The sequence below is a fragment of the Pseudomonas sp. GW821-FHT11G12 genome (assembly GCF_058808055.1).
The window spans coordinates 1-178,985 of the sequence record NZ_JBXARH010000003.1; the positions used below are offsets into that span (position 1 = coordinate 1).

Sequence of the window (178,985 nt, forward strand, 5' to 3'; positions counted from 1 at the left end):
TCCGATCTCTCGTTAGCGGGAGGCGAATTCTACAGCGTTACACGCTGCTGTCAACACCTCTTTTTCTCCGCTTTCGATCGAGAAGATCGAAACGTCAAAAGAGCCAAACATCACCACTCTTTCAACTCCTTCCAGGCTTCGATGATCTGAAGCAAGCCGCTGCCGAAAACTGCGTAACTCATTGAGTTTCAAGGAGTTTTCCGTTTCGACTGTGCCGGAAGTGGGGCGAATTATAGGCCTCCAAAATCTGCCGTCAACCTCTATTTTCATAAATCTGTCATATCGGTCAAAAAAGCCCTGAAACGCAAAGGCCGACCTTAAAAGGTCGGCCTTCTTTGCATTGCCCTTCTACTTACAAGCTAGGGAAAGCGAATTGCGAAGCCTCATGGCTCGCACGCTGCGGCCAGCGCTGGGTGATCGCCTTGCGACGGGTGTAGAAGCGCACGCCATCCGGACCATAGGCATGCAGGTCGCCGAACAGCGAGCGCTTCCAGCCGCCGAAGCTGTGGTAAGCCACCGGCACTGGCAGCGGTACATTGACACCGACCATGCCGACTTCAATCTCGTCACAGAACAGACGTGCCGCCTCACCGTCACGGGTGAAGATGCAGGTGCCGTTGCCGTATTCGTGATCGTTGATCAGTTGCATTGCCTCTTCCAGGCTGTTCACCCGAACGACGCACAGCACCGGCCCGAAGATCTCTTCTTTATAGATGCGCATCTCAGGGGTGACGTTGTCGAACAGGCAGCCACCCAGGAAGAAGCCTTCCTCATGACCTGGCACGCTCAGACCACGACCATCGACCACCAGGGTCGCGCCCGCCGCCACGCCGTCTTCGACATAACCGCTGACCTTGTCGCGCGCCTGACCGGTGACCAGCGGCCCCATGTCCAGACCACACGAAGTACCGGCACCGATTTTCAGCGCCTTGATCTGTGGAACCAGTTTGGCCACCAGTGCGTCGGCTACCTGGTCGCCCACACACACGGCCACCGAAATCGCCATGCAGCGCTCGCCGCAGGAACCGTAAGCCGCGCCCATCAATGCGCTGACCGCGTTGTCCAGATCCGCATCCGGCATCAGTACTGCGTGGTTCTTCGCGCCGCCCAGAGCCTGCACGCGTTTGCCACGCTTGGTGCCTTCGGAATAGATGTATTCGGCAATCGGCGTCGAACCCACGAAGCTCAGCGCTTTGACTTCCGGCGCTTCGATCAGCGCGTCCACCGCAGTCTTGTCACCGTGCACGACACTCAGCACGCCTTTCGGCAGACCGGCTTCCAGCAGCAGTTGAGCGATCAGCAGGGTCGAGCTTGGATCACGCTCGGACGGTTTGAGGATGAAGCAGTTACCGCAAACGATCGCCAGCGGATACATCCACAGCGGCACCATCGCCGGGAAGTTGAACGGCGTGATGCCGGCCACCACGCCCAGCGGCTGGAAGTCAGACCAGGCATCGATGTTCGGGCCGACGTTGCGGCTGTACTCGCCCTTGAGAATTTCCGGCGCTGCGCAGGCGAACTCGACGTTCTCGATACCACGCTTCAGTTCACCGGCAGCATCTTCCAGCGTCTTGCCATGTTCTTCACTGATCAATTGCGAGATGCGCGCTTCGTTCTGCTCCAGCAGCTGCTTGAAGCGGAACATCACCTGGGCGCGTTTGGCCGGTGGCGTGTTGCGCCAGGCCGGGAACGCAGCCTTGGCGGCATCGATGGCGTGCTGGATGGTTTCGCGGCTGGCCAGCGGCAGCTTGTGGATAGCCTGACCGGTGGAAGGGTTGAACACATCTACTGCGCGACCGTTCTCGGTCACCAGTTCGCCATTGATCAAATGCGGGATAACGCTCATCGAAAACTCCTGAATTCTTGTCCACGGGCACCCGCCATGGAGTGCCCGTTTTTGTAGGTATATATAGAAGGAAAAATCAGTCGAGCTTGTTCAGCACCTCGCCGACCGCGTCGAACAGACGATCGAGGTCTTGCGGTTTGCTGTTGAAGGTAGGGCCGAACTGCAGGGTGTCGCCGCCGAAGCGCACGTAGAACCCGGCTTTCCACAACGCCATACCGGCTTCGAACGGACGCACGATAGCGTCGCCGTCACGGCCCGCGATCTGGATCGCACCGGCCAGGCCGTAGTTGCGGATGTCGATGACGTTCTTCGCACCTTTCAGACCATGCAGGGCATTTTCGAAATGCGGTGCAACTTCAGCCACGCTCTGCACCAGGTTTTCCTTTTGCAGCAGGTCGAGTGCCGCCAGGCCAGCGGCGCAAGCCACCGGGTGCGCCGAGTAGGTGTAGCCGTGCGGGAATTCCACCGCGTATTCCGGGGTCGGCTGGTTCATGAAGGTCTGGTAGATCTCGGAGCTGGCAATCACCGCGCCCATCGGGATCGCGCCGTTGGTGACTTGCTTGGCGATGCACATCAGGTCCGGGGTCACGCCAAAGGTGTCGGCACCAAACATGTTGCCGGTACGGCCGAAACCGGTGATCACTTCGTCGAACACCAGCAGGATGCTGTGCTGATCGCAGATTTCACGCAGGCGCTTGAGGTAGCCCTGTGGTGGAACCAGCACGCCAGCGGAACCGGCCAGAGGCTCAACGAACACCGCAGCAATGTTCGAAGCATCGTGCAGTTCGATCAGCTTCAGCAGCTCATCGGCCAGGGCGATACCACCCTGCTCCGGCATGCCACGGGAGAAGGCATTGCTCGCCAGCAACGTGTGCGGCAAGTGATCGACATCCATCATCGCCTGACCGAACAGCTTGCGGTTACCGTTGACGCCGCCGAGGCTGGTGCCGGCGATGTTCACACCGTGGTAGCCACGGGCGCGGCCGATCATTTTGGTCTTGGTCGACTGGCCTTTCAGGCGCCAGTAGGCGCGGACCATTTTCACCGCGGTATCGGCGCACTCGGAACCGGAGTCAGTGAAGAACACGTGATTCAGGTTGCCCGGAGTCAGCTCGGTGATTTTCTCGGCCAGCTGGAACGACAGCGGGTGACCGTACTGGAAGCCCGGCGAGTAATCGAGGGTGCCCAACTGTTTGGCCACCGCTTCCTGGATTTCCTTGCGGGTATGCCCGGCGCCGCAGGTCCACAGACCGGACAGCGAGTCGTACACCTTGCGGCCCTTGTCGTCGATCAGCCAGCTGCCTTCGGCACCGACGATCAGACGCGGGTCGCGCTGGAAGTTGCGGTTGGCGGTGTACGGCATCCAGTGCGCGTCCAGCTTCAGTTGGCTGGCCAGTGGCGACGACGCGTTTTCAGGCATGTTCATCGGGCAAAACCTCGCAGGGCAATAAGCTTCAGGGAGATAGAAAGCGTTGTTGCAGCTAAATTGCCACGGGGATAAAGTCGGTGAAATCCAACTTTTCTAACCTTCAGTTAGAACCCTGCTAAACAATGAGAACAACAGCATGAGCAGCCGCCGCCCCGATCCACTGGCCCAGGTCAGTGACTTTGACATTCGCCTGCTACGGATTTTTCGCAGTGTGGTCGAGTGCGGCGGCTTCTCCGCAGCGGAAACCGTGCTCGGCATCGGTCGCTCGGCGATCAGCCAGCAAATGAGCGATCTCGAACAACGCCTGGGCCTGCGTCTGTGCCAGCGCGGGCGCGCCGGTTTCTCCCTGACCGAAGAAGGTCGCGAGGTCTATCAATCGGCGCTGCAGCTTTTAAGTGCGCTGGAAAGTTTCCGCACCGAGGTCAACGGCCTGCACCAGCACTTGCGCGGCGAGCTGATCATCGGTCTGACCGACAACCTCGTCACCCTGCCCCACATGCGCATCACCCACGCGCTCGCACAGTTGAAAGAGCGCGGGCCGGACGTGCAGATCCAGATCCGCATGATCGCCCCCAATGAAGTCGAACAAGGTGTGCTCGACGGTCGCCTGCATGTCGGCGTGGTGCCGCAGGCCAGTGCGCTGTCGGGACTGGAATATCAGCCGCTGTACAGCGAACGCTCGCTGCTTTATTGCGCGGTCGGCCATCCGTTGTTTTATGTCGATGACAAACAGCTGGACGACGAACGCCTGAACAGCCAGGACGCCATCGCCCCGACCTTCCGTTTGCCGGCGGAGATCCAGGCGCACTATCAGGCCCTCAATTGCACCGCCAGCGCTTCCGACCGGGAGGGCATGGCATTCCTGATTCTGACCGGGCGTTACATCGGCTATCTGCCGGATCATTACGCCAGCCTCTGGGTGCAACAGGGGCGGCTGCGCGCGCTCAAGGCCAACACGCGTTTCTATGATTTGAGCCTCGCCTCGGTCACCCGCAAAGGCCGGCGTCCGCATCTGGTGCTGGAAAGCTTTCTCGAAAGCCTCGCCGCCACGCGCTGACGACCGGGGTTTTATTCGCCCGGGGCTTGTCGCAGGCCGATGGTTGCGCTATCAACGCAACTGGTTGCACCCCACAGACAAACCCGGAAGTGCCTATGACCTTTGAAGTCCCCGCTCACGGCGGCAAACCTGCCAGCCGCATTCGTCAGAAGAACGAAGAGACCATCATCAAAGCCGCCGAAGACGAGTTCGCCCGTCACGGATTCAAAGGCACCAGCATGAACACCATCGCCACCAAGGCCGGGTTACCCAAGGCGAATCTGCATTACTACTTCACCAACAAGCTCGGGTTGTACGTGGCGGTGCTGAGCAACATCCTCGAGCTGTGGGACAGCACCTTCAACACCCTGACCGCCGAGGACGATCCGGCCGAAGCCCTGACCCGCTACATCCGCGCGAAAATGGAGTTTTCCCGCCGTCAGCCGCAAGCGTCGCGGATCTTTGCGATGGAAGTGATCAGCGGCGGTGAATGCCTGACCGAGTATTTCAACCAGGACTACCGCGCCTGGTTCCAGGGCCGGGCCGCGGTGTTCCAGGCGTGGATCGATGCCGGCAAGATGGACCCGGTGGATCCGGTGCACCTGATCTTCCTCTTGTGGGGCAGTACGCAGCATTACGCCGACTTCGCCACACAGATCTGCCGAGTGACCGGTCGCAGCAAATTGACCAAACAGGACATGGACGACGCCGGCACCAACCTGATCCGCATCATCCTCAAAGGCTGCGGCCTCACTTCTTCTATATAAGTCGTTTTATGCCATTCACCCTCAGCGGCTTCTGCGAATTTCGCGAAGAGATTCGCAAAAGCCGTTTCATCACCTTCGCCGCACCGATCGGCAGCCCTGCCGAGGCGCAAACCTTCATCGAGCAGCACAGCGACTTGAACGCGTCGCACAATTGCTGGGCCTGGAAACTCGGTGATCAGTACCGTAGCAACGACGACGGCGAACCGGGCGGTACGGCCGGACGGCCGATTCTCGCGGCCATCGAAGCGCAGGATTGCGATCAGGTCGCAGTACTGGTGATCCGCTGGTACGGCGGCATTCAACTGGGCACCGGCGGATTGGCCCGGGCCTATGGCGGCGGGGCCAACAAGTGCCTGCAAGCTGCGGCGAAAGTCGAACTGATCAGCCGTGTGCCCCTGCGTTGTGCCTGCGGGTTTTCCGAGCTGGCGCTGGTGAAATTGCGAGTGGCGGATCTCGGCGGTCTGGTGGTGGAGGAAAACTTCACCGCCAACGGTGTCGAATTACAGTTGGCAGTGGGGGAAGCGCAGATCCCGTTGCTGCAAAACCAACTGGCGGATCTCAGCCGTGGACGCATCCTGCTCCAGCGCTGAACACCTGCAATATTTCGGGGCACGACACGATTCGCTTATTCCACCGAGTTGCCCACATCAGCTGTGCACCCGACTGTGGATAACCTGAGCACACACCGCTGTAACCCTTCTGTCACGTGGCTTTGCGCGTTTTGTTCACTTTTCGCCCAAACCACGTGAAAAAAGTTTAATTCCAAGAAAAAACAATCAGTTAGATCTGTTTATCGCCATTGGGAGATAGCACCGATGCGCTTATGCCAAGGTTTTCCGATTGCGCACAAATACTGTGGAGCAACCTGTGGATAACCCGTTCATGACTCCCTTAGCCGCAGGTGCTGCTTGACTCCGGCGGGATTGCTCGTTTTTTAACCAGATTTTCACGAACAAAACTGGAGCCTGATCAACGGCTTTGCGCTCAATTGGTGCTGCCCATCCGGGCAATTTTGCATTCGATGCTCTACGCAAAGGGTCGCCGGGCAAGGGGCTGACGGGTTCCTGACTCAATGGCCAGGAAATTGCTTTATCCACAGGCACAACTCCAAGCAAGCCGAGCCTGTCATGCCCAACGCCACGCCCACCCCGCGCCTGCAACTGCGCCGCATCAGCAAACGTTATCCCGGTTGTCTGGCCAACGATGCCATCGATCTGAGCATCGCCCCCGGTGAAATCCACGCCCTGCTGGGTGAAAACGGCGCGGGTAAAAGCACGCTGATGAAGATCATCTACGGCGTCACCCAGGCCGACTCGGGTGAAATGCTCTGGCAAGGGCAACCGGTGAACATGCGCAACCCGGCCCAGGCCCGGCAGTTGGGCATCGGCATGGTGTTCCAGCATTTCTCGCTGTTCGAAACCCTGACCGTGGCGCAGAACATTGCGCTGGCGATGGGCCCGGCGGCCGGGACGCCGAAACAGCTTGAACCGAAAATCCGTGAGGTGTCCCGCCGTTACGGCATGGCGCTGGAACCGGAGCGACTTGTCCACAGCCTGTCGATCGGCGAACGCCAGCGAGTGGAGATCGTCCGTTGCCTGATGCAGGACATTCGCCTGCTGATTCTCGACGAACCGACTTCAGTGCTCACGCCGCAGGAGGCCGAGGAACTGTTCATCACCCTGCGCCGGCTCGCGGCCGAGGGCTGCAGCATTCTGTTCATCAGCCACAAACTCGGCGAGGTGCGTGCCTTGTGCCACAGCGCCACGGTTCTGCGCAGCGGCCGGGTGGCCGGGCAATGCGTACCGGCCGAATGTTCCGACCGAGAGTTGGCGCAACTGATGGTCGGCGAGTCGGCGGCATTGATCAGCGAGTATCCGAAAGCCAGTGGCGGCGCGACATTTTTGCAGGTCAGCGGATTGAACTGGCACAACCCCGATCCGTTCGGCTGTTCGTTGATCGACATCGACTTGCAAGTACGCAGCGGTGAAATCGTCGGCATCGCCGGTGTGGCGGGCAACGGTCAGGATGAATTGCTGGCACTGCTGAGCGGCGAGCAAATCCTGCCCCGCGATGCAGCGCAAACCATCTGTTTCCGAGAACGCGCCGTCGCCGATCTACGTCCGGAGGCGCGACGCAAACTCGGCCTGGCTTTCGTCCCCGCCGAACGCCTCGGGCACGGCGCGGTCCCGGAGTTGAGCCTGGCAGACAACGCCCTGCTCACAGCCTTTCAACAAGGGCTGGTCAGCCACGGGTTGATCGAGCGCAACAAAGTCGAATCCCTCGCCGAGTTGATCATCCAGCGCTTCGGCGTGAAAACCCCGGACACCCAAACCAGCGCCCGCAGCCTGTCCGGCGGCAACCTGCAGAAATTCATCCTCGGTCGGGAAATTCTTCAGCAACCGAAACTGCTGATCGCGGCGCACCCGACCTGGGGCGTGGACGTCGGCGCGGCGGCCGTGATCCATCGCGCCCTGATCGCCCTGCGCGACGCCGGCGCGGCGATCCTGGTGATTTCCGAAGACCTCGACGAACTGTTCCAGATCAGCGACCGCCTCGGCGCGCTCTGCGGCGGGCGGATGTCGGCGCTGCAAGACACGGTGCAAACCCGAATCAGCGATGTCGGTGGCTGGATGGCCGGCCAGTTCCACAGCCCTCAACCACAACCCGCCACGGTTTAACGGAGTTTCCCATGCTGCTTTCCCTTGAACCCCGTGGCCGGCAATCGCGCCTGATGCTGTGGTGCTCGCCGCTGTTGGCGGCGGTGCTGACCCTCGGTTGTGGCTCGCTGCTGTTCATCGCCCTCGGTCATGATCCGCTGCAAACCTTGCACACCTTGCTGATCGCGCCGGTCAGCGACTTGTATGGCGTCTCCGAATTATTGGTCAAGGCGTTGCCGATCCTGCTCTGTGCCCTCGGTCTGGCGGTGGCCTATCAGGCGCGAATCTGGAACATCGGCGCCGAAGGTCAATTGTTGCTCGGTGCGTTGGCCGGCAGTGCGCTGGCGGTGAACATCATCGATATGCAGAGCCGTTGGGCCTTGGTGCTGATCCTGCTCACCGGCACGTTCGCCGGCGCCGCGTGGGCCGGGCTAACCGCCTGGTTGCGCACGCGCTTCAATGCCAACGAAATCCTCACCAGCATCATGCTCAATTACATCGCGCTGAACCTGCTGCTGTTCTGCGTCCACGGGCCGTTGAAGGACCCGGCCGGGTACAACTTTCCCGAGTCGGCGATGTTTGGCGACGCCAGCCGCTTGCCGCTGTTGATGGAGGATGGTCGGGTTCACGCCGGGGTGTATTTCGCCCTGCTCGCGCTGGTGGCGGTGTGGGTGTTGTTGCAGAAAAGCTTTGTCGGCTTCCAGATCAAAGTGCTCGGGCTGGATAAACGCGCGGCAGGATTTGCCGGGTTTCGCGAGAAGCGTCTGATCTGGCTCGCACTGCTGATCAGCGGAGGATTGGCGGGACTTGCCGGGGTCTGCGAAGTCACCGGACCGATCGGGCAACTGGTGCCGCAGGTCTCGCCGGGCTACGGCTATGCGGCGATCACCGTGGCGTTTCTCGGCAGGCTCAATCCCCTCGGCATTCTGTTTTCCAGCCTGTTGATGGCGCTGCTGTACATCGGCGGCGAGAGCGCGCAGATGACGCTGAACCTGCCGCAGGCGATCACCCAGTTGTTTCAGGGAATGATGCTGTTTTTCCTGCTGGCCTGTGACGTGCTGATCCTCTACCGACCCCGTCTGAACCTGCGCTGGGTGCGGCGCACCTCAACCACCGCCGTAACCGCTGGAGCGCTGTGATGGATATCGATCTGCTGAGCAATGTTTTCTACGCCATGGTGCGTTGCGGCACACCGCTGCTGCTGGTGGCGCTGGGTGAACTGATCTGCGAAAAGAGCGGCGTGCTCAACCTCGGGCAGGAAGGGATGATGCTGTTTGGTGCGGTGATCGGTTTCATCGTCGCGTTCAACAGCGGCAACCTGTGGCTGGGCGTGGTGTTGGCGATGCTTGCCGGGATGCTGTTGTCGTCGCTGTTTGCCCTGGTGGCGCTGGTGTTCAACGCCAATCAGGTGGCGACCGGGCTGGCGCTGACGATTTTTGGTGTGGGCCTGTCGACCTTTGTCGGCGCGGCGTGGGTCGGCAAACCGCTGGCCGGTTTCGAGCCGCTGGCGATTCCATTCTTGAGTGACATCCCGCTGATCGGCCGCATGCTGTTTGCCCAGGATCTGCTGGTGTACCTGTCGTTCGCGCTGTTTGCACTGGTGGCCTGGGTGATCGTGAAAAGCCGTGTCGGGCTGATCATCCAGGCGGTCGGCGAAAACCCGGACGCCGCGAGTGCCATGGGCTTGCCGGTGCTGACCGTGCGCACACTGGCGGTGTTGTTCGGCGGAGCGATGGCCGGACTGGCCGGGGCTTATCTGTCGCTGGCGTACACACCGATGTGGGCCGAGAACATGACCGCCGGGCGTGGCTGGATTGCGCTCGCGCTGGTGGTGTTCGCCAGTTGGCGGGTGTGGCGGCTTTTGCTCGGCGCGTATCTGTTCGGACTCGCCAGCATCCTGCACCTGGTGGCGCAGGGGTTGGGGCTGGCGATTCCTTCAAGCCTGCTGGCGATGCTGCCGTACGTCGCGACCATTCTGGTGCTGGTGTTGTTGTCGCGGGATGCGGTGCGTACACGGTTGTACGCGCCGGTATCACTGGGACAGCCGTGGCAGGCCGGACATTAAGCCGTGACGGCCCGCGACAGCGACCGAACAGGCAACGCCTGAGCAATGCCCCACGCCACTTCGAGAACCAGGAAACCCACCACCAACGAACTGGCGCCGTGGGCCAGGGCATACGTCATCCACGCCGCGAACAGAAATCGCGTCACCGCGTCATAGCGCCCATAAACCGGCTGCGGATCACGAATCCGCAGCACCGACCACATGCACACCACAGAACCGAACAGATTCGCCATCAACAGATGCGCAGGTTCGAACGCCGGCAACTCACCGGGCAATTCCAGCGCCTGACTCAACGCCGTCAACAACCCATGCAACACAGCAAAACTCCATGGCGTGACAAACGCCACTGTCACGATCAAGTCATACCAGGCACTGCCGCGCACCAACTGTCGATACTGCGTTGAAGTCCACATCATCCTTGCTCCGAAAATTCAGGGAGCAATCACGGTAAAGCCTGGAGTATGCTCCAGGGTCAAACACTTTCGAGACCTGCAAGATGCGCATCGGTGAGTTAGCCCAGACCTGCGATGTCAGCCGTGACACGCTGCGTTTCTACGAGGAGCGCGGATTGATTGCGGCGCAACGCAGCGCCAACGGTTATCGCGACTATCCGCCGGAAATGGTGCAACTGGTGCTCTACATCAAAACGGCGCAGCGTCTGGGCTTTACCCTTGGCGAGATCGGCAGCAGCGTTGGCGCGTTGTGGCAATCGCCAAACCCCGACACCACCGTCACGCAACTGCTGCAAGACAAACTCAAGCTGGTCGAAACCCGCATGGCTGAACTCGGTGAGCTGCGCCAGGAATTGCAGCATCGGCTCGGTCAACGTTGTCCATTGAACCCGTGATCTTTCAACTTTCAAGGAAAGCCAATCATGTCCGCACTGAATCCTGCCAAGCACGCACTGATCATCGGCGCCTCCCGGGGCCTGGGCCTGGGTCTGGTGAAAACCCTGCTGACCGACGGCTGGCAAGTTACCGCCACGGTTCGCAATCCTGCGAACGCCGAGGCGCTGAAAGCACTGGGCAACGTGCAAGTCGAAAAACTCGACATGGACGACCAGCAAGCCGTGATAGCCCTGAGCCAGCAACTCAAGGGCGAGACCTTCGACCTGCTGTTCGTCAATGCCGGGGTCAAAGGCCCTGAAGTGCAGACCCCGGGCGGCGCGACGCTGGCAGAAGTCGGTCAGTTGTTCTTCACCAACGCCGTGGCGCCGATCAACTTGGCCCAGCGTTTTGTCGGGCAGATTCGCGACGGCAGCGGCGTGCTGGCGTTCATGAGTTCGGTGCTCGGCAGCGTGACCATGCCCGACGCGCCGGAACTGGCGCTGTACAAGGCCAGCAAAGCGGCGCTGAACTCGATGACCAACAGCTTCGTCACTCAGTTGGGCGATCAGAAACTGACTGTGCTGTCGCTGCATCCGGGCTGGGTGAAAACCGACATGGGCGGCGAAGGCGCCGACATTGACGTCGACACCAGCACCCGCGGCCTGGTGGATCAGGTGGACGCGTTTGCCGGCAAGGGCGGCCATCACTTTGTGAACTACAAGGGTGAAACCATTCCCTGGTAAACACTGGACCCTGTGGGGGCTCACTCCCACAGGGTTATCCCGGTGTCTGGTCGGGTTGGGCTTGCCCGTCGCAACATTTTGTTCGAAACTCCGCACCTCGTCCTTCGCGGCGACCCTGGATCAGCAGACAGGGCAACACTGAGCTGGCAACCCTGAACCCAACTTTCAGAGGAGCCGGCCACAATGCCTGCGACCCGTATCTGGTTAAAAAATCCCCTCGCCATTTTCACGGCCAACGGTCTCGACGCCCGTGGCGGTCTGGTGCTGCAAGACGGTGTGATTACCGAAGTGCTCGGCGCCGGCCAGCGACCTTCCGCCCCGTGCAATGAAGTGTTCGACGCCCGTGAGCACGTGATCCTGCCGGGCCTGATCAACACCCATCACCACTTCTATCAGACCCTGACCCGCGCCTGGGCGCCGGTGGTCAATCAGCCGTTGTTCCCGTGGCTGAAAACCCTGTACCCGGTCTGGGCACGCCTGACCCCGGAAAAGCTCGCCCTTGCCACCAAAGTCGCGCTGGCCGAACTGTTGTTGTCGGGTTGCACCACCGCCGCCGATCACCACTACCTGTTCCCGGATGGCCTGGAAAACGCCATCGACGTGCAAGTCGAAACCGTGCGTGAACTGGGTATGCGCGCCATGCTCACCCGTGGTTCGATGAGCCTCGGCGAGAAGGACGGCGGCCTGCCTCCGCAGCAGACCGTGCAGGAAGGCCAGGTGATTCTCGACGACAGCCAGCGCCTGATTCACGAGTACCACGAACGTGGCGACGGTGCGCAAATCCAGATCGCTCTGGCGCCGTGCTCGCCGTTCTCGGTGACCCCGGAAATCATGTCCGCCAGCGCCGAGCTGGCAAACAAACTCGATGTGCGCCTGCACACTCACCTCGCCGAAACCCTCGACGAAGAGGATTTCTGCCTGCAACGCTTCGGCCTGCGCACCGTGGATTATCTGGACAGCGTCGGCTGGCTCGGCCCGCGCACGTGGCTGGCCCACGGCATCCACTTCAACCCCGACGAAATCGCCCGCCTCGGCGCGGCCGGCACCGGTATCTGCCATTGCCCGAGCTCGAACATGCGTCTGGCGTCCGGCATCTGCCCGAGCATCGACCTGACCGATGCCGGCGCATTGTTCGGTCTCGGTGTGGATGGTTCGGCGTCCAACGATGCGTCGAACATGATCCTCGAAGCCCGCCAGGCCCTGTACATCCAGCGCCTGCGTTATGGCGCCGAGAAGATCACCCCGGAACGCGTGCTGGGTTGGGCGACCAAGGGCTCGGCGAGTCTGTTGGGTCGTACCGACATCGGCGAACTGGCGGTCGGCAAGCAGGCGGACCTGGCGTTGTTCAAGCTGGATGAACTGCGCTTCTCCGGCAGTCATGACCCGATTTCGGCATTGCTGTTGTGCGGCGCGGACCGCGCGGATCGCGTGATGGTCGGCGGCAAGTGGCGCGTGGTTGACGGGCAGGTTGAGGGGCTGGACCTCAAAGGCCTGATTGCCGATCACAGCCAGGCGGCTCGGCAGTTGATCGCCGGCACCTGATCTCCCCCCTCTGATCGTTCCCACGCTCCGCGTGGGAATGCATACCGGGACGCTCTGCGTCCCAGCGTAGGACGCGGAGCGTCCTTTGCGGCATTCCCACGCAGAGCGTGGGAACGATCAATCACAACCCCAGCAGCGACAACATGATGAACGTCGCAAACAACACAAAATGGGTCATGCCCTCAATGGCATTGGTCTCCCCGTCATTGAGGTTGATCGCGCTGACGATCAGCGTGATGAAGATCATCACGGTCTGCACCGGGGTCATCGCCATCTGAAACGGCTGACCGGTGTAGAGCGCCATCGCTTCCATCACCGGCACCGTCAGGATCACTGTCGACAACGACGCGCCCATCGCAATGTTGACCACCGACTGCATGCGATTGGCCAGCGCCGCGCGCAACGCGGTCAGGATCTCCGGCGCCGCCGAAATCGCCGCCACCAGAATCGCCGTGATCACCGGCGGTGCGCCCGTCCCTTCCAGGCCCAGATCGAGGGTCTTGGACATCACCTCGGCCAGTGCGCCGATCACCACCACACCGAACACCAGAATGCCGATCGACAGCGCCAGGCTGACCGGTTTCGGCTCCTGCTCCACCGGCTCTTTCTTGCGGCGTTTATCCGGGTAGCTGTAGCTGAAAAAGTAGCTGTGCGGGCCGACCTGCATGCGCAGGAACAACGTATAAAGCACCACCATCGCGCCGATGGTGAACGCCGAATAGATTTTCCAGTCGGCCTCGGGAATGAACTCCGGTACCACCATCGACACACCCATGGCGGTGAGAATCATCACGCTGTAACTGCGGGCCGAATCATCGTTGTAGGACTGCTCGCCATGCTTGATCCCGCCCATCAATGCGGCGAGACCGAGGATGCCGTTGATGTCGAGCATGACCGCCGAATAGATCGTGTCGCGCACCAGCGTCGGCGAGGCTTCGTTGCTCATCATGATCGCCAGGATCACCACTTCAACCAGCACGGCGGCGAGGGTCAGGATCATCGTGCCGTAAGGGTCGCCGACTTTTTCCGCGAGCAATTCGGCCTGATGGGCGACGCGCATCGAGGCGGCGACGATAAACGCGATCAATACCAGCCCGCCGGTCAAGGCGACGACCTGGCCACTGTGCAGCAACCAGTGTTCCAGCGGATAGGCCACGAGAGCGGCGATCAGGGCCAGCAGCAGAAAGCTTTCTTGCTTGAGGATCGTGAGCATGGCGGGCCTGCGGGCGCTGGGGACGAATGAGTGACTGACTGCGGGGCGGCGCTAATAGTTCGTTACACCTTAGCGCACCAGTGGATGGCAGCTTTATCTACGCCTGCACTTTTATTGGCCTTTGCGGCCTCTTCGCGAGCAAGCCCGCTCCCACAGGGATCGCGGCGTTTTTGTGGGAGCGTGCTTGCTCGCGAAGGCCTCGTCGCGATTTCGACTCGATTTGTTGTCCGCTTGGTCAGCCTTTTGCATTGCCCTCCCCACACCAACAAAAGGGAGTTCGCGTTCATGCAAAAACGTCCGCTGCAAACACTGCTGTGCATCGCCATGGGCCTTGGCCTCAGCCTGGGCGCCAGTGCCGCCGATCCACTGAAAGTCGGCTTCGTCTACATCGGCCCCATCGGCGACCACGGCTGGACGTATCAGCATGAACAGGGGCGCAAGGCGCTGGCGGAAAAACTCGGCACGCAGATCACCACCAACTACGTGGAGAACGTCGCCGAAGGTGCCGATGCCGAGCGGGTGATCCGCAACATGGCCAAGGACAACTACGACCTGATCTTCACCACGTCTTTCGGCTACATGAACCCGACGGTGAAAGTCGCCAAACAGTTTCCCAAGGTGACCTTCGAACACGCCACCGGCTACAAGCAGGACAAGAACCTCGGCACCTATCTGGCGCGCACCTACGAGGGCCGTTACGTCGGTGGTTTCCTCGCGGCGAAGATGACCAAGACCAAGAAGATTGGCTATGTCGCCTCGTTCCCGATCCCGGAAGTGATCCGCGACATCAACGCCATCCAGCTGGCCCTGAACAAGTACAACCCCGGCACCGAAATCAAAGTGGTGTGGGTCAATTCGTGGTTCGATCCGGGTAAAGAGGCCGACGCCGCCAACGCGCTGATCGACCAGGGCGTGGACGTGGTGTTCCAGCACACCGACAGCCCGGCGCCGATCCAGGCCGCCGAACGGCGTGGCGTCTATGCCGTGGGCTACGCTTCCGACATGGCGCACTTCGGCCCGAAAGCGGTGCTGACCTCGATCGTCAACGACTGGGCACCGCACTACATTCAGGCGACCCAGAGCGTGATCGATCACAACTGGAAATCCCAGGACTACTGGGGCGGGTTGAAGGAAGGCACGGTCGAACTGCCGATCAGCGATCTGGTGCCGGCGCCGGTGAAGGCCGAAGCCGAGCAGATCATCGCGGACATCAAGAGCGGCACCTTGCAACCGTTCACCGGGCCGATCAAGGATCAGGCCGGGGTCGAGAAAATCCCGGCGGGGGTCAGCGCGACCAATGTGGAACTGGCGTCGATGAACTACTACGTCGAAGGCATGAAGGCCGAGATGCCGAAGTAATCCACCTGACGCCGACCTGACCCTGATCGTTCCCACGCTCTGCGTGGGAATGCAGCCCGGGACGCTCCGCGTCCCTGCCAAAGCGGACGCGGAGCGTCCATTGAGGCACTCCCACGCGGACGGTTCGACGCCTCGACGTGGGAACGATCCCCCTTTTACCTTTCAAGGATTTTGTATGGATCAGCTTCCAATCATCGACATCAGCCCGCTCTACTCCGACGACCAGAACGCTTGGTCCGCCGTCGCCGAACAGATCGACCACGCCTGCCGCGAATGGGGCTTCTTCTACATCAAGGGTCACCCGATTTCTGCGCAGCGAATCGAATCCCTGCTCGATCACGCACAGCGCTTCTTTGCGCAACCGGCAGAAGAAAAACTCAAGATCGACATCACCCAGACTGTCCATCACCGCGGCTACGGCGCCATCGCCACCGAGCAGCTCGACCCGGACAAACCCAGCGACCTCAAGGAAACCTTCGACATGGGCCTGCACCTGCCGGCCGATCATCCCGAGGTGCTGGCAGCAAAACCCTTGCGTGGCCCCAACCGTCATCCGGCCATTCCCGGCTGGGAAACGCTGATGGAGCAGCACTACCTCGACATGCAGGCCCTCGCGCAAACCCTGCTGCGAGCCATGACCCTGGCACTGGGCATCGAGCGCGACTTCTTCGACACGCGCTTCAACGAGCCGGTCAGCGTGCTGCGGATGATCCATTACCCGCCGCGCCACACCGCCAGTTCCGCCGAACAGCAGGGGGCCGGTGCGCATACCGATTACGGCTGTATCACTCTGCTGTATCAGGACACCGCTGGCGGCTTGCAGGTCAAGAATGTGAAAGGCCAGTGGATCGACGCACCGCCCATCGACGGCACGTTCGTGGTCAACCTCGGCGACATGATGGCGCGCTGGAGCAACGACCGTTATCGCTCGACCCCGCACCGGGTCATCAGCCCGCTCGGCGTGGATCGCTATTCGATGCCGTTCTTCGCCGAGCCGCATCCGGACACGCGTATCGAATGCCTGCCCGGTTGCCAGGACGACCAGCATCCAGCGAAATATCCGACCACCACCTGCGCCGAATTCCTGCTGTCACGTTTTGCCGATACCTACGCCTACCGACGAGAGCAGGAAGCGGTGTGATGGATCGGTTGGTCAGGTTTTGCCAATTGTTTCGGCGCGCATCTGTAGAATGCCGTCATTGCACCTGATGAGAAAAGAATATGTACGACTGGCTCAACGCCCTGCCCAAGGCCGAACTGCACCTGCACCTCGAAGGCTCGCTGGAGCCCGAGCTGCTGTTCGCCCTGGCCGAACGCAACAAGATCGCCCTGCCGTGGAGCGACGTCGAGACACTGCGCAAGGCTTACGCCTTCAACAACCTGCAGGAATTCCTCGACCTGTATTACCAGGGCGCCGACGTGCTGCGCACTTCCCAGGATTTCTACGACCTGACCTGGGCCTACCTGCTGCGCTGCAAAGAACAGAACGTGATCCACACCGAACCGTTCTTCGATCCGCAGACCCACACCGACCGTGGCATCCCGTTCGAAGTGGTGCTCAACGGCATCGCCGCCGCGCTGAAGGATGGCGAGCAGCAACTGGGCATCACCAGCGGTTTGATCCTGAGCTTCCTGCGCCACCTGAGCGAAGACGAAGCGCAGAAAACCCTCGACCAGGCACTGCCGTTCCGCGATGCATTCGTCGCCGTGGGCCTGGACAGTTCCGAGATGGGTCACCCGCCGAGCAAGTTCCAGCGCGTGTTCGACCGTGCCCGTCACGAAGGCTTCCTGACCGTCGCCCATGCTGGCGAAGAAGGCCCGCCGGAGTACATCTGGGAAGCCATCGACCTGCTGAAAATCCAGCGCATCGACCATGGCGTTCGCGCCATCGAAGACGAGCGCCTGATGCAGCGGATCATCGACGAGCAGATCCCGCTGACCGTGTGCCCGCTGTCGAACACCAAACTCTGCGTGTTCGATCACATGTCCCAGCACAACATCCTCGACATGCTCGAGCGCGGCGTGAAGGTCACGGTGAACTCCGATGACCCGGCGTACTTCGGGGGTTATGTCACCGAAAACTTCCATGCCTTGCACGAACATCTGGGCATGACCCAGGATCAGGCCAAACGCCTGGCACAAAACAGCCTGGATGCGCGGTTGGTAAAACCGTAACAGCACAAAGCCGTTCGAACACGCCCGTGTTCGAACGGCTTTTCAGGTCTCAGCGCACAACCGCTTCAGTCAACTCTTCCAGCGTCTTGCCCCGGGTCTCCATCCCGAACAGCCACACCACCCCCGCCGCCACCGCAAAGCACAACGCCCCCAACGCAAATACCCCGCCCTGCCCGGTGATCGGGAACACCAGACCGGTGATCAGCGGCCCGAGCAGCGAACCCACGCGCCCGATGGCCGAGGCGAAACCCGAGCCCGTCGCACGTGCCGATGTCGGGTACAACTCCGGCGTGTAGGTGTAGAGCACCGCCCACATGCCGAACAGGAAAAACTGCATCAACAGGCCCGAGCCGATCAGCAGCCCGACATTGCCGCCGAACACCGCACTCTGGCCGTACAGAAACGCCATCACCCCGCCGCCCAGCAACGTGACGATGCACACCGGTTTACGCCCCCAGCGCTCCACCAGCCACGCCGCCATCAGAAACCCGGGTATCCCGCCGAGGGAAATCAGCACCGTGTAATACACCGACTGAGTGACCGCGAACCCCGACTGTTGCAGCAACGCGCTGAGCCAGGACGTCAGTCCGTAGAACCCGAGCAATGCAAAGAACCACAGACTCCAGAGCATCATCGTGCGCTGGCGGTACAGCGGCGACCAGATCTGGCGGAGGGCCGAAAGGAAGTTGCCCGGTGGCGTGATCACCCGAGGCAGGCGAACCGGCTCCGGCAACGCAGCCCCGCCGAGCGACGCCCGCACCCGGTCCTCAATGGCGCACAGCACCTTGTCCGCCGCGTCATGCTTGCCCGCCTGTTCCAGCCAGCGTGGCGACTCGGGAATAAAAAAGCGGATCGCCAATACAAATACCGCCGGCACCGCCAACACCAGAAAGATGTCGCGCCAGCCAATCAGCGGCAGCAGGAAATACGACAGCACCCCGGCAGCAACAAAACCCAGCGGCCAGAAGCCGTCCATCAAGGCGATGTAGCGCCCGCGACGCCTGGCCGGTATCAGCTCCGAAAGCATCGACTGGGCAATCGGAAACTCCATGCCCATGCCGATCCCCAGCAGGATGCGGAACAGGGTCAGACTCTCGACCGTTTGCGCCGTAGAGCACAGGTAACTGGCCACACCCCACAACACGATGCTCCACTGAAACACCGGTTTACGGCCGAAACGATCAGCCAGCAGTCCGGACAGCGATGCGCCCAGCACCATGCCGAAAAAACTCGAACTGGCGAGCAGCCCGGCTTCGGCGCTGCTCAGGCCGAATTCGGTTTTGATCGAGCCGAGCAGGAAGGTCATCATCGCCAGATCCATGGAGTCGAAGAAAAACGCCAGGGCGATGATGATGAATATGATCCGGTGATAACCGCTGACCGGCAGGCGTTCCAGTCGATCTGCCGCGCTGAAGTTTCCCGTGTCCATGCCACCTCCTCCATCCGAAATGTCTGCGGATCGAGTGTGCGCGATAGCCGTTCAGCCTTTGTGCCAGATGCGACCTGTTCGCAGTCGTAGGCGACGCCAGTCATCCGGACAATGGTGCGAAGCGCTCTACAATGCCATTTCCAGCTCGGTTTCCCGGGCGAATCGATGAATTTCCCGCTGCCCCGCCGCCGTCAGTTGCAGGGCGCGGGAATCGTTGGGCAGCATCAACCAGCCGGACTGCATGAACAGCTGCAACAACGCCGCCCCCAGCGAACCGCCCATGTGCGGGCGTCGCTCGCTCCAGTCCGGGCACGCGCAAGCCACCTGAACATTGCGATGAGCCAGCGCCTGGATGAAGACCCCGCGACTGGCCAACTGTGTCGAGCCCTTGTGGGTGACTACCACCCGATGTTCAAGCTGTTCGATCCAGCCGGCATCGAGCAGGCGCTGGTACAGGTCGGCCGCCAGCGTACCGCCCAGATGATCGTCGCAAAAACGCGCACGCAGCAGGGAAGACGGCGCGGCCTGTGGTCTGGCAATGGGTGTGGCGCGCTTGAACACGTCGGGAACCTCCCGCGGCGCGCTGGCAAGCGTGGCGCTGGCCAGGGCCTCGATGGCCGCGCCGACTTCCGGAGCCGCCAGGCGAAAGAAGCGCTTGCGCCCGCGAGCCTCGACCTTCAACAGACCGCCCGTGGACAAGCGCCCCAGATGCGCGCTGGCCGACGAGGGCGACAGCCCCGCCAACAGAGCCAGTTCCTCGGTCTGCCGGGCCGAGCCATCCATCAACGCCCACATCATTGCGCTGCGTTTGGGATCGGCCAGCAACGTGGCGATCTGGCTGATGCAAGGTGCATGTTCCATGTATTCACTCCCTGTTGAATCGTATCGTCTACTGCTCAGAGACATCTTGACCAGTAATCAGTCGTCGGCCAAGCCGCGCAAAACGCCTTGATCCGAGGCAAGGCAACACACTGCCACCCGGCATTCGCAGTAATTGATGCAACCCTCACCGCTGCCCGGTCAGTGCCGGTCCGAGCGAGCCTGTTCCCGCGTGCCGGTGCAGGCTTCAGGCGGTCGCTAGTATAAGCGGGTTGCTCGCGGCGTCCTGCGCCGGAGCGGGTACGGCTGGTGATTGTTCCTGACAGAAATTTCGCTATTTACCTGCGACTAATGATCAACCTGCGGAAAAACGGGAAATCGGCTACTCAGTTCGGCGCAACGGCTGGCGAGCATCTCCCTCAGAAGGTTCACCGGCTTACTCAATTGTGCGCGATGGGCGCACAGCAGATTCAGCGGAGCCCGCTCGCAGAGCAGGCCGGGCAACAGCACTTTCAATCGCCCGGCGAGCACATCGTCGGCCACATCCAGCCAGGATTTGTAGGCGATGCCCGCCCCCGCGACGGCCCATAACCGCACCACGTCGGCGTCATCGCTGAAGCGGTCGCCACTGACGGTCAGGCTGACTTCGCGTTTGCCGTCATGAAAACTCCAGTGGTCATGCACCCGACTGCCCAGCATGTACAGCAGGCAATTGTGCTGCGCGAGCTGTTCCAGTTGAGTCGGCTCGCCGTGTTTCGCCAGATAGCCGGGAGAGGCACACAGCACCCGCCGGTTCTGCGCAGCGATGGGCAATGCGACCAGACTGGAATCCTCCGGTTCGCCATAACGCAGGGCGATGTCCACCGGTTGGCGAAACAGATCGGCGATGCGGTCGCCCAACAGCAGACGCACCGTCAATTTCGGGTGTTCACGCTGAAACGCATCAAGCCACGGCAACAGCAGGTTGCGGCCGAAATCCGACGGTGCCGACAGTTGCAGAATCCCGCTGACCTGGTCCTGACCGCTGGCCAGCAGACGACGGCCTTCATCCAGGTTGCTCAGCGCCGCCCGGGCGTATTCGAGGAAGCCTTCGCCCTCGGAGGTCAGGCGCAAACTGCGGGTGGAACGCGCCAGCAACCGTGCCCCGAGTTGTTGTTCGATACGCTTGAGCGCCGCGCTGGCCACGGCGGCGGACATGTCCATCACCCGGGCCGCCGCCGACAGGCTGCCCAGATCCGCCGCCCGGACAAACAACTGCAAGTCATCGAAACGCAGCATTTCAGCCTCGATTATCAAAAAAATATTGAAAGAGACTGCTCTTTTAGCCGGTTTTATCTCGCGTAGAAATAGCCAATCATGCCTCCCATCGAATTCATCCCGTTCCGGAGTCGAACATGTCCCAGCCCTTCACCGCCATCGCCACCCTGATCGCCAAACCTGGCCAGCAGGACGCCCTCGAACAACATCTGCGCGCATTGATCGAACCGACCCGCGCGGAAGCCGGTTGCGGCCAATACGACCTGCACCAGGACCTGGCCAACCCGCTGGCCTTCTACATGATCGAGCAGTGGGCCAGTGACGAAGCCCTGCAGGCCCACGACGACAGTGCGCATATCCAGCATTTCCGGGCGCAGGCCGCAGGCTTCCTCGAACACTTCGAGCTCAAGCGCCTGCGCGCCATCGCCTGAATCCTTCCTTCAAGCATCTTTCGGAGTCATCCATGAAAGCCATCGCCTATTACGCATCGCTGCCGATCAGCGACGAAAAATCCCTGCAAGACATCGAACTGCCGGAGCCGGTGGCCGGCCCGCGCGACCTGCTGGTGGAAGTCAAAGCGATTTCGGTCAACCCGGTCGACACCAAGGTTCGCCAGAACGTCGCGCCAGAAGGCGGCGCCGCCAAAGTGCTGGGCTGGGATGTGGCCGGCGTGGTCAAGTCGGTCGGCAGTGAAGTGACACTGTTCAAGGCTGGCGACAAGGTGTTCTACGCCGGCTCCATCGCCCGGGCCGGTGGCAACAGCGAACTGCACGTGGTGGATGAGCGGATCGTCGGCCATATGCCGAAAACCCTCGGTTTCGCAGAGGCCGCCGCCCTGCCGCTGACCGCCATTACGGCGTGGGAACTGTTGTTCGAACGCCTGCAGATCCGCGAAGGCAACACTGACGAAGGCCAGAGCCTGTTGATCGTCGGCGCGGCCGGTGGCGTGGGCTCGATCCTCACCCAACTGGCCAGCCAGCTGACCGGGCTCAAAGTGATCGGCACCGCCTCCCGTCCGCAAACCCGCGACTGGGTAAACGAGCTGGGCGCTGACCTGGTGATCGATCACAGCCAGCCGTTGAGCGAAGAACTGAAACGCGCCGGCCACCCCCATGTGACCCACGTCGCCAGCCTGACCCAGACCGACCAGCATCTGGACCAACTGGTCGAGGCCCTGGCGCCGCAAGGCAAACTGGCGCTGATCGATGATCCGAAGGCGCTGGACGTGACCAAGCTCAAGCGCAAGAGCCTGTCGCTGCACTGGGAGTTCATGTACACCCGCTCGCTGTTCGAAACGCCGGACATGATCGAGCAGCACAAACTGCTCAACCGAGTGGCCGAGCTGATCGATGCCGGGACGTTGAAGACCACGGTGGGCGAGCACTTCGGCACGATCAACGCGAGCAATCTGCGCCGAGCCCATGAATTGCTGGAAAGCGGCAAGGCCAAGGGAAAAATTGTTTTAGAAAGTTTCTAAAACTTCGGAGGCCGCAGCCTTCGTCAGCGCCAGACGTGGCTGACTCGGGGGCTGCGGTCGCTTTTTGCCGTCAGTCAGATGCTTGACCCTTGTCACAATTGCGATCGTATTCGGGTCTACAATCGAAACCTCTGCGATGCAATCTTTTACGTCCGGGAGGTCAGCAATGAAGATCCTGATAAAAGAAGTGGCAAAGTCCCAGTGGCAAGTTCGTCTCGACCAGCACGCCGTGACATTCCGCAGTGAGGCCGAAGCTCGGGCCTTCACCCGCACCCTCGAAGCGCGTCTGTACGCGCCCCATCAGATTCCCGACCTCGGCCAGCAACGCGCTGTCGGCTGAGTTCTTCCGTTCAGACTTCGGCCTGCGCCTTTGCCAGCGCCCGGGCATTCTGTATGCGCCGGGTAAGCATTGCCGCGCTGACCACCAACAGACCGCACAGGCTGATGACCATGGCCATCGGCACGGCTGTGCCATCGTGCAAAACCCCCACCAGCGCCGAAGCCCCGGCGGCGACGCTGAACTGCATGCTGCCGAGCAATGCTGACGCACTGCCGGCGCGAGCGCCCTGCCCGTTCATCGCACTCGCCGCCGCATTGGGGCTGATGCAACCAAGACTCGCCACGCAAATGAACAATGGAATCAGCAGCGGCCACAGTGCCTCGGTGTGCAGGGCACTGACCGCGAGCAGCGTCAGCCCGGCAGCGAAGTAAACCCAGACCGCCCGTGACAGCAGAAACGCCGGGCCACGCTTGGCCAACAGTCGCGCATTGACCTGCGCCACCAGAATGAAGCCCGCCGCGTTGGTGCCGAACAGCCAGCCGAAATGCTCGGCCGGGACGCCATACAGTTTGATGAAAATGAAAGGCGAGCCGGCAATGTAGGCAAACATCCCGGCAATCGCGATGCCGCCGGTCAGGGCATGGCCCATGTAGACCGGGTCGGTCAGCAGTCGACCGTACTGACGCAGAGCACCGGACAGTGGCTGGCGCGGAACATGGGCCGGCAGACTTTCCGGCAGGCCGAGGGCCACCGCCAGGCCGGCCATGGCACTGAACCCGGTCAGCACCAGGAAGATCGACTGCCAACCCGTCGTATTGACCAGCAGACCGCCGAGCATCGGCGCCAGGATTGGCGCCAGCCCCATCACCAGCATCAATTGCGAAAAGACTTTCGCCGAACCCACAGCGTCGCATTTGTCAGCGACCACCGCCCGGGAAATCACCATCCCGGCGCATCCGCCCAGTGCCTGAACGAACCGCGCACCAATCAGCCATTCCAGATTCGGTGCATAAGCGCAGGCCAATGACGCCAGGGTGAACAGCACCAGGCCGGTGAGCAATGGAATCCGCCGCCCGAAACGATCCGCCACCGGACCGTAGGCCAGTTGACCGATGGACAGGCCAAAGAAGTAAGCCGACAGCGTCAGCTGGACGTGTTTCTCATCGGTGCCGAACGCCAGCGCCATGGTGGGAAACGCGGGGAGATAGAAGTCGATCGCCAACGGACCGAAAGCGGTCAAGGCACCGAGAATCAGAATGGTACGGAAGTTCATCAGGCGTCCAGGTTCGACAGGCAATTGGGCGGGCACTTCAGGAGAGAGTGCAGCCCGACAGTCTAGCCGCGCGAGGACGCCTTGAACATTCCGGTAGCTCGCTAACTATTAAAAAGATCAGGCGAGTTTGATGACATAGCCTTCTTCGCTGATCGCCTCGATCACCTGCTCGGCGCTCAACGCACTTTCGACGCCGACTTCCTTCGCTGCCAGATCGACCCGCACGCTGGCCGCCGGATCCTTGCTCTGGACCGCTTGGGTGACGGCCTTGACGCAGTGACCGCAGGACATGCCTTCAACAGTGAACACTTGCATGGAATGACTCCTTTGAGTGAGGTTGCCGGCAGTTTCGAGCTTGCCACGATGGCAAGGTCAAGTTCTGCAAAAAACTGCCGGGCTGGCAATCGGCGCCGCGCTCGGCCAAGCTGCGTGCATCAATGACATAAATTCAGGAGATTCAGCCATGCGCTGGTCAGCTTTCAGCCTGTTTGGCTTACTCAGCCTCTTTGCCGCGATCCCTTCGGTGCATGCCGCCGGGGAAGATTTCGGGGTGCTGATCATTTCCCGCGAGCGCCTGGAAGTCGCGACCTCCTGCGAGATCGGCGTGTACATCCAGGATCAACTGTCGGCGCGACTGTTCCAGGAACAGAGCACCTCGTTCAACCTGCCGCCGGGCAATGTCTCGCTGCGCCTGAAACTGCTGCCGGGGCAAATGCCGGGCTGCAACCCGGGCATGCTCGCGCCGGGCTCGCAGGAGATCAAACTGCATGCAGGTGACATCCTGAAGTTCCGGATTGCGATGAATGCGGAAGGCATGTACCTCAAGCCAACCGGCCTCGGTTATTGACTCATCCGGATCGGGCGGCGGAATCTGGCGCTTGACCTTGCCAGCATGGCAAGGTTGATCCTGTAGGCATCCACTACAGGGAGTACGACCGATGTCCGATTCCATCACGTTCGATCTGCCCATCAGCGGCATGACCTGCGCCAGTTGCGCCGGCCGCGTCGAACGCGCCTTGAGCAAAGTCAGCGGCGCCAGTGCCGTCAGCGTCAACCTCGCCACCGAACAGGCCCGCGTGCAGGCACCCGGCGACAGCCTGCCAGCGCTGATGGAGGCGGTTGAACGTGCCGGTTACAGCGTGCCGCAGCAAACCGTGGAATTGAACATCGACGGCATGACTTGCGCCTCCTGCGTCGGCCGTGTCGAACGCGCCCTGAACAAGGTTCCGGGGGTGAAAAGCGTCAGCGTCAACCTCGCCAATGAACGCGCCCACCTCGAACTGCTTGGCGCTGTCGATCCGCAGCTCCTGATCACCGCCGTGAGCAAGGCCGGTTATTCGGCCAGCCTCTTCGAACTTGAACACCAGACCGACAATCGCCAGCAACGCCTGAACCATGAGCGCTGGGCGCTGATCTGCGCGATCGCCCTCGCCTTGCCGCTGGTATTGCCGATGCTGCTGCAACCGTTCGGCATTCACTGGATGCTCCCGGCCTGGGCGCAATTCGCTCTCGCTACCCCAGTGCAATTCATCTTCGGTGCACGTTTTTATGTGGCCGCATGGAAAGCCGTGCGCGCCGGTGCCGGCAACATGGACTTGCTGGTGGCCCTGGGCACCAGCGCCGGTTACGGCCTGAGTCTCTATGAATGGGCGACCGCTGACGGGCGCATGCCGCATCTGTATTTCGAGGCCTCGGCGGTGGTCATCGCTCTGGTGCTGCTTGGCAAATACCTCGAAAGCCGCGCCAAACGCCAGACCGCCAGTGCCATCCGCGCACTGGAAGCCTTGCGCCCGGAGCGAGCGATTCAAGTCATTGATGGTCGCGAACAAGACGTCGCCATCAGCGCCCTGCGCCTCGGTGACCTTGTACTGGTCAAACCCGGCGAACGTTTCCCGGTGGACGGCGAAGTGCTGGAAGGCCAGAGCCATGCCGATGAAGCGCTGATCAGCGGCGAAAGCCTGCCAGTGCCCAAGCAACCGGGCGACAAGGTCACCGGCGGTGCAATCAACGGTGAAGGCCGCTTGCTGGTGAGCACCACGGCACTCGGTGCGGAAAGCGTACTGGCGCGAATCATCCGTCTGGTGGAGGACGCTCAGGCGGCTAAGGCACCGATCCAGAAACTGGTGGATAAAGTCAGTCAGGTGTTCGTGCCGACGGTTCTGCTGCTGGCTCTCGCCACGCTGATCGGCTGGTGGTTGTATGGCGCGCCGCTGGAAACCGCGCTGATCAACGCCGTCGCGGTGCTGGTGATCGCCTGCCCCTGCGCCCTCGGTCTGGCGACACCGACCGCGATCATGGCCGGCGCCGGCGTGGCAGCACGCCACGGGATTCTGATCAAGGACGCCGAAGCGCTGGAGCGCGCCCATGAAGTCAGCAGCGTGGTGTTCGACAAGACCGGCACCTTGACCTCCGGCACCCCGCGCATCGCGCATTTCAGTGCGATCGACGGTGATGAGAACGCCCTGCTGACAGCGGCCGGCGCGCTGCAACGCGGCAGTGAACACCCCTTGGCCAAAGCAGTGCTGGATGCCTGTGCCGAACGCCATCTGACGGTGCCCGACGTCAGCGACAGTCAGTCCCTGACTGGTCGCGGCATTGCCGGCCATCTCGACGGTCGGCGCCTCGCCCTGGGCAATCGCCGACTGCTGGAAGAAACCGGCCTGGACGCCGGCACGTTGGCGGAATCCGCCAAGGCGTGGGAAACCGAAGGCCGGACGCTGTCCTGGCTGATCGAACAAAGCCCCGTTCCCCGTGTCCTCGGCCTGTTCGCCTTCGGCGACACCCTCAAGCCCGGCGCGCTGCACGCGGTGCAACAACTGGCTGCGCGACATATCCACAGCCACCTGCTGACCGGCGACAACCGAGGCAGTGCCCGTGTGGTGGCCGAAGCGCTGGGCATCGAAAACGTCCACGCCGAAGTGCTGCCGGCGGACAAAGCCGCCACCGTCGCCGAGCTGAAAAAGACCGGCGTCGTGGCCATGGTCGGCGACGGCATCAACGACGCCCCGGCACTGGCCGCCGCCGATATCGGCATCGCAATGGGCGGCGGCACCGACGTGGCCATGCACGCCGCCGGCATCACCCTGATGCGCGGCGACCCTCGGCTGGTGCCGGCAGCGCTGGAGATCAGCCGCAAGACCTACGCGAAGATCCGGCAGAACCTGTTCTGGGCCTTCGTCTACAACCTGATCGGCATTCCGCTGGCGGCGTTCGGCTTCCTCAATCCGGTGCTGGCCGGCGCGGCGATGGCATTGTCGAGCGTCAGCGTGGTGAGCAATGCGCTACTGTTGAAAACCTGGAAACCCGAGGATCTGGAGGACAACCGATGAACATCGGCCAAGCGGCCCGCCACAGTGGCCTGAGCGCGAAGATGATCCGTTATTACGAGTCGATCGGCCTGCTCAAGGCCGCCCATCGCACTGACAGCGGCTATCGCGTCTATGGCGACGATGACCTGCACACGCTGGCGTTCATCAAGCGCTCGCGGGACCTGGGCTTTTCGCTGGAGGAAGTCGGCAAACTGCTGACCCTCTGGCAGGACCGCCAGCGCGCCAGCGCCGATGTGAAGGCCCTGGCCCGCCAGCACATCGACGAGCTGAATCAGAAGATTCGCGAACTCGGCGAACTGCGCGACACCCTGCAGGATCTGGTCGAACACTGCCAGGGCGACCATCGCCCGGACTGCCCGATCCTCAAGGAACTGGCGTCGGGCTGCTGCGCGCAACTCGCTCGCGCCTGAGCAGCAGGACTTTCATCGACAGCACCGTGGCGAGGGGAATGCCGTGGAACAGCAGCACCACGGCACCCGGCGCCCACCACGAATAGAACGGTGCGGCGATCAGCATGCCGACGCCGAACCCGGTCATCTGCAACAGCGTCAGGAAACTGAAGATCGGCAGGCGCAGGGGCTCCGGTTCCCGTTGCAGACGTGACATCAGGCCGACTTCCGAGAACCCGTCACCCAATCCGGCCGGCAGCGAAAACAGCAACAGCCCGACGACGCTGTGCTGCTGGAACATCAGGATGAAACCGCAGGACATCAGCAACACCCCGCCAAAGTACCTGCGCTCCAGATGGATGTTTTCCGAGCCCTTCAAGCGACTGGCGATTCGCGCGCCCAGCAATTTCCCACTGGCCCATACCGCGAGCATCAGGCCCAGCGTGGTGCTCGCCGAGTCCGGTGTCAGCAGTTTGGAAATGATCGGAAATCCGACGTTGTGCGCAGCGCTACCCAAAGTGTCGGCCATCGTGACAGCCAGCATCGCCGCCACCACCGGGGCGCTGCGCAGGCCTTGCAACAACGCCGACCATTCACCCTGTTTAGCGCTGGATTCGGCAACGGGTTCCGGTGCGCTGAACCGCAATGGCGCAATCAACACCGCCGCCAGCAGATAGGTCAGCGCATTCAACGCGAACACCGTTTCAAAACCAAACCCTGCGACCAGCAGCCCGGACACCAGACTGCCGCCGACCATCGCCATGGAAGAGGCGGACGTGATCCAGGCATTGGTCTTGAGTAACTGCGCAGGCTCGATCAGGCGCGGCAACTGGCTGTTGAGGCCGATGGCGAACATCGAATTGCCAAAGCCCAGGCCGAACGCAATCAGCGGCAGCAACAACGCCTGTTGGCTGACCGGCACGATCAGCAACAACCCGAGCACAGCGGCGCGCAGCAGATCGAAGGCAATCAACGGCAAGCGACCGCTGCATCGACGATAAAACGCGGTGCCGATCAGGCTGGCGAAAATCCCGCCGCCCACGCGACTGGCCAGGAAAATCCCGACGCTCATGGCGCTGTTGCTCAGCAGGTAGACATAAGTGGCCAGCGCAACCATGTTGAGGAAAGCGCCGAAATCGGAAATCAGCCGCGCCGTGATGATCAGCCGGGCATTGCGGGAGGTGGTGGTCACAATCAATCCTTGAATGTGTAAAACCCGGCCGAAGCCGGGTTTTCTTTTTCAGATGCTTACTGCATCCACGGTGGCGGAGGCGGTTCGTCGGACTTGCCCTTGGGCTCGTCGTCCGCCGCACGGATGGCTTGCTTGCGCTCCTCATCCAGACGCGCCGCTTCGATCTCGCGCAGGACCCCGCCGACATCGGCCAGATCCTCGGGATCGTCGAACTCGCCGGTCAGCACGCTGGCCGGGTGCAACGTACCCGCTTCGTACAACGCCCACATTTCCTTGGCGTACTTGGTCTTCTTCAACTCCGGGGCGAACCGGCCGAAGTACGACGCCATGTTGCCGACGTCACGCTCCAGCATGCTGAACGCGTGGTTGTTGCCCGCCGCGTCCACCGCTTGCGGCAGGTCGATGATGACCGGGCCGGTCGGCGTCAGCAGCACGTTGAACTCCGAGAGGTCACCGTGCACCAGGCCGGTACACAACATCAGCACGATCTGCGAAATCAGGAACGCGTGGTATTCGCGGGCCTGATCCGGTTCCAGCACCACGTCGTTCAAACGCGGCGCGGCGTCGCCGTATTCATCGGCCACCAGTTCCATCAGCAGCACGCCTTCGAGGAAATCGTACGGCTTGGGCACCCGCACCCCGGCGTTGGCCAGGCGGAACAACGCCGCGACTTCGGCGTTCTGCCAGGCGTCTTCGGCTTCCTTGCGCCCGAACTTGGAACCCTTGGCCATCGCCCGGGCCTGTCGGCTGTTACGAACCTTGCGGCCTTCCTGATACTCGGCCGCCTGGCGGAAACTGCGTTTGTTCGCCTCCTTGTAGACCTTTGCGCAACGTAACTGATTGCCGCAGCGCACCACATAAACAGCTGCTTCTTTGCCACTCATGAGTGGACGCAGCACTTCGTCGACCAGACCGTCCTCGATCAGGGGTTCAATGCGTTTTGGAGTCTTCATCAGCTTTTATTGTGGGTCCTTTATTACCAAACACGCGAATGTCATTCGTTATACGGCAATCCTCGCATCACGGGGAGGGGTTGCCGACCTGTGAACCTGTGGATGCACACACTGTGCCGGATCAAACGGGCCAATCCGCCGCTCTTGTATCGACCGCTGCGAATCATAGCCGAGCCTGCCGAACTTGTTGGCGCAAGGACTTGAGGGCATTTGCGACAGAATCTGACATCCAGCATCACTCCACCCGTAAGAATTTTCTCTTACAGCCTCAATTTCCCTCTCCGGCAGCCGAAGCCCTCAGAGACAGAGGAATTTGTCCGACAATCGTTCCAAAAAAGCTTCGATGTCGCACTCAGGGAATGGAGTGGAAAACACCGTTTTCGGCTGCCAATAAACCGCGAGTCATCTGCACTGCGTGGGCCTACAAGAAAATCTGGAGCGCGGATGAACATCAAACAGAAGTTGACGTGGGCGTTTGCAATCATCGCCTGCTTGCCCGTGGTGCTGGTCGCCACGCTGGTGGTACTCAACCTGCGCAGCGATGCCCGGGAAGGTTTTGTCGACGGCAGCGGACGCGAGATCCGTCAGGTCAGCAACGCCATGCAGCTTTTTTTTGACGGTATCAGCCAGAACGTCGATTACCTGGCGACGCAACCGCTGATCAAGAACACCGATGACAGCCTCAAGACCTACATGAGCGCCAACGCCGAAAGCGTCCCGCAGGGCGAGATGGACAAAAAGGTCTTCTCCTTCCTGCAGGATCTGGGTAACAGCCACCCGGCCTACGCCTACGCGATCGTCGGCACCGCTGCCGGTGGTTACGTGTCCTGGCCCGACGACCCCAAGCTGAGCAACTACGATCCGCGTCAGCGCCCCTGGTACAAGGCCGCTCAGGCCAAACCCGGCAAACCGTTGCGCACCGCCGCCTATTACTGGGCGCAGGACGATGCGACCTACGTCAGCACCGTGCGCACCATCGACAACAAACTCGGTAGCAACGGCGGCGTGGTCAGTATCGACGTCACGCTCAAGCAGCTCACCGAGATCGTCAAACAGATCAAACTTGGCGAAACCGGTTACCTGATGCTGCTGGAAAACAGCGGCATGGTGCTGGTCGATCCGAAGCAGCCCGAGCACAACTTCAAGCCCCTCGACAGCCTCGGCGACGGTTACGCGCAACTGGCCAAGGCCGGCAAAGGGCTGGTGGAAGTCGAACTCAACGGCGAGCGCTACATGGCCAACGTCTGGCCGTCGGAGCAACTGGGCTGGACCTTCATCGGCCTGATCAAACAGAACGACGTGATGAGCTCGGCCACTCAGTTGACCTGGCTGATCGCGATTATCGCGGCTGTGTTGGCGGTGCTGTTCGCCGTGGTCGGCGCCAGTTTCGCCAGCCTGATCGTACGCCCGATCCGTAGCGTGGCCAGCGGTCTGGAAGGCATCGCCCAGGGCGAAGGCGATCTGACCAAGAACCTCGATATCCGTGGCAACGACGAAACCGCGCAACTGGCCAACTGGTTCAACCAGTTCCTGACCGCGATCCGCAGCCTGATCCAGCACATCGGTGGCGCGGCCGGGAAAATCCTTGCCACCTCGCAGAGTTCGACCCGGGTTTCCGGCGACATGGCCGAAGCCGCCGGACGCCAGCGTGAAGCCGTGGACATGGTCTCGACCGCATTCCACGAAATGGTCGCCACCGCCAACGAAGTCGCCCGCTCGTGCAGCCAGGCAGCAGAGTCGGCCGACAGCGGCCAGCGCCAGGCTCGCGAAGGTCAGCAGCAGATCGACGCAGCAGTGCACAGCGTCGATCAACTGAGCCAGGAACTGGAGCAATCGGCGCAGTCGATGCAGCAACTGGAACGCGACAGTAACGACATTCAGTCGATCCTCGGCACCATCCGCTCCATCGCCGAACAGACCAACCTGCTGGCGCTCAACGCCGCCATCGAGGCTGCGCGGGCCGGTGAGCAAGGCCGTGGTTTTGCGGTGGTGGCCGATGAGGTTCGCGCACTGGCCAAACGTACGGCGGATTCGACGGCGGAAATCGACGGTCTGCTGGGCAACCTTGCCAAGCGCACCAGCGCCGTGACCCAACAAATGCGCGCCAGCCTCGATGTGTCGCAGCAATCGGTGACGCGAATCGGCGAGGCGCGGGCGAGTTTTGGTCAGATCCGTGAATCGGTGGATGTGATTCGGGACATGAATACCCAGATCGCCACGGCCGCCGAAGAGCAGCATCAGGTGGCCGAGGATATCAATCGGCACATCAGCCAGATTCACGGTGATGCGCAGTTGGTGGCGGAGCTGGCCAATTCGGCGCGGCTGGATTCGCAGAGTCTGGCGGGGTTGTCGAATGAGCTGGATGGGTTGGTGCGAAGGTTCCGGACTTGAGATTGGGGGCAACCTAAAAAGCCCCCTCACCCTAACCCTCTCCCGGAGGGAGAGGGGACTGATTGGGGGATGCTTTAAAGATGCATCGACTTGATCCTGCTTTACCGAATCCATAATCGACACGGTTTTTCAGGTCGATGTATAACGCCAGACAACACGGTCGGCTCCCTCTCCCTCCGGGAGAGGGCTGGGGTGAGGGCTGCTTTTAGCGCTCGATAATGGCGGTGACACCCTGCCCCCCCGCCGCACAAATCGAAATCAACCCACGCCCCCGCCCCGCCGCATCCAGCAGCTTCGCCAGATTGGCCACGATCCGCCCGCCCGTCGCCGCAAACGGATGCCCCGCCGCCAATGAGCTGCCCTTGACGTTCAAGCGGCTGCGATCAATCGACCCCAACGGCGCATCAAGCCCCAGCCGGGATTTGCAGTACTCCGGATCCTCCCAGGCCTTCAGTGTGCATAACACTTGCGCGGCAAATGCCTCGTGAATTTCGTAGTAGTCGAAGTCCTGCAAGGTCAAACCATTGCGCGCCAGCAAGCGCGGCACCGCATACACCGGGGCCATCAGTAGTCCTTCAGCGCCGTTGACGAAGTCCACCGCCGCCGCTTCGCCATCGCGCAGATACGCGAGGATCGGCAAGCCACGTTCCTTGGCCCATTCTTCGCTGCCCAGCAACACCACCGACGCGCCATCGGTCAGTGGCGTGGAGTTGCCGGCGGTCAGCGTGCCTTTGGCGCTTTTCTCGAAGGCCGGTTTCAGGGTCGCGAGCTTTTCCAGGGTCAGGTCCGGGCGCAGGTTGTTGTCGCGGGTCAGGCCGAGGAATGGCGTCATCAGGTCGTTGTGCCAGCCTTCGCTGTAGGACGCAGCAAGTTTGTGGTGGCTTTCGAGTGCCAGTTGATCCTGCTCTTCACGAGGAATCTTCCAGGTCTGTGCCATCAGTTCACAGTGCTGGCCCATCGACAGGCCGGTGCGCGGTTCGCCGTTGCGCGGGAATTCGGGGATCAGGTGTTTCGGACGCAATTGCAGGAAGGTCTTGAGCTTGTCGCCAGTGGTCTTGGCGCGATTGACTTGCAGGAGAATCTTGCGCAGGCCTTCACTGACGCTGATCGGCGCGTCCGAGGTGGTGTCGACGCCGCCGGCAATGCCGCAATCGATCTGGCCGAGGGCAATCTTGTTCGCCACCAGCAACGCCGCTTCCAGGCCGGTGCCGCAGGCCTGCTGGATGTCATAGGCAGGCGTTGTCGGCGACAGGCGCGAGCCGAGCACGCATTCGCGGGTCAGGTTCATATCCCGTGACAATTTCAGCACCGCTCCCGCGACCACTTCGCCCATGCGCTGGCCGTGCAGGTTGTAGCGTTCGATCAGGCCTTCAAGGGCGGCGGTGAGCATCACCTGATTGCTCGCGGTGGCATACGGCCCGTTGGAACGGGCGAATGGAATGCGGTTGCCACCGATGATCGCGACGCGGCGCAGCTGACTCATGAAAAACTCCTTGTGAAATATCCAGTCTGAAAATCGGGCACTGAAAATCCCGCCGGGCCCCAAAAACACCGGGGGCAAACTACTCTGCTGTTCTAGCGTAGGCCTTATTGCGTGGATCGAACGATTGATTGCCCTTCGCAGTCCACACTTTGAACCCCATCTTCTGGAGAGCGTTCCATGTCTGACCGCTATATCGACTTCGCCAACTCGTCCATCGGCCACCGTCTGGTCGGGGCCCTGGGCCTGCCGTCGCCGGTGCGGCTGGAACGCTGGCAGGCCGGGCGCCTGCGGCCGGTGGAGGGTGCGCTGCTGATCGGCGGCGGGCCGCTGGCCGAACGGGTCAGCGCCTTTGCCAACCGGCTGACCGATGCCATTTATCGCTACGGCGATCAGCCAGCGGCCGCCACCCAATGGATTCCCGGCCATGGCCCGAAACTCAAGGCGGTGGTGTTCGACGCCAGTGAATTGCAGCACACCGACCAGCTCAAGCAACTGCGCGAGTTCTTCCAGCCATTGATGAAGAACCTCGACAGCAGCGCGCATCTGGTGATCCTCGGCCGCGCCCCGGAAACCCTGCGCGAACCGTTCGCCGCCAGTGCTCAGCGGGCACTTGAAGGTTTCTCCCGCTCGCTGGCCAAGGAGCTGCGCAGCGGCGGCACCCTGCAATTGATCTACGTGGGCGAAGGCGCCGAGGATCAGCTCGAAGGGCCGCTGCGGTTTTTCCTCTCGCCGAAAAGTGCATTTGTCTCCGGGCAGGTGATTCGTCTGAATCCTTGTGCCACACCGGTGACTGACTGGACGCGCCCGCTGGCCGGGCGCAAGGCGCTGGTCACCGGCGCGGCGCGGGGTATCGGCGCCTCCATCGCCGAGACGTTGGCCCGTGATGGCGCCGAGGTGATCCTGCTCGACGTGCCGCCAGCAAAAACCGATCTCGAAGCTCTGGCCGCTCGCCTCGGCGGGCGCGCCATCACCCTCGACATCTGCGCCGAAGACGCCGCCGCGCAGCTGATCGAACAGTTGCCGGACGGCCTCGACATTCTGGTGCACAACGCCGGCATCACCCGCGACAAGACCCTGGCCAACATGACGCCCGAGTTCTGGGACGCGGTGCTGGCGGTCAATCTCAATGCCCCGCAAGTGCTGACCAAGGCGCTGCTCGACAGCGGCACCCTGCGCGATAACGCGCGGGTGATTCTGCTCGCCTCGATCAGCGGCATCGCCGGCAACCGCGGGCAAACCAATTACGCGGCGAGCAAGGCCGGGCTGATCGGACTGGCCCAGGCCTGGGCACCGACGCTGCTGGAGCGTGGCATCAGCATCAACGCCGTGGCGCCGGGTTTCATCGAAACCCAGATGACCGCGCACATTCCCTTTGGCCTGCGCGAAGCCGGACGACGCATGAGTTCGCTGGGTCAGGGCGGACTGCCACAAGACGTCGCCGAAGCCGTGGCCTGGCTGGCACAACCGGGCACCGGTGCCTTCACCGGACAGGCATTGCGGGTCTGTGGACAAAGTGTTCTGGGGGCTTAGGCATGAGCATCGAATGGCACACGCTGCACCGCGAACCGAGTCTGCCGGGTTTGTATGTCCGGGCCGCGACCCGGCGCAAAATCACCGGCACCCGTTTGCCCGACAGCGGTCTGCGCTGCGGGGTCGACATCGACGGCAAACGTCTGGCGGCTTATCGCAAGGTCTGCGGTTTTGCCGATGACGGTCTGCTGCCACCAACTTATCCACATGTCCTGGCGTTTGCGTTGCAGATGCAGTTGCTCACGGCCAAAGACTTTCCCTTCCCGCTGTTGGGGCTGATTCACCTGAGCAATCGCATCCGCATCCTGCGACCGATGGGTGGAGTCAGCCACGTGCAGGTCAGCGTTCGGGTGCATAACCTGCAACCGCATCCCAAAGGCGCAACGTTCGATCTGCTGACCAACCTCGACGATCAGCTCGGCCCATTATGGGAAGCCGAAAGCCAGATGCTCTGTCGAGGCGTGAAGCTTGAGGGCGAGGCGCTCGAGCAGGCGTGGGAGCCCACGCTGCCACTGATGCAGGTGGCGCAATGGAAAGCCCCGGCGGACATCGGCCGGCAGTACGCCAAGGTCTCCGGCGACTACAACCCGATCCACCTGAGCGCCGCCAGTGCCAGGCTGTTCGGTTTCCCCACCGCCATTGCCCATGGTCTGTGGAACAAGGCCCGCTCCCTGGCCGCGCTGGCGGATCACCTGCCCAGGGCCAACCTGGAAATCGCCGTGCATTTTCGTAAACCGGTGCGCCTGCCGAGCGAGGTATCGCTGTTCGCCAGCGCGGCGGGTTCCAGCGGGGAGTTGCGTCTGATCGGTGCCGGGGACCTGGAGCACATGGTCGGCCACTGGCAACCGATTGCCTGAATCAATAGGCCGCGCCAATCGTTACCGCGCCCCTCGCGGAGTTCGATCACAACAGCGAAACATGATCAATTGTGTGTATATAACTTAAGTTTCTGCCGCCGTTATCCACCCCCCGGCCAAACATCAAGCCTTGATTCTCAAGGCTTTTTTTTGCGCGTTTATATCCTCGGCATTAGTCGTTAAGCAGCAAATCACACGCTTATATAAAGGCGTTAATACCAACTTGAGAATGGTGTGGATCCAACCTTGCGACTGATATGAGCACAACGGACGAAGGCATTGCCGGCAACAGAACCGGCTAGCCGTCGAAGACAACGAACGTTGAGACAGGTGCAAGGAATACCCATCATGAAAACTCAAGTTTGGTGCAAATCAGCAACAGCGCTGGCATTGATCCTCTCCCTCGGTCTGGCCGGTTGCAGCAGTGGCGGTGGCGGTCACCACAGCAGTTCCGGCAGTTCTTCGCCGGACAGTTCCACCGCAGGCACTGGCGGGACATCCGGCAGCGGCGGAACAACAGGAACCGACGGCACCACAGTAACCGGCGGGACAGGTGGTTCGGATCCGAGCAATCCGACAAACCCGACCAATCCAACCGACCCTACCAACCCCACTAACCCAAGCACGCCTCAGCCTCTGATCACCTCAACCCTGGTGCAGGATGTCGGCGGCACCGTTGCCGGTGTCGGCAATGGCGTCGGTCAGGTCGGCGACTCGCTCAGTGGCGTGCCGGTGGTGGGTGGTGTGGTGCAAAGCGCGGCCAGAACCGCCGGCAATGTGGTATCCACACTGGGCGACGGCATCGGCAACGGGATTGGCAAACTGGCAACCACCGATAACGGCCTGGGCGTCACCGCGTCGGCCGTCGGCGGTGTAGTGCAGGATGTCGGCAACGGCGTGTCCGACCTGAGCGGCAAACTGGCGACCGCCACCGGCAGCGTGCCTGTGGTCGGCGGCGTGGTCACCAAAGTGGCGCCGCTGCTCAACGGGGTTGGCGAAAAAGTCACCATGCTCGGTGACACCCTCAGCACCGCCACCACCACCGGCCCGCTCGGCTCGGTGACCAAAGAGGTCGGCAGCAAACTGGTGCCGGTGATCGCCATGGTCGAAAGCACCACGGACAAACTCGGCGGCACCACCGGCCTGGGTGATCCACTGAACGGTGTGCTGCAGAAAGTCGGCAGCGCTGTCGACGGCGTGGGCGACAACGTCACGGGCGCCGGCAATGGCAATGCCCTGACCAACACCGTCGGCGGCGCCCTGAGCAATGTCGGTTCGGCGGTCGGCAAGACCGGCGGGCTGGCGGATAACGGCACCGGTTCCGGAACAGGTGTCGGCGGTGGCCTTGGCAACAATGGTCTGCTGCAAACCGTTGGTGGCGCGGTCGTGAATGTCGGCGCCGGGCTCGGTGCCGGCAACGGCTCACTCGGCTCACCGGGCAATGTCCTGGCCTCGGCCGGCAATACCGTGGCCTCGCTCAATACAGCACTCGGTGGCTCGGGTTCACCGATCACCACGCCCACCACACCCCTGGCAACACTGGGCAACAACATAGGCACCGGCCTTGCACCGGTCACCGCCGCCGTCACCAACCTGACTCAGAACGTCGGCAGCGCTACCGGTCTCGGCGCCCCGATTGCCGGCCTCACCGGTCAGGCAGGTGGTGCAGTCAGTAACCTTGGCGGCGCCATCGCCGGCACCAACAGCAACCCGGTCGTGACCGCTGTCGGCAATACCGTCGCCACCATGGGCAACACCGTCACCGCCGTCGGCGGGCTGGTCAACGGCGGCACCGCCGCTGGCACCGGTGGCGGTCTGGGCGGAGTTCTCGGTGGCCTGACTGGCACCTTGGGCGGCAACAAACGCTGAATTGCACCTGGCCGATTCGACGGCCTAACCTACAGCGCCTACGCTTGGTTGAGGGCGGAAGATTCCCACGAGTCTTCCGCTTTTTTCTTAGGAAAAAACCCGCCAAGTGCTGCGGTTTGAACATGGAGTGTCCTATGCGCGTTATGGCATCCCTGCTGTTCCTCAGTCTCAGTTCCGCTGCCCTCGCCGACACCCTTCCCAGCTTTCTCAACAGCAACGAAACCATCCGCAACCTGCCGGTGCCGAATCTGCCCGCCGACGCCTACCGTCCGAGCGCCGCGCCGCTGCAAGTTCCGGAACCCGGTGCCGCGGCTGCCGAGCCGTTGATGATGGGCACGAAGATCAACCTGAAAACCGTGCAGATCGAAGGCGGCACGATTTACCCGCTCAACGAACTGGCAGAAATCTACAAACCCCTGATCGGCCACGAAACCAGCCTCGCCGATCTGATTGAAGCGACACGCAACATCACCCGTCGCTACCAGAATGACGGCTACCTGCTGTCCTACGCCTTCCTGCCGCAGCAGACCTTCGACGACGGCGCCGCGCGAGTGGTGCTGGTGGAAGGTTATGTGCGGGATGTTCAGGTCCAGGGCGATATCGGCCGGGTCAAGGGACTGATCGACAGACTGACGGCGAAGATCCAGGCGGAACGCCCGCTGACCCGCAAGACCTTCGAGCGCTACACCACGCTGATGACCCGCATCCCCGGCGTCACGATCCAGGCCCAGGTGCCACCGCCCGGCACCACCGACGGCGCAACGACCCTGATCGCCCAGGCCAGCCGAAAACCGTTCACCAGCACCCTGAGTACCACCGAAGACAACCGCAACGGCACCCAGGCCTTGCTCGGCGTCAGCAGCAACTCACAGACCTCGATGGGCGAACAGCTGAGCCTCAGCGGCCTGTTTCCACCGGGCGATGACCACGAGCATTACTATCGTCTGGACTACAGCCAGTTCCTCGATGACGAAGGCACGCAACTGAGTCTGTCCGCCTCGCGTTACCGCGCCGACCCCGGCACCAACGTGCTGCTGAACAACGGTCTGGAACTCAAGCCGCACCGCGAAAACGACCGTTACTCCATCGGTTTCAGCATGCCGCTGATTGCCGCCTCCAATGAATTGCTGACGGCCGGCTCGCGCCTGTACGCGGTCAACGACAAGACCCGCTACAACGTCATCGGCTATCCACTCAGCGCCGAAGAACGCACCGACATCCGCGCCCTCGCCTTCGAAAGCGACTGGCGCAAGGCCGACGCCCGGCAACTGCGGATTCTCAGCGGCGGGGTTTATCAAGGCTTCGACAGCATGGGCGCACACACCAACAACAGCGCCATCGACCTGCATTTCTTCCGTCTGCGACTGTCGGGGGTGCAGAGCGACAAGTTCTTCGACAACTGGCAAGGCGTGATTTCCGCCGCGTTGTACTGGAGCGACGACACCCTGCCCGACAGCGAGCGCGCGGTGTTCGGCGGGCAGAATTTCGGTCGTGGCTACCCCGACGACCAGGCGTCCGGCGACAAGGGCTGGGGGGTGGCTTACGAGATCAACTACAGCTTCAACCGCGACGGCAACTGGGTGCGGATCCTGCAACCCTACGTGGTGCTCGATCGCTCGCGCAGCTGGTTCAACCAGTTGCCGATACAGGCCAACAGCCTGTCCTCGGCCGCGGTGGGCCTGAGGTTCGGCGATGCCAAGTACTACAACATCGCGCTGGAAGCAGCCAAACCGATGTCGGATGAAGCACTGGATACGTTCAACCGCCGGCCGCGTTACAGCATCAGTTTCAGCTATCAGTTGTAAGTCGCTGTCGCAGGCCACTCCGGTGGCCTGCGAAGCACGACTACTGCTTCTCGATCTTCCCGCCCGCATCCGGGTCATAGAAGTCGGGGATTTCATATTTGTACTTCTTCAGCCAGCGCTGCATCGCCAGTTCGCGCTCGGTGGCCGTGGCCGCTTGCGGGTCAGGGGACGCGGCCTTGTTGCGGCTTTGCAGCAACAGCCAGCCTTCGGTTTCCTGCTGCTGGGCCGATGCCGGGCCGGCGTCGATGGCGAAGGCAGCGAGCGGCAGGCTCAGCAGGCTCAGGCAGCACAAGGTCTTGAAGGTATTCATGGCGCCTCCTGGAGGTTCACTTGATCGTCGCCGGTTGCGGGTCAGCCACCACCGCAACCTGATTGCTCGCGGCGGGTTTGGCCGGCACCGGAGCCTTGAGTTTTTCCGCGCGCTCCTGGGCATCGGTGAACTGTTCCGGGGTCAGGTGCGCGCGGCTGACGACTTCGGCGGCTTGTTGCCAGTTGTTCTGGTAGATCAACAGGGTGACCAGATTCAGCGTCGCCAGTTGATTGTTCTGCTTCAACTCGATGGCCGTCAGAAACTCGAACCGGGCGTCCTGGAGTCGCAGCTGATTGAGGTACACCACGCCCAGATCGTTGCGGATATTTTCGTTGGTGGGCGCCAGTCGCACCGCCCGTTGCAAGTGGGCCTGCGCCTGACCGTTGTCGCCACGGGCGGCATACAGCTGGCCCAGGCCATGTTCGGCGTCGGCGCTCAGGCAAGTACCGAGCAGGCCGCGATACAACGGCTCGGCTTCACTGCGTCCCAGCAGGCGGTAGACCCTGGCCTTGCGCAGCCGCACCTCGACGAGGTTGTCGGGCAGGCTTTGCAGGTTGGCCAGGCTGGCGTGCAACTTGCCGTCGTTGGCCAGGTCATCGACCAGGTTCAGCGACAGCTCCTGCTCGGAACTCAGCTTGCTGCAACTGGCCGGCGCCAGCATCGTCGTCCACGGCGCCTGACCGTCCGTTGCGCAACCGCCGAGCAACAGCAAACTTGCCACGACCATCAGTGCTTTCATCAAATGCTCTCCATCGCCAGTGTCAGGACGCAAACGCCCGGGTGATTGCGGTAAATCCGGGGCCCGCCAGTACGATCAGCAAGGCCGGAAACAGGAACAACATCATGACCACCGACATCTTCGCCGACATCTTCGAGATGTATTCCTGCAAGCGCGTCAGGCGGCGGTCATCCAGCAGTTGCTTGAGCGCCAGCAGCGATTTCATTGCCCCGCCGCCCTGCTGAATCAGCTGTTGCAGGATCACGCTGGTGTCGGTGAACTCATCCACTGCCAGCATCGCCGCAGCCTTGTTCAGTTCCTGGCCGAGTTCCAGACCCGAGTCGACACGCGCCAGAATCAGGCGCAGTTCGCTGGTCAGTTCCGGCAGCAGCTTTTGCCCCTCGATGCTGAGCACGCGCAAGGCCTGCTCGACGGCCATGCCGGACTCGAACAGGATCCGCAGCAGAGGAATGAACGTCGACACTTCCACCGAAATGATTTTCTGCCGACGGCCAGCGGCATACGCCAGCAGGCGTTTGGGCAGCAGATAGCCGGCGCCGGTAGCGATCATCGGCACCAGCCAGCCGTTGGGGGCCTGGGGGAAAAACACTTCCTGCAAGAACAGCCCCAGGCCCAGCGTCAGTAACGGCGTGCCGATCTGGCAGGCGGCAAACAGCGAGCGTTCACTGGCCCGACGCCAGCCGAGGCGGCTGAGCAGGGTCTGGGTTTCACTGTCGATGCTGACCGAGCGCTGGCCGAAGCGGCTGTTGCCCAGCGCCCGCAACCAGTTGCCGAAACGGTTCCCGCGCACCAGATGCCCCTGCAGACGCTGGTTGACCTGACGCACCCGGCGGCGCTCGGTCAACAGGTGGTTGCCGACCAGCAACAGGGCGCCGAGCAACAGCATGAGACTGGCCAGCATCACCATGTCAGACACTCCTCAACATGCGCCACAGCGCCAGGCAACCGAGCACCTGCAGCACCACCGCGATAATCAGCATCGTCTGGCCCCCGGAGTCGTTCCACATGCCGAGCATGTAGCCGGGATTGGTCAGCATGAAATAGCTCACCAGGATCAAGGGCAGCGATCCGAGCACCCACGCAGTCATGCGGGTTTCGCCTGTCATGGCACGCAACTGACGTGCCCCCTGGTCGCGCTCGCGAATCAGTTTGATCAGGTTCTCCAGCAATTCGCTGGCGTTGCCGCCGTAGCGATGATTGACCTTCAGGCCCAGGGCAAACATGCGCAGTTCATCCTGCTCGTAGAGCTCGGCGAAATCGCTCACCGCGTCCGGCAGGTTGACCCCCAGCTGCACGTTGCGCTGCACCCGGCCCATCGCCGACTTCAACGGATCGTCACTGGTTTCGATGCCGCCCATCACCGCGTCGCTCAGGGTCCGGCCGGACTTGAGGCTGCGCACGGTATGGTCCAGCAACTGCGGCAGTTGTTCGATCATGCGGTTGAGCCGGCGTCGGTACAGCCAGGCGATGTACAACCGCAGAATCAGGGGCGGCGCCAGCATCAGGATCAACAGGCCGATCCATTCGGCCATCAGGTAACCCAGCATCATGGCCAGGACCCACAACGCCAGCCATAACCCGAAGTGCTCGCTCGGCCGGCCGAGACCCGCCCGCAGAAACATCCGCTCCAGTCCGCTCCACGAGGTTTTTTCTGCCGCTGTTTGCGGTTGCCCGGCGGCCAGACGTGTCAGCACCCGTTCGTTGGCAGTCTTGCGCACGCCATGCAGGAACAGGCGAATCGACAGCCCCAGCATCAGCAGGCAAATGACGATCAGGATCACCGGTCCGATCATGACGAAGGCTCCATGCGCTCAGCCCAGACTCGACTCGTGCCGCAACTTGTCGCCGGCCGGGTTGACCGCTTCACGCAGGAAGCCGAAACCGGTGCGTCGATCAAGACGGAACAGCGTGTTGGTGACGTAGACGTCTTCACGCACACCGACCACCTCCACCACTTCGCTGACGCAGCGGCGGCCATCGGGCATGCGGGTCAACTGGATGATCACGTCGAGCGCTGCGCAGATCATCTGGCGCAGGGTGCGTTCGGCCACGGTACGCCCGGTCAGGCCGACCAGGGTTTCCAGACGCAGCAACGCATCCTGGGCATTGTTGGCGTGCACCGTGCTCATCGAGCCGTCGTGGCCGGTGTTCATTGCGGTGAGCACGTCGAGCACTTCGACACCACGGATCTCGCCGAGAATGATCCGGTCCGGGCGCATCCGCAGGGCGTTGCGGATCAGGTCGCTGGCCTTGACCTCGCCATGACCCTCGGCGTTCGGCGGCCGGGTTTCCAGACGCACCACGTGCGGGTGGCCGAGCTGCAATTCGGCGACGTCTTCGATGGTCACCAGCCGTTCGTGGGGGTTGATCAATTGGCTGAGGATGTTCAGCAATGTGGTCTTGCCGGTGCCGGTGCCGCCGCTGATCAGGATGTTGCAGCGCTTGCCCACGGCGTCCTGGAAACAATCGAAAATCGCCAGATCGATGGTCTGCATGGCGATCAGGTCGCTGCTCTTGAGCATGTCCTTGCGGAATTTGCGAATCGACAGACACGGGCCATCGAGGGCAATGGGAGGAATGATCGCGTTGACCCGGCTGCCGTCGGGCAGGCGCGCATCGACCATCGGCGAAGACTCGTCCAGCCGTCGCCCGAGCGGCGCCAGAATGCGCTGCATGACCCGTTCGACGTGATGCGCATCGATAAAGCGCAGATCACTTTGATGCAGTACCCCGTCGCGCTCGACGAATACCCGGTGCGGGCCGTTGACCAGGATTTCGGTCACGGCGGGATCACGCAGCAACACTTCCAGCGGACCGAATCCGGTCAGCTCATCGACGATTTCTTCCGCCAGCCGCTCCATCTCGTAACGTGAAATCGCCAGGTGCAAACGGGCAATGTATTCGGCGACCTTGTCGGTGACGAATTGCGCCAGCAACTGCCGCGAACCTTCCAGCAGGTTTTTCCCGGACTCCTCGATGGCATCGATGATGTAGCGATGCAGGACCAGTTTCAGGCCTTCGTGATCACCGTTGCCCGACTGGCCTCGAGCGGGGGCGCCGAAGAGTTTTTCCGGACTCATGAGGTGCCTCGCAACCGGTCGAACCAGGTGGACTTGGGTTTGGTCAGGCCTTCTGAACGATTGACCATGTTTTCGGAGCGTTTGGCCAGGCGTTCGCCAAGCGCCCGCAGGCTCTGGGTGAGTTTTTCCCGGGGGGCCAGTTCAAACAGGCTGACGCCCTGGTTCTTGGCGTTCATGCGCAGCTCCGGACTCAAGGCCAGCACCGCGATCACTTCCAGATTGAAGGTCTTGCCCAGGGTGTCCGCATCCGGCGCGACGTTACTCAAATAACGGTCGACCAACAGCCGTCCGTGATCGAGCTTCATGCCTTTTTCCCGCCACAGATTGAACACCGCCAGGTTGCGCCGGCAATCAAGCACATTCTGGTCGGTGTACCACAGCAACTTGTCGCAGTGGCTGACAAAGGTACGCAAGGCTTCGCTGTCGGGCTGGCCGGTGAGGTTCACGACGATGTGCTGGAAGTGCTGGCGCAAGGCGCTGAGCAACATGTACAGCTCGGCGGCGCTGGTGCTTTCCAGTGGCTCGTCATTGTCGGCGTACGCCAGGATCCGCAGCCCCGCTTCAGCGCTGGTGAAGGCACTGTCGATCAGCGTGGCGTCGAGCCTTCGCAGGTGGCGCAAGGCATCACCGAAGTGGAACGAGCTCTCCAGTCCCAGCAGTGCAAGGCTGTCGCCACGGGGCAGGCCGAGATCCAGCAACAGCGTCTGCTGTCCGCTTTTTTGCACCACCAGCGCCATATGGTTGGCCAGTAACGCGCCGTCGGAACTGCTCTGCACGCCGTACAAAACGGTCAGACCACCCAACTGGGCATTGTTGGCCACCGGTGGCAGGCGCTTGCTCAAGCGTCGTACCAACCCGGCCACTTCGCTGGAGCGCGAACCATAGGCGACAAAGTCTCGCGCTCCGGCGCGCATGGCGTTGAGCACCAGCTGGTTGTCCATGCCGTCGCCGAGGGCAACGATTGCCAGCATCGGTTTGGCCTCCAGCGCGCCTTCGATCAGCGCGCTTTGGGCCACCACGTGTTCGCGATCGAGACCGACAAACACCAGGCTGGCGAAGGTGACATCCACCAATGCGAGCAATTCATCGAGGCTGCCGGCACCGGCGCTGACCACTTGGCCCAAGGGCGCTAGGGCGCTTTGCAGCCACTCCAGATCGGTGCTGTTGCGGGTGATGGCGAGAAAGGTCTGACTCAGGTTCTGGCTCATTGGGACAACCCGCTGCGCTTGTCGAAGTTGCCGTTTTCCAGGAAGAACATGCGGTAGAAATTCGGGTCGTAGTTGCGCAGTTTTTCGCCCGGCAACGACGGCAGTTGCGCGTCTGCCGACAACGGTCGCACCAGATGTGGGGTGACGATCATCAGCAGTTCACGCTCTTCGCGCTTGATCTGCGAGCTTTTGAAAAATGCTCCGAGCACCGGGATATCGCCCAGCCCCGGAAACTTGTCGACCTGGGAACTGTTGGTGGTGCTGATCAGGCCGCTGATGACAAAACTCTCGCCATCGGCCAGGGAAATACTGGTGTCGGTGCGGCGGATGGTCAGGGCCGGCACCGTGGTGCCGGCGATCTGCACGGAATTGCTGAAGTCCAACTCACTGACTTCCGGCGCGACTTTCAGGGCGATGCGGTCGTGGCTGATGATCGTGGGCGTCAGCGTCAGGCGGATGCCGAATTCCTTGTATTCGATGGACACGCTGTCGCTGCCGGAACTGGGCACCGGAATCGGAATCTGCCCACCCGCGAGAAAGCTCGCGCTCTGCCCGTTCAGTGCTACCAGGCTTGGCCGCGCCAGGGTGTAGGCGAAACCGCTGCCCTCAAGGGCGTTGATGATCGCCATGGTATTGCCGCCGATCCACGAGAAGTTGAACAGCGAGTTGTCCACCGGCAGTCGCGGCTGCGGCACGCCATCGATGGGCGGCAATGTCCCGGGGGAGCCGAACAGGAAATTGCCGCGGGTACCGATCAACTTGGCCGAGGCCTGTTTGAGTTTGGTGCGGCTGACTTCGACAAAACGAATGTCGGTCTGCACTTGCGAGGGCAACAGCGCATCATCCGAAGGCAATGCACCGGTGCTGGTCAGGGCCGAGGTGGCGGCGCCCTTGACGAACACCATGCTCTGACGCGGCTCGCCGGAGCAGCCCGTCCAGACCATCAGGCTGGTGGCGCCCGGCGCCATGCCGGTAAGCAGGAACGAGGAACTGCCGTTGGCATGCACGTCGGCGATTTTCGGGTCGCCGATGGCCAGGCGCGTGATCGCCACCGGTGATTGCATGTCCTGTTGCCAACCTTCGTTGATTTCGATCACGGGCGGCAGGCGCCCGAGGGCCGAGCAGTTACTGCTGGCCGCATGAGCCGCGTTAATCGACAGTCCCATCAGCAGCAAGGCCCGGAGCACGGGATTGAAGGTCGGCCAGGAACAACTCTGCATGCACTTGGATCCTTGCTCAGTCATGGATTTTGTTGGTTGATCTGATTGCCGCGAATCACTTCCACCGCAGGCCGTATCGCACCCGCGTGGTCGCCGCTCGGCGGCGCTTTCGGCGCAGTCCCCAGCGCCAGCTGAGTGAACTGGAAGAGTTGGCTGTTGGCGGCAACCAGTTTGTCCGGTGCCTGGCTTTCGCCGGCCCAATACTTGGCCAGGCGCTGTTCTTCGCTGCTGCGCACGGCCAGGCGCAATGTCCCGACCTGGGTGGCGAGCATCATTCGACTCAGCAATTGTTCGGGCACCGCCAGCACCACGGTGCGCGCGGCGATCCGGCGCAGATCCTGTTTGATCTTGTCGTCGGTACTCAGCGCCGGGGAGGACGGTTGACCGTCATTGGTCAGGCCATACTGCTCGCCGACACCGAGCACGCGCATGGCCGGCACCACAATCTGCGCCGACTGCTGCGGGTTGCTGGCGTCCTGGCGCAGGAACAGCAGCACATCGACGTAATCCCCGGGAACCAGTTGCCCGGCCGCGCCGATGACTTCATCGACCGACACCGCCAGCGCGCGCTCATCGCGGTGGATCATGCGCGCCAGCGTTCCGCCGGCCTCGAAGCTTTCATCGTTGAGCCAGGTCCCGGCACTCAGGTGGCGCCACGGCGTACGGCCCACGACCTGTTCGATGGTGCCGAGGCTGCCGGCAGGCGCACTGCGCAGTTTTTCAACAGCCAGGTCGGCGGCGGTGAGGGGGGTGAACGGCGGGACGTCATGCACCAGGACCACCACTGGCTGGCGGGTCTGGTCTTCGGCGGCAGCGACGGTTTTTTCGACGGTGACCACCGCCGGCACGGGTGCCTCGGCAACCGGAGCAGGTTGCCGGCTGAGCACCAGGCCCCAATACCCGACAACAATGGCCCCCAGTAAAAGCACGGCGGCAAGGCCCATGGTGACACGACTGTTCATGACGGCTCTCCCTATCCTGCTGCACTACCAGCCCGCACTTCCTACCAAGGGAACATCGCAATCAGGCAGCTATGAACATCCAACTATTTCGCTATTTCCAAGCTAGCTGAAACAAGCCAAAACGCCATTACTGGCGGGCAAATAACCTACGAAAGTATGGGTGTTGGCCAAATAGCAGTCGAAATACCGGAAATGACGAAGCGACTAATCCTTTGTGATTAGTTCGTTCTTACAGTTGTTGGGAGGGAGTTTGTTGACAATGCTCAAATGGCACGGTGGAACCTTGCCGCTGTCGCGTGACATCAGCGCCAAAGGCGCGAAGGAGTAGACGTATGTTTCGTATGAGTCTCGACTATCTGGCGGCCAGGGTGCGGCTGTTCCTCAAGAGCGATGAAGGAGCATCGGCTATCGAGTACGCGATTGTGGTAGCCATGGTGGCGGTGGTGGTCGTGGTGTTCGTCTCCCCGATGGGCACCAAGGTCTACAACATCTTCAGCACGATAATGACCTCGCTGAATGGTACGGTTCCGACCAAACCCACCATCCCCTGACCGAGTCCTTCTCTCCATCCATGCCTGCCGGCTGCCGAGAAAAAAGCGCGCAGGCATTGCCCGCCCATTGTCTTTCCGGTGCCCGGCAGCCCCTGGCATGTAAGGAGAACTCTCATGCTCTTTGAATACTTGATGATGCGTGCCCGGTTGCTTCTGACGAGTACCGAAGCCGCGTCGGCTATCGAATACGCGATTGTGGTGGCAATGGTCGCGGTGGTGGTCGTGGTGTTCGTGACGCCGGTTGGTGGCAAGGTGTTCGCGATCTTCAACAACATCCTCGTGGCCCTGGGCGGTTCGTCACAGACTGCGCCGACGCAGTTGCCCTGACTCGATGGTTGGTAAATCTCACACTACACTCGGACCCACCTTCAGTTTCTCAGGGATTGCCCAATGACTGCTTCCTCACTGCCCCGCCAACAGTTGCTTCTGGTTGACGACGAAGAGGACGCGTTGCTGGAGCTGGCGGAGTTGCTGGAGGGTGAGGGCTTCGTCTGTCATACCGCGACCTCGGTGAAACTCGCCCTGCATCACCTGACCCGCCATCCCGATATCGCCCTGGTAATCACCGATCTGCGCATGCCGGAGGAAAGCGGCATGTCGTTGATCAAGCGCTTGCGCGAACACACCTCGCGCCAGCATCTGCCGGTGATCGTGACATCGGGACATGCAGACATGGAGGATGTGAGCGACATGCTGCGGTTGCAGGTGCTGGACCTGTTCCGCAAGCCGATCTATCACGTGCGTTTGCTGGAAACCCTCGACAACCTGTTTCCAAAACCGAAGGTGAATGCCGGGTAGAGCGATTACCCGGCAGTCTGTCTCAGTGTGCGGTCACTCGCTGACGCAAACCGGAGTTACCCGGCGACAACGCCAACGCCAACTGCGTGCGGTTATGCATGTGGGTCAGGCGCAACACCTGCGAAACGTAAAGCTTCACGGTGTTCTCGGTAATGCCCAACTCGCACGCGATCTGATAATTGGTCTGGCCCTTGCCCACCAGGCGCGCCACATCCAGTTGCCGTGGCGACAGCTGATTGAAGATCGCCGGGATCTCCAGTGCATCGGCCTCGCTCGGCACCTCGTTACTGACGGGCGCAGGGCCGCGACGAACCTTGTCCAGATCCTGGTACAGATCATCGATGGACGACGACAGGTCCTGAAGCTTCTGATTCAAGTGCCCCAGTTGCAGGGTTTTCTGCCGTTCCTGCAGCACCACCTCCTGACGCTGCAGCCCCTCCAGCAACTCGTCCAGATTGACCGGTTTCTGGTAGTAGTCGGCAATCCCGGCGCGCAACGCCTTGATCACGTCCTGCTTGTCGGCGCGGCCGGTGAGCATGATCGCTTCGAACGCCCGGTGTTTGCCGGCCAGCCGTTGCAGTTCCTGCACCAGCTGAATGCCGTCCATGTCCGGCATGTGCAGGTCGCACAGCACCAGGCCGATCGCGGTGTCGTCAGTAAAACGCTCGATCGCCTCTTTGCTGGACTCGCACGGAACACAGCGGTAGCCGCTGCTCTCGAGAAATTCACAGAGTTCTTCGACGATCAGAGGCTGATCATCGACAACGAGGACTTTTACCGCAGATGTAAGCTTGTTCACGTGCCACTCCATGCCCGGGCCAAAACTGACCATTCCTGTACTGTCAGCCGTTGGCCGTATAACCAGTACCTTTGAAAGTAGACGCACTTTCCGACTATGTACATAAGACTAGTGGCGTTTAGCGACTAATGGATCCAGGGTAGTGCAAGTAAAAACCCGATCAGCACGAACGGCGCAAATGGCAGCTTTTTTGACATCGATGGCGCCATATATCGAAGACGATGCCTAAGCCCTTGACTCATATGCAGCCAGACTCTTGGCGCCAGCAGAATCCAGATCAGGCTCGCCGCGCCGGCACCGATAAAAATCCCGAGCAGCGACGTGCCGTCCGTCGCAAGGCCAAGAGCTGTCATTAATTTCACATCGCCGGCGCCCATTCGCCCCATGAAATACCCGGGCAACGTGAACGCCAGCGCCACCAGGCAAGCCCAACCGCCCTGCCCCGCTTCGGCGCCCATCCAGGTGGTGCCGAAATACACCAGATAAACCAGCGCCAGGGTACCGCCCCCCAGGGTCAGGGCATTGGCAATCCGTCGTTGCCGGGCATCCTGTGCCGCGCAGACCGCCAGCCAGATCAGTAGGACAAGACTTTGCATCCGGTAAAAACCGTCCGTTTTTGCTGAATGATTCTATGCTGATACTACGCAGTGACTGTCAGGGTAGACGCACGGATGAAAACCGGCTCTCGGAAGGCGCAAAAAGGTGCGGTGGCGATCGAGTTCGCCCTGGTATTCGTGATCTTTTTTGCGGTGTTTTACGGCCTCGTCAGCTACAGCCTGCCGTTTGTGTTGATGCAGACGTTCAATCAGGTCACGGCCGAAGCGATACGCCGCGCCGTAGCGGTCGATCCTACGATCCCCAACTATTCGACCGTGCTGGTCAGTACCGCCAATGCTGCGTTGACCCAGCAATTGTCGGTGCTGCCGTCGTCACTGAATGTGGTGGTCGGCACTGATACGTCAGCGGTCTATGACCCGACACTTGGCACCCTCACCGTCAGCGTCAATTACCCGGTCAGCAAACTGAATCAGGTCATCCCGTTTCTGGTGTTGCCGGGCGTCGGCACTGTGCCCAGCCTGCCCACCAACCTGACCGCCATCTCGAGCCTGAAATTTTGACCCCGGGTGACAACCTGCTCGGCCGCCTGATGAAGCGGGGCATGCTCGCCAACGATTTGCCGGACGTGCTCGGTTCGCCTTTGACGGGCCTGCATATCCACCTCGACAGCGAAGGCGGCGTGTTGCAAATGGCCGGCCCGCTGCGCCTGCTGCTGGCGCAACAGACGCCTCGTGACAAACCGTTGCCACTGCACGACTACCTGCTGCCTCACAGCACGCTGGCCATCGAGGGCCGGCCGCTGGACTGGCAAGGGCAACTGCTGGATCTGGATTTCCCAGGCCTGAGCGACCAGACCTTGCACCTTCGGGGCTGGGTCCAGCCGCTGGGCAGTGGCTGGCTGCTGCAACTGATGGACATTGCCGACCTGTTGCTCGAGCGCCAGCAATCACGTCAGCGCGAAGCGTGCCATCTGATCGCCGAGCAGATCAGCAAACAGTTGCGCAGCTGCAGCCTGGGACGATTGCCGATGCTTGTCAGCGAACAATTGCAAGTGATCGCCCAGCGCTGGCAGATCCCGTGCCTGGCACTCGCGCTGCTCGATGAACAGGAACAGGGCTGGCTGATCCACCAGCAATTCCACGCCCATGACGCACCGGCGCTGTGGCATGACGGCCAGCGTCTGGGCACGCCGCTCGATAGCCTCAATGGCACCGGCCCGCAGCGCCTGGGTGCGCATTACGGCCAGTATGAACACTCACGGGTCCAGGGCCTGTTCGGCAATGCCGAAGGTTTCGCCGTGCCTTACAGCGATGACCGAGGCGTGATGGCGTGGTTGCTCTGCGGCTTTTATGCGGTGGACAAGACCGCGCCGTATCTGACCGATCGCGACTGGCTGATGCTGGCCGGTGCACTGGCAGGGCCGCTGCTCGGGCGCCTGCGTGAACAGCAGCATCAGCTGCAACTGGAGCGATTGGAATCCTTGCAGACATTGCTCGGCACCGGCTGGTGGGAAATCGGCAATGGCGACCAGATTCATCTGGCTCCGACGCTGGCCGCCCTCCTGCAACAGGACAGGCTGACACTGACGCTGGAAAACTGGCTGATGCTGATCCATCCCGCTGACCGCGAAGAAGTCCGCAGCCGCCTGCAAGCCCTGCAACTGCACGGGGAAATCCTCGACCTGTGCGTGCGTTTGCATCATCCCGACGCCGGTCAGATGCCGGCGTGGTATCGCCTTCAGGGGCAAGTCACCGGCACCGGCGATCACCGCCGGCTGGTGGGTTTCATGCTCGACATCAGCGACATCAAGAACCAGCAGCAACTGGCCGCTGCAGCCCATGCGCGGCTGGACAACCTGATCGCCAGTTCGCCGGCGGTCATTTACGTCCAGCACTACGTCGAAGGGGCCTTGCTGCCAGCGTTCTTCAGCGCCAGTCTGCAACCGTTAATGGGCTGGAGCCTGGAAGACTGCGACGCCAGCGCGCTGGCAGAGCGGATTCATCCGGATGACCGGGCCCTGTATTTCGAACGGACCCGACAACTGCTGCGCGAAGGCTCGGTACGCGCCCGTTATCGGTTGCGCGACAGTCGCGGCGATTATCACTGGCTGCTCGACGAAGCCCGGCTGTTGCGCAATGACCTCGGCCTGCCGGTGGAGGCCGTCGGTTTGTGGCTGGACGTCACCGAAGCGACGCTGGCCGCCGAACAGGTCAGACAGAGTGAAGAACGCTACCGGATTCTGGTGGAAGACTCGCCGGCGATGATCTGCCGCTATCGCCCGGACCTGATCCTGACGTTCGGCAACCGGCCGCTGGCGACGTACTTGGAATGCGCCCCGGAAGCTCTGGCGGGCGTCGATCTGGGCAGCTGGATGTCCGACGTTCAGCGCGCCGCCTTCGTTGAGCGCCTGGCGTTGCTGACCCCGCAATCACCCGTCAGCACCGCGGAAATCAACCTGCAATTGCCGGGGCGCGAACATGCGTGGTGGGTGTGGTCGGATCGCGGGGTGTTCGATGAGCACGGAAAACTGATCGAAGTGCAGGCGGTGGGCCGCGACAACACCGAAGTACGCCGCTCCCAGCAACAACTCACGCAAAGCGCGAAAATGGCCACCCTCGGCGAAATGGCCACAGGTCTCGCCCACGAAATCAATCAGCCGCTGAACGTCATGCGCATGGCCATCGTCAACGTGCAGAAGCGCCTGAGCAACGGCGATGTGCAGATCGATTACCTGACCGACAAACTCAATCGCATCGACGCGCAGGTCCAGCGCGCCGCGAAGGTTGTGGACCACATGCGGGTGTTCGGCCGCCGTTCCGAGATCGAGCAACAATTGTTCAACCCGGCCAGCGCCATCGAAGGCACGCTGTCGCTGCTGGCCGAAGGCATGCGTGGCAAAGGCGTGGATTTGCGCATCAGTGAAACCGCGTTTGAGGTTCAGGTACGCGGTTATGTCGATCAGCTTGAGCAGGTATTGATCAACCTGATGGTCAACGCTCGGGATGCGCTGTTGGGCAAGCGTGAGTCCGACTCAGGGTTCAAACCCTGGATCTCGATCTATGCCGAACGTGACGAGTCGAAGATACGACTGTGGGTCGAGGACAACGGCGGCGGTATCGACCCGCGACTGCTGGAGCGGATTTTCGAACCGTTCTTCACCACCAAACCGGTGGGTGTCGGCACCGGTCTGGGGTTGTCGGTGAGTTACGGGATCATCGACAACATGGGCGGCCACCTCAGTGTGCGCAACTCGGTGGACGGCGCACGGTTCTGCATCGAACTGCCGATCGCCCCCGACGACTAGATCACCAGATACGCCTTGCCGGTCTGGCCGCAGGTCATGTTGGCGCCGACGTCGACATCCATCAGATTGATCCCCAGCCCGCTGAGCAAATTGTTGAGCAGCGGGTCGAGCAGCGGACTCACGAGGTTGGTAATGAGCGGCTGCAGGATCGCCGTGACGCTGCTGATGAGACCCGCCACGCCAGCGACAACGGCGCCAAGGGGATTGCTGCCGAACGGTTGGTAGACGATCAGATTGATCCCGGCGAGGGTGCTCGCCAGGCTGTTGACGATGTTGCTGGAGGGCGCAGCGGAAATCACGCTCGGCGGCAGTTTCAGGTTTGGCGGCGTGGGGAACGGCGTGCCGCTGGAAAACACCAGATCCTGAGTATTCTGCACCACGCTGGTGTTGACCATGATCGCAATGCCGCCGGCGGCGTATTGAACGTGGGTGCTTGGATCGCAGCCACCAATGCCCAAAATCGTATGGCAGGTCACAATACCCAGGTCCACCAGGGGCAATGGGGTGACCGTGGGTTCGGCAGAGGATGAAAACGCGTTGGTCGGGTCGATCTTGCCCAGTTTGAGGTCGGCAACCGACGTGATGGTGTGGGCCGTCAGGCTTTTGGTGCCGCTATTGTCGGTCGGGCAACTGTAGTCGGTGACGTAGCTGATGGCGCCGCCGGCATCCAGGCTGATGTCGATTTCCGGTGATGGCAACAACAACGGGTCCATTCGCTCGCAACTGAGACAGACGAGTGAGTTCACCAACGAGACCAGATTCAGGGTCAACAACTGATTGATGGTCGTGGACAGCGTGCCGACCAGCCCCAATACCGCGTTGCTCAGCCCGGCCACTCCGGATAACACCGGCAGATTCACTGAAAGCAACGTGCGGATCTGCGCCGTGCGCACATAAATGCGGTTCGGCCCGGTGGGATTGGCCTTGGCCAGCGCCGGATCACCAATCGCAGAGAACTGCGGCGGCTCGATGACCTTGACCCGCACCGTGACATTCGCCAGCCCCAGCACGCTGATCGGCAAGGTCGCGGCCACCGCACTTTTGCTGTTGGCCAACTGGATCACACCCTGGACCAGTTGCAGCAGTTGCAGATTGGCGTCGAGTCCGGCCGCCGTGGTGCCGGTCTGCAGTTGCAGGATGTCACCGAGCTTTACCGGCGCGGCATTGGTCGCCGCCACTTGCAGCTGGCCCAACGCAGTGATCACGTCGGCTGTCGCGCCATTGAGTTGCACCACCGAGACAGCGGCCTGAATCAGTTGCGTCACCGTGGCCTGGGTATTGAGCAACTGGGTGTAGTTGCCAGCGGCCACGTTGAGGTTGATCGCCAGTTGATTCAGGTAGCTGAGCAGGTTGATGTCGGTGTTGAGCAAGCCGTTCCAGCCCAAGGCCGTCAGGTTGACGTTGCCACCGAGCAACCCGGAAAACAGCGGGTTGAGGATGTTCGACTGGGCGGTGTTGATGCTGGCCAGGTTACTGCGGATATTCAGTTGGGCGACGGTCGGCTTTGGCAGGGCGGCCACCGCCGAGGCGTAGAGCACAGTGTTGAGACTGACCGGCGTGCTACTGAACAGCGCCTGCACGCCCCCGGCAAAACTGGTGGTCACGGTGTGGTTGACCGCGACCTTGACCGCCGCCGATTGCGTGGCATCCACTGTAAACGTACGCAGGCCGCTGGCGGCGGTCACCAGGGTGCCGCAATCGACCACGATGACGTTGTTGGCATCGGCGGTAAAACCGTTGCGGGTCGCACTTTGCCCGGCGTAGCTGGCGGCGGTGAGTCCCGGCAGGCAATTGCCGCCACGGCTGACGGCTTCCAGGGCGGCGGTATCCACCAGTCGCTGCAGTTTGCGCTGCTCCATGTACAACCGGCCGGTATCCACCACCAGCAGCATCAGTATCAGCGCCAGGCTGAGGGTAGCAGCCGCCATCAAGCCGATGGCCCCCCGCTGCCGGGCCGGGCCGCCACACTGTGAATGACGCGACATGGCGCACTCCTTTGCCGGCGCACAGCCGGGCGCAACCTCCATGGGTGGGTGTCAGTGTAGACGTGGCACAACGAGACTGCTGGCAACGCGCCATGCAAAAAAAACGGGAGCCCATGGCTCCCGTTTTTTGCACTGGCTTAGCGCGGTGGATAGTTCGACAGGATTCGCGTCACCGTCTCGCGAATGGCGTTGCTGCGATCCGCCGGGTTCGGCGTGCGACTGAGCATCTGTTCATCGCTGCCGCGCCACACCAGTTTGCCGTCCTTGCCGTCGAGCAGATCAACCTGAATGGTCGCCACCTTGTAGGTGATGTTGCGGGTTTCGTTGTACATCGGTGCGCCCCAGTAACCGTTCCACGGGCCACCCCAACCGCCGCCGTAGTTGGTGGTCACCTGCTGCTGGCGATCCTCGACGATCAGGTAGGTCTGCACATTCAAGTCACCTTTGCTGCCCGCAGCGGCCGGACGCAGGCCGCGCTGGTCGAGTTGATCGGCGACAGACTGGCGGATGCGCTGTTCGGTCAGGTCGCTCTTGATCCGTGGGTCGTCGGGACGGTATTGCAGGGCGGGTTCTTTCCAGCTCCAGCTGCGGTAGGCGGCAAAGTCGCGGCTGGCGTCGAAGTCATGATTGACCTGGTTCGCGGCGCACGCACTGAGCAGCGCGGCCACGGCCAGTAAAGCGAGACGGCGGAACATGGTTTTTCTCCGGTGGAAGACATGAACCTGGGGAGCTTCTCATTGGCAGGAAGCTAACTGGGAGGATACGCCGACATTGCCTTTTCGACAGCCTCCCGGATCGCATCGGCCCGGTCACTCTGGTTGCCCTGGGTGCCGGTTTCGGCGCTGGCACTCCACACCGGCTGACCGCTGCCGGCATCGAACAGATCGACTCGAACCACCACGACCTGCTCCTGATAGGTGCGTACGATCGGCACTGTGTTGTACATCCCGTAGCCTCGGCCGTAACGGTCATAACCACCGTATCCGCCGTACCCGTAATCGTCCTGGACCTGGCGCAAGCGGGTTTCCAGACTCAGGTTGGCACTGACAAACAGGTCGGCCGGGCGATTGTCATGCAACGGGCGCAAGCCACGTTGGTCCAGCGCATTGCTCACCGCCTCGGCCACTTGCGCCGAGTCCGCCCAAGCGCTGCCTGGAGGCAAGCGCCCATTGAGCCACGCCCAACTGCGATAGCGCCCGTAATCCCTTGGCGGTGCCGGGTAGGCGCTGCGATCGAAGGTGGTCGCGGCTTGCGGTGGTGCCGGCGGCAATGGCCGCGACTGCGCCACATAGGGATTGCTGCCCTGACACGCGGCCAACCCCAGACAGATCAGCAGTAACCCTGAATGACCTTTCATTTCACGCTCCGATCAGATCGGCCGGCAGATCCAGTGCAAGTAACGCCCAAGCCCGGCGAAGCTTGGGTGACGACGGTGGGCGAGCTCCATCTCGAGCAAATCGATCAACTCGGCACGGGCCTGGAATTCCACCGGCATGTAATCGTGGAAAACCCGCACCCCGCTCTGAGTTTCGACCTGCCACAACCCCTCGAGTTGCGCGGCCAGCTCCCGTGGATCGAGCGGCTGCTGCGGGGTCAGGCTCTGCTTCTCGCCGGCCATGTCGTTCTTGCGCATTTTCTTGAAATGGCCTTTGAGCAGGTTGCGATAAACCAGCGCATCACGGTTGTAGAACGCCAGCGACAGCCAGCCGCCGGGCTTGGTCAGTTGATGCAGCACCGGCAGGATCGCGTGGGGTTCGGCCAGCCATTCGAGCACGGCGTGGCAGATCACCACGTCATAGGGTTCGGTGAGTTGACCGAGCAGCTCCTGCCACGGCGCCTGGATGAACGTTGCGGTCTGCCCGGCCTCGGCGAAACGCTGACGCGCGCCTTCGAGCATCGGCTCGGCCGGCTCGGTGAAGGTCACGTCGTGCCCACGCTCGGCCAGCCACAGCGACATGTGGCCAAGACCACCGCCGATGTCCAGCACCCGCAACGGGCGATCCGGCAGGGCTTCGGCAAGATCCGCCTGCAACACCGCGAGGCGGATCGCGCCTTTGGCACCGCCGTAGATTTTCTCGGCGAAACGGGTCGCCAACTGATCGAAATGACGGTCACTCATCAGCTGAACCGCCGTTCGCTGTCGGCGAGCTTGCTGCGCACCACTTCATTCATGTCCAGCCCCAGTTCGCTGCACAGCAGCAACAGATAGAGGACGATATCACCGACTTCCTGGCCGGCATGGGCCAGTTTGTCCGCGGGCAATTCGCGCGACTGGTCTTCGGTCAGCCACTGGAAGATTTCCACCAGCTCGGACATCTCCACGCTGGCAGCCATGGCCAGGTTTTTCGGGCTGTGAAATTGCCGCCAGTCATTGCGGTCGCGAATGGCGTGCAGGCGTTCGGTCAGTTCAACAAGGTTCATCGATTTCTCCTGAAGGCGTATAGCTTCGGGGGGATGCTGCGCGAAGGCAAGGGGCAGCCACCACCCGGCAAACCCTCTATGCTTGCAGGGAACTCGGCCGCCCCCGGCGCGGCCCAAGGCTCAGCTCTTTCATCAGGATGCAAACATGCAGGTAGAAAGCTTTTTCGAATGGCTGGGCCAGGCGCTCGGCTCGATCATCCGCTTCATCGTCGACGGCCTGAGCGGCCTGTTCAACATCTTGGGCAATGCCGGCGGCAACTTCGTCGACGGGCTGGCGAAGGCCCTGGGCATGGACACTTCGATCATCAGCATCATCGCGCTGATCGTCGGCCTGATGCTGCTGTGGTCAGCGATCCGCGCATTCATGAATGCGTCGATCATTGCGGGAATCATCTGGTTGCTGCTGGGGTTGTGGCTGCTGAGCTGGATCATTCACTGACCCCACCCGCTACAATGCCGCTCCCCAAGGAGCCCGCATGTCCAACCTGATCGCCGACTGGCGCGACCGCCCGACCCATCGCCGGGTCTGGGCCCTCGCCGCCCCCATGATCCTTTCCAACATTTCCGTGCCGCTGGTGGCGCTGGTCGACAGCACCGTCATCGGTCACCTGCCTCACGCCCATCAGTTGGGCGCGGTGGCAGTCGGGGCCAGCCTGTACACCTTTCTGGCCTGGGCCATGGGTTTCCTGCGCATGGGCACCACCGGGTTCGCCGCGCAGGCCGCCGGGCGCAGCGATGGTGCGGCGCTGCGGCAGATCCTGCTGCAAGGTCTGTTGCTGGCGATGGGGCTGGCGTTGCTGCTGGGTGCCGTGGGCGTGCCGCTGAGCGGCGTCGCCCTGCACTTCATGCAACCGTCGCCGGAGCTCAATCAGTTGACCCGCGACTTCTTCCACACCCGCCTGTTCGGGCTGCCGGCGGCACTGGCCAGTTATGCGCTGGTCGGCTGGTTCCTCGGCACCCAGAACGCCCGGGCGCCGCTGGCGATTCTGCTGACGACCAACCTGATCAACATCGTACTGAACCTGTGGTTCGTCATCGGTCTGGACTGGGGCGTGGTCGGTTCGGCCCGGGCTTCGGTGATCGCCGAATGGAGCGGTGCCCTGCTCGGTCTGGCGCTGACCCGCAAGGCTCTGCGCGCCTATCCGGGGCACATCGTCTGGGCCGCATTGAGGTTGTGGCAGAGCTGGCGACCGCTGCTGGGGGTCAACCGCGACATCTTCATCCGCAGCCTGGCGCTGCAGTCGGTGTTTTTCCTGATCACCGTGCAAGGCGCACGGCTGGGTGACGCTACGGTCGCGGCCAACGCGCTGCTGCTCAACGGCCTGCTGTTGACCGCCCATGCCCTGGACGGTCTGGCCCACGCGGTCGAAGCCTTGTGCGGGCATGCCATCGGCGCCCGCGATCGCCTCGCCCTGCGCCGTTCGCTGGTGGTGGCCGGCGGCTGGTCACTGCTCGCGAGCCTGGGCTTTGCCGCGCTGTTCCTGTTTGCCGGGCACCTGTTCATCGAGATGCAGACCGATATCCAGAGCGTGCGCGACACCGCGTTCATCTATCTGCCTTACCTTGCCGTCCTGCCGTTGATTGCGGTCTGGAGCTACTTGCTCGACGGTCTGTTCATCGGCGCCACCCGCGCCCGGGAAATGCGCAACGGCATGCTGCTGACGGTCGCTCTGCTGGTGCCGTTCGCCTGGGCGTTGAACGGGCTGGGCAATCACGGGCTGTGGATTTCATTCCTGCTGTTCATGGTGCTGCGCAGCCTGACCCTCGGCACATTGGCGTGGCGACTGCGGCGCAACGACGGCTGGTTTGTCGGCACCGTTCACTGAGGCGATGAAGGGGAGCACCTCACTCCGGATCGCTCTGCCAGCGTCGACGCAGATGGTCGAGCCGCTCTTGCTGGGTCAATCCTTGTGGCGGTTGCACCAGTTCTGCCCGGGGATGCTGCAAGCGTAGCCACAACCAGTCGTCCAGCACGGCCCGCTCGCTGAAACCCAAAGTCAGGCCCTGTTCAACGTGGGAGGACAACGTGCGGTAATCGGTTCCCGTCGATTGGCTCCAGCGCCAGATATGTTGCTCCAGCAGGCAGCTATGCAGGCGCTCACGTTGATGATGGGTAAGCCCCTGTTCAATCTTCAGTGGCTCGATGGCCAGTCCCGGATTTCGCAGCTGTTGCCAGCCCAGGCTGCCGCTCGCCCGGTCGGCCCAGGTGCCGCCGAACCAGCGCAGCCAACTGATCGGCCCGAGCCAGCGGCTCAACTGGCGGGCATCGCAGGCGTCGAAAAAGTAACTGGCGGTCTGCCGGTCGTAGTAACTGAGCAGCGCACGATGATTCAGCCCGACAGAAACCGTCAGCATCCGTTGCAAATGTTCACGCAGTGATTCGCTCGAGGCATCACTGCCCAGCAGCAGCCCGCACCAGGTCTGCGGGTCTGTGTGACACAACGCCGACAACACCGGGCAATCGCGCAGATCGACCAACAACGGCCCCTGCTCGCACACGGGCTGAAACTCCGTGCCGTCAAACAGCTTCAGGCTCGGTACGCCGGAGAACGCCTGACGCAATACGCTCAACGCCTGCGGTGCATGCCCGACATCCAGCAACAGCCATTGCGCACGCTGCCCCGGCGCCTTGCCACTCATCGTCCATCGCCAGGGCTGAACCCGGCGACCAGTCGGCAGCTGCACACCGACTCCCGGCAGTGGTGATAACTGCCGCCTCCCGGCATCAGACACAGCAGCAGCAAGGGCTCGCCCGTCTTCAGCCATGGCGCCAGGCCTTCACTCACCAGGGTGTCGGGCAGTGGCGGCGGTTTGTCATCCTCATGGCACTCAGTGGTTGCCGCTGGCTGCAGAACGCCACTGATCACCGGTTGCTCGGGATCGCCTTCGAGAAAGCTCACCACCACCTCGACGCCTTCACGCAATGACGTCAGCGTCGTATCCGCCAACGCGGGTGCCAAGGGCAGCCAGCAGTGGCTGGGTTTTGCCCCTTCGCCCTGATAGAGCCAGTCGAACTGCACCGCGACCGGCCGCGAGCGATCAGGTTGTGGCTCGTCGACCGCCACCACCCAGGCCCGTTGCAGGCTGCCCATGCGCAATGCCGAACGTTCGACGACCGGTTCACACGCCTGCAAGTGCTCGGCGGCACAGAGGCGGTTGCTGTAGGAGGGTTCGAGCGTCTGGTCGGCGCGGTGCTCGATACGGGTCAACAGCCAGTGGGTGTCGCACTCTGCAAACGGCCGCGGGGACAAACTCAGCCACCGACCGCAACGCAGGGTTGGTACATCGGAATGTCCCTGCGCCGTTCGGGCCCGCAAGGCGTAATCACCGGGCTCTCGGACCCGCTCCCGCATCAGCCAGCGGCGCACCGCCGGCGCACGCCCCTGCGCCGCGAAACTCACCCTCCCCGTTTGCGGCAGCAACGCCGGATCGTCACCGAACACCAGGCAATGGTTCTCGCGCCCATGTTCGAAGTGATAGTGGATCCGCGACTGCGCGCACAGGCGCTGCACCAGTTGCAGGTCCGATTCGCCGTATTGAGTGCAAAACCTGCGTGACGGGTGGTCCGCCTGCAATTCGAACCGGCGCTGGTGGCCGCTGATGCCGTGCTCCCTGAGCACCTGATCGAGGATCTGCGGCACCGACCGGCCACTGAAGATTCGCTGGCTATGGCGCAGGCCCAGACAACTCAGCTTCGGGTTCAGTCGCGCCCGGCACAATCTGGCGCCATGGCCATGCTCGTGCTGGACAAGACCCTGCAACTGTCCGTGCACGCCGTTGCCCGAAGGCCCGAAACACAGGCGCGCCGAGCGGTACAGCAGGCCAGCAAGGTCGAGATGAGGATCGTCGATCAACAGATCGATTTCGAACGAAAAAGGCTCGCTGATCGCCTCGCAACCGGTAAAGGCCAGGACTTCGAGCGGGGCGGACAGACCCGCGACATCGAGACGAAACGACGACTCGTCGGCTGGATCGAACATGGGCGATTCTCTACAGGAGGGGCGGCCGGGGATTCTCGCCGAGAGCCATGGCCGAGTAGAGAGCCGAAGTACAAATTAGGAAATGGCCTACGCGAAAAGCAGACAACATCACTTTTCTTGTGAGGATGAAGGCCAATTCGCTAGCAGAAAAAGAGAAGTCTCATCAGGTCATCCGAAACTTCCGCTGCGTGCGGAACAATTTCAGACAACCTGATGGATTCGGAACCTGACGTCAGGAAGACAGGTAGGAGGAGCGGGTCAGACCCAGGCGCAGCGCATCGAGGAACTGGGTACGTTCGGTAGCGCTGATACGGGCACTGGCGCACTTGTCGCGGTAGTGGGTCATCAGCTCTTCCGGCGACAGGTGCACATAGCGCAGCATGTCTTCGATGGTGTCATGAGTTTCGATCCCGGCGTGGTACACGCTGCCGTCGGCGTTCTGGTAGATGTTCACCGAGTCGGTGTCACCGAACAGGTTGTGCATGTCGCCGAGAATTTCCTGATAGGCGCCCACCAGGAAGATACCCAGCAGGTAATCCTCACCGTCATTCAGCCCGTGCACCGGCAGACTGGTCTCGATGCTCTGCTCGTCGACGTATTGCTTGATCTTGCCGTCGGAGTCGCAGGTCAGGTCTTGCAGGACTGCACGACGCAGCGGCTCTTCGTCGAGACGGTGCAGCGGCAGAATCGGCAACACCTGGCCGATGGCCCAGGTGTCCGGCAGGCTCTGGAACACCGAGAAGTTGCAGATGTACTTGTCGGCCAGCTTGTCGTTGAGTTCGTCCAGCACCTGACGGTGCGAACGCTGACGCGCTTTCAACGAGTTGTGCAGGCGACGGCACACGGCGAAATAGCACTGTTCGGCCAGGGCTTTCTCGGCCAGGGTCAGTTTGCCGTCGGCGTACTGGGCAGCCACGTCGCTCATGTAGTGAGTGGCGCGCCAGTAGGTTTCGGTGACCATTTCGATGTCGGTCGGGCCGAGCAGATCAACCAGCCATTGCACGGTTTCCGGCAGCGACTCCTTGTTCTCGATCTGCGGCACGTCGTCGTTGTGCTTCTCGACGTCGGTGACTTGCACCACCAGCATGGCGTGGTGCGCAGTCAGCGAACGGCCACTTTCGGAGAAAATGTTCGGATGCGGCAGGCTCTGCGCATCGCAGAATTCCTTGAGCATGCCGACCACGACACCGGCGTAGTCGTCCATGTCGTAGTTGATCGAACTGGCGTTGCGCGAGTGGGTACCGTCGTAGTCGACGCCCAGACCGCCACCGACGTCGATGTGATCGACCGGCAGACCGAGGTTGCGCAATTCGCCGTAATAACGGATCGCTTCCTTGAAGCCGTGCTGGTAGTCGGCCAGGTTGGCGATCTGCGAACCCATGTGGAAGTGCAGCAGGCGGATGCCCTGATCCAGGCCGGCGGCGCGGAAGCGCTCGACCACGGACAGCAGTTGCGCGGCCGACAGACCGAACTTGGATTTCTCGCCACCGGTGTCCGCCCACTTCGACGAAGCCAGCGACGACAGGCGAACACGCAGGCCGACCTGTGGCTTGACCTTCAGCGAAGCCGCTTCTTCGATCACCAGACCGACTTCGGATTCTTTCTCGATCACGATGAACACGTTGTGGCCGAGCTTCTGGCCCATCAGCGCCAGACGGATAAACTCGCGGTCCTTGTAACCGTTGCAGACGATGGTGCCGCCCTTCGGCGCCAGCGCCAGCACGGCCAGCAGCTCAGGCTTGGAGCCGGCTTCCAGACCGATGGAGACGTTCTGGGTCGCGATGATGTTTTCGATCACCGCTTCCTGCTGGTTGACCTTGATCGGGTACAGCGCGGTGTACTTGCTCTGGTACTCCAGACGCTCGATGTTGGCATCGAACGCACCGGTCAGCTGACGGACGCGGTCTTGCAGGATGTCGGGGAAACGCACCAGCAGCGGCAAGGACAGACCGCTCTTGCGCAGCTGGTCGACTTGTTCGAACAGGTCGATCGGTGAACTGCTCGGGCCGTTCGGACGAACTTCGACGCGACCGGCGTCATTGATCGCGAAATACCCGGCCCCCCAATGGCGAATCCCGTAAACACTGCGGCTGTCCGCAACTGTCCATTGGCTGCCATCGTCTTTGCGTGTGCGTCGTACGGACATCGAAGTCCCCTATAAAGAAGTCATAGTGCGTCGCCTGATTGCAGGCCGGCGCAGTCTAAAGAATGAAAATGACGGTTCGTCAGCGGGGCGGTAGACCGCGCTGACAGCGTTGAGTTTAGAAACCGGTCATGAACAGGCTCTGTGAAAACCATGGAGACGACGCCGGGACTGATGACAATCAGAGCCGGATCAAGCCGCTGGTGGTTTTCACAGAGGCTGCTAGCCGCCGGACTTCTTCGCCTTGAAACCGTGCTTGATCAACTCGGCCAAGAGTAGCTCGACATGATCGCCCTGGATTTCGATGATCCCGTCTTTCAACGCACCGCCGGTGCCGCAACGTTTCTTCAACGTTGTCGCCAGCTCCTTGAGTGCGTCTTCGGCCAGGGGCACGCCGGTGATGGTGGTCACCGTCTTGCCGCCACGGCCCTTGCTCTCGCGGCGCACGCGGGCAATGCCGTCGCCGGCCGGGATCACGGTTTGTCTGCAGATACAGGCGTCCACCGGCTTACTGCATTCCGGGCAATGACGACCTGCGTCGGTGGAAAATACCAGGCCGCCCAGGGCGGCGAAGGATGCGGCTTTTTTGGCCACCGGCAATCCTCTTGGGAGGACAAAGACTGATCGCAGCCTTGGGCAAGGCTATCGACCGCGAAGCCCCACTCAGGCAGGGGCAGCGCTACTGTGCCGGTTGCTCCTGTAAAGCAGGCCGGCACAGCTTGAAAAGGTCGCGCAGTGTAACGGCAAAAACGCCGATTGCTAAGTGCCAATCGGCGCCATTTTATGAGTTCTTTGCGACGTTGCTTTGTTGAGCCTTCAGATAGCGCTTCAAGGCTGCCAGAGAGTCCGGGCAATAAGGCTTTTGCTCGATTTCCAGCATGACCTGGGCGACCGGAATGAAGCGCGCTTCGAGCACTTCTTCCGGTTGCAGGATCAGCGGCCCGTCCCACACTGCCGAGAACGCCGAGCACCACAGGCGATTGCCGGTGTCCTCGAAGTAGAAATGGTCGTGGGCCGTCAGCTCGACACCGCTCACCCCCAACTCTTCTTCCAGCTCTCGGGCCGCCGACTCGGCGTAGGACTCGTTCGCCTGCACCATGCCGCCTGCCGCCACATCCCAGTAGCCGGGATAAATGGCTTTGCTCAGGGTCCGCCGATGGACACAGAGTTCACCGGCGGAGTTGAACAGCATGATGTAGGTGCCACGCCCGATCAGCCCGCGCTCGCGCAAGTCGGAGCGCACCAGGGCGCCGAGCAGGTTGTCCTGCTCGTCGACCCAGGCGATCTGTTCGGCATCCGAGGCCGCGCGGTGGGCCGCCTCTCTGGCGTTGTCGCTCATGACTCAGCCCTGATTGAGCAGTTGACGAAGATCGATCACGGCGGCGTTGGCCCGGGAAATGTAGTTGGCCATCACCAGCGAGTGGTTGGCCAGCACCCCGAAGCCGCTGCCGTTGAGGATCATCGGGCTCCACACCGGCTCCTGCGAAGCCTCCAGTTCACGAATGATCTGGCGCACGCTGACCGTGGCGTTCTTCTTCGCCAGCACGTCGGCGAAATCGACTTCGATGGCACGCAGCATGTGCGACAGCGCCCAGGCCTGACCGCGGGCTTCATAGAACACGTTGTCGATCTGCATCCACGGGGTCTCGACGATTTCCTCGTCGACCTGTGGCACTTCACCCACCGCCGGCACTTCGGTTTTCAGCGCGGTGTTGAGCTTGACCCGGCCGACACTGGCCGACAGGCGTTGCGACAGCGAACCGAGACGAGTCCCGACATCACCCAGCCAGTTGTTCAGGTTGTCGGCGCGAGCGTAGAACAGCGCGTTCTTTTGCGTCGGGTCAGACAGGCGCGCCTGATAACGGCTCAGGGAGTTGATGCCTTCCTGGTATTCCGACTCGCTGGACGGCAGGATCCAGCTCTTGTTGTCGAAGTTGAAGCGCGGTTCGGCCTTGGCCAGATCGGCGTCTTCAGCCGATTGCGACTGCGAGCGGGCGAAGTCCTTGCGCAAGGCACGGGTCAGGTCACGCACCTGCACCAGTACGCCATATTCCCAGCTCGGCATGTTGTCCATCCACAGGCCCGGCGGGAAACGGTCATTGGAAATGTAGCCGCCCGGCTTGTTCAGCAGCGTGCCGGCGACGGTCTTCAGGGTTTCGACGGTGGTATAGCCAACCACCATCTGCTTGCCTTCTTTCTCGGCGGCAAGCTGTGCGTTCTGCGCCACCGGAAACAGGGCCGGCTCTTCACTCCAGTACCAGCCCAGACCGATGGTCACCAACAGGTAAATACCGACCAGCGTGGCCAGCGCGCGGCTGAACAACAGGCCGCCAACATAGCTGCGCGCGGCCGACTTCGGCTCGGCGGCACGTTCGGGCGCGCTGCCCGCGCGATTCTTCCAGTCCAGCATGGCGATATCCTTTCAATCTTGGGTTCAACGGTTCGACAGCAACCATACAACAACGTGCCTCTGGCCCGCACCCGTCAATAATGACAGGGGGTGACTCTTTGGGCTTGCCGTCGTGCGCTAAGGGATTCCCTGATATCCGTCGCCCTGAGAAAACCTTGTCGATACCGATGGAAAAATTCGTGAACCCTCAGGTTTTCGTTTCGCGCTTTCGGCAGAACCTGTTTCTCGATACGCCACGAAGTGCCCTGTTCACGGGGACTTTCCCGATGATCCGGTTCGGATTGAAACCCGCCGGTCGGAAACTGAATGGTGACGCACCGCAGATTATTGACGTACGACACTCATGTAACCGGAAAGAGGTGCTAGCATAGAGCCACCAGTCGATCTCAGCATGCACCCTAACTAGTAGTCAGGATATGACCGAGCCAGAAGACCCCAGCCGTGAGCGCCTCAAGCACCACTTTGCCCAGCGGGTAATTCATCAGGCACGTCAGATTCTTGAGATATGGCAGCGCCTGCAACGCAGTGAGTGGTCCACTGCCGACCTCGCCGAACTGAGCGAGGCCAACCTGCGCCTGCTGCGTTTTGCCGAGCGCTTCGAACAGCCCGAGCACACTCAACTCGCCCACCACATCAGCCAGTCGCTGGAAGCGGTGGACGCCAATCGCGGGCGCCTGAGCAGCGGCCTGATCACCGACCTCAACCGTTTGATGCAGCGCTTGTCGCGCACCGGCCTGCGTCATGGTGATCAGCTCGACCAGACCTTTCTGCCGCCCTTGCGCAAACCGATCTACGTGATGCTTCAGGATCACGACCGCGCCGAGCGGCTGGCCAAGCAACTTGAATTTTTTGGTCTGAGCGCCCAGGCGCTGGACAGCGTGTCGGCGTTTCGCTCCTCGATGGTCGAGCGCCTGCCGGCCGCCATCGTCATGGACGTGGACTTCAGCGGCGCCGGCGTCGGCCTGAAACTCGCCGCCGAAGCCCAGCAAGGTCTGGAAGAACCGTTGCCGCTGCTGTTCTTCAGCTTGCATGAAACCGACACCCCGACCCGCCTCGCCGCCGTGCGCGCCGGTGGTCAAGAGTTTCTCACCGGCACCCTCGAAGCCTCGAGCCTGCTGGAAAAAATCGAAGTCCTGACCTGCGTCGCCCAGTACGAACCTTATAAAGTGCTGATAATCGACGACTCCCGCGCCCAGGCGATGCACACCGAGCGGCTGCTCAACAGCGCCGGGATCGTCACCCGCACGCTGATCGAGCCGATTCAGGCCATGGCTGAGCTGGCGGACTTCCAGCCGGACCTGATCATCCTCGACATGTACATGCCAGCCTGCACCGGCACCGAACTGGCCAAGGTCATCCGCCACAACGATCGCTACGTCAGCGTGCCGATCATTTACCTGTCGGCCGAAGACGACCTGGACAAGCAGCTCGACGCCATGAGCGAGGGTGGCGACGACTTCCTGACCAAACCGATCAAGCCGCGTCACCTGATCACCACGGTGCGCAACCGCGCGGCACGGGCACGCAATCTCAAGGCGCGAATGGTCCGCGACAGCCTCACCGGCCTGTACAACCACACGCACATTCTTCAGTTACTGGAAGACTGCTCGTTCCGCGCCCGCCGCGAAAACAAGCCGCTGAGTTTTGCGATGCTCGACATCGACCACTTCAAACGGGTCAACGACAGCCACGGCCACCCCATGGGCGACCGGGTGATCAAGAGCCTGGCGCTGTTCCTCAAGCAACGTCTGCGCAAGACCGATTTCATCGGCCGTTACGGCGGCGAAGAATTCGCCATTGTCATGCCCGACACCGATATAGACGCCGCGCACAAAGTGCTCGACGAAATTCGCCAGCGCTTCGCCGAAATCCATTACCCGGCCCAACCCCACGATCTGTGGTGCACGTTCAGCGCCGGGGTGGTGGAGATGCACGACGATTCCGACAGCCTGATGATGGCGAGCCAGGCCGACGAGGCGCTGTACCGCGCCAAGGGTGAAGGCCGCAATCGGGTGCAGACCGCGCGGGACTCAAAGCAAAGTGCCACTTTTTCACCGGATTCCACCGATTCGGTCATAACCCTGTAACAGAACCGCAATAAATTCAGGCGCTTACCATTTCTGCCGTTGGTAGCCGTCATGCGCCTGAAGTTGCTCACCAATCTCAACACACTGTTGCTGGTCGCCGTCTGCGTGGCCCTCGGCGCCACGCTGTGGTGGTCGCAGAAAGCCCTCGAACGCCCTTATCTGCTGATGGAGCGCTACCTCGGGCTGTCCCAGCAATTTCAGAATGAAGTCGCGCGCAACGTCGAGGACTACCTCGGTAGCGGCGACGCCTTGCGCCTGAGCAGTGCCAGCCAGGCCATCGACAGCCTGCAGAAAGAGCTCGGCGAACTGCCGCCAGCATTGGCCGACACCCTACGCCCGAGCCTGTCTAGCCTCGACGAATTCAGCAAGACCGACCTGCTTGCCGCCGGCAAACTGGCCGGCGATCCGCAAGCCTTGCTGTTGCAGGCCGAGCGCGAACTGAGCGCCAGCCTCGATCAACTCAGCACCTATGCCGGCGGCAACTCGACTTACCTGACGCCGCTGCTCGCGGCCTCTCAACACCTGGGCAAGTTGTCGCTGGCCCGGGACAAACTGGTCAGCAGCGGGCGCAGTGAACTGGCCGCCGACGTCGAACGCGAAGTCACCAACATCCGCACCCAGGCCCAGGCGATCGATGCCCTGCCCTTGCTTGGCGTGGTCACCCGCAGTGAATCCGGCAGCGACGATTTCGCCTCGATGATGGGCATTGAAAGCACTGAAAAAGCGGTCGCCGAAGATGCCGGCGTCGGCCTCAAACGCGAACTCAACAGTTTGCTCGGCCGTTACCCTGCAGAACTGGCCCGCACTCGCGACCAGATCCAGAAACGCACCGAGCTCAGCACCGCCACCCACCAGAAAATCGCTGCCGTTCAACAAGCCATCGCCGGTCTGGAGCCAGTGGTGCGCGCCCAGCACGGTCAGATCCAGAGCGAAGTCCGCCTGATGCAAGGCGTGATGATCGGCCTGATCCTGTTGATCGCCCTGCTGATCGACACCCTGCAGCGACGCCTGGCCCGTACCCTGACCAACCTCGCCCCTGCTCTGTCGACCTGGGCCGAGGGTGATTTCAGCCAAGACATTCATCTGGGCAAGACCAACCGCGAACTGCACGACATCGAAGCCTCGCTCAACCGCCTGCGTGCCTATCTGGTGGATCTGGTCGGGACGATTCGCGGCAATGCCGAACAAGTGGCGGGCAGCAGTCGCACCCTCGCCGATCTGAGCAATGATCTGCACAGCGGCGCGGAGCATCAGGCCGGCGATACAGCACTGATCCGCGACTCCCTGAGCGAACTGGAAGCGACCATCCAGCAAGTGGCCGGCGATGCGCGTCAGGCCGCAGACGCCAGCCGCCATGCGGGACAGGCTGTCGAGCATGGGCAAAAAGTCATCGGCCTGAGCCTCACCGGATTGCATGCGCTGGTAGAGGAAGTGCAAGGCAATGCGCAGATGATCGAGCATCTGGCCGAAGAGTCGGCCACCATCGGCGGCGTGCTGACGGTGATTCGCTCGATTGCCGACCAGACCAACCTGCTGGCCCTCAACGCAGCGATCGAAGCCGCCCGCGCCGGGGAAATGGGCCGTGGTTTTGCCGTGGTGGCCGAGGAAGTCCGCTCACTGGCGCAACGCACCGCCGGCGCCACCGCAGAAATTCAAACCCTGATCGCCGGCCTGCAAACTGCGGCCCGACAATCGGTCGAAGGCATGCGCGCTCAGGTTGAACACGCCGAAGCCACAGCCAATCAGGCGCAATCGGCGGACGGCGCGCTGGACAAGATCGTCGGCGCGATCCAGACCATTTCCGACACGGCTGTGCGCATCGCCGATGTCACCGCGCAGCAAAGTGGCGCGGTCAGCGAAATCCGCGATCACAGCGAACGGATTCACCAATTGGGTGGGGATAACTTGTTGCGCATCGGCGAAGGACGCGAACAGGGCGAGAATCTGCTGGTATTGGGTGGGCAACTGCATACAGCGGTTCAGGCTTTCCGCGTCTGATCGCAACTCTGCGGGGTTTGGCGGTGCGAATGACCGGATCTGATCACTCAGTCACATATTTCGCGCAAACATCGGAGATCGTGCTGGCTATTGCAGAGAACTGGACAGTCACAAAGTCTTTGCGGCATAGTCGCCGGGTTCTGACGAAGGCTCACCCATAACAAGGAACACGCAGATGGCAACGCTACTGGTGCTGCACGGCCCCAACCTGAACCTGCTCGGCACCCGCGAACCCGGGACCTACGGGTCGACGACCCTGGCGCAGATCAATCAGGACCTGGAACGCCGCGCCCGTGAAGCCGGCCATCACCTGCTGTACCTGCAAAGCAACGCCGAGTACGAATTGATCGACCGCATCCACGCCGCACGCGGCGAAGGTGTGGACTTCATTCTGATCAACCCAGCAGCTTTTACACACACAAGTGTCGCATTACGTGACGCGCTGCTGGCGGTGAGCATCCCATTCATCGAAGTGCATTTGTCCAACGTGCACAAACGCGAACCTTTCCGCCATCACTCTTACTTCTCCGACGTAGCGGTGGGAGTGATCTGCGGCCTTGGCGCCAGCGGTTATCGACTGGCCCTGGAGGCTGCACTAGAGCAGCTTGAACAACAAGCTATACGCCCCTGACCGACCCTTGGGAGTTGATGATTCATGGATATCCGTAAAGTTAAGAAACTGATCGAATTGCTGGAAGAGTCCGGTATCGACGAGCTCGAGATCAAGGAAGGCGAAGAGTCCGTACGCATCAGCCGCCACAGCAAGACCCCGGCGCAGCAGTACTACGCACCGGCTCCGATGCAGGCTCCGGCCGCTGCACCTGTTGCCGCTGCCGCTCCAGTCGCTGCCGCCGCTCCGGCTGCCGCTGCTGCTCCAGCGCTGAACGGCACCGTTGCCCGTTCGCCGATGGTCGGCACCTTCTATCGCAAATCTTCGCCAACCTCGCCGTCCTTCGTTGAAGTCGGCCAGACCGTGAAGAAAGGCGACACCCTTTGCATCGTTGAAGCCATGAAGATGATGAACCACATCGAAGCTGAAACCAGCGGTGTGATCGAGTCCATCCTCGTCGAAGACGGCCAGCCGGTTGAGTACGACCAACCGCTGTTCACCATCGTTTGAACTGCGGAGAGCCTTTGATGACTGCGAAGTTGGAAAAAGTTCTGATCGCTAACCGCGGTGAGATCGCCCTGCGGATTCTGCGTGCCTGCAAAGAGATGGGCATCAAGACCGTCGCCGTTTACTCCAAGGCCGACAAAGAGCTGATGCACCTGGGTCTGGCAGACGAATCCGTCTGCATCGGCCCGGCTTCTGCCGCGCACTCTTACCTGCACATCCCGGCAATCATCGCGGCCGCTGAAGTGACTGGCGCTACCGCCATTCACCCAGGCTACGGTTTCCTCGCGGAAAACGCCGACTTTGCCGAGCAGGTCGAGAACTCCGGTTTCGCTTTCATCGGCCCGAAAGCCGACACCATTCGCCTGATGGGCGACAAGGTATCGGCCAAGCACGCGATGATCGAAGCGGGCGTTCCAACCGTTCCAGGCTCCGACGGCCCACTGCCGGAAGACGAAGAAACGGCGCTGCGCATCGGTCGTGAAGTCGGCTATCCAGTGATCATCAAAGCCGCTGGCGGCGGCGGTGGTCGCGGCATGCGCGTGGTGCACAAGGAAGAAGACCTGATCGCCTTCGCCAAGCTGACCCGCACCGAAGCTGGCGCGGCGTTCGGCAACCCGATGGTCTATCTGGAAAAATTCCTGACCAACCCGCGTCACGTCGAAGTACAGGTTCTGTCCGACGGCCAGGGTAACGCCATCCACCTGGGCGACCGTGACTGCTCGCTGCAGCGCCGTCACCAGAAGGTCCTCGAAGAAGCGCCGGCACCGGGCATCGACGAGCAGGCCCGCAAGGAAGTCCTCGCTCGCTGCGTCAAGGCGTGCGTCGACATCGGCTACCGTGGCGCCGGCACCTTCGAGTTCCTGTACGAGAACGGTCGTTTCTACTTCATCGAAATGAACACCCGTGTTCAGGTGGAGCACCCGGTTTCGGAAATGGTCACCGGTATCGACATCGTCAAGGAGATGCTCAGCATCGCCGCTGGCAACAAGCTGTCGTTCACTCAGGATGACGTGGTCATCCGCGGTCACTCGCTGGAATGCCGGATCAACGCTGAAGACCCGAAAACCTTCATGCCGAGCCCGGGCACGGTCAAGCATTTCCACGCACCAGGCGGCAACGGCGTTCGCGTCGATTCGCACCTGTACAGCGGTTATGCAGTTCCGCCGAACTACGACTCGCTGATCGGCAAGCTGATCACTTACGGCGCCACCCGCGACGAAGCCATGGCACGCATGCGCAATGCCCTGGACGAAATCGTGGTTGACGGGATCAAGACCAACATCCCGCTGCACCGTGACCTGACCCGCGACGAAGGCTTCTGCAAAGGGGGCGTGAACATTCACTACCTCGAGCACAAGCTGGCTGGCGAGAAGCACTAAGCTTCAGCCCGCACATGACAAAGCCGCCTTCGGGCGGCTTTGTTGTTTCCGAAGGTTTCATCTGCTCACACATTACCCGCTCCCACAAAACCGTCGCGCTCGCGTAAACTTGCGCGCTTCTCGCAGGCCGCTAGGCTGCAATCAATCTTTTTCACAGGTGCCCGCCATGCCTTGGCTGCAAGTCCGTCTCGCCATCAGCCCAGAACAAGCCGAAACCTACGAAGACGCTTTCCTTGAAGTGGGCGCCGTTTCGGTGACCTTCATGGACGCCGAAGATCAGCCGATCTTCGAACCGGAACTCAATACCACCCCGCTGTGGGCGCACACCCACTTGCTGGCCCTGTTCGAGGGCGGCACCGAAGCGGCGCCGGTACTGGCCCATCTGGAACTGCTGACCGGCAGCCCGCTGCCCGAGCATCACAGCGAAGTGATCGAAGACCAGGACTGGGAACGCAGCTGGATGGACGGTTTCCAGCCGATGCAATTCGGCCAGCGCCTGTGGATCGTGCCGAGCTGGCACGCCGCGCCGCAACCTGACGCAGTCAACCTGTTGCTGGATCCGGGCCTCGCGTTCGGCACCGGCACCCACCCGACCACGGCCCTGTGCCTGGAATGGCTGGACGGTCAGGACCTGAAAGACTGCAACGTGCTGGACTTCGGTTGCGGTTCGGGGATTCTGGCCATTGCCGCCCTGCTGCTCGGTGCCAAGGAAGCCGTCGGTACCGACATCGACGTGCAGGCGCTGGAAGCTTCCCGCGACAACGCCGGTCGCAACGGTATTGCCGACGAGCTGTTCCCGCTGTACCTGCCGGAGGATCTGCCGCAGGTCAAAGCTGATGTGCTGGTGGCCAATATTCTGGCCGGCCCGCTGGTTTCCCTGGCGCCGCAACTGTCCGGCCTGGTCAAGTCCGGCGGGCGTCTCGCACTGTCCGGGATCCTCGCCGAACAAGGTGAAGAAGTCGCCGCCGCCTACGCGCAGGACTTCGATCTCGACCCGATCGCCAATCGCGATGGCTGGGTGCGCATCACCGGCCGTCGGCGCTAGAATGACCGCCTGCTCAATCCGGATCGCCGCATGACCGACAGCTTCGTCACCCAGTGCCCGCATTGCCAAACCAGTTTCCGCGTCAGCCACACTCAATTGAGCGTGGCCCGCGGGGTGGTTCGTTGCGGCTCCTGCCTGCAAGTGTTCAACGCAGCCAAGCAGTTGCTCGAACAACGCGCAGGCAAGGAAGCAGTCACGCCGGTAGCGCCAGCCATCGTCGAACCGGCACCGGTCACCGAAGCACCGGTCGTCGCCAGACCACCCGAGCCAATCGAACCGCCTGAGCCGCGCACCATCAGCCAGAAGCAGTGGAGCGCCGCCGAGCTGGATCTGGACAGCCTGGACCTGGATCAGGAACTGGCCCGCCTCGAGCAGCGGGAAATCCAGCCGACCACCGAATTCGGCCGCCCGCGCGAAGAGTCTCTCAGCGCTCGACGCGACAGCCATGAGCCGGAAGACGAGCCGTGGTCGGACAGCCTGTTCAGCGAACCGGCGGACGAGCGGATCAGCGAACCCGAGCATGAAACCGAAGCCATCGACCTCGAACCGGTGAAGCAGGAACGCACCGAACCTTCATTGTCACTGGAGCCGGTGGATCTCGATGACGAGCCCCCCATCCCGCAACTGCGCCTGCACGACCCGATTGATCATTCCGCGCGCCACGAACGCCTGTCGACCAGTGACGAGACGGACGACGATCTGACACCGGTCGAGCCGCCGCGTAAAAAGCGCGAACGCAGCGAGCCCGGCGTACGTGCCGAAGTGCTGCAGGACCTGACCGACGATCCGCTGCAACTGGACTGGCAGAAACGCCGTTCGCCCTGGGGCCGACGCCTGCTCTGGCTGTTGTTGATCCTGCTGGCCGCCAGCGCCCTCGCCGGTCAGTACATCGCCTATCATTTCGATGAGCTGGCCCGCCAGGATCAATACCGCCCGTGGTTCCAGCAACTGTGCCCGCAAATCGGCTGCACGGTGCCGTCCAAGGTCGATATCGCCAAGATCAAGAGCAGCAACCTGGTGGTGCGTAGCCACCCGGAATTCAGCGGAGCGCTGGTGGTGGACGCGATCATTTATAACCGCGCACCCTTCTCGCAACCGTTCCCGCTGCTGGAGTTGCGCTTCGCCGACCTCAACGGCCACCTGATCGCCAGTCGTCGCTTCAAACCCGGCGAATACCTCAACGGCGACCTTGAAGGCATGGCGGAGATGCCGCCGCAGACGCCGATCCACATCGCCCTCGACATCCTCGACCCGGGGCCGAAAGCGGTGAACTACAGCCTGAGTTTCCACTCGCCCGAGTGAAACGCTTCACCGCTCCGGGTTTGACGGCAGTTTTCTGACTGGGCATCGACCGACCAAACCGGCGGTAATAACAGAATAACTGTTCAGATTTTGTTCAATTCAGCCTTTATCCAGTCATCGAGAGCGGGTATCATGCCAACCCTTTTTCGAACTCTCATGATCCGGCCCCACTTCAGGGAAGTCCTATGTCGGCGGTACGCATCGGCCCATATACATTGCAGAACGGCTTGATCCTCGCCCCCATGGCGGGTGTCACCGACCAGCCCTTTCGTCAGTTGTGCAAGCGATTGGGCGCAGGGCTTGTAGTCTCGGAAATGGTCACCAGTGACATGAGCCTGTGGAATACCCGCAAGTCGCGCATGCGCATGATCCACGAAGGCGATCCCGAGCCACGCTCGGTACAGATTGCCGGTGGCGACGCGCAGATGCTGGCGGATGCGGCCCGGGCCAACGTCGAACTGGGTGCACAGATTATCGACATCAACATGGGTTGCCCGGCAAAAAAAGTCTGCAACAAGGCTGCCGGCTCCGCGTTGTTGAAGGATGAAGCACTGGTTACCGAGATCCTGCACGCCGTGGTGGCTGCGGTTGATGTGCCGGTGACCCTGAAGATCCGCACCGGATGGGATCGCGACAACAAGAACGGCCTGACCGTGGCGAAGATCGCCGAGCAGGCCGGGATCACGGCGCTGGCGGTGCATGGCCGCACCCGCGCCGACCTGTACACCGGCGAAGCCGAGTACGACACCATTGCCGCGATCAAGCAGGCGGTGTCGATTCCGGTCTTTGCCAACGGCGACATCGTATCGCCGGAAAAGGCCCGCTACGTGCTCGACGCGACCGGTGCCGATGGCCTGTTGATCGGCCGGGCCGCCCAGGGGCGGCCATGGATTTTTCGTGAGATCGAACACTTCCTGCGTACCGGCGAAAAACTGCCGGCGCCGGAGCTGATCGAGGTGGAACGCATTCTGCTTGAGCATCTGGCTGCCCTCCACGCCTTTTATGGGGACGTGATGGGTGTACGCATTGCCCGAAAGCATGTGGGCTGGTATCTCGCAACCTTGCCGGGCGCCAAGGAGTTTCGCGCCCGTTTCAATCGTTTGGATGGTACGGAAACACAATGCGCCAACGTTCGGGAGTTCTTCGCCGAACGTTACAAGAGCCTGACAGGGGACGGAGAAGGGGTGGCCGCATGACGATGATGACCGAGACTTTAGTGAGTGGAACAACACCCGTGAGCGACAACGTGAATTTGAAACAGCACCTCAATACACCGAGCGAAGAAGGCCAGACCCTTCGCGGGAGTGTCGAGAAGGCGCTGCACAATTATTTCGCCCACCTTGAGGGCGCAGCCGTCACGGACGTGTACAACCTGGTGCTCTCCGAAGTCGAGGCTCCCCTGCTCGAAAGCGTGATGAACTACGTCAAGGGCAACCAGACCAAAGCCAGCGAGCTGCTCGGACTCAACCGCGGCACGCTGCGCAAGAAACTCAAGCAGTACGATCTGCTGTAAGCATTCAATCAAACCAGAAAGGCGCCCGCGTAAAACCGGTCGCCTTTTTTGCTGACTTCCCTTGCTTTTGATGGAAATTGAGATGACCGACCAGACTACCCGCCTGCCGATCCGCCGCGCCTTGATCAGTGTTTCCGACAAGACCGGGATCCTCGAATTCGCCAGGGAGCTGGAAGCCCTGGGCGTGGAAATCCTTTCCACCGGCGGGACCTTCAAACTGCTGCAGGACAACGGCGTGGCCGCAGTGGAAGTCGCGGATTACACCGGTTTCGCAGAGATGATGGACGGGCGGGTGAAAACCCTGCACCCGAAAATCCACGGCGGGATCCTCGGTCGTCGCGGTATCGATGACGCGATCATGAACGAACACGGCATCAAGCCGATCGATCTGGTAGCCGTCAACCTGTACCCGTTCGAAGCCACCATCAGCAAACCAGGCTGCGACCTGCCGACCGCCATCGAAAACATCGACATCGGCGGCCCGACCATGGTCCGTTCGGCCGCGAAAAACCACAAAGACGTGGCCATCGTGGTGAATGCCAGCGATTACGCCAACGTCCTGGAAAACCTCAAGGCCGGCGGCCTGACCTACGCTCAGCGTTTCGACCTGATGCTCAAGGCGTTCGAACACACCGCCGCCTACGACGGCATGATCGCCAACTACATGGGCACCGTGAACCAGGCTGCCGAGACCCTGAGCACCGAAGGTCGCAGCGAATTCCCGCGCACCTTCAACAGCCAGTTCATCAAGGCCCAGGAAATGCGCTACGGCGAGAACCCGCACCAGAGCGCGGCGTTCTACGTGGAAGCCAAACCGGCCGAAGTCGGCATCGCTACCGCCACCCAGCTGCAAGGCAAAGAGCTGTCGTACAACAACGTGGCCGACACCGACGCCGCGCTGGAATGCGTGAAGAGCTTCGTCAAACCAGCCTGCGTGATCGTCAAGCACGCCAACCCGTGCGGTGTGGCCGTGAGCCCGGACGCCGAAGGCGGCATCCGTCAGGCCTACGAACTGGCCTACGCCACCGACACCGAGTCGGCGTTCGGCGGCATCATCGCCTTCAACCGTGAACTGGATGCCGAGACCGCCAAGGCGATCGTCGAGCGTCAGTTCGTTGAAGTGATCATCGCCCCGAGCGTCAGCGAAGAAGCCCGCGCCATCGTTGCTGCCAAGGCCAATGTGCGCCTGCTGGCCTGCGGCGACTGGTCGGCTGACCGCGCTGCTGCCTGGGACTACAAGCGCGTCAACGGCGGCCTGCTGGTTCAGAGCCGTGACATCGGCATGATCGGCGCCGACGACCTGAAAGTGGTGACCAAGCGCGCACCGACCGAACAGGAAATCCACGACCTGATCTTCGCCTGGAAAGTGGCCAAGTACGTTAAATCCAACGCCATCGTCTACGCCAAGAACCGTCAGACCATCGGTGTCGGCGCCGGCCAGATGAGCCGCGTGAACTCGGCACGTATTGCCGCGATCAAGGCTGAACACGCCGGTCTGCAAGTCGCCGGTTCGGTGATGGCATCGGATGCGTTCTTCCCGTTCCGCGACGGCCTGGACAATGCGGCCAAGGTGGGTATCACTGCAGTGATCCAGCCAGGCGGTTCGATGCGCGATGCTGAAGTGATTGCTGCTGCTGACGAAGCCGGTATCGCCATGGTCTTCACAGGCATGCGCCACTTCCGTCACTGATAAACCGATTCCCTGTGGGAGTGGGCTTGCCCGCGATGCAGCCACCTCGGTTCTTAAGACAGACCGCAGTGATGCTATCGCTGGCGAGCCAGCTCCCACAGAAAAGCGCCCCTGCGGCGCTCAACAGAATTAGCGTCATCCGAGGTTTTTGAAATGAATGTTTTGATCATTGGCAGCGGTGGCCGCGAACACGCCCTAGCCTGGAAAGTGGCTCAGGATCCGCGTGTGCAGAAGGTTTTCGTGGCACCGGGCAACGCCGGCACCGCGATTGAAGCCAAGTGCGAAAACGTCGCCATCGACGTGCTGGCCCTCGAGCAACTGGCAGATTTTGCCGAGAAGAACGTTTCCCTGACCATCGTCGGTCCGGAAGTGCCGCTGGTTGCCGGCGTCGTCGATCTGTTCCGCTCCCGTGGCCTGGACTGCTTCGGTCCGACCGCCGGTGCTGCGCAGCTGGAAGGCTCGAAAGCCTTCACCAAGGATTTCCTGGCACGCCACAAGATCCCGACCGCCGACTACCAGAACTTCACCGAGATCGAGCCTGCCCTGGCTTACCTGCGTGAAAAAGGCGCGCCGATCGTGATCAAGGCCGACGGCCTGGCCGCCGGTAAAGGCGTGATCGTCGCCATGACCCTGGCCGAAGCCGAAGACGCCGTGCGCGACATGCTCGCCGGCAACGCCTTCGGCGACGCCGGTTCGCGCGTCGTGATCGAAGAGTTCCTCGACGGCGAAGAAGCCAGCTTCATCGTCATGGTCGACGGCAAGAACGTCCTGCCGATGGCCACCAGCCAGGACCACAAACGCGTCGGCGACGGCGACAGCGGCCCGAACACCGGCGGCATGGGTGCCTACTCCCCTGCCCCGGTGGTCACCGCCGACGTGCACCAGCGCGTGATGGATCTGGTGATCTGGCCGACCGTGCGCGGCATGGCCGAAGAAGGCAACGTCTACACCGGTTTCCTGTACGCCGGTCTGATGATCGACAAGGCCGGCAATCCGAAGGTCATCGAGTTCAACTGCCGTTTCGGCGATCCGGAAACCCAACCGGTGATGCTGCGTCTGCAGTCGAGCCTGGTGTTGCTGGTCGAAGCGGCACTGGCCCAGGCCCTGGATAAAGTCGAAGCGCAGTGGGATCCACGTCCGAGCGTCGGCATTGTGCTGGCCGCTGGCGGTTACCCGGGCGACTACGCCAAGGGCGCGACGATCAACGGTCTGGACGCAGCAGCGAACCTGGAAGGCAAGGTCTTCCACGCCGGCACCGTGCTCAAGGACGGTAACGTCGTGACGGCCGGTGGTCGGGTGCTGTGCGCCACTGCCATGGGCGCCAGCGTGGGTGCTGCCCAGGAGCAGGCCTACAAACTGGCCAAGGCCATCGACTGGGAAGGCTGCTTCTACCGCACCGACATTGGCTACCGCGCCATTGCCCGTGAACGCGGCGAAACCCGGTAATAAGCTACGCTGTGTTTCCGGCAAGGGCCCTTGGTCCTTGCCGGACTGTTCCGACGCTGCGCATCGTTATATTCTGGCATCAACCTACGAAGGGATTTCGCCGTGCGCTGGCTCAGGATTGCCATAGGCTTCACCGTCACACTGTTGACCTTGCTCTGCATGCTCCCGGCCCAGGCCGCGCAAGGCAGTGGCTGGTCGGTATTGCTCGACGATCAGGGCAACCTCCAGCTGAGCGACATCCGCTCCGCCCGCTACACCAATCAATTCAGCCCTATCGAGCTTGACCGCCTCACCGCGGCCGAACCCGATGGCGCGTTATGGCTGCGCTTCAGACTAGCGCCCGGCAAGCACGAACAAGTGCTGCGCATCTTCGCTCCCGACCTGTCGCACCTCAATCTGTACGTGCTCGATGGCGACAGACTGATCGAGCAACGGGAAACCGGCACCGTCCAGGCCCAGGCCGAGCGCCCGCTGCCGAGCAGCGACTTCCTGCTGCCGCTGCCGCAAAGCGACAAGTCCCTCGACATCTACCTGCGAATGGTCTCCGACCACCAGTTACGCCCGTACATCACCCTGCAATCGGCGGTGATGGGCGCGGCCAACCATAATCAGACGCTGATCTACGGCTTGCTGTTCGGCTGCCTGGCGATGCTGATCCTGCACAACCTGATCCGCTACGCCTACACCCGCTCGCGCAGCAGCCTGTGGCTGGCAGTCTGTGAAGCGCTGCTGAGCCTGAGCCTGTTGCTGTTGCTCAACCTGGCTGGCCCATGGCTGCCGAACTGGCACGCGATCCAGACTCCCGGCGCCTATCTGGCCCTGCTGCTGACCGCGCCGGCCGGCCTGATGTTCGCCTACCGCTTCTTCGCCCCGCTCGGCCCGCACCCGCTGAACAAGCTGCTGCTGGGCGACATCCTGTTCATCGTGATCTGCAGCCTGCTGCTGTTGTTCGTCAACACCCTGCCGCTGAACATCATCACTTACGCACTGGTGGCCCTGGCCGGTCTGAGCATGTTGCTGGTGGCGTTCTATCACTGGCAGAAAGGCTACCGCCCTGCCCGCTTGTTCGTCGCCGCGATGGTGGTGTTCAACATCGGCACGCTGATCATCCTCCCGGCCTTGCTGGGGCTGACCCTGGTGGCGCCGCAAGGTCTGATCATGACCCTGATGGGTTTCATCTGCATCAGTGGCCTGTTGATGAGCATCGCCCTCGGTGAGCGCCAGCGCAGCATCACCGAAAGCCGCTTCAGCATCAGCCGCGACCTCGCCGCGAGCAACGCCGAGATCAATGCCAAGGCCGAATTCCTCGCCAAGATCAGCCACGAGATCCGCACGCCGATGAACGGTGTGCTGGGCATGACCGAACTGCTGCTTGGCACGCCGCTGTCGGTCAAGCAACGCGACTACGTGCAGACCATCCACAGCGCCGGCAACGAACTGCTGACCCTGATCAACGAGATCCTCGACATCTCCCGCCTCGAATCCGGGCAGATCGAGCTGGACGACGTGCAGTTCGACCTCAACGCCCTGATCGACGATTGCCTGAGCATCTACCGCGCCAAGGCCGAACAGCAGAACGTCGAACTGATCAGCTTCATCCAGCCGCAGGTGCCACGGGTCATCAGCGGCGACCCGACGCGTCTGCGCCAGACGCTGCTGAGTCTGCTGGAAAACGCCCTGAAGAAAACCGAAGAAGGCGAAGTGCTGGTGGTGGTTGCCCTCGATGAGCGCAGCACCAAACCGCGCCTGCGCATTGCCGTGCAGGACAGCGGCCAACCGATGGATCAGGAAGAACGCGACGCCCTGATGCACGCCGAATTGCACAGCAAGCACTTCCTGTCGGCCAATCGACTGGGCGGCAATCTCGGGTTGGTGATTGCCCGGCAATTGATCCGTTTGATGCAGGGCGAGTTCGGCATCAAGAGCGGCGCCAGCCAGGGCAGTACGCTGTGGCTGACCCTGCCGCTGGACCCCGATCGTCTGGAGCATCCGACCTCCGATCTCGACAGTCCGCTGCAAGGCGCGCGGGTACTGGTGGTCGACGACAACGACACCTGCCGCAAAGTGCTGGTGCAACAGTGCAGCGCCTGGGGCCTGAACGTCAGCGCGGTACCGTCGGGCAAAGAAGCGCTGGCCCTGTTGCGCACCAAGGCGCATTTGCGTGATTACTTCGACGTGGTCTTGCTGGACCAGAACATGCCCGGCATGACCGGCATGCAACTGGCGGCCAAGATCAAGGAAGACCCGAGCCTGAACCACGACATCCTGCTGATCATGCTCACCGGCATCAGCAATGCGCCGAGCAAGATCATCGCGCGCAATTCGGGGATCAAGCGCATCCTGGCCAAACCGGTGGCCGGCTACACGCTCAAGACCACGCTGGCCGACGAACTGAACCAGCGCAATCGTGGCCAGGCCGTGTTCCAGCCACAACCGACTGGCCCGGCCACGGCCGTCAAGGTCCCGAGCGATTTCCGCATCCTCGTCGCCGAAGACAACACGATTTCCACCAAAGTGATCCGCGGCATGCTCGGCAAACTCAATCTGCAACCGGACACCGCCAGTAATGGCGAAGAAGCCTTGCAGGCCATGAAAGCCCAGCGCTACGACCTGGTGCTGATGGACTGCGAAATGCCGATCCTCGATGGTTTCTCCGCCACCCAGCAACTGCGAGCCTGGGAAGTCGGCAATCAGCGCATCCGTACGCCGATCGTCGCGCTGACCGCGCACATCCTCGCCGAACACAAGGAGCGAGCGCGTCAGGCCGGCATGGACGGGCACATGGCCAAACCGGTGGAGCTTTCGCAATTGCGTGAACTGATCGAGCACTGGGTGGCCCAGCGTGATCAGCAAAACCGCACGACGGCCCGTACGCCCTGATCTCGGCGAGTCCTCACTCCTCGAACGGAACATGGCGTGATGACGCCAGATCCGCCTGATAGACTCCGTTCAACTTTCGTCGGCGCGAGTTTCAATCATGCTCCATGTGTTGTTCAGCGTTTACCTGAAGATGCTGGTGCTCTATAGCCCGTTCTTCGTGTTGTCCTGCTTCATCAGCCTGACCCGGGGTTATTCGCGCAAGGAACAACGGCGCCTGGCCTGGAAAGTTGCGATCGCCACCCTGGTTTCGAGCGTGTTGCTGTACCTGTTCGGGCGGGTGATCTTCGACGTGTTCGGCATCACCGTGGATGCCTTCCGCATCGGTGCCGGCAGCGTGCTGTTCATCTCGGCGCTGGGCATGGCACAGGGCAAGTCCGCCGTGCAGACCGACAACGTGCAGCAGGATGTGACGATTGTCCCGCTGACCATTCCCCTGACTGTCGGCCCCGGCACCATCGGCGCATTGCTGGTGATGGGCGTCAGCCAGCCGCACTGGGATGACAAGCTGATCGCGATCATGAGTATTGCACTCGCCAGCTTCACGGTTGGAGTAGTGCTTTATTTGTCGAACCGCATCGAGCGGATTCTCGGTGACCAGGGCCTGCAGATCGTCAGCCGCCTGATGGGGTTGTTCGTATGCGCGCTGGCGGCGCAGATCATCTTTACCGGGGTCAAAGGCTACCTTGTGCCTTGAACCCTGAAACGAAAAGACCGCCGACGGTAACGTCGGCGGTCTTTTTTCGTCAGTGCCCGTAAGCCCTCAATCGGCAGACTCGACGGTTTTCTTCGCGCCAACCTGATCGATCAAGGCTTTCAACGTCACGCTTTCGGTTTCATCCTTGCGCGCCTTCAGCCAACGCACCAGGGTCGACACCTGACATGGATGCAGCCCCTTGACCTCAAGCATGGCATCACCACGCAGCGCCGGATCAGGCGCATCCGCATTGCGCACCAGCACACAGTGCTCACTGTCAGGATCAATCACCACCAGATGCTCCTCGACCATCCCCACTTCGAGCTTGTGCGGATCGGTCATGGTCAGGATCAAGCGGCCCATGAACTGCGGAAAACCCACCAGCGGATAACGGCAATCCACCACCAGCGAATCGAGCTTGCGCATGAGCGCCTCGGACAGGTGCCATTTCATCGAACCGCGCCCCACCCGCAAAACCAGTGTGCGCACATCGTCCGGCACCAGCGGCAGCAGATCGTAGGCATCCACCCGCCCTTCAAGCACCAGTACCTCACCCGTGCGCTGGACATAATCCAGCGGTTTGATCTGACGCAAACTCGGGTAGCCCTGAACGACCCGTTCCTGCGGCTTATGCAGCAGGACATCGGTATTTCGCCGGGTTCCGAGCAGCTCGAAATCCTTGGGCAAATCGGCAGCGGGGATCTGGATCAGCCGTGCGCTGTCGGCGATGTACCACTGAACACTGGCGTCCTGCGCAGCGATCGAAATGAACGGACGATGCGCCTCGTTCGCCAGCAAGGCCTGCAAGTTGCCGATCAGATTGTCGCCATGGGCCGCCAGCCAATCATGCTGCACGCCGGTGATCAGCGGGGGTGCCTGATGTTCCAGTTGCAGCACCACCCCCTCCCGCGTCGTGCCCACAAGACCAGCACCGTCGATCCGCACATCGGCAAAACGCCAGGCAGTCCACTGTCGTTCGGGTTTGGGCAGCAATGCGGCCTGTAACAATTGCGTGCCTTTTCCGAAGGCCTGGTCGAGTTGCTCTTTATCGATAAAGGTCTGGCGCCAGACCTCGCCGCTTTCGGGTTCGAACAGCCATGCCGATTGATTGTCCGGCGTCATGCCGAGCAGTTGGAGCTGCGTCTGTTGCGCCTCACACAGCAGCAGGCGGCCTCCCACGTACCAGGCGTGCAAGCGTGCATCGCCAGCGGCATTGGCAATGCCGACAATCAGGAACTGTTCAACGGTGTATTGCCGGGCCACCGCTTCGAGCGCCAGCCACCATTGCCCTCGTCCCTTGAGCCATGGTTCGGCCAGACCCGCAAAACGCACTTCGCCGTCGGTACCGATCTCGAACGACAACCCGTCCTCGGTCCGCGCCTGATAACCCTTGTGCTCAGCAGTCACCTGTTTCAGGCCCCCAGGTTGCACCCAGCGGTGCGACCATTGGCCCTGCCCTTCCTCCACTGTGCGCTGCACCCGGCACAGGTTCTGAAGCTGGCGGTCGTAGATGACAAACACGTCGACGTCATCAGCCAGCGTCAGCAGCATCAACTCGTTCAGGTTCTGGACCGAGTCGGGCCAGCCGCGTGCATGACGACGACGCGGTACCGGCCGCACGATCAGATTGTCACGGGTACGAATCCAGGCCATGTCCCGGGCGTTCTCTTCGATCGTCCAGCAGATCGAAACGTAAGGCGCGAACTGCCAGTCGACCGTGGCATACCCCTTGTCATCGTAGACCGGTTTGGGCACCACCCACTCGCCCAGTATCGGAGCCCAGCCGGCCAGGGGAGTGCTGTCATCGAGCAGCGACTCGAAGGTCGGTTCAAGTCCGCGGGTAACCGAACTCAGCCACAGCAAGCCTTCGTGAATCAGGTAATTGAGGCGCTCAAGCGTGCCGTCTTCATGGGCATAGTCCTGCACCACATGCACGACGCCCTGACCATCGGCTTCGACGCTGCGGATCGTGCTGACGCCAGTGCGACGGAACATCAAACGATAGCGATGACTGAGCAGTCCCGTGCCAGCATCAACCTGGCAGATCTCGTAACCGAGCGGATCGTGGAAAAACGCCGAACCGCCGACCACCATCGATAACAGGCCCTCATCGTCGAACACCTCGTCGTTGCGGATGTAGAGAATCCGGTCCTGCGCGGCGTCGTACCAGCCATTGGTGTAACGCGGTGCCTTGATGTTTTCGAACGGAATCAGATAGTCGTGGATCGGCGTGTAGCGCAGCGCCAATCGATGGGCTCGCGCCAGGTCTTGCAGATGATCCTGCAGGATCTGGCCGTCCAGCCCTTTGGGCGCCTGTTCTTCCAGAAGATCCAGCTCAAGCCGTTTGTCGCCGGCAATCCGGAAGAGCCGGCCATTTTCGATCAGCAGGGAAATTTCCGGCGCTATGTCAGCCGTCACCTTGAATTCGCAGCCTTTGATACTGAATTGCCCGTTGCTGCCGAACACGATGTCCGTCTCGACGGCCCACGGCGCGACAATGATCCAGCGGTCCTTTTGTTTGCCTACTGACGTCAGTCCGACGTTGACGCCGGGGTTGAGCACGAGTGTGCATGTGCCTCCACCGCCCTGAATCCGATAGCTGATCTGCTCGTGCCATGGCTTGGGGATGACCGGCACCACCAGTTTGCGTGCCTGCGCATCGAGCGTGACGTTGATCTCGGTCGGCCGATAATCGGGGTACATCCGATAGAGGATGTAGTGGCTGGGAAACGAGTAGAACGAAAACAGGAACAGCCACTGACCGTCTGCTTTTTTCTTCTCCAGACGCCGGGCGATGTCGAAGCCCTTGTCGTGGCGCTGCGATGCAAACGGCAGGATCTGGTACTCGTAGCGGTAGCAGGTGATCGGCGTACACGGCAGGACAATGGCTTGCTCGGCCGGTGGCGAGAACTTCATCTCGGCGGGGTAGCCCAGCTCCTTGCTCAGGTTGATGGCGCGTGAATAGTCGACCTCGAATTCCGGTACACCGAAATGATCGCGCAGCGGATACAGACGAGTGCTGTCGAGCAACAGTTTACCGGCGCCCAGATCCAGACCGTTGATGATCAGCGCCGGTCGCGGTAACCAGGCACCCTGCTCGCCGCTGTAGCGATACCCGGCACCGTGATGCGCCTGCTCCAGTTCCGCGAAAAACAGCCCGACCGCTTTCGCTTCTTCTGCGATGGTTGCGAAGTTTTGCGCCAGTGCAGCCACGCCGACTGCCAGGCCACCCAGAATCACCCCGGCGCCACCCAGCACTGCAGCCGCCGTACCCGCGCCGGCGAGCGCCGCACCAAGTCCCGCCCCCGTCAGGGCCAGACTGCTGGCGTCGAATGTCAGTTGAGTGGCATAGGTCGCGATTTCGACATCGTTACGGGCATTCGCCAACTGATAGATATCGAAGCCGACATTGGCCAGCCCCAGCACGGCACCGACGCCCTCGTTGGCCACATGCCCGGCTACAGCACCGATGGCTCTGCCGGTCAATGGCTCAAGTGCTTCGCCGACCACCTTCGCACTGGTACGGGCAATCAGTTTTTCATCGCGCAACGCGGCTTGCACCAGACCGATCAGCCCTGCCACATCGACCACATTGCCATGCACCAGTTGTGCGTAGTTGACGTAGGCATGCCACTGCACCGCAGTGGTCAATGTGCGCTCGTCGCCTTCACGCCCGCGCAACGCATTCATCAGTGCCTGCACCGCAAACCCGGCATTGAGCGTGTGCACCGCTGCCGCCTCGGTCGGATCCACCACCGCGCCGGTCGCACGTTTGCGCCCCAGGGTCGAGAACAGGTCAGTCAGGTAACTCCTGATTCGCAACAGGCGATCATCCCGGCTGGTGACCATGGCCACCGACTCGCCACTCTGCGGATCGATCATGTTCACCCGATAGCCGCCCTCGGGTATCACCTCCAGCGAATCGAACAACGGCACCAATGGAGTGACCGAATCATGGCCCTCCTGCAAGCGCGAAGTTGCCTCAGCGATCTGCTCCGCCCACCAGTGATTGTCTGAAGTCAGCAGCGCACTGCCCAGTCGCGAATTCGCCATCAGCGACTGGCCGTGAGCACTGTTCACCCTCTGGCGAATGGGCCTGAACGGTTTGTCCGGCAGTGGTTCATCCTTGAGCAACTGAGCCACCTTGAAGCCGCTCGACAGCTCCAGACCGGCAACCTGCCCCCCCTGAACATCGATCAGATCGAACTGCGGCCTGCCAGCCTTGCCATACACGGCGTAGTGTTGAGCCATGTCCGTGTCCTTGAAAAATTGCTTCAGGGCCATTTTGAAGGTCGCGGGACTGTCGAATTCGAACAGGCCGAAGTTCGGATCATAGAAGTGATAAGCGTCTGCCGCCCCGTTTACAGTTCGGGCCACCAGCATCGAGTGGTTGTCCGAGTTGAGCATCAGGGTTCGGGTGCTAACAGACTCCTCGAGGGTCGCGACCACCGTGTCCAGATCGACCCGCCCCAGCGCCGTGCCGACCTCTGCGGCGTTCATGCCACGCATTTCCTCCAGTGCCCCCAGAAACGCCGTCGAGTCCGATTGCCCCGGTTCAAGTACCGTCAGGAAAAACCGCTCGCGCAATTGTCGGGTCGCTACCTCGCCCTGCGTGAGGGCGGCACTCATCGCCAACACCAGCGGAAAGCAACGTCCGCCAGCCGTGTCACCTGTTCCATGCATCAAAAGATCTTGAGGCACCAGTTTGGCGGTTCCGGCCTCGAACTGGTTCAGCACTTGCTCCACCCGTTCCTGAACCTTTTCACGGTGTTCCCGCGTCGCGACACGCTGGACCTGCGCCACCTGACGCCCCCAGTCAAACAGCGTCACGGCGTTGGCCAGCGCGTTTTTCTTCAGGCTCAGTGCGCTGACCGAGTTCGCCGGCAAGCCATCCTCGACACTTGCCATCCCTGCCAGAAACGCGGGCGCCCGACGCTGATAGAGATGCTGCTCGATCACTGCGTAACGCCCGGACGTCCCCCGCTCGCTGACGCTGTTGATCAGATTGTCCAGCGCACCGCTCAGGGCGGAAAAGCTCTGACTGTCCAGTGACTCGATGCCCACCAACGCCCCAAGCGTCAAACGCTGCAACGGGTTGAGCTGCGCAAGTTGCCAGGAGCCGGCGCCCAGACCGATCAATAGTTCATCCAGCGCGAGATTCTGGGCGATCGGACTTTTCGGGAATGCCGGTGGCCGCAGGCGAGTGTCCTGATTGCGGATGGCCTGACGATCATCGAAGCTCAGCGGCAACCTTTCAGCGAACACAACCTTGCCATCGTGGCCGCTCATCATCGCCTGGGTAAACGGTTCGCCGAGGCGCTCGGCCATGCGCTGCAACAACTCGGTATTCAGGACATGACGTCCTTCGATGAGCGGCCAGCCGAGTTCGAATTCGACGGCCGAGTGTTTTAGCAGTTCGTCGATGTTGCCGGCGTAGCGGGTTTTGTATTGGCCGTCGTGCCAACGTTGTTTTTCATCTTTTACCCATTGAACTAAATTCTCTGCGTTTTCCTTCCATGAGTGGTCCTGCTCCTCCTCGCTAGAGCGATTAACTGTCCCCAGAGGAGCGATACTCAGCTCTGGACTCAGGGTGCCGTCGTCCCGAGGTGTGAAATGAGCCCGTTCATAGTCCTGCATGCCCCGGCGCATAGCCCCTGGACCGGTCAGAAAAATCGTTACCTCCTTTTCTGGACGAATACCGTCTCTGTGGTAACCGGCGATAGCATCCGCCAGCGTATACATTTCGATTTCCCGAACAAAAGACAGCGCATTCAAAGGCCCGAGTCGGCGCTCGATTTCGACAACCGCCAGCTTTTGCATGGCACCGTGGTCATCTGGCGCGACACCTTTGGCCCTACCCACCCTGGCGACTGAGTCCATCACTGCAAAGTTGAAGCGCAGGCTCTCCTGCACCGACTGCACCATAGGTGCGCCCGGATGAGCCATCAGGTAAGCGTTGGTCACTGAACCCATTTCAGCCAAGGCACGCAGCATGTAGGAGCGTGCCAGCAGGTCGCTCGGCGCCTGGAAGACTTGACTCAACACCGGCGCGCTTTTGGCAAAAGACTCCAGCGCGGCACGATGTTCCTGGGGGATGTAGTGGTCATAACTCTTGTAACGACTGCGCAATGCCTGACGTCCGGGCATCCAGTGTGGATTGTGATCCAACAGCAGTTGAGTGATGCCAAGCTCGGCATACGGACCGAACTTGCTGATATCCAAACCGCCCAACTCCTTCAATAAGGGAGGAAGATTATCGACATCTGAGTACATTCCGCCTTCTGGCACTAATACTTCTAGCCGCACAACATCGGAACCCGCTGCAAGATTGCCGCGCAAGCGCATTTCCTGATCGTAAATGGCTTGCAACTGCATGGGTTGCGAAGTGCCGGCCAAATCGCGCAACTGCAAGTCGCCACCGGCCACCGCCTGCAGGCTCTGCAAATTGCGCTCTTTAAGCAGTTTCAGATCTGTGTCCTGCTGACCATACGCTTTGGCCAACAACTGCATTCTGGCATCGTCAGCTGATACACCGCTTGCTACAGCCTCATTGATATGAGCAAACATTTGCTGCTTCAGAACAATCGCTCGCCTTACATAGGCCTCTCCGAGTTCATATTCCGTAGCGCTATCAACTCCACCCTGCTGCATCGCGTGCGCTTTGGCGGCCTCGACAATAAGGCGAGTCGTCTGATGGACAAGCATTGCATCACTGTCATACCAGAGATTGATTTTGTATCCCTGCCCGGCCAGTATTTGTTTCCAGAGATTGATGTAATCACGCTGAATCTCGCTAATGCCCCCACCCAGCCACACGAAGTGCAAAATTTTCGGTACTTGCGTCGCAGGCGATTTAATTTGTTCGATGCTGTTAAGCAGGCGCGACTCGAAGTTTTCAACTCGGTCAGTTATTTGTGAAAGGGTGGGAGCCGATTCTGTATCAGGGCTGTGCGCCGGCTCCTGCTCCACTTCCCGGCGTACACGGCCCTGGCCAAATTCGCCCAGCGCCTGCTTGAACAGCGCCAGAGGATGCAGCAGCCGCGGCGAATCAAGCAGGCCGATGCAGGCAAAGTAATAACGGATAACGGCATCATATTGTCGGGTGTTCTTGTACGGCGACAGTGCCTGTTCAAGGTCCGCCAACTTGAACAAATTGACGAATTTTACATATTCACCATCAACGGCTTTAACTTTTGCATCTTGCATGAACCGACTTCCTTGAAACATCCAATGACATACGCACCAAAAACAAGCGCGCACCAAACACTTAGCCAAGAGAGAAATCCTCTGATGACAAACCAAAACGGTGGAACCTTAAAAACCCATCGAACGCAAAACTAGTGCAAAAGAACTTCACAGACAAACATGAAGCCATTCAAACAATGTCAGAAGAAACACCCAACAACATCAGCTCAAGATTTTTTACAACAATTAAATATGATTCCGAAAACAGGCCACGCAAAAACAGACAAGGCCGCGAACTTTCATTCGCGGCCTTGTTATTGACATCCATGTAGAGAAACAAAACGGATTACAAAAGCGCTGTCATCCGGCCGGTTTTTCCCCATACCAACGCGGCGTATACACCCACTCACCGCCCTCGCTGCGAGGGAAAGTACAGGTGGTGGACGAACCGATCAGCACCATCGTGCGCATGTCGACCTGATCCGGTGTCAGTGCGCCCAACGTTGTCACTCGCAGTGTCTGCCCCGGCCGGCCAATATCGCGGCCCAGCACTACTGGCGTTTGCGGTGTGCGATGTTGCGCAACGATTTCCAGCGCTCGCCCCAGTTGCCACGGACGGGCGCGGGAGATCGGGTTGTAGAACGCCAACGCCAGATCCGCCTCGGCGGCCAGGTCCAGGCGTTTTTCGATGATCGACCACGGCTTGAGGTTGTCCGACAGCGACATCACGCAGAAGTCGTGACCCAGCGGCGCACCGGCCTGAGCGGCGGTGGCGAGCGACGCGGAAACACCCGGCAGGATTTCCAGATCGACGCTGTGCCACGCCGGATCCGTCGACTCGTGCAACGCCTCAAGCACCGCCGCCGCCATGGCGAACACCCCCGGATCGCCGGACGAAACCACAATCACCGAACGGCCCTGAGCGGCCAGTCTGAAGGCATGGCGAGCGCGCTGCATTTCTTCGCGGTTATCGGTGCAGTGCTGCACCTGATCGTCGCGGAACGGGCCAGCCATACGCACGTAAGTTTCGTAACCCATCACGTCGGTAGCCCGGGCCAGTTCGGCCTTCACTGCCGGCACCATCAACTCGGCGGCACCCGGCCCGAGACCGATGACGGCTAGACGTCCGCGCGGACGACCGACCTGCGAAACATCCAGCGGCTGTTCGGCCACGGCGATGGCAATATCGTGGGATGTTGTGATGATTCGAGCGTCTGGGACGGCATGGATTGCCAGCTCCGCGATGTCACTCGCTGGCGCAACAAAGCGTAGCGGCACCGCCAATTCAAACGCTGCTTCACGCAATGCCGGGCTGGCCATCTGAACGTCAGCCGCCACCAGACAGGCCAGCGATTGAATCGCCACACCGGCCTGCAGCAACGCATTGCGAATCGCATCCGGCAGGTCGGCCACATCGGCACCGACCGCCACCGCCACGCTGCGCGGATAAATCAGCAACTCACTGGCGCTCGCCACGCGGGCGTCGCTGCCGACGTGAATCGAGCGCTGCGCCTGTGAATCTTCCGGCAGTTGCGCCTGCTCAAGCCAAGGCGCGGCGCCATCGATGCGCACGCTGTGGCCGGCAAGCAGATCGGACACAAAACGCTTGCCCTGCTCCAGATCGCCGAGGGCATAACCGCCGGGCGGGTTGAGCAGGCAGGTGCCAAAGCGCAATTCGCCGCTGGTGGTGATCGCCGCCGGCACTTCAAGTGCAGTCGCCATCTCACGGGCCATGACATTCACCCCGCCCAGGCCGCCGAGCAGCGGCACCACGGCGCTGCCGTCTTCAGCCACGGCGAGCACCGGTGGCTCGACGCCTTTTTCCAGCAGCAGCGGCGCCAGTGTGCGAATGACAATGCCTGCCGCGCACAGCGCAATGATCGGCGTGTCCTGTTGATACAGCTCGCGCAGCGTTGCGCCGAACTCGCTGTAAGTCAGATCAGCCCCTTCGACACGTCCTTTGAGCCCGTGGATCTGCGCAGCCGGATAGACCTGCTGAAGGCGACGGGCCGTGGCCAGCGCGCCCTGGCCGAGAATGACGATGGCCGGTGTGGAATGGGTCATCAGCCTTGCCACCGTTCGCCGGGAACAATGATCAGCGAGAAGTACGGCGACGACATCGGCTCGACCTCATCCAGCGGGACGATCTTCTGATTGGCCATGGTTGCGCGCTCGACGTACAGCGCACGCTCGGCCAGGCCCAGCTCTGCCAACACGTCGCGCACTTTCGGGAAGTTGCGCCCCAGCTTCATGATCACCGCCGCATCGGCATCGGCCAGACGACGCTTGAGCTCTTCATGAGGCAGCACGCCGGACAGCACCGACAGGCTCTGATTGCGATACACCAGCGGCGCGCCCAGCACGGAAGCACCGCCAAGCATCGAGCAAACGCCCGGCACCACTTCGGCTTCGTAACGGCTGGCGAGGCGATCGTGCAGGTACATGTAGGAGCCGTAGAAGAACGGGTCGCCTTCGCAGATCACCGCCACGTCGCGACCGGCATCCAGATGCGCGGCCACTTCCTCGGCAGCGTCATCGTAGAAATCGCTGATCACCTGTTCGTAGGACAGCGGCGCCGGCAACACTTCGGTGGTCACCGGGTACACCAGCGGCAGCAGGTTCTGCGCATCCTGCAGGTGCGCTTCAATGATGCCGAACGCGTTGCCCTTCTTGCCCTTGGCCACGAAATACGCCACCACCGGCGATTCGCGCAGCAGGCGCAGGGCCTTGACGGTAATCAGTTCCGGATCACCGGGTCCGACGCCCAGGCCAATCAAACGTCCTTTAGCCTGCATCATTCGATCTCCGTGGCGAGGGCATTGACGGCAGCGGCGGCCATGGCACTGCCGCCGAGGCGGCCCTGCATGATCACGAACGGCACGCCACGGCTGTTGGCCGCCAGCTCGGCCTTGGATTCGGCAGCACCGACGAAACCCACCGGGAAGCCGAGGATCAGCGCCGGTTTCGGAGCGCCGGCGTCGAGCATTTCCAGCAGATAGAACAGCGCGGTCGGCGCGTTGCCGATCACCACCACGCTGCCTTCCAGATGCGGACGCCACAGTTCCAGCGCCGCTGCCGAGCGAGTGTTGCCCAGCTCACGCGCAAGCTCCGGCACGCTGTCGTCGCGCAAGGTGCAGATCACTTCGTTGTTGGCCGGCAGGCGTGCACGGGTCACGCCTTCGGAGACCATCCGCGCATCGCACAGGATCGGCGCGCCCGCAGCCAGCGCATCGCGCCCGGCCTTGCCCGCGCCTTCGGAGAATTGCAGCCCGTCGATGGCCTCGACCATGCCGCAGGCATGGATCACCCGCACCGCGAGTTTTTCCAGGTCGGCCGGGATGCGCGAGAGGTTGGCCTCGCGGCGAATGATCGCGAAGGAGTTGCGATAGATCTCCTGACCGTCGCGGATGTAATCAAGCATCAAGGGGGCTCCGTGAGCGGGCGGCGAGCAGAGTCGCGGCCGCTTCGATAGTAAGGTTGTGAGCGTGCAGCGCGCCGAAACCCGGCAGAGCTGCATCGCGGAAATAGAGATCGTAGTGACCGGGGCCGACCGCCAGCAGAGTCACGGCAGCCCGATGTGCGGCGGCGCAGGAACGCGAACAGCCGGACAGGTGCACATCCACGGTGTGTGGCAACAGCGTAGCCAGCAGGCGGGCATCGTGTTTGGTGTCGGCCAAGCCTTTGCCGCAACCGTTGGAGCCGGTGCAGGCGATCAGGTGTGACAGCGGATCTTCGGTCTGGGTCAGCAGGTTCAGCTTGCTCAGAGCATCAAGCACTTGGACTGAGTCCGCTTCCCGCACATTGGGCAGCAACAGACTTTGCCAGGGTGTGAAACGGAGGCTGCCGTCGCCAAAGGTTCTGGCCAATTGCGCGGCACCTCGCAGCATGTCCGGATCGAGACGACCGAGCGCCGGTACAGCACCGACATAGACCTGACCTGCCACTTGCTGAGGATGAATGCCGATGTGCAAGCCTTCCTGCACGGCTCCACGTTGCCAATCACCTACAGCTAGCAGGCTGATCCGCTGACCGAGTTTTTCGAGGAACATCGGCGCCGGGCATTCATCCAGCAGATGGCGCATTCGTGTCTGCTCCGGTCGGGCCAGTTCGAGGAACAACTCCAGCACCGCGACCACCAGCGCATGTCCATCCGCAAGCGTCACGGCGGCCAGCGGTCGATCCGTCGGGCAACCCGCCAGACCAAATGCCAACAGCGTATCGCCGCGATCTTCGTATGCCGACAACCACAGATCGTGGGGATGTTCGAGCATCGCCAGCGCTTCACCGCCATCCAGTTGCACGGCGAACTTGGCGCTCAACTCATGGAAACGCGGATGACGTTGCAGGGTCTCGAGGATCTGCCCGGCCAATGGACGGGTATCGAAGCGCATCTGCCGGTCGATGCCGGCGGCCGGGCTGAGCATCAGGTTGCGCACATCGTCGCCCGCCGCGGTTCGCGGCCCGAGCCCGGCGGCCAGCAGGCTGTCGATCAACGCGGCGGACTGATCGCCGATGCCGCGAATCTGCAGATTGCCCCGGTTGGTCGCCTCGATCGCCCCGCCGGCAAACCGCTCGGCGGCATTGGCCACCGCATCGGCCTGATCGGCCGAGATCGAACCGCCATCGAGCTTGATCCGGCAGATACCGCCATCCAGCGCCTGGACGATACGCAGCAACCCCGGACAGGCCGAGGGGCGTATGGCGTTGGACATCGGGCGTTCGTTCAAGGGCTGGCAGCTCTGTGGGAAAGGCGCTTCGCGGGCGAAGGCGCGGTATTATGCCTGCTTTGTCCGACGGCATGAAAAGTCTGCCCGTCGGAACGGCGCGTTTGCGGACACTTTTTTGAGGGGCTACAGATGTCACCCTGGCTGACAGTAGTAGGAATCGGTGAAGACGGCTTCAAGGGCCTGGGCAAAAATGCCCGACGCGCCCTGATGGGCGCTTCGCGGATCATCGGCGGTCAGCGTCAGCTCGATCTGTTACCGGTGTGCATCCGTGGCGAGCGCCAGTTGTGGCCGAGCCCGTTTTCTCTGGCCCCGGTTCTCGAGCGCCGTGGCGAAGCGGTGTGCGTGCTGGCCAGTGGTGATCCGATGTTCTACGGCGTTGGCGCGAGTCTGGCGCGGCAGGTGCCGGACACCGAAATGCTGGTGCTGCCGGCGCCGTCCTCGTGTTCGCTGGCGGCCGCCCGGCTGGGATGGCCATTGCAGGAGGTCAGCATCCTTTCGCTGGTGGCCCGCCCGCTGGCGGCCCTCAATGGTCGGTTGTCCAGCGGCGTGCGCCTGTTGCTGTTGAGCAATGACGGACAGAGCCCGGCCGCCGTTGCGGCATTGTTGCGCGAGCGTGGATTCGGCCCCAGTCGCCTGAGTGTTCTGGAACATCTGGGCGGCAGCGCCGAACGCCGGATCGACGGCACCGCCAACGACTGGAACGATCCGGTCATTGCCGACCTCAACGTGATCGCCCTCGAGTGCCTTGCCGATCCGCAGACACCGCGCCTGTCACGCCTCGCCGGCTTGCCGGATTCTGCCTTCAAACATGACGGACAACTGACCAAACGCGACGTGCGCGCCATCACCCTCGCCCGCCTCGCCCCGACACCGGGCGAACTGCTGTGGGACGTCGGCGCTGGCAGCGGTTCGATCGGCATCGAATGGATGCGCGCTCACCCGAGTTGCCGCGCCCTCGCCATTGAGGCCGATGACGGTCGCCAGCAACTGATCGAACACAACCGCGATGCGCTGGGAGTTCCCGGCCTGCAACTGATTCGCGGCAGCGCACCACATGCCCTCGCCGGGCTGGAACGCCCGGACGCGATTTTCATCGGTGGGGGCGTTACCCGCGAAGGCGTGCTGGAAACCTGCTGGGAGCAACTGAAACCCGGTGGCCGACTGGTCGCCAACGCCGTGACCCTGCAAAGCGAAATGACCTTGATGAGCTGGCGCGAACGCCACGGCGGCGAGTTGACCCGCATCCACATCGCCCAGGCGCAGCCGCTGGGCGAGTTCGACACCTGGCGCCAGGCCTTGCCGATCACCCTGCTCGATCTGGTCAAACCCCTCGATGCGTGACGAAACCGCCGAACAACCCGCGCCCCTGCGCAGCGGCCTGACCACCGGCAGTTGCGCCACGGCCACCAGCCTCGCCGCCGCGCGCCTGTTGCTCGGCGGAGTGGTAGCGGACGCCGTGCAGATCGTGTTGCCCAAGGGCAAGCAGGTGCAGATGCGCCTGGAGTTCTGCCGGCTGACCGATGACGGCGCCGAAGCGGGAACGATCAAAGATGCCGGCGACGACCCGGACGTGACTCACGGCGCCCTGCTCTATTCACGGGTGCGGCTGAATGGCGTTCCGGGAATTCGCTTCATCGCCGGTAAAGGCGTCGGCACTGTGACCCGTCCGGGTTTGGTGCTGGGGGTTGGTGAACCGGCGATCAATCCGGTGCCGCGCAAGATGATCAGCGATCACCTGACATTGCTCGCCGAAGAAACCGGCTATCGCGGCGGCTTCGAGATAACGGTGAATGTCGAAGGCGGCGAAGCCCTGGCGCTGAAAACCATGAACCCGCGCCTGGGCATTCTCGGCGGGCTGTCGATCCTCGGTACCAGCGGCATCGTCCGGCCGTTTTCCTGCGCGGCGTATATCGCTTCGATCCATCAAGGCATCGACGTGGCGAAAACCAACGGCTACCTGCACATCGCCGCGTGCACCGGCAACGCCAGCGAAGACACCATGCGCCGGGTCTACGACCTGCCGGAAATCGCCCTGATCGAAATGGGCGACTTCGTCGGCGCCGTACTCAAGCACCTGCGCAAAGTGCCTGTGGATAAACTCAGCCTGTGCGGCGGCTTCGGCAAGATCAGCAAACTGGCGGCCGGGCACATGGATCTGCACTCGCGCCATTCGAGCATCGACCTGCCGCAACTGGCCGAATGGGCGGCGGCGATTGGCGCCGATGACGCCTTGCAGCAAGCCATTCGCGGGGCGAACACCAGTCAGCAGGCGTTGGCGATGGCCAGTGCGGCGGGCGTTGCGCTGGGCGACGAGGTCTGCCGTCATGCTCTGGAATTCGCACGCAGCGTGGTGCCGGCGCAGGTGCAGGTCGAGGTGTTTGCGATTGATCGTCAGGGCGGCATCGTTGGCCATGCGGGGGCTTTTGTATGAAACGGATTCTGTTGCTGGGCGGCGTGACTGAAGCGCTGGCCATCGCACGCACCTTGGGGCCGGAACACATCTACAGCCTGGCCGGGGTTGGCCGTGTGCCTACCGACCTGACGTGTCAGGTGCGCGTCGGCGGCTATGGTGGTGCCGAGGGTCTGGCGCAGTTCATTCGCGATGAAGGCATCGATCTGCTGCTCGACGCGACCCATCCGTACGCCGCCCAAATCAGCCAGAACGCCGCCACCGCCGCGCAACTCACCGGCATTCCCTGCTGGGCCCTGCGCCGCCCGGCGTGGCAACCACAGCCGGGCGATGACTGGCGCGAAGTCGCCGGCTGGGCCGAACTGATCACCGCCCTCGAACCCTTCCGCCGCCCCCTGTTCACCCTTGGCCGCGAACCGCTTCAGCACCTCGATGAAATCCCTGCGCACCAGTTCTGGACCCTGCGCGCCCTCGACGTTTATCCCGGCAACGAACGCTGCGAAGTCATCGGCGCCCGTGGACCGTTTCTGCTGGAGGATGAGCGGGCGCTGTTCGAACGCCGGCAGATCGACGTGCTGATCAGCAAGAACAGCGGCAGCACCGCAACCGAGCCGAAACTGGAAGTGGCGCGGGAGCTTGGGGTGCCGGTGATGGTGTTGAAGCGGCCGAGGTTGGCGGGGGTTGATCGGGAGTTCATGAGTACGTCTGAAGTCCTGGAAGCCCTCTCTACGTCAGATAATTCCTGATTTCGAGCTAATCCTTGATTTGACCGGCAAATTTTCAGGAAGCAGCTGACTGTTCGCTTTTGCCACCTCACGCCAAGATTTCGATTCCTTTAATCCCCACAGATTTGCAGCGAACAAATTCTTGAAGCGCACTGCAGCGCTCAAGAAAAATGCGGCTTGTCAGTCTGTATCCCAAGGAATACGATTTCGACATGATCGAATTTGAACGATCCCCTGCATTTGCCGATTGGCTCGACTCGATGAAAGACACCAATGGCAAAGCTCGAATCATCGCCAGAATTCGAGGTGCAGAGCATGGAAACATGGGTGATTGCGAGTTCGTTGGCAGTGCCGTTTATGAAATGCGTGTTCATTACGGTCCCGGCTACAGGATGTACTTCACACGTAAAGGTGACGTGATTTATCTGCTACTGCTGGGGGGCGACAAGTCGACACAAAAACGAGATATCAAACGCGCCATCCGGATGGCGCAAAGCATCGGTAATGAGGAGTAAGTCATGACCGAAAAATTCACCCGCTTCGACGCTGCAGAATTTCTGAAAACGCCCGAGGAAATGGCGGCTTACCTGGACGCTTGTTTTGACGAAGATGCTGGCGATGGCGTTCTCATCCGTGCAGCGCTTAATGACATTGCCCGCGCCCAAGGCATGACTCAGGTTGCGCGAGATGCAGGTCTGGGTCGTGAAAGCCTTTATAAAGCGCTGAGCAGCACTGGAAATCCGGAATTCGCGACTATCATGAAAGTCATGAAGGCGCTGGGTTTGCGGCTGCATGCCGTAGCAGGCTGAATCCTCTGCGACACCAAACCGCACGACGCTTTTTTACTTATCGGCCCTGATCAGGCTAAATAGCCGCGCCTGATCGCCCACCCTACGGACCTGTCCCATGAACCGACACCGGCTCGCATTTGCCTGGATCGCCTGCTTCGCAGTGCTGTTCAACATGCTCGCCATGCCGTTGACGGGTGCCATGGCGCAGGCGGCGCAAACGCCGGCCGAACAGTTGCTGTGGAGCAGTTTCTGCACCGGCAGCGGGACGAAGATGGTGGCGATCGACATCGGCAGCCTCGATCAGAAAGCACCGCAAAGCGGTGACAATCATTCGACCATGCAGCATTGCTGGTGCTGTTCCGGATCGGCGCCGGTGGTGGCGTTGCCGGGGCATTCGCCGCAGCTGTACTTCGCCCGATACGAAAGCAATCGCAGTGTGGCGCCCGCCTTGCTGCAATCCCCGACACCGCGCCAGCAATGGCCGAGCCTCAATCCCCGCGCCTCTCCTCTGGTTTGATTTGTTCCCGCATTTGACCTGCGTTTCAAATCGTTCTGGAGAACTGCCATGTTGAACAAATTCATCGTCATCGCTGCGCTGTTGCTGCCTGCGTGCTTCGCCCATGCCCACGAATACAAGGCCGGCGAGCTGGAAATCGCCCACCCGTGGTCACAGGAACTGCCACCGAATGCGCCGACGGTTGCCGCGTATTTCATCATTCACAATGGCGGCAAGACCGCTGACCGCCTGCTCAGCGTGGATTCGCCCATCGCCCCGACTGCCGAGCTGCACGAACACGTGATGCAGGGCGACCTGATGAAGATGCAACAGGTGCCGAACGTGGCGATCCCGGCCGGTGGAAACGTGACCTTCGCGCCGATGGCCTATCACGTGATGCTGATGAATCCGACCGACCGCAGCCTGCTGACCGATGGCAAGCGCTTCCCGCTGACGATGCACTTTGAAAAGGCCGGCGACGTAACCGTCGAAGTGGCCGTGCAGAAGAAGCCACCGCAAGACATGCCGGAACACGCGCACGCCCAGTAACCCCTTCGGCAGACTCCGCCCATGCGCCCGCGCAGCGCCAGGTCGTCCGTGCAACGCCGTCAGACTGAACACCTGACACGCGGCAGCTGGATCGCCCTGTTCGCCATGTTGATGATCTTCATCGGCCCGCTGATTTCTCAGTCGATGCCGATGGATCAGCACGCCTCGACTTCGATGCCGATGAGCATGGACATGTCGATGGACATGGCGGGCATGGATCATTCCGCGCATGAAGCGAAACCCTCGGCCGAACACTGCCCGCCGCAATCGTCGCACCATGTGTTGTGGGAAAAATGCGGCTATTGCAGCCTGCTGTTTAACTGCCCGGCACTGACCGGTGGCGGCAGTTTTGCCACGTTCAGCATCGCCCACGTCAACACCTTCACCACGCCCTCACCACGTCTGGGCCATGCCCGGCAGACTTTCTTCCCCGGCGCCCGCACCCGCGCCCCGCCCGTCGCAGCGTAAACACCCACCTCTGATTGCACACGGTTGAGAAGACAGCTTCAGGCTGCCGGCCGTGTCGTTTACGACTGTTTGATGGAAATTGTCATGTCCAGGTTTTCTGCTGTCCCACGCTCGGGTTCTGCCCCGGCGTCCTTCGCCCTGAACGAATCGCGCATTCGTTTCAGGCACGCTACCGCCGTCCTTTGCGGCGTTCTGCTGTCCCCGCTGGTCCACGCCGATGAACACGCCGGCCACACAGAAGAACTGAGCCCGACGGTGATCACCGCCATCGCCCCGAGTTCGCCGCTGACCATCGTCACCAACCCGAAAGACCCGCGCCAACCGGTGCCGGCCAGCGATGGCGGCGACTATCTGAAGACCATTCCCGGCTTCGCGCTGGTGCGCAACGGCGGCACCAACGGTGATCCGGTGCTGCGTGGCATGTTCGGTTCACGTCTGAACATCCTCACCAACGGCAGCATGATGCTCGGCGCCTGCCCCGGCCGGATGGACGCGCCGACCTCGTACATCTCGCCCGAGACCTACGACAAACTCACCGTGATCAAAGGCCCGCAAACCGTGCTCTACGGACCGGGCGCATCGGCCGGCACAGTCCTGTTCGACCGCGAGCCAGAGAGCTTCGGCGAACTCGGCACCCGCGTGAATGCCAGCGTGCTGGCCGGCTCCAACGGACGCTTCGACAAAGTCGTCGATGCGGCGGCCGGCGGCTCGCTGGGCTATGTGCGCGTGATCGGCAACACCGCGCATTCCGATGACTACCGCGATGGCAACAACGACAACGTCGCCTCGCGCTACGACAAGTGGAACGGCGATGTGGCGGTGGGCTGGACGCCTGACGCCGACACCCTGATCGAGCTGACCGCCGGCAAGGGCGACGGCGAAGCGCGCTACGCCGGGCGCGGCATGGACGGCTCGCAGTTCCTGCGTGAAAGCCTCGGCCTGCGCTTCGAGCAATCCAACATCACCGATGTGCTGGAGAAGCTCGAAGCGCAGGTCTACTACAACTACGCCGACCACGTGATGGACAACTACACCCTGCGCACGCCATCCGGCACCGGGATGATGGCAGGTCCCATGGCGTCCAACGTCGACCGCCGCACCCTCGGCGCGCGGATCAAGGCGACCTGGCGCTGGGCCGATATCCAGCTGATCACCGGCCTCGATGCGCAGACCAACGAACACCGTCAGCGCGCGGCCATGGGCATCGACGCCTACAAGGATCTGCCGCGCAACAAGGACGCTGACTTCCATAACTACGGGGTATTCAGCGAAATGACCTGGTACGCCGCCGACCGTGACCGCCTGATCACCGGCGCCCGGGTCGACCGCGCCTCGGCCAAGGATTATCGGCAGACCACCGGATCGGGAATGATGTCCCGCCCGAACCCGACCGCAGGCGATACCCGCGCCGACACCCTGCCGAGCGGTTTCATCCGTTACGAGCATGACCTGGCCGACAGCCCGACCACGCTCTACGCCGGTCTCGGCCACGCCCAGCGGTTCCCGGATTACTGGGAGCTGTTTTCGCCCAAGTCCGGCCCGGCCGGCTCGGTCAATGCGTTCGATTCGATCAAACCGGAAAAAACCACTCAGCTCGACTTCGGCGTGAACTACAAGGACGCTGACCTCGAAGCCTGGGCCTCGGGCTACATCGGCGTGGTACGCGACTACATCCTGTTCGACTACACCCCGACGATGATGGGCATGAGCACCTCCCGCGCCGAGAACATCGACGCGCGGATCATGGGCGGTGAACTCGGTGCCGCTTACAAACTCACCGACCACTGGAAAGCCGATGCGACCCTGGCCTACGCCTGGGGCAAGAACAGCAGCGACGGCAAGGCACTGCCGCAAATGCCACCGCTGGATGCACGTTTCGGCCTGACCTACAGCGAAGACAACTGGAGCGCCGGCGCACTGTGGAGGGTGGTTGCCGCGCAAAACCGTATCGACCAGAACAAGGGCAACGTGGTCGGCAAGGATTACGACAAGAGTTCGGGCTTCGGCGTGTTCTCGCTCAACGGTGCCTATCGGATCAACAAAAACTGGAAGGTCAGTACCGGCGTCGACAACCTGTTCGGCAAGGCTTACGCCGAACACCTCAACCTGGCGGGCAACGCCGGATTCGGCTACCCGGCCAACGACCCGCAAGCCATCAATGAACCGGGGCGCACGCTCTGGACCAAGGTGGACATGAGTTTCTAACCCTCAAGGGCACTCGCTCTCCTTGAGGGAGCGAGTGACAACAGACAACTAGAAGATCCAAGCCAAGCGGAGCACTCGTGATGAAACAGCCCAAACCGAATTTCTACAACCTGGCCTGGCGTTGGCATTTCTATGCCGGATTGTTCGTCGCGCCATTCATGGTGATGCTGGCCCTGACCGGCATCATTTACCTGTTCAAGCCGCAACTCGATTCGCTGATGTACAGCAGCCTGCTGAACGTCCCGGCCGGGCATCACACCGTGCCGGCCGATAACTTGCTGCAAAAGGTCAAAAGCGCTTATCCACAAGGCCAGGTCACCCAGTACCTGCCGCCAGCGAACGCCGAGCGCAGCGCGCAATTCGTGGTGAAGAACGCCGGCCATGAGCTGAACGTGTTTGTCGATCCGTACCACGGCGACATCCTCGGCGAGCAGGACGCCAAGCAGAACCTGCAAGCGCTCGCCCGGGCGATCCACGGCGAATTGATGATCGGCACCGTCGGTGACCGGCTGATCGAACTCGCCGCCGGCTGGGGCGTGGTGCTGGTAGTGTCCGGGGTTTTCCTGTGGTGGCCGCGCGGCCAGGCGGCCGGAATACTGTGGCCACGCCTGAACAGTCGCGGTCGCGTTCTGTGGCGTGATCTGCACGCCGTTACCGGTTTCTGGGGCGCCGCGTTGCTGCTGGTGATGCTGCTCAGCGGCATGACCTGGACCGGGTTCTGGGGCAAGCAGTACGCCCAGGTGTGGAACGTGTTCCCGGCGGCGATGTGGGACAACGTGCCGACCTCCGACGTCGAAGCCGGCAGCCTCAACAACGCCGCGCGCCAGACCGTACCCTGGGCCATGGAAAACACCCCGATGCCGATGTCCGGCGACCACGCCGAACACATGGCCCACGGCGGCATGCAACACGGCCCCGCCGCGCCGATCATCAGCCTGCAGGACGTGCAGAACATCGCCATCGAGCGCAAGGTCGAGCCGGGCTACAGCATCACCCTGCCGACCACCGCCACCGGCGTGTTCACCATTGCGGTGTTCGCCGACGACCCACGCAACGATGCGACCCTGCACATCGATCAGTACACCGGCAAGGTTCTGGCTGACGTGCGTTTCGAGCAATACGGCGCCGTCGCCCGGGCCACGGAAATCGGCGTGATGCTCCACGAAGGCAAGATGTTCGGCACCTTCAACCAGATCATCGTGCTGCTGATCTGCTTGATGATTCTGCTCAGCGCCGTCAGCGGCGTGGTGATCTGGTGGAAGCGTCGCCCGCAAGGAAAATTCGGCGTACCACCGCTGCGCCACGATCTGCCGAAATGGAAAACCGGCGTGGCGATCATGCTGGTTCTGGCGGTGGTGTTTCCACTGGTGGGCGCTTCGCTGGTGGTGGTGTGGTTGCTGGATCGGCTGCTGTTGTCGCGTCTGGGCCGGCAAGCTGAATCTGCCTCAACTTCATCATGAAACAGGCGAGATGCGCGACCTAGACAGATCTTTAAACTGCCGGGGCTTAAACTCCGGCAATTTTTAGTGTTACTGTATAACACTAACTTGCTGCTCTGCCCGCAGCCATGCATTGCCATGAGCCTGCGGGCTTTTATTTTGAAGAAGTGATTCACCGCCCCGATGAACAAGTACCTCTTGTCCAGCCTCTGCCTGTTCGCCCTGAACAACAGCGCCCACGCCGACAGCGCGCCGCTGACGCTGCCCACCGGCACCATCACGGCTCTGGCCAATGACGACCAGACCGTCAGCCTGACCACGCCGACCAGCGCCGGCTCGCGCCTGAACCTCAGCGCGATGGAAACCCCGGCCAGCGTCGAAAGCCTGAGCGGCGAGCAAGTCCGCGCTCGTGGCGACCGCAGCGTGCAGGACGCGGTGTCGCGCAGCACCGGCATCAGCCGAACCGGCACGCCGGGCGATGGCGGCACTTCGTTGCAGGCCCGGGGCTTTACCGGGCAGAGTTCGGTGATGCAGTTGTATGACGGCAACCGGATGTACACCGGCATGGGCACCGTGACGTTCCCGGTCGACACCTGGTCGGTGGAGCGCGTCGACGTCCTGCGCGGCCCGGCCTCGGTGCTGTACGGCGAAGGCGCGACCGGTGCGGTGGTCAACGTGATCCCGAAGAAACCGTTCGAAGGCGAAATCGAAAACCACGTGCGCGTCGGTTACGGCTCGTTCGATAGCCAGCAACAGGCGTTCGACAGCGGCGGTTCGCTGACCGACACCCTGAGCTATCGCCTCAACCTCAACCGCCTGCGCAGCAACGGCTGGATCGATCGCGGCGACTCGTCCAGCGACTTCATCAGCGCCGCCCTGCGCTGGCAGGCCACCGATGATCTGACCTTCACCCTCGCCCACGATTACGGCGACCAACGCCCGCAGAACTACTTCGGCACACCGCTGATCAACGGCCAGTTGAAGGACAGCCTGCGCAACAAGAACTACAACGTGCGCAACGACAAGCAGCACTACAACGATCAATGGACACGCCTGACCACCGATTGGCAGATCAACGACGCGGTCAACGCCAGCAACGAGCTGTATTACCTCAAGGCTCAGCGCCGCTGGCAGAACGCCGAGAACTACAACTTCGACGCTGGCAGCCAACAACTCAGCCGCAGCGGTTACTTCGGCATCGGCCACAAACAGGAACAGGTCGGCGACCGCCAGACTTTCACCTTCAAGCATTCGCTGTTCGGCCTCGACAGCCAGACCGTGACCGGCGTCGATTACAACCGCATCCGCTTCCAGCTCAACAGCAACTCGCCGTTCAACGACGTGTTGCCGAACGGCCAACCGCTGGATCTGTACCACCCGCAAACCGGTTACTTCGAGAGCGCCGACCCGTATCGCGATCAATTCGACAGCACCACCAGACAGATGTCGGTGTTCGCCGAAAACCGCACGCAACTGAGCGAGCGCTGGTCGCTGGTAACCGGCGTGCGCCGCGACTACGTGCACGTGGATCGCAACAACCTGGTCGACGGCAGCCAGAGCGACAAGACCCTGACCGGCAACAACTGGAAGGCCGGGCTGGTGTTCGCGCTGACACAGGACACCTCGTTCTACGGTCAGGTCGCTACCAGCACCGATGGCATCGGCGGTTTGATTTCTCTGAGCCCGAGCCAGCAGCAATACGACTTGTCCACCGCGCGGCAAACCGAGATCGGCATGAAGCAGCTGTTCTGGGATCAACGTGGCGAATTCACGCTGGCGGCGTATCGCATCGTGAAGAAGAAGCTGCTGACCGACGATCCGGGCAACCCGACGCTCAAGCAGCAGGTCGGCCAGCAATCGTCGAACGGCCTGGAAGCCAGCTTCGATCTGCAACTGCCAAACGCCTGGCAACTGCAAGCCAACGCCGCCATCGTTAAAGCCAAGTACGACGATTTCGAAGAGGTGGTCGGCGGCGTGCCGGTGTCGCGCAACGGCAATCGCCCGGTGGACGTGCCACGTCGCACGGCGAACCTGTGGCTGAGCAAGGCGCTGACCGATGACCTGAAAGCCGGCGCCGGCGTGCGTTATGTCGATGCGCGCTACGCCGACATGGCCAACCGCAACGAACTGCCGAGCTACACCGTGGTCGATGCGACGCTGTCGTGGAAAGCCCTACGCAACACGACACTGGGGTTACAGGTGAACAATCTGTTTGACCGGACCTATGCGCAAAGCCAATACAATGAGGGGCAGCAGTGGATTCTGGGTGAGCCTCGTTCGTTCTTTGTCACAGCTGACTACACCTTCTAGAACAGGAACGAAATGACCTCCCTGACCCTCACCGACCTGAGATGGTCCCCCTTGGGCCACGACCACTGCCATCACCAGTTCCAGCTGCGTGACGCCTCGTTGCAAGTGGCCGCCGGTGAGTTCGTCGGGCTGATCGGGCCCAACGGCAGCGGCAAGACCAGCCTGTTGCGCTGCGCCTACCGCTTCAGCCAGCCGGAGCACGGTGAGGTCAGACTCGATCATCACAACGTGTGGAAGCAATCCTCGCGCTGGTGCGCGCAACGTATCGCCGTAGTCTTGCAGGAATTCCCCGACGCCTTCGGCCTGACCGTCGAAGAAGTGGTCGCCATGGGCCGCACGCCGCACAAAGGCCTGTTCGACGGCGACACGCTGGAAGACCGCCACCTCGCCACCCAGGCCCTCAAATCCGTGGGCCTCGATGGTTTCGAAGACCACGCATTCGCCACGCTGTCCGGCGGTGAAAAACAACGCGTGATCCTCGCCCGCGCCCTGACCCAGCAACCGCAACTGCTGATCCTCGACGAGCCGACCAACCACCTCGACCCGCGCTATCAGCTGGAGCTGCTGCAACTGGTCAAGCGCTTGCAGATCGGCACCCTGGCAAGCATTCACGACCTGAACCTCGCCGCCGCGTTCTGCGACCGTTTGTATGTGATCAACCACGGTCGCATCGTCGCCAGCGGCACCCCGCAAGAAGTCCTCACGGTTGAATTGCTGCGCGACGTGTTCGGCGTTGAAGCACTGATCGATTCCCACCCCCTCCACGGCTACCCGCGAATCACCTGGATAACCCGACCATGACTGTGCGCTCCCTGCTTTGCCTCGCCCTGTTGCTGGGCACCCCCCAAGCCTTCGCCGAAGCCACCAAGTACCCACTGACGATCCACAGCTGCAACCGCGAAGTGACCTTCAAGGAAGCGCCGAAACACGCGGTCAGCCACGACATCAACATGACCCAGATGATGCTCGCCCTCGGCCTCAAGTCGAAGATGGCCGGCTACAGCGGCGTCAGTGGCTGGAAGTCGGTAACACCCGAAATGCAGTCGCTGCTCGATGGCCTGCCGGAACTGGCGGCCAAATACCCGTCGGTGGAAACCCTGCTCAACGCCAACGTCGACTTCTTCTTCGCCGGCTGGGATTACGGCATGCGCGTCGGTGGCGATCTCACCCCGCAGACGCTGCAACCGCTGGGCATCAACGTCTATGAGCTGACCGAATCCTGCGCCTTCGTGATGAAGCGCCCGGCCGCCACGCTGGAAGACACCTACAACGACCTGCGCAACCTCGGCAAAATCTTCGACGTGCAGGACCGCGCCAACGCACTGATCGCCGACATGCAAAATCAGGTCGCCGACATCCGCAAAGACCTGCCCGCCGAGAAGCCACGGGTGTTCCTGTACGACAGCGGCGAAGACCGCGCCATGACCTCCGGCCGCCTCGGCATGCCGCAAGCGCTGATCGACGCTTCTGGTGGGCGCAACATTCTCGATGACGTCGATGCGAGCTGGACCCGGGTCAACTGGGAGACCGTGGTCGAGCGCAATCCGCAGGTGATCGTGATCGTCGACTACAGCGAAATCACCGCCGAACAGAAGATTGAATTTCTGCTGAAGAACAAGGCGCTGCAATCGGTGGACGCGATCAAGAACCAGCGTTTCATCGTCATCCCTTACGTGCAGGCCACGCCGGGGATCGACAACGTGCTGGCGGTTGAAACTCTGGCCAAAGGGTTCCACGGCGAATGATCAATCGTCGTTACGGCTGGCTGCTGATTGCCCTCGGCGCGGTGCTGCTGGTGTCGTGCGTGGTGTCGCTGGGCTTCGGCCCGGCGCGGGTGCCGGTGGACGTGGTGTGGCGGATTCTGCTGCACAAGTTGTTCGGTTTCGGCGTGCCGGACTGGAGCGCCGGCCAGGAGCACATCGTCTGGCTGATCCGCGTGCCGCGCATGTTGCTCGGTGCGTTGGTTGGCGCCGGGCTGGCGTTGATCGGTGCGGTGCTGCAAGCGGTGACGCGTAACCCTCTGGCCGACCCGCACCTGCTCGGCGTTACCTCCGGCGCGACCCTCGGCGCAGTGATCGTGGTGCTGCACGTCGGCGAAATCGTCGGTCTGCTGACCTTGCCGATTGCCGCGTTTATCGGCGCGTTGTTGAGCATGTTTCTGGTACTGGGCATCGCCAACCGTCACGGACGACTGGACAGTGATCGCCTGCTGCTGTGTGGCGTGGCGGTGTCGTTCGTGATGATGGCGATCGCCAACCTGCTGCTGTTCATGGGCGATCACCGCGCCAGTTCGGCGGTGATGTTCTGGATGCTCGGCGGCCTCGGTCTGGCGCGCTGGGAGTTGTTGGCCGTGCCGGCGCTCAGCGTGTTGCTCGGGCTGATTCTGCTGCTGGGCATGGCTCGGCCATTGAACGCTTTGATGGCTGGCGAACAGACGGCTGTCACCCTTGGCCTGAACGCGCGGGCGGTCCGTCTGCGGGTGTTCGTGATTGCTTCACTGATGACCGGGGTACTGGTGTCGATCAGCGGCTCAATCGGGTTTGTCGGGCTGATGGTGCCGCACATTGCGCGGCGCTTGATCGGTGCCGAGCACCGGCGTCTGCTGCCGGTGTGCGTGTTGCTCGGCAGTGTGTTTCTGGTGTGGGTCGATGTCGCGGCGCGGACGCTGATCGCACCGGAAGACTTGCCGATCGGCGTTGCCACCGCAGCGCTCGGCGGGCTGTTTTTCATCGGCCTGATGCGCCGCCGCTGAGCCTGCCTTAGACTGCGCACCCGATTTTTCTCAGGATGAGTGTCATGTTGAAAGCAGCTGTTGTCGCGTTGCTGTTTGTGGGATCCAGCGCGGTGCTGGCCGATACGACCGTCGATGTCTCGAAGATCTACGGCAAGATCCAGTTCGTCAACTCGTACCCGGATTACAAAGTAAAGATCGATAACTCCTGGCCAGATCTGAAAGTGAAGCAAGTCACTCAGTGGCCAGACTCGGTGGGCAAATGGCAGATCGTTGATCAGTATCCCGATTACAAGATTCAGATCGTCGACTCTTACCCTGATTTCACCATCAAGTACGTGGACTCCTGGCCTGGCGTGAACTGATCCGTCACGCATCCCCGCTGCCGCCTCGCGGCAGCACCACAATGAAGCACTTCCCCGCACCACACCCTGCCGTCTGTCCCCTCCTGGTGCGCCGCCCCTGCGCACAACCGCTCTAAACCGACCTTTTGCTGCCCGATCCCGACCGGGCACAGCCCTTGCAAAACACCCTTCAGTCGTTCGCATCTGCCAACCATAAAAAACTTTAACGTTCGTGGAGATCGCACAATGAAGCGTCGCAGTTTGATCAAGGCTTTCACACTCACGGCATCCATTGCCGCGATGGGCATGACCTGGACGGTACAGGCCGCCGAGACCATCAAGGTCGGGATTCTGCATTCGTTGTCCGGCACCATGGCGATCTCCGAAACATCGCTCAAAGACATGGCGTTGATGACCATCGACGAGATCAACGCCAAGGGCGGGGTGAACGGCAAGATGCTGGAACCGGTGGTGGTCGACCCGGCGTCGAACTGGCCGCTGTTCGCGGAGAAGGGCCGGCAGTTGCTGACTCAGGACAAGGTCGCGGTGGTGTTCGGTTGCTGGACCTCGGTGTCGCGCAAATCGGTGCTGCCGGTGTTCGAAGAACTCAACGGCCTGCTGTTCTACCCGGTGCAATACGAAGGCGAAGAGATGTCGCCGAACGTGTTCTACACCGGCGCCGCGCCGAACCAGCAAGCGATCCCGGCGGTTGAATACCTGATGAGCGAAGAAGGTGGCGGCGCCAAGCGCTACTTCCTGCTCGGCACCGATTACGTCTACCCGCGCACCACCAACAAGATCCTGCGTTCGTTCCTGCATTCCAAAGGCGTAGCGGATAAAGACATCGAAGAGGTCTACACCCCGTTCGGTCATAGCGACTATCAAACCATCGTCGCCAACATCAAAAAATTCTCGGCCGGCGGCAAGACCGCTGTGATCTCGACCGTGAATGGCGACTCCAACGTGCCGTTCTACAAGGAACTGGCCAACCAGGGCCTGAAGGCCACCGACGTACCGGTGGTGGCGTTTTCGGTGGGCGAAGAAGAACTGCGCGGCATCGACACCAAGCCGCTGGTGGGCAACCTCGCGGCGTGGAACTACTTCGAGTCGGTGGAGAACCCGGTGAACAAGAAGTTCGTCGATGACTGGAAGGCCTACGCGAAGAAACACAACCTGCCAGGCGCCGACAAAGCCGTGACCAACGACCCGATGGAAGCCACTTACGTCGGCATCCACATGTGGGCGCAGGCGGCGGAGAAAGCCAAGTCCACCGACGTCGACAAGGTCCGCGAAGCCCTCGGCGGCCAGACCTTCGCCGCGCCGTCCGGCTACACCCTGACCATGGACAAGACCAACCACCACCTGCACAAACCGGTGATGATCGGCGAGATCCAGGCCGATGGTCAGTTCAACGTGGTGTGGCAGACCGAGGGGCCGATTCGTGCGCAGCCCTGGAGTCCGTTCATTCCGGGCAACGACAAGAAGCCGGAGTATGCGGTGAAGAGCAACTGAGTTAACCCGCTCAACCTGATCGTTCCCACGCTCTGCGTGGGAACGATCAATACAGGAAGGCCCGTTATGCCCACTGCCCTATACCGTTTGCTCCTGGCCCTCGCACTTTTGCTGCCGATAGCCGCCCACGCCAGCGACGCCGAAGACTTCGTCGCCGCCAACCCCGTGCAACAAGCCAAACTGCTGGAAGCCTGGGCCGCGCAGCCCGATCCGGCCCGTGTCGAACTGATCAACGCCCTGCAACAAGGCGAACTGACCGTCGACGGCCAACCCAAAACCCTGCGCCTGAACAACCGCCTGCGAGGTCTGATCGACACCGCACTGGCCAGCCACCAATTGCTCGCCGTCGACGCCAAAACCCGTCTGACTGCCGCGCAGCAATTGCAGAAAAGCGCCAAACCGGCGCAGCTGAAATTCCTCGACCACCAACTGGCTGGCGAAAAAGACGAAAGCGTCCACGCCGCCCTGAGCCTGGCGCTGGCCAACCTGCAACTGGTCGACACTGCCCCGGCCGTGCGCCTCGCGGCCGTGCGTCTGCTCGGTGAAACCGGTGACCCGTTGGCCCGCACTCGCCTCGAAGGTTTGCTCGAACCCGGCGTCGAGGCTGACGCCAATGTGCGCACCGCCGCCGAAACCAGCCTCGCCCAGGTCAAGCGCAAACTGCTGATCGGCGAACTGCTCGGCCAGGCCTTCAGCGGCATGTCCCTCGGCTCGATTCTATTACTTGCCGCACTAGGTCTGGCGATCACCTTCGGCCTGCTGGGTGTGATCAATATGGCCCACGGCGAGATGCTGATGCTCGGTGCCTACTCGACCTACGTCGTGCAGTTGATGTTTCAGCGCTACGCACCGCAGGCCATCGAGTTCTATCCATTGATCGCGCTGCCGGTGGCGTTCTTCGTTACTGCCGCCATCGGCATGGCCCTGGAGCGCACGGTGATTCGCCATCTCTACGGCCGCCCACTGGAAACCCTGCTCGCCACCTGGGGCATCAGCCTGATGCTGATTCAGCTGGTGCGCCTGGTGTTCGGTGCGCAGAACGTTGAAGTGGCGAACCCGGCATGGCTGTCCGGCGGGATTCAGGTGTTGCCGAATCTGGTGCTGCCGTACAACCGCATCGTGATCATCGCCTTCGCATTGTTCGTAGTGGTGCTGACCTGGCTGCTGCTGAACAAGACTCGCCTCGGTCTGAACGTGCGAGCGGTCACCCAGAACCGCAACATGGCCGCCTGCTGCGGCGTGCCGACCGGGCGTGTCGACATGCTCGCCTTCGGTCTCGGCTCGGGCATCGCCGGGCTCGGCGGCGTGGCGCTGAGCCAGATCGGCAACGTCGGCCCGGACCTCGGCCAGAGCTACATCATCGATTCATTCCTGGTGGTGGTGCTCGGTGGCGTCGGCCAATTGGCCGGCAGCGTGTTCGCCGCGTTCGGCCTGGGCATCGCCAACAAGATTCTCGAACCGCAGATCGGTGCGGTGCTCGGCAAGATCCTGATCCTCGCGCTGATCATTCTGTTCATCCAGAAACGTCCGCAAGGCCTCTTCGCACTGAAAGGACGGGTGATCGACTGATGAACCAGCCCCTGCTCGTTACGGCCACACAAAAGGCCGGCCCCAAAGTTTCCCTCGCTGTCGGTGCCGTTGTTCTCGCGTTGCTGATCGCCCTGCCGCTGCTGTCGCTGTTGTCGGCGGACAGTGCGCTGCACGTTTCGGCTTACACCCTGACGCTGGTCGGCAAGATTCTCTGCTACGCCATCGTCGCCCTGGCGCTGGATCTGGTCTGGGGCTACGCCGGTCTCTTGTCCCTCGGTCACGGCCTGTTCTTCGCCCTCGGCGGTTATGCGATGGGCATGTACCTGATGCGTCAGGCCGCCGGCGATGGCTTACCGGCGTTCATGACCTTTCTGTCGTGGAGCGAATTGCCGTGGTACTGGAGCGGCACCGGCAACTTCCTCTGGGCGATGTGTCTGGTGGTGCTGGCGCCGGGTTTGCTGGCGCTGGTGTTCGGCTTCTTCGCCTTCCGCTCGCGGATCAAGGGCGTGTATTTCTCGATCATGACCCAGGCCCTGACTTTCGCCGGGATGCTGCTGTTTTTCCGCAACGAGACCGGCTTCGGCGGCAACAACGGCTTTACCAATTTCCGCACGATCCTCGGTTTCGGCATCACCGAACCCGGCACCCGCGCGGTGCTGTTTCTGGCGACGGTGTTGCTGCTGGTGGCGAGCCTGTTCATCGGCTGGCGGCTGGCGCGCAGCAAGTTCGGCCGGGTGCTGACCGCCCTGCGTGATGCAGAGAATCGCCTGATGTTCTGCGGCTACGACCCGCGTGGTTTCAAGCTGTTCGTCTGGGTCTTGAGCGCGGTGTTGTGCGGATTGGCCGGCGCGCTGTACGTGCCGCAGGTGGGGATCATCAACCCGAGCGAAATGTCGCCGACCAACTCGATCGAGGCCGCGGTGTGGGTGGCGCTTGGCGGGCGCGGCACCCTGATCGGCCCGCTGCTCGGCGCCGGCGTGGTCAACGGCATGAAGAGCTGGTTCACCGTGGCGTTCCCCGAATACTGGCTGTTCTTCCTCGGCGCGCTGTTCATCGTCGTGACGTTGTACCTGCCCAAAGGCGTGATCGGTCTGCTGAAGAAACGAGGTGAATCATGAGAGTCACGGCGAGCGCTGAATTCATGCTGGAACCGGCCTTTTTCCCGGTGGAGCCCAACAAGGACGAAGGCACCAGCCGCGACTCGATCGGCCTCGGACAACGCGTCGGTCCGGGCCTCGACACCCGTCACGGCACGATCCTGACCCTGGAAGACATCAGCGTCAGCTTCGACGGTTTCCGGGCGCTGAACGCTCTGAACCTGTACATCGGCGTCGGCGAACTGCGCTGCATCATCGGCCCCAACGGCGCGGGCAAGACCACGCTGATGGACGTGATCACCGGCAAGACCCGCCCGAGTCATGGCAAGGCATGGTTCGGCGAAACCCTCGACCTGACGCAAATGAACGAAGTGCAGATCGCCCAGGCCGGCATCGGTCGCAAGTTCCAGAAACCCACGGTGTTCGAAGCCCTGAGCGTGTTCGAGAACCTTGAGCTGGCGCAGAAAACCGACAAGTCGGTGTGGGCCAGTTTGCGGGCGAAGTTGAGCGGCGAGCAGAAAGACCGGATCAGCGAAGTGCTCGACACCATTCGCCTGACCACCTCGGTCAATCGCCCGGCGGGGCTGCTGTCCCACGGGCAGAAACAGTTTCTGGAAATCGGCATGTTGCTGATGCAGGACCCGCAACTGCTGCTGCTCGACGAACCGGTGGCGGGCATGACCGACGCCGAAACCGAATTCACCGCCGAGCTGTTCAAGTCGCTCGCGGGCAAGCATTCGCTGATGGTGGTGGAACACGACATGGGCTTCGTCGGCTCGATTGCCGACCACGTCACCGTGTTGCACCAGGGCAGCGTGCTGGCTGAAGGTTCGCTGGAACAGGTGCAAGACAACGAGCGCGTGATCGAAGTCTATCTCGGGCGCTGAAGAGGAATTCCAACATGCTGCAAGTCGACAAATTGCATCAGTACTACGGCGGTAGCCACATCCTGCGTGGCCTGAGCTTTGACGTGAAGATCGGCGAAGTCACCTGCCTGCTCGGCCGTAACGGCGTGGGCAAGACCACGTTGCTCAAATGCCTGATGGGCCTGTTGCCGGCCAAGGAAGGCGCGGTGAACTGGGAAGGCAAACCGATCACCACGTTCAAGCCACATCAACGGGTACACGCCGGGATCGCCTACGTGCCGCAGGGCCGGGAGATTTTCGGCCGACTGACCGTGGAAGAAAACCTGCTGATGGGCCTGTCGCGTTTTCCCGGCAGCGAAGCCAAAGAGGTTCCCGCGTTCATCTACGAACTGTTCCCGGTGCTGCTGCAAATGAAACAGCGGCGCGGCGGCGACCTGTCCGGCGGTCAGCAACAACAACTCGCCATCGGCCGCGCACTGGCCAGCCGTCCACGGCTGCTGATTCTCGACGAACCCACCGAAGGCATTCAGCCGTCGGTGATCAAGGAAATCGGCGCGGTGATCAAAAAGCTCGCCGCCCGAGGCGACATGGCAATCCTGTTGGTGGAGCAGTTCTACGATTTCGCCGCCGAACTGGCCGATCAGTACCTGGTGATGTCCCGGGGCGAGATCGTGCAGCAGGGCCGTGGCGAAAATATGGAAGCCGAAGGTGTGCGCGGGCTGGTGACTATTTGACGTTACGGTCTAATCTGTAGCGTCCTAACGATAATCAGAAAACATGAACTTACCTTTAGCGACTGCCCTGTTTACCCCGAGCTGGCACGCCGAGCTTGAGCTGGCCTACGCCCGCTTCGGCGATTGCACGCGGCCGACCCGACGCCGACACCTCGGTCCGTTGCGGGTGCAAAAGCATCTGTATGCCGAAGGGCCCGAGGTCTGCCAGCACATCATCGTCCACCCGCCGGGCGGGATTGCCGGCGGTGACCGGCTCGACATCAGCGCCCGCGTCGAACAGGGCGCCTGGGCACAGATCACCAGCCCCGGCGCGGCCAAGTGGTATCGCGCGGCGGGCCCCGCTTATCAGTCGCTGGACCTGCACGTCGCCGCCGGCGCGACACTGGAGTGGCTGCCCCAGGAAACCATCGTCTACAGCGCCGCCCAGGCTGAACTCACGACCTCGATCGACCTTGAAGGCGATGCACGACTGTTCTACTGGGACGTGGTGGCGTTGGGTCGCCCGGCCAGTGGCGAGCGTTTCGACCTCGGGCATTTCCAGGCGCATCTGGATATTCGCCGCGATGGCCGGCTGCTCTGGCATGAGCGCCAGCGCATCGTCGGCGATGACGGCTTGCTTGATTCGCCGATCGGGCTGGACGGCAATCCGGTGTTTGCGACGTTGTTGGTCACCGGTGAGATTGATGCTGAACTGCTGGAGCGCTGCCGTTCGCTGGGCCACGAGGTGCGCGGGGATCTGACGCAGTTGCCCGGTCTGTTGGTCGCCCGTTGCCTGGCCAGTGAAGCGTTGCTGGCGCGTGGATGGCTGATTGATCTGTGGCGATTGCTCAGGCCTGCGTTGCTCGGCCGTGAAGCTCAGCCGCCGAGAATCTGGAGTACTTGAGGGCCAGCCCCTCACCCCCCGCCCTCTCCCCGGAGGGGAGAGGGAGCCTGACCGAGCTGTCTGGAAAGAATTTTGCAGTCTCAAAAAATTACTGACTGACCCGGCCATAACAAACAACCGAGATCAGTCCCCCCTCCGGGAGAGTGAGGGAACCTGACCGAGGTGACCGCTGGAAATGTTTCAGACACAAGAATTCAACTGACTGAACTGGCCATTGAAAACAACCGAGATCAGTCCCCTCTCCCTCCGGGAGAGGGCTAGGGTGAGGGGCGGTTCCAACTGCCCCCCTCAAACCGAAAGAACCACACAAATCTGCCCAAATGGATTTCAAACGATGGACCTGACCCCACGCGAAAAAGACAAGCTGCTGATCTTCACCGCCGGCCTCGTTGCCGAGCGGCGACTGGCCCGTGGCGTGAAGCTCAACTACCCGGAAGCGATGGCTTTCATCTCGGCGGCGCTGCTCGAGGGCGCCCGGGACGGCCAGACCGTGGCTGAACTGATGCATTACGGCACCACCCTGCTGACCCGCGATCAAGTGATGGAAGGCATCCCGGAAATGATCCCGGAGATTCAGGTCGAAGCGACGTTCCCCGACGGCACCAAACTGGTCACCGTTCACCAACCGATCGTCTGAGGCCGCGCCATGACTTACACCATTCGCGATGCACTGCATGCCGATCTGCCGGCGATCCGCGACATCTACAACGACGCCGTGCTCAACACCACGGCGATCTGGAACGAATCCCCGGTCGACCTCGGCAACCGTCAGGCGTGGTTCAGCGCGCGCCAGGCCCAAGGCTATCCGATCCTGGTGATCGTCGACGCCGACAACACCACCCTCGGCTACGCTTCGTTCGGTGACTGGCGGCCGTTCGACGGTTTCCGTCACACGGTCGAGCACTCGGTCTACGTGCGCAGCGACCAGCGCGGCAACGGCCTCGGCCCGCAATTGATGACCGAGCTGATCGAACGTGCGAGAACCTGCGGCAAACACATCATGGTCGCCGCCATCGAAAGCGGCAACGCGGCGTCGATCCGACTGCACGAGCGCGCCGGATTCATCATCACCGGGCAGATGCCGCAGGTCGGCACCAAGTTCGGCCGCTGGCTCGACCTGACGTTCATGCAACTGACCCTCAACCCTGGCGCGGAGCCGCCGCTCGCCAACAAGGAGTGACACCGATGAACCCCGCCCAACTGCGACGCGTCAATGCTGAAAGTTTTGCGCACTATCGTCAGGGCCTGATCGACCTGCTGCTCGACGCCGTGGGGTATGGCGCCAGCGTCGGCTTCATGGCCGATCTGGATGCCACTCAGGCCCGCGCCTATTTCGATGAAGTGCAGGACAACCTGAACAAGGGCAACGTCTTGCTGTGGGTGGTGGTCAAGGACGAACAGGTGCAGGCCAGCGTGCAACTGGGCCTGTGCCAGAAGGCCAACGGTCTGAACCGCGCCGAAGTGCAGAAACTGCTGGTGCGCGAACACGCCCGGCGGCGCGGCCTCGGCCAGCAGTTGATGGAAGCGCTGGAACTGACGGCCCGCCAGTACAAGCGCGGCATGCTCTACCTCGATACCGAAGCCGGCTCCCCCGCCGAAGACTTCTACAAGGCCCAGGGTTACACCCGCGCCGGGGAAATTCCCGATTACGCCTGCGACCCGAGCGGCACGTATCGCCCGACAGCCCTCTACTACAAGATTCTGCAAGGAGCCCACTGATGATTCCCGGCGAATACCGGATCCAGCCCGGCGACATCGAACTCAACGTCGGTCGTCGCACGATCAGCCTGAAAGTGGCAAACAGTGGCGACCGGCCGATCCAGGTCGGTTCGCACTACCACTTTTTCGAGACCAACGACGCCCTGACCTTCGACCGCGCCGCCAGCCGTGGCATGCGCCTGAACATCCCGGCGGGTACGGCCGTGCGTTTCGAGCCGGGCCAGAGCCGCGAAGTGGAACTGGTGGATTACGCCGGGCACCGGCGGGTGTTCGGGTTTGCCGGACGGGTCATGGGTGACCTCTGAGTCCGTGTGTGCCGTTATTTCTCTGAAGGACGCTAGATGAAGATTTCCAGACAAGCCTACGCCGACATGTTCGGCCCCACCGTCGGCGACAAGGTGCGCCTGGCCGACACCGAGCTGTGGATCGAAGTTGAGCAAGACTTCACCACCTACGGCGAAGAAGTGAAGTTCGGTGGCGGCAAAGTGATCCGCGACGGCCAGGGCCAGAGCCAGTTGCTGGCGGCCGAAGTGGTCGACACTGTCATCACCAACGCGCTGATCATCGACCACTGGGGCATCGTCAAGGCTGACGTCGGCCTCAAGGACGGGCGCATCGCCGCCATCGGCAAGGCCGGCAACCCGGACGTCCAGCCGAACGTGAACATCGCCATCGGCGCCAGTACCGAAGTGATTGCCGGCGAAGGCATGATCCTCACCGCCGGCGGCATCGACACGCACATCCACTTCATCTGCCCGCAGCAGATCGAAGAAGCACTGATGAGCGGCGTCACCACCATGATCGGCGGCGGCACGGGGCCGGCCACCGGCACCAATGCAACGACCTGCACTTCGGGACCGTGGCACCTGGCGCGGATGCTCCAGGCGGCCGATGCGTTCCCGATGAACATCGGCCTCACCGGCAAGGGCAACGCCAGCCTGCCGGAGCCGCTGATCGAACAGGTCAAGGCCGGCGCCATCGGCCTCAAGCTGCACGAAGACTGGGGCACCACCCCGGCGAGCATCGACAATTGCCTGAGCGTCGCCGACCAGTACGACGTGCAGGTGGCGATCCACACCGACACCCTCAACGAGTCGGGTTTCGTTGAAACCACCCTCGGCGCGTTCAAGGGCCGCACCATTCACACCTACCACACCGAGGGTGCCGGCGGCGGCCATGCGCCGGACATCATCAAGGCCTGCGGTTTCGCCAACGTGCTGCCGAGTTCGACCAACCCGACCCGGCCGTTCACCCGCAACACTATCGACGAACACCTCGACATGCTGATGGTCTGCCACCACCTCGACCCGAGCATTGCCGAAGACGTGGCGTTCGCCGAAAGCCGTATCCGCCGCGAAACCATTGCCGCCGAAGACATCCTCCACGACCTCGGCGCGTTCTCGATGATCAGTTCCGACAGCCAGGCCATGGGCCGCGTCGGCGAAGTCATCACGCGCACCTGGCAGACCGCCGACAAGATGAAAAAGCAGCGCGGCCCGTTGCCTAAGGACGGCGAAGGCAACGACAACTTCCGTGCCAAACGCTACATCGCCAAGTACACCATCAACCCGGCGATCACCCATGGCATCAGCCACGAGGTAGGTTCGGTGGAAGTCGGCAAGTGGGCGGATCTGGTGCTGTGGCGCCCGGCCTTCTTCGGTGTAAAACCGACGCTGATCCTCAAGGGCGGCGCCATCGCCGCGAGCCTGATGGGCGACGCCAACGCGTCGATCCCGACCCCGCAACCGGTGCACTATCGCCCGATGTTCGCCAGTTACGGTGGCTCGTTGCATGCCACCAGTCTGACGTTCATCAGCCAGGCAGCGCAGGAATCCGGGCTGCCCGAAGTGTTGGGCCTGAAGAAGAAAATCGCCGTGGTCAAAGGCTGCCGCGACGTGCAGAAAACCGACCTGATCCACAACGATTACCTGCCCAACATCGACGTCGATCCGCAGACCTATCAGGTCAAGGCCGACGGCGTGTTGCTCTGGTGTGAGCCGGCCGAAACCCTGCCGATGGCGCAGCGTTACTTTCTGTTCTGATGTCTGGCCACGGTCGTCGAGCCTTTCGACGACCGAGGCTGCCAGCGCTTCAGCGGTCTGAAGTGTCCATCAGATACCGCGAAGTACCGGGCCGCTCACCCTAAAGCCCGACCCTCACCGGCTCGCCGGTTTCCTGACGTGACAAGGCAATCAGTTGCTGGTTGCGCTCAATACTGCGTTCAACCTCGAGCATCTGCACCGCCTCCTGGTACGCCGCGCTGGTGACGTCTTCGTATTCATCCTCAAGTCGCTGCAGTTTTTCATCCGAACTGCGCTTGAGCGCGCCGAGTTCATCCGGGTACTTCTCGGTCAGGTATTGCACCCAGTAATCACGGCTGATCAGTTCCTCATAAAACCCCTCGCCTTTTTCAGCCTTCACCACCGCCGCGCGAGCGGCTGCCAGATCCTCGCCCCTGATCGGCCGGGCAAACCGCATGTGGCTGGGTTGCCCAGGCAATAGCAGGCCATCCTCCCAGCCGGAGGTCAGGCCGATTCGATACTGCAGGCGCACTTCCGCAGGATCGGCGTGACGGTCCATGCTGCGCGCCGCGAGTTTTTCCACCTCACCCAGGCGAAACAGTTGTCGCGACAAGTCGAGCAAGGCGCGCCCCTTCGCCGCAAGACCTGGCTGCAGGTGTCGCAAGGCGTTGTACTCATACACTTTGACCTCGATTTCGCTGAGCGCCAGTGTGCGCCCGTCGACGCAGGTCGTGTGCGTGGTTGCCATGGAAAACAGCGTATCACGCAGCTCCTGGCTGCCATCGGCCGCCTCGACGACTTCCCAGACCCGTCGGGTCAGGTCGGCGCGAAACACCCGGAATTCCTCGGTGTCCGGCATCCGCGACAGCAGATGGAAGAAGGCCTCGTTGTCGGGCTCGACTGCCAACCGCTGCCACATCGCCCGATAACGCAAGGCGTCTTCCTGGGGGATGTTTTCAATCCATGGTGTCACTTGCTGCTCAAGGACCGCTTCGGCGAGCGCCGGAAGGACCTCATCGGGTTCACTGTCGATCCTCAGGTCTTCGTCATCGCTTTCGGTGGTGCTGTCCAGATCGTCGATCATCCGGTCGATATCGGCATACGTCATGCCCAGCGCATCACGACGCCCATTCGCATCAGCGTACTCGCGCAGCCGAACGAGACTTTGCTGCGACATTTCGTAGTTTTCCGAAAGATTGCTGCCGGCAATCAGCGCAGCATGGCTGCCGTCATACAGCTGCGTTGGAATTGACGATATTTCGTTGTTGCTCAAGTCGATCGCCTGCAAGTGCGGGGCTTGCAATACTCCCTCCGGCCAGCCCGTGAGCAGGTTGTCGCGCAGATCCAGCCGCTCCAGCCGCCCGAGTCGAGCGACACTGAACGTGCGCAGGCTGTTATGGCTCAGATCCAGCCATTGCAATTGGGTCAACCCCTCAAGCGTTTGAGACAGCGCTGCAGAATCCGCAAGGCCGGTGAACGACAGTTCCAGTCGCGCCAGCCGACGCATTTGCCCGACAGGTTCGGGGATAACCGGCAAGTGGTTGCCACTGAGGTTGAGTCGGCGCACCTGTGTGAATGCCCTGAGGAACGCATTGGAGCCATCGGTGGAAAGCTTGACACCCGCCAGGTTCAGGGTACTCACCGCAGGAAACACGTCCGTCAGCTCGGGCAGATTGCCTACTTGCAGACCGTCGAGGTTCAGCTCGCGATCAGTGACGCCATTCCAGTCGACCGTACCGTCCCGCCAGCATTCGATGATGCGCTGCGCAGCAATCTGGCGGGTGCGCGACGATACGGTCCAATCCATACCACGGGTTTCATGAGTGAACAGCCAATCGTTGAGGCGCCGCGTCAGCGACTCGAATGTCTGTTCCCATGCGTCGATTCGCGCACTGATCTGCACCTCGGTCAGCCCCGCGCCCTGCATCCGTTCGATGGCCTGTTGAGCCCGAGTGTTGTCGTACTGCGGGCACAGGCGGCGCAAGCGCGCACCCCATCCGGCCGGCCCTTCAACAGCAGGCAACCGTGGCGGCAACGGCAACAGGCGCCGAGCGATGACCGAACCGCTTTCGGTGGGCGGTGTACGGTGACGCGGTTCCTCCAGCGCAAAACGCTGCAACGATCCGGGGGCCAGGCCTCGGGCGCCTTCGATCCTCTGCCGCGCAGTGGCGAGAGCGGCTTTGGCTTGCGGGTTCAACGCGGTGCCGGTCAGGCTGGTATCCAGCAACAATGCATCACGCGCCAGCAGCGTATCCGGCAGCGAGGTCAATTGGCTGTCGCTGAGATCCAGCCAGGTCAGTTCCGGAAGATCCTCGGCACCGGCCGGCCATTCGCGCAGGGCCGTCGAACTCAGGTCCAGCGCCATCAGGCGATTCATGCCGCGCACGTCGATACGTTCCAGAGGATTATCGTGCAGGTTCAGGGTTTCGAGCGCCGGCAGATCGCTCGGTTCCAGCGGCAGTTCGGTCAAGCCACAATGGCTCAGGTCGAGGGTATCGACCCCGCGGAAGGTGCGGATGAAACCGCGCAACTGTTCGACCGGGGCCTGCAACCCGGCCAGATGCAGGCTTCTGACGTGGCTGAAACCTTCAGCAGACAAGACCGGCAGACTGTCCACGGGAGAACCCAGAATATCCAGCACCGACGGATCGGTGGGCAAACTGACGTACAGGTTGAAAAACACGCTTTCGGTGCGCGCGCCGTAGCGCTGGAACAAGCCACTGCGCCAATTGCTCCGCAAGGTTTCGGCGACTGCCGAGCGTGCGGCGCCGCCGTTGGCGATGGTCGGTTCGGAACCGACCCACTCTGTCAGCCGGTTGAGTTCGCTGAACTGTTCACTCAGGGCTTCGATGGCGACGAGCCGGCTCCCGGCATCTGTCCATTGCGTCTTGAAACCATTGCTCAGGACATCGAACAGGCTGGACTCCATGCCGACAAAACGCTTGAGCTCACCGCGACAGTAGTCGGCAACCATTTCGTCCAGATCGATCAGATGCCGAGGTTGACTGCGGACGAATTCGTAGATCGGTTTGAACACCCGGCGCGGGAACTTCGACCAGTCCAGCGACAGACCGGACAACAGTCGCTGATGACCTTCATAGATTTCCATCGGCAGCGCATTGATCGAGGTTGATCGCAGGTTCAGACGCTCCAGTCGTGGCAAATCCAGAACACCGCGCGGCCATTGATGCATTTGCGGGCTGCCGATTTCGAGCCTGCGCAGCTGGCGCATGCCGCTGAAATCAAGCTGCACCGGCACCACTGGGTTGGCGCCGCTGCCGGTACAGTGCAGCTCCAGCTCCTCGAGCCGGGTCAGTTCCCTGATCCTCGACGCCACCGCGCCCGTGAGGGGTGTGGCCAATTTCAGCAGGGTCATGTGCCGCAGTGTCTTCAACGTTGTGAGGACCTTGTCGAATTCCGCGACGCCGGCGCTCATCACCAGTTTTTCAACGTTGGGGAACGCTGCAAGCGTGTCACCCACTACCGGGGCGCGCAGTGTCAGTTCGCGCACGTGAGAGAAATCCGCCGTCAATGGCGGCAGCGGAGCATCACTGATGATCGTGAGGCGCGCCGCCTGAGCATTGTGTTCGGCCAACGGTGCGTTGCGCCAACAGTCCTTGATGTTTTGCGCCACGCTGACGAATTCGTCACGGGCATTGCGCAGGCGCAGGTTCTGCGACATCAGCCATTCATCAAGCGTTGTTTCCAGCTCTCGCCATTCGCTCATTCGATTGTTGAGCAGATGAAGGATCTGTTGGTCAGTCTTGCCCAGCCGCCATTGCTCAAGAATGAAGCCGCGGGCCTGGACGTCGGTCAATCCCGGATAGACATTCTGCACGTGCCCGATCAACACAGGGTCTGGCCCCGGCCCATCGCCGCTGGCGGGATAACCGAGCAGTTTGGGGGCAATGCGTTGCGGCGGCTTGAACCAGGGTTTCTCGGCGACGCCTGCGCGAAGAATCTGTGCCGACTGACTGCGCTCGGCAAGCGCCCGATCCATGATCGCGCCTTGCAACTCGACACTCTGCCCGACATTCGGCAGACCCAGCGCATGACGTGCCGGATCGGGCAAGGCATGCATCAACGAGGCGAAAAAGTTGTCGCCCCTGACCGGAATACTGTTAAGCGGCTCGCCTCGCTCATTGGCGGCTTGATAGGCGTCCCCGTACTTGACCAGATACTTGTGTTCGGAGGCCGTTTCGCTGCCGATGGCATCCAGCATCGGGCCGCTGATACTGCCCTCGCGGACTTCCAGACGCACGTCATTGGACCACCCCGGCAATCGTCCCAACGTCTGCAACGCGAGATGGCGGCTGTCGGCCGAGGCCATGGTTTCACTGCGCAATCCGGCCAGGGCCCGGCTCAAGCGCCCTGCTTGGCCATACCAGCGACCGAGTTCCTGTAAATGCAAGGGGACCTTCGATGCGCTGTCCAGCCGTGCCAGTTCCCCGGCATTGGCTTGCCCCAACACGGCTGCGGCCGCACGGTCGGTCAGACCGGGGATCACTCGTTGCAGCTTTGCTGTCCGAGGCTCTACAGGCTCGGTTCCCTTGAGCAGGCTGTTGAATAACGCAGGCTGACGAGCGCTGGCGAAGTCGGCAATCTGTCGGGAGAACTCCTGCGCCCGTGCCGACCGAACGCGTGCAGGCTCACCACCCAACAGGCGAATCGTCTCTGCTTCATCCAGCGCCGCGAGTATCCGGGTCGGCAGCTGACCGTTCAACACCTCGGCCCGGCTGATCCGGATCGGCGCCTTGCCGCCGCGCTTCGTCCCGTAACTGCGCGCCCTCCCCGAGAGTTCAGGGCTGTCGTAGATCTTCAGCACTCGTCCGAACGGCCAGCGTGGCATATCGGGAAGCAGCGCCAGCAGATGCAGAAAGCGACTGTCGATCGCCTGTGCACCGGCGGCCTGTCCGACGATCAGTCCGGCGTCACGCTCAGCGTTGAACAGGCGCATGGCGTCCGTCAGTTCCGGCGGCGGCAAGGCATTGTCCAGGTGCATCTTGCGCAAGGCGTTGTCGCTGACACCGGCGACATCGGCCATCGTCAGCAATTGTTCGTCAGCAAAGGGCTCGGTGCTGTGGCCGATGCGCCGCAACAGCGTCAATCGATCCCAATCCTGTGGGCGTTCCAGGGTATGCCGCCATGCGCCGGCGCCGTTGTGCGCCAGGGGCGGCTGATAGGCCTGCGGATCGCTCGGATGCTGGATGCGCCAGGCCTTGAGCGATTCGTCATAAGCCTGCTGGTAGGTCTTGCCGTCGAGCCGGATGCAGTTTTTTTCTCCGACCTCGAATTGCCCCAGCGCATTCGGCATCGCGTGCGGATCCAGCGTAACCGGACTCTCGTAGCCACTCAGGTCAGGCTTCCACAAACGGGTCGTGCCGTCGGGCAATTCCACCTGATGCAGGTTCTCGATGACCGGCACCGATCTGGCTGCCGTCAACCGAGCAAACCCCTTTCCCGCCCCCGCCATCAAGGCAATCAACGCGAGATTCTGCGCGACATCGATCAGATGGGCCTTGGCAGCCTTGCGATCACCTTCGCTCCACTCGATGGCGCCTTCAAAGGTTTCTTCGAACAGTTGCCCGGCCATCACTACCATCATCACTTCGCCCAGCACCGGCACGAACATCGAGACACCCATCAGCACCAGCATGCCGATGTTCAACAACGCGGCGAACTTCTCCGAGCGCACCCTGGCGTCGACATCCGCCGTGGGCACGGCATGGCTGCGGGCATCGGCGATCAACCGCTCACGATGCTGCTCGAACTGGTAATTCCACAGGTCGACATTGTCCGACCAGATCCCGCCCCCCTTGCGAGACAGGTCAACCGGGTTCAGATACGGCTCAGCATTCGGCACCTGTTCGATCGGCGGCGCAGGTGGCAATTCGCGGATCCCTGTCAGCGCGGCGTTGATCGGGTTGAGTGCCTTGAAAAACTCGTTGAGCAGCGGCTCGTAGGGCGCCAGCCTTTGCGTGAACGTGCGGTTCGGCGTGTCGTCGGTGAACTGGCCGAAGTAGCGCGGCCGGTCGGCATAGGCGACGAACTGACTGAAAAAGCGCTGGTAGGCATTCGGTTCGGCGGGATGAGTTTGAGTCGCGTCGCGTGCGGTAAACCGCTGCTTGAACATCGCTGCGATTTCCAGCCCCTTGTAGCGTTTGAGCGGGTGGTAAGGATCACCCGGGATATACAGGATCGAGTCGTCGCTGTAGCGATACTTCTCGCAGATTGTGAACATCACGCAGCCAGTCATGCGCCGGCCCATCAGGCCCAGATCACGGAACCAGATCTGCCGACGGCCCTGACGCGGTACCAGTTCACCGTTGAGGATCGAGCGAATCGAGGCGTAGTCTTCGTGTCCGATATCACCTTTGACCAGTGCCAGTTCGGCCGCCGCACGCAGAGCGGTTTTATGCGCGGCGACGAATTTGTCGCGCAGCACGTGTTCGGTCACTGCGTCCTTGGGGCGCAGGAAATCCCTGAGGTACGCCTGATATTTCGCCCCGATGTCCAGTGAACGGCACAGACCGGTGAATTGCTCGACCGTCAGGGGCGTGCTCAACGGCGCAAGCGTGCCGGGTGTCGAGGTTTCCCTGCGAAATCCCGAGGTTTCATGAAAGGCGCCACGTTTACATTCACGATCTTCGAAGTTGTGCAGGGCCGCTTGCAGCAATGGCAGTTTCAGGACTTCGAAGAAATCGATGTCGATGGCAAAAATCCCCAATTCCACCGGTTTGTTCAGCAGCAGCCAGGTCTTGTTGAGGTCCAGCGTCACGTTGAAGCGGTCCTTGAGGGCCTTGGTCAGCAATGGCGCGGCGAAGCTGTCGATGTCCTGGAAGCCCGACATGGCTTTGTCCAGGCGAGCCTGGGCAGCGAGGCTGGCAGTCACGGCGTCGCCCACCGCCTTGCGTTGATCGCGCGAGGCGCGCCTGTACCAGTCGGGCGTGGCGTTATCGGCACTTTTCAGCCCTTCCCGCTGCTGAACCGGTGCGTTGATCAACCAGTCGGGGCTGGCCTGCTGGAGGAAACCGGCGTGCAGACTTTGCGTTACAACCGGCCCGGGAGGCGGTGCAGCCTTATCCGGCGAAGGTGGGGTGAGAGGGATTTCGGGCATGATTCGCTCCTTGAAATGGAGCGAAAGCAGACCATGGCGAACCTCCGTGGCTGCGGTACATATGTCTCGCAGTACGGCGTCTTGTCAGCGGAAATGTCAGGCTCGAGCGGCGCTATCTTTCCCGCGCAAAGGGACTAATATTCGAACGCCCCGCCTTGAATTTCCAGGAACCCGGACATGCGTTTATCCGAATTCATCAGGCAACACGCGGATCACATCGTCGAGGAATGGGAGCAGTTCGCCCGTACGATCACGCCGGCGGCCGACAATATGGATCAGACGGCGCTGCGCGACCATGCCAAGGCCATCCTGCTGGCCGCCGCGCGGGACATGGACACCGCACAAACCGCCAGCGAGCAAATCGCCAAGGCCAAGGGCGAAGGCCCCGAGAAAACCCCGAGCCTGGACGAGGCCGGCGCCAGCCACGGTGAGTTGCGGCATACGGTGGGGTTCGACCTGGTGCAGATGACCTCGGAATTCCGTCACCTGCGCGCCTGTGTGATTCGCTTGTGGGTCAATTCGCTGCAGTCGCCGGACATGGCATATTTTCAGGACATGATCCGCTTCAACGAAGCCATCGACGAAGCGCTGGCGGAATCCACGGCAGCCTACGCCGAGCAGGTCAACCGCTCGCGCGACATTTTCCTCGCCATCCTCGGTCACGACCTGCGCGCGCCGCTGCAAGCGGTCAGCATGTCGACCGAAGTGCTGATGCGCAAAACCACCCTGGAAGGCGATGCGCTGACCTGCGCGCTGAACATCAAACACGGTGCGCGGCACATGGCGGCCATGGTCAGCGACCTGCTCGAACTGGTGCGCAGTCGCCTCGGCAAAAGCCTGCCGATCAACCCTGTCCCCATGGACCTGGCAGAAGCCGCGCGCCGGGCGATCGCCGAAGCCTGCGCCGGGAATCCGGAATGCGATCCGACACTGACCATCAGCGGCGATACCCGGGGTGCCTGGGATGCCGGACGGATTGATCAGCTGTTGCAGAACCTGATCGGCAACGCCTTGCAGCACGGCTCCGATCCCCGCGAGGTGAGCGTTGATCTGCGCGGCGACACCGACAACGTGTGCCTGAGCGTGCATAACGACGGCACGCCGATCCCCGAAGAGGCCATCGGCACGATTTTCGATCCGTTGGTACGCAGCGCCGACGAAGAACTCGGGCAACCGTCGACCAGCCTCGGCCTGGGGCTGTTCATCGTCAAGGAAGTGGTGACCGCCCACGGCGGGACGATCGAAGTCAGTTCAAGCGAAGCCGACGGAACGCTGTTCAGCGTGACGTTGCCCAGACAGGTTTGAAGCGCTACTCGACCACCAGCCGCGCCAGACGCTGGCGCAGCATCCGGTTCTCGGCCCGCAATTCCTTCACTTCTTCCAGCAGGTCCAGCGCCAGGGCGACGCCTTCCCATTCCAGCTCCAGATCGCGCCGCAGCTTGACGGCGCGTTTGGCCAAGGCCAGTTCGTAGTCAGTGAAGCGCCATTCCCGGGGCTGCGCGCCCTGAGGTTCGAGGATGCCGTGTTCGACGATTTCGATCACGTAGACGTCCGACAGGTCGGCCGCCTCACAGAATTCTGCCATGTCCAGTTGAACGATCAGGGGGCTGCTCATGATGGGCTACTCCGTCGCCGGGTTCAGAAGTTCTCTCGCGGGTTGAAGGCGGCTTTCTTCGCCAGTTCCTGCCACAGCGCCTTGACGTCATCGCCCGCAGCCTTCGGCATCACGGCCTTGAGCTGGACGAACAGATAACCGCGCTCGCCGGCCTTGTTCTGCAGGCCATGGCCCTTGGCGCGCATGCGCTGGCCGTTCTGGCTGCCGGCCGGCACCTTGAGGTTGATCTTGCCGGTCAGGGTCGGCACGGCCACTTCGGCACCCAGCGCCAGTTCCCACGGTGCCAGCGGCAAGGTGATGATCAGGTTTTCGCCTTCGACATCGAATTTCGGGTGCGGCGCGAAACGGATGGTCAGGTACAGATCGCCATTGGCACCGCCACCGATGCCCGGTGCGCCCTGGCCCTTGAGGCGGATGCGCTCGCCGTCGGTCACGCCCGCCGGGATCTTCACGTTCAGGCTCTTGCTGGTGTTGCTGACGTGCTGGCCGGAACCGTTGTATTGCGGCACCTGGAAGCTGATTTTTTTCGATTCGTTCGAAAGCGTCTCTTCGAGAAAGATCGGCAGTTCCAGTTCCACGTCTTGCCCTCGCCGTCCGGCGCTGCGGGATTGCCGGCCTTCGCCGCCACCGAAACCGGGGCCGCGATTGCCGAAGATCGAACTGAAGAAGTCCGAGAAGTCACCGGTGTCGCCACCGCCGCCACCAAAGCCGCCACGGCTCTGCCAGCCCGGTGGGCCCTGGAACGGCTGACCGTGCTGGCCGTAGCGGCGCAGGTCATCGTATTCGGCGCGCTTGTCGGCGCTTTTCAGCGCTTCATAGGCTTCCGAGGCATCCTTGAACTTGGCCTCGGCGTCTTTTTCCTTGCTGACATCGGGGTGGTATTTGCGCGCAAGCTTGCGATAGGCCGCCTTGATTGCCTTGTCGTCAGCCGTCGGCTCCACGCCGAGTATCTTGTAATAGTCTTTGAAGTCCATTGAAGGAGTCACCATCCGTTATCGATTTCGCGCCGCCGTCAGCATGCGCCGATTCGCGCGTGCCAGGTTGACCGATCTCAAACTTGTGACCGGGTGGCGCAGCAGAAGTTTATCGGCAGTGGACGGCGGTTCTTGCGACCGCCGGTATGTCTGCCGGCCCATGCCAGCAAGTTTGGGGCAAAGCGGCGACTTTCAAGCAAGCTTAGTCGTGAAATAGCAGATGACTGGCCTTCGAATCTGTCGCGCACTGGCATACACTGCGCGGCCGTTTTTTTGACCGGAACCGAAAGACCATGAAAGACGCCTCTCCAGCCCGTGCCTGCGGCATCGACTTCGGCACGTCCAACTCCACCGTCGGCTGGCTGCGCCCCGGCATGGAAACGATGATCGCGCTGGAAGACGACAAGATCACCCTGCCGTCGGTGGTCTTCTTCAACATCGAGGAGCGCCGCCCGGTCTACGGTCGCCTGGCGCTGCACGAATACCTGGAAGGCTACGAAGGCCGGCTGATGCGCTCGCTCAAGAGCCTGCTCGGTTCCAAGCTGATCAAGCACGACACCAGCGTCCTCGGCACCGCGATGCCGTTCAAGGACTTGCTCGGTCTGTTCATCGGCCAGCTCAAGAACCGCGCCGAAGCGGCCGCCGGTCGTGAGTTCGAGCAGGTGGTGCTGGGACGTCCGGTGTTCTTCGTCGACGACGATCCGCTGGCCGACCAGGAAGCCGAAGACACCCTGGTGGAAGTGGCGCGCAAGCTCGGCTTCAAGGATGTGTCGTTCCAGTACGAGCCGATCGCTGCGGCCTTCGACTACGAGTCGACCATCGAAAAGGAAGAGCTGGTACTGATCGTCGACATCGGCGGTGGTACGTCGGACTTCTCGCTGGTGCGCCTGTCGCCCGAGCGTCGGGGCATGGATAACCGTCACGACGACATCCTCGCCACCGGTGGTGTGCACATCGGCGGGACCGATTTCGACAAGCAACTGAGCCTGCAAGGCCTGATGCCGCTGTTCGGCTACGGCAGCCGCATGAAGAGCGGCGCGTTCATGCCGACCAGTCACCACATGAACCTGGCGACCTGGCACACCATCAACTCGGTGTACTCGCAGAAATCGACCCTGGCCCTGGGCAGCATGCGTTACGACATCGAGGACACCGGCGGCATCGACCGTCTGTTCAAGCTGATCGAACAGCGCGCCGGGCACTGGCTGGCGATGGAAGTGGAAGAAACCAAGATCCAGCTGACCCACAACGACAGCCGCCACGTGCCGCTGGACCGGATCGAATCCGGGTTGAGCGTCGAGCTGACCCGGGCCTTGTTCGAATCGGCGATCGATACGCAGCTGGAGCGCGTGCGCGGCAGCGTCACGCAATTGCTGGCGGACGCCAATGTGGCGGTGGGTCAGGTCGATACGGTGTTCTTCACCGGTGGTTCCAGCGGTATCCCGGCGCTGCGCAACAGCGTCTCGGCGATGCTGCCAAACGCGCGGCATGTGGAAGGCAACATCTTTGGCAGCATCGGCAGCGGCCTGGCGATTGAAGCCATGAAACGCTATGGCGTTTAAAGCCGCCCAGACGATGATCGTTCCCACGCTCCGCGTGGGAATGCCGCCATGGACGCTCTGCGTCCGCTGTTGAGGCTGTGACGCGGAGCGTCACGGGATGCATTCCCACGCAGAGCGTGGGAACGATCATTGCGGCTTCTAAACCATCCCGCCCAGCTTCAACTCACTCTTCAGATACGCGTAATAAATCGGCCCCGCCACCACCCCCGGCAGGCCGAACGCGGCCTCGAACACCAGCATCGCCAACAGCAACTCCCAGGACTTGGCACTGATTTGCCCGCCGACGATGCGCGCGTTGAGGAAGTATTCGAGCTTGTGGATAAAGATCAGGTAGCCCAGCGCGGCAATCGCCACCCAGATCGACAGCGACAGGCCGACGATAGTGATCAGCGTGTTCGACATCAGGTTGCCGATCACCGGCAGCAAACCGAGCAGGAACGTCAGCACGATCAGGGTCTTGGTCAGCGGCAGCTTGATCCCGAACAGCGGCAGGATCACCGCCAGGAAGATCCCGGTGAAGAAGGTGTTGAGCAGGGAAATCTTGATCTGCGCAAAAACGATATTGCGAAACGCCTGAACCAGCAGGTGCAGACGATCGAACAATGCGGCCGCCAGCGGCTTGCGCTTGGTGACGTCCGGTACGCGCTGCAGCGCGATGATCGCGCCGAGCACCATGCCGATCAGCAGGGTCACGAACATGTGCGCCGCGTCCTTGCCCACCAGTTGCAGGTCGGACAAGTGCTTGCTCAGCCATTCACCGATGGCCACGCGAAACTCCGCGGCACTGGCCGGCAGATAAGCATCGACAAACGGCGGCAGTTGCCCGCGCGCACGATCGACCACGCCCATGAATTTGTCGAGGGAGGCCCCGGGATTTTCCGCCTCGTGCAGCAGGAAACTGATGGCCCCGGCAAAGATCAGCGCCAGCACACTCACCACCAGCGTGCCCAGCAACGCCACCGCCAGCCAGCGCGCGCGGCGGCCTTCGATCAGCCGTTGCAGTTGTGGGGTGAGCATGTTGACCAGCTCGAACACCAGCAGCCCGGCCAGCAGACTGGGCAACAAGCGCAGCGGCAGCACCAGCAGCAAACCGCCGAAAATGATGATGCAACTGACCCAGAACACAACATGACGCTCAGAAAACGTTGGCATACAGCCTCAAAACGAACGGCGTAAAAGGATTGGCAGTCTGCCAGCGATCCAGCGCCGAAGCGAGCGGATGCCCTGCCGCTCGCTGCGATCTGTCGATCTTATTTTTTCTTCAGGCAATCACTCATGAAGGTTTTGCGCGCATCGCCGGTCAGGGCCTTGGTCTTGGCGTCGGCATTACAGGTTTTCATCTTTTCCTGCTGCGGGGTCAGGGTCTTGGCGTCGTTGGCCGCCGGCGCTGCCTTCAGGCAAGTGCTCATGAAGGTCTTGCGCTCATCGCCTTTCAGGCTCTTGGCCGTGGCGTCGGCGTTGCAAGTGGTCATCTTGTTCTGTTGCGCCGTGGCGGCAAAACCCTGGGAGCACAGCAGCAGACCGATCATCAACAAAGGGACACGCAACATCTTCATGGAGTTTTCTCCTTGTTGCCGCATCGATGGAGGCGGCCTCCGGCTGAGTGTAGTCAAAGCTTGTTACACCTTCCTAGTCTCCAGATGGCTACGCCGGTATTGTTCCGGCGTACATCCGGCCTGCCGCGCAAACATGGCGATGAACGCAGACCCGCTGCTGTAGCCGAGATCGAAGGCGATTTCCTGCACGCTGCGCGAACTCTCCAGCGCCTCGATGGCCGCGAGATAGCGCAGCCGCTGACGCCATTCGCCGAAACTCATCCCCAACTCCCGCACGAATTGCCGGGCCAGGGTGCGCTCGCTGACATGCACCTGCGCCGCCCAGTGCGCCAGCGGTTCATTGTTGCCGGGCTCGGCCTGCAGGGTTTCGAGGATGGTCAGCAACCCGGGACTGCTGGCGTATGGCAGATAACACTGATGAACCGGCGCCTGCCGCAACTGATCCACCAGCACCTGGGCCAGGCGCTGGTCGGCATCGAACGCGGGGATCTTCACATCCCGGGCGGCGAAGTCCTTGAGGATTGCCTTGAGAATGTCGCTGATCGCCAGGGTACAGGCCTGGGCCGGCAAATCCGCGCACACCTCGGGCGCCAGGCACACCGCCCGATAATTGACCGGCTGATGACTGTAGAAACTGTGCTCGACCTGCGGTGGCACCCACACCGCGTACTGCGGTGGCGACATGAAGCGGCTGCCGTCGACATCCATGTGCAGCACGCCGTGGGCCGCGTATTCCAGCGTGCCCCACGGATGGCGGTGCGGCGCGGCGTATTCGTGGGCGTTGAAGTCGGCATAGCGGAAATACACCGCCGACGGCAGTTCGCTGAAATCCAGCAGATCGATGTGTTTACTGTTCATGCTGTCCGGAATCAGAGGCAGGTTGTCCGGTTCGCAGTATAGGCCTGCATCCAGACAGGGGATAATCACCGTTCATCAACGTACTGGTTTCTCTTCCCATGCAATACGCGTTTCCCCTGCTGGCGATTTTCATCTGGGCCGGCAACACCGTGATCAACAAGCTTGCCGTCGGTGCGATCTTCCCCGCCGAAATCGGCTTCTACCGCTGGCTGCTGGCCGGTTTGCTGTTTACCCCGTTCATGCTCAGGAAGGTAATCGCGCACTGGCCGCAGATCCGCCCGAACCTGGGCAAGATTTTCATCCTTGGCGTGCTCGGCATGGCGGTCTATCAGAGCCTGGCCTACTTCGCCGCGACCATGACCACCGCCACCAACATGGGCATCATCCTGTCGCTGATGCCGTTGATGTCGCTGGCCATGGCAATCATCAGCCTCGGCCAGCGCCTCACCGCCGGCGCGCTGGTCGGTGCGGTGCTGTCTTTCGCCGGTGTGCTGGTGGTGGTGTCGTCCGGCAGCCTCGGCGCGCTGCTGCAACACGGGGTGAACCTGGGTGACGCGATGATGCTGATCGCTACCCTCGCCTACGCGATCTACAGCACCCTGCTGAAAAAATGGCAGCTGCGCCTGCCGCCACTGGTGTTGCTGTACTTGCAGGTGCTGGTGGCGGTGGTGGTGCTGTTTCCGCTGTACGCCGTGTCGCCGAAAACCGGCCTGACCCTGCAGAACATTCCGCTGGTGCTGTACGCGTGCCTGCTGGCCTCGATGCTCGCGCCGCTGGCGTGGATGCAGGCTGTGCAGCGTCTGGGGCCGAGTCGGACCACGCTGTTCTTCAACCTGCTGCCGTTGATCACCGCGCTGATTGCCGCGGTGGTGTTGAAGGAACAACTGGCGATGTATCACCTGGTAGGCGGTTTGCTGACATTGGGCGGGGTGATTCTTTCCGAGCGCTGGACGACCGTCCTCGGCCGCTCCCGCACCCCGAGCGCCGCCTAGACCCCGGCGGCTTTCAACCGCGCCGCGTGCTCGACAAACAGCCGCACCGGGTCCGCGCCTTTGCCGACCAGTCCCAGTGACTGGTTGACGATGTCGAAGTGATCCATCGGGTAGTCATCACCGATGACCGTGCCCAGGTGCGAGCTGTAGCGTCCGACCATGCCGTCGCACTGCCCCGGCTCGCGCACGAAGGTCTTGGCAAACAACCGGCAACTGCGATTGGTACCGTCGAACAGGTTGCCGCCACGGTCGGTCTTGCCCGGCTGCAAGGTGCCGGACCACGAGTAATAACGCACGCCGTTGACCTCTTCCGGCCCCTGCCCGCCCCAGGTTTCCGGCAAGCCCTGTGGATAACGCTGGTTGAACAGCGCCACGCCTTCGGTGGTCAGGGAATGGTGTGAGGCGTGGATATCCACCGGCAGTTTCGGCCCGTGGTAACCGGTTTCCATGAGTGCCATCAACCAGCCGACAAAACGCAGCAGCGCCTCAAGAATGCGGCCCCGGGCACTGTCTGCCGGATAGTGTTTCGCCAGATAGTCGGCCAGTTCCGAACCGTGATTGGGTCCGGCCACCGACGTCACCGACGCCACCAGATCCGGGCGCTTCGCCGCCGCGTAACGCGCCGTCAGCGAGCCCTGGCTATGGCCAAACAGATTGACCTTCGCGGCGCCGGTCTCGCGCAGGATTTCATCGATGCGCGCCAGCAACTGCTCGCCACGCACTTCGGTGGAATTGAGCGGCGACACCTGCACCGCAATCACCGTCGCACCACCCCGGCGCAACGCGGCGATGATCCCGTACCAGTACGGGTACAGCACCAACCGGATAAACCCGAGCATTCCCGGCACCAGCACCAGTGGATAACGTGTGGCCGAATCCTGCGACATGGGCAGACATCCCTGTGGTCGGTGGGTGGATGCATGACGTGCAAAACGCCCGCCAAGCATCCTCCTCGATGATGACAACTCCACGACCAGCCTACTTCAGCCCCACCACCCCCGCCACAATCAGCCCCACCGACAGCAACTTCACCAGCGTCAGGCTCTCGCCCAGCAACGCAAAACCGAGAAACACCGTGCCGAGCGAGCCGATGGCGGTCCAGATCGGGTAGGCGATGCTCACCGGCAACTCGCGCATCGCCAGGGTCAGGAAGTAAATCCCGCCTACCGCAGCGACCACGGTGATCAGCGACGGCCACAGCCGGGTGAAGCCCTCGGCGTACTTCATGCCCATGGCGAAGGTGACTTCGAACCCGGCGGCAATCAGCAGAAACAGCCAGGCCACTCAGAACGCCCGGGCCAGGTCGAGCAAGCGCTGCTCGGCCTCAGCCACCGACACCGCGAAGGTGCGTTCGGCGGATTCCTCGCCCTCGGCCGCGACCACCGTGACGTCGTTGATGCCGATGAAACCCAGCGCCGTACGCAACCATGGATCGGCGTGGTTCAGCGCCTCCAGCTCGCCACCCGGGCCGAAACCGAAACCGCCGCGACTGGTGACGATCAGCGCTTTCTTGCCGCGCAACAGCGGCGTGTACTGGGCGATGCCATTGTCCAGGGTGTGATCGAACGTCAGGCCCAGGCGCACGATCTGGTCGACCCAGGCCTTGAGGCCGCTGGGCACGTTGAAGTTGTACATCGGCGTGGAAATCAGCAGCAGATCGTGCTCGAACAACTCGCCCACCAGTTGATCGCTGAGGGCCAGATCGGCCTGCATCGACAGCGGCCGTGCTTCAGGCTCCGGGTAAAACGCCGCCGCGACAAACGCTTCATTCACCGCCGGGATCAGCGCCCGCCCGACTTCACGGCGGGTAACCTGAGCCTGTGGATGACGGACTTGCCAGGCGCTGAGAAAACTTTCCGCCAGGCGCCGCGAATGGGAGCGCTCACCGCGTGGGCTGGCATGGATCGCAAGAATCTTGCTCATCTGAATCTCCTTGGGACTAGACTTGAGTGGCTGCGTGGCGCCAGATTGCTGCCATTCAGTCATCGCCTCAAATGAGCAAAAATCAGTCTGGCTGAATTGATTTCATCCATGGAGTTTTCATGTTCGCTTCATTGCCGCTGACCGCCCTGCGCGCGTTCGAATCCGCCTCACGGCTATTGAGCTTCAAGGCTGCCGCCGAAGAACTGGCGGTGACGCCGACGGCGATTTCCCATCAGATCCGCTCGCTGGAGGACTGGCTCGGCGTGGCGCTGTTCGAACGCCTGCCGCGTCAGGTGCGACTGACCGAGGGTGGCGAGCGGCTGTTCCGCAGCCTGCATGGGGCGTTTCTGGAGGTGGCGCAAAGCGTTGACACGCTGCGCCCGCAGCGCAGCGGCAGCAGCCTGACGCTGTCGACCACTGCCGCCTTCGCCGCGCTGTGGCTGGTACCACGACTGGGGCGGTTTTACGCGAAACACCCGAACATCAACGTGCGTCTGGACACGCACTGCGAAGTGATCGACCTGCATCAGGACGCCAGCGTCGATCTGGTGTTGCGCTACAGCCTCGACGATTACCCGAACCTCTACGGGTTGTGCCTGTTCGATGAGTCGTTCGGCGTGTACGGCTCGCCGGAACAGGTGGCGCTGGCCGCCCGTCGCACCCCGGCGCTGATCAGCGTGCGCTGGCACAACTCGAAGTTGTATGCCCATGGCTGGGAAGCGTGGTGCGCGCAGTCAGGCGAGAACTGGTTGAATCAGCACCCGGCCGTCCGCGAATACGACGAAGAACATTACGCGCTGCAAGCCGCCATTGCCGGGCAAGGGCTGGTGCTGGCGAGCAATATTCTGGTGTCGGAGAGCGTCGCCAGCGGTCTGCTGGAGCCGTACAAGGGCGAGGTGCAGGTCGATGGTGCCGGCTACAGCGCCCTGTGCGTTCCAGGGCGCGAGCGACATCCGCCGGTGAAAGCGTTTTTTGCCTGGCTGCGCGAAGAGGCGCTGCTGTCGGGACTGTCGCCGCGATCGTAGCCTCGGCCCGAGGCTACGATCATTGGCGGTTTATCGGGTGGGTTTGACGGTCACCGGCGCCTTGCCTGCCTTCATCTGCTCCAGCAACGGCGCGCACTGATTCGGCTCGCCGCCGCTCGGCGCCACCAGCGCCAGCAGCCCCGCCGCCGGTGCGGCGATCACGCCCAGCGCCACCATGCCGGCCCCACGCAGGATCAGCGGCACCGCTTTCACCCCGGCATCAGGTTTGATGAACTTGCCGCGCACGTACAACGGCGAACGCAGGGAGATCAGGCGCCAGCCCTTGGATTCCGGGGTCACGGTAAGGTCCAGTTGCTCGGTGGCCATGTTCGCGGTGCCGTCGATGTAGATGATCGCGTTCTCGGTATCGAAGACGAACAGCCGCGTGGTCGCCAGGCCAGTCTTGATGTCGAAGTCCGCCGCCGCGCAGTTGATCTTCACTTCCTTGTCGCCAAAGACTTTACCGACCACGTAGTTGCCGACGTTGAGGCCCGCCAGTTCCATCAGCTCACGACTGATCGCGCCGTCATTGATCAGCATCTTCAGATTGCCGTTGGCACCGCCCAGCAGCTTGGCCACCGAGTTGCCGCGACCGCTGATGTCGGCATCGCCGTTGAGCTCGCCGAAACTGGTCTTCATCGGTTCGAAGGTCGGGAACAGTTGCTTGAGCTTGAACTTGCGCGCGGTCAGTTTCGCCCGGCCTTCCAATGGTTCAGTGCGGCCGTTGAGGCGGATCTGCGCATCAAGGTTGCCGCCGGCCACGCCGAAGCGCAGCGGCTCCAGGCTCAGTTCGCCGTCGTTGAGTTTGAGATGGGTATAGAGGTCGGTGAACGGCAGTTTCTCGCTGTGGACGATGCGTTTGCCGGTGAATTCGACGTCGGCGTCCATATCGCGCCAGCGCTCGGTCTTGAACTCTTCCACCGGCAGCACTTTGTCCGCCGGTTGTTTGCTTTCACCGCCGCGGGCCTTTTGCTTGTCATTGGAGTCGGCACCGATCAACGGTGCGAGGTCGGCGAACAGCAGTTGATTGGACAGCAGCGCGCCACTCAGCTTGGGCCGTGGCTGACTGGCGACGTAGGCGAGGTCGCCGTGAATGTCGCTGCCGCCGATCTTGCCGTTGAACTGTTCATAGCGGAACTGCGCGCCGTCCGGCTCATGCAGTTTGGCGATCAAATGACCGTCGGTGGCGTATGGCGGTGTATCCGGGAGGGTGACGCCGGTCAGCGGATAGAGATTGCCGAGGCTGGCGCCCGCCAGTTTCAGGCGCAGGTCGAGGGCGCCCAGGTTCAGTGGATCGGTCAGGGTGCCGGCGAGTTCGATGCTGGTGTCGCCGATCTTCGCCTGGGCCTGCAGCGGGAACGGTTTGGCCGCGTCCTGCAAGGCCAGCAGGCCGCCGATCTTGCCCTGGCCGGCGAGTTTCTGACCGTGGTACTGGCCGGTGACTTTCAGTGCGAAAGCGTAATCCTGCGGTGCACCGCCTTTTTCCAGCGCGGTTTTCGCCGCTTTGTCGCCGACGATTTCGCTGAAGGGAATCGGTTTGCCCAGCGGATCGATCAACAGGTCGAGGTTGGTCTTGAGGGTCTGGTCGTCCAGAGTGACATGGCCCTTGTCGAAACCGATGGCGCCGATGTCCACCACCCAGCTCGAGGGCTCGGCATTCGGGTCCTTGGGATCGAATTTGAACGTCCAGTTGGCGCGGCCATCGGCCAGGCGCTGCAATTGGGCGTTGGGTTCAGTCAGGTCGATACGCGGGATCGTCACCCGTTGTGCCAGCAGCGCCAGCGGCGAAATGCGCAGTTCAACCCGTTTGAGGGTGACCATCTGCGGCTGCTTCGACCAATCCGGGTTGCCCAGGGTCAGGTCTTCGGCCACCACATGCGGCCACGGCACCCAGGCGCGCCAGCCGCCCTCGTCCGGCTCACGCTGCCAGACCACGGCGAGGTTGCCGTTGATGGCGAACGGTCGGTGCAATTCTTCCGAGACTTTGGCGTTGAGGGGCGGTTTGATCCGGTTCCAATCGAAGAACACGATGATCAGGACCAGCACCGCCAGCAACAGCACGAGGGTGGCGAAGGTCCAGGCGAAGATTTTACGCGTGCGCGTCATTGCACAAAGCTCCTGAAAACGACGGCGGATCGACGCCGCTGAAACGACGGGCCTGATAGGGCCCTCATGAAGTCTACGACTGACAAACAGCCCGCAGGTTTAATCGAAAGCCCCATCAGGGCCAAAAAACGGTCGCCATTCTGACCGATCGGTCGAGTCGGCGTTACCGGCCCCGCACTTTTGCGAGGCGCAAGTGGGTGGAAAATACCCACTGCGGTGCAAAACCGCTCGCCTGAAACGCCCGAGCTAGAGCCTCCCGAGCGAACAATCAATTCTGTTGATTATTACCATTGTGTTTATGAACTTTTATATCGACTTATCGAGAGTAGCATTAGCTTCGTACCCACTTTATCGCCCTCCCAAGGAGCAACCCATCATGAAACGCCAACTTCTGTTCAGTCTTACCCTCTCGATGCTGGCCAGCACCGCTTTCGCTCTGCCAGCCGCCGACCAGGCTACCCCGCAAGTGAAATCCAGCCACTCGGTGTTCAGCCAGACTGTTGCCGCTGACGGTTCTGACCGCACTCCACAAGGCCAGACTCTGGCTGAAAACGGTCGTAACCGCCTGGAAGAAAAAGGTCTGGTTCAAGATGGCTATGACAAGACCCCACAAGGTCAAACCGTAGCTGAAGGTGGCCGTGATCGTCTGGAAGAAAAAGGTCTGGTTCAAGACGGCTCGGATCGCACTCCACAAGGTCAAACCCTTGCAGCCGATGGTTCCGATCGCACTCCACAAGGCCAGACCCTCGCTGCTGACGGCTACGACAAGACCCCACAAGGCCAAACCCTGGCTGCAGATGGCTACGACAAAACCCCACAAGGTCAAACCCTGGCCGAAGGTGGTGGTGACCGCGTGATCGAACGCAACAGCGCTTTGAGCTAAGCCCGTGGCGGCCTGGAAAAAAAGCCCAATCCCCGGATTGGGCTTTTGACTTTTCAGCAGCCTGTATAAAGAAGTCGCGATTTCCCGCTTCCATCTCCCCCGCTGCCGTTCGACGCCGACAAAGCCGATTTGCTAGAGTGCGGCGCTTGTCTTGCCTAAGAACACACCCTTGCGATGCTGCCCCGCGCCGAACAGAAACAACAGACCCGCAACGCCCTGATGGACGCTGCCCGCCACTTGATGGAAAGCGGCCGAGGATTCGGCAGCCTGAGCCTGCGTGAAGTGACGAAAACCGCTGGCATCGTGCCCACCGGTTTCTACCGGCATTTCGCCGACATGGACGAACTCGGCCTGGTACTGGTCAGCGAAGTCGGCCAGACCTTCCGCGAAACCATCCGCCTGGTGCGCCATAACGAATTCGTCATGGGCGGGATCATCGATGCGTCGGTGCGGATCTTCCTCGACGTGGTCAGCGCCAACCGTTCGCAGTTCCTGTTTCTGGCCCGCGAGCAGTACGGCGGATCGCTGCCGGTGCGTCAGGCGATTGGTCGCCTGCGCGAGAACATCAGTTCCGACCTGGCGGCGGATCTGGCCTTGATGCCCAAGCTGCAGCATCTCAATCGTGAGGGCCTGAGCGTGATGGCAGACCTGATCGTCAAATCGGTGTTCGCCACCCTGCCGGACATCATCGACCCGCCGGCCGAAGCCCTGCCCGAGCATCTGACGCCCCAGGCGAAGATCACCCAGCAGCTGCGCTTCATCTTTATCGGGTTGAAGCACTGGCAAGGGCTCGGCAGTACCGAGTAAGAAAGCAAAAATCGCAGCCTGGAGCTGCGATTTTTTTTGCGCCGTAAATTGGTGCATGTAAAAACCTTCATGCACCAAAACACCTCACAATCCTGCAACATCTTGAAACATCCGCTAGGCTCCGACAGGGTTTTCCTACGTCTCGTCCGATTGGCAAGCCCCTTGCTCTAGCCTGAGCATTGTCCATAGCAGGAAGCTTTCCGATGCTGGTGATTCATCGCAGAATCGACCCTCAACCCGTCTGGGCCGCCGAGTTGCACCTGACTTTCGAAGCCCGGAGCAAAAGCCGCCTGCGCTGTTTCAGTGCCGAAGGCGAAGACGTCGGATTGTTTCTGGAGCGCGGCCAGCCGCCGCTGCATGACGGCGAATGCCTGCAAGCCGAAGATGGCCGGATCGTCCGGGTCTGCGCCCGCCCCGAACAACTGCTGCACGTCACCTGCGCCAACGCCTTTGAACTGACCCGCGCGGCCTATCACCTGGGCAATCGCCACGTCGCGCTGCAAGTCGGTGACGGCTGGTTGCGTCTGCTCGACGATTACGTACTCAAGGCGATGCTTGAACAACTGGGCGCGCAAGTCGAATCCATCGAAGCCCCGTTCCAGCCGGAACACGGCGCCTACGGTGGCGGCCATCACCATTCGCGACACGGTGACGAGGACTTCAACTACGCGCCGAAACTCCACCAGTTCGGCGTCCGTTTGTGAACCCGGCCTGGGCGCTGCTGCGCCTGGCCAGTCCGCAACTGCCGATTGGCGGCTACAGCTATTCCCAAGGCCTGGAGATGGCGGTGGATAACGGCCGCGTCGACAGTCCGGACAGCGCCCGGCGCTGGATCAGCGATCAATTGCTGCTCAATCTCGCGCGGTTCGAAGCGCCCATGCTGCTTGCCCACTGCCAGAGCGCAGCGGACGAAAACTGGGATGAATTGCGCAAACTCTGCGAAAGCCACCGCGCCAGCCGCGAAACCCGCGAACTGCATCTGGAGAGCCGGCAGATGGGCTATTCGTTGCAGCAATTGCTCAATGGTTTGCCCGAGCTAGATCAGGTAGCGCGGGACTTTCTCGAACACTGCGCCGAACCGCACCTTGCCCTGGGCTGGGCACTGGCGGCCCGCGCCTGGCAGATCAGCCCGCAGGACGCCCTCGCCGCGTGGCTGTGGAGCTGGCTGGAAAACCAGCTCGCGGTGCTGATGAAAACCCTGCCGCTGGGCCAGCAAGCCGCCCAGCGCCTGACCAGCGAACTGCTGCCGCTGCTGCAACAGGCGCAGCAGGACGCCACCCGAATCAATCCCGAACACCTCGGCAGCGCCGCGTTCGGTCTGTCCCTGGCGTGCATGGCCCATGAGCGCCAGTACAGCCGCCTGTTCCGTTCCTAGGGCCTTTTATCTGGAGAATCACATGAACACACAACCCCTACGCGTCGGCATTGGCGGCCCGGTCGGTTCCGGCAAAACCGCGTTGACCCTGGCCCTGTGCCTGGCGCTGCGCGAACGCTACAACCTGGCGGTGGTCACCAACGACATCTACACCCGCGAAGACGCCGACTTTCTGGTTCGCAATGAAGCGCTGGCGCCGGAACGCATCATCGGCGTGGAAACCGGTGGCTGCCCGCACACGGCGATTCGCGAAGACGCCTCGATCAACCTTGAAGCGGTGGATCAACTGAACCGGCGCTTTCCGGGGCTGGACCTGATTCTGGTGGAGTCCGGTGGCGACAATCTTTCCGCGACCTTCAGCCCGGAACTGTCCGACCTGACCATCTACGTGATCGACGTGTCGGCCGGCGACAAGCTGCCGCGCAAGGGCGGGCCCGGCATTTGCAAATCCGACCTGCTGGTGATCAACAAGATCGACCTCGCGCCGCTGGTCGGCGCCTCGCTGGAGATGATGAACAGCGACACCCAACGCATGCGCAACGGCAAGCCGTTCGTGTTCAGCAACCAGAAAACCGGTCAGGGCCTGGAAGAAATCATCGCCTTCATCGAACGCCAGGGCCTGCTGACCGCAGCCTGATTCACTGATCAACAAGGAAGCTTCTCCATGACACTCAAACGCATTCTCGGCGCCGTCGCGCTACTGCTGACCCCGGCACTGGCCTTCGCCCACCCCGGCCACGGCGACTCTGGCCTGGTGGCCGGCATCAGTCACCCGATCGGCGGCCTCGACCATTTGCTGGCGATGGTGGCCGTCGGTCTGTGGGCGGCGCAGCAGCAAGGCGCGGCACGCTGGGCGCTGCCGTGCACTTTCGTTGGCACCATGCTGATCGGTGGGATGCTCGGATTTGAAGGGCTGGAGTTGCCGGCGCTGGAAAGCGGGATTGCTGCCTCGGTACTGGCGCTGGGCCTGGCGGTGGCGCTGGCGGTGCGTCCGCCGCTGGTGATGGCGGTGGCGGCGACGGCGCTGTTTGCGCTGTTCCATGGCGTGGCCCACGGTCTGGAGTTGCCGGATATGTCGAGCCCATGGGCGTATGCCGCCGGTTTCGTGGTCGCGACAGCTGCCCTGCATGCGACGGGTTATGCGGTCGTACGTTTTCTGCCTCAGGCGGCCGCGCCGCTGGTTCGACTGGCCGGAGCCGCTTCGGCCGTGACGGGCGCGTGGTTGCTGGCCGGCTGAATGGCACCTCTGATCGCTCCCGCGCATGGCGCGGGAACGATCGATCGCCACTCTCTGCTACCATGTCGCGCAATCGCCCCTGCCGTGACGACGTCCGCCCATGCCCCACGCTTCCCGCTCCACCTCCCTGCCTGAATTGACCACCCTGTTCGGTGAAGTGCAACAGCACTTTCTGGACGTGATCGTGCCCCTTTGGCAAGGACCGGGCTGGAACGCCGACATGGCGTTGCCTTACGAGGCGCTGGACGCCGCGCATCAGCCGCTGCCACCGCAGCGCTATCGGGCCATGGCCTGCGCACGGCAGCTGTATCTGTTTTCCAGCCTGATCGGGGTTGTGGATAACGCTGAAGTGCGGGCGGCCGCGCTGTTCCGCTCCCTGCAACGGCACTTCCACGATGCCGAGCACGGCGGCTGGTTCTACAGCATCGATCCGCAGGGCAAACCGCTGGATCAGCGCAAGGACCTCTACACCCACGCCTTCATCCTGTTCGCTTGCGCGCATTACTGGGAAAAGTCCCGCGAGCCCTTGGTCGAATCGACCCTGAACGCTGCGCTGGAAGTCATCGGCCGGCGTTTCGCCACCGGTGACGGCCTCTATGAAGCCTGCCTCGACCGTGACTGGATCACCCTGGAAACCGGCCCGCTGCAAAACCCATTGATGCACCTGGCCGAAGCCTTCCTGGCCACGCTGGCCGTGCGCGAAGATGCACAGGTCAAGCAAGCGCTGAGCGAGTTATGCACAGCCATGCACAAGCGTTTCGTCGATCCGCAACATGGCGTGCTAATGGAAAAACCGCTGGGGGCTGTGGATAACTGGTATGAGCCGGGCCATCAGTTCGAGTGGTATTTCCTGCTGGAGTCCTCGCCCCTGCTGCGCGGTTCGAAACTGCATGCCGCCCTGGACCGGGCCTTTGCGTTCACCGAGCAGTTCGGTGTGGTGCAGCCGTCCGGTGCCGTGCGGGCCATGCTCGATCTGAATAGGGACGGACGCCCGAAAGATTCGACCCTGCGCATCTGGGCCCAGGCCGAATATCTGCGCGCGCTGACACTGCGTCCGGACAGCGAAACCGCCGTGCTGCGCCAGTTGCAGGCGTTGCAGCAGCGTTTTCTGCATGCGGGTGGCTGGAACGAGTGCCGCGACGAACAGGGCGAGGTCAGCCGCAAGGACATGCCGTCGACCACGCCGTATCACCTGGCGACCTGCTATCGCGGCCTGGCCGACTATCTGAGCTGACAGCCGTGGCGAGGGAGCCGGCTCCCTCGCCATGCAACTTCAGGCAATCCACTTCCTGTCGCCGGTAAAGCTGATGGTCAGCCAGCGCGCCGCATCCGGTTTACCCAGCTTCGCGGAAATCGCCTCACGCAGCAGATCCAGCTGGCCGACGCTCTGCAGTCGGTAATCCGCCGGCAACACCACATGAATCTCGATGAACCGCGCCCGCCCGTGCTTCTGCACGTAAGACACGTAGTCATCAAAACCATGTTCGACCTTGGCCGCGTCCATTACCTGACGGACTTGGTCGTCCAGCGTGTCCGGCGCAATGCCGAGCACGTCACGCAGCGCCGGGCCAAGGATCTTGAAGGCCGGCGGCAGCATGGTCAGGGCCAGCACGATGAGAATCAGCGGGTCGACAAATTTCGCCCATTCGCCATAGCCCTGGGACTTGAGCAGCAGCGCCGCGAGGAAACTGATCAACAGGCCCACGGACAGCATCGCGTCCACCAGCCAACTGATGTTGTCGAACTGGATCAGGCTCGACTTGAGCTTGCGATTACGGTGGCGCACGTAGAAGAAGTAGGCGAACTCGACAACGGTAAACACCGCCGCGTAGATGATCACCAGGCCCAGCTCGATTTCACGACCGCCGTTGATGATGCCGAACACGCCGTTGAGAAACGCATAGATCGCGATCAGCAGCAGGAAACTGCCCTCGATCAGCAGCACCATTGGCTCCAGATGCCAAAAGCCGAACTGGAAGCGCTGGTTGCTTTGCTTGGCGATGAGCTTCGCCGTGATCAGCATCAGGACTTTGATGAACGTTGCAATCAACGAAAAAAAGCCATCGAACAGGATGGACTGGGAACCCGAAACAAAACCGGTGACGATCCCGGCGATCGCCACGGCGAACATCAGGATGGTCGATTGTTTGAGCAGCGACTGCTCACCTCGGTTACTCACTTGAACTCCTCGAAAAACCTTGAAAACCGCAGGGTGCGGCGGGGTTGTTGAGGGATGAGTCTACCTTACTGCCAGATTCTGGCCGATTTGCCCTCTTCGCCAGCCCGCTGGCGAAGAGGGCAAAACCGTATCAAGCCTTGTTACGCTCGATGGCAAAACCCGCCCAGGTCTGGCTCACCGGCATCAGTTCCAGGCTGTTGATGTTGATGTGCGCCGGTGCGTTCAGCACCCAGAAGATGGTCTCGGCAATGTCCTGTGGCTGGATCGGCTCGGCACCGGCGTAGGTAGCGTCGTAACGCGCCTGATCGCCCGCGAAGCGCACCAGCGAGAACTCGCTCTCGCACAGCCCCGGCTCGATGTTGCTGACGCGTACGCCGGTGCCCTGCAAGTCGCAGCGCTGGTTCAGCGAGAACTGCTTAACGAACGCTTTGGTCGCGCCGTAAACGTGGCTGCCCGGGTACGGGTAGTTACCGGCGATGGAACCGAGATTGACGATACCGGCGCCGCGACCGTGGGCGATCAGGCGTGGCAGCAACAGGCGAGTGCTGTACATCAGGCCTTTGACGTTGGTGTCGACCATGGTGTCCCAATCATCGAGGTCGCACTTCGGTGCAGGGTCCACGCCCAGCGCGAGACCTGCGTTGTTGATCAGGCCGCGCAGCTTGGCGAAGGACGGCGGCAGGTTGGCAATCGCCTCCTCCATCGCCTTGCGATCACGCACGTCCAGCACCAGGCCATGCACTTCGGTCTGCTTCGACAGCTCGGCACACAGCGCGTTGAGGCGTTCTTCACGACGACCGGTCAGCACCAGTTTCCAGCCGGCCTCGGCAAAACGACGGGCACAGGCTTCACCAAAACCGGACGTCGCGCCGGTGATAAACAGGGTGTTGGACATCGTGTTCTCCTTGCTTCGGCCACCCGGGGCAGCCATTGGAATAGAAAATCAGCAGGCAGCATGCCCGGCCCCGCATTCACGAGCAACCACCGACTGGCGTGCATTTCTGCTCATAATTTGATCAACCCTCGCAACGCCTTGAGTGGCGTGGCCTGTAGCCACATGCACGCACGTTATCCACAAGCCCTTCCACAGTTTCCGGGGGCAAGTGGAAATGCGCAAAGCCACGCCACACAAGGCTTTGCGCCGCAAAAGCAAAGTTTTTTGCTTGACCCTGATCCGCCGATTGTGCCGGGCAAAGCATTTTGCACGACCGACCGGTCACCGCCGTGATTGCGCAGGGCCAGTAATCACGGCCCTTAGCGCAGTCTTTCCAGAGTTTAATCACAGACTTATCCACAGGCTTGCGCACATGCATTCGCCTGTTTTGCCATGGCCATAAAAAGGTTGACAAACGAACCCCCAGCAACTGGGAAAAGGCCTGATCAAAAAACAATCACAGGCCTGCAAGCCACGGTTTTAAAGGCTCTCAGCCAGCTACTCCCACGTTATTCACAGCCGGCTCCACAGCAAACGGGGACAAGTCAAAACTGTGGAAAAACAGCGATTTGCAGCGTCTATATGTCGCGCTTTGGCAGGTTGGGGATTTTGTTTTCCACAATTTCGGGAATGGCGTGGATCGTGATGGATTCTGGATACAAAAAAGCCCCGGGACTGGCGTCTCGGGGCTCTGTATCGCTGTGGAAAACCTGAAAACTCAGTGCCCGCCGAGATAGGCGTTACGCACCTCTTCATTCACCAGCAGTTCCTTGCCGGTGCCCGTCAGGCGGATCTCGCCGTTGACCATCACGTACGCCCGGTCGGACAGTTTCAACGCATGGTTGGCGTTCTGCTCGACAAGGAAAATGGTCATGCCGGTTTTCGCCAGTTCCCGCAAGGTGGCGAAGATCTGTTTCACCACGATCGGCGCCAGCCCCAGGCTCGGCTCATCCAGCAGCAACAGCTTGGGACGGCTCATCAGCGCCCGGGCAATGGCGAGCATCTGCTGTTCGCCGCCGGACATGGTCATTGCGCGCTGAGTGCGACGCTCTTCAAGCCGCGGGAACAGCTCGAACATGCGCTGCATGTCTTCCTTGGCGTACTTGTCGCCAATCGGAATGGTGCCCATCAGCAGGTTTTCCTCGACGGTCATGTCGGGGAACACCCGTCGCCCTTCCGGCGACTGCGCGATGCCGTTGGAGGCGATGTAGTGCGATGACTTGTGGGTGATGTCCACGCCTTGATAAACGATCTGTCCGCCTGCCGCCCGTGGCTGGCCGAAGATCGACATCAGCAGCGTCGACTTGCCCGCGCCGTTGGAGCCGATCAGGCTGACGGTTTCACCTTCGTTGATCTGCAGCGAGACGCCCTTGAGGGCCTGGATCGGGCCGTAGAACACGTCCAGATCCTTGAGTTCGAGGATGGGTTGCGTCATACGACTTCCTCTTCGTCAGCGCCCAGGTAAGCCGCAATCACCTTCGGATCGTGACGGATAGCCTCCGGACCGCCCTCGGCGATGACGATGCCGTGGTCCAGCACCACGATGTGATCGGAAATGCTCATTACCATGCCCATGTCGTGTTCGATCAGCACCACGGTCAGATCGTGCTCGTCGCGCAGCAGCCGGATCATCGCGCTCAGCGCTTCGGTTTCCTGAGGGTTGAGGCCGGCGGCCGGTTCGTCGAGGCAGATGATCTGCGGCCGAGTGCACATGGCCCGGGCAATCTCCAGACGGCGTTGCTGGCCGTAGGACAGTTCACCGGCCAGACGGTTGGCGCAGTCCACCAGATCCACCACTTCCAGCCAGTAGAACGCGCAGTCCAGCGCATCGCTTTCGGCCTTGCGATAGCCCTTGGTGTTGAGGATGCCGGCCAGCATGTTGCGGTTGACCCACATGTGCTGGGCCACCAGCAGGTTTTCCAGCACCGACATTTCCTTGAACAGGCGAATGTTCTGGAACGTCCGGGCCAGGCCCGCGCGGTTCACCAGGTGGGTGCCGCCGAACATCTTGTAGTACAGACGGCTGGCGAAGTTTTTCGGCGAGACGAAGTCGGTCGGCTTGAACGACTCGCCCAGCAATTTGATGACGTTGGTCTGTTGGCCACGCACGTTGAGTTCGATCTTGCCGCCGGAGGCCTTGTAGAACCCGGTCAGGCAGTTGAACACCGTGGTCTTGCCGGCGCCGTTGGGGCCGATCAGGGCGAAGATCGAATTGCGTTTGACCTTCAGGCTGACGTCGCTCAAGGCCTTGATGCCACCGAAGTGCATCATCAGTTTTTCAACAGAGAGTACGACTTCACTCATGGCGCAGTCCTCTCATAGTGAATGGCACCTTTGCGTGGAGTGACCCCGGTACGGCTGATGCGGATCAGCCCGCGAGGTCGCCAGATCATCATCAACACCATCAGGATCCCGAACAGCAGCACACGGTATTCGGCGAAGCCGCGCAGCAGTTCCGGAGCAACGGTCAGCACGAACGCTGCGATCACCACACCGATGGTCGAACCCATGCCGCCGAGCACGACGATGGCGAGGATCAGCGCCGATTCGAAGAAGGTGAACGAGGTCGGGTTGACGAAGCCTTGATAGGTGGCGAAGAACACACCTGCCAGACCGGCGGTGGATGCACCGATAGTGAACGCCGAGAGCTTGACCAGCACGTGGTTGAGGCCCATCGAGCGGCAGGCGATCTCGTCTTCACGCAGGGCTTCCCAGGCGCGACCGACCGGCATCTTCACCAGACGATGCTTGATGTACAGCACGGCCAGCACCACCAGGAACAACACCGCATAGATGAAGTAATACTTCACGTCCGGGTTGTAGGCGATGCCGAAGAACTCGTGGAACGGCACCCCGCCATCCTTCGCCCGCTTGCCGAATTCCAGGCCGAAGAAGGTCGGCAGTGGCGCCGGCATGCCGTTCGGACCGCCGGTCAGGGACAGCCAGTTGTTGAGGATCAGACGGATGATTTCACCGAAACCGAGGGTCACGATCGCCAGGTAGTCGCCGTGCAGTCGCAACACCGGGAAACCGAGGATGCATCCGGCCAGCCCGGCGGTGATCGCCGCCAGCGGCAGCACGGTCCAGAAGCCCAGGCCGAGGTACTGATAACCGAGCGCCAGACCGTAGGCACCGATGGCGTAGAACGCCACGTAACCGAGGTCGAGCAGGCCGGCCAGACCGACCACGATGTTCAGTCCCAACCCCAGCAACACGTAGATCAACCCGAGGATGACCACGCCCAGCAGGTAGGAGTTGGAAACGAACGGCACGGCCACGGCCAGCACGATCAGCAGCGGGATGATCCAGCGCAGCCTGGATTTGTGATCGGCGGGCAGCACATGCACGCCGGAACCGGTGCTCTCGAATCCTTCGAGGATTTTCAGGCCCTTGGGGGTTTGCAGGAACAGGCTGAGGGCAAACCGGCCGGCCATGACGATGGCAATGATCCACGCCACGCGGGTCGGTTCGAGGTTGAAGCTGTAGCCATCGAGAACGACGCCGACAATCGGCCCGAACACGATCAGGGCAATCAGACCGGCGAGAATCGCCTCAACCAGGCTTTTTTTGACATCAATGGATTTTGTAGTGGTTGAAGACATCGCTTACACCTTCGACACAAGAGGACGGCCCAGCAGGCCCTGAGGCCGGAAGACCAGAACAAGTACGAGCAGCGAGAAGCTGAACACGTCTTTGTAGTCGGAGTTGACCAGGCCCGAGAACAGCGACTCGGAGATCCCGAGGATGATCCCGCCGAGCATGGCGCCAGGCAGCGAGCCGATCCCGCCGAGCACCGCAGCGGTGAACGCCTTGATGCCGATGACGAAGCCTGCGTAGAAGTCGAACGTGCCGTAGTTCATGGTGATCAGCACGCCGGCCAGGGCCGCCATCGCTGCACCGATGATGAACACGTAGGAAATCACCCGGTCGGTGTTGATCCCCAGAATCGAAGCCATCTTGCGGTCTTGCTGGGTCGCGCGGCACATGCGGCCGAGCTTGGTGTACTTGATCACGTAGGTCAGCAGGCCCATCCCGACGAACGCCGCGACGAGAATGAAGATCTTGGTGTAGGTCAGCTGGACGAAGCCCGAGCCGACGTCGATGCGCCAGGCACCGGTGAGCAGCGTCGGAACACCCTGTTGACGGGCGCCCTGACTGATCTGGGCATAGTTTTGCAGAATCAGGGAGATACCGATGGCGCTGATCAGCGGTGCCAGTCGGGTGGAGTTGCGCAGTGGTTTGTAGGCGATGCGTTCGATGACCCAGCCATACACCCCCGTGACGACGATGGTGAAGACCAGTGTGCCGAGCATCAGCAGCGGGAAGGATTCGATACCGAAGTAAGCCAGCAGAGCCAGACTGATTGCCGCGAGGTAAGCGGAAATCATGTAAACCTCGCCGTGGGCGAAGTTGATCATGCCGATGATGCCGTAGACCATTGTGTAGCCGATGGCGATCAGGCCATAGACCGACCCGAGGGTCAGGCCGTTGACCAGTTGCTGCAGGAAAATACCATCCATAACGCAATCTCACGCAGTGAGAACCTGCACACCCTGGGGCGCGCGGTTCTTCTAGGAAAAATACAGATGTACGTCGGAGCAATGTCAGCCACGACCGGGCTGGCCCCCACAGAATTTCTGCAGAGGTCAGCCGATCGCGTCAGCCCTTACTTCTGTTTTTCCAGCTGGTGATATTTGCCGGTCGCGTCCCACTGGTAAACCACGTAGTCAGAGACTTTCAGGTCGCCCTTGGCGTCCCAGGTCTTCTCGCCCATCACGGTTTTCACAGGGTTGGCTTTCAGCCATTTGGCAGCGTCTTCGCCCTTGTTGGACTTGGCGCCGTTGAAGCCCGCAGCCAGTGCCTGAACCGAAGCGTAGGCGTACAGGGTGTAGCCTTCAGGCTCGGTGCCGGCCTTGCGGAAGGCATCCACTACAGTCTTGCTTTCCGGTAGCAGGCGCGGGTCGGCGCCGAAGGTCATCAGCACGCCGTCGACGTATTGCGGGCCGCCGGCGGTGGTCACCAGTTCGTCGGTCACGATGCCGTCGTCAGACATGAACTTCACGTCTTTCAGGCCTTCGGTACGCAGTTGCTTGACCAGTGGACCGGCTTCCGGGTGCAGGCCGCCGAAGTAGACCACGTCGGCACCGGCCGCGCGGATCTTGGTGACCACGGCGCTGAAGTCTTTCTCGCCACGGGTCAGGCCTTCGTACAGCACCGGCGTCACGCCGCGCTTGGTCAACTGTGCCTTGGTCGCATCGGCCAGGCCCTGACCGTAGGTGTCCTTGTCGTGCAGCACGGCCACTTTCTTGCCCTTGAGCACGTCGACGATGTAGTCGCCGGCGACGATGCCTTGCTGGTCGTCACGCCCGCACATACGGAACATGGCGCTCAGACCGCGCTCGGTCACTTGCGGGTTGGTGGAACCCGGCGTGATCGCAATGATGCCGGCTTCGTCGTAGATCTCCGACGCAGGAATGGTGGAGGACGAGCAGAAGTGGCCAACCACACCGGCGACTTTCTGGTTGGTGAGGTCCTTGGCGACCGTCACCGCCTGTTTCGGTTCGCAGGCGTCATCGCCTTTGACCAGGACGATTTTCTCCCCGTTGACGCCGCCCGCCGCGTTGACCGCATCGGCCGCCGCTTGTGCCCCCTTCATGTACTGCTCGCCAAATGCCGCGTTGGCGCCAGTCATAGGGCCCGCCACACCGATTTTCACATCAGCTTGTGCAAACGCAGAAACACCCAGCGCAGTAGCCACTGCGAGGGCCAGAAAGCCTTTCTTGTAAAACGTCTGGGACATGAGGTGGTGCTCCAAGGTTTTTTTTAGTTGGCACTGCGACTTCACTGGATTGCTCAGAGCAAGGGCCGTGCCATCGGTTTTTTATTCTTCAAAAAGTCGCTGCTTTCTTGTTATTTCGACTGTTTCGTTCCCATTTTCATTGGGCGTGCAACCGTCTAAACCGCGGAAGGTGAAACCATTTATTTTTTCAGGCGCAACCCGCACGCGCCATCATTGCAACCGCGGTGCCAAACGACGTGCAACCAGCCTGTAACAGCCCGCGTCACCGAACTGCACACTGCTGGTGCGGGACTGCTACAACCCGCACCATTACAGGCTAGTCGCTACGCCGAAAAGCGCCGCTTCACGCAACATATTTCAACACTCAAATGACAATGCGCAGGCACTGGCCCGCGTGATACAGCGAGAACCCGGCCTCGTACAGACAACTGCGCAAACCCACGCCCGCCAGGGGCTGCATCGGTGCAAAGGGAATCGGCAACGCTTGAGGATTTCCGTTACACAGGTAGTCGGCGAAGGCTTTGCCGACCACGGTGCCGGTGGTCACGCCACGGCCGTTGTAACCGGTGACGGCCACCAGTCCCGGCGCGGGCTCGAACAGGCGCATCAAATGATCGGGAGTAAAAGCGATGCGCCCGGTCCAGGTGCATTCCCACTCCACAGGTTTGAGGTTGGGGAAGTAATGCTGCTGCACCCGGTCGGCCCAGGCCTTGAGGAACCAGGTCGGTTTCTGATTGCCGTTGCCAAGGCTGCCCAGCAACAGACGCCCGTCCTTGTCGCGGCGGATGCTGCTCAGCACCTGGCGGGTATCCCACGAGCCCTGCCCGCCCGGGAGGATTTCCTGGGCAGCGTCTTCGGTGAGCGGCACCGAAGCGACCTGATAGTAGTAACCGGGAAAGAAATTGCGTTTGAGTTCGGTCCAGTCGCCTTCGGTGTAGGCGTTGGAAGCGATCACCACTTGTTCGGCGAGCACCGAACCCTGCTCGGTCTGCACCGACCATTGCTGGCCCTGACGCTCAAGGCGCGTGACCGGGGAGTGATCGAACATCTTTCCGCCAAGGCTGATGACAGCGTTGGCCAGTCCGGTGACATAAGCCATCGGATTGAGCGTGCCGGCACGCCGGTCGAGCAACGCGGCGGCAATCTTCTGCGTCCCGGTCGCCTGTTCACAGGCCTTGCCGGTCAGCAGTTCGACCGGCGCACCGCGGCGTTTCCACTGTTCTTCGCGACTGCGCAGATCCGCCTCACCCTTGGCGTTGTGCGCCATGTGCAGGGTGCCTTCGCGGCGCAACTGGCAATCGATGTTGTATTTATCCACGAGGCTGAACACCAGCGCCGGCGCCGCACCGAGCATGCGGTTGAGCTGACTGCCGACGGCCTCGCCGAACCCGGCCTCGATCTCGTCCGGCGGAATCCACATCCCGGCGTTGACCAGGCCGACGTTGCGCCCGGATCCGCCATGCCCGGCGCGATGGGCTTCCAGCACGCAGACGCTTTTGCCCTTTTCCAACAGATGCAGCGCCGCCGACAGCCCGGTAAACCCGGCGCCGATCACGCAGACATCGACTTTGACTTCGCCCCTGAGCGCCGTGTTATCCGGTCGTTGCGGCGTGAGTTTTTCCCACAGACATTCTTCGCGTAACGGCATTGCCAGACTCCAACAGAAACCTGCCAAACACACCAAAATGACCGTTCCCACGCAGAGCGTGGGAACGGTCGATAGCTTTGAGAAAACTGTCAGTCGAACGTAATGCCCTGCGCCAGCGGCAACTCCAGCGAGTAGTTCACGGTGTTGGTCTGGCGGCGCATGTAAGCACGCCACGCATCCGAGCCCGACTCGCGACCACCACCCGTCTCTTTCTCGCCACCGAACGCGCCGCCGATTTCCGCGCCGCTCGGGCCGATGTTGACGTTGGCGATGCCGCAGTCACTGCCGACTGCCGACATGAATTTCTCGGCCTCGCGCACATCGGTGGTGAAGATGCACGACGACAGACCTTGCGGTACCGCGTTGTTCAGGCGCAGCGCCTCTTCGAAGTCGCTGTAGCCAACCACGTAAAGGATCGGCGCGAAAGTCTCGCTGCACACCACGTCGCTCTGCTCCGGCATTTCAACGATGGCCGGCGACACGTAGTAGGCATTCGGGAATTGATCTTCCAGTTGGCGCTTGCCGCCGAACACCCGGCCGCCCTCGCTCAGCGCTTGTTCCAGCGCGTCCTGCATGTTTTCGAAGCTGTGTTTGTCGATCAGCGGGCCGATCAGGTTGCCTTCCAGCGGGTGACCGATACGGACCTTGGAGTACGCGGCTTTGAGACGGGTGACGATTTCTTCTTTCACCGATTCATGGGCGATCAGGCGACGCAACGTGGTGCAACGCTGGCCGGCGGTGCCGACGGCGCTGAACAGGATGGCGCGCACGGCCATGTCCAGATCGGCGCTCGGGCCGAGGATCATTGCGTTGTTGCCGCCCAGTTCGAGAATGCTGCGGGCAAAGCGCGCGGCGACTTTCGGCGCCACTTCGCGGCCCATGCGAGTGCTGCCGGTGGCGCTGATCAGCGCCACACGCGGGTCATCCACCAGTGCTTCGCCGGCATCGCGACCACCGATGATGACCTGACACAGATTGGCCGGCGCATCGCTGAAGTTCTTCACCACGCGATCAAACAGCGCCTGACAGGCCAGTGCGGTCAGTGGGGTTTTCTCCGAAGGCTTCCACACCACCGGGTTACCGCAGACCAGCGCCAGCGTGGTGTTCCACGCCCAAACCGCGACCGGGAAGTTGAACGCACTGATCACGCCGACCACGCCCAGCGGGTGCCAGGTTTCACGCATGTGGTGGCCCGGGCGCTCGGAAGCGATGGTCAAGCCGTACAACTGGCGGGACAGGCCGACGGCGAAGTCGCAGATGTCGATCATCTCCTGCACTTCACCGAGGCCTTCCTGAGTAATCTTGCCGGCCTCCCAGGAAACCAGTTCGCCGAGATCATTCTTGTACTCGCGCAGGACTTCGCCGAACTGACGCACCAGCTCGCCGCGACGGGGGGCCGGCACCTTGCGCCATTGTTCGAACGCATGATCTGCGCGACTGATGTGCTGCTCGACTTCGGCCGGGCCTTCCCAGTTCACGGCGGCGATGCGGCTGCCGTCGATGGGCGAATGCACCGGCACTTTGCCGTTCTGGTACAGGGCCGGGTTCACACCAAGACGATCAAGCAATGCGGCAACCATGGGTCACTCCTCAAGCAAAAAACTGAATGTGTGCGGGCGCGTTTTCACGACCGGGCAGACCTTTAGTTGTAGCGTCAGGAAGGCTGTGCAACAAACGACCTTTACGCGAGATATCATTCCGTTTATTCATGCTGCGCAGAAAGACAAGAAAAGGATCGCCCATGCTGAACAAACGCCACTTGCCGTCGATCACCGCGTTGCAGTGCTTCGAGGCCGTGACCCGGCACCTGAGTTTCACCCGGGCCGCCGAGGAACTGAACCTGACCCAGAGCGCCGTCAGCAAGCAGGTGGCGCAACTCGAAGAATTGTTACAGCACTTGTTGTTCCGTCGGGTACGCCGCCGTTTGCAGATGACCCCGGCCGGCGATTTGTACCTGGTGGAAGTACGAAAAATCCTGACCCAGGTCGAGATGTCGACCCATTACCTGCGTTCCTACGGCGGCGAGACCGAAGTCCTGCGCGTCTCCACACCCTCGACCTTCGGCGCACGCTGGCTGGTGCCGCGCCTCAAGGGCTGGCGCCTGCGCCATCCGTCGATTCATCTGGACCTGTGCAACGAGCAGGAGGCCGATGACTTGCTGCAAGGGCGCAGCGACCTGGCGTTCTATTTCGGCCAGGGTTCACGCCCCGGCACCGAATGCCTGAAGTTGTTTGGCGAGGAACTGGTGCCGGTCTGCGCACCGAGCAGTCTGCCGGACACTCCGTTGACTGATCCAACGCAACTCACCGATCTGGTCCTGCTGCAGAATGCTTCGCGCCCACAGGCGTGGCACGACTGGTTCGACAGCCAGGGCTACCAGACCGAACACAGCTACCACGGCCCGCGCTTCGAAACCTTTTATATGTGCATCCGCGCCGCGCAGGTCGGCTGCGGCGTCGCGCTGTTGCCGAGGTTTCTGGTGGAAGAGGAATTGGCCGACGGCAAACTGGTCATTCCCTGGCAGCATGCAATGCCCAGCACCGATGCGTATTACCTGGCCTACCCGGAACACGCGGCGGAAGTGCCCAAGGTGCGGGATTTCGTGAAGTGGATGCTGGAGCAGATCGACAGTCCTGATGCGGTCTGAGGCTCAGCGCCGGGATAAAAATCGCTGGCAATCCACACCCCGGATATGAGCCACTAGCGCCATTGATTGATACCGCGCCAACGCGCGGTCCGCCTGGAGACCCCGTTATGAGCGAGAGTGTGTTTGCCGATCGCATCGTGCAGAACCTGCTCGACACCGACTTCTACAAACTGACGATGATGCAGGCGGTGCTGCACAACTACCCCAACGTCGAAGTCGAATGGGAGTTTCGTTGCCGTAACAGTGAAGATCTGCGCCCGTATCTGGCGGAGATCCGCTTCCAGGTCGAGCGTCTGGCCGAGTTGAGCCTGAGCGCCGATCAGTTGAGTTTCCTGGAGCGCATCAGCTTCCTCAAACCTGACTTTCTGCGATTCCTCGGCCTGTTCCGCTTCAACCTGCGCTACCTGCACACCGGCATCGAGAACGGCGAACTGTTCATCCGTCTGCGCGGGCCATGGCTGCATGTGATTCTGTTCGAAGTGCCGCTGCTGGCGATCGTCAGCGAAGTGCGCAACCGCTATCGCTACCGCGAAACCGTCCTGGAACAGGCCCGCGAACAGCTCTACCGCAAGTTCGACTGGCTGACGGCCAACGCCTCGGCCGAAGAGTTGTCGCAGTTGCAGGTCGCCGATTTCGGCACACGCCGACGGTTTTCCTACCGCGTGCAGGAAGAAGTGGTGAACGTGCTCAAGCATGATTTCCCCGGGCGTTTCGTCGGCACCAGCAACGTGCACCTGTCCCGCGAACTGGACATGAAACCGCTGGGCACCATGGCCCACGAATGGATCATGGCCCACCAGCAACTCGGCCCGCGACTGATCGACAGCCAGATTGCCGCACTCGATTGCTGGGTTCGCGAGTACCGCGGCCTGCTGGGGATCGCCCTGACCGACTGCATCACCACCGATGCCTTCCTCGGTGATTTCGATCTGTTCTTCGCCAAGCTGTTTGACGGCTTGCGTCATGATTCCGGGGATCCGGTGCAGTGGGGCGAAAAATGCATCGCTCACTATCACAAGCTCGGCATCGACCCGATGAGCAAGACCCTGGTGTTCTCCGACAGCCTGACGCTGCCCAAGTCGCTGGAGATCTTCCGCGCGCTGCGCGGTCGGATCAATGTCAGCTTCGGCATCGGCACCAACCTGACCTGTGACATTCCGGGTGTCGAACCGATGAGCATCGTGCTTAAAATGACCGCCTGCAACGGCCAACCGGTGGCGAAGATCTCCGACGAGCCGGGCAAGACCCACTGCAAAGACCCGAATTTCGTCGCCTATTTGCGACACGTTTTCCAGGTTCCTGCCGTTTCCAGCCTTTCTAGCAAGGAGTGAATTCATGCAAGCCGTACAGCGTGAGATTGCTGAACAGCTCAACGTTCAGCCGCCGTTCGCCGATTACCAGGCCCTCGAAGCGGAAGTCGCCCGACGCATCACCTTCATCCAGGATTGTCTGACCAATTCCGGGCTCAAGACCCTGGTGCTGGGCATCAGCGGCGGTGTCGACTCGCTGACCGCAGGCCTCCTGGCCCAGCGCGCCATGCGTGAACTGCGCGAGCGCACCGGCGACAACGGCTACAAGTTCATCGCTGTGCGCCTGCCGTACGACGTGCAGTTCGATGAACACGACGCCCAGGCCTCGGTGGACTTCATCGCCCCGGACGAACGCCACACCGTCAACATCGGCCCGGCGGTGAAGTCCCTGGCCAGCGAAGTCGCTGCCTTCGAAGGCAAGCATGCGGTTTCGGTGGATTTCGTGCTCGGTAACACCAAAGCGCGGATGCGCATGGTCGCTCAGTACACCATCGCCGGCGCGGCCCATGGCCTGGTGATCGGCACCGATCACGCGGCGGAAGCGGTGATGGGTTTCTTCACCAAGTTCGGTGACGGCGCCTGCGACCTGGCCCCGCTCAGCGGTCTGGTGAAAAATCAGGTCCGGGCCATCGCCCGCAGCTTCGGCGCGCCGGAATCGCTGGTGGAAAAAGTACCGACGGCGGATCTGGAAGACCTGTCGCCGGGCAAACCGGACGAAGCCTCCCACGGCGTGACCTACGCCGAGATCGACGCCTTTCTGCACGGCGAGCCGGTGCGTCAGGAAGCGTTCGACATCATCGTCAACACGTACAAAAAGACCCATCACAAACGCGTCATGCCGTTTGCGCCTTGATGTCATGTGTAAAAGTGAGGCGCTTGTTCAAAGCGCCTCACTCAGCACAGGTCAGAAAGCTCGCTTCGATTACAAAAGCCACCGCTGAACTCTGTCACACGATATATACAATCCAGCTCTGCGAACGCTTTCCGTCAACCTCCGCCTGAAAGTAACGCTCACCCTCCGGCAGTTCTTCCAGCGTTACCTTCCATTTCCCTGCTGGATCCGTGGTCACTTTCCCACGGGGGAGAAAATCATCTTCGATGGTTACTTCCGCTAGACGATAGGCTTCGCCATAGACAATCAGTGTCCGATCAGAGGTTTCACCCTCCTGCTCGATCAAATTGTCCTTCAAATCCGTGACTTTGGTAATTTTCAGCTGAACGTTATCGGTCATGACCATCTCCTTCTTTCTCATGTCGCACGACAAGCACGACGTCCGGAGATTTGAGCCTCGAAGCAAACCTGCGTCTACTGTCAGAACTAACAGGTTCAGAGCAGAACCCGACAAACGGTTCAGACATAAAAAAAGCCACTGTAGCGAACTACAGCGGCTTTTTGCTAACAGGTGGCTCTGAAACTTACTTCAGGGTCACGGTGCCTTTCATCATCGAGATGTGGCCCGGGAACGAGCAGAAGAAACCGTAATCGGTGCCGGCTGCCAGTTTCGATACGTCGATGGTCAGCGAATCTTTCTCGCCGGCGCCAATGATCTTGGTGTGGGCGATGACGCGCTCGTCACCGTCCTTCAGGTAGTTCTTGTCGATGCCCGCGGCCAGGCCGTCAGTGGCGATCGGCTGCATGTCAGCGGTCTTGCTGACCACCAGGTTGTGGCCCATGACGTTCTTCGGCAGGCTGCCGGAATGGGTCAGTTCGACGGTGAAAGTCTTGCAGCTCTTGTCGATCACGATCTCCTTGGTGGTGAAGGACATCTGGTCGGTGGAGTCAACGGTGGTTTTGCACTCGGCAGCCATCAATTGGCTGCTGGCCAGCGCCAGCAGGGATACCGCAACAACTTTGGAAAACATGGTGAATCTCCAAGGCAGGGTTAACAAAAACACGAATGGGGGAAAGACTGCCTGAAATCTTCGCAAGTTCCTATGACTTGAGTCAAAAATTGTATACAACTTTCAGGCTATGACACTCATCGAAACAATCTAACAGCCAGACGTTTGGCCGGGCCGTATCTTCAGGGCTCAACTCTCATCTGGAGCATCAGTCATGTCCTTCAACAGTCTGTTGTGCAGCCTGCTCGCCGCCTACGCCTGTGGCGCCAGCGGCACCTATGAAACCCCGAAACGCGAAGTCTAGCCCTTGGATCAAGGCGTGCCAGCCATTACCCTGTGACGGATTGACCCAGGAGGAAGGCATGTCTCTCACATCCGTTTGTGTATTTTGCGGTGCCAACGCCGGCACCACCCCGGCGTACACCGAAGCCGCCATCGCCCTCGGCAAAGCCATTGCCGAGCGCAAACTGACGCTGGTCTACGGCGGTGGCGCTGTCGGCCTGATGGGGATTGTCGCGGATGCCGCACTGGCGGCCGGCGGTGAAGTGATCGGCATCATTCCGCAGAGCCTGATGGACAAGGAAATCGGTCACAAGAGCCTGTCGCGCCTGGAAGTGGTCGACGGCATGCACGCCCGCAAGGCGCGCATGGCCGAACTCAGCGATGCGTTCATCGCCCTGCCAGGTGGCCTCGGCACGCTTGAAGAGCTGTTCGAAGTCTGGACCTGGGGCCAACTCGGCTACCACGGCAAGCCGCTGGGCCTGCTGGAAGTGAACGGTTTCTACAGCAAACTCACCGAATTTCTCGATCACATCGTCGGCGAAGGCTTCGTTCGCGCACCGCACCGTGACATGCTGCAAGTGAGCGAATCGCCGCAATCGCTGCTCGATGCTCTCGACCAGTGGCAGCCGACCGTCACGCCAAAGTGGGTCGACCAGAAACCCGGTTAACCCCCGGGCACCGATACAGGGCAGAATACGCGCCGCTCAACCTCACCTTCGACCCAAGAGGATCGCCCATGGCCAAACCCAATTACTCCTTCGCCAAGCGTCAACGTGACCTGGCCAAGGAACAGAAGAAAGAGGAAAAGCTTCAGCGCAAGAAGCAGATGGCTGAAGAAGCGGCACTGAACCCTGACGGTGAAGTGGCGACCGATGATGATGTTGATGCACCGAAAGACCCGGCGCCCGACGCCTGAGCAACACCGCAGGACCACTGAACGCAAAACCTGCAGGAACGGGCTTGCCCGCTCCTGCAGTGTGTTTCATGACTCATTCAGTGGCATCACCGTGACCCTGACCTCGGGATCATGACTCCCCCCTCCCAGAATCACCCCGCGCAACGGCGACACATCGGAGAAATCCCGGCCCCAGGCCAGGGTGATGTGCTCCAGTGCCGGTTGCACATTGTTGGTCGGATCGAAATCCACCCAGCCCAGCACCGGGCAAAACACCGACACCCAGGCATGGGACGCATCGGCGCCGATCAATCGCGGCTGCCCCGGTGGCGGTCGTGTCAGCAGATAGCCGCTGATGTAGCGCGCCGCCAATCCTCGGGAACGCACGCAGGCCAGCATCAGGTGGGCAAAGTCCTGACAGACTCCGCGCCGCCGCTCCAGCACCTCGACCAGCGGAGTCGCGACTTGCGTCGCCTCGGCATCGAAGGTGAACTCGTCGAAGATCTTTTCCATCAACGCCTGCACGCCCAGCAGCAACGGTCGCCCAGGCGGAAAACAGCTTTCGGAGAACTCGACGAAACTGCGTTTCAAGTGAACGTAGGGTGACTGAAACCGGTAGCGACAAGCCTCCAGCAGCTCAGCGGACAACGGTTGACTGCTGTAGGTCAGCGCATTGCGCGTCAATTCCCAGGCCGGTGACAGATTGAAATCCAGCGCCGGCCGCGCCAGCACCTCGACCGTCAGCCGTGCGTTGACCTGCAATTCATCATGAGGCCGTTCGAACGCCAGACGTGTCAGCGGATTGCCGAACACATCCTGTTCGTCACGACGTGCGGTCGGCTCCGGACTGATCAGTAATTGCTGCTCGGTGCAGCGCTGCCAGGCACATTCCCGGGGCCACAGGTGCGCGAGTTGCTGCGCCAGCGAGACCGGGCTGTCGTAGTGATAGCAGGTGTCGTGGAGGATCTGGTAGTGGGCATTCATCAGACGGACACCGTGCGCTGGCTGACATCATCGACATGGGCGAAATGGCGCAGGGCCAGACGATCGGACACCTGGCCGCTGGCGTCGGCGATGTCTTGCAGCAGATCCGCCAGCCCGTCGAGGGCCGCGCGTACGCTGGATTCGCCGAACAGGGGATTTTCCAGACACCCCAGGTCGAAGCGCGCCAGACGCTCGACCAGTTCTGGCAACCCGGCCTCCCTCGGCACACCGAAATCATCGTTCAGACGCTTGAGGGTGCGCGTCACCAGTTTCAACTGGAACAACACCGCATGGGGGTTCTGCTCGTCCAGCAGCAACAGGTCGAGCACCGGAATCAACTGCGCCACCGCCAGATAGCGCGAACGATAGGTGATGCTGCTGTTGCCTAGTTCCAGCAGCCACTCAAGCCCCGCTTGATCGAACGCCCCGGCGCCGCGCAGGAAACCCGCGAGACTGCTGCTGAGAAATTGCAGGCGCTCGATGCGCCGGCCGATCATCAGGAAGCGCCAGCCTTCGTCGCGGGTCATGTCGTCGAGGGCAAATCCGGACAGCGCCGCCAGCGACATCACCAGCCGGTTGAGAAAATCCAGCAGCTCGCCGAAGTCCGGCTCGTCGGTGTCCAGTTCCGTCGCCTCGCGCTGCAACTCCACCAGCGCCTGCCAGTTCTCCCGCGAGAGCTTGCCGCGCACCTGCGACGCCGCCCACTGCAAGCGTTGCAGGTTGGAACGCAAGCTGAACGACCAGTCCTCGCCGAGCAAAGCCGCGAGCAGGCGCTCCGGCAGCTCGCCTTCGTCTGGCAGCAGCATCAGCCGCTCACCGAGCTCCACGGCAGCCTGCAAGGCTTGTGGATCGTCACCGTCGACGTACCGCGCCAGCATGATCCGCAACAACCGCGCGCTGTCGTCGCAACGCTCGCAGTAACGGCCGAACCAGAACAGGTTTTCCACCACCCGCGACGGCAGATAGGGATCGCGCCGCACCAGATCAGGCACACCGATGTTGCGCTGGGCCTTCCATTGTTCACCGCTTGGCGGCCGGTCACCCAGCACCCAGGTGTCCTTGCTCGCACCGCCGCGCTGCATCGACACCACTTCGGCATCAACCTCGGCCGCCACCCGGGTCAGGCCACCGGGCAGCACTCGATAGCCGTCGCGACTGGCCACCGCGTACATGCGCATGCCGATCGCTCGTGGTTGCAACTGGCCGTCCTCGGGCTGCCAGATCGGCGCGTGGGACAGTTGCGCGAGTTCTTGCGCCACATACGCATAAGGCCGGGCCTGCATGCGCTCGGCGAGACTCTGGCGCTGTTTTTCGCTCAAATCACGTCCGAAAACGGGCGCAAAACTCTGGGATGGGAAAGCCGGTTTGATCAGCAGTTCCGGCAATTTTTCCAACGCTTGGGCCATTACCGGCGCCTCCCCACACCACCAAGTGGCGATGGAGGGCAGGATCAGTTCTTCGCCGAACAGGTACTGATTGATCTTCGGCAAGAAACCCAGCAGCCCCGGCGACTCCAGCACGCCGCTGCCCAGCGCGTTGGCCACCAACACCCGGCCCTGACGCACGGCCTCAAGCAGCCCGGGAACGCCCAGCGCCGAATCCGTGCGCAGTTCCAGCGGATCGCAGAAGTCATCGTCGAGCCGACGCATGATCGCGTGAACCCGGCGCAGGCCACTGAGGGTTTTCAGGTAGACCGTGGCATCGCGCACCGTCAGGTCACCGCCCTCCACCAGCGGATAACCGAGCTGGCGCGCCAGATAAAGATGTTCGAAATAGCTTTCGTTGAAACGCCCCGGGGTCAGCAACACCACCAGCGGCGCGTCATCGTCGCAGGGTGCCTGACGGGCCAGCGTTTCCTGCAAGGTACGGAAGAATCCGGCCAGATGCTGCACTTTCAAGTCCCGGTACAGCTCGGGGAAGGCCCGGGACACGATGGTGCGGTTTTCCAGCGCATAGCCGGCACCGGACGGCGCCTGGGTACGATCCGCCGTCACCCACCAGCGCCCGTCCGGTGTGCGCGCCAGATCCACGGCATACAGATGCAGAAAGGCCCCGTCCGGTGGCGAGATACCCTGACAGGGCCAGAGGAAGTTGTTGTGGCCGAACACCAGCTCCGCCGGCAGCAGCCCTTCGCTGATCAGCCGCTGCGGACCGTACAGATCCGCCAGCACCGCATTGAGCAGGCGCGCACGCTGGGCGATCCCGGCCGACAGCTGTTGCCACTCGTCAGCGGCGATCACGTGGGGCAGCAGGTCGAGTTCCCACGGACGATCCGCGCCCTTGGGGTCGGCATAGACGTTGTAGGTGACGCCGTTTTCCTGAATCTGCCGGGTCAGCAATGCCTGACGCTGCACCAGTTGCGTCGGGGTGCTGCGCTGCAATTGGTCGAACAGCCGCTGCCAGTGCGGACGCACCGCCCCGCCAGCATCGAGCAGTTCGTGGTAAGTGCCCGCCGTCAGCGGGTAGCGGTCAAGCAGGTCAGGCATGGAAAGCTCGGCAGCCAGCAAGGAACGGTCAGACTAACGCAGGCACATGACGCCCGGATATACGAAAAATCCGGGCGTCGCGTACGATCTAAAAGCGTCGCAAATCGAGAGTCATCGGTAGCTCGTCGTTCGTTTCGACAATGGGTATAGGAAGTTTCCCCGGCGTGTGCCCGATGCGGAAGAAACGCGCCATGCGCCGGCTCTCCGCTTCGTTGGCGTTGACCGGCAACGTCTCGTAATTGCGCCCGCCCGGATGCGCGACGTGGTACTGGCAGCCGCCCAGCGAACGCTGCATCCAGGTGTCGAGCAGGTCGAACACCAGCGGCGCGTGCACCGGGATCGTCGGTTGCAGGCAGTTGGCCGGTTGCCACGCACGGAAACGCACACCGGCGACAAACTCGCCGACCCGCCCGGTCGGTTGCAGCGGTACCGGGATGCCATTGCAGGTCAGCAGATAACGCTGCGGCGGCAGCCCCGTGAGCTTGACCTGCAGACGCTCCAGCGATGAATCGACGTAACGCACCGTGCCACCCGCCGCGCCCTCCTCGCCCAGCACATGCCAGGGCTCAAGGGCCTGACGCAACTCCAGCTCGATGCCGTTGACGGCGTAATCGCCGACCTTGGGAAAGCGGAACTCCAGATGCGCAGCGAACCATTCGGCACGCAGCGGATAACCGGCATTGTTGAGTTCGACGATGACGTCGGCAAAGTCCTGCTTGATGAAGTGCGGCAGCAGGAAGCGGTCATGCAACTCGGTGCCCCAGCGCGCCAGCTTCGGCGGTGCATAGGGCTCGCGCCAGAACCGCGCCACCAGTGCCCGCAGCAACAGCTGCTGAGCCAGGCTCATGCGCGCATGGGGCGGCATTTCGAATGCACGCAACTCCAGCAGACCGAGACGCCCGGTGGCGCCGTCCGGTGAATACAGCTTGTCGATACAGAACTCGGCGCGGTGGGTGTTGCCGGTGACGTCGATCAGCAGATTGCGCAGCAAGCGATCCACCAGCCATGGCGCGCACGCTTCTCCCGGCGCCGGCATCTGCGCGAAGGCGATTTCCAGCTCGTACAGCGAATCGTTGCGCGCTTCATCGACTCGCGGTGCTTGAGAGGTCGGACCGATGAACAGACCGGAAAACAGGTAGGACAGCGACGGATGGTTGTGCCAATAGCTGATCAGGCTGCGCAGCAGATCCGGACGGCGCAGGAACGGGGAGTCCGCCGGCGTTGCTCCGCCGAGTACGAAATGGTTACCGCCACCGGTGCCGGTGTGTCGCCCGTCGATCATGAATTTCTCGGTGGACAGTCGGGTCTGGCGCGCCTCCTCGTACAGGAACTCGGTGCGCTCGACCAACTCATCCCACGTCGCGGACGGCTGGACGTTGACCTCGATCACGCCGGGATCCGGCGTAATACGGAAGTTGCTCAGACGCGGATCGCTCGGCGGCTCGTAGCCTTCCAGCAGCACCGGACAGTGCAGTTCCTCGGCGGTGGCTTCGATGGCTGCCACCAATTCCAGATAATCCTCGACCCGCTCCAGCGGCGGCATGAACAGATACAACCGGCCTTCCCGTGCCTCGGCGCAGAACGCGGTGCGGGTCAGCCAGTCGGCGGACTCGTCGATCTTCGGTACACGTTCGTCCGCCGCAGCCGGCGCATCATGGCGATTGAGCTGCGCAGTGTCGGGCAGTTCGGGGAAGTCCTGATTCGGGTCGTTCGGATGAATGAACGGATACTCCGCCGCTTTCACCCAGGGCTGCGAACCCAATGGCAGGCGATAGCCCAGCGGTGAATCCCCCGGCACCAGCCGGCAATGCTCATCGCGCAGATACCAGCGCCCGCTCTGCCATTGATCGCCCTTGGCGGTGCGTGCCAGCGGCAGCACCTGACCGATGACCTTGTCCAGCCCCTGACTGAACACCTTGCGCAGGCGCGCACGTTCCAGCGGCTCCTCCAGACGCGAGTCTTCGGCGCTGACGTTGCCCGGCAAGGCGCCTTCGCGCCAGAGGTAATAGAAATTGTCTTCGTAGGCCGGAAACACAAAACGTGTCGGCAGTTTCAGGCGTTCGGCGACACTCGCCAGAAAGCGCCCGGCCAATGCGCCATCGGCGCCGTAATCCTGTTGCTCATCGGCGATCAACGCGGTGTTGTGCCAGATCGGCAGGCCGTCGCGGCGCCAGTAGCAATTCAGCGACCAGCGCGGCAATTGCTCGCCCGGATACCACTTGCCCTGACCGAAATGCACCAGCCCTTTTGGCGCGTAGTGTTTGCGCATGCGCTGGAACAGTTCGGCGGAGAGCCGACGCTTGTCCGGGCCCAGCGCGGCGGTGTTCCATTCTGCGCCATCCGGGTCGTCGATGGACACGAAGGTCGGTTCGCCGCCCATGGTCAGCCGCACATCGCCTTCCAGCAGATCGGCATCGATCTGCCGGCCCAGCGCCTGGATCGCCAGCCATTGCTCATCGGTGTAGGGCTTGGTGACCCGAGGCGCTTCCCAGATCCGCTCCACGGACATTTCGTGGCTGAACTCACATTCGCAAGGCTCTACCAGACCGCTGATCGGCGCCGCCGAGGACGGATCGGGACTGCAGGCCAACGGGATATGCCCTTCCCCGGCGAACAGCCCGGAGGTGGCATCGAGGCCGATCCAGCCGGCGCCGGGCAAGTACACCTCGCACCAGGCATGCAGATCGGTGAAGTCCACTTCGGTGCCGGAGGGGCCGTCGAGGCTTTTCACGTCGGCGGTCAGTTGTATCAGGTAACCGGAGACGAAACGCGCCGCCAGCCCGAGATTGCGCAGCAGTTGCACCAGCAGCCATGCCGAATCGCGGCAGGAGCCGGAGGCGTGTTCGAGGGTGTGCTCCGGGGTTTGCACGCCCGGTTCCATGCGGATCAGGTAATTGATGTCCTCGCTCAGGCGCTGGTTGAGCGCCACCAGGAAATCCACCGCCGGCAGCGGCGTGCGGTCGATGGCGTCCAGGTAGGCCTTGAGTTTTGGCGTCAGCGGCAGGGTTTCGAGGTACGGCGCCAGTTCCTTGCGTTCATCGGCGGCGTAGGCAAAGGGGATTTTCTCGGCGTAGGGCTCGAGGAAAAAGTCGAACGGGTTGAACACCGTCATCTCGGCCAGCAGGTCGACCTCGATCCGCAGCTCGGCGGTTTTCTCGGGGAACACCAGTCGTGCGAGGTAGTTGCCTTGGGGATCCTGCTGCCAGTTGATGAAGTGCTGCTCGGGCGAGACTTTCAGCGCATACGACAGAATCCGCGTGCGGCTGTGGGCAGCCGGGCGCAGACGCACGATCTGCGGGCCAAGTTCGACAGCGCGGTCGTAGCGGTAATGCGTGACGTGATGCAATGCGACATGAATCGACACGGCGTGCCTCCTGCGAGCCTAAGCGTATTGGAAAGCGCGCAAGACTTATGCCATGCAGAGGCTTGGGCGCTTTCCCGGAATGCTCAAGGCAGTACAGCACCAAAATCGGGCGATGCGGTGAAATGGTTTGGCACAGTTGCACGCAAATGTTGCGAAGAACCCCTCCCCCTGACCCTCTCCCGTGATCGTTCCCACGCTCTGCGTGGGAACGATCAGCGAAATGCAAAAACGCCAACCCGAAGGTTGGCGTTCTCTTTAGCGCGGTACGACCGGCTTGCGTGCCGGTTTCGGCCCTTTGCCTTTCGCGGCTTCCTTGCGCTCCTTGGCGGCCTGCTGGTTGCGGGCGAATGCCGCGGCCTTGGCCTGCTCACGCTTGTCCCACGGGTTGCCGCCATCGCTGGCGCGAGGTGGCAGACCGGTGTGCTGGGTGAGGATCTTGGTGGTCTTCTCTTTTACGTCCTTCGCCACTTTATGGCTGCCGGACGGCGTCGAGTTCTTGCGACGGGCACTCTGGTAGCTGTCGGTGGCCGGCTGATGCGTCGGGATCAACTGGTTCTTGCCCGGCCCGATCAGGTCGGCGCGGCCCATGCGGATCAGCGCTTCACGCAGCATCGGCCAGCCTTTCGGGTCGTGATAACGCAGGAACGCCTTGTGCAGACGACGCTGCTCCTCGCTCTTGACGATGGTCACGCCGTCGCTCTTGTAGGTGACCTTGCGCAGCGGGTTCTTGCCCGAGTGGTACATCGCGGTGGCGGTGGCCATCGGCGAAGGATAGAACGCCTGCACCTGGTCGGCACGGAAGCCGTTGCCCTTGAGCCACAAGGCGAGGTTCATCATGTCTTCGTCGGTGGTGCCCGGGTGCGCGGCGATGAAGTACGGAATCAGGTACTGCTCTTTCCCGGCTTCCTTGGTGTACTTCTCGAACATGCGCTTGAAGCGATCGTACGTGCCGATCCCCGGCTTCATCATCTGATTGAGCGGACCTTCCTCGGTATGTTCCGGGGCGATCTTCAGGTAACCGCCGACGTGGTGGGTCACCAGCTCTTTGACGTACTCCGGCGACTCGACCGCGAGGTCGTAACGCAGGCCGGAGGCAATCAGGATCTTCTTCACACCCGGCAACGCACGGGCGCTGCGATACAGCTGGATCAGCGACGAGTGGTCGGTGTTCAGGTTCGGGCAGATGCCCGGGAACACGCAGGACGGCTTGCGGCACGCGGATTCGATTTCCGGGCTCTTGCAGGCGATGCGGTACATGTTCGCGGTCGGGCCGCCGAGGTCGGAAATGACGCCGGTGAAACCCGGCACCTTGTCGCGGATCTCTTCGATTTCGCGAATGATCGACTCTTCGGAGCGGTTCTGGATGATCCGGCCTTCGTGCTCGGTGATCGAGCAGAAGGTGCAGCCGCCGAAGCAGCCACGCATGATGTTCACCGAGAAGCGGATCATGTCGTAGGCCGGGATCTTTTCCTTGCCGTACGCAGGATGCGGGATACGTGCGTAAGGCATGCCGAACACGTAGTCCATTTCTTCGGTGGTCATCGGAATCGGCGGCGGGTTGAACCAGACGTCGACTTCGCCGTGTTTTTGCACCAAGGCACGGGCGTTGCCCGGGTTGGTTTCCAGGTGCAGCACGCGGTTGGCGTGAGCGTACAGGACCGCATCACCACGCACTTTCTCCATCGACGGCAGGCGGATCACAGTCTTGTCACGCGTCATCTTCGGGCTGGCCAGGATCTGCACGACCTTGGCTTCTTCCGGATCTTCAACCGGCCCCTTCTCTTGCTCGATGGCGCAAGCCTGAGTGTCCTGGGTGTTGACGTACGGGTTGATGATCTTGTCGATCTTGCCCGGACGGTCGATGCGCGTGGAGTCGACTTCGTACCAGCCCGCAGGGGTGTCACGACGGATGAACGCAGTGCCGCGCACATCGGTAATGTCTTCGATCTTGTGACCGTAGGACAGACGCTGGGCGACTTCGACGATCGCGCGCTCGGCGTTGCCGTACAGCAGGATGTCGGCGCTGGCGTCGATCAGGATCGAGTTGCGCACGCGATCCTGCCAATAGTCGTAGTGGGCGATGCGGCGCAGGGAGGCTTCGATGCCGCCGAGCACGATCGGCACGTGCTTGTAGGCTTCCTTGCAGCGCTGGCTGTAGACCAGGCTCGCGCGATCCGGACGTTTGCCGGCCATGCCACCCGGGGTGTAGGCGTCGTCGGAACGGATTTTCTTGTCCGCGGTGTAGCGGTTGATCATCGAGTCCATGTTGCCGGCCGCGACGCCGAAGAACAGGTTCGGCTCGCCGAGCTTCATGAAGTCGTCTTTGGACTGCCAGTTGGGCTGGGCAATGATCCCGACGCGGAAGCCTTGCGACTCCAGCAGCCGGCCGATGATCGCCATGCCGAACGACGGGTGATCGACGTAGGCATCTCCCGTCACAATGATGATGTCGCAGGAATCCCAGCCGAGCTGATCCATCTCCTCCCTGCTCATCGGCAGGAATGGCGCCGGCCCGAAACATTCGGCCCAGTATTTTGGATAGTCAAATAACGGCTTGGCTGCTTGCATGTCGATGACCGGTGTTGAGGTGAAAAATCGCGGGCGCGGAATATAGCACAAAAAATAACCAATTCCGACGGCTGTGGTCGGAAATATCAGGAGCACTCAGACGACGGAGCGCTTACTCGTCGTCGTCGAAGTTATAGCTGCCCGGCGCAAGGTTTTCGAAGCGTGTGTATTTGCCGATGAAGGCCAGGCGGATGAAGCCGATCGGGCCGTTCCGCTGTTTGCCGATGATGATTTCGGCGATGCCCTTGTGTTCGGTTTCCGGGTGATAAACCTCGTCCCGATACACGAACATGATGACGTCGGCGTCCTGCTCGATCGCTCCGGATTCCCGCAAGTCGGAGTTCACCGGACGCTTGTTGGGACGTTGTTCCAGGGAACGGTTGAGCTGCGACAGGGCAACCACCGGGCAGTTGAATTCCTTGGCCAGGGCTTTCAGGGATCGGGAGATCTCGGAAATCTCGTTGGTCCGGTTGTCACCGCTGGAGCCGGGAATCTGCATCAGCTGCAGGTAGTCGATCATGATCAGGCCGACATCGCCGTGCTCGCGTACCAGACGCCGGGTTCGGGCGCGCATCTCCGACGGGCTGATACCGGCGGTGTCATCGATGAACAGCTTGCGGTCGTTGAGCAAATTGACCGCCGAGGTCAGGCGTGGCCAGTCGTCGTCTTCCAACTGACCGGAACGTACCTTGGTCTGGTCGATACGACCGAGGGACGAAAGCATACGCATGATCAGCGATTCACCTGGCATCTCGAGGGAGTACACCAGAACCGCCTTTTCACTGCGTAGAACGGCGTTTTCCACCAGGTTCATCGCGAAGGTGGTCTTACCCATCGACGGACGGCCGGCGACGATGATCAGGTCGGACGGTTGCAGGCCGCTGGTCTTCTCGTCGAGGTCGGTGTAGCCAGTGGACAGGCCGGTGATCGCGTCGGCGGTGTTGAACAGGGTGTCGATGCGGTCGATGGCCTTGGTCAGCAACTCGTTGACGCCCACCGGGCCGCCGGTCTTCGGCCGCGCCTCGGCAATTGCGAAGATCTGCCGCTCGGCTTCGTCGAGGATCTCTTCGGCGGTACGGCCTTCAGGGTTGAAGGCGGCGTCGGCGATGTCGTTGCTGATGCCGATCAACTGGCGCAACGTCGCACGCTGGCGGACGATTTGCGCATAAGCCTTGATGTTGGCGACGGACGGTGTGTTTTTCGCCAGTTCGACCAGATACCCAAGACCCCCGACTTGCGAAGTCTGACCTTCCTTGTCCAGTTGCTCGGAAAGGGTCACGACGTCGATCGGCGAGTTCTGATCGGCGAGTTTGGCGATCGCACGGAAGATCAGACGGTGGTCATGCCGGTAGAAATCGCCGTCGGAGACTTGATCAAGCACGCGTTCCCAGGCGTTGTTGTCCAGCATCAGACCACCGAGTACAGCCTGTTCGGCCTCGATGGAATGCGGCGGCACCTTCAGGGATGCGGTTTGCAGATCGTATTGCTCGGGAGCGGAGATTTCGTTCATGGCCACTTTTTTATTCAGGAAAAGCAGGGATTACAGAAAGACAAAGGGCACGACCTGTAAACAGGATCGTGCCCGATGTTAACCGTCTGACGGACAAGCCGCCAGCCGATCAGGTGTTGCTTAAGCTGCTACCACAACAACGCGTACGGTGGCTTCAACTTCGGCGTGCAGGTGCACAGCCACGTCGAATTCACCCACGTTGCGGATGGTGCCGTTCGGCAGACGAACTTCGCTTTTCGCAACTTCAACGCCGGAGGCGGTCAGTGCGTCAGCGATGTCGTGAGTACCGATCGAACCGAACAGCTTGCCTTCGTCGCCAGCGGTGGCAGTGATGGTCACTTCCAGCTCGGCCAGTTGGGCAGCACGGCTTTCAGCCGATGCTTTACGGTCTGCAGCAGCTTTTTCCAGCTCGGCACGACGCTCTTCGAACGCAGCAATGTTTGCTGGGGTCGCGGCGGTAGCCTTGCCGTAAGGCAGCAGGTAGTTACGACCGTAACCGGCCTTAACGTTCACTTTGTCACCCAGGTTGCCCAGGTTGGTGACTTTTTCCAGAAGGATCAGTTGCATGTGAAAATCCTCTTAACTTTTAACCTTCACCGTTCGCGCTATCGGTGTCTTTCGACACGTGACGACCGCGAAAATCAATCAGGCTGTCGACGATGGCCAAGACCACCAGTAACGGACCGAGCAAGTGCATGAAAGGCACGAGCGTCACGTATATCCCCACCAGCCAGAAACCGGCCAACCGCTTCTGCGCCACCAGCCCGTGAACCAAGGCCAGACCTGCGAAGAACAGCGGCACGCTGCACAACGGCAACAGGACCAAGGCATGCAGACCGAAGAACGGTGCCACACACATGACGGCCAGAAGCGACAGCGCAACGCTTTTCGGCAGTCGGATGGCGCGAAACTCGCGACCGAAACCGCCGGGGTTATACAACAACGCCTGCCAGTAGCGCCCAAGAATCAGGCACAGCACGCTAAAAACCTGCAACGACACCGCTGTCGAAATGATCGACAGTGGGACCGCCAATGCAGTGAGAATTGCCTTCTGATCTGCCGAGAATTTCTCGTAGACCTCACCCATCGCCAGCGGCAAGACTTGTTCAAACGTCTGCGCCAGAGTCTCGGTGAAGGAACTGAATACAGTCCCCAGGCTCACGGCAATCAACAATCCCACGGCCACGCTGACCAGCAGCGCGCGATTCCAGGTGTGGCCGGCGCGTAAAACCAGCGCCAGACCGCAGGTCCCGAGCAACACAATCAGTGCCGTCGGGTCTTTCAGGTAGTGCCAGCTCACTAACGCTGACAACACTCCCACACCCAGGACGCTCAAGGCGTCCGAACCGCGCCGCAGGAGCACAAGGCAACCTGCAGCGGCACTCAACCAGAACAACAGCGGCAATGCCGCAGATCCGGCCACGACCAGCGTGGCCTGCATACGCCCCCGCATGATGAATTCAGCTAAGGCACGCATGCATTCGATCCCTTACTTACTTGTCGACTACCCGGTCTCAGCGGCCGTGGCTGTCGGTGTAGGCCAGCAGGGCCAGGAAGCGGGCGCGCTTGATAGCGGTGGCCAGCTGACGCTGATAACGAGCTTTGGTACCGGTGATGCGGCTTGGAACGATTTTGCCGGTCTCGGATACGTAGGCTTTCAGAGTGTTGAGATCTTTGTAATCGATCTCCTTCACGTCTTCAGCGGTGAAGCGGCAGAATTTACGACGACGGAAGAAACGTGCCATTTGATAGGCTCCTTAAAAGGTCCGTGGATTACTCGTCAGCGTTATCGCTGTTGTCGCTGTCGCTATCGCTGTCATCGCCATCGGCGCTGCCATCGTGCTCAGGACGTTCGCGACGCTCACGGCGCTCACTGCGGTTTTCTTCAGCCTTGAGCATCTCGGACTGGCCGGTAACGGCTTCGTCGCGACGGATGACCAGGTTACGGATCACTGCATCGTTGTAGCGGAAGTTGTCTTCCAGCTCGGCCAGGGCCTTGCCAGTGCACTCAACGTTCAGCATCACGTAGTGAGCCTTGTGAACATTGTTGATTGCGTAGGCCAGTTGACGACGGCCCCAGTCTTCCAGACGGTGGATTTTGCCGCCGTCTTCTTCGATCAGCTTGGTGTAACGCTCAACCATGCCGCCGACTTGCTCGCTCTGGTCAGGGTGGACCAGAAAGATGATTTCGTAATGACGCATGAATGCTCCTTACGGGTTGTAGCCTGCCGCTCAAAAACGGTCAGACAAGGAGTGAATGACACTTATGGACTTGCCGGCGCGGGGCACATGCGTGCCTGCCGTCACAGCAAGGGGCGCAATTGTAGAGAAGGGACAGAAGAGGTGCAAGGCAATTGGTGATTATTTGAACAGCCACCAAAACTTCGCCCTGCCATAAAACGCTGCGGGAGCGCAGTCTGCTCGCGATTGGGTGAAACACTCAACAATGATGCCGAATGTAACTCCGCTTTCGCTAACAGACTCGCTCCCACATTTTGGACGGCTTAAGGCTTAAGGCTTAAGGCTTCTTGGCAGCCGCCTTGGCCTTGGCCCCGCGCTGGCGCTGGGCCTCGAACAGGCACACGCCCGTCGCAACCGACACGTTGAGACTGCTGACGCTACCGGCCATCGGCAGGTTCACCAGGTAGTCGCAATGTTCACGGGTCAGGCGACGCATGCCTTTACCTTCGGCGCCCATGATCAGGATGGTCGGGCCGGTCAGGTCCTGGTCGTAGATGCTGACCTCGGCCTCCCCCGCCGTGCCGACAACCCACAGCCCGCGCTGCTGGAGCTTTTCCAGGGTGCGTGCGAGGTTGGTGACGGCCACCAGCGGAATCACTTCCGCCGCGCCGCAGGCCACTTTACGCACGACGGGCGTCAGGGTGGCCGATTTGTCTTTCGGCACGATGACCGCCAGCGCACCGGCAGCGTCCGCCGAACGCAGGCAGGCGCCGAGGTTGTGCGGATCGGTCACGCCGTCGAGCACCAGCAACAGCGGCGCACCTTCGGTGCGATCAAGCAGCTCGTCGAGCATCGCTTCGCCCCAGACCTGGCTTGGACTGACGTCCGCCACCACACCCTGATGCACGCCTTCGACCCAGGCATCCATTTCACGGCGCTCGGCCTGACCGATCTGGACCCGGTTTTCGTTGGCCAGCTCGATCAACGTCTGCACCCGCGGATCGTTGCGGCTTTCGGCCAGCCAGATCTGCTTGACGCGCTTAGGGTGGTGACGCAGCAACGCTTCTACCGCGTGAACGCCGTAGATTTTTTCCAACTGACTCATGACTTCGCCTTCGGTTTACGCGCCCCGCCGCTTCTGGCTGGAGCGGAACCCGCTTTTGGCGGGCCCTTGCGGTGTTTGCTCGGTTTGGCTGGTTTGCCGCCGGAGGCCTTTTCAGGCGCCGACCGCCCGGTCTTTCCCCCGGACGCCGCTTTACCACCGTTTTTGGCGTCGGCCAGCAAGGCCTTCTTCATTTCACGGCTTTTGCGCAATTCGGCGTTTTTCGCCACGGCATCGCTCGGGCGATAAGCCTCGGCCACCTTTTCCTTGGCCGGACGACGACTGGCGGTTTTTGCCGGAGCCTTTTCTTCCACTGCCTTGGCCGCTGGAGCAGCCGCTTCGGTGCCACGCTTCTTGCGGCCGATTGGCGCGCTGATGGTTTTTTCGGCCATCTCGAAGTCGATCTTGCGCTCGTCGAGATCGACGCGCATGACCCGCACTTCAACGGTATCGCCAAGACGGAAGCTGCGACCGGTGCGCTCGCCCGCCAAGCGGTGATGCACAGGATCGAAGTGGTAGTAATCGCCCGGCAGCGCCGTAACGTGCACCAGACCTTCGACGTAGATATCGGTCAGCTCGACGAACAGGCCGAAACCGGTCACGGCGGTGATCACGCCCGGGAACGACTCGCCCACGCGATCCTTCATGAACTCGCACTTGAGCCAGTTCACCACATCGCGGGTTGCTTCGTCGGCACGGCGCTCGCTCATAGAGCACTGCTCGCCGAGCTGTTCCAGGGCCGCCTCGTCGTACGGATAGATGCGCGCCTTCGGAATGGTCATCGCGCCGGCACGGCGAACGTGCGGGGTGTCCTGTTTCGAATGGATCACGCTGCGGATCGCCCGGTGCGTGAGCAAGTCCGGGTAACGGCGGATCGGCGAGGTGAAGTGGGTATAGGCTTCGTAATTCAGGCCGAAGTGGCCGTCGTTCTCGGCGCTGTACACCGCCTGGCTCAGGGAGCGCAGCATCACGGTCTGGATCAGGTGGAAATCCGGACGGTCCTTGATGCTGGCCAACAGGGCCTGATAGTCCTTCGGCGACGGGCCGTCCTTGCCTTTGTGCAGGGACAGACCAAGCTCGCCGAGGAATGCACGCAGTTTTTCCAGACGCTCCGGTGGCGGACCGTCGTGGACACGGTACAACGCAGGGATTTCGTGCTTTTTCAGGAATTCGGCGGTGGCCACGTTGGCCGCCAGCATGCATTCCTCGATCAGCTTGTGCGCGTCGTTGCGAGTGGTCGGGCGGATTTCGGCAATCTTGCGCTCGGAACCGAAGATGATCCGGGTTTCCTGCGTTTCGAAATCGATCGCGCCACGTACGTGACGGGCAGCCAGCAATACCTTGTACAGCGCGTAGAGCTGTTTCAGGTGCGGCAGGACGTCGGTGTATTCGCCGCGAAGCTTGCGACCTTCAGTCGCTTTCGGCGTTTCCAGCATCGCGCTGACCTTGTTGTAGGTCAGGCGGGCGTGGGAGTGGATCACCGCCTCATAGAAGCAGTAGTCGGTCATTTCGCCGGATTTGGAGATGGTCATCTCACAAACCATGGCCAGACGATCGACGTGCGGGTTCAGCGAGCACAGGCCGTTGGACAACTGCTCCGGCAGCATCGGCACCACGCGCTCGGGGAAGTACACCGAGTTGCCGCGCACCTGGGCTTCGTTGTCCAGGGCCGAGCCGATCTTCACGTAGCTGGAAACGTCGGCAATCGCCACGTACAACTTCCAGCCGCCGGAGAACAGGCGCAGCTTGCCTGGCTTGGATTCGCAGTAGACCGCGTCGTCGAAGTCGCGGGCATCTTCGCCGTCAATGGTGACGAACGGCAGATGACGCAGGTCGACGCGTTTCTCTTTGTCTTTCTCTTCGACTTCCGGCTTGAGCTTGCCGGCTTCCTTCAGAACGGCCTCAGGCCAGACGTGCGGAATGTCGTAGGTGCGCAGGGCGACATCGATTTCCATGCCCGGCGCCATGTAGTTGCCGACGACTTCGACCACATCGCCTTGCGGCTGGAAGCGCGGAGTCGGCCAGTGGGTGATTTTCACCTCGACGAACTGACCGATCTGGGCATTGGCGTTGCGGCCCGGGGTGACCAGCACTTCCTGCTGGATCTTCGGGTTGTCCGCGACAACAAAGCCGATACCGCCTTCTTCGAAATAGCGGCCGACGATGCTTTCGTGGGCACGGGACACCACTTCGACGATCACGCCTTCGCGGCGACCGCGACGGTCCAGACCGGAAACACGGGCCAGGGCACGGTCGCCATCGAACACCAGACGCATTTGCGCCGGGCTCATGAACAAGTCGTCGGAACCGTCATCCGGCACCAGGAAGCCGAAGCCGTCGCGGTGACCGCTGATGCGACCGAGGATCAGGTCGAGCTTGTCCACCGGCGCATAAGTGCCACGACGGGTGTAGATCAGTTGAGCGTCGCGCTCCATGGCGCGCAGGCGGCGGCGCAGGGCTTCGATCTGGTCTTCTGTGGTCAGACCAAATTCTTCGACCAGTTGCTCGCGGGCAGCAGGCGAACCCCGATCAGCAAGGTGCTGAAGGATCAGTTCGCGGCTGGGAATAGGGTTTTCATATTTTTCCGCTTCACGAGCGGCCTCGGGATCGAGGGACTGCCAATCGGCCATTAGAGAGTTTTCACCTTGTCTATATGCGGGTTAGTTTGGCATAGGCGCCATCAAACGGGAAATTTCCGACTCTATAAGGCGCGTCTTGAGCCTTGTATCGACGTCTGAAAGGCGTTTTGAACACCGCTGGTAAAAAAAACCATTTTTTTTGCTGGCAGGGGTTTACAGTTAAAAAGACGCTCCGTATAGTGCGCGCCATCGACGACGTACACACGTTGCCGAGATGCCCAGATGGTGAAA

General features: G+C 61.7%; 156 protein-coding genes and 1 pseudogene. 86 read left to right on the plus strand and 71 right to left on the minus strand.

Annotated features, from left to right (window positions below):
* Positions 1-12: 12 nt before the first annotated feature.
* From AC1RR7_RS11370 to aptA, 3 genes are all read right to left on the minus strand, one after another.
* Complete coding sequence (locus AC1RR7_RS11370) at positions 13-192, minus strand: hypothetical protein (protein ID WP_493157448.1); 180 nt, start codon at positions 190-192, stop codon at positions 13-15.
* Between the two features lie 160 nt (positions 193-352).
* A complete protein-coding gene (locus AC1RR7_RS11375) occupies positions 353-1,846 on the minus strand; it encodes a CoA-acylating methylmalonate-semialdehyde dehydrogenase (protein WP_096819678.1) in 1,494 nt (497 codons plus the stop codon).
* 76 nt (positions 1,847-1,922) lie between these two features.
* Positions 1,923-3,272: an omega-aminotransferase AptA gene (gene aptA / locus AC1RR7_RS11380; RefSeq protein WP_096819679.1), complete on the minus strand. Its 1,350-nt coding sequence runs from the start codon at positions 3,270-3,272 to the stop codon at positions 1,923-1,925.
* A 139-nt stretch (positions 3,273-3,411) separates the two neighbouring features.
* On the opposite strand from aptA, the gene AC1RR7_RS11385 reads away from it, so the two are divergent.
* From AC1RR7_RS11385 to AC1RR7_RS11410, 6 genes are all read left to right on the plus strand, one after another.
* Positions 3,412-4,332 (plus strand): LysR family transcriptional regulator, encoded by a 921-nt coding sequence (locus tag AC1RR7_RS11385; RefSeq protein ID WP_192559700.1) that lies wholly within the window; start codon positions 3,412-3,414, stop codon positions 4,330-4,332.
* A gap of 95 nt (positions 4,333-4,427) precedes the next feature.
* Positions 4,428-5,078, plus strand: coding sequence for a TetR/AcrR family transcriptional regulator (locus AC1RR7_RS11390; protein ID WP_102622766.1), 651 nt, complete (start codon positions 4,428-4,430; stop codon positions 5,076-5,078).
* Between the two features lie 8 nt (positions 5,079-5,086).
* On the plus strand, positions 5,087-5,668 hold the full coding sequence (locus AC1RR7_RS11395; RefSeq protein ID WP_493157450.1) for an IMPACT family protein: 582 nt from the start codon (positions 5,087-5,089) through the stop codon (positions 5,666-5,668).
* A 537-nt stretch (positions 5,669-6,205) separates the two neighbouring features.
* On the plus strand, positions 6,206-7,756 hold the full coding sequence (locus AC1RR7_RS11400) for an ABC transporter ATP-binding protein (protein ID WP_493157452.1): 1,551 nt from the start codon (positions 6,206-6,208) through the stop codon (positions 7,754-7,756).
* A gap of 11 nt (positions 7,757-7,767) precedes the next feature.
* On the plus strand, positions 7,768-8,874 hold the full coding sequence (locus tag AC1RR7_RS11405; RefSeq protein WP_273535458.1) for an ABC transporter permease: 1,107 nt from the start codon (positions 7,768-7,770) through the stop codon (positions 8,872-8,874).
* Positions 8,874-9,800, plus strand: a complete 927-nt coding sequence (locus AC1RR7_RS11410; RefSeq protein WP_493091164.1) for an ABC transporter permease — start codon at positions 8,874-8,876, stop codon at positions 9,798-9,800. The genes AC1RR7_RS11405 and AC1RR7_RS11410 overlap by 1 nt, the downstream gene beginning before the upstream one ends.
* Here AC1RR7_RS11410 and AC1RR7_RS11415 read toward each other — a convergent pair.
* Entirely contained in the window at positions 9,797-10,213 is a 417-nt protein-coding gene (locus tag AC1RR7_RS11415; RefSeq protein WP_096819686.1) for a hypothetical protein, read from the minus strand. The genes AC1RR7_RS11410 and AC1RR7_RS11415 overlap by 4 nt on opposite strands.
* Positions 10,214-10,296: 83 nt before the next feature.
* On the opposite strand from AC1RR7_RS11415, the gene AC1RR7_RS11420 reads away from it, so the two are divergent.
* The 3 genes from AC1RR7_RS11420 (at position 10,297) to AC1RR7_RS11430 (ending at position 12,912) form a co-directional block, all read left to right on the plus strand.
* The gene (locus tag AC1RR7_RS11420) at positions 10,297-10,647 is read left to right on the plus strand and encodes a MerR family transcriptional regulator (protein WP_096819687.1); all 351 of its coding nucleotides are present in this window, start codon (positions 10,297-10,299) and stop codon (positions 10,645-10,647) included.
* A 36-nt stretch (positions 10,648-10,683) separates the two neighbouring features.
* Positions 10,684-11,370: an SDR family oxidoreductase gene (locus AC1RR7_RS11425; protein ID WP_493157762.1), complete on the plus strand. Its 687-nt coding sequence runs from the start codon at positions 10,684-10,686 to the stop codon at positions 11,368-11,370.
* Between the two features lie 183 nt (positions 11,371-11,553).
* Positions 11,554-12,912: an 8-oxoguanine deaminase gene (locus AC1RR7_RS11430; protein ID WP_102622761.1), complete on the plus strand. Its 1,359-nt coding sequence runs from the start codon at positions 11,554-11,556 to the stop codon at positions 12,910-12,912.
* Between the two features lie 121 nt (positions 12,913-13,033).
* On the opposite strand, the gene AC1RR7_RS11435 is transcribed toward AC1RR7_RS11430, so the two are convergent.
* On the minus strand, positions 13,034-14,125 hold the full coding sequence (locus AC1RR7_RS11435) for a calcium:cation antiporter (protein ID WP_102622760.1): 1,092 nt from the start codon (positions 14,123-14,125) through the stop codon (positions 13,034-13,036).
* A 285-nt stretch (positions 14,126-14,410) separates the two neighbouring features.
* On the opposite strand from AC1RR7_RS11435, the gene AC1RR7_RS11440 reads away from it, so the two are divergent.
* From AC1RR7_RS11440 to AC1RR7_RS11450, 3 genes are all read left to right on the plus strand, one after another.
* A complete protein-coding gene (locus AC1RR7_RS11440) occupies positions 14,411-15,484 on the plus strand; it encodes a BMP family ABC transporter substrate-binding protein (protein WP_102622759.1) in 1,074 nt (357 codons plus the stop codon).
* A gap of 175 nt (positions 15,485-15,659) precedes the next feature.
* Complete coding sequence (locus AC1RR7_RS11445; protein WP_493157456.1) at positions 15,660-16,625, plus strand: 2-oxoglutarate and iron-dependent oxygenase domain-containing protein; 966 nt, start codon at positions 15,660-15,662, stop codon at positions 16,623-16,625.
* 80 nt (positions 16,626-16,705) lie between these two features.
* Positions 16,706-17,659: an adenosine deaminase gene (locus AC1RR7_RS11450; protein ID WP_011332312.1), complete on the plus strand. Its 954-nt coding sequence runs from the start codon at positions 16,706-16,708 to the stop codon at positions 17,657-17,659.
* Between the two features lie 49 nt (positions 17,660-17,708).
* Here the strand turns inward: AC1RR7_RS11450 and AC1RR7_RS11455 are convergent, their stop codons facing one another.
* The 3 genes from AC1RR7_RS11455 to vimR all read right to left on the minus strand — a co-directional run bounded on the left by AC1RR7_RS11455 (position 17,709) and on the right by vimR (position 21,185).
* The gene (locus tag AC1RR7_RS11455; protein WP_493157457.1) at positions 17,709-19,088 is read right to left on the minus strand and encodes an MFS transporter; all 1,380 of its coding nucleotides are present in this window, start codon (positions 19,086-19,088) and stop codon (positions 17,709-17,711) included.
* Positions 19,089-19,214: 126 nt separating this feature from the next.
* Positions 19,215-19,949, minus strand: a complete 735-nt coding sequence (locus tag AC1RR7_RS11460) for an ArsR/SmtB family transcription factor (protein ID WP_096819695.1) — start codon at positions 19,947-19,949, stop codon at positions 19,215-19,217.
* A 306-nt stretch (positions 19,950-20,255) separates the two neighbouring features.
* Positions 20,256-21,185: a transcription regulator VimR gene (gene vimR / locus AC1RR7_RS11465; RefSeq protein WP_273535436.1), complete on the minus strand. Its 930-nt coding sequence runs from the start codon at positions 21,183-21,185 to the stop codon at positions 20,256-20,258.
* 116 nt (positions 21,186-21,301) lie between these two features.
* On the opposite strand from vimR, the gene AC1RR7_RS11470 reads away from it, so the two are divergent.
* The 3 genes from AC1RR7_RS11470 (at position 21,302) to AC1RR7_RS11480 (ending at position 22,981) form a co-directional block, all read left to right on the plus strand.
* Complete coding sequence (locus tag AC1RR7_RS11470; RefSeq protein WP_096819697.1) at positions 21,302-21,595, plus strand: putative quinol monooxygenase; 294 nt, start codon at positions 21,302-21,304, stop codon at positions 21,593-21,595.
* A gap of 32 nt (positions 21,596-21,627) precedes the next feature.
* Positions 21,628-22,641, plus strand: coding sequence for a zinc-binding alcohol dehydrogenase family protein (locus AC1RR7_RS11475; RefSeq protein ID WP_493157459.1), 1,014 nt, complete (start codon positions 21,628-21,630; stop codon positions 22,639-22,641).
* 166 nt (positions 22,642-22,807) lie between these two features.
* Entirely contained in the window at positions 22,808-22,981 is a 174-nt protein-coding gene (locus tag AC1RR7_RS11480) for a hypothetical protein (RefSeq protein ID WP_173861408.1), read from the plus strand.
* Positions 22,982-22,991: 10 nt separating this feature from the next.
* On the opposite strand, the gene AC1RR7_RS11485 is transcribed toward AC1RR7_RS11480, so the two are convergent.
* Both AC1RR7_RS11485 and AC1RR7_RS11490 read right to left on the minus strand, forming a co-directional pair.
* Positions 22,992-24,194 carry a multidrug effflux MFS transporter gene (locus tag AC1RR7_RS11485; RefSeq protein ID WP_493157461.1) on the minus strand — a complete coding sequence of 401 codons (1,203 nt, stop codon included), beginning with the start codon at positions 24,192-24,194 and terminating at the stop codon, positions 22,992-22,994.
* A 117-nt stretch (positions 24,195-24,311) separates the two neighbouring features.
* Complete coding sequence (locus AC1RR7_RS11490; RefSeq protein ID WP_096819700.1) at positions 24,312-24,509, minus strand: heavy-metal-associated domain-containing protein; 198 nt, start codon at positions 24,507-24,509, stop codon at positions 24,312-24,314.
* Between the two features lie 148 nt (positions 24,510-24,657).
* On the opposite strand from AC1RR7_RS11490, the gene AC1RR7_RS11495 reads away from it, so the two are divergent.
* The 3 genes from AC1RR7_RS11495 to cueR all read left to right on the plus strand — a co-directional run bounded on the left by AC1RR7_RS11495 (position 24,658) and on the right by cueR (position 27,933).
* Positions 24,658-25,041: a hypothetical protein gene (locus tag AC1RR7_RS11495; RefSeq protein ID WP_096819701.1), complete on the plus strand. Its 384-nt coding sequence runs from the start codon at positions 24,658-24,660 to the stop codon at positions 25,039-25,041.
* Between the two features lie 91 nt (positions 25,042-25,132).
* Positions 25,133-27,523: a heavy metal translocating P-type ATPase gene (locus AC1RR7_RS11500; RefSeq protein WP_493157463.1), complete on the plus strand. Its 2,391-nt coding sequence runs from the start codon at positions 25,133-25,135 to the stop codon at positions 27,521-27,523.
* On the plus strand, positions 27,520-27,933 hold the full coding sequence (gene cueR / locus AC1RR7_RS11505; RefSeq protein WP_493157465.1) for a Cu(I)-responsive transcriptional regulator: 414 nt from the start codon (positions 27,520-27,522) through the stop codon (positions 27,931-27,933). The genes AC1RR7_RS11500 and cueR overlap by 4 nt, the downstream gene beginning before the upstream one ends.
* Here cueR and AC1RR7_RS11510 read toward each other — a convergent pair.
* Both AC1RR7_RS11510 and AC1RR7_RS11515 read right to left on the minus strand, forming a co-directional pair.
* Positions 27,887-29,104, minus strand: a complete 1,218-nt coding sequence (locus AC1RR7_RS11510) for an MFS transporter (RefSeq protein ID WP_493157468.1) — start codon at positions 29,102-29,104, stop codon at positions 27,887-27,889. The two genes, cueR and AC1RR7_RS11510, sit on opposite strands and share 47 nt — an antisense overlap.
* A gap of 56 nt (positions 29,105-29,160) precedes the next feature.
* A complete protein-coding gene (locus AC1RR7_RS11515) occupies positions 29,161-30,057 on the minus strand; it encodes a PA4780 family RIO1-like protein kinase (protein WP_011332300.1) in 897 nt (298 codons plus the stop codon).
* 600 nt (positions 30,058-30,657) lie between these two features.
* Here AC1RR7_RS11515 and AC1RR7_RS11520 point away from each other — a divergent pair.
* Positions 30,658-31,590 (plus strand): annotated as a pseudogene (locus tag AC1RR7_RS11520) (cache domain-containing protein); the annotation flags it as partial.
* 129 nt (positions 31,591-31,719) lie between these two features.
* Positions 31,720-32,448 (plus strand): methyl-accepting chemotaxis protein, encoded by a 729-nt coding sequence (locus AC1RR7_RS11525; protein ID WP_371858331.1) that lies wholly within the window; start codon positions 31,720-31,722, stop codon positions 32,446-32,448.
* A 205-nt stretch (positions 32,449-32,653) separates the two neighbouring features.
* On the opposite strand, the gene AC1RR7_RS11530 is transcribed toward AC1RR7_RS11525, so the two are convergent.
* Entirely contained in the window at positions 32,654-33,931 is a 1,278-nt protein-coding gene (locus AC1RR7_RS11530) for an acetyl-CoA C-acetyltransferase (protein ID WP_493157470.1), read from the minus strand.
* Positions 33,932-34,108: 177 nt separating this feature from the next.
* Between AC1RR7_RS11530 and AC1RR7_RS11535 the strand changes: the two genes are divergently transcribed.
* From AC1RR7_RS11535 to AC1RR7_RS11550, 4 genes are all read left to right on the plus strand, one after another.
* The gene (locus tag AC1RR7_RS11535) at positions 34,109-35,461 is read left to right on the plus strand and encodes a 3-oxoacyl-ACP reductase (RefSeq protein WP_096819707.1); all 1,353 of its coding nucleotides are present in this window, start codon (positions 34,109-34,111) and stop codon (positions 35,459-35,461) included.
* 2 nt (positions 35,462-35,463) lie between these two features.
* The gene (locus AC1RR7_RS11540; RefSeq protein WP_493157472.1) at positions 35,464-36,318 is read left to right on the plus strand and encodes a MaoC family dehydratase; all 855 of its coding nucleotides are present in this window, start codon (positions 35,464-35,466) and stop codon (positions 36,316-36,318) included.
* A 348-nt stretch (positions 36,319-36,666) separates the two neighbouring features.
* The gene (locus AC1RR7_RS11545) at positions 36,667-38,187 is read left to right on the plus strand and encodes a collagen-like triple helix repeat-containing protein (protein ID WP_493157474.1); all 1,521 of its coding nucleotides are present in this window, start codon (positions 36,667-36,669) and stop codon (positions 38,185-38,187) included.
* A gap of 134 nt (positions 38,188-38,321) precedes the next feature.
* Positions 38,322-39,992, plus strand: a complete 1,671-nt coding sequence (locus AC1RR7_RS11550; protein WP_273535414.1) for a POTRA domain-containing protein — start codon at positions 38,322-38,324, stop codon at positions 39,990-39,992.
* Between the two features lie 40 nt (positions 39,993-40,032).
* On the opposite strand, the gene AC1RR7_RS11555 is transcribed toward AC1RR7_RS11550, so the two are convergent.
* Genes AC1RR7_RS11555 through cpaB form a run of 8 tightly spaced genes read right to left on the minus strand, consistent with a single transcriptional unit; the run spans position 40,033 to position 47,511 of the window.
* The gene (locus tag AC1RR7_RS11555; RefSeq protein WP_192559683.1) at positions 40,033-40,302 is read right to left on the minus strand and encodes a DUF3613 domain-containing protein; all 270 of its coding nucleotides are present in this window, start codon (positions 40,300-40,302) and stop codon (positions 40,033-40,035) included.
* Between the two features lie 16 nt (positions 40,303-40,318).
* Entirely contained in the window at positions 40,319-41,041 is a 723-nt protein-coding gene (locus AC1RR7_RS11560; protein WP_096819721.1) for a tetratricopeptide repeat protein, read from the minus strand.
* A gap of 22 nt (positions 41,042-41,063) precedes the next feature.
* Positions 41,064-41,948 (minus strand): type II secretion system F family protein, encoded by an 885-nt coding sequence (locus AC1RR7_RS11565; RefSeq protein ID WP_102620067.1) that lies wholly within the window; start codon positions 41,946-41,948, stop codon positions 41,064-41,066.
* Between the two features lies 1 nt (position 41,949).
* Positions 41,950-42,834: a type II secretion system F family protein gene (locus tag AC1RR7_RS11570; RefSeq protein ID WP_102620068.1), complete on the minus strand. Its 885-nt coding sequence runs from the start codon at positions 42,832-42,834 to the stop codon at positions 41,950-41,952.
* An 18-nt stretch (positions 42,835-42,852) separates the two neighbouring features.
* Positions 42,853-44,121 (minus strand): TadA family conjugal transfer-associated ATPase, encoded by a 1,269-nt coding sequence (locus AC1RR7_RS11575; protein WP_096819718.1) that lies wholly within the window; start codon positions 44,119-44,121, stop codon positions 42,853-42,855.
* Positions 44,118-45,329 (minus strand): CpaE/TadZ family protein, encoded by a 1,212-nt coding sequence (locus AC1RR7_RS11580; protein ID WP_102620069.1) that lies wholly within the window; start codon positions 45,327-45,329, stop codon positions 44,118-44,120. The genes AC1RR7_RS11575 and AC1RR7_RS11580 overlap by 4 nt, the downstream gene beginning before the upstream one ends.
* Entirely contained in the window at positions 45,326-46,549 is a 1,224-nt protein-coding gene (locus AC1RR7_RS11585) for a type II and III secretion system protein family protein (RefSeq protein ID WP_493157477.1), read from the minus strand. The genes AC1RR7_RS11580 and AC1RR7_RS11585 overlap by 4 nt, the downstream gene beginning before the upstream one ends.
* Positions 46,550-46,569: 20 nt before the next feature.
* Positions 46,570-47,511, minus strand: coding sequence for a Flp pilus assembly protein CpaB (cpaB, locus tag AC1RR7_RS11590; RefSeq protein ID WP_102620070.1), 942 nt, complete (start codon positions 47,509-47,511; stop codon positions 46,570-46,572).
* A 341-nt stretch (positions 47,512-47,852) separates the two neighbouring features.
* Between cpaB and AC1RR7_RS11595 the strand changes: the two genes are divergently transcribed.
* The 3 genes from AC1RR7_RS11595 to AC1RR7_RS11605 all read left to right on the plus strand — a co-directional run bounded on the left by AC1RR7_RS11595 (position 47,853) and on the right by AC1RR7_RS11605 (position 48,860).
* Positions 47,853-48,062: a Flp family type IVb pilin gene (locus AC1RR7_RS11595; protein ID WP_255261910.1), complete on the plus strand. Its 210-nt coding sequence runs from the start codon at positions 47,853-47,855 to the stop codon at positions 48,060-48,062.
* Positions 48,063-48,176: 114 nt separating this feature from the next.
* The gene (locus AC1RR7_RS11600; protein WP_096819713.1) at positions 48,177-48,389 is read left to right on the plus strand and encodes a Flp family type IVb pilin; all 213 of its coding nucleotides are present in this window, start codon (positions 48,177-48,179) and stop codon (positions 48,387-48,389) included.
* 63 nt (positions 48,390-48,452) lie between these two features.
* The gene (locus AC1RR7_RS11605; RefSeq protein ID WP_102620071.1) at positions 48,453-48,860 is read left to right on the plus strand and encodes a response regulator; all 408 of its coding nucleotides are present in this window, start codon (positions 48,453-48,455) and stop codon (positions 48,858-48,860) included.
* Between the two features lie 22 nt (positions 48,861-48,882).
* Here AC1RR7_RS11605 and AC1RR7_RS11610 read toward each other — a convergent pair whose 3' ends face one another.
* The gene (locus tag AC1RR7_RS11610; RefSeq protein WP_102620221.1) at positions 48,883-49,659 is read right to left on the minus strand and encodes a response regulator transcription factor; all 777 of its coding nucleotides are present in this window, start codon (positions 49,657-49,659) and stop codon (positions 48,883-48,885) included.
* A 125-nt stretch (positions 49,660-49,784) separates the two neighbouring features.
* Positions 49,785-50,255: a prepilin peptidase gene (locus tag AC1RR7_RS11615; protein WP_273539591.1), complete on the minus strand. Its 471-nt coding sequence runs from the start codon at positions 50,253-50,255 to the stop codon at positions 49,785-49,787.
* A 75-nt stretch (positions 50,256-50,330) separates the two neighbouring features.
* On the opposite strand from AC1RR7_RS11615, the gene AC1RR7_RS11620 reads away from it, so the two are divergent.
* Together AC1RR7_RS11620 and AC1RR7_RS11625 are read left to right on the plus strand one after the other, a co-directional pair.
* Entirely contained in the window at positions 50,331-50,777 is a 447-nt protein-coding gene (locus tag AC1RR7_RS11620; RefSeq protein WP_096819724.1) for a TadE/TadG family type IV pilus assembly protein, read from the plus strand.
* Positions 50,774-53,521 (plus strand): PAS domain-containing sensor histidine kinase, encoded by a 2,748-nt coding sequence (locus AC1RR7_RS11625; RefSeq protein ID WP_102620072.1) that lies wholly within the window; start codon positions 50,774-50,776, stop codon positions 53,519-53,521. The genes AC1RR7_RS11620 and AC1RR7_RS11625 overlap by 4 nt, the downstream gene beginning before the upstream one ends.
* Here AC1RR7_RS11625 and AC1RR7_RS11630 read toward each other — a convergent pair.
* From AC1RR7_RS11630 to AC1RR7_RS11650, 5 genes are all read right to left on the minus strand, one after another.
* Positions 53,518-55,506 carry a pilus assembly protein TadG-related protein gene (locus AC1RR7_RS11630; protein ID WP_493157480.1) on the minus strand — a complete coding sequence of 663 codons (1,989 nt, stop codon included), beginning with the start codon at positions 55,504-55,506 and terminating at the stop codon, positions 53,518-53,520. The two genes, AC1RR7_RS11625 and AC1RR7_RS11630, sit on opposite strands and share 4 nt — an antisense overlap.
* A 137-nt stretch (positions 55,507-55,643) precedes the next feature.
* Positions 55,644-56,201, minus strand: a complete 558-nt coding sequence (locus AC1RR7_RS11635; RefSeq protein ID WP_096819727.1) for a DUF4136 domain-containing protein — start codon at positions 56,199-56,201, stop codon at positions 55,644-55,646.
* A gap of 53 nt (positions 56,202-56,254) precedes the next feature.
* Positions 56,255-56,863 carry a DUF4136 domain-containing protein gene (locus AC1RR7_RS11640; protein ID WP_102620074.1) on the minus strand — a complete coding sequence of 203 codons (609 nt, stop codon included), beginning with the start codon at positions 56,861-56,863 and terminating at the stop codon, positions 56,255-56,257.
* A gap of 12 nt (positions 56,864-56,875) precedes the next feature.
* A complete protein-coding gene (locus AC1RR7_RS11645; protein WP_096819729.1) occupies positions 56,876-57,625 on the minus strand; it encodes a methyltransferase in 750 nt (249 codons plus the stop codon).
* Complete coding sequence (locus AC1RR7_RS11650) at positions 57,625-57,927, minus strand: MazG-like family protein (protein WP_011332275.1); 303 nt, start codon at positions 57,925-57,927, stop codon at positions 57,625-57,627. The genes AC1RR7_RS11645 and AC1RR7_RS11650 overlap by 1 nt, the downstream gene beginning before the upstream one ends.
* A 145-nt stretch (positions 57,928-58,072) precedes the next feature.
* Between AC1RR7_RS11650 and AC1RR7_RS11655 the strand changes: the two genes are divergently transcribed.
* Both AC1RR7_RS11655 and AC1RR7_RS11660 read left to right on the plus strand, forming a co-directional pair.
* Positions 58,073-58,366: a hypothetical protein gene (locus AC1RR7_RS11655; RefSeq protein WP_085732747.1), complete on the plus strand. Its 294-nt coding sequence runs from the start codon at positions 58,073-58,075 to the stop codon at positions 58,364-58,366.
* A gap of 37 nt (positions 58,367-58,403) precedes the next feature.
* Positions 58,404-59,753, plus strand: a complete 1,350-nt coding sequence (locus AC1RR7_RS11660) for an MATE family efflux transporter (protein ID WP_102620076.1) — start codon at positions 58,404-58,406, stop codon at positions 59,751-59,753.
* 19 nt (positions 59,754-59,772) lie between these two features.
* On the opposite strand, the gene AC1RR7_RS11665 is transcribed toward AC1RR7_RS11660, so the two are convergent.
* The 6 genes from AC1RR7_RS11665 to AC1RR7_RS11690 all read right to left on the minus strand — a co-directional run bounded on the left by AC1RR7_RS11665 (position 59,773) and on the right by AC1RR7_RS11690 (position 66,460).
* Positions 59,773-60,567, minus strand: a complete 795-nt coding sequence (locus tag AC1RR7_RS11665) for a DUF4123 domain-containing protein (RefSeq protein ID WP_493157482.1) — start codon at positions 60,565-60,567, stop codon at positions 59,773-59,775.
* Complete coding sequence (locus tag AC1RR7_RS11670; RefSeq protein ID WP_493157484.1) at positions 60,564-61,907, minus strand: type VI secretion system Vgr family protein; 1,344 nt, start codon at positions 61,905-61,907, stop codon at positions 60,564-60,566. The genes AC1RR7_RS11665 and AC1RR7_RS11670 overlap by 4 nt, the downstream gene beginning before the upstream one ends.
* Positions 61,908-62,139: 232 nt before the next feature.
* A complete protein-coding gene (gene speA, locus AC1RR7_RS11675; RefSeq protein WP_096819733.1) occupies positions 62,140-64,053 on the minus strand; it encodes an arginine decarboxylase in 1,914 nt (637 codons plus the stop codon).
* A 219-nt stretch (positions 64,054-64,272) separates the two neighbouring features.
* The gene (locus AC1RR7_RS11680) at positions 64,273-64,644 is read right to left on the minus strand and encodes a translation initiation factor Sui1 (RefSeq protein ID WP_096819734.1); all 372 of its coding nucleotides are present in this window, start codon (positions 64,642-64,644) and stop codon (positions 64,273-64,275) included.
* 187 nt (positions 64,645-64,831) lie between these two features.
* Positions 64,832-65,389 carry an NUDIX hydrolase gene (locus AC1RR7_RS11685; RefSeq protein WP_102620079.1) on the minus strand — a complete coding sequence of 186 codons (558 nt, stop codon included), beginning with the start codon at positions 65,387-65,389 and terminating at the stop codon, positions 64,832-64,834.
* A gap of 3 nt (positions 65,390-65,392) precedes the next feature.
* The gene (locus tag AC1RR7_RS11690) at positions 65,393-66,460 is read right to left on the minus strand and encodes a DUF2333 family protein (RefSeq protein WP_096819736.1); all 1,068 of its coding nucleotides are present in this window, start codon (positions 66,458-66,460) and stop codon (positions 65,393-65,395) included.
* Positions 66,461-66,876: 416 nt separating this feature from the next.
* Here AC1RR7_RS11690 and gcbA point away from each other — a divergent pair, with 416 nt between their 5' ends.
* From gcbA to AC1RR7_RS11755, 13 genes are all read left to right on the plus strand, one after another.
* Complete coding sequence (gene gcbA / locus AC1RR7_RS11695; protein ID WP_102620080.1) at positions 66,877-68,547, plus strand: diguanylate cyclase GcbA; 1,671 nt, start codon at positions 66,877-66,879, stop codon at positions 68,545-68,547.
* 954 nt (positions 68,548-69,501) lie between these two features.
* Positions 69,502-70,545 carry a methyl-accepting chemotaxis protein gene (locus AC1RR7_RS11700; RefSeq protein ID WP_492574049.1) on the plus strand — a complete coding sequence of 348 codons (1,044 nt, stop codon included), beginning with the start codon at positions 69,502-69,504 and terminating at the stop codon, positions 70,543-70,545.
* 175 nt (positions 70,546-70,720) lie between these two features.
* Positions 70,721-71,176, plus strand: a complete 456-nt coding sequence (gene aroQ, locus AC1RR7_RS11705; RefSeq protein ID WP_096819739.1) for a type II 3-dehydroquinate dehydratase — start codon at positions 70,721-70,723, stop codon at positions 71,174-71,176.
* A 24-nt stretch (positions 71,177-71,200) separates the two neighbouring features.
* The gene (accB, locus tag AC1RR7_RS11710; RefSeq protein ID WP_096819740.1) at positions 71,201-71,665 is read left to right on the plus strand and encodes an acetyl-CoA carboxylase biotin carboxyl carrier protein; all 465 of its coding nucleotides are present in this window, start codon (positions 71,201-71,203) and stop codon (positions 71,663-71,665) included.
* Between the two features lie 17 nt (positions 71,666-71,682).
* Positions 71,683-73,041 (plus strand): acetyl-CoA carboxylase biotin carboxylase subunit, encoded by a 1,359-nt coding sequence (gene accC / locus AC1RR7_RS11715; protein ID WP_096819741.1) that lies wholly within the window; start codon positions 71,683-71,685, stop codon positions 73,039-73,041.
* 166 nt (positions 73,042-73,207) lie between these two features.
* On the plus strand, positions 73,208-74,086 hold the full coding sequence (prmA, locus tag AC1RR7_RS11720) for a 50S ribosomal protein L11 methyltransferase (protein ID WP_085732735.1): 879 nt from the start codon (positions 73,208-73,210) through the stop codon (positions 74,084-74,086).
* Between the two features lie 30 nt (positions 74,087-74,116).
* A complete protein-coding gene (locus AC1RR7_RS11725; protein WP_493157486.1) occupies positions 74,117-75,388 on the plus strand; it encodes a DUF3426 domain-containing protein in 1,272 nt (423 codons plus the stop codon).
* 185 nt (positions 75,389-75,573) lie between these two features.
* Positions 75,574-76,584, plus strand: coding sequence for a tRNA dihydrouridine synthase DusB (dusB, locus tag AC1RR7_RS11730; protein ID WP_085732733.1), 1,011 nt, complete (start codon positions 75,574-75,576; stop codon positions 76,582-76,584).
* Positions 76,581-76,901, plus strand: coding sequence for a DNA-binding transcriptional regulator Fis (fis, locus tag AC1RR7_RS11735; protein ID WP_003186237.1), 321 nt, complete (start codon positions 76,581-76,583; stop codon positions 76,899-76,901). The genes dusB and fis overlap by 4 nt, the downstream gene beginning before the upstream one ends.
* Positions 76,902-76,983: 82 nt before the next feature.
* A complete protein-coding gene (gene purH, locus AC1RR7_RS11740) occupies positions 76,984-78,591 on the plus strand; it encodes a bifunctional phosphoribosylaminoimidazolecarboxamide formyltransferase/IMP cyclohydrolase (RefSeq protein ID WP_102620083.1) in 1,608 nt (535 codons plus the stop codon).
* A 153-nt stretch (positions 78,592-78,744) separates the two neighbouring features.
* Positions 78,745-80,037 (plus strand): phosphoribosylamine--glycine ligase, encoded by a 1,293-nt coding sequence (gene purD / locus AC1RR7_RS11745; protein WP_273540695.1) that lies wholly within the window; start codon positions 78,745-78,747, stop codon positions 80,035-80,037.
* Positions 80,038-80,139: 102 nt separating this feature from the next.
* On the plus strand, positions 80,140-82,917 hold the full coding sequence (locus tag AC1RR7_RS11750) for a hybrid sensor histidine kinase/response regulator (protein WP_102620085.1): 2,778 nt from the start codon (positions 80,140-80,142) through the stop codon (positions 82,915-82,917).
* 97 nt (positions 82,918-83,014) lie between these two features.
* Positions 83,015-83,611: a MarC family protein gene (locus AC1RR7_RS11755; protein ID WP_096819748.1), complete on the plus strand. Its 597-nt coding sequence runs from the start codon at positions 83,015-83,017 to the stop codon at positions 83,609-83,611.
* Between the two features lie 66 nt (positions 83,612-83,677).
* Here AC1RR7_RS11755 and AC1RR7_RS11760 read toward each other — a convergent pair whose 3' ends face one another.
* The 5 genes from AC1RR7_RS11760 to cobG form a co-directional block, all read right to left on the minus strand.
* On the minus strand, positions 83,678-90,817 hold the full coding sequence (locus tag AC1RR7_RS11760; RefSeq protein WP_493157489.1) for a TcdA/TcdB pore-forming domain-containing protein: 7,140 nt from the start codon (positions 90,815-90,817) through the stop codon (positions 83,678-83,680).
* Positions 90,818-91,156: 339 nt separating this feature from the next.
* Positions 91,157-92,860 (minus strand): precorrin-3B C(17)-methyltransferase, encoded by a 1,704-nt coding sequence (gene cobJ / locus AC1RR7_RS11765; RefSeq protein ID WP_493157491.1) that lies wholly within the window; start codon positions 92,858-92,860, stop codon positions 91,157-91,159.
* A complete protein-coding gene (locus AC1RR7_RS11770) occupies positions 92,860-93,594 on the minus strand; it encodes a precorrin-2 C(20)-methyltransferase (RefSeq protein WP_425220352.1) in 735 nt (244 codons plus the stop codon). Before AC1RR7_RS11770 ends, cobJ begins: the two co-directional genes overlap by 1 nt.
* Positions 93,591-94,217 (minus strand): precorrin-8X methylmutase, encoded by a 627-nt coding sequence (locus AC1RR7_RS11775; protein WP_096819751.1) that lies wholly within the window; start codon positions 94,215-94,217, stop codon positions 93,591-93,593. Before AC1RR7_RS11775 ends, AC1RR7_RS11770 begins: the two co-directional genes overlap by 4 nt.
* Positions 94,210-95,508 (minus strand): precorrin-3B synthase, encoded by a 1,299-nt coding sequence (gene cobG, locus AC1RR7_RS11780; protein WP_493065782.1) that lies wholly within the window; start codon positions 95,506-95,508, stop codon positions 94,210-94,212. The genes AC1RR7_RS11775 and cobG overlap by 8 nt, the downstream gene beginning before the upstream one ends.
* A gap of 144 nt (positions 95,509-95,652) precedes the next feature.
* Here cobG and cbiE point away from each other — a divergent pair, with 144 nt between their 5' ends.
* From cbiE to ureC, 26 genes are all read left to right on the plus strand, one after another.
* Entirely contained in the window at positions 95,653-96,864 is a 1,212-nt protein-coding gene (gene cbiE, locus AC1RR7_RS11785; RefSeq protein ID WP_493157494.1) for a precorrin-6y C5,15-methyltransferase (decarboxylating) subunit CbiE, read from the plus strand.
* Positions 96,857-97,954 (plus strand): cobalt-precorrin-5B (C(1))-methyltransferase, encoded by a 1,098-nt coding sequence (locus AC1RR7_RS11790; RefSeq protein ID WP_493157496.1) that lies wholly within the window; start codon positions 96,857-96,859, stop codon positions 97,952-97,954. The genes cbiE and AC1RR7_RS11790 overlap by 8 nt, the downstream gene beginning before the upstream one ends.
* Positions 97,951-98,679, plus strand: coding sequence for a cobalt-precorrin-6A reductase (locus AC1RR7_RS11795; protein ID WP_493157498.1), 729 nt, complete (start codon positions 97,951-97,953; stop codon positions 98,677-98,679). Before AC1RR7_RS11790 ends, AC1RR7_RS11795 begins: the two co-directional genes overlap by 4 nt.
* Positions 98,680-98,870: 191 nt before the next feature.
* Positions 98,871-99,173 (plus strand): type II toxin-antitoxin system RelE/ParE family toxin, encoded by a 303-nt coding sequence (locus tag AC1RR7_RS11800; protein ID WP_102620223.1) that lies wholly within the window; start codon positions 98,871-98,873, stop codon positions 99,171-99,173.
* A gap of 3 nt (positions 99,174-99,176) precedes the next feature.
* A complete protein-coding gene (locus tag AC1RR7_RS11805; protein ID WP_085609233.1) occupies positions 99,177-99,467 on the plus strand; it encodes an addiction module antidote protein in 291 nt (96 codons plus the stop codon).
* 97 nt (positions 99,468-99,564) lie between these two features.
* Complete coding sequence (locus AC1RR7_RS11810; protein ID WP_102620093.1) at positions 99,565-99,966, plus strand: DUF2946 domain-containing protein; 402 nt, start codon at positions 99,565-99,567, stop codon at positions 99,964-99,966.
* Positions 99,967-100,014: 48 nt separating this feature from the next.
* On the plus strand, positions 100,015-100,494 hold the full coding sequence (locus AC1RR7_RS11815) for a copper chaperone PCu(A)C (RefSeq protein ID WP_493157500.1): 480 nt from the start codon (positions 100,015-100,017) through the stop codon (positions 100,492-100,494).
* A gap of 21 nt (positions 100,495-100,515) precedes the next feature.
* Positions 100,516-100,962 (plus strand): DUF2946 domain-containing protein, encoded by a 447-nt coding sequence (locus AC1RR7_RS11820; RefSeq protein WP_096819759.1) that lies wholly within the window; start codon positions 100,516-100,518, stop codon positions 100,960-100,962.
* An 84-nt stretch (positions 100,963-101,046) separates the two neighbouring features.
* Positions 101,047-103,167 (plus strand): TonB-dependent copper receptor, encoded by a 2,121-nt coding sequence (locus AC1RR7_RS11825; RefSeq protein ID WP_493157502.1) that lies wholly within the window; start codon positions 101,047-101,049, stop codon positions 103,165-103,167.
* An 80-nt stretch (positions 103,168-103,247) separates the two neighbouring features.
* Entirely contained in the window at positions 103,248-104,627 is a 1,380-nt protein-coding gene (locus tag AC1RR7_RS11830) for a PepSY-associated TM helix domain-containing protein (RefSeq protein WP_273538950.1), read from the plus strand.
* A gap of 162 nt (positions 104,628-104,789) precedes the next feature.
* Positions 104,790-106,916 (plus strand): TonB-dependent receptor, encoded by a 2,127-nt coding sequence (locus tag AC1RR7_RS11835; protein ID WP_102620098.1) that lies wholly within the window; start codon positions 104,790-104,792, stop codon positions 106,914-106,916.
* A gap of 12 nt (positions 106,917-106,928) precedes the next feature.
* Positions 106,929-107,717: an ABC transporter ATP-binding protein gene (locus tag AC1RR7_RS11840; RefSeq protein WP_096819763.1), complete on the plus strand. Its 789-nt coding sequence runs from the start codon at positions 106,929-106,931 to the stop codon at positions 107,715-107,717.
* Entirely contained in the window at positions 107,714-108,661 is a 948-nt protein-coding gene (locus tag AC1RR7_RS11845) for an ABC transporter substrate-binding protein (protein ID WP_493157504.1), read from the plus strand. The genes AC1RR7_RS11840 and AC1RR7_RS11845 overlap by 4 nt, the downstream gene beginning before the upstream one ends.
* Positions 108,658-109,668 carry a FecCD family ABC transporter permease gene (locus tag AC1RR7_RS11850; protein WP_493065791.1) on the plus strand — a complete coding sequence of 337 codons (1,011 nt, stop codon included), beginning with the start codon at positions 108,658-108,660 and terminating at the stop codon, positions 109,666-109,668. The genes AC1RR7_RS11845 and AC1RR7_RS11850 overlap by 4 nt, the downstream gene beginning before the upstream one ends.
* A 44-nt stretch (positions 109,669-109,712) precedes the next feature.
* Entirely contained in the window at positions 109,713-110,012 is a 300-nt protein-coding gene (locus tag AC1RR7_RS11855) for a 7(1) septoil knot domain-containing protein (RefSeq protein ID WP_102620101.1), read from the plus strand.
* A gap of 225 nt (positions 110,013-110,237) precedes the next feature.
* Entirely contained in the window at positions 110,238-111,503 is a 1,266-nt protein-coding gene (gene urtA, locus AC1RR7_RS11860; RefSeq protein ID WP_085711205.1) for an urea ABC transporter substrate-binding protein, read from the plus strand.
* 66 nt (positions 111,504-111,569) lie between these two features.
* Positions 111,570-113,072, plus strand: a complete 1,503-nt coding sequence (gene urtB, locus AC1RR7_RS11865) for an urea ABC transporter permease subunit UrtB (protein ID WP_493157506.1) — start codon at positions 111,570-111,572, stop codon at positions 113,070-113,072.
* Positions 113,072-114,151 (plus strand): urea ABC transporter permease subunit UrtC, encoded by a 1,080-nt coding sequence (gene urtC / locus AC1RR7_RS11870; protein ID WP_493157508.1) that lies wholly within the window; start codon positions 113,072-113,074, stop codon positions 114,149-114,151. The genes urtB and urtC overlap by 1 nt, the downstream gene beginning before the upstream one ends.
* A complete protein-coding gene (gene urtD / locus AC1RR7_RS11875; protein WP_493157510.1) occupies positions 114,148-115,017 on the plus strand; it encodes an urea ABC transporter ATP-binding protein UrtD in 870 nt (289 codons plus the stop codon). Before urtC ends, urtD begins: the two co-directional genes overlap by 4 nt.
* Positions 115,018-115,031: 14 nt before the next feature.
* Positions 115,032-115,730, plus strand: a complete 699-nt coding sequence (gene urtE, locus AC1RR7_RS11880) for an urea ABC transporter ATP-binding subunit UrtE (protein ID WP_102620105.1) — start codon at positions 115,032-115,034, stop codon at positions 115,728-115,730.
* Positions 115,731-115,773: 43 nt separating this feature from the next.
* Positions 115,774-116,613 carry an urease accessory protein UreD gene (locus tag AC1RR7_RS11885; RefSeq protein WP_273536890.1) on the plus strand — a complete coding sequence of 280 codons (840 nt, stop codon included), beginning with the start codon at positions 115,774-115,776 and terminating at the stop codon, positions 116,611-116,613.
* A gap of 334 nt (positions 116,614-116,947) precedes the next feature.
* Positions 116,948-117,250, plus strand: a complete 303-nt coding sequence (ureA, locus tag AC1RR7_RS11890) for an urease subunit gamma (RefSeq protein WP_007950602.1) — start codon at positions 116,948-116,950, stop codon at positions 117,248-117,250.
* A 9-nt stretch (positions 117,251-117,259) separates the two neighbouring features.
* Positions 117,260-117,793: a GNAT family N-acetyltransferase gene (locus AC1RR7_RS11895; protein ID WP_273536887.1), complete on the plus strand. Its 534-nt coding sequence runs from the start codon at positions 117,260-117,262 to the stop codon at positions 117,791-117,793.
* A gap of 5 nt (positions 117,794-117,798) precedes the next feature.
* Complete coding sequence (locus AC1RR7_RS11900; protein WP_273536886.1) at positions 117,799-118,332, plus strand: GNAT family N-acetyltransferase; 534 nt, start codon at positions 117,799-117,801, stop codon at positions 118,330-118,332.
* On the plus strand, positions 118,332-118,637 hold the full coding sequence (locus tag AC1RR7_RS11905) for an urease subunit beta (RefSeq protein WP_096819774.1): 306 nt from the start codon (positions 118,332-118,334) through the stop codon (positions 118,635-118,637). Before AC1RR7_RS11900 ends, AC1RR7_RS11905 begins: the two co-directional genes overlap by 1 nt.
* 36 nt (positions 118,638-118,673) lie before the next feature.
* Positions 118,674-120,374: an urease subunit alpha gene (gene ureC / locus AC1RR7_RS11910; protein ID WP_102620109.1), complete on the plus strand. Its 1,701-nt coding sequence runs from the start codon at positions 118,674-118,676 to the stop codon at positions 120,372-120,374.
* Positions 120,375-120,474: 100 nt separating this feature from the next.
* Here the strand turns inward: ureC and AC1RR7_RS11915 are convergent, their stop codons facing one another.
* Complete coding sequence (locus AC1RR7_RS11915) at positions 120,475-127,470, minus strand: NEL-type E3 ubiquitin ligase domain-containing protein (RefSeq protein WP_493157514.1); 6,996 nt, start codon at positions 127,468-127,470, stop codon at positions 120,475-120,477.
* A 177-nt stretch (positions 127,471-127,647) separates the two neighbouring features.
* Here AC1RR7_RS11915 and AC1RR7_RS11920 point away from each other — a divergent pair, with 177 nt between their 5' ends.
* On the plus strand, positions 127,648-128,775 hold the full coding sequence (locus AC1RR7_RS11920) for a sensor histidine kinase (protein WP_273536880.1): 1,128 nt from the start codon (positions 127,648-127,650) through the stop codon (positions 128,773-128,775).
* A 4-nt stretch (positions 128,776-128,779) separates the two neighbouring features.
* Here AC1RR7_RS11920 and AC1RR7_RS11925 read toward each other — a convergent pair whose 3' ends face one another.
* Together AC1RR7_RS11925 and AC1RR7_RS11930 are read right to left on the minus strand one after the other, a co-directional pair.
* Positions 128,780-129,085 carry a chaperone modulator CbpM gene (locus AC1RR7_RS11925; protein ID WP_096819778.1) on the minus strand — a complete coding sequence of 102 codons (306 nt, stop codon included), beginning with the start codon at positions 129,083-129,085 and terminating at the stop codon, positions 128,780-128,782.
* A gap of 23 nt (positions 129,086-129,108) precedes the next feature.
* Entirely contained in the window at positions 129,109-130,059 is a 951-nt protein-coding gene (locus AC1RR7_RS11930; RefSeq protein WP_096819779.1) for a DnaJ C-terminal domain-containing protein, read from the minus strand.
* 293 nt (positions 130,060-130,352) lie between these two features.
* On the opposite strand from AC1RR7_RS11930, the gene AC1RR7_RS11935 reads away from it, so the two are divergent.
* On the plus strand, positions 130,353-131,621 hold the full coding sequence (locus AC1RR7_RS11935; protein ID WP_273536877.1) for an Hsp70 family protein: 1,269 nt from the start codon (positions 130,353-130,355) through the stop codon (positions 131,619-131,621).
* 138 nt (positions 131,622-131,759) lie between these two features.
* Here AC1RR7_RS11935 and AC1RR7_RS11940 read toward each other — a convergent pair whose 3' ends face one another.
* From AC1RR7_RS11940 to AC1RR7_RS11950, 3 genes are all read right to left on the minus strand, one after another.
* Positions 131,760-132,773, minus strand: coding sequence for an AI-2E family transporter (locus AC1RR7_RS11940; protein WP_096819781.1), 1,014 nt, complete (start codon positions 132,771-132,773; stop codon positions 131,760-131,762).
* Between the two features lie 98 nt (positions 132,774-132,871).
* A complete protein-coding gene (locus tag AC1RR7_RS11945) occupies positions 132,872-133,177 on the minus strand; it encodes a PsiF family protein (RefSeq protein WP_025111807.1) in 306 nt (101 codons plus the stop codon).
* A gap of 63 nt (positions 133,178-133,240) precedes the next feature.
* Positions 133,241-134,035, minus strand: a complete 795-nt coding sequence (locus tag AC1RR7_RS11950; protein ID WP_102620224.1) for an AraC family transcriptional regulator — start codon at positions 134,033-134,035, stop codon at positions 133,241-133,243.
* Between the two features lie 98 nt (positions 134,036-134,133).
* Here AC1RR7_RS11950 and AC1RR7_RS11955 point away from each other — a divergent pair, with 98 nt between their 5' ends.
* Entirely contained in the window at positions 134,134-135,027 is an 894-nt protein-coding gene (locus AC1RR7_RS11955; RefSeq protein ID WP_096819783.1) for a DMT family transporter, read from the plus strand.
* On the opposite strand, the gene AC1RR7_RS11960 is transcribed toward AC1RR7_RS11955, so the two are convergent.
* The 3 genes from AC1RR7_RS11960 to AC1RR7_RS11970 form a co-directional block, all read right to left on the minus strand.
* Positions 135,024-135,914: an alpha/beta fold hydrolase gene (locus AC1RR7_RS11960; protein WP_493065798.1), complete on the minus strand. Its 891-nt coding sequence runs from the start codon at positions 135,912-135,914 to the stop codon at positions 135,024-135,026. The genes AC1RR7_RS11955 and AC1RR7_RS11960 overlap by 4 nt on opposite strands.
* 91 nt (positions 135,915-136,005) lie before the next feature.
* The gene (locus AC1RR7_RS11965; RefSeq protein ID WP_007950617.1) at positions 136,006-136,311 is read right to left on the minus strand and encodes a DMT family transporter; all 306 of its coding nucleotides are present in this window, start codon (positions 136,309-136,311) and stop codon (positions 136,006-136,008) included.
* Positions 136,312-136,950 (minus strand): FMN-dependent NADH-azoreductase, encoded by a 639-nt coding sequence (locus AC1RR7_RS11970; protein WP_493065799.1) that lies wholly within the window; start codon positions 136,948-136,950, stop codon positions 136,312-136,314. It abuts the gene before it with no gap.
* A gap of 119 nt (positions 136,951-137,069) precedes the next feature.
* Here AC1RR7_RS11970 and AC1RR7_RS11975 point away from each other — a divergent pair, with 119 nt between their 5' ends.
* Positions 137,070-137,975 (plus strand): LysR substrate-binding domain-containing protein, encoded by a 906-nt coding sequence (locus AC1RR7_RS11975; protein ID WP_273538381.1) that lies wholly within the window; start codon positions 137,070-137,072, stop codon positions 137,973-137,975.
* A 30-nt stretch (positions 137,976-138,005) separates the two neighbouring features.
* Here the strand turns inward: AC1RR7_RS11975 and AC1RR7_RS11980 are convergent, their stop codons facing one another.
* Positions 138,006-140,081, minus strand: a complete 2,076-nt coding sequence (locus AC1RR7_RS11980) for an AsmA family protein (protein ID WP_493071289.1) — start codon at positions 140,079-140,081, stop codon at positions 138,006-138,008.
* A gap of 376 nt (positions 140,082-140,457) precedes the next feature.
* Here AC1RR7_RS11980 and AC1RR7_RS11985 point away from each other — a divergent pair, with 376 nt between their 5' ends.
* The 7 genes from AC1RR7_RS11985 (at position 140,458) to AC1RR7_RS12015 (ending at position 145,617) form a co-directional block, all read left to right on the plus strand.
* Complete coding sequence (locus tag AC1RR7_RS11985; protein ID WP_457383106.1) at positions 140,458-140,964, plus strand: hypothetical protein; 507 nt, start codon at positions 140,458-140,460, stop codon at positions 140,962-140,964.
* A gap of 174 nt (positions 140,965-141,138) precedes the next feature.
* Positions 141,139-141,771, plus strand: a complete 633-nt coding sequence (locus AC1RR7_RS11990) for a TetR family transcriptional regulator (protein WP_096819790.1) — start codon at positions 141,139-141,141, stop codon at positions 141,769-141,771.
* A gap of 203 nt (positions 141,772-141,974) precedes the next feature.
* A complete protein-coding gene (ureE, locus tag AC1RR7_RS11995) occupies positions 141,975-142,475 on the plus strand; it encodes an urease accessory protein UreE (RefSeq protein WP_096819791.1) in 501 nt (166 codons plus the stop codon).
* On the plus strand, positions 142,472-143,146 hold the full coding sequence (locus AC1RR7_RS12000; RefSeq protein WP_273538378.1) for an urease accessory protein UreF: 675 nt from the start codon (positions 142,472-142,474) through the stop codon (positions 143,144-143,146). The genes ureE and AC1RR7_RS12000 overlap by 4 nt, the downstream gene beginning before the upstream one ends.
* Before the next feature lie 22 nt (positions 143,147-143,168).
* The gene (gene ureG, locus AC1RR7_RS12005) at positions 143,169-143,783 is read left to right on the plus strand and encodes an urease accessory protein UreG (RefSeq protein WP_008001031.1); all 615 of its coding nucleotides are present in this window, start codon (positions 143,169-143,171) and stop codon (positions 143,781-143,783) included.
* 27 nt (positions 143,784-143,810) lie between these two features.
* The gene (locus tag AC1RR7_RS12010; protein ID WP_493157518.1) at positions 143,811-144,383 is read left to right on the plus strand and encodes a HupE/UreJ family protein; all 573 of its coding nucleotides are present in this window, start codon (positions 143,811-143,813) and stop codon (positions 144,381-144,383) included.
* Positions 144,384-144,483: 100 nt separating this feature from the next.
* Entirely contained in the window at positions 144,484-145,617 is a 1,134-nt protein-coding gene (locus AC1RR7_RS12015; RefSeq protein WP_493157520.1) for an AGE family epimerase/isomerase, read from the plus strand.
* Positions 145,618-145,656: 39 nt separating this feature from the next.
* Here the strand turns inward: AC1RR7_RS12015 and AC1RR7_RS12020 are convergent, their stop codons facing one another.
* From AC1RR7_RS12020 to amaB, 9 genes are all read right to left on the minus strand, one after another.
* On the minus strand, positions 145,657-146,562 hold the full coding sequence (locus AC1RR7_RS12020) for a cation diffusion facilitator family transporter (protein WP_096819795.1): 906 nt from the start codon (positions 146,560-146,562) through the stop codon (positions 145,657-145,659).
* A gap of 130 nt (positions 146,563-146,692) precedes the next feature.
* Positions 146,693-147,457 (minus strand): SDR family oxidoreductase, encoded by a 765-nt coding sequence (locus AC1RR7_RS12025; protein WP_493157522.1) that lies wholly within the window; start codon positions 147,455-147,457, stop codon positions 146,693-146,695.
* 757 nt (positions 147,458-148,214) lie between these two features.
* Entirely contained in the window at positions 148,215-148,931 is a 717-nt protein-coding gene (locus AC1RR7_RS12030) for an ABC transporter ATP-binding protein (RefSeq protein ID WP_096819796.1), read from the minus strand.
* Positions 148,928-149,800, minus strand: coding sequence for an ATP-binding cassette domain-containing protein (locus AC1RR7_RS12035; protein ID WP_096819797.1), 873 nt, complete (start codon positions 149,798-149,800; stop codon positions 148,928-148,930). The genes AC1RR7_RS12030 and AC1RR7_RS12035 overlap by 4 nt, the downstream gene beginning before the upstream one ends.
* Positions 149,797-151,098, minus strand: coding sequence for a high-affinity branched-chain amino acid ABC transporter permease LivM (gene livM, locus AC1RR7_RS12040; protein ID WP_096819798.1), 1,302 nt, complete (start codon positions 151,096-151,098; stop codon positions 149,797-149,799). Before livM ends, AC1RR7_RS12035 begins: the two co-directional genes overlap by 4 nt.
* Positions 151,099-151,101: 3 nt before the next feature.
* Positions 151,102-152,016 (minus strand): ABC transporter permease subunit, encoded by a 915-nt coding sequence (locus AC1RR7_RS12045; protein WP_007950661.1) that lies wholly within the window; start codon positions 152,014-152,016, stop codon positions 151,102-151,104.
* A gap of 146 nt (positions 152,017-152,162) precedes the next feature.
* Positions 152,163-153,296 (minus strand): branched-chain amino acid ABC transporter substrate-binding protein, encoded by a 1,134-nt coding sequence (locus tag AC1RR7_RS12050; protein WP_102620121.1) that lies wholly within the window; start codon positions 153,294-153,296, stop codon positions 152,163-152,165.
* A 364-nt stretch (positions 153,297-153,660) separates the two neighbouring features.
* Positions 153,661-154,944: an L-pipecolate oxidase gene (gene amaA, locus AC1RR7_RS12055; protein WP_102620122.1), complete on the minus strand. Its 1,284-nt coding sequence runs from the start codon at positions 154,942-154,944 to the stop codon at positions 153,661-153,663.
* Between the two features lie 89 nt (positions 154,945-155,033).
* The gene (gene amaB / locus AC1RR7_RS12060; RefSeq protein ID WP_096819801.1) at positions 155,034-156,524 is read right to left on the minus strand and encodes an L-piperidine-6-carboxylate dehydrogenase; all 1,491 of its coding nucleotides are present in this window, start codon (positions 156,522-156,524) and stop codon (positions 155,034-155,036) included.
* A 161-nt stretch (positions 156,525-156,685) separates the two neighbouring features.
* Here amaB and AC1RR7_RS12065 point away from each other — a divergent pair, with 161 nt between their 5' ends.
* The 3 genes from AC1RR7_RS12065 (at position 156,686) to nadE (ending at position 159,754) form a co-directional block, all read left to right on the plus strand.
* The gene (locus tag AC1RR7_RS12065) at positions 156,686-157,591 is read left to right on the plus strand and encodes a LysR family transcriptional regulator (RefSeq protein WP_007950669.1); all 906 of its coding nucleotides are present in this window, start codon (positions 156,686-156,688) and stop codon (positions 157,589-157,591) included.
* A gap of 107 nt (positions 157,592-157,698) precedes the next feature.
* The gene (gene pncB, locus AC1RR7_RS12070; RefSeq protein ID WP_085685119.1) at positions 157,699-158,922 is read left to right on the plus strand and encodes a nicotinate phosphoribosyltransferase; all 1,224 of its coding nucleotides are present in this window, start codon (positions 157,699-157,701) and stop codon (positions 158,920-158,922) included.
* A gap of 4 nt (positions 158,923-158,926) precedes the next feature.
* Positions 158,927-159,754 carry an NAD(+) synthase gene (gene nadE / locus AC1RR7_RS12075; protein ID WP_493157525.1) on the plus strand — a complete coding sequence of 276 codons (828 nt, stop codon included), beginning with the start codon at positions 158,927-158,929 and terminating at the stop codon, positions 159,752-159,754.
* A gap of 94 nt (positions 159,755-159,848) precedes the next feature.
* Here nadE and AC1RR7_RS12080 read toward each other — a convergent pair whose 3' ends face one another.
* Both AC1RR7_RS12080 and azu read right to left on the minus strand, forming a co-directional pair.
* Positions 159,849-160,133 carry a hypothetical protein gene (locus tag AC1RR7_RS12080; protein WP_493157526.1) on the minus strand — a complete coding sequence of 95 codons (285 nt, stop codon included), beginning with the start codon at positions 160,131-160,133 and terminating at the stop codon, positions 159,849-159,851.
* Positions 160,134-160,317: 184 nt separating this feature from the next.
* The gene (gene azu, locus AC1RR7_RS12085) at positions 160,318-160,764 is read right to left on the minus strand and encodes an azurin (protein WP_493065808.1); all 447 of its coding nucleotides are present in this window, start codon (positions 160,762-160,764) and stop codon (positions 160,318-160,320) included.
* Positions 160,765-161,105: 341 nt separating this feature from the next.
* Here azu and AC1RR7_RS12090 point away from each other — a divergent pair, with 341 nt between their 5' ends.
* Both AC1RR7_RS12090 and AC1RR7_RS12095 read left to right on the plus strand, forming a co-directional pair.
* Complete coding sequence (locus tag AC1RR7_RS12090; RefSeq protein WP_102620126.1) at positions 161,106-161,693, plus strand: cytokinin riboside 5'-monophosphate phosphoribohydrolase; 588 nt, start codon at positions 161,106-161,108, stop codon at positions 161,691-161,693.
* Positions 161,694-161,761: 68 nt separating this feature from the next.
* Positions 161,762-161,941, plus strand: coding sequence for a hypothetical protein (locus AC1RR7_RS12095; RefSeq protein WP_085732676.1), 180 nt, complete (start codon positions 161,762-161,764; stop codon positions 161,939-161,941).
* A gap of 66 nt (positions 161,942-162,007) precedes the next feature.
* On the opposite strand, the gene AC1RR7_RS12100 is transcribed toward AC1RR7_RS12095, so the two are convergent.
* The 11 genes from AC1RR7_RS12100 to rnr form a co-directional block, all read right to left on the minus strand.
* Positions 162,008-162,904: a transglutaminase family protein gene (locus AC1RR7_RS12100; protein WP_102620127.1), complete on the minus strand. Its 897-nt coding sequence runs from the start codon at positions 162,902-162,904 to the stop codon at positions 162,008-162,010.
* On the minus strand, positions 162,904-165,390 hold the full coding sequence (locus AC1RR7_RS12105; protein ID WP_493157528.1) for a circularly permuted type 2 ATP-grasp protein: 2,487 nt from the start codon (positions 165,388-165,390) through the stop codon (positions 162,904-162,906). The genes AC1RR7_RS12100 and AC1RR7_RS12105 overlap by 1 nt, the downstream gene beginning before the upstream one ends.
* Before the next feature lie 88 nt (positions 165,391-165,478).
* The gene (locus AC1RR7_RS12110; RefSeq protein WP_493157530.1) at positions 165,479-168,754 is read right to left on the minus strand and encodes a transglutaminase family protein; all 3,276 of its coding nucleotides are present in this window, start codon (positions 168,752-168,754) and stop codon (positions 165,479-165,481) included.
* A 255-nt stretch (positions 168,755-169,009) separates the two neighbouring features.
* Complete coding sequence (locus AC1RR7_RS12115; protein ID WP_102620130.1) at positions 169,010-171,322, minus strand: YgiQ family radical SAM protein; 2,313 nt, start codon at positions 171,320-171,322, stop codon at positions 169,010-169,012.
* A gap of 112 nt (positions 171,323-171,434) precedes the next feature.
* Entirely contained in the window at positions 171,435-172,832 is a 1,398-nt protein-coding gene (gene dnaB / locus AC1RR7_RS12120) for a replicative DNA helicase (RefSeq protein ID WP_096819810.1), read from the minus strand.
* 120 nt (positions 172,833-172,952) lie between these two features.
* Complete coding sequence (gene rplI, locus AC1RR7_RS12125) at positions 172,953-173,399, minus strand: 50S ribosomal protein L9 (protein ID WP_008078307.1); 447 nt, start codon at positions 173,397-173,399, stop codon at positions 172,953-172,955.
* A 19-nt stretch (positions 173,400-173,418) separates the two neighbouring features.
* Positions 173,419-174,309 carry a YybS family protein gene (locus tag AC1RR7_RS12130; RefSeq protein WP_096819811.1) on the minus strand — a complete coding sequence of 297 codons (891 nt, stop codon included), beginning with the start codon at positions 174,307-174,309 and terminating at the stop codon, positions 173,419-173,421.
* A 37-nt stretch (positions 174,310-174,346) separates the two neighbouring features.
* Entirely contained in the window at positions 174,347-174,577 is a 231-nt protein-coding gene (gene rpsR, locus AC1RR7_RS12135) for a 30S ribosomal protein S18 (RefSeq protein ID WP_002551829.1), read from the minus strand.
* A 28-nt stretch (positions 174,578-174,605) separates the two neighbouring features.
* Positions 174,606-175,034, minus strand: coding sequence for a 30S ribosomal protein S6 (gene rpsF / locus AC1RR7_RS12140; RefSeq protein ID WP_007950702.1), 429 nt, complete (start codon positions 175,032-175,034; stop codon positions 174,606-174,608).
* 316 nt (positions 175,035-175,350) lie between these two features.
* On the minus strand, positions 175,351-176,118 hold the full coding sequence (gene rlmB / locus AC1RR7_RS12145) for a 23S rRNA (guanosine(2251)-2'-O)-methyltransferase RlmB (RefSeq protein ID WP_096819812.1): 768 nt from the start codon (positions 176,116-176,118) through the stop codon (positions 175,351-175,353).
* Complete coding sequence (rnr, locus tag AC1RR7_RS12150) at positions 176,115-178,745, minus strand: ribonuclease R (RefSeq protein ID WP_273539095.1); 2,631 nt, start codon at positions 178,743-178,745, stop codon at positions 176,115-176,117. Before rnr ends, rlmB begins: the two co-directional genes overlap by 4 nt.
* Positions 178,746-178,985: the final 240 nt, after the last annotated feature.

What these genes read in the sequence shown, in the direction of transcription:
- AC1RR7_RS11375 (WP_096819678.1), bottom strand. Translation starts at nt 1,846, where the DNA reads ATGAGCGTTATCCCGCATTTGATCAATGGCGAACTGGTGACCGAGAAC.
- aptA (WP_096819679.1), bottom strand. Translation starts at nt 3,272, where the DNA reads ATGAACATGCCTGAAAACGCGTCGTCGCCACTGGCCAGCCAACTGAAG.
- AC1RR7_RS11385 (WP_192559700.1), top strand. Translation starts at nt 3,412, where the DNA reads ATGAGCAGCCGCCGCCCCGATCCACTGGCCCAGGTCAGTGACTTTGAC.
- AC1RR7_RS11390 (WP_102622766.1), top strand. Translation starts at nt 4,428, where the DNA reads ATGACCTTTGAAGTCCCCGCTCACGGCGGCAAACCTGCCAGCCGCATT.
- AC1RR7_RS11395 (WP_493157450.1), top strand. Translation starts at nt 5,087, where the DNA reads ATGCCATTCACCCTCAGCGGCTTCTGCGAATTTCGCGAAGAGATTCGC.
- AC1RR7_RS11400 (WP_493157452.1), top strand. Translation starts at nt 6,206, where the DNA reads ATGCCCAACGCCACGCCCACCCCGCGCCTGCAACTGCGCCGCATCAGC.
- AC1RR7_RS11405 (WP_273535458.1), top strand. Translation starts at nt 7,768, where the DNA reads ATGCTGCTTTCCCTTGAACCCCGTGGCCGGCAATCGCGCCTGATGCTG.
- AC1RR7_RS11410 (WP_493091164.1), top strand. Translation starts at nt 8,874, where the DNA reads ATGGATATCGATCTGCTGAGCAATGTTTTCTACGCCATGGTGCGTTGC.
- AC1RR7_RS11415 (WP_096819686.1), bottom strand. Translation starts at nt 10,213, where the DNA reads ATGTGGACTTCAACGCAGTATCGACAGTTGGTGCGCGGCAGTGCCTGG.
- AC1RR7_RS11420 (WP_096819687.1), top strand. Translation starts at nt 10,297, where the DNA reads ATGCGCATCGGTGAGTTAGCCCAGACCTGCGATGTCAGCCGTGACACG.
- AC1RR7_RS11430 (WP_102622761.1), top strand. Translation starts at nt 11,554, where the DNA reads ATGCCTGCGACCCGTATCTGGTTAAAAAATCCCCTCGCCATTTTCACG.
- AC1RR7_RS11435 (WP_102622760.1), bottom strand. Translation starts at nt 14,125, where the DNA reads ATGCTCACGATCCTCAAGCAAGAAAGCTTTCTGCTGCTGGCCCTGATC.
- AC1RR7_RS11440 (WP_102622759.1), top strand. Translation starts at nt 14,411, where the DNA reads ATGCAAAAACGTCCGCTGCAAACACTGCTGTGCATCGCCATGGGCCTT.
- AC1RR7_RS11445 (WP_493157456.1), top strand. Translation starts at nt 15,660, where the DNA reads ATGGATCAGCTTCCAATCATCGACATCAGCCCGCTCTACTCCGACGAC.
- AC1RR7_RS11450 (WP_011332312.1), top strand. Translation starts at nt 16,706, where the DNA reads ATGTACGACTGGCTCAACGCCCTGCCCAAGGCCGAACTGCACCTGCAC.
- AC1RR7_RS11455 (WP_493157457.1), bottom strand. Translation starts at nt 19,088, where the DNA reads ATGGACACGGGAAACTTCAGCGCGGCAGATCGACTGGAACGCCTGCCG.
- AC1RR7_RS11460 (WP_096819695.1), bottom strand. Translation starts at nt 19,949, where the DNA reads ATGGAACATGCACCTTGCATCAGCCAGATCGCCACGTTGCTGGCCGAT.
- vimR (WP_273535436.1), bottom strand. Translation starts at nt 21,185, where the DNA reads ATGCTGCGTTTCGATGACTTGCAGTTGTTTGTCCGGGCGGCGGATCTG.
- AC1RR7_RS11470 (WP_096819697.1), top strand. Translation starts at nt 21,302, where the DNA reads ATGTCCCAGCCCTTCACCGCCATCGCCACCCTGATCGCCAAACCTGGC.
- AC1RR7_RS11475 (WP_493157459.1), top strand. Translation starts at nt 21,628, where the DNA reads ATGAAAGCCATCGCCTATTACGCATCGCTGCCGATCAGCGACGAAAAA.
- AC1RR7_RS11480 (WP_173861408.1), top strand. Translation starts at nt 22,808, where the DNA reads ATGAAGATCCTGATAAAAGAAGTGGCAAAGTCCCAGTGGCAAGTTCGT.
- AC1RR7_RS11485 (WP_493157461.1), bottom strand. Translation starts at nt 24,194, where the DNA reads ATGAACTTCCGTACCATTCTGATTCTCGGTGCCTTGACCGCTTTCGGT.
- AC1RR7_RS11490 (WP_096819700.1), bottom strand. Translation starts at nt 24,509, where the DNA reads ATGCAAGTGTTCACTGTTGAAGGCATGTCCTGCGGTCACTGCGTCAAG.
- AC1RR7_RS11495 (WP_096819701.1), top strand. Translation starts at nt 24,658, where the DNA reads ATGCGCTGGTCAGCTTTCAGCCTGTTTGGCTTACTCAGCCTCTTTGCC.
- AC1RR7_RS11500 (WP_493157463.1), top strand. Translation starts at nt 25,133, where the DNA reads ATGTCCGATTCCATCACGTTCGATCTGCCCATCAGCGGCATGACCTGC.
- cueR (WP_493157465.1), top strand. Translation starts at nt 27,520, where the DNA reads ATGAACATCGGCCAAGCGGCCCGCCACAGTGGCCTGAGCGCGAAGATG.
- AC1RR7_RS11515 (WP_011332300.1), bottom strand. Translation starts at nt 30,057, where the DNA reads ATGAAGACTCCAAAACGCATTGAACCCCTGATCGAGGACGGTCTGGTC.
- AC1RR7_RS11525 (WP_371858331.1), top strand. Translation starts at nt 31,720, where the DNA reads ATGGTCTCGACCGCATTCCACGAAATGGTCGCCACCGCCAACGAAGTC.
- AC1RR7_RS11530 (WP_493157470.1), bottom strand. Translation starts at nt 33,931, where the DNA reads ATGAGTCAGCTGCGCCGCGTCGCGATCATCGGTGGCAACCGCATTCCA.
- AC1RR7_RS11535 (WP_096819707.1), top strand. Translation starts at nt 34,109, where the DNA reads ATGTCTGACCGCTATATCGACTTCGCCAACTCGTCCATCGGCCACCGT.
- AC1RR7_RS11540 (WP_493157472.1), top strand. Translation starts at nt 35,464, where the DNA reads ATGAGCATCGAATGGCACACGCTGCACCGCGAACCGAGTCTGCCGGGT.
- AC1RR7_RS11545 (WP_493157474.1), top strand. Translation starts at nt 36,667, where the DNA reads ATGAAAACTCAAGTTTGGTGCAAATCAGCAACAGCGCTGGCATTGATC.
- AC1RR7_RS11550 (WP_273535414.1), top strand. Translation starts at nt 38,322, where the DNA reads ATGCGCGTTATGGCATCCCTGCTGTTCCTCAGTCTCAGTTCCGCTGCC.
- AC1RR7_RS11555 (WP_192559683.1), bottom strand. Translation starts at nt 40,302, where the DNA reads ATGAATACCTTCAAGACCTTGTGCTGCCTGAGCCTGCTGAGCCTGCCG.
- AC1RR7_RS11560 (WP_096819721.1), bottom strand. Translation starts at nt 41,041, where the DNA reads ATGAAAGCACTGATGGTCGTGGCAAGTTTGCTGTTGCTCGGCGGTTGC.
- AC1RR7_RS11565 (WP_102620067.1), bottom strand. Translation starts at nt 41,948, where the DNA reads ATGGTGATGCTGGCCAGTCTCATGCTGTTGCTCGGCGCCCTGTTGCTG.
- AC1RR7_RS11570 (WP_102620068.1), bottom strand. Translation starts at nt 42,834, where the DNA reads ATGATCGGACCGGTGATCCTGATCGTCATTTGCCTGCTGATGCTGGGG.
- AC1RR7_RS11575 (WP_096819718.1), bottom strand. Translation starts at nt 44,121, where the DNA reads ATGAGTCCGGAAAAACTCTTCGGCGCCCCCGCTCGAGGCCAGTCGGGC.
- AC1RR7_RS11580 (WP_102620069.1), bottom strand. Translation starts at nt 45,329, where the DNA reads ATGAGCCAGAACCTGAGTCAGACCTTTCTCGCCATCACCCGCAACAGC.
- AC1RR7_RS11585 (WP_493157477.1), bottom strand. Translation starts at nt 46,549, where the DNA reads ATGCAGAGTTGTTCCTGGCCGACCTTCAATCCCGTGCTCCGGGCCTTG.
- cpaB (WP_102620070.1), bottom strand. Translation starts at nt 47,511, where the DNA reads ATGAACAGTCGTGTCACCATGGGCCTTGCCGCCGTGCTTTTACTGGGG.
- AC1RR7_RS11595 (WP_255261910.1), top strand. Translation starts at nt 47,853, where the DNA reads ATGAGTCTCGACTATCTGGCGGCCAGGGTGCGGCTGTTCCTCAAGAGC.
- AC1RR7_RS11600 (WP_096819713.1), top strand. Translation starts at nt 48,177, where the DNA reads ATGCTCTTTGAATACTTGATGATGCGTGCCCGGTTGCTTCTGACGAGT.
- AC1RR7_RS11605 (WP_102620071.1), top strand. Translation starts at nt 48,453, where the DNA reads ATGACTGCTTCCTCACTGCCCCGCCAACAGTTGCTTCTGGTTGACGAC.
- AC1RR7_RS11615 (WP_273539591.1), bottom strand. Translation starts at nt 50,255, where the DNA reads ATGCAAAGTCTTGTCCTACTGATCTGGCTGGCGGTCTGCGCGGCACAG.
- AC1RR7_RS11620 (WP_096819724.1), top strand. Translation starts at nt 50,331, where the DNA reads ATGAAAACCGGCTCTCGGAAGGCGCAAAAAGGTGCGGTGGCGATCGAG.
- AC1RR7_RS11630 (WP_493157480.1), bottom strand. Translation starts at nt 55,506, where the DNA reads ATGTCGCGTCATTCACAGTGTGGCGGCCCGGCCCGGCAGCGGGGGGCC.
- AC1RR7_RS11635 (WP_096819727.1), bottom strand. Translation starts at nt 56,201, where the DNA reads ATGTTCCGCCGTCTCGCTTTACTGGCCGTGGCCGCGCTGCTCAGTGCG.
- AC1RR7_RS11640 (WP_102620074.1), bottom strand. Translation starts at nt 56,863, where the DNA reads ATGAAAGGTCATTCAGGGTTACTGCTGATCTGTCTGGGGTTGGCCGCG.
- AC1RR7_RS11645 (WP_096819729.1), bottom strand. Translation starts at nt 57,625, where the DNA reads ATGAGTGACCGTCATTTCGATCAGTTGGCGACCCGTTTCGCCGAGAAA.
- AC1RR7_RS11650 (WP_011332275.1), bottom strand. Translation starts at nt 57,927, where the DNA reads ATGAACCTTGTTGAACTGACCGAACGCCTGCACGCCATTCGCGACCGC.
- AC1RR7_RS11655 (WP_085732747.1), top strand. Translation starts at nt 58,073, where the DNA reads ATGCAGGTAGAAAGCTTTTTCGAATGGCTGGGCCAGGCGCTCGGCTCG.
- AC1RR7_RS11660 (WP_102620076.1), top strand. Translation starts at nt 58,404, where the DNA reads ATGTCCAACCTGATCGCCGACTGGCGCGACCGCCCGACCCATCGCCGG.
- AC1RR7_RS11665 (WP_493157482.1), bottom strand. Translation starts at nt 60,567, where the DNA reads ATGAGTGGCAAGGCGCCGGGGCAGCGTGCGCAATGGCTGTTGCTGGAT.
- AC1RR7_RS11670 (WP_493157484.1), bottom strand. Translation starts at nt 61,907, where the DNA reads ATGTTCGATCCAGCCGACGAGTCGTCGTTTCGTCTCGATGTCGCGGGT.
- speA (WP_096819733.1), bottom strand. Translation starts at nt 64,053, where the DNA reads ATGTCCGTACGACGCACACGCAAAGACGATGGCAGCCAATGGACAGTT.
- AC1RR7_RS11685 (WP_102620079.1), bottom strand. Translation starts at nt 65,389, where the DNA reads ATGAGCGACAACGCCAGAGAGGCGGCCCACCGCGCGGCCTCGGATGCC.
- AC1RR7_RS11690 (WP_096819736.1), bottom strand. Translation starts at nt 66,460, where the DNA reads ATGCTGGACTGGAAGAATCGCGCGGGCAGCGCGCCCGAACGTGCCGCC.
- gcbA (WP_102620080.1), top strand. Translation starts at nt 66,877, where the DNA reads ATGACCGAGCCAGAAGACCCCAGCCGTGAGCGCCTCAAGCACCACTTT.
- AC1RR7_RS11700 (WP_492574049.1), top strand. Translation starts at nt 69,502, where the DNA reads ATGATCGGCCTGATCCTGTTGATCGCCCTGCTGATCGACACCCTGCAG.
- aroQ (WP_096819739.1), top strand. Translation starts at nt 70,721, where the DNA reads ATGGCAACGCTACTGGTGCTGCACGGCCCCAACCTGAACCTGCTCGGC.
- accB (WP_096819740.1), top strand. Translation starts at nt 71,201, where the DNA reads ATGGATATCCGTAAAGTTAAGAAACTGATCGAATTGCTGGAAGAGTCC.
- accC (WP_096819741.1), top strand. Translation starts at nt 71,683, where the DNA reads ATGACTGCGAAGTTGGAAAAAGTTCTGATCGCTAACCGCGGTGAGATC.
- prmA (WP_085732735.1), top strand. Translation starts at nt 73,208, where the DNA reads ATGCCTTGGCTGCAAGTCCGTCTCGCCATCAGCCCAGAACAAGCCGAA.
- AC1RR7_RS11725 (WP_493157486.1), top strand. Translation starts at nt 74,117, where the DNA reads ATGACCGACAGCTTCGTCACCCAGTGCCCGCATTGCCAAACCAGTTTC.
- dusB (WP_085732733.1), top strand. Translation starts at nt 75,574, where the DNA reads ATGTCGGCGGTACGCATCGGCCCATATACATTGCAGAACGGCTTGATC.
- fis (WP_003186237.1), top strand. Translation starts at nt 76,581, where the DNA reads ATGACGATGATGACCGAGACTTTAGTGAGTGGAACAACACCCGTGAGC.
- purH (WP_102620083.1), top strand. Translation starts at nt 76,984, where the DNA reads ATGACCGACCAGACTACCCGCCTGCCGATCCGCCGCGCCTTGATCAGT.
- purD (WP_273540695.1), top strand. Translation starts at nt 78,745, where the DNA reads ATGAATGTTTTGATCATTGGCAGCGGTGGCCGCGAACACGCCCTAGCC.
- AC1RR7_RS11755 (WP_096819748.1), top strand. Translation starts at nt 83,015, where the DNA reads ATGCTCCATGTGTTGTTCAGCGTTTACCTGAAGATGCTGGTGCTCTAT.
- AC1RR7_RS11760 (WP_493157489.1), bottom strand. Translation starts at nt 90,817, where the DNA reads ATGCAAGATGCAAAAGTTAAAGCCGTTGATGGTGAATATGTAAAATTC.
- cobJ (WP_493157491.1), bottom strand. Translation starts at nt 92,860, where the DNA reads ATGACCCATTCCACACCGGCCATCGTCATTCTCGGCCAGGGCGCGCTG.
- AC1RR7_RS11770 (WP_425220352.1), bottom strand. Translation starts at nt 93,594, where the DNA reads ATGATGCAGGCTAAAGGACGTTTGATTGGCCTGGGCGTCGGACCCGGT.
- AC1RR7_RS11775 (WP_096819751.1), bottom strand. Translation starts at nt 94,217, where the DNA reads ATGCTTGATTACATCCGCGACGGTCAGGAGATCTATCGCAACTCCTTC.
- cobG (WP_493065782.1), bottom strand. Translation starts at nt 95,508, where the DNA reads ATGTCCAACGCCATACGCCCCTCGGCCTGTCCGGGGTTGCTGCGTATC.
- cbiE (WP_493157494.1), top strand. Translation starts at nt 95,653, where the DNA reads ATGTCACCCTGGCTGACAGTAGTAGGAATCGGTGAAGACGGCTTCAAG.
- AC1RR7_RS11790 (WP_493157496.1), top strand. Translation starts at nt 96,857, where the DNA reads ATGCGTGACGAAACCGCCGAACAACCCGCGCCCCTGCGCAGCGGCCTG.
- AC1RR7_RS11795 (WP_493157498.1), top strand. Translation starts at nt 97,951, where the DNA reads ATGAAACGGATTCTGTTGCTGGGCGGCGTGACTGAAGCGCTGGCCATC.
- AC1RR7_RS11800 (WP_102620223.1), top strand. Translation starts at nt 98,871, where the DNA reads ATGATCGAATTTGAACGATCCCCTGCATTTGCCGATTGGCTCGACTCG.
- AC1RR7_RS11805 (WP_085609233.1), top strand. Translation starts at nt 99,177, where the DNA reads ATGACCGAAAAATTCACCCGCTTCGACGCTGCAGAATTTCTGAAAACG.
- AC1RR7_RS11810 (WP_102620093.1), top strand. Translation starts at nt 99,565, where the DNA reads ATGAACCGACACCGGCTCGCATTTGCCTGGATCGCCTGCTTCGCAGTG.
- AC1RR7_RS11815 (WP_493157500.1), top strand. Translation starts at nt 100,015, where the DNA reads ATGTTGAACAAATTCATCGTCATCGCTGCGCTGTTGCTGCCTGCGTGC.
- AC1RR7_RS11820 (WP_096819759.1), top strand. Translation starts at nt 100,516, where the DNA reads ATGCGCCCGCGCAGCGCCAGGTCGTCCGTGCAACGCCGTCAGACTGAA.
- AC1RR7_RS11825 (WP_493157502.1), top strand. Translation starts at nt 101,047, where the DNA reads ATGTCCAGGTTTTCTGCTGTCCCACGCTCGGGTTCTGCCCCGGCGTCC.
- AC1RR7_RS11830 (WP_273538950.1), top strand. Translation starts at nt 103,248, where the DNA reads ATGAAACAGCCCAAACCGAATTTCTACAACCTGGCCTGGCGTTGGCAT.
- AC1RR7_RS11835 (WP_102620098.1), top strand. Translation starts at nt 104,790, where the DNA reads ATGAACAAGTACCTCTTGTCCAGCCTCTGCCTGTTCGCCCTGAACAAC.
- AC1RR7_RS11840 (WP_096819763.1), top strand. Translation starts at nt 106,929, where the DNA reads ATGACCTCCCTGACCCTCACCGACCTGAGATGGTCCCCCTTGGGCCAC.
- AC1RR7_RS11845 (WP_493157504.1), top strand. Translation starts at nt 107,714, where the DNA reads ATGACTGTGCGCTCCCTGCTTTGCCTCGCCCTGTTGCTGGGCACCCCC.
- AC1RR7_RS11850 (WP_493065791.1), top strand. Translation starts at nt 108,658, where the DNA reads ATGATCAATCGTCGTTACGGCTGGCTGCTGATTGCCCTCGGCGCGGTG.
- AC1RR7_RS11855 (WP_102620101.1), top strand. Translation starts at nt 109,713, where the DNA reads ATGTTGAAAGCAGCTGTTGTCGCGTTGCTGTTTGTGGGATCCAGCGCG.
- urtA (WP_085711205.1), top strand. Translation starts at nt 110,238, where the DNA reads ATGAAGCGTCGCAGTTTGATCAAGGCTTTCACACTCACGGCATCCATT.
- urtB (WP_493157506.1), top strand. Translation starts at nt 111,570, where the DNA reads ATGCCCACTGCCCTATACCGTTTGCTCCTGGCCCTCGCACTTTTGCTG.
- urtC (WP_493157508.1), top strand. Translation starts at nt 113,072, where the DNA reads ATGAACCAGCCCCTGCTCGTTACGGCCACACAAAAGGCCGGCCCCAAA.
- urtD (WP_493157510.1), top strand. Translation starts at nt 114,148, where the DNA reads ATGAGAGTCACGGCGAGCGCTGAATTCATGCTGGAACCGGCCTTTTTC.
- urtE (WP_102620105.1), top strand. Translation starts at nt 115,032, where the DNA reads ATGCTGCAAGTCGACAAATTGCATCAGTACTACGGCGGTAGCCACATC.
- AC1RR7_RS11885 (WP_273536890.1), top strand. Translation starts at nt 115,774, where the DNA reads ATGAACTTACCTTTAGCGACTGCCCTGTTTACCCCGAGCTGGCACGCC.
- ureA (WP_007950602.1), top strand. Translation starts at nt 116,948, where the DNA reads ATGGACCTGACCCCACGCGAAAAAGACAAGCTGCTGATCTTCACCGCC.
- AC1RR7_RS11895 (WP_273536887.1), top strand. Translation starts at nt 117,260, where the DNA reads ATGACTTACACCATTCGCGATGCACTGCATGCCGATCTGCCGGCGATC.
- AC1RR7_RS11900 (WP_273536886.1), top strand. Translation starts at nt 117,799, where the DNA reads ATGAACCCCGCCCAACTGCGACGCGTCAATGCTGAAAGTTTTGCGCAC.
- AC1RR7_RS11905 (WP_096819774.1), top strand. Translation starts at nt 118,332, where the DNA reads ATGATTCCCGGCGAATACCGGATCCAGCCCGGCGACATCGAACTCAAC.
- ureC (WP_102620109.1), top strand. Translation starts at nt 118,674, where the DNA reads ATGAAGATTTCCAGACAAGCCTACGCCGACATGTTCGGCCCCACCGTC.
- AC1RR7_RS11915 (WP_493157514.1), bottom strand. Translation starts at nt 127,470, where the DNA reads ATGCCCGAAATCCCTCTCACCCCACCTTCGCCGGATAAGGCTGCACCG.
- AC1RR7_RS11920 (WP_273536880.1), top strand. Translation starts at nt 127,648, where the DNA reads ATGCGTTTATCCGAATTCATCAGGCAACACGCGGATCACATCGTCGAG.
- AC1RR7_RS11925 (WP_096819778.1), bottom strand. Translation starts at nt 129,085, where the DNA reads ATGAGCAGCCCCCTGATCGTTCAACTGGACATGGCAGAATTCTGTGAG.
- AC1RR7_RS11930 (WP_096819779.1), bottom strand. Translation starts at nt 130,059, where the DNA reads ATGGACTTCAAAGACTATTACAAGATACTCGGCGTGGAGCCGACGGCT.
- AC1RR7_RS11935 (WP_273536877.1), top strand. Translation starts at nt 130,353, where the DNA reads ATGAAAGACGCCTCTCCAGCCCGTGCCTGCGGCATCGACTTCGGCACG.
- AC1RR7_RS11940 (WP_096819781.1), bottom strand. Translation starts at nt 132,773, where the DNA reads ATGCCAACGTTTTCTGAGCGTCATGTTGTGTTCTGGGTCAGTTGCATC.
- AC1RR7_RS11945 (WP_025111807.1), bottom strand. Translation starts at nt 133,177, where the DNA reads ATGAAGATGTTGCGTGTCCCTTTGTTGATGATCGGTCTGCTGCTGTGC.
- AC1RR7_RS11950 (WP_102620224.1), bottom strand. Translation starts at nt 134,035, where the DNA reads ATGAACAGTAAACACATCGATCTGCTGGATTTCAGCGAACTGCCGTCG.
- AC1RR7_RS11955 (WP_096819783.1), top strand. Translation starts at nt 134,134, where the DNA reads ATGCAATACGCGTTTCCCCTGCTGGCGATTTTCATCTGGGCCGGCAAC.
- AC1RR7_RS11960 (WP_493065798.1), bottom strand. Translation starts at nt 135,914, where the DNA reads ATGTCGCAGGATTCGGCCACACGTTATCCACTGGTGCTGGTGCCGGGA.
- AC1RR7_RS11970 (WP_493065799.1), bottom strand. Translation starts at nt 136,950, where the DNA reads ATGAGCAAGATTCTTGCGATCCATGCCAGCCCACGCGGTGAGCGCTCC.
- AC1RR7_RS11975 (WP_273538381.1), top strand. Translation starts at nt 137,070, where the DNA reads ATGTTCGCTTCATTGCCGCTGACCGCCCTGCGCGCGTTCGAATCCGCC.
- AC1RR7_RS11980 (WP_493071289.1), bottom strand. Translation starts at nt 140,081, where the DNA reads ATGACGCGCACGCGTAAAATCTTCGCCTGGACCTTCGCCACCCTCGTG.
- AC1RR7_RS11985 (WP_457383106.1), top strand. Translation starts at nt 140,458, where the DNA reads ATGAAACGCCAACTTCTGTTCAGTCTTACCCTCTCGATGCTGGCCAGC.
- AC1RR7_RS11990 (WP_096819790.1), top strand. Translation starts at nt 141,139, where the DNA reads ATGCTGCCCCGCGCCGAACAGAAACAACAGACCCGCAACGCCCTGATG.
- ureE (WP_096819791.1), top strand. Translation starts at nt 141,975, where the DNA reads ATGCTGGTGATTCATCGCAGAATCGACCCTCAACCCGTCTGGGCCGCC.
- ureG (WP_008001031.1), top strand. Translation starts at nt 143,169, where the DNA reads ATGAACACACAACCCCTACGCGTCGGCATTGGCGGCCCGGTCGGTTCC.
- AC1RR7_RS12010 (WP_493157518.1), top strand. Translation starts at nt 143,811, where the DNA reads ATGACACTCAAACGCATTCTCGGCGCCGTCGCGCTACTGCTGACCCCG.
- AC1RR7_RS12015 (WP_493157520.1), top strand. Translation starts at nt 144,484, where the DNA reads ATGCCCCACGCTTCCCGCTCCACCTCCCTGCCTGAATTGACCACCCTG.
- AC1RR7_RS12025 (WP_493157522.1), bottom strand. Translation starts at nt 147,457, where the DNA reads ATGTCCAACACCCTGTTTATCACCGGCGCGACGTCCGGTTTTGGTGAA.
- AC1RR7_RS12030 (WP_096819796.1), bottom strand. Translation starts at nt 148,931, where the DNA reads ATGACGCAACCCATCCTCGAACTCAAGGATCTGGACGTGTTCTACGGC.
- AC1RR7_RS12035 (WP_096819797.1), bottom strand. Translation starts at nt 149,800, where the DNA reads ATGAGTGAAGTCGTACTCTCTGTTGAAAAACTGATGATGCACTTCGGT.
- livM (WP_096819798.1), bottom strand. Translation starts at nt 151,098, where the DNA reads ATGTCTTCAACCACTACAAAATCCATTGATGTCAAAAAAAGCCTGGTT.
- AC1RR7_RS12045 (WP_007950661.1), bottom strand. Translation starts at nt 152,016, where the DNA reads ATGGATGGTATTTTCCTGCAGCAACTGGTCAACGGCCTGACCCTCGGG.
- AC1RR7_RS12050 (WP_102620121.1), bottom strand. Translation starts at nt 153,296, where the DNA reads ATGTCCCAGACGTTTTACAAGAAAGGCTTTCTGGCCCTCGCAGTGGCT.
- amaA (WP_102620122.1), bottom strand. Translation starts at nt 154,944, where the DNA reads ATGCCGTTACGCGAAGAATGTCTGTGGGAAAAACTCACGCCGCAACGA.
- amaB (WP_096819801.1), bottom strand. Translation starts at nt 156,524, where the DNA reads ATGGTTGCCGCATTGCTTGATCGTCTTGGTGTGAACCCGGCCCTGTAC.
- AC1RR7_RS12065 (WP_007950669.1), top strand. Translation starts at nt 156,686, where the DNA reads ATGCTGAACAAACGCCACTTGCCGTCGATCACCGCGTTGCAGTGCTTC.
- pncB (WP_085685119.1), top strand. Translation starts at nt 157,699, where the DNA reads ATGAGCGAGAGTGTGTTTGCCGATCGCATCGTGCAGAACCTGCTCGAC.
- nadE (WP_493157525.1), top strand. Translation starts at nt 158,927, where the DNA reads ATGCAAGCCGTACAGCGTGAGATTGCTGAACAGCTCAACGTTCAGCCG.
- AC1RR7_RS12080 (WP_493157526.1), bottom strand. Translation starts at nt 160,133, where the DNA reads ATGACCGATAACGTTCAGCTGAAAATTACCAAAGTCACGGATTTGAAG.
- azu (WP_493065808.1), bottom strand. Translation starts at nt 160,764, where the DNA reads ATGTTTTCCAAAGTTGTTGCGGTATCCCTGCTGGCGCTGGCCAGCAGC.
- AC1RR7_RS12090 (WP_102620126.1), top strand. Translation starts at nt 161,106, where the DNA reads ATGTCTCTCACATCCGTTTGTGTATTTTGCGGTGCCAACGCCGGCACC.
- AC1RR7_RS12095 (WP_085732676.1), top strand. Translation starts at nt 161,762, where the DNA reads ATGGCCAAACCCAATTACTCCTTCGCCAAGCGTCAACGTGACCTGGCC.
- AC1RR7_RS12100 (WP_102620127.1), bottom strand. Translation starts at nt 162,904, where the DNA reads ATGAATGCCCACTACCAGATCCTCCACGACACCTGCTATCACTACGAC.
- AC1RR7_RS12105 (WP_493157528.1), bottom strand. Translation starts at nt 165,390, where the DNA reads ATGCCTGACCTGCTTGACCGCTACCCGCTGACGGCGGGCACTTACCAC.
- AC1RR7_RS12115 (WP_102620130.1), bottom strand. Translation starts at nt 171,322, where the DNA reads ATGCAAGCAGCCAAGCCGTTATTTGACTATCCAAAATACTGGGCCGAA.
- dnaB (WP_096819810.1), bottom strand. Translation starts at nt 172,832, where the DNA reads ATGAACGAAATCTCCGCTCCCGAGCAATACGATCTGCAAACCGCATCC.
- rplI (WP_008078307.1), bottom strand. Translation starts at nt 173,399, where the DNA reads ATGCAACTGATCCTTCTGGAAAAAGTCACCAACCTGGGCAACCTGGGT.
- AC1RR7_RS12130 (WP_096819811.1), bottom strand. Translation starts at nt 174,309, where the DNA reads ATGCGTGCCTTAGCTGAATTCATCATGCGGGGGCGTATGCAGGCCACG.
- rpsR (WP_002551829.1), bottom strand. Translation starts at nt 174,577, where the DNA reads ATGGCACGTTTCTTCCGTCGTCGTAAATTCTGCCGCTTCACCGCTGAA.
- rpsF (WP_007950702.1), bottom strand. Translation starts at nt 175,034, where the DNA reads ATGCGTCATTACGAAATCATCTTTCTGGTCCACCCTGACCAGAGCGAG.
- rlmB (WP_096819812.1), bottom strand. Translation starts at nt 176,118, where the DNA reads ATGAGTCAGTTGGAAAAAATCTACGGCGTTCACGCGGTAGAAGCGTTG.
- rnr (WP_273539095.1), bottom strand. Translation starts at nt 178,745, where the DNA reads ATGGCCGATTGGCAGTCCCTCGATCCCGAGGCCGCTCGTGAAGCGGAA.